The 190,177-nt window shown below is 40.2% G+C and carries 155 protein-coding genes, 1 tRNA gene, 2 pseudogenes and 1 CRISPR repeat array (1 of these 159 only partly in view); of the genes and pseudogenes, 85 read left to right on the top strand and 73 right to left on the bottom strand.

What is annotated here, in order from left to right:
* The 7 genes from ACWIWK_RS07370 to cas2 form a co-directional block, all read left to right on the top strand.
* Positions 1 to 7,955, top strand: the 3' portion of a protein-coding gene (locus tag ACWIWK_RS07370) for a DNA-directed RNA polymerase subunit beta/beta' (protein WP_454152152.1). 727 nt of this gene lie to the left of the window's left edge; 7,955 of the gene's 8,682 nt are visible here — the last part of the coding sequence; its start codon lies beyond the left edge, outside the window; its stop codon occupies positions 7,953 to 7,955.
* A gap of 85 nt (positions 7,956 to 8,040) precedes the next feature.
* A complete protein-coding gene (rpsL, locus tag ACWIWK_RS07375) occupies positions 8,041 to 8,430 on the top strand; it encodes a 30S ribosomal protein S12 (RefSeq protein ID WP_454152153.1) in 390 nt (129 codons plus the stop codon).
* Between the two features lie 19 nt (positions 8,431 to 8,449).
* The gene (rpsG, locus tag ACWIWK_RS07380; RefSeq protein ID WP_454152154.1) at positions 8,450 to 8,917 is read left to right on the top strand and encodes a 30S ribosomal protein S7; all 468 of its coding nucleotides are present in this window, start codon (positions 8,450 to 8,452) and stop codon (positions 8,915 to 8,917) included.
* 26 nt (positions 8,918 to 8,943) lie between these two features.
* Entirely contained in the window at positions 8,944 to 11,022 is a 2,079-nt protein-coding gene (fusA, locus tag ACWIWK_RS07385; protein ID WP_454152155.1) for an elongation factor G, read from the top strand.
* A 145-nt stretch (positions 11,023 to 11,167) separates the two neighbouring features.
* Positions 11,168 to 14,848: a type II CRISPR RNA-guided endonuclease Cas9 gene (gene cas9, locus ACWIWK_RS07390; protein ID WP_454152156.1), complete on the top strand. Its 3,681-nt coding sequence runs from the start codon at positions 11,168 to 11,170 to the stop codon at positions 14,846 to 14,848.
* Positions 14,845 to 15,732, top strand: coding sequence for a type II CRISPR-associated endonuclease Cas1 (gene cas1, locus ACWIWK_RS07395; RefSeq protein WP_454152157.1), 888 nt, complete (start codon positions 14,845 to 14,847; stop codon positions 15,730 to 15,732). Before cas9 ends, cas1 begins: the two co-directional genes overlap by 4 nt.
* The gene (gene cas2 / locus ACWIWK_RS07400; protein WP_454152158.1) at positions 15,716 to 16,228 is read left to right on the top strand and encodes a CRISPR-associated endonuclease Cas2; all 513 of its coding nucleotides are present in this window, start codon (positions 15,716 to 15,718) and stop codon (positions 16,226 to 16,228) included. Before cas1 ends, cas2 begins: the two co-directional genes overlap by 17 nt.
* A 252-nt stretch (positions 16,229 to 16,480) precedes the next feature.
* Positions 16,481 to 16,979: a CRISPR direct-repeat array (repeat unit 36 nt; unit sequence ATTATAGCACAAAAGGATTTAACAAGTGGCTAAAAC).
* A 111-nt stretch (positions 16,980 to 17,090) separates the two neighbouring features.
* Here cas2 and ACWIWK_RS07405 read toward each other — a convergent pair.
* The gene (locus ACWIWK_RS07405; RefSeq protein WP_454152159.1) at positions 17,091 to 18,056 is read right to left on the bottom strand and encodes a hypothetical protein; all 966 of its coding nucleotides are present in this window, start codon (positions 18,054 to 18,056) and stop codon (positions 17,091 to 17,093) included.
* 391 nt (positions 18,057 to 18,447) lie between these two features.
* Between ACWIWK_RS07405 and metK the strand changes: the two genes are divergently transcribed.
* On the top strand, positions 18,448 to 19,611 hold the full coding sequence (gene metK, locus ACWIWK_RS07410; protein WP_454152160.1) for a methionine adenosyltransferase: 1,164 nt from the start codon (positions 18,448 to 18,450) through the stop codon (positions 19,609 to 19,611).
* A 55-nt stretch (positions 19,612 to 19,666) separates the two neighbouring features.
* On the opposite strand, the gene ACWIWK_RS07415 is transcribed toward metK, so the two are convergent.
* From ACWIWK_RS07415 to hemW, 6 genes are all read right to left on the bottom strand, one after another.
* Positions 19,667 to 19,963 carry a DUF3240 family protein gene (locus tag ACWIWK_RS07415; protein ID WP_454152161.1) on the bottom strand — a complete coding sequence of 99 codons (297 nt, stop codon included), beginning with the start codon at positions 19,961 to 19,963 and terminating at the stop codon, positions 19,667 to 19,669.
* A gap of 8 nt (positions 19,964 to 19,971) precedes the next feature.
* The gene (locus tag ACWIWK_RS07420; RefSeq protein ID WP_454152162.1) at positions 19,972 to 23,028 is read right to left on the bottom strand and encodes an efflux RND transporter permease subunit; all 3,057 of its coding nucleotides are present in this window, start codon (positions 23,026 to 23,028) and stop codon (positions 19,972 to 19,974) included.
* 3 nt (positions 23,029 to 23,031) lie between these two features.
* Positions 23,032 to 24,108: an efflux RND transporter periplasmic adaptor subunit gene (locus ACWIWK_RS07425; RefSeq protein ID WP_454152163.1), complete on the bottom strand. Its 1,077-nt coding sequence runs from the start codon at positions 24,106 to 24,108 to the stop codon at positions 23,032 to 23,034.
* Positions 24,109 to 24,110: 2 nt separating this feature from the next.
* Positions 24,111 to 25,394: a TolC family protein gene (locus tag ACWIWK_RS07430; RefSeq protein WP_454152164.1), complete on the bottom strand. Its 1,284-nt coding sequence runs from the start codon at positions 25,392 to 25,394 to the stop codon at positions 24,111 to 24,113.
* Between the two features lie 104 nt (positions 25,395 to 25,498).
* The gene (locus ACWIWK_RS07435) at positions 25,499 to 25,975 is read right to left on the bottom strand and encodes an RNA pyrophosphohydrolase (RefSeq protein ID WP_454152165.1); all 477 of its coding nucleotides are present in this window, start codon (positions 25,973 to 25,975) and stop codon (positions 25,499 to 25,501) included.
* Positions 25,976 to 26,031: 56 nt separating this feature from the next.
* The gene (gene hemW / locus ACWIWK_RS07440; RefSeq protein WP_454152166.1) at positions 26,032 to 27,120 is read right to left on the bottom strand and encodes a radical SAM family heme chaperone HemW; all 1,089 of its coding nucleotides are present in this window, start codon (positions 27,118 to 27,120) and stop codon (positions 26,032 to 26,034) included.
* Between the two features lie 106 nt (positions 27,121 to 27,226).
* Between hemW and ACWIWK_RS07445 the strand changes: the two genes are divergently transcribed.
* Genes ACWIWK_RS07445 through rsfS form a run of 3 tightly spaced genes read left to right on the top strand, consistent with a single transcriptional unit; the run spans position 27,227 to position 30,148 of the window.
* Entirely contained in the window at positions 27,227 to 29,071 is a 1,845-nt protein-coding gene (locus ACWIWK_RS07445; protein WP_454152167.1) for an extracellular solute-binding protein, read from the top strand.
* A complete protein-coding gene (gene nadD / locus ACWIWK_RS07450; RefSeq protein ID WP_454152168.1) occupies positions 29,068 to 29,793 on the top strand; it encodes a nicotinate (nicotinamide) nucleotide adenylyltransferase in 726 nt (241 codons plus the stop codon). The genes ACWIWK_RS07445 and nadD overlap by 4 nt, the downstream gene beginning before the upstream one ends.
* A 22-nt stretch (positions 29,794 to 29,815) precedes the next feature.
* Positions 29,816 to 30,148 carry a ribosome silencing factor gene (rsfS, locus tag ACWIWK_RS07455; protein ID WP_454152169.1) on the top strand — a complete coding sequence of 111 codons (333 nt, stop codon included), beginning with the start codon at positions 29,816 to 29,818 and terminating at the stop codon, positions 30,146 to 30,148.
* Positions 30,149 to 30,156: 8 nt separating this feature from the next.
* On the opposite strand, the gene ACWIWK_RS07460 is transcribed toward rsfS, so the two are convergent.
* The 5 genes from ACWIWK_RS07460 to ACWIWK_RS07480 all read right to left on the bottom strand — a co-directional run bounded on the left by ACWIWK_RS07460 (position 30,157) and on the right by ACWIWK_RS07480 (position 35,171).
* Complete coding sequence (locus ACWIWK_RS07460) at positions 30,157 to 32,985, bottom strand: hypothetical protein (RefSeq protein WP_454152170.1); 2,829 nt, start codon at positions 32,983 to 32,985, stop codon at positions 30,157 to 30,159.
* 77 nt (positions 32,986 to 33,062) lie between these two features.
* Positions 33,063 to 33,443 carry a type II toxin-antitoxin system death-on-curing family toxin gene (locus ACWIWK_RS07465; protein ID WP_454152171.1) on the bottom strand — a complete coding sequence of 127 codons (381 nt, stop codon included), beginning with the start codon at positions 33,441 to 33,443 and terminating at the stop codon, positions 33,063 to 33,065.
* On the bottom strand, positions 33,440 to 33,649 hold the full coding sequence (locus ACWIWK_RS07470) for a hypothetical protein (protein WP_454152172.1): 210 nt from the start codon (positions 33,647 to 33,649) through the stop codon (positions 33,440 to 33,442). The genes ACWIWK_RS07465 and ACWIWK_RS07470 overlap by 4 nt, the downstream gene beginning before the upstream one ends.
* A 75-nt stretch (positions 33,650 to 33,724) precedes the next feature.
* Positions 33,725 to 34,987, bottom strand: coding sequence for an HD domain-containing protein (locus ACWIWK_RS07475; protein WP_454152173.1), 1,263 nt, complete (start codon positions 34,985 to 34,987; stop codon positions 33,725 to 33,727).
* Positions 34,988 to 34,997: 10 nt separating this feature from the next.
* Complete coding sequence (locus ACWIWK_RS07480) at positions 34,998 to 35,171, bottom strand: hypothetical protein (protein WP_454152174.1); 174 nt, start codon at positions 35,169 to 35,171, stop codon at positions 34,998 to 35,000.
* A 170-nt stretch (positions 35,172 to 35,341) separates the two neighbouring features.
* Here ACWIWK_RS07480 and ACWIWK_RS07485 point away from each other — a divergent pair, with 170 nt between their 5' ends.
* A complete protein-coding gene (locus tag ACWIWK_RS07485) occupies positions 35,342 to 35,782 on the top strand; it encodes a copper resistance protein CopD (protein ID WP_454152175.1) in 441 nt (146 codons plus the stop codon).
* 73 nt (positions 35,783 to 35,855) lie between these two features.
* On the opposite strand, the gene ACWIWK_RS07490 is transcribed toward ACWIWK_RS07485, so the two are convergent.
* The 5 genes from ACWIWK_RS07490 to ACWIWK_RS07510 form a co-directional block, all read right to left on the bottom strand.
* The gene (locus tag ACWIWK_RS07490) at positions 35,856 to 36,065 is read right to left on the bottom strand and encodes a TOBE domain-containing protein (RefSeq protein ID WP_454152176.1); all 210 of its coding nucleotides are present in this window, start codon (positions 36,063 to 36,065) and stop codon (positions 35,856 to 35,858) included.
* 221 nt (positions 36,066 to 36,286) lie between these two features.
* The gene (locus ACWIWK_RS07495; protein WP_454152177.1) at positions 36,287 to 36,838 is read right to left on the bottom strand and encodes a 2-oxoacid:acceptor oxidoreductase family protein; all 552 of its coding nucleotides are present in this window, start codon (positions 36,836 to 36,838) and stop codon (positions 36,287 to 36,289) included.
* A gap of 1 nt (position 36,839) precedes the next feature.
* Entirely contained in the window at positions 36,840 to 37,667 is an 828-nt protein-coding gene (locus ACWIWK_RS07500; protein WP_454152178.1) for a 2-oxoglutarate ferredoxin oxidoreductase subunit beta, read from the bottom strand.
* Between the two features lies 1 nt (position 37,668).
* Complete coding sequence (locus tag ACWIWK_RS07505) at positions 37,669 to 38,793, bottom strand: 2-oxoglutarate synthase subunit alpha (RefSeq protein WP_454152179.1); 1,125 nt, start codon at positions 38,791 to 38,793, stop codon at positions 37,669 to 37,671.
* A gap of 15 nt (positions 38,794 to 38,808) precedes the next feature.
* The gene (locus ACWIWK_RS07510; protein WP_454152180.1) at positions 38,809 to 39,123 is read right to left on the bottom strand and encodes a 4Fe-4S binding protein; all 315 of its coding nucleotides are present in this window, start codon (positions 39,121 to 39,123) and stop codon (positions 38,809 to 38,811) included.
* A gap of 242 nt (positions 39,124 to 39,365) precedes the next feature.
* Here ACWIWK_RS07510 and ilvC point away from each other — a divergent pair, with 242 nt between their 5' ends.
* Positions 39,366 to 40,412, top strand: a complete 1,047-nt coding sequence (ilvC, locus tag ACWIWK_RS07515) for a ketol-acid reductoisomerase (RefSeq protein WP_454152181.1) — start codon at positions 39,366 to 39,368, stop codon at positions 40,410 to 40,412.
* 97 nt (positions 40,413 to 40,509) lie between these two features.
* Here the strand turns inward: ilvC and ACWIWK_RS07520 are convergent, their stop codons facing one another.
* The 4 genes from ACWIWK_RS07520 to ACWIWK_RS07535 all read right to left on the bottom strand — a co-directional run bounded on the left by ACWIWK_RS07520 (position 40,510) and on the right by ACWIWK_RS07535 (position 44,015).
* The gene (locus ACWIWK_RS07520; protein ID WP_454152182.1) at positions 40,510 to 41,031 is read right to left on the bottom strand and encodes a molybdate ABC transporter permease subunit; all 522 of its coding nucleotides are present in this window, start codon (positions 41,029 to 41,031) and stop codon (positions 40,510 to 40,512) included.
* Between the two features lie 124 nt (positions 41,032 to 41,155).
* Positions 41,156 to 41,758, bottom strand: a complete 603-nt coding sequence (gene modA, locus ACWIWK_RS07525) for a molybdate ABC transporter substrate-binding protein (protein ID WP_454152183.1) — start codon at positions 41,756 to 41,758, stop codon at positions 41,156 to 41,158.
* A 277-nt stretch (positions 41,759 to 42,035) separates the two neighbouring features.
* Positions 42,036 to 43,187 (bottom strand): 1-deoxy-D-xylulose-5-phosphate reductoisomerase, encoded by a 1,152-nt coding sequence (dxr, locus tag ACWIWK_RS07530; RefSeq protein WP_454152184.1) that lies wholly within the window; start codon positions 43,185 to 43,187, stop codon positions 42,036 to 42,038.
* 21 nt (positions 43,188 to 43,208) lie between these two features.
* A complete protein-coding gene (locus tag ACWIWK_RS07535) occupies positions 43,209 to 44,015 on the bottom strand; it encodes a phosphatidate cytidylyltransferase (protein ID WP_454152185.1) in 807 nt (268 codons plus the stop codon).
* A 156-nt stretch (positions 44,016 to 44,171) separates the two neighbouring features.
* Between ACWIWK_RS07535 and ACWIWK_RS07540 the strand changes: the two genes are divergently transcribed.
* From ACWIWK_RS07540 to ACWIWK_RS07565, 6 genes are all read left to right on the top strand, one after another.
* Positions 44,172 to 45,506, top strand: a complete 1,335-nt coding sequence (locus ACWIWK_RS07540) for a S41 family peptidase (protein ID WP_454152186.1) — start codon at positions 44,172 to 44,174, stop codon at positions 45,504 to 45,506.
* A gap of 23 nt (positions 45,507 to 45,529) precedes the next feature.
* The gene (purC, locus tag ACWIWK_RS07545) at positions 45,530 to 46,237 is read left to right on the top strand and encodes a phosphoribosylaminoimidazolesuccinocarboxamide synthase (protein WP_454152187.1); all 708 of its coding nucleotides are present in this window, start codon (positions 45,530 to 45,532) and stop codon (positions 46,235 to 46,237) included.
* Between the two features lie 8 nt (positions 46,238 to 46,245).
* On the top strand, positions 46,246 to 46,497 hold the full coding sequence (gene purS / locus ACWIWK_RS07550) for a phosphoribosylformylglycinamidine synthase subunit PurS (RefSeq protein ID WP_454152188.1): 252 nt from the start codon (positions 46,246 to 46,248) through the stop codon (positions 46,495 to 46,497).
* An 82-nt stretch (positions 46,498 to 46,579) separates the two neighbouring features.
* Positions 46,580 to 47,260 (top strand): phosphoribosylformylglycinamidine synthase subunit PurQ, encoded by a 681-nt coding sequence (gene purQ, locus ACWIWK_RS07555; RefSeq protein WP_454152189.1) that lies wholly within the window; start codon positions 46,580 to 46,582, stop codon positions 47,258 to 47,260.
* A 21-nt stretch (positions 47,261 to 47,281) separates the two neighbouring features.
* On the top strand, positions 47,282 to 48,412 hold the full coding sequence (locus ACWIWK_RS07560; protein ID WP_454152190.1) for an SH3 domain-containing protein: 1,131 nt from the start codon (positions 47,282 to 47,284) through the stop codon (positions 48,410 to 48,412).
* Entirely contained in the window at positions 48,396 to 49,133 is a 738-nt protein-coding gene (locus ACWIWK_RS07565; RefSeq protein ID WP_454152191.1) for a 1-acylglycerol-3-phosphate O-acyltransferase, read from the top strand. The genes ACWIWK_RS07560 and ACWIWK_RS07565 overlap by 17 nt, the downstream gene beginning before the upstream one ends.
* Here ACWIWK_RS07565 and ACWIWK_RS07570 read toward each other — a convergent pair.
* The 6 genes from ACWIWK_RS07570 to ACWIWK_RS07595 form a co-directional block, all read right to left on the bottom strand.
* Positions 49,105 to 49,929: a metal ABC transporter permease gene (locus tag ACWIWK_RS07570; RefSeq protein WP_454152192.1), complete on the bottom strand. Its 825-nt coding sequence runs from the start codon at positions 49,927 to 49,929 to the stop codon at positions 49,105 to 49,107. The two genes, ACWIWK_RS07565 and ACWIWK_RS07570, sit on opposite strands and share 29 nt — an antisense overlap.
* Positions 49,922 to 50,500, bottom strand: coding sequence for a metal ABC transporter ATP-binding protein (locus ACWIWK_RS07575; RefSeq protein ID WP_454152193.1), 579 nt, complete (start codon positions 50,498 to 50,500; stop codon positions 49,922 to 49,924). Before ACWIWK_RS07575 ends, ACWIWK_RS07570 begins: the two co-directional genes overlap by 8 nt.
* Positions 50,394 to 50,663, bottom strand: coding sequence for a hypothetical protein (locus ACWIWK_RS07580; RefSeq protein ID WP_454152194.1), 270 nt, complete (start codon positions 50,661 to 50,663; stop codon positions 50,394 to 50,396). The genes ACWIWK_RS07575 and ACWIWK_RS07580 overlap by 107 nt, the downstream gene beginning before the upstream one ends.
* A gap of 63 nt (positions 50,664 to 50,726) precedes the next feature.
* The gene (locus tag ACWIWK_RS07585; RefSeq protein WP_454152195.1) at positions 50,727 to 52,280 is read right to left on the bottom strand and encodes a nickel/cobalt transporter; all 1,554 of its coding nucleotides are present in this window, start codon (positions 52,278 to 52,280) and stop codon (positions 50,727 to 50,729) included.
* A 21-nt stretch (positions 52,281 to 52,301) separates the two neighbouring features.
* The gene (locus ACWIWK_RS07590; RefSeq protein WP_454152196.1) at positions 52,302 to 53,276 is read right to left on the bottom strand and encodes a metal ABC transporter solute-binding protein, Zn/Mn family; all 975 of its coding nucleotides are present in this window, start codon (positions 53,274 to 53,276) and stop codon (positions 52,302 to 52,304) included.
* Between the two features lie 45 nt (positions 53,277 to 53,321).
* Positions 53,322 to 55,088, bottom strand: a complete 1,767-nt coding sequence (locus ACWIWK_RS07595) for a hypothetical protein (RefSeq protein WP_454152197.1) — start codon at positions 55,086 to 55,088, stop codon at positions 53,322 to 53,324.
* A gap of 378 nt (positions 55,089 to 55,466) precedes the next feature.
* On the opposite strand from ACWIWK_RS07595, the pseudogene ACWIWK_RS07600 reads away from it, so the two are divergent.
* The 5 genes and pseudogenes from ACWIWK_RS07600 to ACWIWK_RS07620 all read left to right on the top strand — a co-directional run.
* A pseudogene (locus ACWIWK_RS07600) lies at positions 55,467 to 56,100 on the top strand (DNA-methyltransferase); the annotation flags it as partial.
* A gap of 80 nt (positions 56,101 to 56,180) precedes the next feature.
* Positions 56,181 to 56,492, top strand: a complete 312-nt coding sequence (locus ACWIWK_RS07605) for a DNA adenine methylase (RefSeq protein ID WP_454152198.1) — start codon at positions 56,181 to 56,183, stop codon at positions 56,490 to 56,492.
* Positions 56,432 to 56,890 carry a DNA adenine methylase gene (locus ACWIWK_RS07610; RefSeq protein ID WP_454152199.1) on the top strand — a complete coding sequence of 153 codons (459 nt, stop codon included), beginning with the start codon at positions 56,432 to 56,434 and terminating at the stop codon, positions 56,888 to 56,890. Before ACWIWK_RS07605 ends, ACWIWK_RS07610 begins: the two co-directional genes overlap by 61 nt.
* Entirely contained in the window at positions 56,887 to 58,563 is a 1,677-nt protein-coding gene (locus ACWIWK_RS07615; protein ID WP_454152200.1) for an AlwI family type II restriction endonuclease, read from the top strand. The genes ACWIWK_RS07610 and ACWIWK_RS07615 overlap by 4 nt, the downstream gene beginning before the upstream one ends.
* Before the next feature lie 159 nt (positions 58,564 to 58,722).
* The gene (locus ACWIWK_RS07620; RefSeq protein WP_454152201.1) at positions 58,723 to 59,073 is read left to right on the top strand and encodes a Fur family transcriptional regulator; all 351 of its coding nucleotides are present in this window, start codon (positions 58,723 to 58,725) and stop codon (positions 59,071 to 59,073) included.
* 56 nt (positions 59,074 to 59,129) lie between these two features.
* Here the strand turns inward: ACWIWK_RS07620 and ACWIWK_RS07625 are convergent, their stop codons facing one another.
* The 3 genes from ACWIWK_RS07625 to ACWIWK_RS07635 all read right to left on the bottom strand — a co-directional run bounded on the left by ACWIWK_RS07625 (position 59,130) and on the right by ACWIWK_RS07635 (position 60,562).
* Entirely contained in the window at positions 59,130 to 59,504 is a 375-nt protein-coding gene (locus ACWIWK_RS07625; protein ID WP_454152202.1) for a hypothetical protein, read from the bottom strand.
* A gap of 31 nt (positions 59,505 to 59,535) precedes the next feature.
* Complete coding sequence (locus ACWIWK_RS07630; RefSeq protein ID WP_454152203.1) at positions 59,536 to 60,279, bottom strand: AAA family ATPase; 744 nt, start codon at positions 60,277 to 60,279, stop codon at positions 59,536 to 59,538.
* A gap of 198 nt (positions 60,280 to 60,477) precedes the next feature.
* Positions 60,478 to 60,562 (bottom strand) — tRNA-Leu (locus ACWIWK_RS07635).
* A gap of 151 nt (positions 60,563 to 60,713) precedes the next feature.
* Here ACWIWK_RS07635 and pgsA point away from each other — a divergent pair.
* The 3 genes from pgsA (at position 60,714) to ACWIWK_RS07650 (ending at position 62,907) form a co-directional block, all read left to right on the top strand.
* On the top strand, positions 60,714 to 61,259 hold the full coding sequence (gene pgsA / locus ACWIWK_RS07640) for a CDP-diacylglycerol--glycerol-3-phosphate 3-phosphatidyltransferase (protein WP_454152204.1): 546 nt from the start codon (positions 60,714 to 60,716) through the stop codon (positions 61,257 to 61,259).
* A gap of 1 nt (position 61,260) precedes the next feature.
* A complete protein-coding gene (gene rseP / locus ACWIWK_RS07645) occupies positions 61,261 to 62,349 on the top strand; it encodes an RIP metalloprotease RseP (RefSeq protein WP_454152205.1) in 1,089 nt (362 codons plus the stop codon).
* A gap of 69 nt (positions 62,350 to 62,418) precedes the next feature.
* Positions 62,419 to 62,907, top strand: coding sequence for an acyl-CoA thioesterase (locus tag ACWIWK_RS07650; RefSeq protein WP_454152206.1), 489 nt, complete (start codon positions 62,419 to 62,421; stop codon positions 62,905 to 62,907).
* Position 62,908: 1 nt separating this feature from the next.
* On the opposite strand, the gene mfd is transcribed toward ACWIWK_RS07650, so the two are convergent.
* The 11 genes from mfd to ACWIWK_RS07705 form a co-directional block, all read right to left on the bottom strand.
* Positions 62,909 to 66,079, bottom strand: coding sequence for a transcription-repair coupling factor (mfd, locus tag ACWIWK_RS07655; protein ID WP_454152207.1), 3,171 nt, complete (start codon positions 66,077 to 66,079; stop codon positions 62,909 to 62,911).
* Between the two features lie 3 nt (positions 66,080 to 66,082).
* Positions 66,083 to 66,493: a bactofilin family protein gene (locus ACWIWK_RS07660; protein ID WP_454152208.1), complete on the bottom strand. Its 411-nt coding sequence runs from the start codon at positions 66,491 to 66,493 to the stop codon at positions 66,083 to 66,085.
* Positions 66,385 to 67,338, bottom strand: a complete 954-nt coding sequence (locus tag ACWIWK_RS07665) for a M23 family metallopeptidase (RefSeq protein WP_454152209.1) — start codon at positions 67,336 to 67,338, stop codon at positions 66,385 to 66,387. Before ACWIWK_RS07665 ends, ACWIWK_RS07660 begins: the two co-directional genes overlap by 109 nt.
* Before the next feature lie 21 nt (positions 67,339 to 67,359).
* Positions 67,360 to 68,289, bottom strand: coding sequence for a M23 family metallopeptidase (locus ACWIWK_RS07670; RefSeq protein ID WP_454152210.1), 930 nt, complete (start codon positions 68,287 to 68,289; stop codon positions 67,360 to 67,362).
* 25 nt (positions 68,290 to 68,314) lie between these two features.
* A complete protein-coding gene (locus ACWIWK_RS07675; RefSeq protein WP_454152211.1) occupies positions 68,315 to 69,733 on the bottom strand; it encodes a bifunctional folylpolyglutamate synthase/dihydrofolate synthase in 1,419 nt (472 codons plus the stop codon).
* Between the two features lie 3 nt (positions 69,734 to 69,736).
* Positions 69,737 to 71,065 carry a hypothetical protein gene (locus ACWIWK_RS07680; protein ID WP_454152212.1) on the bottom strand — a complete coding sequence of 443 codons (1,329 nt, stop codon included), beginning with the start codon at positions 71,063 to 71,065 and terminating at the stop codon, positions 69,737 to 69,739.
* A complete protein-coding gene (gene lptE, locus ACWIWK_RS07685) occupies positions 71,062 to 71,646 on the bottom strand; it encodes an LPS assembly lipoprotein LptE (protein ID WP_454152213.1) in 585 nt (194 codons plus the stop codon). The genes ACWIWK_RS07680 and lptE overlap by 4 nt, the downstream gene beginning before the upstream one ends.
* A gap of 28 nt (positions 71,647 to 71,674) precedes the next feature.
* Entirely contained in the window at positions 71,675 to 74,494 is a 2,820-nt protein-coding gene (locus ACWIWK_RS07690) for a leucine--tRNA ligase (protein WP_454152214.1), read from the bottom strand.
* Positions 74,495 to 74,636: 142 nt separating this feature from the next.
* Positions 74,637 to 80,099 (bottom strand): alpha-2-macroglobulin family protein, encoded by a 5,463-nt coding sequence (locus ACWIWK_RS07695; protein ID WP_454152215.1) that lies wholly within the window; start codon positions 80,097 to 80,099, stop codon positions 74,637 to 74,639.
* An 80-nt stretch (positions 80,100 to 80,179) separates the two neighbouring features.
* A complete protein-coding gene (locus ACWIWK_RS07700; protein WP_454152216.1) occupies positions 80,180 to 80,929 on the bottom strand; it encodes a hypothetical protein in 750 nt (249 codons plus the stop codon).
* 103 nt (positions 80,930 to 81,032) lie between these two features.
* Positions 81,033 to 84,272: a YhdP family protein gene (locus ACWIWK_RS07705; RefSeq protein WP_454152217.1), complete on the bottom strand. Its 3,240-nt coding sequence runs from the start codon at positions 84,270 to 84,272 to the stop codon at positions 81,033 to 81,035.
* Between ACWIWK_RS07705 and mltG the strand changes: the two genes are divergently transcribed.
* Complete coding sequence (mltG, locus tag ACWIWK_RS07710) at positions 84,250 to 85,257, top strand: endolytic transglycosylase MltG (RefSeq protein ID WP_454152218.1); 1,008 nt, start codon at positions 84,250 to 84,252, stop codon at positions 85,255 to 85,257. The genes ACWIWK_RS07705 and mltG overlap by 23 nt on opposite strands.
* A gap of 28 nt (positions 85,258 to 85,285) precedes the next feature.
* Here mltG and ligA read toward each other — a convergent pair whose 3' ends face one another.
* Positions 85,286 to 87,244, bottom strand: coding sequence for an NAD-dependent DNA ligase LigA (ligA, locus tag ACWIWK_RS07715; RefSeq protein WP_454152219.1), 1,959 nt, complete (start codon positions 87,242 to 87,244; stop codon positions 85,286 to 85,288).
* A gap of 128 nt (positions 87,245 to 87,372) precedes the next feature.
* On the opposite strand from ligA, the gene ACWIWK_RS07720 reads away from it, so the two are divergent.
* The 4 genes from ACWIWK_RS07720 to ppa all read left to right on the top strand — a co-directional run bounded on the left by ACWIWK_RS07720 (position 87,373) and on the right by ppa (position 91,307).
* Entirely contained in the window at positions 87,373 to 88,323 is a 951-nt protein-coding gene (locus ACWIWK_RS07720) for a chemotaxis protein CheW (RefSeq protein ID WP_454152220.1), read from the top strand.
* 46 nt (positions 88,324 to 88,369) lie between these two features.
* The gene (aspS, locus tag ACWIWK_RS07725) at positions 88,370 to 90,124 is read left to right on the top strand and encodes an aspartate--tRNA ligase (protein ID WP_454152221.1); all 1,755 of its coding nucleotides are present in this window, start codon (positions 88,370 to 88,372) and stop codon (positions 90,122 to 90,124) included.
* Between the two features lie 63 nt (positions 90,125 to 90,187).
* Positions 90,188 to 90,775, top strand: coding sequence for an adenylate kinase (locus ACWIWK_RS07730; RefSeq protein WP_454152222.1), 588 nt, complete (start codon positions 90,188 to 90,190; stop codon positions 90,773 to 90,775).
* A 13-nt stretch (positions 90,776 to 90,788) separates the two neighbouring features.
* Positions 90,789 to 91,307, top strand: coding sequence for an inorganic diphosphatase (gene ppa / locus ACWIWK_RS07735; protein ID WP_454152223.1), 519 nt, complete (start codon positions 90,789 to 90,791; stop codon positions 91,305 to 91,307).
* A 35-nt stretch (positions 91,308 to 91,342) separates the two neighbouring features.
* On the opposite strand, the gene ACWIWK_RS07740 is transcribed toward ppa, so the two are convergent.
* Entirely contained in the window at positions 91,343 to 93,418 is a 2,076-nt protein-coding gene (locus tag ACWIWK_RS07740) for a polyribonucleotide nucleotidyltransferase (protein WP_454152224.1), read from the bottom strand.
* Positions 93,419 to 94,102 carry a phosphoribosyltransferase gene (locus tag ACWIWK_RS07745; RefSeq protein WP_454152225.1) on the bottom strand — a complete coding sequence of 228 codons (684 nt, stop codon included), beginning with the start codon at positions 94,100 to 94,102 and terminating at the stop codon, positions 93,419 to 93,421. It lies immediately after the preceding gene.
* Positions 94,103 to 94,521: 419 nt separating this feature from the next.
* Between ACWIWK_RS07745 and ACWIWK_RS07750 the strand changes: the two genes are divergently transcribed.
* Genes ACWIWK_RS07750 through ACWIWK_RS07760 form a run of 3 tightly spaced genes read left to right on the top strand, consistent with a single transcriptional unit; the run spans position 94,522 to position 95,502 of the window.
* On the top strand, positions 94,522 to 94,818 hold the full coding sequence (locus ACWIWK_RS07750) for a hypothetical protein (RefSeq protein ID WP_454152226.1): 297 nt from the start codon (positions 94,522 to 94,524) through the stop codon (positions 94,816 to 94,818).
* On the top strand, positions 94,815 to 95,267 hold the full coding sequence (locus ACWIWK_RS07755; RefSeq protein ID WP_454152227.1) for a nucleotidyl transferase AbiEii/AbiGii toxin family protein: 453 nt from the start codon (positions 94,815 to 94,817) through the stop codon (positions 95,265 to 95,267). Before ACWIWK_RS07750 ends, ACWIWK_RS07755 begins: the two co-directional genes overlap by 4 nt.
* 34 nt (positions 95,268 to 95,301) lie before the next feature.
* Positions 95,302 to 95,502, top strand: a complete 201-nt coding sequence (locus ACWIWK_RS07760) for a hypothetical protein (protein ID WP_454152228.1) — start codon at positions 95,302 to 95,304, stop codon at positions 95,500 to 95,502.
* A 45-nt stretch (positions 95,503 to 95,547) separates the two neighbouring features.
* Here ACWIWK_RS07760 and ACWIWK_RS07765 read toward each other — a convergent pair whose 3' ends face one another.
* From ACWIWK_RS07765 to purD, 3 genes are read right to left on the bottom strand one after another with little or no spacing between them, the layout of a single operon-like run.
* Positions 95,548 to 97,749, bottom strand: coding sequence for an LPS-assembly protein LptD (locus ACWIWK_RS07765; RefSeq protein WP_454152229.1), 2,202 nt, complete (start codon positions 97,747 to 97,749; stop codon positions 95,548 to 95,550).
* 5 nt (positions 97,750 to 97,754) lie between these two features.
* Positions 97,755 to 98,219, bottom strand: coding sequence for an RDD family protein (locus tag ACWIWK_RS07770; RefSeq protein WP_454152230.1), 465 nt, complete (start codon positions 98,217 to 98,219; stop codon positions 97,755 to 97,757).
* Positions 98,220 to 98,235: 16 nt separating this feature from the next.
* Positions 98,236 to 99,597 carry a phosphoribosylamine--glycine ligase gene (gene purD / locus ACWIWK_RS07775; protein ID WP_454152231.1) on the bottom strand — a complete coding sequence of 454 codons (1,362 nt, stop codon included), beginning with the start codon at positions 99,595 to 99,597 and terminating at the stop codon, positions 98,236 to 98,238.
* A gap of 466 nt (positions 99,598 to 100,063) precedes the next feature.
* On the opposite strand from purD, the gene ACWIWK_RS07780 reads away from it, so the two are divergent.
* On the top strand, positions 100,064 to 100,849 hold the full coding sequence (locus tag ACWIWK_RS07780; protein ID WP_454152232.1) for an outer membrane beta-barrel protein: 786 nt from the start codon (positions 100,064 to 100,066) through the stop codon (positions 100,847 to 100,849).
* A 55-nt stretch (positions 100,850 to 100,904) separates the two neighbouring features.
* On the opposite strand, the gene ACWIWK_RS07785 is transcribed toward ACWIWK_RS07780, so the two are convergent.
* Positions 100,905 to 101,132 (bottom strand): FeoA family protein, encoded by a 228-nt coding sequence (locus ACWIWK_RS07785; protein WP_454152233.1) that lies wholly within the window; start codon positions 101,130 to 101,132, stop codon positions 100,905 to 100,907.
* Positions 101,133 to 101,278: 146 nt separating this feature from the next.
* On the opposite strand from ACWIWK_RS07785, the gene hisD reads away from it, so the two are divergent.
* From hisD to gyrA, 8 genes are all read left to right on the top strand, one after another.
* Entirely contained in the window at positions 101,279 to 102,616 is a 1,338-nt protein-coding gene (gene hisD / locus ACWIWK_RS07790; RefSeq protein WP_454152234.1) for a histidinol dehydrogenase, read from the top strand.
* Positions 102,616 to 102,894: a DUF2018 family protein gene (locus tag ACWIWK_RS07795; RefSeq protein WP_454152235.1), complete on the top strand. Its 279-nt coding sequence runs from the start codon at positions 102,616 to 102,618 to the stop codon at positions 102,892 to 102,894. The genes hisD and ACWIWK_RS07795 overlap by 1 nt, the downstream gene beginning before the upstream one ends.
* 20 nt (positions 102,895 to 102,914) lie before the next feature.
* On the top strand, positions 102,915 to 103,337 hold the full coding sequence (locus ACWIWK_RS07800; RefSeq protein ID WP_454152236.1) for a hypothetical protein: 423 nt from the start codon (positions 102,915 to 102,917) through the stop codon (positions 103,335 to 103,337).
* Positions 103,338 to 103,348: 11 nt separating this feature from the next.
* Positions 103,349 to 104,302, top strand: a complete 954-nt coding sequence (locus ACWIWK_RS07805; protein ID WP_454152237.1) for a polyprenyl synthetase family protein — start codon at positions 103,349 to 103,351, stop codon at positions 104,300 to 104,302.
* A gap of 1 nt (position 104,303) precedes the next feature.
* On the top strand, positions 104,304 to 105,785 hold the full coding sequence (gene hemA / locus ACWIWK_RS07810) for a glutamyl-tRNA reductase (protein ID WP_454152238.1): 1,482 nt from the start codon (positions 104,304 to 104,306) through the stop codon (positions 105,783 to 105,785).
* Positions 105,786 to 105,794: 9 nt separating this feature from the next.
* A complete protein-coding gene (locus ACWIWK_RS07815; protein WP_454152239.1) occupies positions 105,795 to 107,570 on the top strand; it encodes a proline--tRNA ligase in 1,776 nt (591 codons plus the stop codon).
* A complete protein-coding gene (gene hemC, locus ACWIWK_RS07820; protein ID WP_454152240.1) occupies positions 107,567 to 108,532 on the top strand; it encodes a hydroxymethylbilane synthase in 966 nt (321 codons plus the stop codon). The genes ACWIWK_RS07815 and hemC overlap by 4 nt, the downstream gene beginning before the upstream one ends.
* Positions 108,533 to 108,609: 77 nt before the next feature.
* Complete coding sequence (gyrA, locus tag ACWIWK_RS07825; protein ID WP_454152241.1) at positions 108,610 to 111,090, top strand: DNA gyrase subunit A; 2,481 nt, start codon at positions 108,610 to 108,612, stop codon at positions 111,088 to 111,090.
* Between the two features lie 52 nt (positions 111,091 to 111,142).
* On the opposite strand, the gene hypF is transcribed toward gyrA, so the two are convergent.
* A complete protein-coding gene (gene hypF / locus ACWIWK_RS07830; protein ID WP_454152242.1) occupies positions 111,143 to 113,539 on the bottom strand; it encodes a carbamoyltransferase HypF in 2,397 nt (798 codons plus the stop codon).
* Positions 113,540 to 113,728: 189 nt separating this feature from the next.
* On the opposite strand from hypF, the gene ACWIWK_RS07835 reads away from it, so the two are divergent.
* Together ACWIWK_RS07835 and ACWIWK_RS07840 are read left to right on the top strand one after the other, a co-directional pair.
* On the top strand, positions 113,729 to 114,853 hold the full coding sequence (locus tag ACWIWK_RS07835; protein WP_454152243.1) for an acyl-CoA dehydrogenase family protein: 1,125 nt from the start codon (positions 113,729 to 113,731) through the stop codon (positions 114,851 to 114,853).
* A gap of 21 nt (positions 114,854 to 114,874) precedes the next feature.
* Positions 114,875 to 115,765: a phosphate/phosphite/phosphonate ABC transporter substrate-binding protein gene (locus tag ACWIWK_RS07840; protein ID WP_454152244.1), complete on the top strand. Its 891-nt coding sequence runs from the start codon at positions 114,875 to 114,877 to the stop codon at positions 115,763 to 115,765.
* Between the two features lie 98 nt (positions 115,766 to 115,863).
* Here the strand turns inward: ACWIWK_RS07840 and ACWIWK_RS07845 are convergent, their stop codons facing one another.
* From ACWIWK_RS07845 to ACWIWK_RS07855, 3 genes are all read right to left on the bottom strand, one after another.
* Positions 115,864 to 116,250, bottom strand: a complete 387-nt coding sequence (locus tag ACWIWK_RS07845; RefSeq protein ID WP_454152245.1) for a group III truncated hemoglobin — start codon at positions 116,248 to 116,250, stop codon at positions 115,864 to 115,866.
* A 322-nt stretch (positions 116,251 to 116,572) separates the two neighbouring features.
* Positions 116,573 to 117,550, bottom strand: coding sequence for a UDP-3-O-(3-hydroxymyristoyl)glucosamine N-acyltransferase (gene lpxD / locus ACWIWK_RS07850; protein WP_454152246.1), 978 nt, complete (start codon positions 117,548 to 117,550; stop codon positions 116,573 to 116,575).
* Positions 117,551 to 117,612: 62 nt separating this feature from the next.
* Positions 117,613 to 119,556, bottom strand: a complete 1,944-nt coding sequence (locus tag ACWIWK_RS07855; RefSeq protein WP_454152247.1) for an ArnT family glycosyltransferase — start codon at positions 119,554 to 119,556, stop codon at positions 117,613 to 117,615.
* A 180-nt stretch (positions 119,557 to 119,736) separates the two neighbouring features.
* Between ACWIWK_RS07855 and ACWIWK_RS07860 the strand changes: the two genes are divergently transcribed.
* From ACWIWK_RS07860 to ACWIWK_RS07880, 5 genes are all read left to right on the top strand, one after another.
* Positions 119,737 to 120,828, top strand: coding sequence for an Mrp/NBP35 family ATP-binding protein (locus ACWIWK_RS07860; protein ID WP_454152248.1), 1,092 nt, complete (start codon positions 119,737 to 119,739; stop codon positions 120,826 to 120,828).
* Positions 120,829 to 121,000: 172 nt separating this feature from the next.
* Positions 121,001 to 121,927 carry a magnesium/cobalt transporter CorA gene (gene corA, locus ACWIWK_RS07865; protein ID WP_454152304.1) on the top strand — a complete coding sequence of 309 codons (927 nt, stop codon included), beginning with the start codon at positions 121,001 to 121,003 and terminating at the stop codon, positions 121,925 to 121,927.
* A 38-nt stretch (positions 121,928 to 121,965) separates the two neighbouring features.
* Complete coding sequence (locus tag ACWIWK_RS07870; protein ID WP_454152305.1) at positions 121,966 to 122,646, top strand: TerC family protein; 681 nt, start codon at positions 121,966 to 121,968, stop codon at positions 122,644 to 122,646.
* A 277-nt stretch (positions 122,647 to 122,923) separates the two neighbouring features.
* A complete protein-coding gene (locus tag ACWIWK_RS07875) occupies positions 122,924 to 123,748 on the top strand; it encodes an outer membrane beta-barrel protein (RefSeq protein WP_454152249.1) in 825 nt (274 codons plus the stop codon).
* A gap of 122 nt (positions 123,749 to 123,870) precedes the next feature.
* A complete protein-coding gene (locus ACWIWK_RS07880) occupies positions 123,871 to 124,272 on the top strand; it encodes a DoxX family protein (protein WP_454152250.1) in 402 nt (133 codons plus the stop codon).
* A gap of 66 nt (positions 124,273 to 124,338) precedes the next feature.
* On the opposite strand, the gene ACWIWK_RS07885 is transcribed toward ACWIWK_RS07880, so the two are convergent.
* From ACWIWK_RS07885 to ACWIWK_RS07895, 3 genes are read right to left on the bottom strand one after another with little or no spacing between them, the layout of a single operon-like run.
* Positions 124,339 to 125,079, bottom strand: a complete 741-nt coding sequence (locus ACWIWK_RS07885) for a fumarate reductase iron-sulfur subunit (RefSeq protein WP_454152251.1) — start codon at positions 125,077 to 125,079, stop codon at positions 124,339 to 124,341.
* Positions 125,079 to 127,061 (bottom strand): fumarate reductase flavoprotein subunit, encoded by a 1,983-nt coding sequence (locus tag ACWIWK_RS07890; RefSeq protein WP_454152252.1) that lies wholly within the window; start codon positions 127,059 to 127,061, stop codon positions 125,079 to 125,081. Before ACWIWK_RS07890 ends, ACWIWK_RS07885 begins: the two co-directional genes overlap by 1 nt.
* A 10-nt stretch (positions 127,062 to 127,071) precedes the next feature.
* Positions 127,072 to 127,833, bottom strand: coding sequence for a fumarate reductase cytochrome b subunit (locus tag ACWIWK_RS07895; RefSeq protein ID WP_454152253.1), 762 nt, complete (start codon positions 127,831 to 127,833; stop codon positions 127,072 to 127,074).
* A 215-nt stretch (positions 127,834 to 128,048) separates the two neighbouring features.
* Between ACWIWK_RS07895 and ACWIWK_RS07900 the strand changes: the two genes are divergently transcribed.
* The 6 genes from ACWIWK_RS07900 to pyrF all read left to right on the top strand — a co-directional run bounded on the left by ACWIWK_RS07900 (position 128,049) and on the right by pyrF (position 134,137).
* Positions 128,049 to 128,900 carry a mechanosensitive ion channel family protein gene (locus ACWIWK_RS07900; protein ID WP_454152254.1) on the top strand — a complete coding sequence of 284 codons (852 nt, stop codon included), beginning with the start codon at positions 128,049 to 128,051 and terminating at the stop codon, positions 128,898 to 128,900.
* Between the two features lie 23 nt (positions 128,901 to 128,923).
* A complete protein-coding gene (gene mqnF, locus ACWIWK_RS07905) occupies positions 128,924 to 130,186 on the top strand; it encodes an aminofutalosine deaminase family hydrolase (RefSeq protein WP_454152255.1) in 1,263 nt (420 codons plus the stop codon).
* Complete coding sequence (locus ACWIWK_RS07910) at positions 130,187 to 131,113, top strand: radical SAM/SPASM domain-containing protein (protein ID WP_454152256.1); 927 nt, start codon at positions 130,187 to 130,189, stop codon at positions 131,111 to 131,113.
* A 105-nt stretch (positions 131,114 to 131,218) separates the two neighbouring features.
* Positions 131,219 to 132,358 carry an outer membrane family protein gene (locus tag ACWIWK_RS07915; protein ID WP_454152257.1) on the top strand — a complete coding sequence of 380 codons (1,140 nt, stop codon included), beginning with the start codon at positions 131,219 to 131,221 and terminating at the stop codon, positions 132,356 to 132,358.
* Positions 132,359 to 132,367: 9 nt separating this feature from the next.
* Positions 132,368 to 133,441 (top strand): AI-2E family transporter, encoded by a 1,074-nt coding sequence (locus ACWIWK_RS07920; RefSeq protein WP_454152258.1) that lies wholly within the window; start codon positions 132,368 to 132,370, stop codon positions 133,439 to 133,441.
* A gap of 6 nt (positions 133,442 to 133,447) precedes the next feature.
* The gene (gene pyrF / locus ACWIWK_RS07925; RefSeq protein ID WP_454152259.1) at positions 133,448 to 134,137 is read left to right on the top strand and encodes an orotidine-5'-phosphate decarboxylase; all 690 of its coding nucleotides are present in this window, start codon (positions 133,448 to 133,450) and stop codon (positions 134,135 to 134,137) included.
* Here pyrF and ccsA read toward each other — a convergent pair.
* From ccsA to hemH, 3 genes are read right to left on the bottom strand one after another with little or no spacing between them, the layout of a single operon-like run.
* Entirely contained in the window at positions 134,134 to 137,115 is a 2,982-nt protein-coding gene (gene ccsA / locus ACWIWK_RS07930) for a cytochrome c biogenesis protein CcsA (protein ID WP_454152260.1), read from the bottom strand. The genes pyrF and ccsA overlap by 4 nt on opposite strands.
* Before the next feature lie 9 nt (positions 137,116 to 137,124).
* Entirely contained in the window at positions 137,125 to 137,733 is a 609-nt protein-coding gene (locus tag ACWIWK_RS07935) for a SoxW family protein (protein ID WP_454152261.1), read from the bottom strand.
* Positions 137,734 to 137,751: 18 nt separating this feature from the next.
* Positions 137,752 to 138,693: a ferrochelatase gene (hemH, locus tag ACWIWK_RS07940; RefSeq protein WP_454152262.1), complete on the bottom strand. Its 942-nt coding sequence runs from the start codon at positions 138,691 to 138,693 to the stop codon at positions 137,752 to 137,754.
* Between the two features lie 124 nt (positions 138,694 to 138,817).
* Here hemH and ACWIWK_RS07945 point away from each other — a divergent pair, with 124 nt between their 5' ends.
* Both ACWIWK_RS07945 and ACWIWK_RS07950 read left to right on the top strand, forming a co-directional pair.
* Positions 138,818 to 139,255, top strand: a complete 438-nt coding sequence (locus tag ACWIWK_RS07945) for a hypothetical protein (RefSeq protein WP_454152263.1) — start codon at positions 138,818 to 138,820, stop codon at positions 139,253 to 139,255.
* Between the two features lie 4 nt (positions 139,256 to 139,259).
* Complete coding sequence (locus ACWIWK_RS07950; protein WP_454152264.1) at positions 139,260 to 139,943, top strand: 16S rRNA (uracil(1498)-N(3))-methyltransferase; 684 nt, start codon at positions 139,260 to 139,262, stop codon at positions 139,941 to 139,943.
* Positions 139,944 to 140,495: 552 nt separating this feature from the next.
* On the opposite strand, the gene ACWIWK_RS07955 is transcribed toward ACWIWK_RS07950, so the two are convergent.
* The 5 genes and pseudogenes from ACWIWK_RS07955 to ACWIWK_RS07975 all read right to left on the bottom strand — a co-directional run bounded on the left by ACWIWK_RS07955 (position 140,496) and on the right by ACWIWK_RS07975 (position 145,507).
* The gene (locus ACWIWK_RS07955; protein WP_454152265.1) at positions 140,496 to 140,753 is read right to left on the bottom strand and encodes a type II toxin-antitoxin system RelE family toxin; all 258 of its coding nucleotides are present in this window, start codon (positions 140,751 to 140,753) and stop codon (positions 140,496 to 140,498) included.
* Positions 140,750 to 140,965 (bottom strand): DUF6290 family protein, encoded by a 216-nt coding sequence (locus tag ACWIWK_RS07960; protein WP_454152266.1) that lies wholly within the window; start codon positions 140,963 to 140,965, stop codon positions 140,750 to 140,752. Before ACWIWK_RS07960 ends, ACWIWK_RS07955 begins: the two co-directional genes overlap by 4 nt.
* A 54-nt stretch (positions 140,966 to 141,019) precedes the next feature.
* The gene (locus ACWIWK_RS07965; RefSeq protein WP_454152306.1) at positions 141,020 to 141,553 is read right to left on the bottom strand and encodes a TaqI-like C-terminal specificity domain-containing protein; all 534 of its coding nucleotides are present in this window, start codon (positions 141,551 to 141,553) and stop codon (positions 141,020 to 141,022) included.
* Positions 141,554 to 141,904: 351 nt separating this feature from the next.
* A pseudogene (locus ACWIWK_RS07970) lies at positions 141,905 to 145,246 on the bottom strand (type IIG restriction enzyme/methyltransferase); the annotation flags it as partial.
* A 12-nt stretch (positions 145,247 to 145,258) separates the two neighbouring features.
* A complete protein-coding gene (locus ACWIWK_RS07975) occupies positions 145,259 to 145,507 on the bottom strand; it encodes a hypothetical protein (protein ID WP_454152267.1) in 249 nt (82 codons plus the stop codon).
* Positions 145,508 to 145,679: 172 nt separating this feature from the next.
* Here ACWIWK_RS07975 and ACWIWK_RS07980 point away from each other — a divergent pair, with 172 nt between their 5' ends.
* Entirely contained in the window at positions 145,680 to 145,868 is a 189-nt protein-coding gene (locus ACWIWK_RS07980) for a hypothetical protein (RefSeq protein WP_454152268.1), read from the top strand.
* A 109-nt stretch (positions 145,869 to 145,977) separates the two neighbouring features.
* On the opposite strand, the gene purL is transcribed toward ACWIWK_RS07980, so the two are convergent.
* Positions 145,978 to 148,212, bottom strand: a complete 2,235-nt coding sequence (gene purL, locus ACWIWK_RS07985; RefSeq protein WP_454152269.1) for a phosphoribosylformylglycinamidine synthase subunit PurL — start codon at positions 148,210 to 148,212, stop codon at positions 145,978 to 145,980.
* 165 nt (positions 148,213 to 148,377) lie between these two features.
* Between purL and ACWIWK_RS07990 the strand changes: the two genes are divergently transcribed.
* The 14 genes from ACWIWK_RS07990 to lpoB all read left to right on the top strand — a co-directional run bounded on the left by ACWIWK_RS07990 (position 148,378) and on the right by lpoB (position 162,816).
* Positions 148,378 to 148,752 carry a hypothetical protein gene (locus ACWIWK_RS07990; protein WP_454152270.1) on the top strand — a complete coding sequence of 125 codons (375 nt, stop codon included), beginning with the start codon at positions 148,378 to 148,380 and terminating at the stop codon, positions 148,750 to 148,752.
* A 13-nt stretch (positions 148,753 to 148,765) separates the two neighbouring features.
* On the top strand, positions 148,766 to 149,539 hold the full coding sequence (locus ACWIWK_RS07995) for a hypothetical protein (protein WP_454152271.1): 774 nt from the start codon (positions 148,766 to 148,768) through the stop codon (positions 149,537 to 149,539).
* A gap of 84 nt (positions 149,540 to 149,623) precedes the next feature.
* A complete protein-coding gene (locus tag ACWIWK_RS08000) occupies positions 149,624 to 149,938 on the top strand; it encodes a hypothetical protein (RefSeq protein ID WP_454152272.1) in 315 nt (104 codons plus the stop codon).
* A 252-nt stretch (positions 149,939 to 150,190) separates the two neighbouring features.
* Positions 150,191 to 150,517, top strand: a complete 327-nt coding sequence (locus ACWIWK_RS08005) for a hypothetical protein (RefSeq protein ID WP_454152273.1) — start codon at positions 150,191 to 150,193, stop codon at positions 150,515 to 150,517.
* Positions 150,518 to 150,526: 9 nt separating this feature from the next.
* Positions 150,527 to 151,045: a hypothetical protein gene (locus ACWIWK_RS08010; RefSeq protein WP_454152274.1), complete on the top strand. Its 519-nt coding sequence runs from the start codon at positions 150,527 to 150,529 to the stop codon at positions 151,043 to 151,045.
* A 15-nt stretch (positions 151,046 to 151,060) separates the two neighbouring features.
* Positions 151,061 to 153,244: a heavy metal translocating P-type ATPase gene (locus tag ACWIWK_RS08015; RefSeq protein ID WP_454152275.1), complete on the top strand. Its 2,184-nt coding sequence runs from the start codon at positions 151,061 to 151,063 to the stop codon at positions 153,242 to 153,244.
* Between the two features lie 118 nt (positions 153,245 to 153,362).
* Positions 153,363 to 153,821: a hypothetical protein gene (locus ACWIWK_RS08020; RefSeq protein WP_454152276.1), complete on the top strand. Its 459-nt coding sequence runs from the start codon at positions 153,363 to 153,365 to the stop codon at positions 153,819 to 153,821.
* A gap of 58 nt (positions 153,822 to 153,879) precedes the next feature.
* Positions 153,880 to 154,569 (top strand): M15 family metallopeptidase, encoded by a 690-nt coding sequence (locus tag ACWIWK_RS08025; protein WP_454152277.1) that lies wholly within the window; start codon positions 153,880 to 153,882, stop codon positions 154,567 to 154,569.
* 684 nt (positions 154,570 to 155,253) lie between these two features.
* The gene (locus ACWIWK_RS08030) at positions 155,254 to 156,912 is read left to right on the top strand and encodes a BspA family leucine-rich repeat surface protein (protein ID WP_454152278.1); all 1,659 of its coding nucleotides are present in this window, start codon (positions 155,254 to 155,256) and stop codon (positions 156,910 to 156,912) included.
* Between the two features lie 62 nt (positions 156,913 to 156,974).
* The gene (locus ACWIWK_RS08035) at positions 156,975 to 158,915 is read left to right on the top strand and encodes a BspA family leucine-rich repeat surface protein (protein WP_454152279.1); all 1,941 of its coding nucleotides are present in this window, start codon (positions 156,975 to 156,977) and stop codon (positions 158,913 to 158,915) included.
* An 84-nt stretch (positions 158,916 to 158,999) separates the two neighbouring features.
* Positions 159,000 to 160,883: a BspA family leucine-rich repeat surface protein gene (locus ACWIWK_RS08040; protein ID WP_454152280.1), complete on the top strand. Its 1,884-nt coding sequence runs from the start codon at positions 159,000 to 159,002 to the stop codon at positions 160,881 to 160,883.
* Positions 160,884 to 160,904: 21 nt separating this feature from the next.
* On the top strand, positions 160,905 to 161,066 hold the full coding sequence (locus tag ACWIWK_RS08045) for a hypothetical protein (protein ID WP_454152281.1): 162 nt from the start codon (positions 160,905 to 160,907) through the stop codon (positions 161,064 to 161,066).
* A complete protein-coding gene (locus tag ACWIWK_RS08050) occupies positions 161,053 to 161,457 on the top strand; it encodes a hypothetical protein (protein ID WP_454152282.1) in 405 nt (134 codons plus the stop codon). Before ACWIWK_RS08045 ends, ACWIWK_RS08050 begins: the two co-directional genes overlap by 14 nt.
* 51 nt (positions 161,458 to 161,508) lie before the next feature.
* On the top strand, positions 161,509 to 162,816 hold the full coding sequence (gene lpoB, locus ACWIWK_RS08055) for a penicillin-binding protein activator LpoB (RefSeq protein WP_454152283.1): 1,308 nt from the start codon (positions 161,509 to 161,511) through the stop codon (positions 162,814 to 162,816).
* Positions 162,817 to 162,935: 119 nt separating this feature from the next.
* Here lpoB and ACWIWK_RS08060 read toward each other — a convergent pair whose 3' ends face one another.
* From ACWIWK_RS08060 to hisC, 8 genes are all read right to left on the bottom strand, one after another.
* Entirely contained in the window at positions 162,936 to 163,265 is a 330-nt protein-coding gene (locus tag ACWIWK_RS08060; RefSeq protein WP_454152284.1) for an HIT domain-containing protein, read from the bottom strand.
* Between the two features lie 63 nt (positions 163,266 to 163,328).
* Positions 163,329 to 163,865, bottom strand: coding sequence for a molybdopterin adenylyltransferase (mog, locus tag ACWIWK_RS08065; RefSeq protein WP_454152285.1), 537 nt, complete (start codon positions 163,863 to 163,865; stop codon positions 163,329 to 163,331).
* A 122-nt stretch (positions 163,866 to 163,987) separates the two neighbouring features.
* On the bottom strand, positions 163,988 to 164,425 hold the full coding sequence (locus tag ACWIWK_RS08070) for a pseudoazurin (protein ID WP_454152286.1): 438 nt from the start codon (positions 164,423 to 164,425) through the stop codon (positions 163,988 to 163,990).
* Between the two features lie 189 nt (positions 164,426 to 164,614).
* Positions 164,615 to 166,561, bottom strand: coding sequence for a 1-deoxy-D-xylulose-5-phosphate synthase (dxs, locus tag ACWIWK_RS08075; RefSeq protein WP_454152287.1), 1,947 nt, complete (start codon positions 166,559 to 166,561; stop codon positions 164,615 to 164,617).
* Between the two features lie 2 nt (positions 166,562 to 166,563).
* On the bottom strand, positions 166,564 to 167,361 hold the full coding sequence (gene fliH / locus ACWIWK_RS08080) for a flagellar assembly protein FliH (protein ID WP_454152288.1): 798 nt from the start codon (positions 167,359 to 167,361) through the stop codon (positions 166,564 to 166,566).
* Entirely contained in the window at positions 167,354 to 168,385 is a 1,032-nt protein-coding gene (gene fliG, locus ACWIWK_RS08085; RefSeq protein ID WP_454152289.1) for a flagellar motor switch protein FliG, read from the bottom strand. The genes fliH and fliG overlap by 8 nt, the downstream gene beginning before the upstream one ends.
* Before the next feature lie 19 nt (positions 168,386 to 168,404).
* The gene (fliF, locus tag ACWIWK_RS08090; RefSeq protein WP_454152290.1) at positions 168,405 to 170,114 is read right to left on the bottom strand and encodes a flagellar basal-body MS-ring/collar protein FliF; all 1,710 of its coding nucleotides are present in this window, start codon (positions 170,112 to 170,114) and stop codon (positions 168,405 to 168,407) included.
* A gap of 52 nt (positions 170,115 to 170,166) precedes the next feature.
* Entirely contained in the window at positions 170,167 to 171,267 is a 1,101-nt protein-coding gene (gene hisC, locus ACWIWK_RS08095) for a histidinol-phosphate transaminase (protein WP_454152291.1), read from the bottom strand.
* Positions 171,268 to 171,392: 125 nt separating this feature from the next.
* On the opposite strand from hisC, the gene ACWIWK_RS08100 reads away from it, so the two are divergent.
* The 5 genes from ACWIWK_RS08100 to ACWIWK_RS08120 all read left to right on the top strand — a co-directional run bounded on the left by ACWIWK_RS08100 (position 171,393) and on the right by ACWIWK_RS08120 (position 181,867).
* Positions 171,393 to 172,865, top strand: a complete 1,473-nt coding sequence (locus tag ACWIWK_RS08100; protein ID WP_454152292.1) for a phosphomannomutase/phosphoglucomutase — start codon at positions 171,393 to 171,395, stop codon at positions 172,863 to 172,865.
* A 26-nt stretch (positions 172,866 to 172,891) separates the two neighbouring features.
* The gene (gene pyrC, locus ACWIWK_RS08105) at positions 172,892 to 174,010 is read left to right on the top strand and encodes a dihydroorotase (RefSeq protein WP_454152293.1); all 1,119 of its coding nucleotides are present in this window, start codon (positions 172,892 to 172,894) and stop codon (positions 174,008 to 174,010) included.
* Complete coding sequence (gene waaA / locus ACWIWK_RS08110) at positions 174,011 to 175,297, top strand: lipid IV(A) 3-deoxy-D-manno-octulosonic acid transferase (RefSeq protein ID WP_454152294.1); 1,287 nt, start codon at positions 174,011 to 174,013, stop codon at positions 175,295 to 175,297.
* A gap of 19 nt (positions 175,298 to 175,316) precedes the next feature.
* Positions 175,317 to 180,647, top strand: coding sequence for a S6 family peptidase (locus tag ACWIWK_RS08115; RefSeq protein ID WP_454152295.1), 5,331 nt, complete (start codon positions 175,317 to 175,319; stop codon positions 180,645 to 180,647).
* A gap of 122 nt (positions 180,648 to 180,769) precedes the next feature.
* Complete coding sequence (locus ACWIWK_RS08120) at positions 180,770 to 181,867, top strand: NAD(P)-dependent alcohol dehydrogenase (RefSeq protein WP_454152296.1); 1,098 nt, start codon at positions 180,770 to 180,772, stop codon at positions 181,865 to 181,867.
* 357 nt (positions 181,868 to 182,224) lie between these two features.
* Here the strand turns inward: ACWIWK_RS08120 and ACWIWK_RS08125 are convergent, their stop codons facing one another.
* The gene (locus tag ACWIWK_RS08125) at positions 182,225 to 182,563 is read right to left on the bottom strand and encodes a hypothetical protein (protein WP_454152297.1); all 339 of its coding nucleotides are present in this window, start codon (positions 182,561 to 182,563) and stop codon (positions 182,225 to 182,227) included.
* A 228-nt stretch (positions 182,564 to 182,791) separates the two neighbouring features.
* On the opposite strand from ACWIWK_RS08125, the gene ACWIWK_RS08130 reads away from it, so the two are divergent.
* From ACWIWK_RS08130 to ACWIWK_RS08155, 6 genes are all read left to right on the top strand, one after another.
* Positions 182,792 to 182,959, top strand: a complete 168-nt coding sequence (locus ACWIWK_RS08130) for a hypothetical protein (RefSeq protein WP_454152298.1) — start codon at positions 182,792 to 182,794, stop codon at positions 182,957 to 182,959.
* Positions 182,960 to 183,017: 58 nt separating this feature from the next.
* Positions 183,018 to 185,222, top strand: coding sequence for a DNA methyltransferase (locus ACWIWK_RS08135; RefSeq protein WP_454152299.1), 2,205 nt, complete (start codon positions 183,018 to 183,020; stop codon positions 185,220 to 185,222).
* Positions 185,215 to 187,800, top strand: a complete 2,586-nt coding sequence (locus ACWIWK_RS08140; protein ID WP_454152300.1) for a DEAD/DEAH box helicase family protein — start codon at positions 185,215 to 185,217, stop codon at positions 187,798 to 187,800. Before ACWIWK_RS08135 ends, ACWIWK_RS08140 begins: the two co-directional genes overlap by 8 nt.
* A gap of 318 nt (positions 187,801 to 188,118) precedes the next feature.
* On the top strand, positions 188,119 to 188,502 hold the full coding sequence (locus tag ACWIWK_RS08145; protein ID WP_454152301.1) for a hypothetical protein: 384 nt from the start codon (positions 188,119 to 188,121) through the stop codon (positions 188,500 to 188,502).
* Positions 188,503 to 188,513: 11 nt separating this feature from the next.
* A complete protein-coding gene (locus ACWIWK_RS08150) occupies positions 188,514 to 189,278 on the top strand; it encodes an SIMPL domain-containing protein (RefSeq protein ID WP_454152302.1) in 765 nt (254 codons plus the stop codon).
* A 19-nt stretch (positions 189,279 to 189,297) separates the two neighbouring features.
* Complete coding sequence (locus ACWIWK_RS08155; protein WP_454152303.1) at positions 189,298 to 190,101, top strand: HesA/MoeB/ThiF family protein; 804 nt, start codon at positions 189,298 to 189,300, stop codon at positions 190,099 to 190,101.
* Positions 190,102 to 190,177 lie beyond the last annotated feature (76 nt).

The following is a 190,177-nucleotide window of genomic DNA, read 5'->3' on the forward strand; positions in this document are numbered from 1 at the left end:
GTAAATATCTCATTCCTTTTAGTGTCGATAATATCGGTGCGCGTGCGGAATTTGACATCAAAGATTCTAAGGGTAATTTGATTTTAGCTTCGGGTAAAAGAATTGGTAGCAGAAAACTCAAAGAACTCAAAGAAATCGAAAGCGAAATCGGCTGGATAGAGTATCCTACCGAAAAACTTACCAATAAGTATCTGTGCGAACCTATAAATGACAAAAAAGGCGAGGTGCTTTTTGATACGCTTACTCAGCTTGATGAGGGTAAACTTGAGAAATTAAGCGAGCTAGGTATCAAAGAATTTTATGTCGCTAATGATACAGCTAAGGGATTGGATAATTCTCTTATCAATTCGTTTTTGGCTGATTCAGAGGCTTTGCGACTTTTAAAACAAAGTGAAAAAATTGAAGATGAAAATGAGCTTTCTGCTATTAGAATCTACAAGGTAATGCGTCCGGGCGAGCCTGTAACAAAAGAGGTGGCAAAGTCATTTGTCGGGCAGTTATTCTTCGACCCAGAGCGATATGATTTGACTCGTGTGGGGCGAATGAAAATGAACCATAAACTTGGGTTAAATGTCCCAGATTATGTGACCGTGCTTACTCATAATGACATTATCGCAACGATAAAATATCTAATGAGTGTGCGTAATGGCGAGGGACACATTGATGATAGAGACCATTTGGGTAATCGTAGAATCCGCTCTATCGGTGAGCTTTTAGCAAACGAATTGCATTTAGGTTTGGTTAAAATGCAAAAAGCAATCCGTGATAAACTAAGCTCTCTTAATGGTTCGTATGAGAATCTAATGCCACACGATTTAATCAACTCTAAAATGATTACTTCGACTATTATGGAGTTTTTCACAGGCGGGCAACTTTCTCAGTTTATGGACCAAACAAATCCGCTTAGCGAAATCACGCACAAACGCCGTCTATCAGCACTTGGCGAGGGAGGCTTGGTAAAAGAGCGCGTAGGATTTGAAGCGCGCGATGTGCATCCTACGCATTATGGCAGAATCTGCCCTATCGAAACCCCTGAAGGACAAAATATCGGGCTTATCAATACCCTTTCGACTTTCACACGCGTGAATGATTTAGGATTCGTAGAAGCAGCGTATAAAAAAGTAAAAGATGGCAGGGTGAGCAATGAGATTGTTTATCTCACTGCCGCACAAGAGGAGGGTATCATTATTGCCCCCGCCTCGACAAAGGTAGATAGCAAGGGAAATATATTAGAAGATTTGATTGAAGTAAGAAAAGATGGTGAAATTATTTTGGCAGAAAAGTCCAAAGTGGAATTTATCGATTTAAGCTCGCGTATGCTTGTGGGTGTGGCAGCTTCGCTTATTCCATTTTTAGAGCACGATGATGCGAACCGCGCACTGATGGGTTCAAATATGCAACGCCAAGCTGTCCCATTGCTAAAGCCTGATGCACCAATCGTTGGCACAGGGATTGAGAAGGTTATCGCGCGTGATGCGTGGGAAGCTATCAAGGCAAAACGCGGAGGCGTAGTGGAGAAAGTAGATTCTAAGAGTATTTATATTTTAGGTGAAGATGAGAACAATGTCGCGTATATCGACCACTACTCACTTTGTAAAAATCTGCGAACCAACCAAAATACGGCGTTTTATCAAAAACCTATTGTCAAAAAGGGTGATGTTATAGAATCTGGGCAAGTTATCGCTGATGGTCCTAGTATGGATAATGGCGAATTGGCGTTGGGTAAAAATATCCGCGTAGCGTTTATGCCTTGGAATGGATATAATTTTGAGGACGCTATTGTCGTAAGTGAGCGGTTGATTAAAGAAGATGCCTTTACTTCGGTGCATATTTATGAAAAAGAAATTGATGCTAGAGAGCTAAAACACGGCACAGAGGAAATTACCTCAGATATACCGGGTGTGAAAGAAAGTGAAGTCGCTCACCTTGATGAGAGTGGGATTGTCCGCATTGGAACTTATGTCAGTGGCGGTATGATTCTTGTGGGTAAGGTCTCTCCAAAAGGCGAGGTTAAGCCAACACCAGAGGAACGATTGCTTCGCGCGATTTTTGGCGAAAAGGCTGGGCATGTGGTCAATAAATCGCTTTATTGTCCGCCGTCTTTGGAGGGTATCGTTGTTGATGTGAAAATATTCACAAAGAAAGGCTACGAAAAGGATTTGCGCGCTATTAGTGCATTTGAGCAGGAAAAGTCCGCCCTTGATATTGAACACCACGACCGCCTTACAATGCTTAACCAAGAGGAAATGATTAGAATCTCGCGACTTCTTTCTAAAGAAAAACTTGCTAGCAATGCAGTCATAGGCACTAAGACCTACAAAAAAGGGACAATGGTGCCAGAGAGTGAAATCATAAATATCAATCGTTTTGCGCTTACCACGCTTATAAAAAGCTATCCAAAAGCAATGCAGACACAATATGAGCAAATCAAAGACAATTTCTTAAAGCAGAAAAAATCTTTAGGAGAAGAGCACGAGGAAAAGATTTCTGTGTTAGAAAAAGATGATATTTTGCCAAGTGGCGTGGTTAAGTTAGTAAAAATTTATATCGCCACAAAACGCAAACTTAAAGTGGGCGATAAAATGGCTGGACGACACGGAAATAAAGGTATAGTTTCAAATATTGTGCCACTTGTGGATATGCCTTATACTAAAGATGGTGAACCTATTGACATTATCTTAAATCCGCTTGGTGTGCCAAGTCGTATGAATATCGGGCAGATTTTGGAAGTGCATTTGGGACTTGTGGGGCGCAATTTGGGCTTGCAAATTGAGAATCTCCTCACTTCTCAAAGCAAGACTTGGGTAAAAGACTTGCGTGCAAAAATGCTCGAAATTTCTACACTTATAAATAGCGATAATCCAGCAATTACAGAGTTTATAAAGAATTTAAGCGATGAAGAGCTTGTAGGATATGCTAGAGATTGGAGCAGTGGGATAAAGTTTGCTATCCCTGTGTTTGAGGGTATCGAGCAGGAAAGGTTTAATAAACTTTTTGAACTAGCCAAAATTGATATGGACGGCAAGACTGAACTTTATGACGGCAAGACTGGTGAAAAAATGCTTGAGCGTGTAAATGTGGGCTATATGTATATGTTAAAGCTCCACCACTTGGTCGATGAGAAAGTTCACGCACGAAGCACAGGACCTTACAGCCTTGTAACGCAACAACCTGTTGGTGGTAAGGCACTCTTTGGTGGGCAAAGGTTTGGAGAAATGGAAGTGTGGGCGTTGGAGGCGTATGGTGCAGCACATACGCTAAAAGAAATGCTCACTATCAAATCTGATGATACTGAAGGGCGTAGAGAAGCATATAAGGCAATCACAAGAGGCGAGCTTGTGGGAGAATCTAAGATTCCAGAAACTTTTTATGTTCTTACAAAAGAATTACAATCTCTTGTGCTTGATGTCAAGGTATATAGCAATGAGCTTGATGAAAACGGCGCACCACAGCAATTAGAGATTAAAGAAGATAATCGTCCAAAAGATTTTAATGCCTTTCAGCTCGTGCTAGCAAGCCCAGAAGATGTGCGTTCTTGGAGTAGGGGAGAAGTTAAAAAGCCAGAAACAATCAATTATCGCACACTCAAGCCAGAACGCGATGGATTGTTTTGTGCAAAAATATTTGGACCTGTGCGTAATTATGAGTGCCTTTGTGGAAAATACAAAAAAATGCGTTACAAAGGACAAATTTGTGAGAAATGTGGTGTGGAAGTAACAGAAGCAAAAGTGCGCCGTTATCGAATGGGGCATATCGAGTTGGTTGCACCTGTGGCGCATATTTGGTATGTAAGCTCACTGCCTAGCCGTATCGGCACGCTTTTGGGTGTGAAAATGAAAGATTTAGAGCGCGTGTTGTATTATGAGGCTTATATTGTTAAAGAACCCGGTGAGGCGAGCTATGATAATGAGGGCACAAAACCAATTTTAAAGTATGATGTGCTTAATGAGGAGCAATTCCAAAACATTAACCAACGATTTGCCGATAAGGGTTTTGTCGCACAAATGGGTGGTGAAGCCGTGCGAGATTTGCTAGAGCAACTTGATTTAGTGGAGTTGTTGCAAAAATTGCGCGAGGAAGCCAAATCTACCAATTCAGAAGCAAAGAAAAAGACCATAGTGAAGCGTTTGAAAGTGGTTGAAAACTTTATCAATTCTGGCAGACGCCCAGAATGGATGATTTTGACCGTGCTTCCTGTGTTGCCACCAGATTTGCGCCCATTGGTTGCGCTAGATGGTGGGAAGTTTGCAGTAAGTGATGTCAATGACCTTTATCGCCGTGTGATTAACCGCAATCAGCGATTAAAGCGTCTCATTGAGCTTGATTCCCCAGAGATTATTATTCGCAACGAAAAGCGAATGCTCCAAGAAGCCGTTGATGCGCTTTTTGATAATGGACGCAATGCCAATGCTGTAAAGGGCGCAAACAAACGCCCACTCAAATCCCTAAGCGAAATTATCAAAGGGAAACAAGGGCGATTCCGTCAGAATCTACTCGGTAAGCGCGTGGATTTTAGCGGACGAAGTGTGATTGTCGTGGGACCAAATTTGCGAATGGACCAATGTGGATTGCCTAAAAATATGGCATTAGAGCTTTTTAAACCACATTTATTTGCTAAACTTGAGGAAAAGGGCTATGCAACTAATCTCAAGCAGGCCACAAAAATGATAGCGCAAAAAAATAATGAGGTTTGGGAATGTTTGCAAGAAATTGTGGAGGATTATCCTGTGTTGCTTAACCGCGCACCGACACTGCATAAGCAATCAATCCAAGCGTTCCACCCAACGCTTATCAATGGCAAGGCGATTCAGCTTCACCCATTAGTGTGCTCTGCATTTAACGCTGACTTTGATGGCGACCAAATGGCTGTGCATATCCCACTTAGCCAAGAGGCGATTGCTGAGTGCAAAGTGCTAATGCTAAGCTCAATGAATATCTTGCTCCCAGCAAGCGGTAAGGCTGTGGCTGTGCCTAGCCAAGATATGGTGCTAGGACTTTATTATCTTTCATTGGAGAAAAAAGGCGCAAGAGGCGAGCACAAACTTTTTGGCAATGTTGAAGAAGTGATGATTGCCATTGATATGTTTGAGCTTGATATTAACGCAAAAATTCGCACACTAAAAGAGCGTAGAATTATCGAAACTACTGCTGGTAGAATGATTATTAGCTCAATATTGCCAGACTTTGTGCCACTGAATCTATGGAATAAGATTCTTAAGAAAAAAGATATTGGTGTGTTGATTGATTATGTGTATAAACACGGCGGATTAGAGGTTACAGCGACATTCTTAGATGATTTGAAGAATCTAGGCTTTAGATATGCCACGAAGGCTGGCATTTCTATTTCTGCGGCGGATATTATTATCCCAAGCGATAAGGAATCTAAGATACTCAAAGCCAAAAAAGAAGCCAAACAAGTGCAGTCTGACTTTGACCAAGGCTTGCTCGCAGCCCAAGAGCGATATAATAAAAGTATTGATATTTGGACGGAGACAAGCGAGGCAATGGGTAAAGAGATGATGAAAATTATCCAAGCTGACAAAGATGGGTTTAACTCCATTTATATGATGGCAGATTCTGGAGCGCGTGGTAATGCTGCGCAGATTCGCCAACTTTCTGCAATGCGTGGTCTTATGACAAAGGCAGATGGCACGATTATTGAGACACCTATTACTTCAAACTTTAAAGAAGGTTTAAATGTGTTGGAGTATTTTAACTCTACGCACGGAGCAAGAAAGGGTCTCACTGATACCGCGTTAAAGACTGCTAATGCTGGATATTTGACGCGTAAGCTCATTGATGTGAGTCAAAATGTCAAAGTAACGATTGAGGATTGTGGCACGCACGAGGGTGTAGAGATTTCAGACATTACGGTAGGGAATGAACTTATAGAATCACTCAAAGAGCGCGTGCAAGGTAGAGTGCTCGCGCGGGATATAATTGACCCAATTACCAATGAGATTCTCTTTAGTGAGGGTGCGCTTATTGATGAGGATATGGCTACGCGCATTGAGGAGGCTGGCGTTACAAGAGTAACCATTCGCACCCCTGTAACTTGTAAGGCGCAAAAAGGCGTATGCTCTAAATGCTATGGATTAAATCTTGGAGAATCTAAAATGGCAAATCCCGGCGATGCAGTGGGTGTGTTGGCAGCGCAATCTATCGGTGAGCCCGGCACTCAGCTTACATTGAGGACTTTCCACATTGGTGGGACAGCGAGCAGGGATACAGAGGAGCGACAAATCGAAGTAAGCAAGGAGGGCTTTATCCGTTATTACAACATTAAGACTTTCAAAAACAAAGAAGGCAAGAATGTCGTAGCAAATAGACGCAATGCCGCTATATTGCTCGTAGAGCCAAAGATAAAAGCTCCATTTGATGGCGTGGTGCATATCGAAAATGTCCACGATGAAGTTGTAATTAGCATTGTGGGTGAAAAGAAAAAAGTGCATTATAACTTACGCAAAGATGACATTGCTAAGAAAAATGAGCTAGCAGGGGTAACGGGCAAGGTTGATGGCAAGTTACTTGTCCCTCACGAGAGTGGATATAAAGTGGCTGCTGGTGGCAGTGTGGTCGATGTGATTAAAGATAATTGGAATGTCCCACACAGAATCCCTTATGGAAGTGAGTTAAAAGTCGCTGATAATGACCCGATTGCAAGCACTATCGAGGCAAAGGAAAAGGGCGTAGTGAAATTTTACTTGCTTAATGCTGATACACTAGAGCGCATACATAATGTCAAAAAGGGAATGGTGGTCGATGAAAAGGGAATGTTTGCTGTGATTGCCGATGAGAACGATAGAGAAGCTACAAGGCACTATATTGCGCGCAATTCAAAGATTCTCGTTGATGACAATACAAAGGTAGATTCTAAGACATTGCTTTGTGAGCCTGCATCAAATGAAAAAGTCATCATCGCTGAGTGGGACCCATACAATATTCCGCTTATTGCTGAAGTAGCTGGAAAGGTTGAATATAGAGATATTATTTCAGGGCTTACTGTCAGTGAGCAAGAAGATGAGAACACAGGCTCAAAAAGCCTCGTAGTAAGCGAGTATATCCCCGCACATTTAAAGCCATCAATCGTGGTAATTGAGAAAAATGGTAAAGAGCATATCTATCCATTAGAATCTAAGACTACGATTACGGTGGCTGATGAAGCACAAGTGAGCGTGGCAGAGATTTTAGCAAAAACGCCTAAGGCACTTGCAAAATCAAAGGATATTACAGGTGGTCTGCCTCGCGTTTCAGAGCTTTTTGAAGCGAGACAACCAAAGGTCTCTGCAGTCCTCTCTGAGATTGATGGCTTTGTGAGTTTTGGCAAAGCGGTTCGCGCTAAGGAGAGAATCATCATAACCGCCGAAGATGGTAGAGTAGCGGAATATCTTATTGATAAAAATAAGAAGATTTTGGTGCATACAGGTGAGTTTGTCCACGCGGGTGAGGCTATTACCGATGGCATTACTTCAAGCCACGACATTTTACGCATCGCAGGCGAGAAAGAGTTGCATAAATACATTATTAGCGAAGTGCAGCAAGTCTATCGCAGACAAGGTGTGAATATCGCTGATAAACATATTGAAATTATCGTTTCACAAATGCTAAGACAAGTCAAAGTGATTGATAGTGGCGATACGAAGTTTATCGAGGGTGATTTAGTGAGTAAGCGACACTTTAAAGAGGAAAATGAGAGAATCTTAAAGCTCGGTGGCGAGCCAGCTATCGCTGAGCCTGTGTTGCTCGGTATCACTAGAGCGGCTATTGGAAGTGATTCTGTGATTTCAGCAGCATCGTTCCAAGAAACCACAAAGGTTCTTACAGAAGCAAGTATCGCAGCAAAAACCGATGTGCTTGATGATTTGAAAGAAAATGTCGTGCTAGGGCGAATGATACCTGTGGGCACAGGAATGTATCGAAACAAAAAGTTTCGTTACTCTAAGCAAGAGGAGTAGAATCTATGAGTGGATTCTATAAAATTTAAGAATAAACAAGTGAAAATAAGCTATAATACGCGTTTCACTAAAAGAAAGGAGCAAAATGCCAACCATTAACCAACTTATTAGGAAAGAACGAAAAAAAGTCATCAAAAAGACTAAATCACCTGCATTGGTGAATTGCCCTCAAAGGCGCGGTGTTTGCACGCGTGTTTATACTACCACGCCTAAAAAGCCAAACTCTGCGTTAAGAAAAGTGGCAAAGGTAAAGCTGACTTCAAAATTTGAAGTCATCAGCTATATCCCCGGTGAGGGACATAATCTCCAAGAGCACTCTATCGTGCTTGTGCGCGGCGGTAGGGTGAAAGATTTGCCCGGTGTGAAGTATCACATTATTCGTGGTGCGCTTGATACAGCTGGTGTGGCTAAGCGGACCGTTTCGCGCTCAAAATATGGCGCGAAAAAGGCAAAAGCTGGTGGCGAGCAAAAGTAAATATAAATAAGGAGTGTAAATGAGAAGACGAAGAGCCCCCGTTAGAGAGATTTTAGGCGACCCAATCTACAACAACAAGGTTGTAACCAAGTTTATCAACAAAATGATGTATGAAGGCAAAAAAAGTGTGAGTGAAAAAATCATTTACGCAGCGTTTTCAAAGATTGAAGAAAAAAGTGGCGAAAAGGGCATAGAGGTGTTTGAAAAAGCATTAGAAAAAGTCAAACCCCTTGTAGAGGTGCGCTCTAGGCGTGTGGGTGGTGCGACTTACCAAGTGCCCGTAGAAGTGCGTCCTGCGCGTCAGCAATCACTCTCTATCCGTTGGATTCTTGAGGCTACACGCAAGCGTAATGAGCGCACAATGGTGGAGCGATTAGCAAACGAGCTTATGGACGCTGTGAGTGATAAGGGCGCGGCGTTTAAGAAAAAAGAAGATGTGCATAAAATGGCGGAAGCAAACAAAGCGTTTGCGCATTATCGCTGGTAAGTGTAAGAAAATGTAAGGACAATAAAATGGCGAGAAAAACCCCACTTAATAGAATTAGAAATATCGGTATTGCAGCACATATTGATGCTGGTAAGACAACTACGAGCGAGAGAATCTTGTTTTACACAGGTGTAAGCCACAAAATCGGCGAGGTGCACGATGGTGCTGCGACAATGGACTGGATGGAGCAAGAAAAAGAACGCGGGATTACGATTACTTCTGCGGCGACTACTTGCTTTTGGAAAGATTACCAAATCAATCTTATTGATACTCCGGGACACGTGGATTTTACTATTGAGGTAGAGCGTTCAATGCGTGTGCTTGATGGTGCGATAGCGGTGTTTTGCTCGGTGGGTGGTGTGCAACCTCAAAGCGAAACCGTGTGGCGACAGGCAAACAAATATGGCGTGCCACGAATGGTTTTTGTCAATAAAATGGATAGGACAGGTGCGAATTTTTATAGTGTAGAATCTCAAATCAAAGAGCGACTAAAGGCAAATCCTGTGCCTATCAATATCCCAATCGGTGCAGAGGAAAATTTTAAAGGCGTTGTGGATTTAATCGCTATGAAAGCAATCGTGTGGAATGATGAGTCAATGGGTGCGAAATATGACATTGAGGAGATTCCCGCTGATTTACAGGATAAAGCAAAAGAGTATAGGGAAAAACTTTTAGAATCTGTGGCTGAACAAGATGAAACACTAATGGAAAAATATCTTGGTGGCGAGGAATTGAGCCTTGAGGAGATTAAAAAGGGCATAAAGATTGGTTGCCACAATATGAGTCTTATCCCAATGCTTTGTGGCTCGAGCTTTAAAAATAAGGGCGTGCAAACCTTGCTTGATGCGGTGGTGGATTATCTCCCTGCGCCCACTGAAGTCGCTGAGATTAAGGGTATCACGCCAAAAGATGAAAAGGAAATCAGCGTAGAATCTAGCGATAATGGCGCATTTGCTGGACTTGCGTTTAAGATTATGACTGACCCATTTGTAGGACAGCTCACTTTCGTGCGTGCCTATCGTGGAATGCTAGAATCTGGAAGCTATGTGCTCAACTCCACTAAAGGCAAAAAGGAGCGCGTAGGGCGATTGCTAAAAATGCACTCAAATAAACGCGAGGATATTAAGGAAATTTATGCGGGTGAAATTTGTGCGTTTGTGGGATTAAAGGAAACGCTCACAGGCGATACACTCTGTGATGAAAAAGCCCCTGTAATCTTAGAGCGAATGGAGTTCCCAGAGCCTGTGATTCACATTGCGGTGGAGCCAAAGACTAAAGCCGACCAAGAAAAGATGTCTATTGCGCTTGGTAAGCTCGCTGAGGAAGACCCGAGCTTCCGCGTGAGCACGCAAGAGGAGACAGGGCAGACACTCATCGGCGGTATGGGCGAGCTTCACTTAGAAATTATTGTGGATAGATTGAAGCGAGAGTTTAAAGTCGAAGCAGAAGTCGGACAGCCACAAGTGGCATTTAGAGAGACCATTAGAAGTGCGGTAGAGCAGGAATGCAAATATGCCAAGCAGTCAGGTGGGCGCGGGCAGTATGGGCATGTCTTTATCAAGCTCGAGCCAAAGGAAGCGGGCAGTGGCTATGAATTTGTGAATAACATTAGCGGTGGTGTGATACCCAAAGAATATATCCCAGCGGTAGATAAAGGGATACAAGAAGCGATGCAAAATGGCGTGCTAGCTGGGTATCCTGTCGTGGATTTTAAAGTAACGCTTTATGATGGGAGCTACCACGATGTGGATTCTAGTGAAATGGCGTTTAAAATTGCGGGCTCAATGGCGTTTAAAGACGGTTGTCGCAAGGCAAATGCTGTGCTTCTCGAGCCGATGATGAAAGTCGAAGTCGAGGTGCCAGAGGAGTATATGGGCGATGTGATTGGCGATTTAAATCGCAGGCGCGGGCAAATCAACTCAATGGACGATAGAATGGGCTTAAAGATTGTCAATGCCTTTGTGCCATTAGCAGAGATGTTTGGCTACTCTACGGATTTGCGCTCGGCTACACAGGGGCGTGGGACTTATACTATGGAGTTTGACCATTACGGCGAAGTGCCAAGCAATATCGCCAAAGAAATTATGGAAAAACGCAATGGGTAGAATCATTTAGATTCTAACCCCACTTATTTCACACAAACTTCTTATCTTTATTAAAACTTCAAAAGCTAGAGTGCGCTCAGGTTATCACTATAAATACACACAAAGTGCTATAATGTCATAATCTACATTCCAAAAGGAGTTGGTAATGACAAAACAAGAATCAAATAATTTAAAAGTGCTAGGCTTTGATATAGGCATAGCAAGTATCGGCTGGGCGTTGGTGGAAGATGGTGGCACAAGGGATAGTCGCAAGATTATTGACTGCGGTGTGCGAATCTTTGAATCTGTGGGCGAATCGCACAAAGATAGAGGCGAGAAAAGACGCGCTAGGCGCAATGTCGCTCGGACAAAATCTCGGCTAAATACTATCAAAAGGTATCTTTTTGAGAATTTTGGCAACACGCAAGATTTTAGCGATTTTAATGAATGGCAAAAGGCACTCTTTGCTAAAAAGGAACTACCAAATCCTTATGACTTGCGAATAAAGGCGTTGAGTGAGCAAATAAGCATTGATGAACTCTGCCAAATTATCATTCATATCATCAAACATAGAGCGTATAATGATAGTGGCAAGGAATATGAAGCGGAAAATATCCTAGAAACACAAGATGAAACAATCCAAGAAAATAGTAAAAATGAAAAATCAAACAATAAAGATGAGAAAAAAGATAAAAACGCAGATACAAAAAAGCTAAAATCTGCGATGAAAGAAAACGCAATAAATGCTAAAAATAGCCCAAGCGTTGTTTCATATTTGTATGACAAGCAGTTTGAAAAGGCAATGAAATATGCAGAGCAAAAATACAATGCGCTAAAAGATGAGACAAAGCATTTGATAGAACTCCGTAAAGAACAATGGATAGAAAAAGTCGCACAAAATAGCGTAAAAATGCGAAACAAAGAGCAAGATAAAGTTAAGAAAAATGGTGAAAAAGTCGTTGATAAAAGTGGCAAAGTTAAAACAGAGCCAACTTATTTTAACTCTATCCCTAGAAGTGCGATAAAAGCTGAACTCAAAAAGATTTTAGATACTCAAATTTCAAAATCCAACAACGATTCATTCACCCAAAAGCTAGAAAATCTAAGAATTGTGTTGTTTGCAGAAAATGAAAATGGACTTGGATTTTTGCAAAATCGTCCGCTAAAAAGCTCACAAAATTTGCTTGGCAAATGTAGTATTGATGAGCGAGAGTGTCGGGCAAGTGCTTTTGCTCCTAGCGTGATAGAATTTAACCTGCTTTCAAAGTTAGCAAATCTTTTGACTTATCTTAATGGGCAATATAAAGAGCTAGATTTTGACTATGCAAAGACAAGTGAGAGTGCGATACAAGCATTGCAAGAAAAACAAAAGCTAAATTTTAGCGATATTAGAAGTTGCATTTACCTAAAAAATGAGCAAAATCTCGCACAAGATTACACGATTAACTTGCTAGGATTTAACAAAAAAGAGAAAAAAGCTGACAAAGCACAACCCACAAAGAAAGCCAAAGGTAGCAATAAAATCAACACACAAGAGAAAAACACGATTTTTTATAATCCTAGCAAAAAGCTAGCCCTGCTTGAAATGACTTTTGGCAAAGAAATGCTTTGGAAAAATCAATGCGAGATTGACACACTAGCTGGAATCTTATCGGTAAATAAACGCAAAAAGGACATTTTAAAAGAGTTGGATAAATGTAGCGATATTGATGAGGATTTAAAACAAAAGGCGTTAGATTCGCTTGGAGCTGGGTTTAGCGGGACAAGTGCGTATTGTCTCAATGTCATTTGGGAGTGCTTGGAAAATATGCGTTTAGGAATGAGCGAGTATGAGGCTACGCAGATTTATAAAGCAAATCTTAGTTTGGATAAAGAGTATCAAAAATATATGGAGCAATTTAGTAAATCTACCAAACTCCCCGCCTTTGATGAGACACCAAATGCAAGTTTGAATCGAATCTGTGCTCAAATGCGCCAAATAGCAAATGCCATTTTTGCAAAATATGGCGAGGTGGCAAAGATTCGCATAGAGTTATTGCGCGAAGTGGGGCAGAGTGAGAAGCAAAAGGCTGAAATGATAAAAAATCAAAGAGAAAATGAGAAATTTAATGAAACTGCAAAAAAAATCTGCGAGGAAATCGGGCTAAAAATAAATGGGGATAATATCACAAAAGTCAAACTATGGATTTTGCAAAATGAATATGACATTTATCCAAGCATTCAAAAAGGCTCACAAGATAAATTTAACGCCAAAGAATTTTACGCTGACTACAAAGATAAACCCTCCATTGATGTCTATGATTTTAAGAAAATCACTTTGCAAGATTTGCGCGATGAAAATGCCCTGCAAATCGACCACATTATCCCAAAAAGCAAAGTCCTTGTTGATGAATTTAGCAATAAAGTCTTAACTTTCACAGGCAACAATGCTACCAAAAGTTCGCGCACACCTTATCAGTGGTTTGGCGATGATAAGGCAAAATGGGAAGATTTTAAAACACGCATAGAATCCACACAATTATCAAAAAAGGCAAAATCAAATCTACTCAAACAAGAAATAGATGATGTGAAACCAAGTAGGTGGCTAAGTGATACAAAAACGGCGACCACTTACATTAGAAATTATTTAGAAAAATATGTGAAATTTGCGGATATTCCTAATGATTTGCAAGATAGCGAGGAGAGAGAATCAAAGCAGATTCGGCGAATCGAAGTGGTAAATGGTAGGCTTACTTCTATGCTTAGGCATTATTGGGGTATTGGCAAAAAGGATAGGGGCAATCACTTACACCACGCACAAGATGCGGTGGCAATCGCTTTTTGTAGCAGTGGGATAATCCAAAACTTTGCGAAGTTTTTGCAAATAGAGGAGGATAGATTCAAAAAGAAACTAAGTAGCGAGGAGATAAATGAAATCATCAAGCAAAATGCAAAAGGACGGTGGGTATTTAAGCGTCCTTTTAGTGGCTTTGCCACTGATTTGGCTAAACGAATCTATGGCGATGAAAATAGTGAGGGAATCTTTGTAACTTTTGATAAAAAACATAGGACAAAGGGGAAGTTGCATAATGACAATCCATTAAAAATCAAAGATAACCTTAACAAAGGCGATAAAGAGGAATTAGCCAAACGACTTGCAAACGCACAAAGCGAATTTTTATCGCGCGTAGAGAGAGAAAAAGAAAATCTAGGGCGAATGCTAAGTGGCGAGGAATATGGCAAAATTAAAAGCAAGATAGAGCACCCCATAATAGAGCAATTTTATAGCGAAGTCAAAGAGCGACAAATCAAAAATAATGTGTGGATAGAAATCAAAGGGCATATTTATGAGATTGAGGGAATGACAAGAATTGATATATTTTATCTTAACGATAGATATTACGCTGTGCCTGTGTTTATCACGGATAAAGAGCTATCTCACATTGCAAAGCCTGATAATTGTCAATTAGATGATAAAGACTTTTTGTTTTCGCTTCATATTGGCGATTTGATAGAGTTTGAGTATAGCGATGGGATTAAAAGATATGGGTATTATAGAGGATTTAAGCAAAGTGGCGATGTAACGATTTATCATCATAGCGGATATTTGACACCAAAAGAAAAAGAGGAAAATTTTTGGAATGATGAGCAGGTGAGCAAAGATAAGAAAACAGACGAAAAAGTAATAAAAAAGTTATTCCCGCAAAAAATCTTAAAAATTCATTTATTTAAGTCCATAAAACTCTGCCATATCAATGCGTTAGGCGATAGAAATACACTAAAAGCACTAGACATAAATAAAGGCGATAGGGTGCGAGGCAAAGCCCCATTAAGCAAGACAATGGGCGCAAGAAAGGCTAATAAATGAGCTTTGATGAAGCATTTAAAAGCGTGATTATCGCAAATGACGCAAAGTTACATTTAAAGCAAAATCATTTGCATATCACCCAAAGCGACAATGAGGCGAATCTCTATCTAAAAGATTTAGCTTTCATAATCCTTGAATCTCCACAAATCACGCTTACTTCGGCACTTTTAAGCGCGATAGCAGATTCTAAAATCGTGCTTTTGTCTTGTGATAAATCGCACTTGCCAAATGGTATTTTTATGCCCTTTCTCGCGCATTTCCAAGCCTCCCAAATCGCAAAAGAGCAAATCGCGGTAAAAGAGCAGACAAAGGCGATTTTGTGGCAAAAGATTATCCAAAACAAAATCCGCAATCAAGCCTTTGTCCTATCGCATACAGGACATAAAAAGGTAAGCGATGAGTTGCTAGATATGGCAAAGCAAGTGCGCCTAAATGATAGCGCATTTGCAGAATCTCGCGCCGCTGCGCTGTATTTTAAGACACTTTTTGGCATTGATTTTAGTCGTAATGATTTGTGCTTCACAAATTCCGCGCTGAATTACGGCTATGCGATTGTCCGCGCAGCAATCGTCCGTGCAGTTTGCATAAGCGGACTTCTCTCGTGGTTTGGGATAAGACACGCAAACGCATTCAATCAATTCAACCTCTGCGATGACATTATCGAGCCATTTCGCGCATTTGTGGATATGAGAGTGCTATCGCTAAAAAGTGATAGTGAGTTTTTAGGCAAGGCACATAAACACGCGCTCATTGAGAATCTCCAAAGCGAAGTGCAACTCAGTGGTAAAAAAATGCCTCTCATTCGGGCGATAAATCACTTTGTGCAGAGCTTTAGAAACGCGCTCTTAGAAGGTGGGGAGCTCGCAAATGTTAGCTTTGCGTGATGATAAGTTTATGCGCGTGTTGCTAATGTTTGACATTCCCACAAAGAGCAAAAAAGAGCAGAAATACGCCACAAGATTCCGCAATGAGCTGATAAAACAGGGCTTTTTTATGATGCAATTTAGTGTGTATATGCGAATCTGTAAAGGCATAAGTGCAGCAAAAAGCGCGGTGGAGCGGGTGCGTGGGATACTGCCACCGCTTGGCAATGTCCGCACGCTCATCATCACCGAAAAGCAGTTTGATAATATGCAGATTTTGCTTGGTTCTGCGGGGTTTAATGAGCGCGTGAATGATGATAAAAATCTCGTGCTGTTTGCCTTTGATGAGAAAATAGGGGATTATCGGTATGGGAGTGAAGATTCAAAAGATTTGGCTAAATCTATGGGTGAATCGTGTGAATCTAATGCTGAATCTAGTGCGGATTCAAAGTGCAAATCTAACGCAAATAATAAAAAGCATAAAAAGCCCGTAGAGCAGAGTTTGTTTGAGTTTTGACATAAATGTCTTGCGTAGATTCGTAGATAATGCGTGATTTGTGCGGATTTTAAAGTGTGGTAGAATGCGGGTGGGCGAATGGGATTGACTAGCCCAACGCCCGACTCGCGCTGTGCTTAACCCTGCGGGACGCCCACTTCCCTTATTTTAGCCACTTGTTAAACCCTTATCCTACTAAACTTCTTGTTTTAGGATATTTCACCCTTTGTCAAGTCCTTTTAATCTCTTATTTGTGCTATTTTAACGAAGTCTATTATAGCACAAAAGGATTTAACAAGTGGCTAAAACAAAAATGAACGAGCAAAACGCACACATTGTATTATAGCACAAAAGGATTTAACAAGTGGCTAAAACCTCTACGCAATACGGTTCCTTTAGCGGAGGATTATAGCACAAAAGGATTTAACAAGTGGCTAAAACGCACACTATTATAATAAGTTTTCCATTGTTATTATAGCACAAAAGGATTTAACAAGTGGCTAAAACAATACCTTTTAGCGTGTTTTGTCTATACGAAATTATAGCACAAAAGGATTTAACAAGTGGCTAAAACCGATATCAACTTTGTTGAGAATTTATTTTCATTATAGCACAAAAGGATTTAACAAGTGGCTAAAACACTTCCTAGTGCAATCTCTTTAGGTGGTGAATTATAGCACAAAAGGATTTAACAAGTGGCTAAAACAAACATACGGGAATCACAAAGCGAGTTTTTATTATAGCACAAAAGGATTTAACAAGTGGCTAAAACCCTCTTGCAAATTAAGTGGATTGTGTATGGGGGAGAATGGCGCACACAATGAAATTTTTAATTTCATTGTGTGCGCCTAAAATTTTGCATTTCAAGCAGGAAGTATCTAGCCTACTTTTTCACAGGGATAGGCACGATTTCTGGATATTTTTTATCCCAATTAAAGCTAAAAGTGAATTTGGCAGTCTTATTGACAAGATTCTTTTTAAAAGCCTCGCTAATCTCTACGACATTAGCGTGTATTTCTATATCGTTGTAATGCTCTTGGACGAATTGCTTGAATTCAGGGTATTTGACAATTTCAACAGGGCGATATGCACTTTCGCAATTTTCATCATCAGTCTTTCTTAGTTTGTATTTTATGGTATCAACGACCCCGCCATCAATTTTAATCTCGCTCGCATCAGATTCACTTGTAAATATAGAGAGAGAATACCAAGCAGATTTGTCCGCTGGAGACTTACATTTATATTTCATAGGAGTTTCGATACCTGTTGTGAGGACTTCAAAGTCTTGTTTCGCAGGCTTGCCCTTAAAAAACTTCTTGTAATATGTCTTTGTTATCGTTGGATACTCTATCAACGAAGTTCTTTTGACTTCATTGTATTCTTCAAATATATTATCAACGAAAATAATAGCATAGGGCACAATCTTATCATCTGGTATCTCGTTATATCGAAGAAGTTTCAAAATCTCCATATATTTCGCCTTAAGCCCTCTAAAGCTATTGAGCTTTCGCTTTTCAGCATACACACCCTCAACTTTATCCATATATGGCTGTATATCTTTATCAGCTACATCGTGGAACTTAAAAGAGAATCTATACCAGCACGCCGAGTTTCCCAACTCATCTTCATTCAAAAGTCCTGTAAGCACTTTCACACCCGGGTCGAGAGCTATCGTTTCTTTTCCTTTGTATTCTTTATCGGCGATAGCATTGATATGTGAATACTCCTTATCCACCTGCATACGAGAAGCGATATAGTTCTCTATGAGTTTCACATTCACACATTGCTTCACATCAGCCCCTAATACTGCGCCTAAGGCACACAGCACACCAAACACAAGTTTTTTCATTGTTACTCCTTTTTATAAAATAAAATGTCTTACCACATCGGCGAGTATGTAAAAATTTTAAGATTCTCTTAAACTTAAACACTTTTACGCCAAGTAACGGGCAAACAAAAAACAATTTTTATTCCATAAAAATTTTACTTAATCTAATTTTTTTAGAATCAGGGCAATGATTTTTTCACTTTTATATATATTTTGAGATTTTTTGAGGTGTTTTTGCTAGGATAGGTGTGAGCAAATGTATCGCCTAGTTACGAAGAATCTTTGCAAAAAATCTAAAACACAATACATATTTAGATTTTTTTGTTATTATGTGCTTGCAAAAAATCTAAAACACAATATGAGTTTGGCGATTTTTACATATTTCATAAGCAATTCTTAAAGGAGAATCCAAATGGCGACAAAATCTTTTCTTTTCACAAGCGAGTCCGTAACAGAGGGGCACCCAGACAAAATGGCTGACCAAATCAGCGATGCGGTGCTAGACTACATAATAGCACGGGATAAAAAGGCGCGTGTGGCGTGCGAAACGCTGCTTAGCAATGGCTTTTGCGTGATTGCAGGTGAGCTAAAGACGAGCATTTACGCACCTATGCAAGACATCGCACGCGAGGTGGTGCAAGACATCGGCTACACAGACGCGCTATATGGCTTTGACTACAAGTCCTGTGCGGTGCTAAATGGCATAGGCGAGCAAAGCCCTGATATAAATCAAGGCGTGGATAGGGAAGATGGCGAAATCGGTGCTGGCGACCAAGGGCTTATGTTTGGCTATGCGTGTAGGGAGACGCCCAGCCTTATGCCACTGCCTATTTGGCTCTCACACCGCTTGACAGAGGGTTTGGCAGCAAAGCGCAAGGACGGCACTCTGCCGTTCTTGCGCCCTGATGGCAAATCCCAAGTAACCGTGCGCTATGAAAATGGCGTCCCAAAGGCTATCGATACGATTGTCATCTCCACGCAACATAGCCCAGAGACACAGCAAAGCCACCTAAAAGACGCCGTGATAGAGGAAATCGTCCAAAAAGTCCTGCCACGCGAATATCTAAGCGATAATATCCGCTACTTTGTCAATCCCACAGGCAAATTTGTCATCGGCGGACCGCAAGGCGATGCGGGGCTTACAGGGCGAAAAATCATCGTAGATACTTATGGCGGGAGCTGTCCGCACGGAGGCGGTGCATTTAGCGGTAAAGACCCTAGCAAAGTCGATAGAAGCGCAGCGTATGCGGCGCGCTATGTGGCAAAAAATCTCGTAGCAAGTGGCGTGTGCGATAAAGCAGTGGTGCAACTCGCTTATGCTATCGGCGTGGTAGAGCCTGTATCGATTTTGGTAGATACGCAAGGCACGGGCAAGGTGGAAGATTCTGTGCTGACTGAATGCGTGAAAAATACCTTTCGCCTCACACCAAAAGGAATCATAGAATCGCTTGACTTGCTCCGCCCAATCTATCGCAAAACCGCGGCGTATGGACACTTTGGACGCGAACTAAGCGAATTTAGCTGGGAAAAAACGGATAAAATCGAAGCGATAAGGGATTTTTGTAAGATTAAATAGCGCACTAGGGTAGGGCACAAGCCCTACAAAAATAATGATAAAACTTGTGTTGGGCTTAAGAATCTAAGTTATAAATTTCTAAGTGGCTTTTAAAGATTCTCATATCATTTGTCCCAAAGGCTTGCAATAGTTTGTTTGCAAGGAATTTCGCTCTGTCTTCGTAGAGATAAATTTTAAACACACCATATTCTTGCCTGCCACTGACTTGTTCTTGTGGGCTTTGGAGCATTAGTGTAGAGGCGTATTTAGAGGCTTGATGATAGTAGAAGTCATCAAAGCCGTCTTCTAGTAGCATATCCACGATAGAATCTTTTAAATTATCCTTAAAGTAAATTTCTAACATAATTTCCATATCTCACCTCACACGCCAAATTTTTTCACAAAGAATCGGAAAAGCGGAGGCAACATCACTAATGTCAAAAATGATGAGGTAACCAATCCACCTAAAACCACAATCGCTAGTGGCTTTTGCACCTCACTTCCCACACCGCTTGAGAGGAGCATTGGCACAAGTCCAAGCCCAGCAATGCACGCCGTCATAAGCACAGGACGCAATCGCCTCTTTGCTCCAATCACCACAGCTTCATCTACGCTTAACCCTTGCTTGAGTAATTGTAAGAAATATCCCACCATTACCACGCCATTAAGCACGGCGATTCCAAATAGGGCGATAAATCCTACGCTTGCTGGCACAGAAATATATTCCCCTGAAACAAAGAGTGCCACAAGCCCACCTGTAACGGCAAATGGAATATTAAGCAAGATAAGCAATGCCAACGGAATGGACTTAAAAGTGAAAAAGAGGATAAAGAAAATTGCTAAAATGCTCAATGGAATAACGGTTGAGAGACGCTTTGAGGCGCGTTGTTGATTCTCAAATTGCCCGCCATATACGATTGAGTAGCCATCTTGGAGTTGGACTTGCTCGGCAATTTTTTGCTGTGCCTCTTGCACGAATCCACCTAAGTCCCTATCACGCACATTTGAGCGCACGACATTATACCTTTGTGCCCCCTCTCGCTGTATCTGCACTGGACCATCGATTTCTTCAATCTCTGCAATCGAGCTAATTGGGGTTGGTGAGCCGTTAATAGAGCTCATTTCAAGGCTTTTTAACCGCGTAACATCAGTGGCAAGCTCTCTGTCTTGTCTAATGATAACGGGGATTCTCGCGTTGCCTTGTGGGATATACTCTACCATTACGCCCTCTAGTGCGCTTCTCATAAATTTTGCAAATTCATCGCTAGTAATCCCCATATTTGCCATAATAGCGTTATAAGGCGTGATATGGAGGTAATTTATGCCTTGATTGAAAGTTGTAAAAGTTTCTTCTGAGCCATCGATATTTTTAAGTATGTCTAGAATCTGCGCACTTAGTCTATTGAGCTCATCTATCTCATATCCAAAGATTTTAATCGCCAAATCCCCACGCACACCTGTGAGCATTTCAGAGATTCTCATATCGATAGGTTGCATAATCGCTAAATTCATACCCTTAATATCATCAAGCACTTCACGGATTTTATCGATATTTTCTTCCATATTTTTTGATTCCCATTCATCTTGGGGTTTAAAAGATATGAACGCATCGCTTTGATTTGGTCCCGCTGGGTCTAGCCCCACTTCATCTGCGCCAATCCTTGTAACCACACTCTTAATATCAGGCACACGCGAGAGGAGCTCTCTTTGTAGGATTAACATTAGCTTTTTGTTTTCTTCTAATGAGATAGATGGTGGTCCTTCGACATTGATGACTATATCGCCCTCATTTAGTGTAGGCATAAACGCACTCCCTATGAATGGGAATAAACTAAGACTAAGGAACAAAAATGCGATTGCGCTAAAAAATACGGTTTTAAAGCGAGTAAGCGAAAAATGCAAAATGGGGTCATACATTCTATGGAGGAATTGTGTGAGTTTGGTTTCTTTATGTTCGCTTACCTTTAGCACAAACGAGCTAATCACAGGGATAACCGTCATTGAGAGGATTAGACTTCCTAGCAGGGCAAAAACTATCGTTTGTGCTAGTGGGATAAAAAATTTCCCCTCCAAGCCCTCAAGTGTGAGAAGCGGGGTAAAAAATATGATAATGATTAAAATACCACTAAACACAGAGACAGAAATTTCACTACAAGAGCGATAAATAGTGTGGAGTTTGGGTGAATTTTTACTTAAGCTTAGTCGCTCAAAGGCATTTTCTACCACCACCACAGCGGAATCCACCAAGATTCCAATAGCAATGGCAAGCCCTCCTAGGCTCATAAGGTTTGCCGAGATTCCATACTCTTTCATCAGCACAAATGCCACAGAGATACTCAAAGGTAAGATGACACTCACAGCCACCGCTGCACGCACATCGCCGAGGAATAAAAATAGCGTAACGATAATAAGCACAATAGCTTCAGCCAAAACTTTTACGACATTATTTACCGCTTTTTGTGTAAGCTCCGAGCGGTCATAGAATATGCGTAGCTCCACACCCTCTGGTAAATTTGGCTTTAAGGCTTCCATTTTTATTTTAATCTCATCAATCGCATCGCGCGCATTCGCACCTTTAAGCGAGAGCACAAGTCCCTGTGTGGTCTCGCCTACACCATCAATGACTACGAGCCCAAGTCGCGTAAGTGAAGATTCTATAACGCGACAAAAATTTCCAATTTTCACAAAGCCATATTTAGTAACAATGGGGATTTCTCGGATTTGTTCCACACTCAGTGAGGCAGTTTGGATTTTTACTAAAAATGTCTGTCCATCTCTATCCACGCGTCCCGCGCCCTCATTTTTGAGGTTGGCACTTAGAGCGTCTTCGAGATTAGAAATACTCAAACCAAATCGAGCCATATCATCAAAGTCTGGCACTACGGCAATCGCACGCGCATATCCACCAAGCCTATTGACATCAGCCACGCCCTTTGTGTTACGCAACATAGGGCGAATGGTGAAATCTAGGAGCTGTCGCTTCTCTATCTCGCTAATATCCCCCTCAATAGTAAACATAAACATATCGCTTAATGGCGTTACGATAGGGGCAAGCCCGCCACTTACTTCTTTTGGTAAATCAGCCATTGCCATTGTGAGCTTTTCATTTACCATATTACGCGCGAGGTAAATATCCGTCCCGTCATTAAAATCAATGGTAATATCCGCTATGCCGTATTTAGAGAGTGAGCGCAGGTTTTTTTGATTAGGTAATCCAAGTAGCTCTAATTCTAATGGGCGCACTACGCGGTTTTCCACCTCTTCTGGTGCCATACCGGGTGCTTTTAAGATGATTTTTACTTGTGTGGAGGAAATATCTGGGAACGCATCAATAGGAATGGTTACAAAGCTATATGAGCCAAAAAAAAGCAGTGCCAACGCACAAATGACGACCATTAGTCGCTGGCGCAATGAAAATTCTAATATTTTGGTAAGCATTGGTTAATCCGCGCTTCCAAGTCCGCTCATAATGCCTTGCAGGACAATGATTGAGCCTGTGGCAACTTGCGTGTTATTTTTTATCGCTCCCTTAGGGACTACAAAGGCACTATCGTGCTCTTCTTGGATTTTGATTTTTGTAGGTTGGAATCCATTTTTTGTCCTCACAAAGGTAACAAAATCATTCCCCACTTTAATCACCGCAGATGATGGGACAAGTATCGTGCCTTTAGGAAGCGCGCCATCAATATAGACATTTATCATTTCCCCCACTTTGAAATCTTTTGCAGTGATTTTAGCGGTGGCTAAAATAGTGTTGGTATTTTTATCAATTACCACAGACATAGATTCAATATGTCCTATTTTTCGTCCCTTGCTATCAAAGAGATTGTCGCCCTTTGCCACGGTTTGAGCGAGGTGAGCTGGTATGCGAATGCGCCCTAAAAGTGTGCTTTGCTCTAGTGAAATTCTCACATAGGGCGTAAAGGCATTGATTTTTTGCCCGCTTTGATAAGGAGCGACAGAGAGCACACCACTTGCCTTTGCCACGATTGGGAATCCATACTCGCCCTGCTTGCCAGATTTCATAAAAGATTCACTCACGCCTAATAAATCAAGTTTAGCAAAAGTTTCGTTGTATTTGAGTTGGAGTTCGTTCATTGTGAGGTAGCTTAGTTGATATTCGCGCTTAGAAATAACCCCACTTTTATACAGCATTTTGTCTTTTTGTTCGTTTTCTTGGGCGATTTTTAACCTCTCTCGTGTGTTGGTAAAGTCAAAAAATAGCGTGCTTAACTCATTTGAGCTAATATCACAAATCAAATCCCCCTTATTTACACGCTCCCCTTCGCGTTTATACACATTTACCACCACGGTTTCAAAGCTCGAACTCTGTGCGACAGAGGTCTTATCATCAAAATCAATAAGTGCGTTAAATGGAATCCCCTTATCTCCGTGCTCTCTATCTGTGAGCGTGATGAGTGATATGCCATTTGTTTTCATCGCTGATTCACTCATAACTACTTCATCATATCCCCACAAAGACACGACAAGCGCACACACAAAAACAATCTTTTTCATTTTTACTCCTTTGGCGTAAGGTTATATAGCGGTAGATTAAGCACTTGGGCTAACGATTCTTCAAGCATTGCCAAAGTGTTAATATACTCTTTTTTCATTTCGATAGTATAAATCATAGAATCCAAATGGTTGTTTCTAATGGTTAAATATTCAAATACGCTTGTTTTCCCAGCTTCATAGCCAATTTTGTTGATTTGAGAGAGTTCGCGTTTGTTATCTTCATCATTTTTTGCCAGCGTTATAGCCTTGCGTTTGGAATCTAACTGCTCAAGGTAAGAATATGCAGTGTTTTGCAATGTATTTTCTAAGATTTCGCGCTCACGCATTGAGCCACTTTGTAACGCAAGATACATTGATTTTTGATTACCATATCTAGTGGTAAGTGGGATAGGGATTTTTACTTTTACGCCTATGCCATTATTTGATTCCCCAACGATTGTCCCCACGCCTACTTCGATAGCATCTAGCCTTGAGCGCGAAGCTGCTTTTGCCATATTTTCAAAATCCTTAATATCAAGTGTTACTATATCCATATACAGAGAGTTTTGTATGCTGGATTCTATGTTTAAACTTGTGGAATCTAAATAATCAAAATTTAGCCCACTCACTTCAATATCCTCAACCTCACGGCTTAGTCCAAGTGCTACTCTAAGTGAGTTAAGCGAGTTTAAAACAAGTCTTTTGCTATTTTCAAACATTACTTGCACGCCTAGATAATCGCTCCTAAAAAATAGGTATTGCGATTTTGAGATTCTCCCTGCGTCATAGCGCACCTTAGCTATATCAAGTTGCTCTTTTGCATTATTTAACCTATTTTTATAGACATCAAACTGCTCTTTTTGTGCGAGGTATTCTAAATACATACGCTTAAGCCCGATAATAGTGAGTATTTTAGAGAGTTCATAACTTTTGCTTTGACGCTCATAGCGAGTTTTATACATTTGCCTTAAAATACTTGAGACCCAAGGAAGTCGCGGAGCAATCATCACATATATTTCGCTTTCTTGTTCTTTGCCACCAGCTGGAGATTTTGTTTGTTGTGAAGTGAAGTCAAGGTATGGTGAGTTCCACGACCTAGCGAACTTCCCCTCATATATGAGACTTTGTTTTTGTGCTTGGGATTTGGCAAGGATAGTGGAGTTGTGTTCGGCGGCTTGTATAAAGTCCTCAATGCTTAGTGTAACTCTATTTTTCTGCTCTTGTTTTTCTGCACTTAGCACTAAGGTTTGGCTTGCTAACACGATACACCAAAATACACCCCAAAGACATTTGCCTATCGATCCCACTCTCACCTCCGTTGATTTATAAAGATTTTCTAAAATCCCTAAAAATTTGCATTCCCTAAGAATCCTAGCATTTTATGAGCCAAAAAAGGTAAATGCAAACACACCTAAATAAATCCCTCGCTTCTAAAATAAGATAAAACTTCCTTATACACGCCTTTTTTGAAGTGTGTAATATAGGCAAAAAGTTCTTTGTATGAGACGAATTTGTATTCATTAAATTCTGGTTCTTGTGTTTGGAGATTGATTTTTGCTCCACTTTGTAAGCATACAAGGAAGTATTTTTGAATCTGTCCATCGTAAGGATACATTTTTTTGCTAATGCTTTCAGGGAAATCGTATTTCACCCAATCGTTGTGCTGGGCTAGGATTTTTACTTCATCTGTGCCAATTTCTTCTTTTAGCTCTCGTAATAATGCTTGTTCGGGTGTTTCTCCCTCATCAATTCCACCTTGTGGGAACTGCCACGCACCTTTTAAATCACTTCTATGGGCGATGAAAAATTCGCACTCACTTGGATATTTTGGCGAGAGAATGACTGCAGCGACATTTGGACGATATTTTTTTTCTTTGTTTTCTTGCATTGTTCCCCCTTGTTTTTTAAGATATTATAATGTATTTTTATTTACAATTTGTTATTTTAACGCTTCTCGCTAAGCCATAGTGTAATTTCATCAGCAAGGAGGAAATCTCTGGCTACCGCCATATTTTTTATCCCATTTTTTTGTATATATATTTGATTAGATTCTACGAGGATTTGGAGATTTTGTGGATTGAGCATTTGGCAATCCACTCCCACCTCACAACGCAATCCAAGCATAATTTCTTCAAAGTCTAAATCCTGTTTGCTTAAAATTTCTTTTTCCCTAAAATGTGGATTGTTGATATATTCTTGGAGTGTGGTATTTGCTTTGTAACGCACATTTTCAATCCTCCCAACCGCTCCACACCCACAGCCTACATACTCTTTGCCCTGCCAATAAGCAAGATTGTGCTTGCAGGTGTAGCCATCTTTTGCGTAGTTTGAGACTTCATATTGTCTAAACCCTTGCGTAAAAAATCGCTCTTTGAGTATTTGTGCTTGAGTTACGCAATCTTGGCTAAGATTCTCTTTTGGTGGTGATTTAAGCGCAAATCGCGAGCCCTCATCAATGCTTAGGCAATATGCTGAAATATGCGTTAATGGGAGTTTTGCGAGATTATCACATTCGCTTTGTATGAGTGCTTCATCATCAAGTGGTGTGCCAAAGATAATATCGCAATTTATGTTTTTAAACCCGCTTTTTTGCGCATTTTCAAATGCTTGAAAAATATCTTTAATGCAATGTTCGCGCTCTAAAAATGCAAGTTTTTTTGCATTGAAACTTTGCACACCTATGCTTAAGCGATTTGCTCCCATTGCGATTAAATCCTCACACCAAGAACGCGTGATGAGATTGACATTCCCCTCTATGCTAATCTCGCATTGCGAATCTAAAAAATCCTTAAAGCAGGCAAAAACCTTTTGATAAAATGTGGAATCTAGCACATTTGGCGTGCCTCCACCGATAAAGACACTTTGAAGTGTTGTATTTGGCTCGCGCTCTTTAAGTGTATTGAGTGAGGCTGTGATGTCTTTGCAAAGCGCATTTATATAAGGCGTGTAAGATTCTTGTTTGCTGACAAAAGAATTAAACGCGCAGTAGCCACATTTAGAGTTACAAAATGGAATGTGAATGTAGAGTTGCAAGTTTCCCCTTTTTTGCTAAAATTTTGCTAATGAAATGTTGCGTAAGTTTTGCAAATCATCACAAAAAGTGTAGCATTTTAGAATCTATGAAGCATAAAGTAAGCCGATGAAAAAAATCTTTTGTTTTGTTGCGTGTGTGATTTCTTATACGGTTGGTGTAGATTCTACGCACGCTATCGCGCTTTTTGGCACGCCAAAATATCCAAAAAACTTCACCCATTTTGAATACGCTAATCCTAATGCAAAACAAGGTGGCACTTTGCGAAGTCATCAAGTGGGGAGTTTTAACTCGCTTAATCCATTTGTGCAAAAGGGCAACGCAGAGGGCAATATTTTAGCCTTAGTGTATGATACACTTGGCGTGGGAAGCCTTGATGAGGCGGCTACGGAGTATGGATTGATTGCAAAGGAGTTTATTATAGATTCTAAGGGATTTTACTTAGAATGCCATTTGAATGAAAACGCACGCTTTAGCGATGGTGTGAAAATAACCGCCCAAGATGTGAAATTTAGCTTTGAGACATTAACAACGCTTGGTAAAATCGAATATCAGCGGTATTACGCAGATGTAGAGCGCGTGGAGATTCTCTCTACTTTTAAAGTGCGCTTTTATTTTAAAAACAACCAAAACTCCGAATTGCCCCTTATTTTAGCGCAACTTCCTATTTTGCCAAAGCATATTTTTATGCAGGGAGAGAAAAATACTTTTGGGGAAAATCCCTTGCAAAATCCTGTGGGAAGTGGAGCATACAGCGTGGAATCTTATGATGTAGGGCGCAAAATTGTTTTTAAAAAAAATCCACATTATTGGGCGAAAAATCACCCTGCACGAAAGGGATTTTTTAACTTTGAAAACATTATAATCGAGTATTACAAAGAGCCCGTAATCGCGCAACAAGCGTTTATAGCTGGAGAGTATGATTGGCGTGTGGAGAGTAGCGCGAAAGTGTGGGCGAAAGATTATCAAAGCAACAAAGAGAATCTCCTCTCAAAAATAGTCATTCCAAACAAACTTCCAAGCACATTTCAAGGATTTTTCTTTAACACCAAAAATGAATTTTTTGCCAATCCCCTCGTGCGTGAGGCGATTTTTTATGCGTTTGACTTTGAGTGGAGTAATGTCAATTTGTTTTTTAATCAATATGAACGCACAATTAACATTTTTGATAATTCGCGTTTTGCTTCTAGTGGGATTCCTAAGGGATTAGAGCGACATATTTTAAGTCAATTAAAACTCAACGATATGCGCATTTTAGGACAGCATTTTATTGTCCCGCGCACGGATTTTGCCCTGCCTGCAAATATACAATCTGGCTGGATAAATTGGCTTGGGGTAAAGCATTTGGATAATGCAAAGGTTATGGGGCAAGACAAAAGAGAGAATCTTAAATACGCAAGCACACTTTTAGCCAAAGCTGGATTTAGATTCCAAAATGGCTACCTTGTGGATTCTCAAGGCAAGCGGTTGGCGTTTGAGATTCTTATCAATTATGACGGGTTTGAGCGTATTTGTCTGCCATTTATGAAAAATCTCCAAAAACTTGGCATTGAAGTCAAACTTACCAAAGTCGATGATACGCAATACACTAATCGCTTGCGAAATTTTGAATATGATATGGTGGTTGAGCTTGTGGGGCAGAGCTTAAATCCGGGCAACGAGCAGAGGTTTTATTGGGGGAGTGAAGCAGCGCGAAATGCTGGAGGGCGAAACTACGCGCGCATTGAGGATAGCAATGTCGATAGACTTATCGAGGGACTTATCAACGCAAAGAGCGAAGAAGAGAAAATAGCTTATGGCAGGGCGTTAGATAGAATCTTGTTATGGGGATTTTACACGATTCCGCATTTTCACGCTAAGGGCTATCGCGTGGCGTATTGGAATGACAAAATCGCTATGCCAGCAATCGCACCAATATACGGATTTGACCCATATTTATGGTGGGCGAAATGAATACAAACGCTCATAAAAACAAAAAAAATATCAATACAAACAATACAAAAGCCCCACAAATAGCAATTTTTGGCGGGAGCTTTGACCCATTTCATAATGGGCATTTAGCGATAGTTGAGCAGTTTTTAGGACATTTTTGTGTCCAACATCTTTTTTTGCTTCCCACATTTTGCTCGCCTTTTAAGAATCAAAGTGCATTGAGCCCACAAGTGCGATTAGCGATGTGTGAGCGCATAGCCACGCACATTAACGCGCAAAACAACACACAGATTCTCAAAGTATGTGATTTTGAAATCACACAAAACAGGGTAACTTATAGCATTGAGAGTGTGAGGTTTCTCTCTCAAACGCAAGGCGCACAAAAGCTATATTTTTTGCTCGGGTTTGATAGCTTTGTCTCTTTGGGGCAGTGGAGGGAGATTGATGAGCTTGCTAGGCGCGTAGAATTTGTGGTATTTGGCAGAGATGGTGCGAGTGAAGCGGACTTTACGCACGCTTTAGAGGAACTTTGTGTGCGATTAGATTCTCCAAATCCACAAAGCACGCAACCAAGCCCAAAGCATTCAAAGACTTTGCGCGCGCATTTTTTGCCTCTAAGCCACCATATCGCCTCCTCATCACTTAGGGAGGATTTGGCGCGATTTGGAGTGGAGCGCATTATGGGGCAAATTCCGCCACCACTGCATAGCTTACTACGAGAATCTGCTATAATAGCACGATAATTTGATTACACAAGGATAAAAATTGGAAGTAAAAGATAAAGTGCAAGATATTATCACGCTCTTAGAGGAGAAAAAGGGCGAGGACATTTATGTCGGGGATATGCGCGAGAGGGAATACTTAGTAGAGTTTGTCATCATCGTTACGGCTATGGCTGGCAAGCATTCCTATGCGTTGCTTGATTATCTTAAAAGTGAGCTAAAGGAGAGGGGTGTGGTGTTTTACGCCACTGATGAGGAGAGTGAGGATTGGCTTATCGCGGATTTGGGCGATGTAATGGTGCATATCTTTACACATAATCACCGCGCGAAGTTTAATTTAGAGGAATTTTTATCAACTTTACCAAAGCGCGTGTAATGTAACTGCTACTCCATCAAAAACTCGTATTCATAGATTTTTGGTTCGATTTTTTGGGCGAGGTTTGCAAGGGCTACATTTAGGCTAGACATAAGCGCGTTAAAATGCTCATCTTTGCTTGTGGCGTTTAGCTTGCCTTTTTTGTTTTTGCCATTTTCGCCCTCTTTTTCGCTTATTTTGCGTCCTTTGAAAAACTCTTTTATATCATAGAGGCTTGCATTTGGATTGTAAGGTGCGTAGGGGTTTGCTAGGCTTTGTGGAGATTTTTTATCACTTGCAGTTGCGTGATAATATCTCCAAATCTCTCGCCCTGCGTTAAATACAGCTTGCGCTTCCTTGCTAAAATTTAGGGGCTTTTGTGGGATAAAATCTTGTGTAGATTCTAACTCAAATAATGTGTTATTGCGTGAATATACTTCTTTGTCATTGCGAGCGGATTTGTCAAAATCCGCGTGGCAATCTATGTTTTTGTCATATTGAGGTTTCGCAGAAACCGAAATATCTCTATTGTCATTTTGAGCGTAGCGAAAAATCCCTTTATTGTCCTTTGAGATACTTCGGACTTCGCCCTCAGTATGACAAGAAGTAGTGTTATTATGCGTAGCATTAGCGCATTTGCCATTGATAAAATCGTGTAAAAAATGCGAAGTAAAGCTAGATTTTGCATTGACTTCTTTTTCGCTAAATGGGATAAAGTGGTTTATAAATCCGCTATTGTTGCCATACTGGGCTTGCGAAGCAAGCGAAGTATCTCTATTGTTTTTGTTTTGAGATATTTCGCTTCGCTCAATATGACAAGAAATGCGATTTTGTCCGTGAAAGAGTGTGAAAGCAAGGCAATCATTGTGAAATTCTGTGTCCTGTTGCCATTTTTTATTAGGGTGCAAAAATTGGTCTCTGTCATTTATCCACGAGGCTTTTATCGCTTGACGCACGGCGAAATATACGCAACCAACAGTAAAATTTTTCGCGCTCATAACCCAAAAATTAAAATGCTCAATTCCTTTTTTCTGCGAAATATACATTTGGTTGTTGTGCTGAAAATCTGGTGATGGATTACATAAATATCCTAAAAATTTATCTTTATTAGATTCCGCGCTTTTATTGTCAAATTGTTTTATCCATTTATTGATACTTTCCTTTGGATTTGCTTGCAATTTCTTTTTGCCTATTTTTTTATTGCTTTCATTAAAAATATCCACTCTTATTTTTCCGATTTCTTTTTTATCGCCTAGATTCCACACCAAAAAGCCGATAGGGAATTGCCCTTTGACATTATCAAAAGTATTGGCAGGACAAATAAAGCCTTTTAAAAATTTTGCTTGAAAGGTGTCTCTAAATTTTATAAAATTTGATGAATTGACATATTTTAGGGTAGCAAAACTTCCCAAAATGCAGTTTGGAATCTCTTTATAAATTCGCATAAAAAATTGCGCGAAAAGCTCATTATTTGCCTTGCCTAGCTCATCTTTATATCGCTCGCAAATCATATTGTCTCGCGCAACTTTTGCTTTATTTTTTCCCGTTCCTGCGGGAGTTTTGCCCGAAGTTGCCTCCGCATACGGCGGATTGATAAAAATCACTAGCTTTTGTGGCGTATTTTTGATGATATGTTGCAGGGATTTTGGGAGTTTGGATTCTGCGATGATTTTGCCATTTTTATCCACCGTGTCAAACAACTCATCATTTAAAAAATCAAAAGCAAAAATATGTTCCTCGCAAAGATTTGCGCCATTTTGGATTCTCTCTTTCATTATGTCTATGTCGGCTTTATCTAGCGTGCTGGCGTAAATTTTGTATTTATCACTTAGATTTGCAAGCAGATTGCCTGTCCCTGCGGCACAATCCCAAATATAATACTCCTCCTGCCAATCCTCCCCTAAGGCTAACGCTAGATAATCTTGTGCTTTTTGCACCCATATTTGTGGCGTGAAAAATGCTCCCTTGCGCTCGCGTATGTCTTGAGGCACGAGCAAATCACGCCGCTTAATGATATAATCCCAAAACTCCTCTTTAGGCGGTCGCTCATAGATATTCCAAAACTTGCTATGCGCTTTTTGAGAATCTTTGAAAAATACCTCGCTAATATTTAGCCTGCCACTCTTTAGCTTCTCTAAGGCGATACGATAATGGTCTTTATCAAGCAAGATTCTAAGATTTTCATAGATGGCTTTGGTGGTATTATCATAGCTTAGCAAATCAGCGAGATAAAAATCGCTATCCAAAATCTCTGGCTTCTCCGCCTCCCAATCAATGCTAATGCTAGGTTTTACGCACGCTAGCCATTTGGTATAAATAGCGATAAAGTTGTTTTTGGTTATGGGGATTTTGGAGAGATTTTTGTTGCTTAGCGTGAAATTAGTAGCGATGAAATTTTCTAGCTCTGCCCTGTCTTGCCCAAAATCAAAAATAAGGCTTTTTGATTCTAGTAGGCTTTTGATTTTGGCGTGGAGTTGCTTAAATTCTTTGGTGGTGTAATCGCTTGGAGCTACATTCCAATTAAAATCATTTTGGCTAAAAATGCTCATTATTTCGTGGTATTGGATAAAGGCGATTTTCTCACAATCAAACGCGCCTAAAAGTGCGGGAGGTAGCATATCCTCATATAAATCTGCTTTGCCGATAGTCAAAATCAGCTGGACAAATGAGGTGTAAATATCGCTTTTGCCCTTTTTTGCTTCTGCCCAGAGAAAATGCAAAGATTCTGTGTCGTATCGGTAGCTTATGCAAAAATCGATTTTGCCAAAAGGCTCGTAATCAAATGGTGCAAAAAACTCCTTTGCTACGCGTGCTTTGAGTGCCTCTTCGCTAATATCAAGTGGGAAATATGTTTGCATTTGCTAGCCTTTACATTTAAAATCTTGTCATTATAACGAAATTTTTAGCCTAGATTTGTCCTGCTAAATCGTGGCATTCATAGTCCCAAAAGTTTTGCCAAAAAGTCGCGTAAGGCTTCTTTGCTCATTTCATCGCTTGCGACATTTACTACGACATCTTCTAGCTTGGCGTAAAAATCGCTTGGTAGATTTTGCGGTGCATTTAGCTTGATAAATGCTTTTGCTAGGTAAATCGCGCTTCGTTTATTGCCGTCTAAAAATGGGTGGAATTTCACACAGCAAAAGATTAAATGAGTGAGTTTATCTAAGAAGCTAGGGTAGAAATCATCATTTTGTATATGCTCTAGCGCGGATTCTAAATAGCTTACGCGTGATTTGTCAAAGCCCTTTAGCCCGCCCATTGTATCCATAATATCATCGTGCAAAGCGATAACATCATCAAGTGAGAGGTATTTCATTTATCTTTTAGCCTCTCAAATACCGCGTAATTTTGAGGCTTTTTTAAATCCTCTAGCATTTCTTTTTGCAATGCTTTAAAATCAAAGCTTTCCTTTTTATCGATTGTGTTGCCCTCTTTTTGTGTGATTGTGGCATTTGCAGTTTTTGCCATTTTGACAAAATCTGGCAAAAATTCTTCTTTGACATTTTCTATAACTAAAGTCATTTGACACTCCTTTAAATTTTAAAATCTTAGCATTATAGCCAAATCTTTAGCCAACCTGCTTTTTAGCGCACTTTCCTACTCAAAATCCCTAAATACCGCGCCTATGTCAAGTCCGTTTATCACTTCGCTCCCGCGTTTTTCTAAGATACCTTGCGCACCTTCGATTAAATCCCTGCTAGAAATCCCGTGCGTGATAGAAATCTTTGCCTCCAAATACGCGCTCAAATGGTCGCACGCTTTTAAAAATTCCCCGCAAATTGGCTCGTATTCATCAGCGTTAAATCGCGAAAAAAGCTCCTCGCTCGATTTTGCATAATGCGCAAAGCACTCGATTTTATAGCGATTGGCAAATTCATTTTGCGTGAAATACACAATATCATCTTTGATATTTTCTGGCACTTTTGAGAGGATTTTCTCCTCCACTGCTTCAGCTTCGATTTGCTTTATATACTCATCTAGTCCTAGCACATTGTGCTTTATGGGCGAGATTATGTCGCGGGTTAGCACTTCTGGCAAATCGTGGAAAAGCCCGCAAAGAAAGTGATTTATCCGCATCGCTTTGCACGCGCCTAAATCTAGGCTTAGCAAATACGCACTTAGCGCGACTACGAGCGTGTGTCCTAGCACGGAGGTTTCGGGGATTCTAGGGGTTTGACTCCATCGCTTTTGGAAGCGCAACTGCCCTAGCATAGTGATGAGTTCGCGCACATCTTCATAGAGCGCGATTTGCTGCATTCCCGCTAGGTGATAATGCCCCTCGACTTGCTTGTCGATGATTTTTTTGATATTTTGCACATCATACATTTTGGTGTTAAAGTGATAAATAATGTCAAATTCCCATTTTGACGCGTAATAATGCGCCGCTTGCAAAATCTCACTCTCCAAAGATTTGCCACGACTAATGTGCGCGCTGTGCTGGCTAACAACTTCGCTTGAAATATGCTCGCTAGAAGTGAGATACTCGCCCATATTGTCAAAAAAATTATATGCTCCCAAATCAGATTCTAGATTTGCCAAAGTAAATTTCACTAGCTCTTTGTTGTGCCGAGTGATGAGCTTATGAAACACAGGGGGTTTAATGTCAGTCAAAATCACGCGCTCAAAAAACTCATAGCAAAACTGCAAAATAAGCCGCTCCCAATCGATTGTGGCATTATGGAAATGCTCCTCATAGCGCGCGAGTAAGTAGGCAATCACCATTTTGTGTGCTTGCTTGTCTAGCTCGACAAACTCCACAGGGCAGGCTTGGTCATTCCACCGCCGAATCGATGCGGCGGTAAAGATTTTGCGCAAGAGGGAGGTTTTAAGACGCGGGGATTTTAGGGATTTGGTATTCATTTGCGGGTTTTTATTTTTTATAGTAGTTGCCCTCAATCCCTACGCAAGTTTGCTTACACTCGCCCTTTGTGCATTGAGTTTCACATTGCGCAGCTTGATATGAGCCTATGGGCTTTTTCTTCGCACACGCACTAAGGGAAATCCCCAACGCCACGACACCAAATAAAATCATTGCTTTTTTCATTTTGCACTCCTTAAAAGGTAATTTACCTTAAGATTCTAGCAAATTTTATTCTTACTTTGTAGAATCTGTGTTTCAGCATACCATAAAATCCATTCTAAAAGTAGTATCGTTTATCGTTTGCTTAGATATATATGATTTAATAGAGTAAATTTACACAATAAGGAGTTTGTATGGAAGTGATATATCCCTATCTTGTGATTGTGCATTTGTGTTGCGCTATCATTTTCGTAGGATTTTTATTTACTGATGTGGTCATTTTAGGATATGTGTTTAAGCGATTAGACGAGCAAAAGGCACGCGAGGTAAAAAGTCTTTTAGGAAGCATTGAGACAAAGATAATGCCACCTTGCTTGCTTTTGCTTATTTTAAGTGGTGGGGCTATGCTCTCTAGCTATATTGGCGGGGATAAGGGATATTTTGAAAGTCCATTCCAAACATTGCTTATTATAAAGGCAATTTTTGCGTTGAGTATTTTTGGCTTAGCGGCATTTTCGCTTTCAATGTATTATATCTTTAAGCGTCCAAATCCACTTGGCAAATATACACACCCCATTGTTTTTGGCATTGCTGTAATTGTCGTGTTGTTGGCGAAATTTATGTTTATAGTGTGAGTGAAGTTTAATTAAAAAATGTTAAGTAAGAGTGGAAGTTATTAGGCGCGTTTTACGCACTTAAGGGATTTGGCTACTTTGTGCCCACCATTACCGAAGTTGCTTTGATGATTGCATAGGCTTCTTTGCCCACACTTAAGCCCAACTCGCTAATAGATTCTAGTGAAACGGTCGCACTAATAGTGTTGCCATCACCAATGTCGATTTTCACAATGGCATTTACTGAACCCTTTTGAATGTCTGTGATTTTGCCTTTAATTTGATTTCTTGCGCTGATATTCATTGCAATCTCCTTTTATGTTAAATTTGTTGCTTTTTGTGGGGCAACTTGGAGATTGTAAATTAAGAAAGTTAAATATATCAAAAAACATAAATTGATTTTGCTTGGTTTTTGATGCAGTGTAGGAATCTCGCATTGCGATGATTTCTGCACGATAGATTTTTGCGGTTTGGAGATTCTCTTAAATTATGTATAATTTAAGAGAATCTGTATTGTATTTTTGCTTATCCAAGTGCTTTGAGTGCGTATTTCTCACCTAGCTCATACGCCTTTTTATTGACTTCTTGCACTTTAGCGGGGACTTTTTCTAGCATTGTGTGAAATACAAGGTCTCTATCCACGCATTTTGTCATTGTTACGGTGATTGCTAATGCCACGACTGATTGTGTTACGACATTTCCCACTTCTTCTTTAGCAATGCTAATGATTGGAATCTCATAGATTCTATATTTTTTCTTATCCTCATCACTTGGATGCACGAGATTAGATTCTACCACGATGATTCCGCCTTCTTTGACACCACTTTTAAACTGCTCGTAGCTCACTTGTGCGGTTGAGAGCATAAAGTCAATTTCACCCTCATCGGCATAAGGATATAAAATCTCATCGCCATCAAGTAAAATATCCACCTTAGTAGGACCACCACGCACTTGAGAAGTATAAGTAGAAGCCTTCACGCCAAAGCCTTTATCTTTAATCTTTGCCTCCGCGAGAATCTCCCCCGCAAGTAGCACACCTTGACCGCCCACACCTGTAAAACGAAGTTGATGTTCCATTTTAATGTCCTCCTTGAGCTTGCGCTTTTTTAATGACTTCATCATAAGCCTTGCAGTATTCCATTTTTCCTGTTTCGTGCTTTAACACACCTGTTGGAAATTTGTCTATTTTTTCCTCATCGCTAAGCGTGTCGTATTTATTTTTAGGGACAATGCGAGATTCTATCCACTCAAGCATTTTGGTTGCATCGCCCATTTTGTTTTTACGCCCAAGATTGATGTGGCAGTTACTATGCACTTCAAAGAAGCTAAAGCCCTCGTGTGCGAAGCCCTCAACAAAAAGTTTCTCTAACTTTTTAGGCGTTAAAATGCTCTCTCTCCCTACAAAAGTCGCACCAGCAGACATCGCAAGCTCGCAAGGATTAAACGAATTGTCAATGTTACCGTATTGCGCTGTAACCGTCCAAAAGCCTTTTGGCGTAGTTGGCGAGGTTTGTGAGTTTGTGAGCCCATAGATAAAGTTGTTAATCAACACGAGGTTAATGTCAATATTGCGCCTGCACGCGTGAATGGTGTGATTCCCACCAATCGCCATAGAATCGCCATCACCAGAGATGACAATGACCTTTTTATCAGGGTTTGCAAGTTTAATCCCCGTAGCATACGCTAGTGTCCTGCCGTGTGTAGTATGCACGGTGTTACAATTCACATAAGATGAGAATCTCCCGCTACAACCAATTCCACTGACGATACACACATCGTCCATTTTCCACCCAAGTGAATCAATCGCCCTAATCACAGACTTTAGCACTACTCCATCTCCACAGCCCCAGCACCATAGTGTGGGCATTTTGTCCATTCGTAAGTATTCTTCGTAATTAAATGCCATTTTACAACTCCTGTATTTTTTTGATGATTTCGCTAGGAGATATGCTCCTGCCGTTTGCTTTGCCTAAAAAGGCTACTTTGCGACATAAAATGCGCTCAATTTCTTCGAGGTATTGTCCTTTGTTTAACTCGACTACGAGGATTTTTTGCACTTTTTTACCTAGAGATTCTAGCTGTTTGCGTGGGCTAGGCCAAATTGTGATAGGGCGGAACATTCCCACTTTTTTGCCCTCTTTGCGAAGTTTGTTAATTGCTTCACGCACAGATAATGACACTGAGCCATACGCAATAATCGCTATTTCAGCGTCATTGAGTTCATATTCCTCGCATTCTACGATGTCATCGACATTGTTTTGAATCTTGCTAAAAAGTCTATCGATGAGGTTTTGTGAGAGTTTTTCATCTTCTGTTGGGAATCCTGTTGGTCCGTGATGAAGCCCCGTAATGTGGTAGCGATACCCCTTAAAGAACGGATTAAGCACCGCAGGCTTGCCATCTTGCACTCCATAAGGTTTGTAGTCTTTAGGGTCGCCCTTGAATTGCTCTCTATTGACGACTATCTTTTTAACCTCTTCTAAATCAGGGATAAATGCCTTTCCGTGCATATGCCCGATAGTCTCATCAAGGAGCAAAAACACAGGCGTCATATATTTTTCTGCAAGGTTAAACGCCCGCACGGTTTGTGTATAAGCCTCGCTTAGATTCCCAACGGCAATGGCAATGGAGCAAAAATCTCCGTGGCTTGGAGCTTTTGCTTGATTTATATCACCTTGTGAAACGCGTGTAGGCAATCCTGTGGATGGACCACCGCGCATCACATCAACCACTACTAATGGAATCTCAGCCATAAAGCCATAGCCAATTTGCTCGGCTTTAAGTGAAATGCCCGGACCAGAAGTCGCTGTCATCGCCTTTTTACCACTCATCGCTGCTCCCAAAGCTACGGAAATACCAGCGATTTCATCTTCCATTTGGATAAACTTGCCTCCCCTTTTTGGTAAAAGCACACTCATTTCGTGTGCAATCTCTGATGAGGGCGTGATTGGATAGCCCCCAAAAAAACTACAACCCACATCTATTGCAGCTGTTGCTGCTAATTCATTTCCGCCTGTAATGACCTCTCGCATTCTTTCTCCTTACCTTTAATCTACAAGCATAAACTTGTTGTCTTTTACGCGTTGAGCGCGTTCCTTAGCTTCTGCGCTTGGTTTAGCGAATTTAAACTCACCTTTAGCCGCCACAAAAATTGCAAAATCAGGGCAATGCAACTCACATTCATAGCACCCGATACAACTCTCAGGGTGCGCTACCGTGATGATTTTACCTAAAATTCGCTCATCATCTTTACGCATTCCTAGCACACCACTTGGACACAAAGATACGCATATATCGCACGCCTTGCACCTTGTCTCATCTACCCAAACCGGAGTATTTTCCGGAGCTTGTTTTACACCCATTTTTTATCCTTTCCTTCTAAATGTATTTAACAATGTTTATATATTATTGTATTTTCTTAAAATATAGGTTATTTTTACAAAAAAAGCTAAAAAGTTAAAAAAATAGTTACATTGTGTGTCATTTTTACGAGAGAAATTCGGCGATTTTAGAGAATCTTTGCTATTTTTACACAATCTTAAACAAAATTGCCCTATAATCCAAAATCTGTTTTTAAAATTTAAACTTAAAAAAGGAGATTGCAATGAGTTCTCAATCAAAATCAAACGCATTAAAGGTGTATTACGACAAGGATTGCGATTTAGCCCTTATCCAAAAGAAAAAAGTCGCAATCATCGGCTTTGGCTCGCAAGGACACGCCCACGCGGAAAATCTGCGCGATAGCGGCGTAGAGGTGATAATCGGGCTGTATAAAGGCGGCAAAAGCTGGGAAAAGGCTAAGGCAAAGGGCTTTACCGTGCTAGAAGTGCCTGAAGCAACCAAAAAAGCGGATATTATAATGATTTTAATCCCTGATGAGTTGCAAGCTGATGTCTTTGCCCGCGACATTGCGCCACATTTAAGCGAGGATAAAATCATCGCTTTTGGGCACGGATTTAACATTCACTTCGGGCAAATCACTGCACCAAAAGGCATAGGAATCATAATGGTAGCTCCAAAAGCTCCCGGACACACGGTGCGAAGCGAATTTGTCGCTGGTGGGGGGATTCCTGATTTAATCGCGGTGGAGCAAGACACCTCAAAAGGCGATGCCAAAGCAATCGCGCTAAGCTATGCGTGCGCTATCGGTGGCGGGCGAAGCGGTATCATCGAGACGACATTCAAAGATGAAACCGAGACAGATTTATTTGGCGAACAAGCTGTGCTATGCGGGGGCGTAACGAGCCTTGTCAAAGCGGGATTTGAGACATTAGTAGAGGCTGGCTACCCTGAAGAAATGGCGTATTTTGAGTGCTTGCACGAGCTAAAACTCATTGTGGATTTAATCTATCAAGGCGGGCTAGCGGATATGCGCTACTCTATCTCAAACACCGCAGAGTATGGCGATATGGTAAGCGGACCACGCGTAATCAACGAGCAATCTAAGCAGGCGATGAAAGAGATTTTGAGCGAAATCCAAAACGGACGCTTTGCTAAAGACTTTATCTTAGAGCGCAAGGCTGGCTATGCGCGAATGAATGCCGAGCGCAAAAACTTGGCAAATCATAGAATCGAGCGTGTGGGTGAAAAACTCCGCGCAATGATGCCTTGGATAGGCAAAGGCAAACTCATCAATAAAGAGAAAAATTAAGAGTTTATTTTGTCTCTTTGGTTTGTCCATAAAAGCAAAGAGACAAAAAGTTTATTTGCTCACTAAAGCGCAAGAGCAATGAAGATTTGGAATCTCTTTATCGTTCTTGTTGCAAATGACGCAAGACAAGAAAAATCCCTAAACACACAATACCTAAAATTATCGCATAAAAGCTTGCTTTGTGATACTCTGCGCCTAGCGTGGCATTATAAATTGCTAGTGAAATAGTCTCACTTCTGCCAATGATATTTTCCCCGATTAGGAGTGTAATCCCCACTTCATCAATCGAGCGGGCAAACCCTAAAAATAATAAACTAATGAGTGTTTTATAAATACAGGGGAGACTTACAAAAATAAAAGTGTAGATTTTGCCTTTGCCAAGTGTGTAGGCAATGCTTTCTAAATCTCTAATCCTACCACCCAGCACAGATTCTATAGGTTTAACAACAAGCGGTAATCCAGCGATAAAACTCGCCAATACTACCGCTTCAAAACTAAAAAGTAAGTCTAAAAAGCCAAATATGCCATTTTGTCCAAGCAATAAAAGCAAAAAAATATCCAATCGCAATAGGAGGAAACACCAAAGGTAAGGTAACCACAATATCCACAACGCTAACAATTACACCTTTTGTGCGACTTAAAATAACCCAAGCCCCACCCCAAAGACAAGATAAAGTAGCACACAAATCGCGCCAACTTTGAGACTCAACCAAAATGGCGCATAATCAATGCTCTCCAAAAGATTATAATCCATATTTTGCAAAAATTGCTTTTGCTTCTTCGTTTGTGCTTACAAACTCAATAAATGCGCCAAGCTCCTTATTTTTGGATTTTTGCAAAGTCGCAATGCTAATGTTGATAGGCGAATAGAGACTAGAATCTATCTCAATCATTGTGTCTAGCTTGTCTTTAGAAGCTAGATAATCACTGATGTTAATAAAGCCCACTTCCACGCTTCCATCGATAAGATATGTGCTTACTTGTGGCACGGTAGCAAGAAATAAAAGCTTAGATTCCAATTTCTCATAAAGTTTTGCATTTTGGAGAAACTCCACTGCGACAATGCCATAAATCGCCTTTTTGGCATCAGGCAGAGCGATTTGCTTAAATTTGCTCAAATCCTCTAGCTTTTTTAATCTAGCCTTTTTGCTCCCTACCAGCACAAGTTTGCCATTGCCTATGGGTATTGGTGTATTGACTTTAAGTTTAGAATGCTCAATAAACCGCCCATCACCCAAAATCGCACCAATTTTGCCACTTTGCTTTGCTTGCTCGATAACTTGCTGTAAGTTGCCATAAGTGTGCAAAACTTTTTTGCCACTTTTAGCTTCATAGAGATTTGCCACTTCTTCTAGTGACTTTTATATCCAGCACCTGCAGCGATAAGCACCTCTGCTTGTGTAACACTAAATCCCAATAAAAACGCTAAAATTACCTTGAATTTCATCTCCACTCCTTGAATTATATTAAATCTCATATTTTATATCCAAAAAAAAATACTATCACATTTACAACTTTGGCTAAAATTTGTAGCTTATCTCCATACAAAACTGCCTGCTAAGTTCATAAATAGGCACATTTAAAATATCGTAATTTATAAATCGTGGCATCTTTAGTAAAAATTTAAATGAGTTTTTGTGTGTATTGCCTCACTTCGTTATCGACATAAGCTATATCTTCATAACTCATAAGCCCCAATGAGCTTACATTGCTAAATTTTTGTAACGCAGATTCTATTATTTTGACAATGTTGCCAAAAGTGATTTTTTCTTGTAAGAACGCATTAACAGCGATTTCATTGCTTGCATTGAGCACTATGCCTAGCTTTGGTGAGCTTAATAACTCATCTTTTAATCTCCATAGTGGATAACGCGCTGTGTCAATCCCTCTAAGCGCAATGTTGCAAAACTTCGTCATATCAAATGGTGCGATAAGCCCAAGATTGCGTGCTTTGGTAGAATCTAGCGCATACGCAATGGGGAGTTTCATATCAGCCACGCTTAAATGCGCGCTAAGAGAGCCATCAATAAACTCAACCAATGCGTGGATAAGTGAGCTTTGTTCAATGTAGGCGTCAATTTCTCGCACACCAAAAAGCCAAAATGTTTCAAGCACTTCAAAAAGTTTGTTTGCCATTGTCGCACTATCAATAGTTATCTTTTGCCCCATTTTCCAATTTGGGTGCTTGAGTGCAGATTGCAGGCTTGCATTTGGAAGTTCCATAAGAGGCATATCGCGCAATGCACCGCCACTTGCTGTGATAATAAGTCGTTTAAGTGTTTGAGAATCTTTATCGCGCAATAAGTAGCTAAGCCCAAAATGCTCGCTATCAATGGGCGTAATAGTATAACCACCAAAAAGCCAGCCCCCACTCACTAGACTTTCTTTATTGGCGAGGGCAAGTTTTTTGCCACATTGCTTTGTTTTAAGGCTTGGGGCTAGCCCAGCAAATCCCACAATGGCGTTTAGCACAAGGTTTGATTGGCTTGATTCTATCATTTCTATAATGCCACTTGTCCCATAAAAAACCTCAATATTATGTTGTTTTATAAGGGCTGTATTAAGTTTGTCCCTATCTTTGGAATCTGCTATACAGATTTTTTGTGGTGTGTATTCTTTGATTTGGGTGTTTAGTAGTGCGATATTACGCCCAGCACTTAGAGATTCTATCTTTATGTCAAAGGATTTTGCCACACTAAGCGCATTCACCCCAATAGAACCTGTGCTACCAAGAATGATAAGGCTTTGTGTAGTGTTGTTGGTTGTTGGCGTCATAGTATTAAGAGAATCTGTGCTCTATACTTCAAATAATGAGAGTAAAAAAAGCATCGTAATACCGCCAAACAGCACAGCATCAAGTCTATCAAGCACACCGCCGTGTCCGGGGAATATATTACCACTATCTTTCATCTCTGCTTCCCGCTTCAAATAACTCTCAAATAAATCACCAAACACACTGCTAATAGCGATAAGAAACGCATATAGCACAGAGAGGAAAAAATGTGGCGTGAATCCTATGAGTAAAAAACTCCCAATAATTCCGCCTGTAAAAATACCAACGACTACGCCCTCAATGGTTTTTTTAGGAGAGGTTGGACAAAATGGCGTCTTACCAAACGCCTTGCCCCCAAAATACGCCGCACTATCTGTGCAAGCTACAATGACAATGAGGGAAACAAGACCAAGCCTATCGTGCTGTGCATAAAGTGCTAAAAGTGCCAAAAATGGGAGTGTAGGGTAAATAAAAGGGCAAAAAACTTTTGGTGTAATGCTTTTGGTATAAGCAAGGTAACTCGCATAAATCATTAGCACAATAAGTGCTGGGTAAAATACACCACTTATATTATCACTTTGTTCAATGTAAAGATACGCTCCAATCCAAATCGCCACGCTAGCAAGGTAAAAATGCAACGCAGATTCTACTTTATATAAGCGAAGTGCCTCATAAATAGATACGACAAAAAGCACACCCAAAGTAAGCCAAACAATAAAAATGCTATTTATGGTAAAAATTATCACCAAAGCAAGAATCAAAATGCCAGCCGTAAGCACGCGAGTCTTGTGTTCGGGACTAAATAAAGTGTTAAGAAAGTTTTTTAGCATATTTTTCCTTATAGGCAAAACTACATTTATGTGAGTTATGTGGCGTTAATACCTCGTTGGATTATAGCAAAAAATTTTATGTTTGTAAAAAAGTAAGAAAATTTTGCTAGAATAAGGGATTTTTTAAAAAATACTTCAAATTTAAAGAGGTTGCAAATGGTAGAGAATAAGAAACCTATATCGTTTATGCTGATGTTAGGGTTGTTGCTTTGGGCGGTTTTTGGTTTAGGTGTAGGATTTGGTGCTACAAATAAGGAGCAAAATCGTCTTGATGCGTATAAAAAATTACGCAAGGTCATTAGTGAAATTGAAGATGAATATGTCGATGAAATGCGCATTGATGAAATCGTGGATAAAGCGATTGTAGGGTTATTAAAGAATCTTGATGCACATTCAAGTTTTCTTAACAAAAAGCAATTTGATGATTTAAAAACCCAAACAGATGGTGAGTTTGGCGGACTTGGAATCACACTTGGTATGAAAGATGGTGCGCTTACTATCATTGCTCCTATTGACAATACTCCAGCGTATAAAGCGGGGCTAAAAAGCGGAGATGTGATTTTAAAGATAAATGAAGAAAGCACTCTTGATATGACTATCGATGAGGCGGTGGCTCTAATGCGAGGCAAACCGCGAACAAAGATTGAGCTTACCATCGTGCGTAATGGAGAGAACAAACCACTTGTTTATAGCATTGTCCGCGATATTATCCGCGTAGATTCTGTAAAGGTTAAAAAAATACAAGGCACAAAATATGCCTATGTGCGTGTAAATTCGTTTGATAGAAATGTAACGATGAATGTGCGCAACGGGCTTAAAATGCTGGGTAAAGTTGATGGGATTGTGCTTGATTTACGCTCAAATCCCGGAGGGTTACTCAACCAAGCAGTAGATTTATCAAGGCTTTTTATCAAAAGCGGAGTGATTGTCTCTCAAAAAGGGCGTAAAAAAAGTGAAAATGTTGAGTTTAAAGCAAGCGGGAGTGCATTGTATGCTGATGTACCACTTGTTGTGCTTATCAACGGAGGAAGTGCGAGCGCAAGTGAGATTGTCGCTGGAGCGTTGCAAGACCATAAAAGAGCTCTTTTAGTCGGCGAGCAGAGCTTTGGTAAAGGAAGCGTGCAGGCTGTGAAGCAAATTGACGCAGGGGAGGCTATTAAACTTACTATTGCAAAGTATTATCTTCCAAGCGGGCGCACGATACAGGCGACAGGATTAGAACCTGATGTGGTCGTTTATCCGGGTAGTGTGCCAGAGAATGAAAACAACTTCTCTCTTAAAGAAGCAGACTTAAAGCGACATTTAAAGGGTGAATTAGAAAAAATCAAAGACGAAAAGCAAAATGCCAAAACAACAAACACAGAATCCAAAAATACCCAAGATTCAAAAGAAATAAGCAACAAAGATGTAACCCAAGAAGACATTTATAAAGACATTCAGTTAAAAACAGGTATTGATATGCTTCGTGCGTGGGCGGTGCTTAAAAAATAACAAGCAAAATGTAAGGAGTAGAGATGAATAAACAACAAATGCTGTATGAAGGAAAAGGGAAAAAGCTTTTTGCTACGGATAATCCAAATGAAGTCATCACGGAGTTTAAAGATGATTTAACTGCGTATAACGCACAAAAAAAGGGGAGTGAGAAAGGTAAGGGCGCACTAAATTGTAAAATCAGCACGGCACTTTTTGAACTTTTAGAATCTAAGGGGATTCCCACACATTTTATTAAAATGATTGATGAGAGCAATATGTTATGCAAAAAGGCGCGGATTATCCCTATCGAAGTGGTTGTGCGCAATGTCGCAGCTGGTTCATTATCTAAGCGTTTGGGGATTTTAGAGGGGGAGTGTTTGCCATTTGCGCTTGTGGAGTTTTTTTACAAAGATGATGCGCTTGGCGACCCACTTATCAATGATGAACATTGCAAACTTCTTAATATCAGCACAAGAGAGGAAAATGAATTTTTGCGAGAACAAGCACGCAAGATAAATGAGATTCTCAAAGATTTTTTTATCGCCAAAGATTTGCGCCTCATTGATTTTAAGCTTGAATTTGGTAGAGATAGTAGCGGAAATATTTTGCTTTGCGATGAGATAAGCCCTGATAATTGTCGATTTTGGGATAGGCAAAGCAACCAAAAACTTGATAAAGATAGATTCCGTGAGGGCATTGGAGAAGTCAAAGTCGCGTATGAGGAAGTTTTACGCCGTATTTTACGCTAGGGGAGAATATGCGTATAAAAGCTATTGTAACATTAAAAAGTGGTGTGTTAGACCCGCAGGCTAAGGCAATTTATCACGCGTTGCACGCACAGGGATTTGAAAGTGTGGAGGGTGTGAAACTCGCACGACAAATCACCCTTACTTTAAAAACCAACGATAAAACCCAAGCATTAAGCGAAGCAAAGCAAATGTGTGAGAGTTTGCTTGCAAATATGGTGATTGAAGAATATTGCGTGCAAGAATGCGATTCACAAGAATAGAACTCATAAAATACAATTTGGAGAATGAGCGATGAAAATGTATGCGGAGAGCAAAAAGAACAACACACATAAGGCATTATAAATGAGTGTGGTAATCTTGCAATTCCCCGGCACAAACTGCGAACAAGATGTCGCCTACGCGTATAAAAGCCTCAAAGAAAATGTAAAAATCATTTGGCATAAATGCGAGAATCTCCCAGATGAGACCACACTTGTAGTTGTTCCCGGTGGTTTTAGCTATGGAGATTATTTGCGTAGTGGCGCGATAGCACGATTTAGTCCTATAATGCGTGCGGTGGAGCGATTTGCTAAAGAAGGTGGTTATGTGCTTGGCATTTGTAATGGCTTTCAGATTCTCTGTGAAGCTGGGTTGTTGCCCGGTGCATTGAAACGCAACGAAAATTTACATTTTATCCATCAATGGCAAGATTTGCGTGTATGTGCTAATGACAATGCGTTTTTGTGTGATTACACGCTAGATAGCGTTATTTCGCTACCTATCGCCCACGCCGATGGCTCATATTATATTGATGAGGTGAGCGCACAGGCATTAGAGCAAAACAATCAAATTTTATTGCGCTACCAAAGCAATATAAATGGCTCTATTGGCTGCATCGCTGGAGTGTGCAATGAGAGCAAAAATGTCTTTGGGCTGATGCCTCACCCTGAGCGTGCGATAGAATCTGTGCTCGGCGGAGTAGATGGTTTAGCGATGTTAAAGGCATTGTGTGAAAATGCCAATACACTTCATCACATAGGCTAGAATCTAAAAGGGAGAATGCAAATGAGAGAGCAGTTTTTAAGGATTATGTGTTTTGTGCTACTTGTTTGTGGAGTGGCATTGAGTCAAGAAGACGAAGAGAATGAAGTATATGAGCGTCCAAAAATCGTGTATGTGAATGTGGTTTCTGCTCCACAAGAAGACGAAGAGTTTTATGTCGGGCAGGAAGTGCGGGTTACTTATGAGATTTCACTCCTTGCAGGAGCGAAGCTTAGAAGTGCGAAATTTAGTAGTGCATATAGCGGAAAGTTAGAGCTTAGAAATAAGCCAAATTGGGAAAATCTAGGCAACAATACTTTAAGCGCGACTTATGTTTTTAAGATTCTTTCGCGCAATGCTAGTATCCCAGCAATGCTTGTAAATGCCATTAGTGCTGATGAAAGCTATGAGGAGAGTGTGAGTGCAAATCAAATACAAATTAAAACTACTGACTTACGCTCAAACGCGAGATACACGGGCGTGCTTGGGAGTGATTTCAAAGTCTTATGGCATAAAGAAAAGGCAAGCACAAATGAAAATATTGTCATTTTTGAGTTTGAGGTCAAAAGCCCCAATGCAGAAGATTTGTATTTTAAAAATATTAAGAATCAAGGCTTTGATGAGCTAAATACTATTGATGGCGTAGCTCGCGGGATTTATTATGTGTTGTTACCAAAGGAGCAAAGCGAGCTTAACTTTGAATACTTTAACCTTAATACTGCGCGATTTGAGGCGGTGAGATTCCCTATCAATGCTACTGATGAAATAGTAACAACCCAAAGCGAACTCGCCCCAAAGATTGGCTCAGTATTTTTTAAGCGCATAGCACTTGGTTTAATGGCAGCGTTATTTATAGGGCTTTATTTTTGGCGTAATTATAAAGTTTTTGTGTTTCTTGGGGCGATTTTTATCGGTATGATAATTTATGATGTCGTGCTTAATAGCGATTTTGGCACGGTGGAATCAGGGGCACAACTAAGCATTGTGCCAATGAAAAACTCCACTATTATAAGAGTTATAGAATCTTCCACTCCAGCACAGATATTAGGAGAGAGGGCAGCAGTGATTGATGGAGAAAGTGTGATGTTTTATAAAGTGCTTATCGATGATGAGCAAGTAGGTTGGGTGCGGGGTGAGTATGTCATCAAAAAATAACGACTTATCATTGCTTCAAAAAATATGGGCAACGATTAAAGGGATTTTTGCCACATTGATTATTTTAGGATATTTGCCATTTATTATCGTGCAAATTTACTTTTTGCGACACAAAGACAATGGTAAAAAAGCGCGTTTAAAATGTTGGGTATTTTTCACTCTAAATGGTTTTAAGGTTGAGCGGGTAGGGGAGTTTGATGAGAGTGCGCAACTCATTATGCTTAATCACCAAAGCGTGGGGGATATTATATTTTTAGAGAGTTCTCACCCTAAAAATATTTGTTGGATAGCAAAGAAACAGCTTGGTGAAGTTCCATTTTATGGTTATGCGCTTACGCTCCCTGAAATGATTTTAATAGATAGACAGGATAAAAGTGGCACATTGCATTTGCTCAAAGAAGTAAAGAGTCGTTTAGCACAGGGGCGACCTATTGTCATTTTCCCTGAGGGCACGCGTGGTAGAGGAAATGAAAAACTCCTACCATTTAAGCAGGGTGCGAAAATTATCGCGCAAAAATTCAAGCTAAAGATTCAGCCAATTTTACTCATTAACTCACGCAAAATGTATGATACCTCGCCTGTGCGCTCTTTGAGTGATACTGCTCGTATCGTTATGCTTGATGCTTTTATGCCTGATTTTACTGATGAGAAATGGTATGAGAATCTTGAAAAACTAATGAATGAGGAATATGCTAAACACTACGCACAAATGAACCCATAATATTTAAACCCACAAGCACAAAGCTAGCGCACGCTACGAGGATAATGCTCGCGCCACTTGAGAGATTAAGCGCGTAAGATAATGCCAAGCCTATCAAACAAAATCCCGCGCTTAAAATGCACGAGAGAAGCATTATCCCGCCCAAAGTCCGCGCAAATCGCTCCGCGATAAAGCAGGGAATCCCAAGCAATGCAAGCACCAAAATAAGCCCCACCACGCGCATAGCCACCACCACGCAAAGCGCGATAGCACACACCAAGACTAAATGCAAAATCTCCGTTTTTATGCCCTTTAGCCCTGCAAACTCGCTATCAAAGCTCATCGATTCAAACTGCCGATAAAACGCGATAGCAATGCCAACAAACAGCACATCACACACGCCCATAATCGCCAAATCTTCCCCACTAATCGCCAAAATATTGCCAAATAAATAGCTCATCAAATCCCCGCCAAAATCGCTACTCTTATCCACCAAAATAATCCCAAACGCCATACCAAACGCCCAAATCACGGCGATTACATTATCGCTTCTATGCGGATAGGCTTTGCTAAGATATGCCACGATAATGGCTAAAAATAGCGCGAACATCGCCGTGCTAGCAAACATAGCAACGCCACTAAGCCCTAGATAAAATCCAAGTCCGATTCCCCCAAAAGCCCCGTGCGTAATGCCTCCCGCTAGTGAAAAGAGCCGATTTATCATCACTAGAGAGCCGATAATCCCACACGCCACACTTACCAAAAACGCGCCAAAAATGGCATTTTGCATAAAGTTAAAAGAGAGAATTTCAAACATTTGCGCCCTTTAGATTTTGCGCCTTTTGCACGCGTTGCAATGCACTTTTATGCGTGCGGATAGGATTTTGATTTTGTTGCACCTTTTGCGGATTTTGTCGCCACTCTAGCGTGCGATTAAGCGTTGCGACTTTGTTTGCGTATTTACTTGCCAAATCCACATCGTGGCTAATGAGTAAAATCCCCACACCGCGTTTATGCAAAGAATCTAAAAGTGAAAAAATCGCCTCCGCGCTTTGCTTATCCACACTCGCACTTGGCTCATCTAAGATTAGTAGTTTGCACTCCCCCACCAAAGCCCGCGCGATAAAGACTCTTTGCCGTTGCCCCCCGCTTAAATCATTGAGATTTCTATCCCAAAGATTTGCGATTCCCACAAGCGAGAGAGCATTTCGTGCTTTGTCTTTGTCGCGTTTGGGTGTAAAGCCAAAGGTTCTGCTTCCCACAAGCCCCATAGTAATGCAATCAATGGCGCGAATCGCAAAGTTTGGATTTGCCTGCGTGATTTGTGGGACATAGCCCATTTGCGTAGTTTTGACATAGCGCGTTATGTGTGGATTTTGCGGGTGCAAAATACCTAAGATTAGCCTTATTAGCGTGGATTTCCCCCCCGCCATTTGCCCCTGTAATCGCCAAAAAATCGCCACTAAAAAAGCGCAAGTTGATATGTTCTAGCACGGGCGGTTGATTCGCACTATACGCAAAGTCCAAATTTTCTATCCTAAAAAGCTCCATAACATTACCTCAAAAATTGCGAAATCTCATACCCAAAATCCACGCCATTTTAAAATTTAAATTTTAAAACACGCCAGATTTTGCGTTTGCAAACATAAAAATCCCCACACAAAGCATTCCACAAAGCGCGAAGTATTCTAACGCACGAGAGATTTTTTCACTTTTCGCACTTAACCGCACCTTATGCGCAAAAATCGCAGATACAAACACCACCGAGCTCATTCCAATCGCAATGCAAAGCGCACTTAAAAACGCGCTAAAAAAGCTCACTTCAAAGCATAGCAAAAGCACAACAATCATACTCGGGCAAGGCACGATTCCCGCTGCGATTATAATGCCCCATTTGGCAAAATCAATCTCAATGTTTGAACATATAGATTGCATAGCATTCAGCGCGTTTGCAAGCGTAGAATGCGAATGTGTCGCATTGTTCTTATGAAGCGCGTTTGAGTTAAGCGCGTGATTTTGGCAGGACGCACACCCGCAAGTATGCGCGTGTTTGCCACGCATTTTTCGCACGAGTAAAATTAACGCCACCGCGATGATTATCGCGCTTGAAATCTGCGTGATAATCGCATTTGCCTCATTTGCGAGGCTTTGCACCACGATTTTTAAGACAAAAAGCCCAAGCCCCACAAGCACAAACGCGCTTACAATATGCACGATTCCTACGCGCAGGGCAAACCCAAACGCCTTTGCATAAGAGCCTTTGTGCGCTAAAAAATACGAGCTAGTCAGCAACTTTGCGTGTCCGGGCGCAACGGCGTGCAAAATGCCATAAAGCAAACTTAACGCCATTAAGCCCAAAATCCCAAATACGCTTTTTTCGCCCGCGTTTTCGCCAACAATGTGGGATTTTATGGTGGAGAGCATTTTGGCATTGAGCGCAACTATGCCCTGCCATAAAGCACTTAAAAACGCCTTGCTAGAATCTTTTATGTTTTGCAGACTAGAATGTGGGGGGAGATTTTGCATAGTTTCAGAATTTAAATCGCTAGATTTTGCTTTTTGAAAATCCTCTAAATCCTCGCTTAAATCCTCATTCAAATCGCTCGCATTTTTTGCCTCAAAAATGATAAGGTTTGCATTTGCATTGCCCACCAAAATCCGCTCCCCTAGCGCAATGTCGCGTGGCAAAAATTGAAACGCAAAAAAATCCCCCTCATCTTGGACTTGCACGGCAAGTCGCTTAGATATGTCAAAATCAGAATTTAAAACGACTTCATAGCGATAGATAAGCCTCTCATCGCGCATAAAGATTTCATTATGTTGCACGCGAAATTTGACACGCTCTAGATTCTCATTGTTTGGATTTTCTCGCAGGATTTGGGTTAGGTTATTTTTTGGCAGGGCATAGCTTGTAAGCGCGTTTTTTATGGCGTTTAGCTCGCTTTTTTCAAGCACATTATTTGCGTTTGCATCATAAGTATGCAGTAGCGTTTGGGTAAATTCGCGCTCAAATTCCCATTCAAGCGCGATAGAGCTTTGCGCGTTATGCTTGCTAATATTAAGCACGGTTACAAGCACATTTGGGATATAGGCTTGGCACAGCGCACAGGCATAGATTTGCGCTATGCTAAGCGCGACAAAAAGGCAAAATCCAAACAAAACTCGCATTTGCTAGCCTTACTCTACGCCTTATTCTTGCTCTGCGATTTTTTGCGCGATTTTTTGCGCTATGTGGAGCATTTGCTTGTCCCACTCATCGCTTAGATGATTGATTTGTGCGACATTTGCGTCTAACTCTTTGGCAAGAGTTTTAGCGGATTTTTGGGCAAATCCAGCCTGCACAAAAATCGTGCGGATTTGCTCTTTTTTAGCTAGATGTATTAGGGCTTGTAAATCCCTTGCCTTAGGTTCTTTGCCGAGAATCTCCACAGGGATTTGAGTGAGATTATACCGCAAAGCAAAGTAGCTTAGGCTTGGGTGATAGATGATAAATTTTTTGTGCTTACTTTGGGAGAGGATTTGTGTGATTTGGGTGTGTAAGCTATCTAATTCTTTTTCAAAATCCGCGAGATTTTGCGCGTAAAACTTCGCATTTTGCGGGTAGAGCTTGCATAAAGTTTTGGCGATATTTTGGGCGATTGTTTTTACCAAAATCGGGTCAAGCCAAATATGCGGGTCTTTGCGTGAATGTGCGTGCAAATCGTGCGAATGCGTATTAGATTTGTGCGCGTGAGAATCCCCGTGTGAATGCGCGTGCGCTTTGTCGCTAGATTTGTGCGAATCGTGATTATGCTCGTGCGTATCGCTCATCTTTGCTATGTCCTCGCTTATATCCACGATTTTTATGTCCTTAAATTTTTGTGCCAAAATCGCTTCGATTTCTAGCCCGATAGTGAAATACACCGCGCTTTTTTGCAGGTTTGCCACCACGCTAGGCTTAAAATCTAGCGTGTGTTCATCGCTATTTGGCGGGATTATGAGGTTTATATCCACGCTATTTTTAGCGATTTTTTGCACAAAATAGCCCACAGGCGCGATACTCACCGAGATTATGGGCTTTTGTGCGTTGAAGTCTTTTGCGCTTGCTACATTGAAGCACAATGCTAGCGTGCAAAACGCCACTATGCCTCCACGCAAGATTTTGCTAAATCTATATTTTTTCATCGTTGTTCCTTATGTTGATTTTGCGTTGAAATTTGCGTTTAAATTTTAAAATCTCCACTGCATATACGCCTTGCCAAAGGAGCGATTGAGCGTATGAGCGACTCCATCGTGCGCGTGTGTATCAAGCATATACACGGCCAGTCCTCCGATTTCAAAGCCGCCAGCGAATTCATATCGCAATCCTAGCGAAAACGCGCTCTGTGTTTTTGCGCTGCTTGTGCTATCTCGCCCCATAATTTCTAAGCCAAATCGCCTTTGTGCGCCAAATCGCGCCCCCACAAAGCCATAGTAAGTGTTTGTATGCGCGTCATAAGCGTTTGTCGTATGGCTACCGCTATGCAATGCACCAGGGCGTATCACGCCAAATCCCTGCCCCTCGTGCGCTTCAAAGCGCGAAGTGGTTTCGATATTTGCCAGCTCAAACACCTTGCTACCAATATGCTGAAATCCTAGCCCAAAGTAGAGCAAATCTTTGTAGAGAAACTCTTGCTCTAAGAGCGCGAAATAAGTATCGCCTCGATTATCCGTATCTAAGTGTCCGTGTCCGTCCTCGTGGTTGTGGTTATGCTCGCCACCTGCTTCGTTATGATTATGCCCTGCGTGGATTCGCGCATAATTTGAATACAAAAACGCCCCGTGTGCGATAGTCTTGCTCCGCCATTTTGTGCCACTTACATTGCCATTAAAATCCCCGCCAAAGCCAATATCTAGCACAAATTTGCTCCCATACACGCTAAAAAAATGCGTCAAATAATACGCATAAGGCTCGATATGAAAGCGCGTATTTTGGCTTAAGGCGAGGGAGAGATTTACCCCGCCAGCGAAAAGATTTTCTTTTGGGTAGAGGTGCTTATAAAAGTCAAAATCCGAGCTAAATTCGCGCGTAATGTCTGCGTGCTCATTTACCCAGATTCCATAGATTTGGGCAGAATGTGGATTTGTGCCTGTGCTAAATGGGAGCGTTACGCGTCCAAACACGCCCTGCAATGAATGCCCCACCCACTCTAATTCTTGCTCAAATCGCCCCGCTAGCACTTCGACACTTGCGCGGTTAAAATCTTTGATATAGCCCAAATACGCGTTGTTTGCGACAAAATTTGAATTGATATAAGTGTAGGCGTTTGCCCTGTCGCTATAAAAAGGCGAATACGCCACCGCACCCACGCCCACTTGCAAGCCACTTAATCCGTTATGCGCGTTTGCAAAGGGGGTTGCGCGAAGCAAAAGGCGTGAGTAAAGCATCGCGTAGTTGTCTTTGTTTGCGTTGTCGCTTTTGCTCGCAAGGGCAGAGGATTTGCCAAAGATTCCCACTTTTGCGCTTAGACTAGCAAAATCGCTTTGCTTTGAATGCTCGTGCTCGTGGAGTTCGTAAGTATGCAAATAATCGCGCTTGGTGGCGTGGGAATCCCCGTGATTTGCTTGCGTGGCGTGCGAATTTGTGTGGGGATTATGCGCGTGCGAATGGCTAGAATCTGCATTAAAATCGTGGGAGTGAGAATGTCCATTTTGTAAGTTATGCGCGTGCGAATGCTCGTGTGAGTCGCTGTGAGAATGCGCTTTGTGTTGATTATCGCGGATTTCGTCTGTGTTTTGTGCGCTGCTTTGCGTGGTTGGCGTATGTTGATTTTGCGCTGTTTTGTTTGCATTGTCTGCATACAGGGCATTTGCGCTAGTGAGAAACGCACAAAGACAAAGTGCCTTTAGCGTTAGATTTTGTGTGCGTTGCATTTGGCTTTGTGATATGGTGTGTGTTTGCAAGTCATTAAATGGTGTATCATTACGCGTCTTTGTTTGTAGTTTGAAATCCTGCATTGTAAGTCCTTTTTCACCTTTTTGGTGGTTTTTTAAAATTTAAACGGCGGATTATAACACTTTTTTGCTTAAATGCAACTTAGTTGCTTTATAAAAATAAAGTTGCTTAAGAATTAACAAAAAATCAAACCAAAAGTGATAAATGATAGGTAAAAATAGGTTAAGATGTGCGATTAGAAGTTGGCACATACATACAAGCCAAAATCCACATAGCACTTAAGGCAATAAATGACAACGCAATTAGCACACTCTTTTTCTCATTCGCACACGCCTAGTGAATGTGCTAATTCTGCCATTTTTGATAGCGCGTTGCTAAGCGCATTGCAAGCCCAAAATCTATATTTTGCAAATTGTGATTATAAAGAATTAGTGGAGTTTATGAAGCGCGAAAAAATCGAGGTGGATTGTATTTTAACCGACCCGCCGTATAATATTTCGCGCAAAAATAACTTCACCACGATGGGCAGAGCGGGGATAGATTTTGGCAAATGGGATTATGGGTTTAATCAAAGCGAATGGATAAAGGAATGTGTGCCGTTGCTAAGAAATGGCGGAAGCATAATCATCTTTAATGATTGGAAAAATCTCACCTGCATTGTGGAAGCGTTAGAATCAAGCGGTTGCGTAGTCAAAGATTTACTCCGTTGGGAAAAATCAAACCCTATGCCTAGAAATGTCAATGCAAGGTATGTGGTGGATTTTGAATGCGCGATTTGGGCTGTGAAAGGTAAAAAGCGTTGGGTGTTTAATAAACCAAAAGATACGCCCTATCTTAAAGGCGCGTTTAAAGCTCCCATAATCACGGGGGGGGGGAAATAAACGCCTACACCCCACGCAAAAATCCCTAAAAGTTTTTGAGGAAATCCTCTCAATCCACACAAACCAAAATCAACTCGTTTTTGACCCATTTAGTGGCTCTGCCACGACTGCAATCGCGTGTTTGAATGCAAATCGCGCATTTATCGGCTGCGAGATTGATAAAGACTACTACACAAAGGCGCAAAATCGCATTTGCAATGCTTTGCAAAACATTGAAAAACAATGCAAGAAAAAACTTCACTCAAAATGCAATGACGAAACAAAGGGTGGGCAATGATACTCTCACCCTTAAATTATGTAGGCAACAAAGCGAGAATCTTAAAATCGCTACTGCCACTTTTTCCGCAACAAATCACAAACTTTGTAGATGTATTTTGTGGCAGCGGGATTGTCGGGCTAAATGCAAAATCTAAAAATTTGATTCTAAACGACAAAGAAACGCGCATTATCGACTTACTTCGCTATTTTCAGCGCAACTCACTAGAATCGATTTTGTGCGTTTTAACGCAAAGGGCGATTACAATGTGCCTGTGGGGAAAAGCGATTTTTCAGCATTTCAGCAAAATAAATGCGAGGCTTTTATAAACGCATTGCAAAATCCACATATTACGCTATTAAACTTAGATTTTAGAGATAGTGCGTTGTATCAAAATGGTGAGTTTTTGGATAATTTTTTTTATTTCGACCCGCCGTATTTAATCACACAAGCCCCGTATAATGCTCTTTGGAGCGAAAATGACGAAAAGGATTTATATGCGATTTTAGATTCTCTAAATTCTCAAAATAAAAAATTCGCGCTCTCAAATGTCCTTGAATCTAATGGCAAACGCAATGGCTTGCTTAAACAATGGAGCGCGAAATACCACATACATTTTATCAAACGCGATTATGCAAACGCAAACTATCATCGCAAAAATCTTGGCAAAAGTATTGAAGTTGTAATCACAAATTATATGTCAAATTACAATGGAGAATCTTTATGAAATATAAAGTATTTTCCTTTAGCACCACGATTAGAAATCCTAAGCGAAATGTGGAGTTTTTGCACGCTTTAAGGCGATTTAATGGTTTTGTATTTGACGCTAAAATCGCCAAACTTTGCTTTGAAGAATTTGTCAAAAACGGAATCTATACGCTAAGTAATATCTCAAATGAAATCAAAGATAAATTAGAAAATGAAATCGAGCTCAATGATTCAGAATTTAAAAAACTTTTGGCGTTAAATCCACATATTGCTACATTAAAAAAAATTGTATTTCGTATAAAGACACATTTGCAAGCCCTTGAATCGCAGGGTTTTATTATGCTTTTGGGTGATAAAAAATGCAAAGCGATAAGTTTGACAAAATTTGCCTTTGATTTGCTTGAGCGAAAATCTAGCCCTACAAATATTTATGCAAAGATTATGATTGGCTGGCATACAAATAATCCCACAAGACCAGAAATAGCGAACAAAGCCCGCCCATTTTTAAATACGATTTTTGTGATTGATAGCTTGAAAAAAGAATGGGGAAAATTAGGCAATGAATCAAAGGGAATCTTAAAACACGAATTTAAAAGCTTTGTGCTTGGAATGAAAGATTGTGATTATGCAAAATGCGTGAGCGAGATTTTGGCATATCGCAAAATCTATGGTTTGGAGGAAAACAAAGAATATATCACGCAATATTTGTTTGAAAAGCAGGGCTTAGAGCGCGTAAGCTATGCTACGCTCAATGACTATGCCGATGAGGTGTTTAGAAAGTTTGAAATGAGCGGATTGCTTATAGCGCGAGGCGTGGCACAGTATATTTATTATGATTTTTCACACTTTGAGGGGGCAAAAATTCAGGCTTTATTGCAAACATATAAGGGTTATGATTGCTTAGATTTTACAAGTGTGCAGGAATATATCGCGTTTTTAGAGAGTGTAAATCTCCCGTGGATTCAAAATGAAGCGGTGCGAAAATCCGTAGTAGCACAAAAGGCAAAAAGCCTTAATGTGAGCGTGAATACAAGCGAATTTGAGAATCTAGACGCGCTTGAATCGCGATTAAATCAAGCATTTTATACAAAATCTTTGCAAAGCAAAATCGAAAAAAGCGAGATTGCAAACTTGCTAAATGAACTGCGGATTTTAGCTAGTGCAAAAGAAAGTCAATCTAATGATTTTAAAAATATCCCTGAATCGTTGCGTTTGGAATATTTACTCGCCCTTATTTTAGGCAAAAAATATGGGCTTAATAATTTGCAATCCAATTTGATTTATAATGAAAATGGTGAGCCACTATCTTACGCACCTGCTGGCAAGGCGGATTTAGTCTATGAAAATTGTAACTTTGAAGCCACAATGATAAAAAATCGCAATCAACAGCTAAATAGCGAAACTACGAGCATAGCACGGCATTTGTATGAATCCCAAAAGCAAAGCAGTGTAGAACAAAGAGCTGTGCTTATCGCGCCATATATCCACTTTGATGTCGCGCTATTTTTTAAATTCTGCGCCAAAGAGTTTGAGAGCAAACTCGCACCCATAACATTAAAGAATTTTATCGAGTTAGTAGAATCTAGCGCGACTTTTGGCGAGTTTAAGCGCAATTTTGATGCGCTGTTTGTAGAGAGACTTTTGCGCGAAAAAACGGATAGTTACATTGATAGCGTGAATGCTAGGGCGTAGATGATTTTTGCGCAAAATTTATGCGAAATTGCACGCTAAAATCGCATAAGCAAAATCCAAATTTGCTATAATGTGCTTAAAAAATGCCAAACGCGTAACGCTTAAAGCGCGAGAAATGCGCGAACGCACAAAACTATAATAAGGCAAAAGAGGCAAAAAATGGATTCTATCTCATTGCTAAAACAAAACCATATCGCTATCACGGATTTGCGATTAGAAATGCTAGAGATTTTGCGTAAATCGGCTAAGCCACTTAGCTTTGATGAGTTTGACTTAGACGCAAATAAAACGACTTTTTATCGCAATATGGAGCTTTTTGAGGAAAGGGGCGTGGTGGTAAAGACCAATTTAGAGCGCAAAAGCTACTACGAGCTAGCGCAAGATGCTAAAGCGCACTTTGTGTGTGATGTCTGCCACAAAATCACGGATTTTGACTTGCCTAAGGGTGCAAAAGCACAAGGCAGGGTAAAATCCGTAGTCGCACACGGAATCTGCAATGAGTGTGAGTAGTTAGATAACTCTCCTGCCTACTCACGCACTTTTATCAAGCAACTTTTGATTTTTGCTTACGCAAGTTTTGGCAATTTTTTAGAGATTTTTACTCCTGATTTCTTTTTATCTTTTTTACCTATTTTGCCAAGTTTTTTCTTATGTTTTTTGATATGGCGTGAGATTGCCTCTTCGATAAAGGCTACTTTGCTCTGCGCCTTTTTGCCTAAGTTTTGGAGCAGTGTATCAAGCTTTTCAATAAGTGCCTTATCAACACTAATAGAAACACCCTGCAATTTAGGCGTAGAAACCCTTTTAACTACAATAGGCTTGCTTCTTGGTGTCCTAGTTGTAGTCTTTTTTGTGTTGCCTGTGCGGTTGCTCGCTTTAGAAACAATGCTTTTAGCTTTTTTGCTCCCCTCAATTTTTTCGATTTTGCTGATTTTGTCCATTCTGTTCTCCTTTTGTTTAGATTGGGCTAGTCTATTTGCCCTTTTTACTTGTCTTCTTTTCTTTGCTAGAAATTGGTAGCTCAGCGACTTTGGCAAATTCTGCAAAGAATTTTTCAAATTCATCGCGAGCTTTTGTGTCGTTAAACTCGCTAATTCCTAACCCCTCGCTTACCGCGCGTTTATACGCAATGCGCTCTTTTAGCACATTTTCAAGTAAGTAGAAGTCGTCCTTTACGCCTATTTCCTTGCAAATTTCTTCTATGTTTTTTCGATATTGTTCTAATTCTTTGCCTAAAAATACATTTGTGCTGATTTTATTCATTAAAATTGCCGTTTTGACATCTTCATTCACATCTTTAATTTCCGTGAGAGTGGCAAGCATCGAAGCAAGCACATCGGAGTCAAAAAGTGATGGCGTGGTTGGCAAAACAATAGAATCTGCATAAAGCATTGCTTTGCGTGATTCTTGGCTGTCAATCCCGCCCGTATCAATGATAATGAACTCATAGAGTTTAAGAAATTGCTTGAGTGATTCTGTGATATTGCCCGTGCGATTGGATAATGTAAAGTGTTTAAGGTTTCTTTGCGCGCTCGCTTCATTTTCTCGGACATTGGTGAAGCTTTCGATGCTCTTTTGTGGGTCAGTATCCATTACCAAAACTTTATCGGAAAATTCTAGGAGTTTTACGGCTAGATTTATTGAGACGGTGCTTTTGCCAGAGCCACCTTTTTGATTTGCTATGGTGATGATATTTGCGTGTTTTTCTTTGCCCATTTACGCCTCCTAACCTTGATTTCATAATACTAGCAACCACAAATCAAGTATATGTCCCAAAGTGTAGTATATTTAACCTTAAAATACAACTTAAAAATATACGATTAAGGTAATATGGTAACAAAAGGTAACAAAGGCAAATTATTGTGAGGATTAAGTATTGAGGATTTTTGTATTGCTTGAATGTATTAAAATCAATGGTGCGGAAGAGAGGACTTGAACCTCCACACCTTGCGGCGCCAGATCCTAAGTCTGGTGCGTCTGCCAATTCCGCCACTTCCGCATTTAAAATAATAAAGTGGCAATTATACAATGATTTTTTAGATTTTTGCAAGATTCTTTAATTTTTTATGGTGTATTTGGGCTACAATCCCCCAAGCATTTGGGTAAAATGTCGATTTATGAAGTAGATTCCATATTGTTAAAGGATTTTTTTGCGCCACATTCCTAATATTTTAAGTATCTCTCGCATATTTTTAAGTTTTATGCTCCTTTTTGTCGTGCTTCATCACACACTTATTTTCCCAGAGTATGTAGATTTTTCGTGGGTGAATTACTTTGCCTGTCTTATTTTTTGTATTGCAAGTCTTACAGATTTTTTTGATGGATATATTGCGCGTGAATATCGTGTGAAATCCCTTTTTGGCGAGGTTTTTGACCCATTGGCAGATAAAATGCTTATTTTGTCTGGGTTTATCGCGCTTTTGGTGTTGGGGCGCGCGTCAGAGTGGGCGGTATTTTTGATTTTAAGCAGGGAATTTTTTATCACGGGATTGCGTGTGGTAGCTGCTGGGAGTGGGAAAAGTGTTGCTGCTTCTAGCATTGGCAAATACAAAACGGGCGCACAAATCGCTGCCATTGCTTTTTTGCTTGCAGATTTTTTCCCCGGTGGTGAAGTGTTATTGTGGATTGCGACATTTTTAACTTTGTATTCCGGGCTTACCTACACACTCGCATACTACAAGAGTCTAAAGGGCTAAAATGGGACTTTTAAGTGCATTTGCTATCCTTTGTTTTTTAATATTTTTCCACGAGCTTGGACATTTTATCGTTGCTCGAGCGTGTGGGGTAAAGGTAGAAGCCTTTAGTATTGGCTTTTGGAAAGAAATTATTGCTTTTGAATTTAGAGGCACGCGCTATAAATTCTGCATTATCCCGCTTGGTGGCTATGTAAAAATGAAAGGAGAAAATGCTGCAAGAACAGGCGAATATGAGCAATCTAGCGGGACCACGCAACGCACGGAAGAGAATCTCGATTCTGATAGCTTTGTGGCAAAGTCGCCTACACAAAAAATCGCTATTTTGCTCGGTGGTGTTGGATTTAATTTTTTGCTTGGATTTTTGTTGTATGTGGTGGTTTGTGCGGTTGGATTTAATGCTCTTTCTCCTGTGGTTGGTGAGGTAGTAGATTCTATGCCTGCAAAAGAAGTGGGATTACAAAAAGGTGATAGAATCTTAAGCATCAATGGAGAAAGTATTCGTTCTTTTGAGGAGATTGGAGAGATTTTATCTCACACCAATGGCGAAATCTCTCTTGTTTTAGAGCGAGATTCTGTAATTTTGCAAAAAACGCTTGTGCCTAGCATTTCATCAGCAAAAAATATATTTGGCGAGGATATTAGGCGTGCTTTTATTGGTATTCGTGCAAGTGGAGAGGTGCAAACGCTTAGATTTGAGGGTTTTGAGATTCTAAGCAAGGCATTTGATAGGACACTTTTTGCCACGCAAATTATCTTTCAAAGCATACAAAAACTCATCACAGGCGTGATTTCACACGACCAAATAAGCAGTGTGATTGGTATTACCGATGGACTTTCAAAAGCGAGTGAGAGTGGCATAGTCTTGCTTTTGAGTTTCAGCGCACTTATTTCGATAAATTTAGCAATCCTCAATCTTTTGCCTATTCCTCCGCTTGATGGTGGTGGGATAGTTTTTACTCTTTATGAGGCGATTTTCAAATCTCCCCCGCCAGAAAAAGCGATGTTTTTAATTAGTGCGCTTGGCATTAGTGTGCTTATATGTGTGATGTTACTTGGTGTGTATAATGATATAAATCGCTTAATTGGATAAAGAAATTTTTACTTTTATTAACTTTATCAAGGGCATAATTATAACAATCTTACAAAAAAGGGGAATCGTATGGAAGATATTTTTGATACGCGCTCACTCACAATGAGCGTTTTGGCAAGTCCTAGTATGGCGAATTTTAGTGGTGTTGTTCACGGCGGTGAGCTTATGAAGCTATTAGACCAAGTGGCGTATGCGTGCGCTACACGATATTGTGGGCACGGAGTGGTAACGATGAGTGTGGATAACCTCGTTTTTAAGCACCCCATTCCCATTGGTTCGCTTATTATTTTTTTGGCAAGTGTGAATTATGTGGGGAGCACGAGTTGTGAAGTTGGGATTAAAGTCATTAGCGAGGATATTAAAAACCACTTTGTAACGCATTGCAACACTTGCTATTTCACAATGGTGGCGATTGACACAAAGACAGGGGAGAAAAAGAAAATCCCACCATTTGAGCCAAAGACACCAGAGGAAATCAAGCGTTATGAAGGGGCATTATCGCGCAAAAAAGCTCGCGCACAAAATGTGAAAAACTTCCAAACAATTAAAAATTCTTAGTTTAATTGTTTGCGTGCGATGGAGATGGTGCGGTTTTTCGCAAATATTCCATAATACTTCCTAGCACATCATCAAAATCTTTGCTGGGAGACTTTATGGAAGTCTTTTCCCCACTCTCTTGCGTAAATGTAATATTTTCGCCAAAACTCATAATTTGCTTTAAACGCAACTTATTGCCAAGTATGCGTATTTTGATAAGCTCCAAAAAGTTCAAACTCATAGAATCTAGCTTGCCAAAGCGATTTTCTATTTCTCCTTCAATCTCATAGACTTCGTTTAATTCCTTGCATAGGCTTAATCTACGATACAACTCAAGGCGCAATTTATCACTATTGACAAGTTCTGGAGAAATGTATGCGCTGATGTTAAGTTTTAAATCAACTTGTTGGGTATTCTCAATGCCCCTGCCGCTAAGATAATTGATACAATCCTCAAGCATTGAGAGATAAAGCGTGTAGCCAATTTTTTTAATATGTCCGCTTTGTGCCTCACCGAGCAGATTCCCACCACCGCGAATCTCCAAATCGTGGTAAGCGAGATTCTCCCCACTTCCTAGATAGGAGTTTTTCTCACACGCACTTAATCGCTCCTTTGCTTCTTTGGTAAGTGTATTAAAATCTTCAACCAATAAGTAGCAAAAGCCCTCTTTATCGCCTCTACCAACTCTCCCGCGTAATTGATGTAAGTCCGCGATTCCAAAAGTATTGGCATTTTGTATAATGATAGTATTAGCGTTTGGTAAGTGTAAGCCAGATTCTACAATGCTCGTGCAAAGGAGCACATCAATCGCACCTTTAGCAAACTCCATCATTGTATCCTCGCTTTGCACGGAATCAATCTGTGAATGCAAGATGGCAATTTTGCATTGTGGGAGAATCTGCGCAATCTCAGCTTTTTTACGCTCAATACTTGCGATATTGTTATGGATATAAAATACTTGCCCACCACGGCGCATTTCACGCATTATCACTTCACGCACAAGGTTGTGATTAAAGGCTTTAAGAAATGTCCGCACGCCCTTTCGCTCCAGCGGAGGTGTGCGAAGTGCGCTAAAGCCTTTGAGTGAAGAGAGTGCCATATTTAGCGTGCGTGGGATTGGTGTGGCACTCATTGTGAGGATATGCACATTGTGAGCAAGCGATTTAATTTTTTCTTTTTGCTTTACGCCAAATTTATGCTCTTCATCAATTACCACTAAACCAAGATTAGCAAACTCTACGCCCAAAAGTGCGTGTGTGCCAATGAGTATGTCAATCTCGCCTTGTTTGAGCGCATTAGCAGTTTTTGCCTTTTGCGTTGCACTTTGGAATCTATCAAGCCGTGCAACACTAATGGGTTTTCCATTTGCCTTTAGCACTTGAGAAAATCGCTTCGCAAGTGAGTGAAAATGCTGCTCGCATAAAAGGGTAGTGGGCGCAAGAAAGGCGCATTGATAGCCAGAGAGCACCAGCACACATATTGCGTTCATCGCTACTTCTGTTTTGCCAAATCCCACATCACCACTCAAAAGCCTATCCATTACGCGTCCAGATTCCAAATCATCTAAAATCTCTTTGATACTGCGCTCTTGGTCATCAGTGAGTGTAAAGGGACATTGTGCCTGAAACTGCATAAACGCCTTAGAATCTCTGCTTATCTTAATGCCTTGCAAAAGGGCTCTTTGAGCGGCAAGTTTAATGATACCATCAGCAATTTCTAAAAGTTTTTTACGCACGCTTTCTTTGAGCTTGGCAAAACTCCCCTTTCCAAGTTTATCAAGTATAGGGATAGTGCTAGAATCTGCCACATAACGAGAAATGAGGCTAAGTTTATCCACAGGCAATAAGAGTTTATCCTCCCCAGCATACGCAATTTCAATAAAATCACTGACCACGCCAAGCACACTCACACTTTTGAGCCCTAAAAATATTCCAATGCCATAATCATTATGCACGACAAATTCACCTTGTGTGAGCTCATTTAGTTGGATTTTTGGACGCGTTTTTGGTCGTTTGGGTGCATTTTTGGGATTAAATGAAATGATAAGTTCATCATTGCTTCGCACATTGATACAATACGGCGCAATGATAGCGCGCAAGTGTTTGGCAGATATTTTTGTATCACTTATAATTGGATTTGTGTAGAGCGTTTGAGAATCTGTGTCCTTATCACTTTGGTTAAAGTCAAATCCATAGGACTTTAGCAATGCGTGATTTGGCGCGATGAGTGTGATAACCTTGTCTTTGTGTAGGGCTAATAGTGAGTGTAACATTTTAGGATTAAAGTCAATTTCTTGGACTTTGTCATTTGGCAAGCATTCATCAAGCACAATGAAGTCCTTTTCGCTGGTTAAGTGCGCGTTTGATTCTAAACTTGTGATTTCTTGGAGTTCTTTTAGTCCCGCTTGACTAATAAATGCACAAAAAGATTTGCTTAAGTGCGCACCATTATCGCCTAGATTCCATAAATCATTGGCATTTTGTGAATCTGCTTTGTCATTTGTTTGTGTGTATTCTTGCTTGAAAAATGCTGGTGGGATTTGCAAGTTTTGGAGTTCTTGTTTATCGCTTAGTTGCGTAGCACAATCAAAAACACGAATGCTCTCAACTTCATCACCAAAGAAACAGATTCTATATGGCTTATCATTAGAGGGTAAAAATATGTCTATAATCTCGCCACGCACACTCATTTCGCCTTGCATTTCTACGACTTCTACATTCTCATACCCAAAGCCCAAAAGTTTTTGTGTAAGCTCATTTGGTGAGATACAATGAGATTTATCTACACAAAAACCCTCTAAAAGCTCTGGCTTTGGCAAAGGGTAGGCGATGCTAGAAATTGGCGCGCACAGAACCTTAGGATTGCTAAAGGCGTAAAATTCGCGCAAGGTTTGCAAAAGTGTGAGTAAATCCTCTCGCCACGCACGCAAATCCTCACCATAATGTGCCCGCATTTCAGGGAGTAAAAATGGCTTTAGTGGAGAGAGCTTTGATGATTTGGAATCTTGTGTGTTTGAGCTGTGCGTAAGCTGTGGGAAGTCATCAAACAGCGCGAAAACCTCAAAAGCTCCTCTCGCCTCTTCAAAATCCCTAAGGGCTAGGATAAAGCCCTTAGCTAAATCGTGCGGGGCGCACTTTTTACCAAAACCACTAATACCCTTAGCTAAAAGTGAATATAAATTAGCCTGTATCAAGCGTTAAATTTTTGTGGATTTTTTATCAAATGCTGGGATTTTGGGTTCTTTAATCTTAGATTCCCCAATGAATACACCTTTGCGCTCAATGGTAATCTCGTTTGCCGTGATAATACCCTCGATACGCCCTTGCGCCTTTAACTCAAGTAAATTTACAACGCAGTTTCCAAGAAATTTGCCAGCCACAAGTAGCGCATCAGCAGTTATTTCACCTTTAATTACCCCGCTTTTGCCTATCATTACGGTATTTTTGGAGTTGATATTACCCTCAAACTCGCCATCAATGTGTAGCCTGCAATCAGTGTTTATATCGCCCTTAATCCTTGTGCCTTGCGCAATGATAGTGGCTCCTCCGTTGTTGTTTCCGCTTCCTGTTCCATTAGACTGTTTATCGTCATTAGCAAAGATTGCCATTGTATGCTCCTTTCTTTTTCAAAGATTGATGAGAAGTTTCTCATATTCCAGTTAATGAAGTGCCTTGGATTTAGCACATTGCCTAAAAACCTAATCTCATAATGTAAATGAGGACCCGTGCTTATACCACTACTTCCAGAATACGCAATTACTTGCCCCTTTTTGACAAAGCTACCGCGTGAAACGACAACTTTCTCCAAATGGGCATAGTAAGTGCGGAATCCAAAAGAGTGGTCAAGCTTCACCAAAATGCCATAACCTCCATAGGTCATCTCGGCAGATTCCACCACACCATCAGCCGTAGCATACACAGGTGTGCCTTTATCTGCAGCAAAATCAATGCCCGTATGGAGGTGTTGGGTAAAAAATACAGGATGTCTTCTATATCCATAATCTGCTGAAATAATTTTATAATTTGTGATGGGATAGCCATTTGGGATAAATTTCATTACAAAGGCTTTTTGCGCACCCGTATATGAAGCAATATCCACACGAGAAGTGAGGCTATCTGTATTTTTTTTGCTATCTACGCCAATCGTGCCCTCAAGGTCGCCTAGCTTTTTATCCAAAAGAGAGATTTCATCAACTTGTTCTTGAAGTTGAGCGTTGAGCTCTGCATTTTGACTTTGCATATCTTCGTATTGCGTGAGAATCGTCTCGTTGAGTGTAGAGATATTTTCAATTTCTTGTTTAAAAATTTGAATTGATGTTATAGAAAAAATAATAAGCACTAAGATAAGAATAAGCGCATATAAGGCTAACTGACGAAAAATGGCGTGAATATTTACATAGCGCGTGCCATTTTGGTCAGTTATCATCAATATAAGTCGTTTATTGTTTTTCATCTCTTGCCTAATCATTTTTACCTATGGGGTATTGTCTATTTTATCTGCACTTGCGTAAGATTGGAGTTGAGCAAGGTCATCTAACGCCCAAATAAGAGAATTCCAATTTACGGGGTCTTTATTGGTAAATAAATCATTAAACTCCTGCTTATTCCACATCGCATAATCAAGCGTGCGCAATGGAGAATCTAAAAACTTCAACTCATATAAAAGCTCCGCTTTTTTACTGCTCCCAGAATCTCCGCTATATCCTAGCAGTTGTCCTTTTGAGACAAATTCACCATTTTTTACTTCGATTTTATCTAATCTTGCATAAGTAGAAGTGAAACCAAATGGGTGGATAATTTTGACATACACTCCGTAATGTCCGCCTCTTTGTGTGCTCGTGCTATCTATGATTCCATTTGCTGTAGCATACACAGGCGTGCCTTTAGCGATTTGGTAATAAATTGCTTCTGGCTTGCTTGGGGTTTTTGTGCCTTTAGAATCTTGACTTGTTTTTTGACTTGGAAACTCATAGTTTTGGATAGGATTCCCACTTGGGACGATTTTTAGCACGGTTTGCTTTTGAATGTCATTTAAGTCATTGATACTAAACTGCATATTTTGCTCATCAAGCGCAACTTTGTCTTTGTTAATGTTGATGATATGCTCAAGTTTGTGTATTTCGCTATTTGCCTTAGCAAGTTCGCTTGATTTGTATTCAATATCGCGCTCTAAGTTGCTGTTTTTTTCATATATTTCTTGGAATCTATCCCTTGCGTCATTTTTCTTTGCCACAAGTTCATCAAGCTGCTCTGTCAAAATATGCAACGCCACCAAATACAAAGCTAGGAGCCCTAATATACCTGCTAACACATACAATCCAAAGCTTTTAATAGCATTATGCACGCTAAATTGTCTTGAGCCATTATCATCAATGATAGAAATCATCAACTTGTCGTTTTCCACTTGCCACTCCTTTAGTTTTTCTTTTCTACCCACTTTTTGTCAAAAACTCAGCCACCACGCTAAAAGAGCCAAAGACTACATAATTGTTGTCTTTGTGTAATTTAGCTGGAGTGAAATCGCTGTATTTTAACCCAAGATTATGCAATATTTCTTCCAACTCCGCTTTTTTTATTATGCGGTCATTTTTTACCTTAAGGATTAAAACCTCGCTAACAACGGGTTTTAAAATACTTAAGATTGCCGATATAGCCTTATCAAAGTAAGCATTATACACTAATATAATATTTTTTTTACCAAATTTTTGCACTATTGTGTGTTTTAATACTTTTGCGCACTCTACATTATGCCCCACATCAAGTAAAATATTTGGTGCGAGAATCTCGCATCTACCGCGTAAATCAAGTGTTTTTAGCGTTGTGAAATCAAAGCGCAGATTCCAAAACAATAGCGCAAAAATTGCACAAAAAAGATTTTCTTGCAAAAATTGCGGGTAGGTATTTTTTGCGATATATTGAGCAAAATCACGCCAAAATATTGAATCTAAGGGTTGCATATTTTCACAATGAAAGGTTTTGGAGAATTTTTGCGCGTATTGGTTGAATTTTTGCGCATTAGAATTATTGGATTGGTCGCTTATGATGATTTTATGGAGGTTTGGGATTGTGAAGAGATGAGCATCTTTTTCTTGTGCGATTTGTTTTGCGATTTTTTTGCATTGCGTGAATCTTTGCGGAGCAAGAAGCACATTTTTCCCCATTGCTCGAAGTTTGCTCCCAGCGATAGAGGCAATATCACTCCCTAAAAATTCCTCGTGGTCTAGGCCAATAGGCGTAAAAATGCTTAAATCCGCGTTTAACACGCTCGTGCTATCAAACTCCCCGCCAAGCCCCGCCTCACAGACAAAAAAATCACAATCCTTTGCCAAATACAACGCCAAAAAAGTCGCGTATTCAAAGTAGCTTGATTCTCGCACAATAGGGAATCTTTGCAACCATAAATGCGCGTTTTCTAGCTCGCTATGAGTGGCGATTCTATGTTGATTAGAATCTTGCGTGCGACAATCTGTAATTTTTGCCTTCGCGCTAGATTTTGAGCCATAATCCACGCAATCCACGCAATCCACGCAATCCACTAAATCCGCGCAAGATTGCATATTTGCCATATAAAATCGCTCATTAAAATCAAATAAATGTGGCGAGGTAAAATGCAGGACTTTATAGCCATTTTGTGCTAGCCCAAGCGTGATAAATCGCCCCGTGCTACCCTTGCCATTTGTCCCTAAAATGTGGATAATAAAGGGGGAGTTTTGTTTAGATTCCCTGCTTTGCCTGTATAGCTTCTCTAAATGAGGCTCTAAGAGTGTATAGATTCTATGCACTCTTTGCGTGTCAAATGGCGCGTATTCTTTGCCCTTTTGCGCCAAAAAGGTTTTTAAAGATTTCATTATTTATGCTAAAAATCTTACAAGTTCGTCCATTGCGTGAGCGAAGTCTTTTTCCTTGCCAAAGATTCTCCCCTCAAAGTCCATAACTCTGCGCTCCTCATCATACACAAACACTTGGGAGGCAAGCTCTTCTAAAAAGCAATCAAAGCACGATTCCACACGCTTTTTATCGCCGTGTGCGAGGAGATAAAACACACCTTGCTTTGGCTCAAAAATATCTTTTCCCTTACGCACAGAAGTGAGATGACGCATAAAAGTCTGCCTCATCATCATAAAGGCACGAGAGTGCCCCTCGCTACCAAAAGTCTCTAAAATTTCATCATAGTTAAAAATCCTTACCGCACACAAGCGCGCATCTTTTGTCTGTCTAAAGAGCAATTCAGTGTCTTTCCAATGCTGTGTTTTTTTCCATTCTTGTGAGCTTGGAGGCGGTGGTGTGGGTGCAGGGGTTGGCTCTTTTTGCTCGTCTTTTTGCTGGTTTTGAGTTTGTGATTCTTTAGATTCTTGCGCGCTTTGTTTGGCTTTTTCCTCCATTTTTTGTTTTTCTTCTTGTTCCTCTTTTGCCTTTTGTTCTTCAAGTTCTTTTGCTCTTTTGATTTCTTCTTCTTGCTCTATTTGTGCGCGCGTTTTTTTCAGTGCGATTTCATTGCGCCACGATTCACAGAGGTCATAGAGTGCTTGATAAATGTTTTTGTCCTTGCCCTTTTCGCGCACAAGGTTAGTAAATGGATTTTTAGTGTCATTGAGTGTTTGTGTATCGCCCATATTCTTTGCATCAAATATATCAATGATAAATCGCCCCGCAAGTTTTGAATATCCTAAAATTTCTTTGTTTTCTCTACTTTTTTTGAGCGCAATCACAGAATCTATGCGCGAGAGAAATTCTACATCGCTTAGATTCTGTGGGTGGTTTTCCATATCCTTGATAAGGTCTAAAATTTCTTTATCATTAGCGACAAATTCCGAAATAAGTGATTTTGAGATATGTGTGGCGGCATTTTTTAAAATTTCTAAATGCTCGCGCTTTTTGTAAAATTCAATCCAGCGGTTTTGTAGTTCTTTAAGTCCGTCCTTTGAGTTAATAAGTCCAATTTGAAGCAATGGTTCATACTTGCTTTTGGCACTAAAGGAGAATAAGTCTCTAATAATTTTCATAAGCACAATGTTAAGGTTGTTTGAGTAGCTTTTAATGTGGCGTAATTCATCGTTGTATCGTGCCTCTTCAAAGCGAGTAACGGCTTGTGTTATGAGCTCTGAAGTATTTTGGGCGTCTAGATTGCGCTTTTTTGCTTCTAGTAAAGATTCTAAGATGATGTCATCTAATTCTTTCATTTTGTCTCCTCCTTTGTAATTGTTTCTTTTGTTGCTTTGTTTTCATAGATTTCTCTTGCGCCCCCATACGCCATTTGCGAGATAAACTTATCAAGTGCTTGATTAGCGGCATTAGTAATGGCGTTAAACTTCCCTTCTTCGATAATAAGCACAGAAGTTGCATTTGCCGCGTAATCGTAGTATCCTGAATTTGTAGTGCGAAAGGTTTTACCATTTTTATTGACTACATTAAAGTCTAAAACCACATTCACGCGATAAAAGCTAATAAAACCTTTATCATCATAAGATATTGGGTAGCTTTCTGCCGAGACTACGCGCACATCAATAATGCTACTCGCATTTTGTTTAGAAGTAAGCGCATTGTGAAATCGTGTCAAAATCGCTAAATGTATGGAATCTTTCACACCAACGCTTGCTTCTGGCATTTTTGGGTCCATTGTAATCTCGACATACACACCACTTTCAAAAATTTTATTGGCATATCCGCTTACAGGTGCATACCCACACCCGACACATAAGCCACAAATTACAACCCAAAGCCCACAATGCCAAAAGTTTATGATGTTATAGATTCTATACAATTACTTGCTCCATAAATCGCCCAAATCTCTAGGGTTTCAATACAAAATTGACTAATTTTTTTGGCACAACAATTTGCTTTATAATTTCGCCATTAAGCCATTTTGCAACACTTTGTTTTGCAAGGGTTAAAAGCTCATCTTCCCCAATATCGCTAGGCACTTCGATTTCGGCGCGTTTTTTGCCATTTATAGTGATTGCAAGAGTGATTTGACTCACTTCTAATGCCGTTTTGTCAATGGCAATGGGTGCGAAATTTTTGCGATTAAATAGCTCCTCGCTAAGCTCCCACGCGATATGCGGGATAATTGGCTCTAAAATATTAAGCAAAATAAAATACCCTTCTGTCCAAATATCTCGCCAAATATCGCTATTTTGCGCATTTTGCTCGCTTTGCGTGTTTTTGCTCGTTTTGTTTGTATCGCTAGATTGCGCGTTAGATTCTGCCACACTTAGCGCGTTTAGTGCCTCCATACACGCCGCAATCACCGTGTTAAACGCATAGCCATTTGCGCGCTTTTCAAAGAGCGCATTGCTTTTTTGCAATGCTTCATAGACTTTTTTGCGTGCGTTTTTTTGCGCTTCATTGAGCGCGGGGGCATCAATTTTTGGCAATGCGTTGCATTTTTTTGCATATTTTGCCCTCTCATAAAGCCTACGGATAAAGCGATATGAGCCCTCCACTGCGCTATCATTCCACTCTAGCTCTCGCACAGGTGGTGCGGCAAATAGCACAAAGAGCCTCGCAGAATCCGCGCCATATTTTTGTATAAGCGCGTTTGGATCGACTACATTGCCTTTAGATTTACTCATTTTTGCGCCATCTTTTAGCACCATACCTTGCGTGAGTAAGTTTGCAAATGGTTCATCAATCTCCACATAGCCCAAATCACGCAACACTTTGGTGAAAAATCGCGCATACAGCAAGTGCAAAATCGCGTGCTCAATCCCACCGATATACTCATCAATATTTAGCCAATAGCGCAAAGAATCGCTATCAAACGCAGCTTTTTCCCACAGCTCACGCGGCGTGGTGTAGCGCAAAAAATACCAGCTAGATTCTACAAAAGTATCCATTGTATCGCTCTCTCGCAACGCCTTTGCACCGCATTTGGGGCAGGTGCAATGCTTCCATAAATCGTGCTTATCAAGCGGATTCCCCTCGCCATCTATGAGAATATCATCGGGCAGGGTTATGGGGAGATTTTCTAATCTCTCAGGCACGATTCCACATTGTTCGCAATGCACCATAGGGATAGGCGCACCCCAATACCGCTGACGCGACACGCCCCAATCGCGCAATTTGTAGTTCGTTACGCCTTTGCCTAGATTTTTGGATTCAAAATGCTTTATGATTTTGGCGCGTGCTTCCTCGCTACTAAGCCCGCTAAACTCGCCAGAATCTAGCAAAATCCCGTCATTTACAAAGGCTTGTGCGAGGTTTTCATTATCGTCTTGCTCGTTGGATTCCCCCTCCCTCAATGAATTTTTGGCGGAGTGGGTTAGGTGGTGGGTAGAATCCGCGACTTCCTCACTCAAATCTGCTTTAAATTCTGAATCTTCCTTAGATTTTACTACGCGCTTTATTGATAAGCCGTATTTTAACGCAAACTCAAAATCCCTCTCATCGTGCGCAGGCACAGCCATTACCGCACCACTTCCATATTCGATTAGCACATAGTTTGCTACCCATAGTGGCAGTTTTTGCCCTGTGAGCGGGTGGAGTAGCTCTAATCCCAAATCAAAGCCCATTTTTTCTGCTACCGCCCTGTCGCGCTCGCTTGTATTTTGCATAGCCTTTATCGCGCTTGCCACGCTAGAATCTAGCAAGCCTAGCTCTAAGACGCGCTTGACTATGGCGTGCTCGGGAGCTAGCGCGCAATATGTTACGCCATAAATGGTATCAGGGCGCGTGGTAAAGACGCTAATTGTAGAATCTAGAGCGTTTGATTGCGTTTTCTTCTCACCTTGCGGGAGGGGATTAAGGGGAGGGGTTTTAGATTTTGCATCCACCTCCAAACCCTCTTTGCAGGGGAGGGGGCTTTTTTGCGAGGGCAAACCCAATTTCTCACAAGACTTAGAATCTAGACTAAAGCTAAACTCTAGCCCGCGAGATTTGCCTATCCAATTTCGTTGCATTGTGATGACTTGATTTGCCCAATGCCCCTCTAAGCCATCTAAATCGCGCAACAATTCCTCCGCATACGCAGTGATTTTCATATAGTATTGACTCATTTCTTTTTGCACCACAGGGGTATCGCACCGCCAGCATTTACCATCAATGACTTGCTCATTTGCAAGCACGGTTTTATCATTAGGACACCAATTCAAAAACGCCTCTTTGCGATAGATAAGCCCTTTTTCCCACATTTGGATAAAAAATTCCTGCTCAAAGCGCGTATAAATAGCATCACTCGTGGCAAACTCGCGTTGCCGTGAAAAGCTAAGCCCCAAAGATTCTAGCTCGGCTCTCATCGTATCGATGTTTTCATAAGTCCAAATTTTAGGGTGGATTTTGTGCTTTATGGCGGCGTTTTCAGCAGGCATACCAAAGCTATCCCAGCCCATAGGGTGTAGCACATTGTAGCCCATTTTGCGATAATGGCGAGCCAGAGCGTCCCCTATGCAGTAGTTTCGCACATGCCCCATATGGATTCTCCCGCTTGGGTAGGGGAGCATTGAGAGGATATATTTTTTGGGTAGAGTGAAATCAACTTTAGATTGCGCGTTATTAGCGTTTGTGCTAGATTGCGTGTGGATTGGCTCAAAGCAGGCGTTTGCTTGCCAAAACTCCTGCCATTTTTTTTCGATTTCTCGCACAAGTGCTATTTCGTAGGTTTTTACATCCATTTACACTCCTTAAAATCCTTTTGTTATATGATTTTACGAATCTAAACTTAAAGTAATTGCGGATTTAGGTGGAGATTGAGTTCGCCATAATGGTGCAACTACCAAAGTTGAATTTTTGCGCCATTATAGCCAAAGTAGTCTTTTATTTTGCTAAAACTTTTACTTTCTCACTTTTAGTTATCGCTTTATACGAGTTGTCATACATTGCTTCAGCATAGGCTGGTGGGAGTGTGTATTCACCCGGTGTTACGGTGTTAATCTTTACAAAGGCTTGCTGGAGCGCATTTGAATAACTCATATCAAAAAACCACATTACTCTATCATCGCGTATATCGGTGTATGTGATAGCTTTAGCGTTTGATTGTTGGATAAATTCTGGCAAGTTTTCCGCGTTGTTTAGGCGGAGATTCTCAATCTCCCAACCACTTGGCAACGCTTGAGTGAGAGCGATATTGCGCATATTGATATTTTTGTTATCAGCTACTACATTGAGCCTAATCCAAAAACTTTGCGCACTTTTTAGATTTTTTACATTCACTTCATTGCCATTTTCATCAAAAAATGCCCGTTCAATGCGGATTTTCTTAGCCATTGGCTTTAGGGAGTCTCCCATTGGGATACCCTCCCACGAGAAATTTGCATAGGCTTGAGATTTAGATTCTATAATGGCTTTGCCAAAGTCTAGCGGGATTTGCGCGCTATCATTACTTAGTTTTATATCGCTATTTGCGCCATTTGCGCTTACTTTTGCTTGTATTGTGCCATTTATATCCCCATTTTGTGTGTTTATAAGGCTTAGCAATCCATATCCTGTGCTTTGGGTTGAGAGCCAATCATTTGATTCTAACGCACGCAAGACATTATTAAACAATGCTTCATTGACTGCGCCATAAATGATTTGATGACTTTGTAAAATCATTGCTTCATCGCGGAGTTTTGAACCATAACTATATTCGTAGAAATTTTTTGTGCTATCAGGCACGATACTTATGTCTTTTACAATTTTTTTTGCCTGCTCTTCAAAGCCAGCGAGTTTATATGCTGCACCTAAAAGCCATTTATCAACGACATTTAAGCCTTTTAGTCCATTTTCATATAGTGCATTCATCACAGGGATTTCAGGCTCTTTAGCTAGGGCGAGCAAGAAAAGTGAATACGCTTTAGATTGGCTTGTGCTACGCACGAAGTTGCGCTCATAAGCCACCCACCCTCGCAAGATAGAATCTGGCACATAATATCCCAAGTCTTTAGCAAGGATTAAAAAATGCCCAGCATAGTGTGTGCCCCACTCATCAGCTTTGCTCTCTCCTTGCCAATATGCAAATCCACCGCTTGGCGTTACAAATCCACCTATGCGCGAGATTCCAGCGTTAATATTCTCGATAATGCGCTTTTTATCAATGCCCTTAAAAGTGCTTAATTTGTCTAAATAAAGTTGAGGCATTACGCTTGAAGTGGTCTGCTCAATGCAACCATAAGGATATTGCATAAGCCATTTTACGCGGTGGTTGATGTTTAGTATAGGATTTGGTGAGAGTGTGATAAAGCCCTTATTACTTCCTTTGATGAAGTCTTGTGGCGCGTTAATTTCAAGTTTTTTGCCCGCTTGCAAGACATAATTTGTGGAAGTATTGACATAAGGATTTATGGGTTTTATATCAATCTCTACGGAATCTTTAAAGCTCGCTCCATCGCCACTTAGGCTTAGTAAAATATTCTCTATGCCCACCTCGTTTTCTACCTTGCCCTCAAAGATGATATTTTGTGGTTGTTTATTTTTGAATTTCACGCTTTGGCTGTTTGTTTTAAATTTGATAATGCCATTTTGCGAGGCGACATTGACTTTTACATTTTTTACAGAATCTGTGGTAGGAAAAAGCTCAATAGGCAAACTAAATGTATCTCCAACCTTAAGCGTGCGCGGGATTGTTGGCATCATTACCACAGGCGCGCTTACCTTGATGTTTTTCTCTGCCTTGCCATAGCGAGAGTTATTCGCCCCAGCGACCATTACACGCACGCTTCCTAGATAGCTTGGCATTTTAAATTTCAGTGTAGCGTTACCATTTTCATCAGTTTTTACAGGGGCGTTATACAGCACCACAGGCTTAAACCTCTGTGCTTGCTCATTATTTTTTTGTTTTCCCTCAAATTCCTCATCGCCACCAACTTTTAGCACCTTATGCACCTTGCCAAATGTTTTGCCAATAATTAAATCATAAGTATCAAACATTTTTAGCCCAAAGGCAATTTTGGAGTAGAAATATTTGTGTGGGTTTGGACTTTGAAAATCACTCAAATCAAGCAATCCCTCATCTACAATAGCAATAGTGTAAGTTGAGGGAATGTTTTCTTTGGTGGAGAGTTTGACTTCAAATTCAGTGTTTGGTAAGATAGAATCTGGTGCGCTAATTTCATAATTTAGCTTTGATTGCGTTTCTACCATTAGCGGCACTATACCATAAAGTCGCATTGAGCGGTCGATTTGAGTTTGTGTGTTATAATTTTGCAAAAATGCCACACTCACATACGCATTTGGTGTCATATTGCTAGAGATTGGGATAGAGAGTTCTGTTTTACTAGCATTTGTATTCACCCAATAGCGAGACAACACTTTATTTTCTTTGCTAATAAGCACTAACGCCCTGCCATTTGTCGTGCTCTCAAAGCTCACTTTTGCACTCTCGCCCACTTGGTATTTTTCTTTGTCGGTTTTGATTTTTAGTGCGGTGATTTTTTGCGCATCAAGCGCATCACCAAAGCCACCTGCATAGAGTGAAACTCCCGCTTTTGCGTCATTTTCTTCATCGCTAAATTCAATGTAGATTTGTCCATTTTGTTTAGCGATATACTCAAACATAACAGGGACATTTTTTGTCTTTATGCTCCCTTGCGCGAGAATCTTTGTGTTGCTATCAGTTTTAATGGAGCGCAAAAATTCACTTTGGCTATCATAATCCCACCACCACGAGTATTGATTAGCATACACGGTGTAGTGAATGTTTCTATTGGCTAGAAGTTTTTTATCATCGCTACTGCGCACTATTACAGGGATTTGGATTTTTTCATCAATCGCTATGGATTGGCTTTGTGGGGGTTTCACACCGACAAAGCTCTTATAAAGCTCAACATCAATATTTTTGCGGCGCACGGCAAATCGCCCATTGTTTTCGATGATTTTTGCTGTAAGGGCAATGTTAAGATTCCCATTGATTTTTTCAATATTTTCTAAAGGGATTTCTGTGCTTTCTTTGCCTTTTTCATCGAGCTTACCCTCGCCATATAGGTTATTATAGTAGCGTAATGACCCCGGTGTAGAGAATACAAAATCCTTGTAAGCCTTACTTTTAAACTCTTTAGAACTAAAAACCGCGTAATACTCAGAATCTAACCCACTTGCTGGTGCGCCAAAGAGATAGGCAGCTTCTATATCAAGATCAAGGCCAGATTGGGTATTATCGCTTAAATCAATGCTATCAGGTGCATTGATAAGCACTTTTATGCGGTTTGGCACGACAGCTTCGATGCTTAATTGCTTTTTAAACACAGAATCTCCCACTTTAATAGTGGCTTCCCAAACTCCCGTATCGGCGTTTTTTGGAGTTTTTATCTCATAGTGATAAAATCCATCACTCGCACTTGTTAAAACCACTTTGTCTAAAAATGTCTTGCCTCGCGGAGTTTTAAGTGATAAAAACACAGGGTGCGCAGAATCTAGCACTTTATCATCATTGCGTGCGATGACATCAAGGAATATACTATCTCCCGGTCGATACACGCCTCTATCAGTATAAATATACGCTCGAATCCCACCAATGCTTGTCGTGCCATCTATGTCAAAGCCCTCTGTGCTTACAAGCGTAGAGTTTGGCTTGAGGATTGCCGTGTCATTGCCTCTTTGTGCGATGAAATAAAGGAGTTTTGATTCATCAATGTTATCAAAAATTGCTTCGCCATTGCTATTTGTCGTGCGTTTTTGTAGGGTTTGGTTTTTCTTATCTATCGCACTAATTGGGACTCCAGCAAGCGGAGTGCTTCTTGTAATATCAAGTGCTGTAAGGGTGAATTTCCGCTCGCTTTGGTGTGCCATAAGTGCGATGTTAGAAAAGACTAAATGCTTGGAGATTTTTGCATAATTTCTAAAGAAATTGCTTACGCGCCAATCGCTCATATCCTCAAAAGTATAATCAATGCTGTCTTTATCAAATTGTAATTCCACGATAAAAATCCCGCTTAAATCCCCAATAGAGCTTAAATCTATCTCATTTTGCACCCATACATTTTGCTCATTTATCACGCTAAACTCTTTTTCTAAGATAGTATCCCCGATTTTATCGAGGTTTAGTCCATAATTGCATCGCTCATAATATTCGTCATATTCCTCATCGTATTCTCGCTCGCAACGATTTACTTTGGCGTTGTTGTTGGAGGCATTTCCTATGAGATTCTCCTCAGAGAAAAATTGCGTAAGGTTGTTTGCATATATTTTGCTAAGTATGAGTTTGACTTTTTTGACATTGCGCGTTTTAAAGGCAATTCGTTTTTGCGCGGAGCTTGGGAGAAATACCCCAGATTGCGAAAACATAATGCCCGGTGGCAATTCCTTAAAAAGCACTTCGGTGGTGAGGCTTTCCTCTGTTTTTATGCCATTTATCGAGCTTAGCCCACTTTGGATATTGATGATATATGGCGTGGCGAAGTTAAAATCCCCGCTTAAAATAATGCTGTTGCCTACTTGAGAGGCGTTAAATTTGAACTTTCTTAGCGTTTGAGAATCTTTTGGGGTAATGGTGATAAAGCTATTAAGGTTTGGCACTTTGGCAAGCTCTTGAGAAAAATCAAGTGTAATGGTTTTTTCCTCCTCATTGGCGCGAGCGTCTATGAGGGCTAGGGTTGAATTTTTTAATAGCACGATAGGGTGGGTTTGTGTATCTTTACCGCCGAGCTTTTGAGAATCTATGATAAGATTAAGCGTGAGGTCTTTCTCTGCAGAGGCGATAAGTGTGTTAGATTCTATACTATATGCGCGTGGAGCTATGCGTGCGACATTGATAGGAAGCGTATCACCATCTTGATTTTGCAGTGTTATCGCGCTCGTTGTCCTTTGTAAATTTATATCTTGGGAGAGTTCTAAAGTCGCGTGTAGAGTATTTTTTACGCCATCGCTAGCGAGTTGCAAACCACTTAAATACACTTGTGTGGGCAGTGTTTTGAATTTCATTGTTACATTTTTGACACTCGATTCTTTTTCATACCACTTTGCAATGGCAGCGAAATCTACCTCGATTTTGTAGCTTGTATTTGGCTCTAGCAGGTCATCTGGGATAATTTGAAAGGTGGTGTTGTTAAGAAAGCGATACCTTGCTTTTTGTTTTTCTCCGTTGATGCTGATTGCTTCAGCTCTATCGCGCAATGCACCAGAATCAAAAAGCCAATGTGTTTTATCATCTTTGAAAAATGGCTCTTTTAGCTCAATCTCTAGCTTGCTATCAGTAGAAAGTTCGCCCTCGCTCATTCGCAAGACGCCACTATCACCACAACCTGTAAAAAGACATAAAGCAAAAACAGCTAAACCCAATAAAAGTTTATGTAATACAATTTTCATAGTATCCCCTCCCCCCATAAACGAAACCTTACAGCAACGCCAAATCTCATTTATGGAGTTTGATTAAAATTTAACAATGTTTAGTTTTGAAGTTTTTCACGCACTTTAACTTCGTTTATATTATACACACCTAACACGATTAACACATTATACGCAATAACACATATACCCATTACAAGTAGCAAGATTCCAAGCATTGCAAGACTTGCTATTCGTCCCAGCGCATATTCCTCAATGTAGTTTGCCAATTCTGATAATCTTGCATCATTACTATAATATTGTTGGATAAAGTCTAAGACAAGATACCCAAACACAATGCTAAGAAGCACTATCCCAACAACAGAGATAAGATAAATTTTATAAGCGGTGATGAAGTGCTTAAGCCCTGTAATATTGCTCATTTCATACGAAACTTTATAAGTCAAAAATACTTGAATTGCCATAGCACCAAGCGATACAACAATCATAAAAACACCTAAAGAAAGCCAAGGAAACCCCTCAATAGTGCTCTGCAATGTATTAGAAGCAATAGCCTCTTCAAAAGTTATATAGAGCCACAAAGCCACAGCCACAAAAATCACATAAAATGCTACAATCGCCACAATACTAAGTATGTAGTATTTAAAGCTCGGCGAATTAGCCACTTTACTAAAGCAATACAGCCCATAACACCCTACAATCCACGCTCCTATTAAGAGGAGATTCCCAACAATTTCTAAAACAGGTATCAAGCCAATAAGATAACAACCAATGTAAGCAAAGGTTGCCCACAGCATTATATCTTTAGCGCGTTTTAGCTCTGTATTTGCATTGATATGTATCGTCTCCATAAGTCTCTCCTAAGGGTTTAAAATATAAAGGTTTGGAATACTACCATAAAAACATAGGTTTTTCATACAATCGTTGTTGTTCTTGCATTGTTGTTCTTGGGTTTCATTCTCCAAATCCCTTAAAAATATTCAACATTCTATCAAGCATATCAATAGGCGCAGTGAGAAAATCTTCTGCAAGTGTGGTTTCCACTTTTGGCTTATCAAGTGCTCCCTTGATAGAAATATTTGTAGAAATCTTGCCATCACCCAAAATAATGTATCCCAAAACAGGAGTTTGATTTACTATTTTGCTTAATGTTTTGAGTGTGCTTGCTTGCAAGCGCAAATCGATAGTTTTTTTCTTTAAATCAATAACGCCCTTGCCCTCAATGTCAATCGTGCTCCCAATAAGGTCGATTTTTTCAAAGCCAAGATTATCTTGACTAAGGGAAAATTCTATTTTGCCGTGTTTGATTTCATACCCATCTTTACTAAACCCGGGTTTTTTAAACGAAGCAAGATTGGGAAGTATGTCGAGAGTTGCAAAAAAGTTTTGCAAAAAAGCATATTCCATAAATGTGGCTTGTTGTATATCAATGTTTCCTTTGAATACTCTATTGTGTATGCGTCCATTAAGGTTAAATAAACTCCTTTCATTAAGCAGTTTTTTGCCCATTACCACATTGATAAACTGTGAGCTAAAATTATCTAATCTAATATTTGCCCAGCCGTGCAAAATTTCTGCTTCTAAAAATCCATTGCCATATTTGCCATTCGCGTCTATGCGCCCATTTCGCAGTGTGAGAGTGATTTCATCAGTGGGGATTACATAATCATATATAATGTTGCTGCGCGTTGCTTCAAGCTGGACGATGCTTGGGGGTATGCCATTTCTTCTTTCATATCGCTCTTTTTCTAAAGTAAATTGCCTTTCTTGTAAAAGTTTTTCTTCGCTTATTATTTTACTTTCATTGTTTTCTAGATTCTCACGCAGGACAGGTATATTTGAGTGAAACATTTCCTCGACATTGAGGTCATAATCTTTTATTTTAAATTGTAATAATCCTTTGTTTTTTATTATTTCTATCCCTGTAAGAGCGTTAAGAGGTGTGTTGGTTTTGTGGTTTTTTTGGTTAGCTACACTCCAATTTGGTGTGGCGAGCGTTAGCTTGTCGTTGTATATATTGCCACTTACCGAGAGAGAATCTACCCGCTTGCCATTTTTTGTGTAGATTGGGTATTCCAAGTTGGTGAGATTTACATTCATTCCAAAGATATTTTTATCAATCTCTGCGAGTTCTATACTTCCTGCCTTAAAGCCATAATACTGCAAGGCAGGAGAGTATGGATAGAGTGTGGCAAGGCTTGTAATGGCAATGGTGCTAAGAGAATCTTTGCTATTTTCTTTTGGTTTTTTATGTATGGTGAGCGCAAGTTTAGGGATACTGAGCTCAAAGCCTCCATTTGTCATCGTGCCATCAAGTGTGATTTCATCAAGTGGTGGGAAGTCGCTAAGATTGAGCGGTTGGATTTGTGGGCGTGGATTTGGATTCCCTGTGGTTTGTTTATCTTTGTTTTGGAGTTTGGAGAATTTTTCATCGGTTGCTTTTACTACATCGCTAGATGTTTTTTGCAGTAGGCTTGGCAAGTCTGGTTGTTGCTCCTTTATAATGGCGCGGATAATCCTCTTTGTAAATTCGTCTTTACCAGCGATTTGGAGGGCTTTTGGCAAAGGTTTTTGCGCGATTTTATTTATATCTATGTCAATTTTCTCTGGCTTGAGTGTGCCTTCAATCTTGCTTTGCAACGGATAAATATTAAGCAACAAGCTCGTGGATACAATATCATTATAGTTGAGATGAGAGCTTACCACAGCGACATTTTGCTCATCTGGTGTGATAGAGATTTTTACCCCCAAATCTTTGGCGAAAATCCCCTCGCCCAAAAAAAGCAACTTCACATCGCTTCCGCTAATAGTTCCTTTGACAAGTTGAGGTTGCACGATGTGATTTACCACGCGCAAATGCAAGTCAATCCCTGCACTTAGTGTGCTTTTATCTGTTTGGAGTGGAATATCAATGCCATAAAATTTGAGCAAATCCACAAGTGGTTGCTCTACACCAATTTTTGTCGAGCGAATTTTGACAAAGACTTCCACAGGATTATGAAAGGGTAACTTGATTCCCACATCAGAATCTTTAATGGAGTATGTGTTGAAAGTCGGCTCATCAAGGGTAATATTAAGGTATCCATCTTCGAGGGCTAAATGCGCGTTATCTGCCTTTATGGGCTCGACTTTTGGTGCGACTGCGACTTTGACATTTTTAATGGTGGCTTTGGCGCGCATTTGCTTGCTTAGATTATCTAAAAACTTATCATTAAGTTTGCCATTTAGTGTGAATGTATCAATTTGCACGCTCTCAAAAGTAATGCGATTAAAGAGCCATTCCTCAAGCGCATTATTTTTGAGAGGTTTGAGATATTGCTGTAAAAAGCGAATGGAATCAATCTTTGAGCTTTTGACTTCCACATCGATTTTTTTAAAGTTTGTGTTGCCAATGATTGAAAAAGTGGGTTTTGTAGCGTTGTGTATATCTTGGTATTGGCTTCGTTGCACTTGAGCGTGTGGCGGTGGCGGAGCAAGCAAATGTGGCGGTGGCGCAAATACCATATTTGAATCTTCTTGTTGGTTTGGTTGTGTATTTTCTTGCTGTGGTGCGGATTGTTGTGCGTTTGGTTGTGGTTTTAGGACACGCAGAGATTGCAAATCTTTTTCATAAGTGGCTAATATGTCAAAAAAGAAAGTTTTTTTCGCATATTCTAAGTTCCCATCAAGCTGAATGTTTAAGGGATAAATATTGAGCGTTTCAATCTCTAGTTTGATTTTTCCATTGTCATTTGTGGTGTTTAAAATCGCCTCAAAATCGGGGTCATAGATTTGATATAAATGCCCGTCATAGAGAATCTTTCGCGCTTGTTTATCAGGCAGGATAATGTTATGGACATTAAGCGTTTGAAAATATGAAAGCACCAAAAGCCCGTCTTTAATGTATCCTACAATGGAATCTACCGAAACAGGCTCATTAGATTCTAAGGTTTGTTGAGATTGTGCGTCTTCTTGTGTGGGCGATTCTTCATCGCTGGATTCTTGAGAGGATTGGTGTGTGCTTTCTTGTGAATCTTCAAAAGCGTGAGAGAGGTCGAGTTTTTGAATGTCTAAAACAAGCTTATTTTCTAATTTAAGATACAATCCATCTACATTTATCCCAGCGATAGAGAAATGTTGTGCGTAGATTCCATCGCGCAAGATTCTATATCCTACATAGGAGAGCGTGCTTATGATAGCGACAAAAGTAAGCAAACTAATTAAAGTCTTTGGCTTGATTTTTGGCTTAAGTTTTGTGATGTGCTTTAGTCTTGCTTTGTATTTTTCCACGCCAATTCAACTCCCTAAAATCCTTGAAGTGCCTCAAGGTTCAATAAAGGGGATTATAGCACATTTAAACCAAATCACACCCAAGCAATTTAGTAGAATTGATGAGTTTTTTTTGCGTGCATTTGGGAATCCTCAAAGTGGATTTATCGAATTGCAATGCAGTGATTCTAGTGGATTTTTTGATGTTTCGTTTGGCTGTGATGCGCAATCACAAGAGGAGTTTATCACGCTCAATCGGCTTGATTTTTTGTTAAAACTCAGTAGCGCAAAGGCTGCTCAAAGACAAATTACCCTTATCCCCGGCGAGACCTTATATTTTTTTATTCAAAATGCAAGCCAAAAGTTCAACTTTGATTCTACAAAGCTCCAAAGCGCGTATAACAAATATTTTCATCTCCCTGATGGAATCATCGTCCCAGAGACTTATAGCCTACCCTTGCTTCAAAGTGAAGATGAATTTATGCAGTTGCTCTCAGAGATTTCATACAAATGGCACAAAGCGCGTGCAATAGAGCTTTTAGGCGAATATGATGAGGATAAATGGTTTTATTTTGTTTCAATGGCAGCAATCGTGCAAAAAGAAGCAGCAAACATTGATGAAATGCCAATCGTTGCTGGCGTGGTGCATAATCGCCTAAATAAAGATATGCCATTACAAATGGACGGCGCGCTTAATTATGGGGAGTTTTCACACACCAAAATCACACCAAAGCGCATTAAAGAGGATACAAACCCGTGTAACACTTACAAACATAAGGGAATCCCGCCTTATCCTTGCGCGAGTGCGAGCTTAGATTCCATTAAGGCGAGTATCAACCCAGCAAATGTGGAGTATCTCTATTTCGTGCGCAACAAAAACGGCACGCACACTTTTAGCAAAACTTATGAGGAACATAGAAGCAATTTTTAGCATATTGGTGGCGTGTTTTTAATGCACTTTAGGAGCGAAGAAGGGAATCTAACTCCTCTTCGCTTATGATTTTAACCCCTAATTGGCGTGCTTTTTCTTCTTTGCTTCCAGCGTTTTCCCCGCATAGCACAAAATCTGTTTTTTTGCTTACACTTGCACTCACGCGTGCGCCATAGGATTCTAATTCTTGTTTTACTTCATCTCTACTGCGTTTTAGTGTGCCTGTGATGACAAAGGTTTTGCCACTAATGGTAGATTCTTGAATGGCTAAAACTTGCACGCTTGGTTGAATGATTTGGCAAATTTGTGCGATAAGTGTCGCATTGGTAGCGTTAAACTCGCAAATTGAGCGTGCCATTTCCTCGCCAAAGCCATCAATATCTAAAATTTCTTCAAATGTCGCACTAAAGGCATTAAGTCCAAATTTTTGCGCGAGTTTTTTGCTCGCACCCTCGCCAATATGCTCAATCCCCAAAGCGTTAATAAGTCGCCACAATTCCACGCCTTTTGTCGATTGGATAGAATCGAGCAGGTTTTGTGCGCGCTTTTGCTTCCAGCCATCAAGTGCCAAAAGAGAATCTTTACGCAAGGAATACAAGTCCAAAATGCCTTTAATAAGGTTGTTTTCAAAAAGTTCATACACGATTTTTTCGCCCAAACCATCGATATTGAGAGCTTTTTTGCTTGCAAAATGCACGATAGATTCTTTTATGCGGGCATTGCAACTTAGATTTTGACATTTAATGAGAATCTCCTCAACCAAAAGCTCTCCTCCGCATTCTGGGCATACTTTTGGGCGTTGTATGATACGCTCATCTCCCTTGCGTGCGTTATGTAGGGATTTTATGATTTTTGGTATCACATCACCACTGCGAATAATGACTACTTTATCCCCGATTCTTATGTCTTTTTTGGCGATTTCGCTGAAGTTATGCAAGCTCGCGCGTGTGATAGTCGCCCCCTCAATCTCTATCGCTTCAAGCTCGGCTACGGGAGTGATTACACCACTTCTACCCACTTGAAAGGTTACGCTTTTAAGGATTGAAGTTTTTTCAATCGCGGGGAATTTAAACGCACACGCAAAGCGTGGGGATTTAATCGTCCAGCCGAGTGCTTCTTGGCTTGCAATCTCATCGAGCATTACCACCATTCCATCAAGCATTATGGGATACGATTCTCTCGCGTGCAAAATTTCATTATAAATGGCAAGAATTTCTTCGTAGCTTCTCGCGTGCGTGAGGAATGGAATCTTTGCGAACTTAAACTCCTCAATTTTGCCTAGCATTGCATAAAAACTTGTCGCATTAAGCGGATTTTCTCCAACTCCCCACGGCATAAAACGCAAAGGTCTTTTTGCCGTAATTGCAGAATCAAGTTGGCGTAAAGAGCCAGCTGCTGCATTTCTGGGGTTAGCAAAAAGGGGGAGATTTTCTTGTGTGCGTGATTGGTTGAGCGCGGTGAAGTCATCTTTAGTGATGATGACTTCACCGCGAATTTCTATCGTTTCTAAAAGTGGAATGTGTAAGGGAATGGAAAAAATAGTTTTTGCGTTTTGCGTTACAAGCTCGCCTGTGATACCATCGCCTCGTGTAGTCGCGCTGATAAGATTCCCATTTTGGTACAAAAGATTAAGTGAGAGACCATCAAATTTTGGCGAGCAAGTGAAGGTTGCGTTTGGATAGGATTTATAAATGCGCTCAAGCCATTCTTTAAGCTCATTTGCACTAAAGACATCATCTAAGCTCCACATTCGCTTCAAATGTGAGTGTTTCTCAAACTCTTGGAGTGGCGTATCGCCCACGCGTTGCGTTGGGGAATGCGGCAATATATCCTTAGGATTTGCCTCTTCGTAGTTTTTCACCTGATGATAGAGTGTGTCATATTCCTCATCGCTAGCGATAGGATTGTCTAGGACATAGTAGTGATATGCCATTTTGTTGAGCGTGTTGATAGCGTTTTTATAACTCGTGGAATCTAAAATATTCAAAATCTCTCCTTTTTAGTAATTTTTTGCTAAGAAGTTTGCTAGAATTATAACTTTAATTTTGCTCTAAACTTTAATCATTTGATAAGACTTATATAGAGATTTTGGATTCTTTTCTTTGGAGGGATACATTGGTAGAAAATGTTGATAAAATGACCACCCTACACCTTAAGAATGAAGCGCAGTTTTTGTGTTTCACATTAGAGACTGAGGTGGAGGGCACGACACAACTTTATGCTATGAATGTCTTTAAAATCCGTGAGATTATTTATTATAGCGATGAGCTAACTGAGACAGAGGGCGAAAACAGTGGCATAATGTTAGGATATTTGACCGTGCGCGAGGAGACAATCCCGCTGATAGATATGCGCAGGTGGTTATATTATAGCCAAGATGACCCTTATAGGGATTTGCGCCCATACTCTATCGAGGGAGAAAAGAATCTTGTGGTGATTTGTAGCTTTTCAAACTGCGTAGTTGGGCTAAAGATTCAGAGTGTGAAGCGCATTATCCAAAAAAGTTGGAACGAAATTGAGGCGGGAGGTGAGTTTGGCATTGATGGAAACTCAAAGGTTACCGCTACAATGAAGTATGATGATGGGAGTGTGGTGCAGATTCTCGATGTGGAGAAAATGGTGGCTGATACACTCCCCAATGGAAGCGCAGATGATGAGTTAGAGCTAGAAAATTTAAGCGCAATCCATAGCAATCGTATCGTGCTTTTGGCTGAAGATTCTAAAACAGCAGCGAAGTCATTGCAACACATCATTGAAAGGCTTGAGTTGAACTATTTTACCTTTCCAAATGGCAAGGCATTGCTTGATTACTTGCATAATGCAGGAGTGAGCAAAATGGTTGGTGCAGTTATCACAGACCTTGAAATGCCTCTAGTATCTGGCTTTGAGGTGTTAAAGCGAGTAAAAGAGGAGCAAAGCACGGCACATATCCCTGTGATTATCAACTCTTCAATGGATTCAGAATCTAATAGGCAAATGGCAGAAACGCTCAAAGCCGATGCGTTTGTAACAAAAGGGAATCCAACGCAAATAGAGCAGGCGTTGCGCCGATTACTTAAGTCATAAACACAAATAATTACAAACGCACTTTAGCGTATTTTTAAGGATACAAATGCTTAGAACACATTTATGCACAGAAGTTTCAAAAGATTTGATAGGCTCTGAAGTCGCCGTATGTGGCTGGTGTAATTCTTACCGCGACCACGGAGGTGTGGTGTTTATTGACTTGCGTGATAAAAGCGGAATCTTACAGCTTGTATGCGATTCTCATTCTACGCCTAAGGCTTATGAGATAGCACAAAGTGTGCGTGATGAGTTTGTGCTTATCGCTAAGGGAAAGGTGCGCGCAAGAGGTGAGGGTTTAGAGAATCCAAAGCTAAAGACAGGTGCGATTGAAGTGATTTTAAGCGAGCTTATAATAGAGAACAAATCACTTACTCCACCCATTACTATCGGTGATGAAAACACAAACGAAGAGTTGCGGTTAAAGTATCGTTATTTGGATTTGCGTGCGCCAAAGGCATATCAAATATTCAAAATGCGCTCTGATGTGGCTATAAGTGCGCGTAATGCGTTACAAAAAATGGGATTTTTAGAAGTTGAGACACCGATTTTAACCGCTTCTACACCAGAGGGCGCACGGGACTACCTCCTCCCAAGTAGAATCCACGATGGGCAATTTTTCGCCCTGCCACAAAGCCCACAGCTTTTTAAACAGATTCTTATGATAAGTGGCTTTGAGCGGTATTTCCAAATTGCTAAGTGTTTTAGAGATGAGGATTTGCGCTCGGATAGACAGCCAGAATTTACCCAAATTGATGTGGAAATGAGCTTTTGTAATCAAAATGATGTAATGGAAGTAGCTGAGAAATTGCTCTTTGAGATTTTTGCCACAGCAGGCAAACCTATAAGCACGCCGTTTAAAAGAATGCCATATTGCGAGGCAATGGAATCCTATGGCAGTGATAAACCAGATTTGCGCTTTGAAATGCCACTTGTAGAGGTGGGTGATTTGTTTGTCGATTCTAGTAATGAGATTTTTGCTTCAATCGCTCAAGAGAGCGCAAAAAATCGCTTTAAGGCGTTGTGTGTAAAAGGTGGTGATTTACGCTATTCGCGTAAAAGTTTGGGTGAGTTAGAAGAGTTTGTGCGAAAATTTGGCGCGCAAGGCCTTGCGTATATCCAGCTTAAAGAGGGAGAAATCAAAGGTCCTTTGGTAAAATTTATCACCCAAGAGAAGCTAGACGCACTGATAAAGCGTGTGGGTGCACAAATGGGGGATATTATCTTTTTTGGTGCAGGGGCTAAAAAGGTCGTGTGGGATTATATGGGGCGATTGCGTTGTAAGGTAGCGCAGGATTTAGGACTTATAGATTCTCAAAAGTTAGAATTTTTGTGGGTTGTGGATTTCCCAATGTTTGAGAAAAATGATGATGGCTCTATTTCGGCGTTACATCACCCATTTACAATGCCAAAAGATATTGACAAAAGCGATATTGAATCAATAGAATCTATAGCGTATGATGTAGTGTTAAATGGCGTGGAGCTTGGTGGTGGAAGCATTAGAATCCATAAAGATTCTATCCAAAATAAAGTGTTTGAAATTTTAGGTATTAGTAAGCAAGAGGCAAAGGAGCGATTTGGATTCTTGCTTGAAGCACTTAGCTTTGGTGCGCCACCACACGGCGGATTTGCCATTGGTTTTGATAGACTTATTATGTTGCTTAGTAATTCGCATTCATTGCGCGATGTGATTGCATTCCCTAAAACTCAAAAAGCAACCTGTTTGCTTGCAAACGCGCCAAGTGAAGTGAGCGAGGAGCAACTAAGAGAGTTACACATTCGCTTGAGAAATCCCAAAAATTAACGCATTTACGCGAATTTGTGATAGAATGTGAGAATCTACATAAGCTAAATCTAAGGAGAAAAAATGAAAAAGCTGTTTTTAATCATTGGAGCACCGGGCAGTGGTAAGACGACTGATGCGCAAATTATCGCAAAGAATAATGCTGATAGCATTGTGCATTATTCCACAGGCGAACTATTGCGTGCAGAAGTGGCGAGTGGGAGCGAGCAGGGCAAACTTATCGATAGTTTTGTAAGCAAGGGAAATTTAGTGCCTCTTAGCATTGTGGTTGGCACGATTATTGAGGCACTTAAAAATGCCCCAAAAGATATTATTTTGATTGACGGGTATCCGCGTAGCGTGGAGCAAATGCACGCTTTGCAAGATGAGCTAGAGAGGCAAAATGATGTAGTTTTAGAGGCTGTCATCGAGGTGGAAGTGAGCGAGGAAGTCGCTAGGGAGAGAGTGTTAGGCAGGGCAAGAGGCGCAGATGATAATATCGAAGTATTTAATAACCGAATGGAAGTCTATCGCAAGCCACTTAAGGAGATTAGGACATTTTATGATGAAAAAAATGGATTACTCTACACAGTCAATGGCGAGCGAACTATCGAGGAAATCGTGGCAGATATGGAAGAATTTATCAAAAATCCACGAGCAAAATTATCTTAAAAAAGGAGTAAAAATGGACATTACAAAACTTGTCGCAGGTGAGAATCCAAACAAAATCAACGCAATTATTGAAATCCCTTATGGCTCAAATATCAAATACGAAGTGGATAAAGAAAGTGGTGTGGTAATGGTAGATAGGGTGCTTTATGGGGCGATGTTTTATCCAGCTAATTATGGCTTTGTGCCAAATACTTTGGCAGATGATGGCGACCCTGCGGACATTCTCGTGCTTAATGAATATCCACTACAAGCGGGTAGTGCGATAAAATGTCGTCTTATCGGTATGCTAGTGATGGAAGATGAAAGCGGAATGGACGAGAAACTCCTAGCCGTGCCAATTAGCAAAATCGACCCTAGATATGACAATATCAAAAGTCTGCAAGATTTGCCACAAATCACCCTTGATAGAATCAAAAACTTTTTTGAAACTTATAAAACATTAGAGCCAAATAAGTGGGTAAAGGTCAAAGATTACAAAGGTGTAGCGCAGGCGCAAGAGATTTTGCAAAAGGCGATAGAAAATTATAAGTAGTAAGGAGATTTAGCGGGGCTTAAAAAGAGTAAAATTTATGCTAAGCCAAGCCCCACTTTTTGCCCATTGATTTCTATTATCACGCATTCAATCTCTTTAGTGTCGCCTAAAATATCGCTTGGCTTTTTTCCTTTTTCATCGGTGAGTTTGCTAATGTGTAACAACCCATCGCCACCATTTGGGAGCTCGACAAACACACCAAAATCACAAATTTTTTTAACCACACCCTTAAATTTTAAGCCAACCTCATAACTCTCAAATCCTTTCACTAATCCCAAAATATAATCTTTCGCATCTTTTAGATTCTTTGCATTTTGCGCACTTATGGTTACTGCGCCATTTTCTCTGTCTAAATCAATGCTTACTTCAAATTTTTCAATAATCCCTTTTATAGTCTTGCCACCTTGCCCGATAATATCCACCATTTTATTACTTGGCACACAAAAGTTCTCAGTCTTTGGCAAAATATCATAATTGATTGTAAGGTTGCTTAATGATTGCTTCATAATGCCTAAAATATGCACTCTTGCAGCTTTTGCCTGCATAAGTGCAGCATTTAGAATCTCGCTTGAAATCCCACCAAGTTTTATATCCATTTGTAACGCGCTAATGCCATTTTCATCACCCGCAACCTTAAAATCCATATCGCCATCGTGGTCTTCTAAGCCTGTAATATCACTCAAAATAGCATATTTCTCTCCCTCGCTTACAAGCCCCATTGCCACGCCAGCGATGAGTGAGTGCATTGCCACATTGCTTGCTTGTAGTGCTAAACTTCCACCGCACACGCTTGCCATTGAGCTTGAGCCATTGGATTCTAAAATTTCTGAAACAATGCGAATGACGGCATTGTTTTGCACAATGCTTGATTTGAGGGCTTTTTTTGCAAGATTGCCGTGTCCTAGTTCTCTACGCCCCACAGAGCCTATCATATCCGTTTCACCAACGCTAAAACTTGGAAAGTTGTAATGAAATAAAAACTTATCTTTCGCGCCCACACTTCCTAAAGGCTCTATGCCTTGCGCATCAGATTCTGTGCCTAAGGTGCAAGCGACCAATGCCTGTGTTTGCCCGCGTGTAAAAAGCGCGCTCCCGTGTGCGTGTGGCAAAATATTTGTCTCAATGCTAATTTTACGCACTTCATCTAATGCCCTACCATCAGCACGCACGCTATCTTGCAAAATCATCTCGCGCACTAAGGATTTTTTGAATATGCCTAAGCAATGCTTGACATCTTCTTCTTCAAATCCTTGAGCGATTACTTCTTTAATGATTTCATCAAATGCCCCCGCTCTTTCGCTTTTTGAGGCTTGTTGTATGGCAAGTTTTATAGAATCTACACAATGTTGTCGCAAAAACTCCAAAGAATGGGTTTGTTTAATTTTTAGGGAAAATGGTATGGTGGGTTGTTTTTGGTGGGATTTTAGGAATTTTTCATATTCTTTGCAATCATTTGCTATATGTTTTTTTGCGAGCTCAAGTGCTTCTATGGTGAGATTCTCGCTTAAGAGATTTGGCTTATCATTTTGTTGTTGTGTGTTCATTTCTATCATTAGGAGTTCATCGCCTTTACCACTCACAAACAAATCCAATTCACTCTCTTTAAGTGTGTGAGAATCTGGGTTGATGATAAACTTGCCATTTATGCGTCCGATTCTCAGTGCGCTTAATGGCGATTTTTCTTGCCCTTCAATGATGATGTTTGAAGTATATAGGGCGATGCTCGCTGCTTTTAGCGCGCATAGGGCTAAGTCATTTAGTCCATCATAGCTTACGACCATTGCTACAATGTGTGTTGGATATGCAAAACCTTTGGGAAAAAGTGGGCGCAAAGTCCTATCTATAAGCCTTGAAGTGAGAATCTCAAATTCACTTGGCTTGCCCTCACGCTTGATAAAGCCCGCTGGAAACTTTCCAACGGCATAGGTTTTTTGAATGTATTGCACGCTTAGTGGCACGAAATCTGCCTCTATTGGTGTATTTCCCACGCACACAGTGGCGATAATGCTTGTCCCACCACATTCATAAAGCACCGCACCATTTGCTTGATTAGCAATATCAAAGCGACAAGATTCTATTCTCTCCCCAAGTGTAATATTCACCTTACTCATTTATGCTTCCTCCTTAGTCTTTTTGTGTAAATGTGTATTTAAAATCGCCTCAATAGTCTTTGGCTCAATGGGTTCAAAGTTTTTGTAATAATGTCCAATGCTTACGAAATTATCCAATGCTTGCACGCACAGCACTTCATCGCAAATTTCACTCAAAGCATTTTTGACTACTAATGGCAAAATAGGCGTGGCAATTTTAATACTTTTGGCGTGCCTGCTTATACAGGTTTTTATCGCGCACATTGCTGTAAGCCCTGTATCAATGCCTTGATCTACGATAAGCACATCGCGCCCATTAAGTGAGGAGAGTAACTCGCCCTTGCGAAACTTATAACGCATAGGGATAATGCTGTCTTCATATTGTCGCTTTGATTCACCATAGACATAATCAAGGCTTATATCAAACGCATTGATAAGATTCTCATTCATCACAATATCAAGTTCCTCACTTACAATAGCGATTTTACATTCATTATTAAGAGGCGCGGTAATAACTTCAGCAAAGAGATAATCAAGGGGGACTTTTAGCTTGCTCGCTAAGACATCTGCGAAAAACACTCCCTCAAAGCTCGTAGCCAAAATCACGGTTTGTGAGACATCGAGATTTTTGAGCGCGAAAACTCCTAGTAGCTGCTCTAATGCGTGTGCTCTATCGGTGAATATATAAGATTGTTTTGTCTGCATTCCTTTTATTCCTCACAAAGAGTAGATTGTAGCAAAAGGAGAGTATTTTACTTCCCCCGAAACCTTAAGAGAACAGGGGAAAACCAAACTAAGGACACACTAAAAAGACATAGTCGCAACAAGCGTCCATTGAGAGCATTATATCTTAAATTTTGACATTTTCGTGCTTAAATGTGAGATTTTGCTTAAATGGTAATGCTTTAAAAATATCATAATCAAAAAAATATCGGGCGATAGACAGCGATGTAAAAAGGGTTTTGGAAAAATATTAAAAAAGAGTAAAAGCGACTTAGCAGTAAGTATAAACTGCGTAGTGGATGGAAAAATAACAACAACAAGGGTTGCGAATTTAAGAGAGATTAAAATAAAAAATATATTGTGTTATAATTTCATATTCTATGACTTAAAGGAAATTTCCAATGACTTCAAAAGATAAAAAACTTTTAGCCCATTTTGTCCATTATGTTTGGTGGGAGAAAAAAGATGAAATTATTGCTAATAATCCTTTGCGAGTTATAGCTAGTGCAATGAAAGACGCCAACAATATCAGTAGCTTTAAGAAAGTGTGCGAATTTAGCGATAAGATTCTAAAAGAAACACTTAAAAATGCTCAAGCAGGTTGGTTTGATAAAAAGTCTTGGCATTTTTGGCATATTCGATTGTATGGGATAAACTGCAAGATTCCGCCATTACCAAAACGAGGATATTTGCGATGAAACTGCACTTTGAAATATTGCCAAAAGAGCAAAAAGAAATTTATCCATATCTTAAAGTGCTAAAAGATATGGATTTTACGCTTTTTGGCGGGACAGCATTAGCCTTGCAATTAGGGCATAGGGAATCGGTAGATTTTGATTTTTTTACGCATAAAGATATATCAAAACTTCAATCCATTCTTTTAAGTCTAAATGGCATTAAAGTAGGCGAAATAATGCTACAAATAGATAATACGCTATCTTTTATGACTACAAATAATGTCAAAATCTCTTTCTTTGGCAATATAGAATTTGTCAAATTTGTAGATACGATTCAAAGTGATGATGGCATTTTGCAACTTGCAAGTTTAAAATCTTTACTCATCACAAAACTAAAAGTTACTTGTGATAGAGCAGAATATAAAGACTACAAAGACAAATCAAGTATCTCTAGAGCAAGGATTAAGTGAGTTTGGGCGATATTTTGGTAATGATTTTCCTATTATGCAAGTTGTAAAGGGATTAGCTTATTTTGAAGATGGAGATTTATATAGATTAAGCAAAGATGACAAAAATATCTTACTCAATGCGGTAAAAAATATAGATATAGCACAAATAGAAAATACAATACAAAGCAATATCAAACCAACCAAAACTCCCACTATTACCAAAAAACCCAAACCAAAGACGCTCTCTACAAGGTAGAGAGAGACAATTTCCTTTTTTATACAAATACCAACAAAAAAGTCCTTAATTTTGCAATTTTTGTGTGAATCCAATTGGTGTAAGTGGAGAAAATCGAAATTCGATTTTGATGTATTGGTTGCTTAGCGTATCAATACCGCTATTGGTAAATATAGGACGCACATCAGTGGCGAACTTCAACCCAATGCCAAAACACGCAATATCGCGTGAAAATACTATCGACCAATCTTTTAGTCTCGCATTTGCTTCATCATAGCCTATATTTGCATCTAGCGTGAAGTAACCAAAGTCATAGCGCATATTCGCGCGTAAAAATGCCGAGCTATAAATGTTGTTATACGCACTACTTTTTAGCATAGTGTCTTCATCGAGTTTGAAAAAGTAATTTGCATTCGCCCTTAAACCAAATTTATTAAAATTCAATGTCAATGAGGCTTCATTAAAGTGATTTGTCCTATGCGAGAAAAAAAGATTGCTTGTAAGAGTAAGCCCACTAAAAATATTTATCCCGACTTCTTGGCGCAGTGGTTGATTTGCATTGAGTGTAGAGTCGTTAGTAAAAATTCGCTGATAGATTCTATAAAAGCCAATTTCCTTGCCACTTGTGCTATAAAAGTAATTTGAGAGTTTTATATCCACTTTTGGTTTGTTTGCGCCAATGTCTATAATGTCGTTTGGATTCCAATATTGTGCGAGATTTTCTGCATTGAGAGTTTTTGCTAGCTCACTATATGCTTCATAACGCGTAGAATCTAATCCATATTGGGCATAATAATACAGCGGTGCGCTAAATTGAGAATCAAAATGCGCAGTGTGAAAGAAATTTTTATAAGGTTTGGCTATATCGCTATTAAAGGCTATTTGATAGTTTGCGTAAGTGTAGTTCATTGAGGGTTGCACGGCTTGTTTGGTAAATGGGTCGTTGATGTTTTGTGCGTTGCCAAGACTCACATTGCTTGCAAACCCATCAATCCTCCCGCTTAAGTTAGCGAAGTTTTTAAACACCGACACACTTACTCCAAGTGGTAGAGAAAGGGAATTTTGCGTGTAAGTATAACCGCTTTGGCGCGTGATATTTTTACTCTCTATATTAAGCGAATAAAAGAGATTATTCAATAATATCGGGCTAATGTAGTGGTGGTATTGCACGCTTGGTAAGACTTGGGGTGTATTTGTGTTGCTAGGATTTGATAAGTCTAAAAAGTATTTTCCATAAATGCCAATATAGTGGTTGGAGATTTGTCCAAAATAATTGAGTCTAGAAGTGCTTAGGCGTGTATTGAAGCGACCATTTACACTTTGAAGTCGCTTATAATCCAAATCATTCATATAATGCAAGTCAGCAAAGAGATTGTCGTTGTAGTTGCTAAAGAGTGCCCCAAAGATTCCCTCCCTTTTGTATATAAAGTCAAATCCATAAATCTCCTTATTTTTTAAGTCATAAGTTTGCATATAATTTTCATATTGCTTGAAATACCCGACATTGAGCGTGGCTACACTATTTTTATTATCAGCGATTCTTAGCTCATAATGTAGCCCATTACCTCGTTGTGTGCGGAATTGCGGAGTGAGCGTCATATCCCACGAGTTAAAGGGTGCGATGTAAAAGGGCGTTAAAAAGACATATCCCTCACGGCTTGTCGAGCCAAACTCTAGTGGCATAAACCCACTCTTTCGTGTAGTGCCTGTGGAAAAGGTAAAATACGGCACATAAAGCAACGGCAATGAACCAAGATAAAGTCTTGTATTCCACGCGCTTACATACTGCTTTTGTGTGTTATAAGAGCCAGAAGTCGCATCAATATGCCATATAGGAAACTGCACATCGCACGAGCTTATAATAGCCTTTTTAAAGCTATAAGTGTTTTCATTGCTTGATAATTGTGCGCTTGCGACCCACAATCCACCCTCTCCAAGTAAAAATGCTGGGTTAATAGAGGCTTGTTTGGTTTGCAAGTTTATATTCACATTTCCTGCATCGATAAAAAGTGTATCGCCATAATACACGCGCACATTTCCACGCAAAGCTATATCTTTGCTCTCTCTATCATAAGTAATCATATCAGCATACATATAAATGTCTTCACTTAGTAAAAACGCATTTTCTTGTGCTGTGATGACATTACCTTGCGAGGTTACACTATTAGCTGAGAGTTCAAAAAGTTGTGCTTTCGTATCTTTTGGCTCATCTGCGATTGCTATGCTTGCTAATAGCATAAGACATAACGCCACCACCCGCATTTGCATTTTACCTAAACCACTAAAGTTTTTGACACTTTATCGTGCAATGCGCGGTTAAACTGCCCATCAAAAGCCATTATGAAGCCCACATATAAAAATATCGCCCCTAAGCATTTACAAAATGCCCTTACAACAGCTCTTGCAATGCTTGGTTTATCCACAAACTCTACACTCACAATGCGAATTTTAAGAATCATTTTGCCTAAAGTCGCTCCATACAGGCTTACTAAAAGCACTTCATAGCAAAAAAATGCAAGCGTATAAAGCAATGCAATACGCCACAAGGCAGTTTTTAAAAGGGCAATGGCATTTTGCAAATCTTCTTCGTTAAAAACTGCGCTAAAACTACTCCACAAAGCAATCACACACACAAATAGCACCAAAAAACAATCAAACAAATACGCCAAAAATCGCACATTTAATGGTGCAAGCTCGAGATTCTCGCGTTCTAAAAGTTTTTGTATTTTTTCATTCATTGCGTGTTTGTGTGCCTTAGTTTTTGGATTGTAAGAATGCAATGCCTCGATGGGCGATGTCTTTTCGGTATTGCATTCCGCTAAAATTCACATTTTGTAAAATCGCATACGCATTGCGTTGCGCTTCTTGCAAGGATTTGCCAAGCCCTATGCTTAAAAGCACGCGCCCACCGCTTGCAAGCAAGTGAGAATCACTGCCTTGTGGTGGCAAATGAGAATCTTTGCTACAAGAGCGCGTAAAATCTCGTGGCAAACTGCTAGGATTCTCTCCTGCGCTCACTCCCGCAAAGACTAAATGCCCCAAATTGCTATCAAATGGGCGTATATGGATATTTTGTGGGATTGAGCTTTTATAAGGATACTCTTTGCTAGCCACGACCACACCACAGCTATAAATATCCTTAAACTCTACTTCAAACGCACTAAAGTCCTCACAAAGCAAAATATCAAGCAATGGCGTTTTGAGCGTGGGTAAAAGCACTTCGCATTCTGGGTCGCCAAAACGCACATTAAATTCTAGTAAATATGGTTGTAGCTCGCCTTTTTGCTCCACTACCATAATACCGCCAAAAAGCACACCACAAAACTCCATATTATCATCTCTCGCGCCTTTAATCGCTGGGAGCATAATTTTCTCCTTAATGCGCTTAAAGAGATTTTCATCACACATTGGTGTGGGCGTGTATGCGCCCATTCCACCTGTATTCACTCCCTCATCATTGTCTAAAAGTCGCTTGTGGTCTTGGGCTGGAGGGAGGATAATGCAATCCTTGCCATTGCTAAGCGCAAAGACAGAGAGCTCAAATCCTTGCAAAAATTCTTCGATTACGACTTTTTTGCCCGCTTCCCCAAACGATTCTCCGCTTAGCATTTTTTGCGCTTCTTGCAGGGCAGTTGTGGAATCTGGCGCGATTATCACGCCTTTGCCCGCGCACAATCCATCGGCTTTGACTACGATTGGTGGGTTAAGCGTGGCGATAAATGCGCGGATTTGCTCGATGTCATCGCTTTGTAAATATCTTGCTGTGGGTATTTTGTGCCTTGTGGCGAAGTCTTTCATAAAGGCTTTTGAGCCCTCTAATCGCGCCGCTTTAGCACTTGGGCCAAACACTTTAATATTGTGTGATGACAAAAAATCGCTTACGCCTTTAGTAAGTGGCTCTTCAGGTCCAACTACCACGAGATTGATAGCGAGATTCTCACAATGGGCTAAAAGTTCTTCGTTATTTGTATAAGTGATATTGTTGCCAAGCAGGGCAGTGCCAGCGTTACCCGGTGCGAAATATAAGCCACTCACACGAGAATCTTGCCATAAAGATAATCCAATAGCGTATTCTCTCCCGCCACTACCGATAATAAGGATATTATAAGTTTGCATTTTATGCCTTTGTTTGTGAAGTTAAACCCCAGATAACCGTTACTCTACATTTGAGGCAAAGCCTAAAAAAGTAAAAAACAGGGTTTAAGGCACTCATTAGGGGGCAGATTCTCACCTTTTAGAGCTCCAAACGAAAATACCCGCACACCGAGCGCACCACGCAACCCAAAGACTTCTTAAGCTAACAGACTTGCGCATTTTATAAAGAAAGGCGTGTTATCTAGGAAGTGGAATTATACCCTACATTTTTGGCGAAATGTGTAATGTGCCACATTTGTAATGTAAGAAATTTTCCTAAATTTTAAATCTTTTTCCTTGAAAAACTTTAAGAATTTTTGTATTATGTCGATTTAGAATAAAGCGTTTTTTTTTTTTTTGTATCGTTGGGAGTTGATTTCTAAAGATTCTTTTAGGGTTACAAAGGTGGAGATTCGCTTTATTATCACTTTATTTTGGAGGTATTACTATGAGTAATAGAGCATTGAGGGGGGGGGTCTTTTATACACTCCTTGTAGCGGTGGCGATGTCAGTTGCACTTTTTAGCACACAGGCAAAAGCAGAGGAAAGTGGCGTGTTTGTCGGTGGACAGATTATGTATGGGGATTTGCGGTATAGCGAGAATTTCACGGAATCTGTAACAGGTGGTAATGCGGTTATGGGGTATTATAGCTCTAATAACACCGCTCCGGGCTATGGTGTATTGGCTGGGTATAAGCATTTCTTTAATCCATTTTTTGGATTTAGAGCGTATGGAAACTTTTATTACAACACCTTTAGCTTTCAAGGTCGCTCCGCAAACTATGGGGCACAAGGGAATCTAGAGGGTGGGAAAGAATCGCTCTACCAATTCAACCTTACAGCAAACGCAGACGCGCTCTTTAATGTCATCGCAGGAGAGAATTTTAATTTGGGTGTATTTGGTGGGGTTGGCATAGGATTCCAATATTGGAAAAGCAACAGATTGGATAAAGTCTATCAACTTCATAATACTTTTATCAAACAAAACCAACCCTTTGAGCGACAAGAAGATAGACGCTTTGGTGTGGCACTAAATTGGAATGCAGGCGTGCGAATGAACTTCTTAAAGGTTAATTCTTTAGAAATTGGTGCTGTGATTCCTATGTTTGAGACTACGATTATGGATTATAAGGGGTATTGGTATGGAACTGCTGTGGTGCCACAAGGTATCGAACATAAGGTTGGTGCGCGTCAAAGCTATAATGCTTATGTGCGCTATACATTTGGATTTTAATCCACTAAGAGTAAAGGACTTGATGTAAGGACTTTAGAGGATTAAAATAAGGGGCTTAAAGCCCCTCAACTTCAATATCTCTCGCTTCATTCTCACGCAACGCGATATGCACGCCATTAGCAAGCACACAAAGACTAGATTTGCTTAAGGTATGGTTGCATAGGCTCATTTCTACACCATTGTAGATTCCCATTGAGAGGAGTCGCTCTTTTAGGGCGTTATCACAAGTTTTAAGCCCCACTACTTTACATTTAGAGTCTTTTTTGCATTCATAGAGATTCATAGTATATCCTTTAGCTAAAGTAAAAATTACACGCATTATAGTGTAATAAATATAAGAAAACCTAAAAATATAAGAAATTTTCTTAATTTTGTTATAATGCGGGGTAAAATGAAAATACAATTTGAAATGTTATGGAGAATTATGCAATGACAAAGGCACTAAGCGGGCTTTCACAGAGAATCTTAGACACGCGCCAAAGCGACTTTAGAGTGAAGTTTGATGAAATTTTGGCACGCGGAAATATGGATTTAGACAACGCTACGACTATCGTGCAAGGAATCCTAAAAGAGATTAAACAAGATGGAAGCTCCGCGCTCTTGCGCCACATTAAGCAATTTGATAATTGGAATCCAAAGGATTTTAGCGACATTATGATTTCAAAAGTGCAGTGCGAGCGTGCGTATAATGCGCTAGATTCCCAAACTAAGCAATCTTTGCATATCGCGTATGAGCGTATTTTCGCCTTTCATAGTAAGCAAAAGGAAAAAACTTGGCTTGATATGGAATCAAATGGCAATATTTTGGGACAAAAAGTAACACCACTTGCACGCGCAGGACTCTACATACCCGGTGGCAAGGCAGCCTATCCCAGCTCACTCCTAATGAATGCGATTCCAGCGATTGTCGCGGGTGTGAAAGAAATCATCGTCTGCACGCCCACTCCGCACAATGAACCAAATGAACTTTTGCTTGCAAGCCTGCATTTGTGTGGAATCACACAGGCATATAAAGTCGGCGGTGCGAGTGCCATTGGACTTATGGCATTTGGGTGTGAGGAGTGTAAAAAAGTCGATGTCATCACAGGACCGGGCAATATCTTTGTCGCAACGGCAAAAAAGCTCGTCTTTGGCGATGTGCAAATCGATATGATAGCTGGACCTAGTGAGATTGGCATTATCGCAAGCAGTGGGGCAAATGCGGAATATATCGCGTGGGATTTACTCTCACAAGCCGAGCACGATGAGCTTGCGAGCGCGATTTTAATAAGTGATGATAGGGCATTGATTGAATCTGTGATTACCCATATACAAGATATTCTCCCCACACTTAAGCGCGCACAAATCACGCAAAAAAGTATCCAAAATCGCTCTGTATTTATCCATACGCAAAATTTAGAACAAAGCGTGGAGTTAATGAATGAAGTCGCCCCCGAGCATTTAGAAGTGCTTGTAAGTGAGCCTTTTTCGCTACTACCACATATTAGTAATGCTGGAGCAATCTTTTTGGGACAATATGCGAGCGAGCCTATCGGGGATTATCTCGCTGGACCTAACCATACTTTGCCAACGGGAGGAAGCGCGAGATTCTTTTCTCCGCTTGGCGTAGAGCATTTTATGAAAAAAAGTTCAGTTATTTACTTTAGCAAAGAGGCGATGAGAGAGCTTGGCGAGCCCTGCGCTAATTTAGCCGATATTGAGGGATTAGAAGCACATAAAAATGCGGTTTTAAGCCGTGTGAGAGACTTAAAACATAAGGGAGAGTAATGCAACTTGATGATTTAGAACTTTTTGGCAAACCGCCATTAGAGAAGTGGAAAGAAATTATGCAAAATGCTTCGCCAACACTTGTAGGCTTGGAGTTAGAGCGATTGCTAGAGGAAGTGGCAATTTTGGAGCTTTTTATAGAATCTAAGGGGTTAGATTCTAATGAAGTGGGGCTTTTTTCTCGTGGATTTGATGAGGAGCAAAAGGAGAATTTGCGAGCTATGAAAGACTCCCTTGCCATTGAATCTATGGGCAATATTTTAGGAAACCACGAGTAGTGAGGAGTAAGGATAGGGCGATGAGGCAAAAAATGCGGTATTTAGTCTTTTTAGTGTGTGTCGTTAGCGTGAGTGTTATGCTTGGCGCGACACCGCAGTGGAGCTGGCAAAGGGAGCTAGAACTTCAAAAAGAGCAAAATTATCGCGCAAGTTTTTTGCTCGATTCTGTTGAGAAGCCATTTGTTATGCGTTGGACGCTGTATAAAAATTATGGGTTGTTGCTTCACATTCGTTATGATAGCTTTAATCATCAAGTTATTTTGTATAAGGACTATCAACGCAGTGATTTCACTCTCCCATTAGGGGAGAATCCAAAGCGACCGCCAATGCTTCATATTTTTTTTAAAGACTTTGCTGATAAAAAAGCCCATCTCAAACTCTACATTGAGGGTGTGGGAGCAAGTTTGGGAAGTGAAGAGCTCGGGCAAGAAGAAACATTATAAGGAAAGAGATAATGCAAACAAGTGTGATACAAAGTGATTTTGCCATAAGCAGACAAAAAATCGCTACGCTTATGCAAGAATTTATAAAAGATTCCCACAATGCAATTTTGCTCGCTCAGTTTGATAAACTAAGCACGGGCAAAATGTTGCGCTCTAAACTTTTGCTTACTATTAGTGGGGAGAGTGATGAGGCATTGAAACTTTGTGCGATTATTGAGCTTATCCAAAGTGCGAGTTTATTGCACGATGATGTCATCGATAATGCCAAAGTTAGGCGTGCTAAGCCCTCTATAAACGCACTTTTTGGGAATAAAAATGCCATAATGCTAGGCGATGCGCTTTATTCTAAGGCTTTTTTTGAGCTCGCTAGCTTTGGACCAAAAATCGCACAAAGCATTGCAGATTCTGTGTTTCGCCTCTCTATTGGTGAGATTGAAGATGTGGCGATGAGTGAGTGCTTCAATGACAATAAGGAGCGATACATTCAAATGTGTGCGGACAAAACGGCGAGTTTGATTGCTTCAAGTGCCGAATGTGGCGCGATTTTATGCGGATTAGATAGTCAAAAGTATAGAATCTATGGGCTTAATCTTGGCATTGCCTTTCAAATTGTTGATGATATTTTGGATATTACCCAAAGCGCAGAGGTGCTAGGCAAGCCTGCGATGAGTGATTTTAGCGAGGGGAAAGCGACTTTGCCTTATATTTTGTTTTCACAAAGAGCCGATAAAAAAGAATTTGACACACTTCTAAGCCTTTATAGGCGTGAATTAAACACGAAAGAGCAACAATGGATACGAGATGCTTTTTTACGCTATAATTGTGTGAATGATTGCATTGCTTTGGCAAAAGAGTATGCTAACAAAGCCATAGCGTGTATCCAATCCGTGCAAGACCCCCGAGCAAAGGAAGTGAATGTGAGGTTAGAGGGCATTGTAACAAATATGATACAAAGAGAGTTTTAAGATGATACAGCACGCACAACAGACAAATGCACAATATATGGTGGTGAGCTTTTCACACAAAAATGTGGATTTAGCATTGCGCGAGAAACTTGCATTTAACGATGAGGAGCGATATAGATTCTTAGAGAATCTTTGCGCAAATGATATGATTAAAGAAGTCGTGCTCCTCTCAACTTGCAATCGTGTGGAAATTTATAGCAGTGTGGTTGATATAAAACTTGCGCGAGAGTTTATTTTTACCGCATTAGAGCAATGCAAAAATATCTCCGCTCAAGAACTCAAGCAATGTGCTGACATACGCTACAATCAATACGCGGTGTATCATATTTTTAGCGTGGCTTCAAGTCTTGATTCTCTAGTGGTGGGCGAGACACAAATCGCAGGACAACTTAAAGATGCGTATCGATTCTCTTATGAGAATCTCTTTTGCGCTAAGGATATGACGCGTCTTATCCACCACGCGTTTAAATGTGCTGCAAGTGTGCGTAATGCCACAGATATTTCAAGTAGTCATACTTCTGTGGCTGGCGCAGCAGTGGATATGATAGAATCTATTCTCACGCAAAAAGGACAGAATTTAGATTCCAAAAAAGTAGCGATTTTAGGCACGGGAGAAATGGGTATTTTAGCCCTTAAACATTTACTTAAGCATAATGTCTTTATCACCCTCCTTAATCGCAATATGCAAAATGCAAGAAAGACGCTCGATGAGCTAAAAGAGCAACTAAGTGCAGAGCCAAATATTATTATCACACCTTTTAGCGAGCTAAAAGAAGTTTTAGCAAGTGCAGATATTTTCATCTCTGCCACAGGTGCGCCTCATACGGTGGTTACCAAAGATATGATTACTGATGCCACACATTATAGAATCTGGTTTGATTTAGCCGTGCCGCGCGATATTGAGGATATTACGATTCCCAATTTGGATATATATTGTGTCGATGACTTGCAAGAAATTGTCAATGCAAATCTCACCAAGCGTGAAAAAAGTGCCAAGCAAGCCTACAATATCATCGAGCAATACACACAAGACTTTTTTAAGTGGTTGCAAAGTTTAGGCGCAGACCCAATCATCAAGCATATCCGTGATTTGGCACGACAAGCAAGCCAAAAAGAACTCACACGCGCAATTAAAAAAGGCTACATACCAAAAGAGTATGAAAAAAATGTAGAGAAAATCTTGCACGGCGCGTTTAATACATTCCTACACGCTCCCACTATGCGTATCAAACAAGCAGGAGAGAGCATTAACGCAGACCCTATTATCGAGGCTTTGAAAGTAACTTTTGATATAAATGATGAAATTGTGCTTTTAAACAAATACAAATGTGAGGAGTTTATCCAAAAGGCAAATGCGATGAGCGGAGGACTATCTCAAGTGGCAAATGCAAAGCAATGCCCGCTCACTTGGACAAAAAATAACGCCAAAGATTCCCAAAAAGCCAATATTTCTCAACAACCACATAAAGACAAAACACTCTAAGGCTGGGCAATGAAATTCTCACAACTTTTTATTCCCACTTTAAAGGAATCTCCAAAAGATGCTGTGCTAAAATCTCATCAATACCTTGTGCGTGCGGGCTATATCCAGCAAGTGGGGGCAGGGATTTATAATTTTTTGCCATTAGGCAAAAAAATGCTTGATACAATCCGCACTATCATCAAAGAAGAAATGGATAACGCGGGCGCACAAGAATTGCTCTTTGGCTTTGTAACGCCTGCGGAAATGTGGGAGGAGAGCGGGCGATTTGGCAAGTATGGCAAGGAATTGCTCCGCTTTAGCGATAGGAAAGAAAATGCTTTTGTGCTTGGACCTACTTATGAGGAAGTAGCCACGCATATTGCACGAAGTTTTGTTAAAAGCTATAAACAACTTCCGCTTAATATCTATCAGATTCACACCAAATTCCGCGATGAAGCGCGTCCGAGATTTGGGCTTATGCGTGCGAGGGAATTTGTAATGAAAGATGCTTACAGCTTCCACAGCACAAAAGAGGATTTAGATAGAGAGTTTGACACTATGGAGCGCGCATATAGGAGAATCCTTGATAGGCTAGGGCTGGAATATAAAGTCGTAGAAGCTGATAGTGGCGTGATTGGCGGAAGTGGAAGCAAGGAATTTATGGTGCTCGCTCCTTGTGGCGAGGATACATTGGCGATTTGTAAGAGTTGTGGCTATGCGGCAAATCTCGAGGCAGCAAAAAGGGCATTGCGAACAAGTATAGATTCTACTCAAAGTCAATCTTCCTATCCCATAGAGCCACCAAAGGCGGATTTTTCAAAGTTTCTCACTCCAAGCACCACAACTATACAATCATTATGCGAGTTTTTTAAAGTTAATCCATTCTACACGATAAAAGCAGTGGCAAAAAAGGCTATATACGAGGAGATAAAGTCAAATAAAGAATCAAGCGCGCAAAAAAGTGAGTGGGTAGTCTTTTTCACGCGTGGCGATGATGAATGTGAGGAGACAAAAGCACTTAACGCGCTTAATACAATGCAAGATTGTAAAAATTATCTTTTCTTTGAAGAATGTGAGATTGATGAGAAAAGTGGCATTGTAGCGGGCTTTATCGGTGGGATTGGCTTGCAATGCCCGCATATTTTTGATATAAGTCTCAAAGGTGCGAGCAATCTTATAATGGGCGCAAACGAGCGAGACTATCACTTCGTGGGCGTGGATATGAATAGTGCGGAGCTAGCGCATAAGCATTACGCAGATATTACTAAAGTTCGCGAGGGTGATTTATGTGAGTGTTGTGGCAAGCCATTAAGCCATACTAAAGGCATTGAGATTGGACATATATTTAAACTTGGAGATACATACTCTAAATCTATGAATGCTACATTTTTGGATTCTAATGGTAAGGCACAACACTTCATTATGGGTTGTTATGGGATTGGTGTTACGCGATTATTGCCTGCGATTTTAGAGCAAAAAGCTGATGAGTTTGGCTGTGTGTGGGGTAGTGGAGCGAAAATCTTTGATGTGGTGATTATTGTGTCAAATACCAAAGATTGCGTGCAAATGGACTACGCACTTCAACTTTATGAGAATCTCCGCACTAAAAATGTCGATGTCGTGCTTGATGATAGAGATGAGCGGTTTGGTTTTAAAATGAGTGATTTTGAGCTTATTGGTTTTGATAGGGCTATTGTGGTCGGCAAACTTTTAAGCGACAATAAAGTGGAGATTATCACGCGCGAGGGCAGAATCAAACGCGAGATTGATAAAGATTTAGTTTTGGCGGAGTTTAGCGCGCAATGAAACCAATTATCATCGGCACACGCGGGAGTTTGCTTGCACTTTGGCAAGCCAAACACATTCAATCTCGGCTAAAAAATGAACTCAATAGAGATTCTACACTAGAGATTATTAAGACAAAGGGTGATAAAATCCTTGATACGCCGTTATCAAAAATCGGTGGCAAGGGACTTTTTACCAAAGAATTAGAGGAAGCCTTGCTTGAGAATCGCATTGATATTGCCGTGCATAGTCTTAAAGATGTCCCTGTGAATCTCCCAAATGGACTTATGCTGTGTGCGATTACCAAAAGAGCGCAATGGCAAGATTGCCTTTTAAGTGTGAAATATGAGAATCTACAATCTCTGCCATTTAATGCTAAGGTTGGCACGACTTCTTTGCGCCGTTCTTTGCAGTTAAAAATATTGCGAAGTGATTTGGATACACTCTCTTTGCGTGGCAATGTGCAGACACGATTACAAAAGCTAAAAAATGGTGAGTTTGATGCCATTGTGCTTGCAAAGGCTGCGCTTGATAGATTAGAGATTGATTTGCACGCAGGGGGGTTGAAAGTTGAGGTGTTAGATTCTCTTATTCCTGCTATGGGGCAGGGTGCTTTAGGGATTGAATGTGCGGAGAATTGCGCATTGTTAGAATCACTCCAAAAGCTAGAAGATTCCCAAACAAGTATTTGTTGCTTAGCTGAGAGAGAGTTTATTACTTTGCTTGATGGCGGTTGTCAAGTGCCTATCGGTGTTTTTGCCAACATTGATGGCGATTCGCTTCGCCTTCGTGCGATTGTGGGGTTACCTGATGGGAGTGCAAGTATGCGTGATGAGGAGCAATGCACGCTAGAATCTAGTGCAAGTGTGGCAGAGCAAAAATTACACGCACAAGAGCTCGCAAGAATTGTAGCTCAAAGAATGATTGCAAATGGTGCAAAGGAGCTTTTAGCAAAGGCGTATGATATGGCGCAAAACTCTTAAGCCATTTTTTAAGTCTTTTTTACTATAATTGCACGATATATTGTGTTAGATTCTAATCCTAAACAACGGAGAGACAAATGGAAAACCTGCTAGAGAATGGAAATATCGCAGATATTCAAATTGATGATAGCATTAAAGAGAGTTACTTAGATTACTCGATGAGTGTGATTGTAGGGCGTGCGCTCCCTGATGCAAAAGATGGGCTAAAGCCCGTGCATCGTAGGATTCTCTATGCTATGCACGAGCTTGGCGTAACTTCGCGTAAGCCTTATAAAAAAAGCGCGAGAATTGTGGGCGATGTGATTGGTAAGTATCACCCACACGGCGATATAGCCGTGTATGATGCACTCGTGCGAATGGCGCAAGATTTCTCAATGCGCTTGGAGCTTGTCGATGGGCAGGGGAACTTTGGCTCAATCGATGGCGATGGTGCGGCAGCTATGCGTTATACAGAAGCGAGAATGACGCAAGCAAGCGAGGAAATGCTCCGCGACATTGAAAAAGAAACTGTGGAGTTTGTAAGCAACTATGATGATACGCTCACCGAGCCAGCAGTGCTTCCTACACGCTTGCCAAATTTGCTTTTAAATGGTTCAAGCGGTATTGCCGTTGGTATGGCGACTTCAATCCCACCACATAGATTAGATGAAATCATTGATGCGTTGATTTATTTGCTTAATACTCCTAATGCGGAAGTTGATGAGATTCTCAACATTGTGCAGGGACCAGATTTCCCAACAGGCGGGATAATCTATGGCAAGCAAGGAATCACAGAAGCCTACCGCACAGGGCGTGGGCGTGTGAAAGTGCGCGCGAAAACACATATTGAGCATACCAAGACTAAAGAAGTTATTGTCATTGATGAAGTCCCCTACCAAGTCAATAAAGCAAAGCTAGTTGAACAAATTAGCGAGCTTGCCAAAGAGAAAATTATCGAGGGCATTAGTGAAGTGCGCGATGAATCTGATAGAGAGGGAATCCGCGTGGTAATTGAGCTTAAAAGAGAGGCGATGAGCGAAATTGTGCTTAATCATTTGTTTAAATCAACCACAATGGAGAGCACTTTTGGCATTATTTTGCTAGCAATTAACAACAAAGAGCCTAAAATTTTCACACTTTTAGAGTTGTTACATATTTTTATAACCCACCGCAAAAGCGTGATAATCCGCCGAAGTATCTTTGAATTAGAGAAGGCAAAAGCTAGAGCACACATTTTAGAGGGCTTAAAAATCGCGCTTGATAATATCGATGAAATTATCGCGCTTATCCGTGCAAGTGCCGATGGCGAGGAAGCAAAAAATGCTCTTGTGAAAAAGTTTAAACTCACAGAGCTCCAAGCTAAAGCAATCCTTGAAATGCGCCTCCAACGCCTTACAGGCTTAGAGCGCGATAAAATTGAGAAAGAATATGCCGAGCTTCTTGCTGAAATCGCGCGTTTAGAATCTATCCTTAGAAGTGAGGAAAAGCTCAAAGAAATCATCAAACAAGAACTTTTAGAGATTAAAGAGAAGTTTAGCTCTCCGCGTAAAACCCAAATTGAAGATGACTATGATGCTATCGATATAGAGGATTTAATCCCTAATGAAAAAGTGGTCGTTACGATGAGTCATAGAGGCTATGTCAAGCGTGTCCCGCTAAAAACTTATGAAAAGCAAAATCGTGGCGGTAAAGGCAAGATTAGTGGTAACACCCACGATGATGACTTTATCGAATCGTTTTTTATCGCTAACGCACACGACACCATACTTTTTGTAACCAATCGCGGGCAACTTTATTGGTTGAAAGTTTATAAGATTCCCGAAGCGGGCAGGACAGCCATTGGTAAGGCGGTGGTAAATCTCATCAATCTCCAAGCAAATGAAAAAATTATGGCGACAATCACTACAAGTGATTTTAACACCGATAAATCGCTTGTCTTTTTCACCAAAAATGGACTTGTCAAGCGCACAAATTTAAGCGAATATGGCAATGTGCGAAGTGTGGGAATCCGTGCTATAAACTTAGATGAGGACGATGAGCTCGTAACCGCACATATCATTAACGCCAATGTTAAACAACTCTTTATCGCTACTTATCAAGGAATGTGTATCCGCTTCAGCGTTGATGATGTGCGTGAGATTGGGCGCGTGGCGCGTGGCGTAACGGGCTTAAAGTTTAAAGTTAATAAAGATTTTGTTGTGGGTGCGACCACCATTGATAACGACACAGATAAACTCCTAACCGTGAGTGAGCGTGGCATTGGCAAGCAAACTACGGCTGGCGAATATCGCTTGCAATCGCGTGCGGGCAAGGGTGTAATCGTAATGAAGCTCACACCAAAAACAGGAAATCTCGTAAGCGTGATAAGTCTCAATGATGAGGATATGGACTTAATGGTGCTCACAAGCTCGGGCAAAATGATACGCGTAGATACTGAAGCTATACGCGAAGCGGGACGCAACACAAGCGGGGTGAAAATCGTAAATGTCGGCAATGATAAAGTCGCCTATGCCAACAAATGCCCTAAAGAAAAGCAAGATGATGAGGAATATGACGAGGAGGGAGATGGGTTAGTGTAGCCCAAACCCGCTTATTTCTCCTAAGCCTTAAAAACTTGGCAATGAAGTTTTTTTAAATCTGCCTTATTTTTGTGCGTTGCTGTATTCGTGCGATTATCGCGAGTGCCTGCCCTAAGCTAATGCACTCATCGCCACTTGGATATTTTGTAGCAAATATTGCCCTAAAGCCATTTTGTTTGTAAATCTTAGCGATTCGCTCGCACAAGACTTTATTGGCAAACACCCCACCGCTAAAGAATACTTCATTTGTATCTGTGTGAGATTTGTGTTTTTGTGCGATGAGTAGGGCAATTTGCGCGAGTGAGTTAAAAAATTTGCTTACAATGTTTGTAGTTTTGAGATGAGATTTTTTGTCCGCACAGATTCCGCTTATGAGTGGTGCTAAATCAATGCGCAAATCATCTACAAAGCGTGGCGGATAGAATCGCACTTCATTTTTGTCATAAAAAGATTCTAACATTGCTCCGCATTGTCCCTCGTAACTCTCACTCTCCGCAATGCCAAGAATGTGTGCTACCGCACTAAAAAGCCTGCCAACCGAGCTTGTGGCAATGGAGTTTAAGTTTTTCTCATACATTTGCTCTAAGAGCGTGAGTTCTTGTGTGTTAAAATGCGGGATAATTATGTCTCTATGCGTTGGGGCGAATGCTAAAATGAGTGCTAGGCTTAAACGGCGAATATCTTTAATCGCGCTCTCCCCACCCAGCAATCTAAATTCTTGCAAGCTCGCTACACGCCTTGCGCTGTGGAGATTACCCACAAAGGCTTCGCCACCCCAAATATGAGAATCTACCCCAAATCCCGTCCCGTCCCAAACAATGCCTAAATATTGTTTTTTGTCATATTTGTCATTCTCTCCCAAAATAGCGCAAAAATGCGCGTAATGGTGTTGGATTGCAAAGTGATTGTCCTGCTTTTTGACAAATTCACATTGTGTGATTTGGAGGTTGTGTGAGTTTGTGGCGATTGTAGAATCTAGTGTGTTTTTTGCCTTACTTGCAAACTCTTTAACCAACGCGTTTGTCGCATATTGTGGATGCATATCGCACACAAAGATTCGTGGGGTAAAGCGATAGAGCGCAAGGATATTGGCAAGTGTGTCTTGGTAGCGAGCAAGTGTATTAAGATTGTTTAAATCCCCGATATAAGGCGAAGTGAGTGTATGCGTGCCATCACTAAGAGAAAAACTCGCTTTTTGATTCGCTCCTAGCGCGAGAATCTGTGCCTGAGGTGCTTTGGGCTTACATACGCTCTTTAGTGTGAGTGGCGCATAACCACGAGCAGAGCGCAAGATTCTCACATTTCTATCAATCAAGCGCACCACAGAATCATCAATACCATTAACAATGGCACGATTGTAAGTAAGCACACAATCAAACACACTGCAAAACTGCTGGAGTTCTTGTGTGTTTGTAGCGATTGGCGAGCCATTGGCGTTAGCACTTGTGAAAATAAGCGGACTATCAAGGAAACCAAAAAGCAAGTGTAAAATGCCACTAAATGGAAGGAGGATTCCTATGGTGTCGATATTTGGCGCGATTAAATCTAAGCATTCTTGGCTTAGAGGAGCGTGAGAATCTAATCGTTTCTTTTTAGTTAAAAGCACGATAGGAGATTGTTTGCTTTGCAGGATTTGCTCCTCTTTTTTGGTACATTTGGCGATTTGGCGCACTTGGGTTAAGTCTTTGCACACAATGGCAAATGGCTTGTGTGGGCGATTTTTTCTCGCTCGTAATTGCGCTATATTTTGCGTGTTGTTTGCTTTGGTAACGAGTGCAAAGCCACCAATGCCTTTGATTGCTACAATTTTGTTGTTTGTAAGTGCGTTTATACACGCTTGCATTGCATTTGTCTTTACTCCATTAAAGGAAAATTCTATGGCGCAATGGTTGCACGAGATTGGTTGAGCGTGAAAGCGTCTGCTAGTAGGATTTTCATAATCTTTTTGACATTTCTCACACATCATAAAGTCGCGCATAGTGGTGTTTATCCGCTCATAAGGCAAGGAGTAGAGCATACTATATCGTGCTCCACACTGCGTGCAAGCGGTGAAAGCATACGAGTGAAATCGTGTGGGATTATAGAAGTCTTCTAAGCATTCTTGGCATATTGCATAATCTTTTGGGATTTGCAATGAAAGATTTTGTGTGTGCGTGTTTGTGTTATTTGTGTGAATAATGCGAAAGTCCTTTGCCAAGTGAGAATCTACAAAACTTTTATAAGTGATTGTAGTGATTTTGGCATTTTTGGGTGCGTTACTTTTTAAAAGTGCTATAAAGTGCTTTAGCGTGCTTAAAGAGAGATGGTAAAGCGTGATTATTACGCAATGGGCGTGGTTTTGGATTGTGCCTTTGAGTTTTAAGCGCGTGGCGAGATTATACACAAATGGACGAAACCCAACGCCTTGCACAACTCCACTCACAATAAGATGATAATTTTGCGCTTTCATTGCACAATTATAATCCTTATAAAAAGATTTTTGCATAAAAAATGTAAAAATTTGATATACTTACGGAAGTCAGGCTCTAGGATAGGGCGCAGACAAGTATTCTTAAGACTTCAAATATTTTTTAGCTTTTGTTATGTCTGTTGAGCAATCCGTGTGATTGAATTACAAAATTATATTTAAGGAACAACAATGCTAGAATTATCAAATGTGCAATCAAAGGCACAACAAATCGCACAAGAAGTGGTCGCGCCAATTACACAAAGCGTGGATAAAGAGGGGAGATTCCCAAAAGAGGCGTATAATACGCTTAAAAAAGAGGGCTTTATGGGGCTTTTAGTGCCTAAAGAGTTTGGTGGTGTGGGCGGAAGTATCATAGAGCACACACAAGTGTGCTATGAGCTCGCACAAAAAGACGCCACCACAGGGCTATGCTATATGATGCACAATACTGCTAGTGCGTGTTTAGTGGGATTTGCAAATGATAGTATGAAAAAGGAATTTTTGCCAAAAATCGCAAAAGGCGAAATTGCTCTCGCTTTGGCATATAGTGAAAGTGGTTCGGGCACGCATTTTAATGCGCCAGATATTACAGAAAAAATCGATGGCAACAATAGAATCCTCACAGGGCGAAAGAGTTTCGTTACTTCGGCTTTGAATGCGGATTATTATCTCACTAACACAAATTCGTGCAAAGTGCAAGGTGCGCAAAATAATTGGCTCGTGGATAGGACACTGCCAAATATCATACACGAAGAATCTGCGTGGGACGGCTTAGGAATGCGTGGAAACTCATCAATGCCTGTGAAATATAATGGCGTGCAAGTAAATGAGAGTTTTCTCATTGGGGAGGAAGGGAAGTTTGAGGAACAAGCTCCATTGGAGCTTGCGTATTTTGTAAGTGGGCTTGCGGCAGTTTATACAGGGCTAGCAAGTGCGGCATATCAATGTGTGCTTGATTATACAAAAAGTCGCAAATACACGAGCGGACAAGCATTATCAGACATTGAAATGGTTAAGGTGCATTTAGCTGAAATTTATACTAAGGTGCAAAGTTCTCTCGCGCTTGTGTATGAAGCGGCTAGAAGCTTTAAGGCAGGGGAGGCTGATTGTGCGGCTAAAATCTTTGCAAGTAGGATTAACGCAACTAATAATGTTATGGAGGTTTGCTCTCTTGCAATGAGATTAGGCGGTGGAAATGCGTATGCCAAACGACTGCCATTAGAGCGATATATGCGTGATTGTCTCGCTTCGCAAGTAATGGCACCAAGCCTTGATGTGCTTAAAATTTGGCTAGGCGATGCGTTGGTGAAATGATTGTATTTTAAAGGAGAATGAATGAAAACGATTTTATTAGGGGCGGTCGCTTATGACCCAAAGGTTGTGCCTATTTGGGATATTATCCGTGATTATGCTAATGCTAGGGATTTTGGATTCCGCTTGGATTATGTGCTTTTTAGTAATTATGAAAGACAGGTAGATTCTCTCCTTAAGGGACATATCGATATAGCGTGGAATACTAATGTCGCGTGGATACGCACACTGCACGCCACACAAGATAAAGCAAAAGCTCTTATTATGCGTGATACAGATATTGGTTTTACTACGAAGTTTGTAGCACGCAAAGATAGCGGGATAAAGTCTTTAGAGGACTTAAGGGGCAAAAGATTTGGCTTAGGCAGTAGAGATAGCGCGCAGGCTGCAATTATGGCGTTATATTATCTGCAAAAGGCAAGGACTGCTCCACAAATTACAGAGTTTAACTCTCCTGATGAGTGTGGGCGAGGAAAGAGCGATGAAATAAAAGCCACAGGATTAGGCATAGTGCGCCATAATAGTGATATGGGTAAGCACGGCGATACGGGGAGAAGTGAGTTTGATGTATTAGAGTCAATCAAAAATGGCTCACTAGATGCAGGGAGCATTGGTTCGAGCACTTGGGTGAGAATCCTCCAAGAGGGCACATACCCAGAGATTGAGAGCTTTTGGAGCTCGCCGGGGTATTGTCATTGTAATTTTAGCGTGTTGCCAAAATATGATAGCGCACTTGGCGAGGCATTTTCACAAATGCTCCTAAGTCAAAATGCACGCAAAAGCGACCCTGTAATCGCTAAAATGATGGCAATGGAGGGCTTGAATGAATGGCGCAGAGTGGATAAAGAGGCGTTGAGCGGATATGATGAGATTTATACCGCAATGAAAGAGCAAAATTTACTTGAGAATAAATAGGCTCTCATAGGTAGTTGATAAATCGTTATAGAATCGAGATTCTATAACGAGAGTTTTTGTGGGTTCTATATAATATAATGCTTGTTTCTTAAAATGCTTTAGTGGTGAGGCACTTCATAGAGCATTTGTTGAAATTTTTGTGCGATAGCGCGGGCTTTAAAGAGAATCTCTTGGGCTACTTCTTTGGTATGCACTTTATTTAGAGAGGTTTCAAAAAGACTAAGCCAATCGCCAAATCTCTCGCGTGGGAAAGGTGGCAATTCCAAGTGCTTTTTCATTGGCTGTCCTTCAAAGCCCATTTCTCCTAAGAGCATTTGTTTCCAAAATTTTCCAATATGCTCTTTATGTGTCTCCCAACGAGAATCTTCATTGCCAAGCTGTGCTTTAAAAATTGGTCCTAGATTCTCATCGTTGCGCACTTTATCATAAAAAATATCCATAAGCTCTTTTATGCTTTGATGCGTGATAGTATCGTGTTTGTTCATTATGTCTCCTTTATTTAAAATACAGAACTCTATTATATATATTTAAATAAATATTAAAACCTTAAAGAAATTTTGTGATTTACTTTTTGTTTAGGTTTGTTTTTTACAATTTCAACCAAAGCTTACCAATAGCGAGTAGATAGGCTTTGAATACAACTTACTTTAGCGTTTCTCGCAGGGTCCCCTCCAACTCCAACCTAGAAAAAACGCTATCGCAACTTTTTATTTAAGTAGCCTAGTAAGCAATCCTCCTTAAAGAAAGACTAGGCTACCTCTCTATCTTACCTCCTTTTAAATTCTTTAAATATCATAAACAGGATTTTTAAGAATCTTTGACTATTTTACGCAATTTGACATAAAACTTCATCCACGCATCGAGTTCCATTAGCGGGTGTCCGCCCCATTTGGTGTTTGGCGGGAGATTTTTGCCAACTGCGCCTCTCCCTGCGATTTGGACAAAATCGCCGATATGGATATGCCCTCCTGTGCCAGCTTGCCCACCCATTACGACATTGCGTCCTGTGGTGGTGCTCCCTGCCAAGCCCACTTGTGAGACCAGCAGGCTATGCTCGCCGATTACGCAGTTATGCCCGATTTGCACGAGGTTATCGATTTTTGCGCCTTGTTTGATAAGCGTTTTACCAAACACTGCTCTATCAATAGTGTTGTTCGCGCCAATTTCGACATTATCTTGTATTTCTACACACCCGTTGTGCTCGATTTTGATATGCTCGCCAAGATTTGTATGTGCATAGCCAAAGCCATCACTTCCAATGACGCTCCCCGCGTGTAAAATGACATTGTTACCAATAATACTATCGCGGTAAATTACCACATTGGGATATATAATGCAGTTTTCACCAATTTTGACATTATCGCTAATTGCGACATTTGGCATAATCACACTTCCTTTTCCAATGCTTACATCTTTTCCAATGAATGCGTTTGGAGCAATTTGAGCGTTTGTGTGCTCTATTGCGTAGTTGGTGTTTGGGTCGCTAAATTCTGGTTTTTTAAACAAATGTGAGAGGTAGGCAAAAGCTAAATGTGGATTTGCAACTTCAAGCACTTGGATATTTTGTGGCACTTGATTTGTGAGATTCTCACGCACGAGCACAGCACCAGCTTTGGAGTCTTGCAAGTCTTTAGCATATTTATCTTGGTCGATATAGCTAAGTTGCGATGGTGTCGCTTCATCAAGTGGAGCGATTGCGCTAAGCTCAAAGTCCTGCGCTGTTTGCAAATGTTTAATTTGTATATTTTTTGATTGTAAAAATGCTATTGCTTCACTTAGGCGCATAGTGTCTCCTTAGGAATGGTTTGTAGTTTGCATTGTAGCATATTATTTTTATATGAAGTTTTTTAATCTGTGGGGAAATTCTGCAAAAGGGTTATGCCTTTAGATTCTACGATTGGGCTAAATGCGAGAGCATAAAGCGCGAAAAACTCGCCAAAGGTAGCAAAATCACTCGTTTTTATGGCGATACTTACGCGCTCATTTGTGCCCAAAATCTCGCGTAAAGCACAACCCTTAAGCCCTTGATTGTGGGTTGTTTCGCTATTGAATGCCACGCATTCTTGCAACTCTTTGCGCGTGTAGATTTCCTCTCGCAATGGCGTTATGGAGGGATTTTTAGCCCTAAGCGCGTCATTTTTAGCGTGGGTATAAAACTCCGCAGAATAAGACGGAGCAAACCCGATAAAAGCAAGGCGAGAGTCCCCGCTAAAGCGCGTAAAAATATCTTTGTGATGATAGGGAGAGAGCAGGTTTTGTGCGCTTTGCGTAGGCACAAAGCCACCAAAGCTACCCACAAGCACCAAAGGCAAAATCCAAATGTATGTCGCAAACGCCTTTGTGTGCGTAGAGAAAATCCACTGCGCGAGCAATATGCTAAATGGGATTACGCAGGGCAGGACATAAGTCCAAAGCACATTGCGCGAGAGGGTGAAAAAGGCAAGTGGGGTGAGAATCCAAAGTGTGAGGTAGAGAGTTTTTGCATTATGCGTGAGGAGATTTTGCGCGATTTGCCCCGCCAAATCCCGTGTGGCATTGAAAAAAGAGGCTTTCATAAAAGGGATTTTTGCGGAGATTGTAAAATGCGCAAAGAGCGTGGCGATGTGGCGGGCGAAAAATCCTACAAAAATAATGCTCCAGGGCAAAAACGCCACGAGGAAAAATATCCAAATGCTCCCAAGCGTGCGTGAATGCGCACTCCCATACAAATCCCCCTCCCAGCCACTTTCTAAAAATCGCTTAAAATGTTCGCCGATGATAAAATACTCCAAAAATCCCTCGCTACGCAATTCGCACAAAATATACCACGGAAGCGCGATAAGCAGGGCGAGGAGAGTCCCGCTCACAAGGGGCAAATTGCTGTAACGCAGTGTGAGATTTTGGCTTGCGTTTGTGGTGGTTTGTGCGGGTGTGTTTTGTGGATTTTGGGTGAGATTTTGGGTTATTTGGCGAGATTGACAAATGCGATGAAAAAGCCACATAAGCACGGCAAATCCCACAATCGGCACGAGTGAAAGCACAAAAATAAGCGGTCCTTTTGCAAGCAATCCTAGCCCAATCCCCACAAAAAACACATATCCCCAAAATCGTGCTTTTTGCGTGCTTTGGCTCGCGCTTTTGCTTGCTTTATCGCCCGTATTTGTGTCATTTTTGGCTTTAAATTCTGAATCTTGTATGTGTAAATTCGGGCTTGCCACGCAATTCCAAAACCCCACCATACACAGCCCCACGCAGAAGAGCAAAAACTCATCAGTCATCACAGCCCCACACGCGACAAGCCCAAGAGCCGTGCTAAGCATAATAATACTACTCGCTAAAGCAAGCGTGTATCGGGAGCGTGTGAGATTTTGCAGTTGCCATTTTTTGTGAGATTGCAAAAGATTTTGCGTTTCTTTAGGGCTTTGTAAGGGGGCAAAATCGCGCATATCATAACGCCACGCAAAAAACAGCGCACATACGAGCAATCCCGCGACAAAAGGCGCGATTCTCGCACCAAATTCATTGACTCCAAACAGGCTCATTCCTAGCGCACTCCCCCAAAAGCTAAGCGGAGGCTTGCCCCAAAAGGGCGACTCATAAGTGTAGTGTAGCACCACAAAATCGCTCAACTCAAGCATTTTGCGAGCCATTTCGGCATATCGCGCCTCTGTGGGGTCCATAAGCGGATATAGCGCGAGGCTAACAAGACGAATAAGCACAATAAAGACAAACAACGCCAAAAGCGCGTAAAATAGCAAATTTGTGGTTTTTGCGTTCGATGTTGGCATAGTGGGCTTTATTGTATTTGGCATTTTAATTCCTTATTTGGCATTTTAATTCCTTGCAAAATTTATACAATTTTATACGAAGTTTTATAACTAGAGGATTTTTGACAAAATAAACGCATAAAAATTGCCCCTAAAAAGAATCTTATTTACTTTTCTTTATTAAAACACTTTACACAACAACTTCATACACAATAAGGATTGATTATGCAGACAAAAGAACAAATACTTAAAGCATTAAGTGGTGTTATTTACCCAAATTTCCAAAAAGACATTGTGAGTTTTGGCTTTGTCAAAGAGATAAATGATGGAGCAAATCCACCAGAGATTCACTTAAGCATTCCCTCAAGTTCTAATGAAATTGTGGCAAAGGTCGGTGGCGATGTGCAAATGGCATTAAAAAAAATTGGCATACAAAACCCGCGCATAAACATTTCTACCCCAGAGATTCCCAAACAAGAAAAACCAACTCCCAAAACGAAGAATCTCGCACCGCATATTAAGCATTTTGTGATGATTAGCTCAGGTAAAGGCGGTGTGGGGAAATCTACCACAAGTGTGAATCTTGCCATAGCACTCGCTCAAGCGGGAAAAAAGGTGGGATTGCTTGATGCGGACATTTATGGTCCAAATATCCCGCGAATGCTCGGTCTTAACGCCAATAAGGCAATGGTAAATGATGAACTCAAAAAGCTCATTCCGCTTAAAGCGTATGGAATCGAGATGATGAGTATCGGTGTGCTTTATGAGGAGGGGCAGAGTCTTATTTGGCGTGGTCCTATGGTGATGAGGGCGATTGAGCAAATGCTTACTGATGTGCTGTGGAGTGAGTTAGATATATTAGTCATTGATATGCCACCGGGCACAGGCGATGCGCAACTCACGCTCGCTCAAAGTGTGCCTGTGAGTGCGGGAGTAGTCGTAAGCACACCACAAAAAGTAAGCCTTGATGATAGTGCGCGAAGTTTAAATATGTTTGAATCTCTGCATATCCCAATCGCTGGAATCATCGAAAATATGAGTGGATTTATTTGTCCAAATTGTGGGGAAGAGTATGATATTTTTGGCAAAGGTGGCACGCAAGAGCTCGCGAGCAAGTATAATACGCACACCATAGCGCAGATTCCATTAGAACCAAAGGTGCGTGAAGGTGGCGATAGTGGCAAACCCATCGTGTTTTTTGAGCCTACAAGCAAAAGTGCGCAAAGCTATATGAAAGCTAGCGAGTTTGTTATCACATTTTTACAAAATGTGGCAGATAATAACCTAGCTGATAACAAACAAATACAACCTGTATGAGAATCTCAAAGCAATAAATGTGAAAAAAATAATTTTTGTCGTGGAATTTTACTCAAATAAGGCGCGTTTGGCTTATTTAGATTCTATAATTGCATTGAAGTTAATGCAGTAAGTGGAGATTGTTGCGAAGTGGAGGTGTGAAGTGAATGTATTTTTTAAAAAAGATGGGTTTGTGAGCAAGGAGAATGTTGAGGTTACGCCAGATTTGCGCTTAAGCAAGCAGATATTATGGATTGACTTATTAAAGCCCACAAGTGCGGAGATAAACTACATCGCCAATGCGTATAACCTCGATATTCCTACTAAAGAAGAGCGAGAGGAAATCGAGGAATCTGCGCGTTATTGGGAAGATAGCCGAAGTATCGTGTCTAACACTTACTTTTTAGTGCGTGATAATGAAGGAGGGCTAGTCAATGAGACGGTTACCTTTATTTTACATAAACAAACACTTTTTACCATTCGCTATAATGAATTTCGTGTGTTTGATGAGTTACAGCAAGTGGTGCTTGCAAGCCCTAAAATTTTTGAAGATGGTTTTGATTTGCTGGCTAAAATGTTTGAAGCGCGAGTGGAGAAAGACGCCGACTTGCTAGAATCTGCAGCGAAAGATACGCGCGTGTTGCGTAAAAGTGTGCTTAGCAGTGAGGAAGTTACAGATTATAATGGCACGCTTGGTGGGATTTCAAATCTTCAAGAGCTTAATATGAGTGTGCGGGATTCTTTGTTTGATAAACGGCGCGCTATTACAGCGATTTTAAAAAGCAATAAGCCAGACCCTGATGTCAAAAAAACGCTCTCTATTGTGCTAAAAGACTTAAATTCGCTGGTGGATTTTACTACGGCAAATATGAACGCGCTTGATAATATTCAAACTATTCTTACAAACCAAATCAACATCGAGCAAAATAAGACTATTAAGCTATTTACGGTAGTAACGGTGGCGATGATGCCTCCTACACTTATCGGCACGATTTATGGTATGAATTTTACAAATATGCCAGAATTAGAGTGGGAATATGCCTATCCTGTGGTGCTTATTATTATGGTGCTTTCTACCATTTTCCCAATCGTGTATTTTAAGAAAAAGGGTTGGTTATAGCAGATTTATTTGTATGGATTTTTGACCCAAGCGCGTGGATGGCATTAGCGACCTTAAGCATTATGGAAATTGTGCTGGGGATTGATAATATCATTTTTTTAGCCATTTTGGTGTCGCGTTTGCCCGCACATTTACACCAAAGAGCGAGAATCTTGGGGCTTAGCTTGGCGTGCATTACGCGCATTGCATTGCTTTGCTTTGTCTTTGTTCTCGCACATTTAAGCAAGCCTTTTATCACTATTGGTGATTTTGCGCTTAGCGGGAGAGATTTGGTGCTTTTTTTTGGTGGGGTGTTTTTGATTTATAAAGCCACGAGTGAAATACACCAAATGGTGCAGGGCGAGGAAGATAAAAAGCCCACAAAAGTAAGCGCGGTATTTGGTTTAGTTTTAGTGCAAATCGCGCTTTTAGACATTGTATTTTCGCTAGATTCTGTGATTACGGCGGTTGGTATGGCGGAAAATCTCGTTGTGATGATATTAGCCATAGTCATCGCCATTGCTGTGATGATGTTTGCTTCTAAGGGTATTAGTGAGTTTATCGAGGCAAATCCCTCTATTAAGATTCTCGCCCTTAGCTTTCTTATTTTAATTGGTGTGGCGTTAGTGGCTGATGGGGCGCATTTCCATATCCCAAAGGGATATTTATATTTTGCCATTGCATTTTCTTTAGGCGTGGAAATGCTTAATATTTGGCTAAGAAAAAGACCAAATGCTTAAAATTTCTTTAAATTCTAGTAAAAATGCAAGAAAAACTTTCATTTTGGAATTATTTTTGTTTTTATTGCACTTCAATCACTTAGTGCGAAAATTTATTAAAATCTAACTTTTTTCCTTGAAAAAGATTAAAAATTTTTGTATTATGTCGATTTAGCTTAAAGCGTTTTTTTTTTTTTTTTTTTGTATCATTTGGCTTCAAGTTTGCTTAAGGTTTAAGATTCAAAAGACAGTGGTGCTTGAATAGCAAACGCTTAATTTCATTTTTCGGAGGTATTGTATGGTTAAGGCATTTGATAACGCAATGTTATCTAAGATTAGGGGGGGGGGTCTTTATTATAGGCTTCTTCTAGGATTTGTGTGTGCGATTGTGCTTGCTAGCACACAGGTTAAGGCAGAAGAGAGCGGTGTGTTTGTCGGTGCACAGCTTATGTATGGGGATTTGGTGTATCACGAGAATGTTACTGATGCTGTTCCAGGCGCAGCGATGTATCAAGCTGATTTCACTTCGACTAACACAGGTCCGGGCTATGGTGTGGTAGGTGGATATAAGCATTTCTTTACTCCATTTTTTGGATTTAGAGCGTATGGGAGCTTTTATTACAACCAATTTACCTTTCAAGGCAAGAGAACAAGTTTTGGAGTACCCTCTACACAAATGCCACAAGCACCATTTGTGCTTCAAGGTGGCACGACAGCTGTGTATCAATTCAACCTTACAGCCAATGCTGAAGCACTCTTTAATGTTATCGCGGGAGAGAACTTTAACCTTGGTGTATTTGGTGGGCTTGGCATAGGATTCCAATATTGGAAAAGTGATAGGATTGATTCAATGTATCAATTCCACGAAATTCTTAAAACCAATAGTAATGTGCCTCAACAAAAAGCAGAGGATAGACGCTTTGGTCTCGCGCTAAATTGGAATGTAGGGGTGAGGACAAATATCTTAAAATATCATAGTATTGAGGTTGGTGCGATGATACCTATGTTTAATACGACAATATTTGATTATCAATCACCTTATCAGAATGCAGCGCAAATTATCCATAAAGTCGATACTCGCCAAAGCTATAATGCCTTTGTGCGCTATACTTTTGGATTCTAGTATTCTTAGATTCTGTATTTGCTTATTAAGGAGTGAATGCAGAATCTCCTCTTTTTCTTCCGTCATATATTATTAAATTTTTTATACAATATTTCGCTAAAAATCATTATTAAGGAGTTTGTATGTTGTTTTATGCAAATAGTGGCGATGTAGGCAGGCTTATATTGCGTTTGAGTGTGGGAGGGTTGATGTTCTTACACGGGATAAATAAGATTGAAAATGGCATAGGTGGCATAGAGGGAGCGATGCAAGGCATAGGACTTCCTAGCTTTATAGCGTATGGCGTGTATGTAGGAGAGGTGCTTGCGCCGATTTTGCTTATACTTGGTGTGTGTGTGCGATTGAACGCACTAATGATAATTGGGACGATGATAGTCGCCGCGCTCGTGGTAACGGGTGGGGAGATTTTCGCGCTTAATCAGCACGGCGGGTGGATTGTCGAATTGCAGGGATTGTATTTGTTTGGTGCGCTTGCTATCGTATTTTTAGGAAGTGGCAAATTTGGGTTATATAAGAGATTTTAGAATCTATTGGGAGAATAGAAAAAGAATCTAGCGACAACTGCGCTAGATTCTCATTTGGTTAAAGATTTAGTCTTTTTTGCCAACTGCTACCATTTTGCGACGCAAGTAGGCGATTTTGCTTTGCAATGGAAGCTCTTTAGGGCAGACATCGTGGCAAGCGATAAGGCTCATACAGCCAAACACACCATCGTCATTCCCAACGAGTTCGTAATAATCCTCATCAGTGCGCTCATCGTGTGGGTCAATCATAAAACGAGCCACGCGATTCATACCAGCTGCGCCTAAAAAGTCATCTCTCATTACCTTTGTGGCACAGCTTGCGATACAGCACCCGCACTCGATACATCTATCAAGCTCAAAGACTTCATCAGCGACTTGTGGCTCGATAGGAGCTTCGAGTTTAGAAATATCAGGTGTATGCTGTGTGTGAATCCAGCTCTCCACGCGCTTTGTCATACCTGCAAACCAATCACCTGTATTGACACTCAAGTCTTTAATGAGTTTAAACGCAGGCAATGGCATAAGTGTAATCACGCTTGGCAAATCTTTTGTCAGTGTGCGACAAGCCAGACGCGGACGCCCGTTAATCATCATCGAGCAACTCCCACAGATTCCAGCACGACACACAAAGTCAAAGCTCAAATCTGGGTCTTGATTCTCGCGTATCATATTTAGCACGATAAAAATCGTCATAGAATCTGTTTCCTCTATCTTGTATTCCCTAAAATGTGGCTTAGAAACCGCGCTTTGAGGGTCAAACTTTAACGCTCTTATGGTAAGTGTTCTTCCTTTTTGTTGTGTGCTCATTACTTATCTCCTAATCGTTGATTTCTACCTTTGAATTTCTCTTGGAGTTCAAAGGGCATTAGGGCTTGTTGAAGCTCATATCTATCGCCACCTCTAGCTTGCACTTCGGCAGTGATTTTCTCTATCTCGCTTTGTCGAATCGCACTTTTTGGATTCTCAATAATCATTCCCTTAGCACCATATCCACGGAATCCCGGAGCTATTTCCATTTTAGAAATATCAAGGTCTTCATAAGTTACGGTTGGCATTGTTTGATTTGGGTCTTCCCAGCTTGTGAGTGTGCGCTTAAGCCAATTTAAGTCATCACGCTTTGGATAATCCTCTCGTGTATGTGCGCCACGAGATTCTGTCCTATCAAGCGCGCCTTTTGCTACGCAAAGTGCGAGTTTTAGCATTTTTGGCACGCGATAGGCATCTTCTAGCTCTGGATTATCGTGGAGTTTTTTGTTTTTGACTTGGATATTTTTACTTCGTTTATAGAGCTCTTCTAATCGCTTCACAGCGTCTTCTAACCCCTTGCCATCACGGAAGATTCCCACATCTTCTTCCATAACTTCTTTCATCGCATTTTTAATCACATAGACATCTTCGTTGCCCGCGTTATTAAGTAGGCTTGAGAGATAGTTATGTTGGTCATTTACAAACTTTTCTGCAAGGTTTGTAGGAATGTCAATTTGTGCTTTTTCGCAATATTGCGCGAAGTAATCACCAATAATCATACCAGAGACCACTGCTTCGCTCACAGAGTTTCCGCCAAGTCGGTTAAACCCGTGCATATCCCAGCACGCTGCCTCACCAGCGGCAAAAAGTCCTTTTAAGTAGCTTTGTCCCTGATAGTTGGTGCGGATACCACCCATTGAGTAGTGTTGCATTGGTTTTACAGGAGCCCAGCCTTTTTTACCCTCATCAGCTGGGTCAATTCCTGCAAATATCTTACAAATATCTTGCACATCACGCAAGTTTCGCTCGATATGCTCTCTCCCCAAAATAGAAATATCAAGCCACAAATGCTCTCCGTAAGGAGATTTCACGCCTTTGCCCTCGCGGATTCGCTGAATCATTCTGCGCGAGACCACATCTCGGCTTGCAAGTTCCTTTTTTTCTGGCTCGTAATCTGGCATAAAGCGATAGCCATCAACATCACGCAAAATCCCACCATCACCGCGACAACCTTCTGTCAATAAGATTCCGCTTGGGAAAAGTGGAGTTGGGTGGAACTGCACTGCTTCCATATTGCTAAGTTTTGCTACACCTGTTTCCATTGCTATCGCTAGTCCTATACCCTCACAAATCACAGCATTTGTAGTGTTTTTATACAATCTACCATAACCACCTGTGGCGATAAGTGTGCCTTTGGCTACATACGCGCTTAATTCGCCCGTTACCAAATCACGCACAACCGCACCATAACATTGTCCGTCTTTATGGATTAGCGCGATAGCCTCTTTTCTATCTTGAATATCCACGCCGTGCTTGTATGCCTCATTTGCCACAGCATAAAGCATTGTGTGTCCTGTCGCATCAGCTGTATAGCAAGTGCGCCATTTCTTTGTCCCACCAAAGTCGCGCGAATGGATATAGCCGTGCCTAAAGTCCTCTTCGGTGATAGTTGTTTTTTGCGCATTGATAACCGCTGTCCTATCGCCCTTTTGGATTCTCGTCCAAGGCACACCCCAAGCAGCAAGCTCTCTAATCGCTTTTGGTGCGGTTGTTACGAACATTCTCGCCACATTTTGGTCGCACCCCCAATCACTTCCTTTCACGGTATCAGCGAAGTGCAAATCTTCATTATCGCCATCACTCATCTTTGAATTGCCTAGACTTGCTTGCATTCCACCCTGTGCTGCAGCTGAGTGGCTTCGCTTCACAGGCACTAAAGAGAGCACGGTCGTGCTTAAGCCCTTTTGCTGTGTCGCAATAGAAGCCCTAAGACCAGCCAATCCTCCACCGATGACTAACGCATCACAATATGTAATTTTCATTTATCCCTCCTTATTTACCAAACTCTTTGTGGTCTAGTTCTTTGTAGTATTCTATGCCTTTGTCTTTGTCTTGCTCTAGTCCAATATTCATATATGCCACAAAGGTGCAAATACCAAGTGTCAAAAAGAATATTGTCATTGCAAGTTTGATTTTTCTTAAAGCTTGAATACCGAGATTCTCAAACCAACCCCATTTAATGCAAAGTCTGTATAAGCCTATCGAGCCGTGAAGCTCCACTGCAATAAGCAAGAATAAATACAAAATCCAAAAGTTTTCTTGCACGAAGCGATATGAAGAAGCATTTGGTCCAATGGTTTCTGGTTTTGTAAGCATTACGAAAAGATGCACACTTCCTAAGAAAAATAATGCAAATCCTGTCAATGCTTGAATAAACCAATATGAAGTATCTCCGTGCTTCATTAAATCCTTATGGACCTTGAGAGCAAGAAATTGTTTGTAGCTGATGGGGAACTTTCGTAATGCTAAAAATGCGTGTGTAACAAACACGATGATTACGACTGCCACAATAGCAGATACAATGAGTGGCTCGCCTTTACGAATAATGAAGCTTGCCTCAAAAAACTTTGTGATAGCATACATCACATCTTTGCCTAGCAAAATACTTGAGACAAAAAACATATGTCCTATCATAAATAAACCTAAGAACAAACCGCTAGCACTTTGCACAAAGTCAAGCCGTGCTGGCATTTTGCTCTTTTTCCTCTCTGGGGTTACACCTGTGTAACTCTCAATAACCTTTTCCTCTTGCATATTTCCTCCTGTTGTGGAATTTGTTGCCTTTTAGTGTCCCAAAGACACAGAGATTTTAAGAAAAATACCCTTAAAAACAACTTAAAATTTAATTTGGAAAATGTATTTGCCTAAAAATGATACGAAAAATACCCCTGCGATAAAACTCAAGCGTAAAATCACGCTAAATTACGCTATGATTTTAATCATAAACTTATGCAATTAAGGATTATGTAATGGAAAAGTTTTTGAGCGACATTTTGCCGAGTAATATAGAGGGAATCTTAGAAGACATCACACTCATTTCACTCAAACTCATTGCTTTAATGATACTTGGGTATTATCTCTCACGCTTTTTTGCCAAAAAGATTAAAAAAGGATTGCAAGAGCGCGACATTGTGTTGGCGAATTTTCTCTCCCAAGTGGTGTTTATTGGGATAAATATAGTAGTCATCATCGCCGCACTTGGCACGATAGGCGTGCAGATAAATTCCATAATCGCAGTGCTTGGCACAGCTGGCGTGGCTATCGCGCTTGGTTTAAAAGATTCTCTCTCATCGGTGGCGAGCGGGATTATCCTCATTATTTTGCGACCATTTAGTCCGGGAGATACCATTGAGTTAGGCTCACTCACAGGCAAAGTAGAGGCAATCAATCTCTTTAATACAACTTTGCGATTGCCCGATGGTAAGCTCGCCATTATCCCTAATAGCAATATTGCAAGCGCGAATGTTATCAACTCCACAGATATAACGCAAAGACGACTTGATATTGTCTTTGGTGTGGGATATGATAGCGATATAGAAAAGGTCAAATCAATCGCTGTAAGTGTGCTAGAATCTGTGCCCTGCGTAGATAGCAAAAAGGGTTATTTTGTAGGACTTAGCGATATGGCTTCTAGCTCGCTTAATTTTATTATCCGCTTTTGGATTGGCATTGAGCACGGCACGGTGCAATCAAAAGCACAAGTCCTAGAAGCCCTCAAAGAGAGCTTGGATAAAAATGGCATTGAGATTCCATTTGACAAACTTGATGTAACGCTTTATGAATCCACGCCATCTTCGCACAAAAGCACAAAGTTGCAATAATTCCACACATTAAAAGGCAAGCGATGCAAGAGCGCGTGATTGTAGGCGGGAGTTTAGTGTTTATTTGCGATACACAATGTAGTGTGCAACGCGATTATGCTGTGCTTATTGAAAATGATAGAATCTTAGAGGTTGCACCTTTTGCACAGCTTCAAAGCACATTTTCAAATGTGAGTGCGCATTTTCACAAAGATTGTGTGCTTTTGCCAGCACTGATTAACGCACACATTCATTTTGAATTTAGCAACAATGTCGCAAGTTTTGTGTATGGGGATTTTGGTCGGTGGCTAGATTCTGTGATTGCCAAGAGAGATGATGTTTTAGGCGATAGCACACAATCTATCCACCAAGCTATTACCCAACAATTAAAAAGTGGTGTGGGAAGCGTAGGCGCGATTAGTAGCTATGGATACGATTTAGAGCCATTAGCGCATTCGCCCTTGCGCGTGGTGTATTTTAACGAAGCAATGGGAAGCAATCCAAGTGCGCTAGATTCTCTTTTTGCTCATTTGAAAGCACGGGTGGAGGATTGCAAGGCGTATCAATCCCGCACCTTTACGCCAGCTATTGCCTTGCATTCGCCGTATTCACTACACAATATTTATGCCAAACACGCATTGGAACTAGCAAAGCAATTAAAAGCTCCTGTAAGCGCACATTTTTTAGAATCTCCACACGAAAGAGAATGGCTTGATTGCAAAAGTGGATATTTTTATGATTTTTTTGCTAGGACTTTTGGTGTGAGTAATCCTACCCCGTTTTTTAGCGCACAGAGCTTCTTAGCACAATTTAACGAGATAAGCGCGCTTTTTACACATTGTCTTTTTGCTTCACACGATGAACTTAGCCAAATGGCAAAAAATAAGCATAGCGTAGTCCTGTGCCCGCGCTCAAATCGTTTATTGTGTAATACATATTTTGCGTTACACAATGCTCCAAAGTCCCTTAATATCGCCATTGGGACTGATGGCAAAAGCTCAAATAATAGCGTTGATATGCTTGAGGAGTTAAAAAGCGCGCTCTTTGGCTATGAGGGTGCGGATATACAATGGCTCGCACAAAAATTGCTCCTTAGCGCGACTATTGGCGGAGGCAAGGCATTAGGCATAGAATCTGGAGAGTTAAAAAAAGGCAAAAATGCAGATATTGCTATTTTTGCAATGCCACAAGTAGCACAGATTGATGATGTGTCTCAAGCTGTCTTGCATTTTATCCTCCAAGCAAGAGAGGCAAAAAGTTTATATATCGCTGGGCGTGAAGTCTTGCACGATATGCAACCAAAATAAATGTTAGATAAAGTATATATTGAGTTAAGCGATATTTGTGGGCTTAAATGTAGTTTTTGTCCGCAAAGTCAAAGGGCAGATTCTCGTGGAGTAATGAGTGTGGCGGATTTTAAGCGCATTTGTGAATCTTTAAGCACGCCGAAGCGACTTACAAAACTCGTATGTTTGCATATTTTAGGCGACCCGCTGGCTGTGAAAAATTTAGATGAATATCTTAAAATTTTGGATAAGTTTGATTTGCGCGTGGATTTAGTGAGCAATGCGAAATTTTTAAACACAAAACATTTCGCGCTTCTTTCGCAAAAGCCCATTCATCAAGTTGCCTTTTCGCTCAGTGCATTTGTGGATTCTAAAACAAGTTTTCACAAAAATTATTTCGCGTGCATTTTGGCATTTTGTGAATTTTGCAGGGAGCACAAAAGCGAGATTTTTATCCAACTGCGTTTGCACCAAAAGCATTTGCAAGGACATCTGCTACAATCAAAGGAGAAAAATCCCACTACACAAGAGATTTTAGAGCAACTTTCAATTACTTTTAACAAAGATATAAACAATATATTACATTTGGTGGAATCTAAAGAGAGTAGGGCAAGGCTTGCGTATAAAATCTTTCTTGTGAAAACGCGCGATTTTGAATGGGGTGGGCAAGATTCCCTTATTGAAAGTGCGCAAGATACAAAGACAACGAATTTGTATTGTTATGGCGTGCATAAGCAATTAGGGATTTTAAGCAATGGCGTGGTTGTGCCTTGTTGTATCGATGCTTTGGGGGAGATTGCGCTTGGTAACATCAAACAAGATGCGCTTAGTGATATTTTACAGCGTCCATTGGCAAAAGAGATTGCGCAAAATTTTAAAATTGGCAAAGCAATAATGCCAAAGTGTCAAAGTTGTGATTATGCGCGAGGATTGCAAATAAACGCATAAGGAATTACTTTTGCTTTTTGATATTAAAGTAAGCGCAATGAGCTGGTGATTCTATCATTATACAAAGGCTTATTTAAGGGCATTAAAAGGATTTAAAGGACTTATTTGAGCAAAAAAATTTTTATTATTTTCTTTTGTGTGTGCCAGATTTTACTTGCTGATGAGGTGGGTGATTTCCTCGCTAATGGCAGAATCTATGGGCATATTGGTGGATATTATCAATATATGAGTGGTGGTAGGGCGAACTTTGCCGATGTGAACACCTCAATAGGGTATCGCTCGCCTATAAGCCCTAATCGATGGAGTTTTGGTGGTTCATTTTGGTTAGCTGGACGCTTGTATGAATATACGCGAGGTGATTTTAAAACAAGCAAGCGAACGGCTATTTTAACGGAATTGTATGTGCGATATGGTAATGAAAGCACACCTGTAAGAACGGAATTTGGCAGATTCAAAATGGATGCCGAATGGATAAAGCACTATAATCAAGGCATTCACGCAGAGCTTAATGTAACTCCGTATGTAACGGCTGATATTGCGTGGGTCAATGCCAATGCGTATGTAACAAATTATCGTATGTCAGATTATCGCAATCCTTATGGTGCTACGGGTGCTTTTTATGGAGTAATGCACCTTAACCTTCCTCAATCCATTCTTAAACTTCACCCATATTTTTATTACGCACCGGGCAGGTTTGTGAGTTTTGGTGTTCAGGGGCTTATCAACAAGCCTTTGGTAGGCGAGTCATCGTTTTTTGGTAAAGTGCATTTGCTTTCATATATTGGCAATAGCAACCAAGAGGTCGAGCGTCTGCCAACTGATGGTGATAGTGCCTTTATTTGGCTTGAGGGTGGATTACAATTAGTGGGTATGAAGGCTGGTGGAGGGTTTATTAGTGTATCAAAGAGGGGCATAGCGGGGATTGATTCGTTTGGGCAGAGCACTTACTTTGAGCGTAGAGAGGGGTTATTTTATGCCAATGCACTTACTTTGTATGCCTTTGTTGAATACACTTTCCAAAATCAAATCACTTTAGAATCTGCGATACGCACGACAACGGCTAGCGGTAGGCAAGTGTTTAATTGGGAAGCAAACGCAAAATTTATGCTTGATGATAATTTGCAAGTTGGTGGTGGATTGATAGGAATGCTTAATCAAACAGGAATAACACTTGATGATAATGTTTTTGCGAGCGATGGCAAAAGCTATTTGCTTGGACGCGTTTTTATCCAATATAATTTTTAAGGTTGCGGTGTGAAGGGGATTTATTTTTTTTGGGCGGTATTTTTTTGTAGTTTGTATTTGATTTATTGTTTATATCAGTCTTTTTTGATGAATTTATTGGTCGCTCTTTTGCTTTGTGTAGCGACATTTGAATTGATGAATTTTCTCCTTAAGGTGGTAAAGTTTAGAATCTTAGCCTGTCTTTTGAGTGTGTTTGTATTGGTGTTATTGCTTATTGTGCCCGTGGTGTTTGTTATAGATTCTCTTATTGATTTTATTAAAAGCGCAAATTTAGAAGAGTTTAATAATATTTTAAACACGCTCAAAAATCATATTTTAGAGTGGCTAAGCGTTATCCCAGAGGCAGAATCTCGAGCTAAAGTGTTGCTTGATAAGATTTCTGGAGCCGAGATTTTTTCATATATTTTTAACGCCGCTTCTAGTGCTGGGAAGCGCAGTTTAGAATTTATCATTGATACGGGCTTTATCGTGGTATTTTTATTTTTCTTTTATTATTATGGTTCGCGTTTGTATGAGTATATTGTAAGTCTTATACCATTTGATAGGGTGCAAGTTCAGGCAGTTTTTGATGAAGTTATAAGCGTGTTAAAGGTTGTTTCTTATACTTCAGTGATTAACATTGTCTTACAAGGTCTTAGCTTTGGTGTGGCGATTGCATTTTTGGGTTATGATGGGATATTTTTTGGAATCTTGTATGGATTTTGCTCGCTTATTCCAGCTATTGGTGGGTTGCTTGTGTGGGTCCCACTTAGTGCGTATGAAATCTATCTTGGCAATTATTCTACCGCACTTTTTATTGCATTGTATAGTTTGATTTTTATCGCAGTGGTTATTGATAGTGTGATTAAGCCAATTCTCATTGGAATAATGAGTAAGAGGATTTTGAAGACTTCTGTGCAAATAAATGAGCTGCTTATTTTCTTTGCGATTTTGGCAGGATTGAGTGCATTTGGATTTTGGGGCATTATACTTGGTCCTATCATTACTGCACTTTTTATCGCACTTTTGCGTGTGTATCAAAAGATTGTATTATCCAAACCGCCAAAACCATTAGTTAAAAAACCATTAGCAAAGAAAAAGTGAAGCAATATGAAACTTTGCATTGCCCTTGATTTACCAAGCAAGCAAGAGAATCTTGCGCTTATAAAGTCTTTAGCTCATTTAGATTCTACGCTATGGCTTAAAGTTGGCTTGCGAAGTTTTTTGCGTGATGGCAGGGAGTTTCTTTTAGATATTAAGGAAATTGGGGATTTTAAGCTTTTTTTAGACTTAAAACTCTATGATATTCCAAACACGATGTGTGATGCCTTTAGTGAAATCGCCTCTCTTGGGGTAAATATGCTGACAATCCACGCTAGTAGCGGACTTGAGGCAATGCAAGCACTTGCCAAACAAAAAAGCAAGGATAAAAATTCCCCGCTTATCCTTGCTGTTAGCGCACTTACAAGTTTTGATGATAAGGGATTTATGAGTGTGTATAATGCAAAGGTAGATTCTCACGCACTTCACCTTGCTAGACTTGCTTATAAGGGGGGAGTTGATGGCGTGGTGTGTTCGTGCTTTGAAGTGGAAAATATCAAAGCACATACGCATAAAAACTTCATCACTCTCACGCCCGCAATCCGACCATTTGGCGAGAGTAGTGGCGACCAAAAGCGCGTAGCAGACATCGCAATGGCAAAGAGGGTGGGGAGTGATTTTATCGTTATAGGTCGCCCAATCTATCAATCAAGCGACCCAAAAGCTGTGGTGGAGCGTATTTTAGAATCGATGAATTAGAGTTTTTTCTCCAATGCACCATTTCTTGTAGCAAGAAATATAAGGGCAAGAATCACCCCTATCATTATGTAAATGTAATATGGGATTCCCTCTGCTTCGCCTTGTGCGTAGCTGTGCATTCCTGTGAGGAAGTAATTCACCCCAAAATAAGTCATAAGCAAACTAAAAAACCCAAGCACAGAAGCACTTGCAAAAATAATAGGCATATTTTTAAAGCCTAAAAATCGTATATGTAAAATGATGGCATACACGCCAATGCTAATAAGAGACCAAGTCTCTTTAGAATCCCAGCCCCAATATCGCCCCCAACTTTCATTTGCCCAAATACCGCCAAGAAAATTCCCAATAGTAAGCAAGAAAAGCCCTAAAATCATACTCATTTCATTGATTGCGCCAAGCGAGAGGATTGAGCTATCGATGTGGGCGCGTTTGCTTGAGCGCATAATAAACAATACAAGCGTAATAATGCCTAAAATAAAGCACAATCCAAAGAATCCATAGCTTGCCGTAATCACGCTTACGTGGATATTAAGCCAATAGGATTTGAGCACGGGCACAAGATTACCAATTTGTGGATTCATATCGCCCATAAATGCGACTAAAAGCGTAATGCCAGACATAAAACTTGCCGCTGATAGTGCGAGTGGCATTCTTGCAAAGATTGCTACTCCAGAGAGAGCGCAAGCCCAAGCAATATAAAGCATTGATTCATAAGCATTACTCCACGGAGCGTGTCCGCTGACATACCAACGCAACGCTAAACCCGCACTATGACATAAAAATGCACCAGCGATGAGAATCCAAGCGACCATATACACTTTGGGATTTAGAGACTTAGCACGCAAAATGCTTGCTATCACAAAGCCAAAAAACACAAGCCCCAGTGTAATATATACAAATGTAAGGTAGTAAAATACTTTAGAGTGGTTTAAAAACACTTCAGCAGCGATTTTAGAATCACTTAATATAAGCTCGCTACCGTGTTGTTTTTGATAGGCTTTTAGCATTTGTAATCCATTAAAGGCAAGATTCCAATCATTTTCCTCCACGCCTTTTACAAAACCTTGAAAAATACTTGCGACAATACCAAAAATAATTTGCCTACTTGATTCATCTTGGAGAGATTCTAAGGCGTCTTCAAAATCATACCATTCATTTGATTGCGCTCTATCATCAGGGACAACGCGCAAGATTTTTGCCGAATACATCAACCCAAACATATAGAGTTTTTCATTAAAATCAATAACATCTTTATCAAAAGTGTCTTGGTCTTTTAGTGGCTTAATGTTGGCGATATTTACATAATTGTGCAAAATATAAGTGCCATCTTTTGCGTAAGCATCAATGGCTGCCACTCGGTTTTGTTTAGGGTCATTGCCTAGTAATGTTCTTAGTTTTGGGCTTTTGGTTTGAAACATTTTGATTTGTCTAAAGTATTGTGGATATACCATCGCACCTAAAAAAATCTGCACATTATTTAGTCCTAAAAACCCATCTTTGTTTGTAACTTTATGCACATATTCTCCAGCAATGGTATCAAGTGGCTTAATACGCCCGCCGAAGTCTTGCAGGAGCACCTTGCCAAATTCATTGCTAAATTCAAGTGAATTGTCTTTGATTTTTTTTAGGAGTTCTTCGGTTTGTTTTTGTGTTGGCTCTTGGACAAAGGCAAGGGAATTTTGCATATTGATAGGCACTTCTTGTGTTTGTGGGATTTGTGGTGATTCATTAGATTCTTGCGTTTGTTCTACTTTTTGTGTATTTTGGATTTCTTGGAGTTGATTAGATTTTGCGCCATCTTCGTGAAGTTCATCAACAAAAGGCATACTATACGCGGTTTGTGGCAAAGAAATAAGTGTAGCTACGCCCACAATAAGCGCGAGTGATTGAGATTTGACAAATCGCGCCAAAGTGCGGAATCGAGAGTTTTTATCCACGAGCAACCAAATCATAGAAATGATTAAAAGCGTGTATCCAATGTATGTCGGCACTTTGCCGGGGTCATTATTCACAGAAAGGATTGTCCCGCTCTCATCGGGGAAATATGAACTTTGAAAGAAGCGATACCCTCCATAATCCAGCACATTATTCATAAAAATCCGCTCTTTTTTAAAGTAGTTGTTTTGCTCATCTTGCACTTCGACAAAGGATTCATACGAGCTTGGCATATTTGAGCCAGCATATCGCTCCAACACAAAAGAATCTAAGTGAATGTAAAATGGCAAAGCAATACTTTTGCTTCCCCAAGAGACAAAAAACACATAATCTTGCATATCAATGCGCGTATTTTGCGCGACACTTCCTAATGGGGATTGCATAATTTCAGCCGTGATTACACTTTCTTTAAGGTTTTCCCAATCAATGTCTCCAAATAGAGTGCTTTTTTGTGTCAAATCAGTGTCAAAGAATAATGCCAAATCAAGGCTTGTATAAGAGTTTTTAAATTCATCGACCTTTGCTCCCACATTTGAGACATTCACATAGAGTTTTTTATCAAAAAAATCAACCTCATATTGCTTGCGCGCATTGATATTAAAGGGAATCTCCACGCCCTCAATCTTTCGCGTAGCTTTATTAAATCCTTGAATGACAAGGTAGGGCTCAGCAGAATAGATAATGTTTGCGCTTGTGTTTTGCTCTATTGGCATTTGTCCCTCGAAGCCAAAAAAGCGTGTGATTCCAGCACCAAAGATAATCACAACAAATGAAAAGTGCAATAAAAGCGAGGCGTATTTTTTGCGTTGCCACGCTTTGGCAGTGATAAAAGAGCCAAGTAAAGACAGAGCAAGCCACAAATGCAAGACATCAAACCACCACGCATCATAGACAATGGCTCTAGCGGTAAGTGTGCCTAAATCACGCTCGATAAAAGTCGCTATCCCGCACGCAATGGCGTATATTGCCATTAGCGCGATAGTAATTTTCATATTAGCAAACAAGAGTTTGAGGCTTGCGTTTGGGTTGTTCAATATTTGCATTGTTGCTCCTTATTGTGCTACGCTAGATTCTAGGGATTGCATTATTTGCTTTGATAGCACATTGGTGGAATCTGCTTGCACGATTATATGTTCTTTAGCGAGTTCAAGGAGCAGGCTAAATTGCTTTGGTTGTAAATATCCCGGATAGGTAAAAAATGGTATCCCTTGAGAATCCAAAAATATAAGTGTAGGTGTTGGGCGGATTTGATACGCTTGGGCGAGTTCTAAAGTCGTCATTTCATAGGACGCAATCTTGCCAAAAAATTGCGCCAAATGGTGAAGTTTGGAGTAATCGATGTTAATATAATACGCGCTAAAGTTTTTAGCAAGAATCTCTTGCATAGAAGCATTTGCCTTAATATCATCTTTAAGTTTGTCGCAATATGGGCAGTTATTTTTGCCAAAGATTAAAAGTGTTGGCTTGCCATTGGAATCGATAGTTTTAGAATCTAAAAAGACATTTTCTAATCCAGCATAGCTTGCTTTATCCATTGATTCTATATCGCGCAAAGTTTTTTCATCAATGTCATTCCCACTAGAAAGCACAAGTGAATCTTCGCACGCATTAAACAACACCCCCACACCAAAAACCAAAACAAATACCACATATTTTTTCATCTCTTTCCTTTGTATGTATTAAGATTGCACCATTTCGATGATAAACCTTGCGAAGTCTAACTCTGCATTAAAGCATTTTGCCACAATATAATCACTAAGCCCGCTTTGCTTGGCGAGATTTGCGTAATCAATGCTAAGCTCATAATCCGTTTCAGAATTATCAATCGTAAATGAAAGGGGAAACACCACTACATTGCGTCCCTTCAGTGTCTTTATCGTGTCTTTTGTCGTGGGGGTAGTCCATTTCACAGGACCAAGTTTTGATTGGAATCCAAGCAAAATCTCATCAAACTCCACCCCTTTTTGTTTGGCGACTTGCGTGAAAGTATCGACATTTTGCGTGCATTCACAAGGATAATTATCGCCTTTTTTCACGGTGGCTTGAGGGATAGCGTGTGTAGAAAAAAGCAATGTATAATCGCGTGGATTTTTCTCCCCGAGTGCTTGTAAAATGCGCTTGAGAATGAGCTCGTTATATCCTAAGTGTGAAAAATACCGCTCAACTACACGGATTTTGGGCGCGAATTTTAGCTCCTTTAATGCAGCGTGAATGTCGAGTAAAGAAGACTTTGTCGTGGTAAAAGAGTATTGCGGATACATTGAAAAGAGGACAATAGAATCTACACCTTTTTGTTGCAAATCTGCAAAGACATCTTTAGCAAATGGCGGACTATAACGCATACAATAAGTGTAAAAATGTTCATTGTCTAAGGAGTTTAAACGCTCTGTGAGCGCAAAAGTATGCGAGATGATAGGCGAAGCACCACCGATTGTTTGATACATTTTTTTTGATTCTTCAAGGCGTTTGTTAGTGATGAAGCTCGCCAAAGTGGAGCGCAAAAAAGAACTTTTAATATCAAGGATATTGGGGTCATTAAAGAGATTTTTTAAAAATCCCTCGACTTCAAAGAGTGAGGTCGGTCCTCCCATATTAAATAGCACGACAGCGGGCTTTGACATTTTTGTTCCTTAATTTGTTAAAAAAGTTTCGTAATAATAAAATTTTAAAGTTAATCTTTGGTTGTTGGATTTTTAAGAATTCTTAGAATTTCGATAAAAATAGCAAAGAGTTTAGGGGGAAACAATGATTGAAAATGTGTCAGATTCTGCGATGATTTTAGAATCTTTAAACCAACTGAGGTTTTATCACGCAGTTTTTTCGCTTTGTCTTGTAATGCCAATTTTACTCAATCTTTGGACTTTGTTTTTTTATAAGAATCTCGTGGCAATGAATAAAAAGATATGGTTTGTAATGCCACTTGTGTTTTTTCTTTTGAGTGTGGCATTTTTAAGCGGGCTTAATTTGGTGTTTTTTAACTTTAGTGGCGTGAGTTTTAGCTTTGTGCTAATGTGTGTGTTTTGGTTGCTTATGCTTATTGGCGAGATTAAGCGCATTAAGATTCTTAAAGTCGCTAAGCGCACGAGCCTAGAGGCAATGCAAGATTACATTAAGTTTGCGAAATATTTGTATGGTGCTGAACTTGGACTTTTTATCATAGTCGCTTGTGCGTGTTATTTGTAGGGTTATGCGTTTTTTATATCATTCTAACGCAGGGCATAAACAGCTCATCATAGACGGAGAGCAATACGCACATATTTATAAATCACGCCGTGCAGGCAAAAATGCAATTCTTAATCTTTGTAATTTGCGAGATAGGCGCATTTATGCGTATAGAAATATCCACATTGATAGGCATAAAGCCACTTTAGAACTTGTAGATTCTAAAGATTACGCCTGCATAGCGCGCAAACCAGCTCATATCATTTGGGCGATAATTGAGCCCAAAATCATCGAAAAAACCCTGCCTACGCTTAATGAACTCGGCATAAGTAAGATAAGCTTTTTTTACGCAGATTTTAGTCAAAAAAACTTTACGCTTAATATGGAGCGAATGCAAAAAATCCTTATCCAATCTTGCGAGCAGTGCGGGAGAAACGAGCTTGTAGAAATGGAAATTTTGAGGGATTTAAATGACGCGCTTATGCGCTATCCAAATGCGCTCGCCTTTGATGTGGCTGGCGATGAGGTGAGTGAAGGCGTGATGGCAGAGAAACTAAGGGAGGTTAGAAGTGTGATTATCGGCGCGGAGGGAGGATTTAGCCCAAGTGAGCGAGCGATGCTAAAAACTTCTATAAGATTACAATCAGATATTATTTTACGCTCACAGAGTGCCACGCTCTTTGCCGCTAGCGTGCTTAATCTACTTTAAGGCAAAATATAATTATTAAGATTCTATGATTTCAATTTCTTGCGAATCTAAATCGTAGAGTTTATAAACCAAATCATCGATTTGGGATTTTAGCGTGGCTATTTCTTTGTCATATTGAGCGTTTAGCGAAATATCTCGTTTGGGCTTAGTTTGCGATTGAAATACTTCGCTTGCACAATGTCATTGTTTCAAACGCTACAAATTGAGAAATCAAAAAATCATTCTTGTCAAAATAACGCCTATTTTTCTTAAAATCTTTTAAGCAGTATGACAAAATCATTGTTTCGAGCCTTTTTTATTTTGGGCGATACACAAAGTTTATCAAACTGCACCATTAAAGCGACAAAATGGAAGTGTTTTTAGATGATATGATAAATGCTTTTGATAGCGAGTTAAAGGGATATTTTGGCTGAAGTTTGCGTGATTTGTAGCGTAAAATAAGGTGGAGGTAAAGCCCCACCTTTAATGTGTTTAATGCGCGGGAATTATAGCAATTTTTGGGAATGGACTCAAGGGTGGCTTTTGGGGTTTAAATTTTAAAATGCAGTTAGTTTATTTATACACCTTATCTCTTTTATCGATTTTGAGGCATAAAATCAGCATTGTATCATCAAAAATCTCGCATACAAGGCGATAATCCCCCACACGATACCGCCAATACTCGCTTAGCTCGCCTTTTAATGCCTTACCTTTAATGCGCGGATTTTCTAAAGATTCTAACTCTTGGGTAAAATCCATAATGCGCTTTTGTGTGATTTTGTCAAGTTTGGAGAGGGACTTTAGGGACTGCTTGGTGTAGGCAAATTTCATTTTAAGCCTAGCTCTTTGTAGGCTTCATCTGCCAAAATCACTTCGGGGCTTTGCATAAATTCCTTGCGTGCGTTATCTGCCTCTCTTGCGTCCTCAAAGTCTTGTATCCACTCCATAATGGCTTCTTTTGCTAGCAACTCTTGCGTGATGTTTTTTTGCTCTGCTATGGCGGCAAATGTGTTTTGCACCTCTTTTGGCAAATCTATTATCATTTGATTTCCTTTTGTGTTTGGTTTGCTATAAGTTTTTGCATTGTAGCATAATTATTAAGATTCTATGATTTCAATCTCTTGGGAATCTAAATCGTAGAGTTGATAAACTAGCGAATCGATTTTGGATTCTAAATCTTTGATTTTCTTGTCATATTGAGGCTTTGAAAAAGCCGAAATATCTCTATTGTCAATTTTTTGAGATACTTCGCTACGCTCAGTATGACAAGGATTTTTAATCGTCAAAATCGTATCCACACAAGCGATTATTTTATCCGCCAAAGGTTTGTTTTTCGCCGTTATTTTTGGGATTGGCAACTGCTTCAAATATGGAATATCATATCGTATATATCCACTACCCAAATGTGTCGCACCAAAATAATATTTATACCAAAAATCTGCAAGTTTTGAATTTAAGATTCCTAAAATGTAATATGGATTTTCTTTGCAATCCACAATTAAGGTCGCCTTACCCATATAAAATCCGCTATCATCAAAACTCGCTTGAATATGTTTCGTCATTCTTGCAATAACGATTTTAGGTTTTTTAAAATCCTCTTGTATGCTTTGCGAATAAATTTCGCTTGGGATATATTCCTCTTACCAAAGAATCGCATATCTTTTTATATCTGCCGTTTGTATGATTGGCTTATATTTGTCTTGGTTTGATTGTTTTAATCTTTTGAAGTTTTTTAAGTGGATTTTCTTTTTTCCATATCCACTTTGCGAAGTCCCCCATTTTAGAGTGCTTAATTCACCTAACGAATTACAATTAACCCTTTGAAAATTGATATTATATTGCGATAAATTTATTGAAAATCGCTTATTATTTGCATAGGATTGTATATTGTGGCTATATTTAAAGCTATCATCTTGCCACAAAATTACTCTTATTGAATCTTGTTTTTTATTTTTTGAAAATAACCATAATGACGCATAAGTAGAAGCACTATCAAATGCTTTGATATAAGAACAATCAGCAATATAATCAATGCAACCTTTTTCTAATAACAACTTTCTTGTCCCATAAGCAAAATCAGCTTGCAACATTGCGATGGGATTTACAAAACTTAAAAAGCCGTTGTTAGTTATTATATCAATGCCCCTTTCTGCAAAATAACAATACATATTTGGGCGATTAGAATCTTGATTTATGGCATAATGCTTCGTTTTTTCAATGGTTTGAGCATTTATCTCTCTATAATCAATATACGGCGGATTGCCGATAATCAAATCAAAGCCCATAAAATCCCCGTTACTATCCAAAACTTCGGGGAACTCAAATCGCCATTCAAATGCGTGTTTATACTCCGCGCCACTTAGCACAGAATCTAGCCTATGACGCAATAGCTTGATATTTGCATAGCTTTGTGCGGCTTTTGCCTGCTCCTCTTCGCTTAGGCTTGTCTCTGCAAAGAGATTGCCCATTCTGCCATTTAGCCCATCTAGCAAACTCTCATCATCAAGCAAAAAATTCCCAAAATCACGGATATGATTTTGTATCGCTTTTTCTAGCTCTTTTTTGGTTTTGGGGTCTTTTAGCGTGAGGCGAAATGTCGCTTTTAGATTTTGGATTTTAGATTCTATGTCTTTTTTCTGTGGCTTTAGCTCGCTTTTATCGGAGTTTTTATACTCAAAGACGAGATTTTGATATTCGCATATTTTTTGGGCGATATTTGGGATATGTCGTAGGCTATCTTGCAGAGCGAAGCGACTTATGAGTGAGTTGCCACATTTGATATTTATATCGATATTTGGGAGGGTTTGGAGTTCGCGCGTGGCGAGATTTTCATAGTAGCTGTATTTTAGTAATTCTATCCATAATCGCAGTTTGCAGATTTCCACAGAGCTAGGATTTATATCCACGCCAAAGAGACAATTTTCGATTAGCTCTTTTTTGGTGTGAAATAGGGCTTTTTGGATTATGTGGGATTCGATATGTTCGTGGGCGGGAATCGTGTAGTCGATGATTTTGCCATCAAAATCTTTGATGATGAGTTCGTCATTTTCTAAGCTCAAATCAATATCGCGCAATCGCTTGCCCTGCGTGTCTAGCAACAATCCTAACTCGTGCTTTATAGCGATAAGCTCATTTAGCGCGGAGACGAGGAAGTGTCCGCTCCCCACCGCAGGGTCGCAAATGTGAATGTTAAGAAAAGTGCGGTTATGCTTGGCTAGGATTGCGCTTGTGGTGTTTTTGTCATTTTGAGCGGAGCGAAAAATCTCTTTATTATCCTTTGAGATACTTCGGGCTTCACCCTCAGTATGACAATTTGTGGCATCATTGTGAGAATCTCCCCACGCCAAAGCCCCCTCCGCCACAATTTCATTTGGTGAGGGGGAATCTATATCTTTGTCATATTGAGGTTTCGCAGAAACCGAAATATCTCTATTTTGTGCTTTTGATTGAGATACTTCGCTATGCTCAGTATGACAAAGAGTGGTATTTCTAGCAGTGCGGATTTCGCGGTGGATTTCGTATTCTATGTCGGCTATGGTTTCGCATTGCCATTTTGGATTTGCCTCGTTAAATTTTTGCACCACGATTTTACGGATACTTTGCGCGCACATATAGCTTGTGATAAAGCTAGGCGTGAAAAAGCTCCCCTCTTTGTAGCCGTTGAGTTTTTCAAAGACTAATCCCAAAACGGCGGAGTTTATCAGCTTATCGTGGTTAGTTTTAGTAAAATCTACAATGTCTTTTGGCGTGGTGGTGAAATTATACGCGTGAAGAAATGCAAAGAGATATTCTAAAAATGGCAGTGAATCGTGGGTTTTGTAAATCGCATTTTGCGCGCTATCACGGCGCAGGATTGAATCAGGCGCGATTTTTAGGGGCTTTGATTCTAGCAGTGCGATTTCAAAGCCTTGCGATTCTAACGCGCTCTTTTCAAACAGGCTAGAATTGAGATAGGGGATATTTGAGAGATTTTGCGGGATAGATTCACGCTCGCGCACGGCTAGGACTTTGAAAAATAGCGTGGATAGCGCGCTAAAATCGCTCAAAACTTCAATGTGTAAAAAGGGCTTTTCGATATGCTTGAAATTTAATAGCATTGATTCTAGCAGTCGCAAAAATAAAATGCGGTTATTCCACAGCATTAGCAGCGGGAAAATGTGGGAGTCAAAGGCTTCATCTAAGTCGCTTGGGAGCTTGTCTGCAAATGTGGTTTTGACTAAATCTAATAGCGCGTTTGGCGTAGAATCGGGTTTGATTAGCACCTTGTTATTTGTCTCAATTTGCTGTAAGCCCAAAATGTAAAGCAACTCTTTGTAAAACTTCTCATTTAGCGTGTTTGCGTCAATGTAGCGGGGGATTGCTAAAAGTGAGTTTGGCGATAAAAGCGCGTAAAATAGGGCTAGATTTTGTTTGGATTTGTGAGAATCTTGCTTGGATTTGGGATTAGAGTTGTGAGAATCTGCTGAATTTGTTTTGGATTTGTGCGAGTGTGCTAAATCTAGGCTAGATTGGTGGCTAGATTTGCTTTTAGATTCGCGCAAATCTAGTGAATCTAAAAGCGATTTTATATTTATGTAGGTAAATTCTAGCGTGTCGCTCATATCACGCACGATAGATTCAATCTCGGTGTAAAATTTGCGCGTGCTTGTGTCATTGCCTTGCTTAAAATCGCAGTTGTTATACGCGGTGTCTATGCGCTTTTGGATTGCTTTGTTAGGATTTGTGATAAAAAGCGCGTGATAATCCTTTGCTTTTATCACATAAAATTCGTGTGCCGTGCATAAAATAATGTGCTTTATGTTGTTGTTTTTCTTTTGGTGAAATTCGCGCAAGTAGTATAAAATAGATTCGTAGAATGCTTTAGATTCAAGACTCCACGCGTCATTACTAGATTTAACCCACCCCCTAGCCCCCTCCGCAAGGGAGGGGGAATTTTGGGAATCGCCACGCACAAATGAGGGGAAAGATTCGGCGTTTTTAAATCCCTCCCCTTGCGGGAGGGATTTAGGGTGGGGTATTTGTAGCGTTTTCACAAATTCAGCTTTATTTTGGGTAGATTTTACCTCAAAGAGCACCTTTGCAATGCCCTCATCATAAATGGCTAAATCCGCCTTGCCAAGTGTATTGCATTCATAGTCAAAATGTTTATGCAAAAAATTAGCGATTAAGTTTTTTTGAAACTCCTCACTAGAATCGCTTTGCACACTTGCTTTTGTGGCAGATTCTATCATAGAGCGCAAAGAATCCTCAAACCCCTCCAAACTCATCTCACTGCTTACATCAACCCCCACAAACTCACTTACACTTTTATACACAAAATCCATATTTTTCCTTTGTTACAAATCTTTCGTAACGATTTTTGCAAAGCTCTCAAAATAGAGTTTTTTGGCGTGGTTAGATTCTATATTGATAGAATCTATTTGGATTTTTTCGCCCTGTGGAGTGATAATGCCAATATCACACGCACTTAATCCAAGTTTTTGTGCGCTTTGTGCGAGTGTGGCAAATTCATCTTCTTGGATTTGGTTTTTGAAATAAAGTGGGTTGAAAAATTCTTTTGGTGTAAGTATTTGGAGTGTGAGCATTTGGATTCCTTGATGTCATAGATTCTTAAAAAATTACTTAAGGTTGCATTATAGCGCAACTTTGTTTCTATGTTTTTAATGATTCTAATTTTTAGACAATGTCGTGTGGCAATTTTGTGTTATAATCTACATTATGAGTAAAAAAGACAAGATAAAAGAAAAGATTGTATCTTTGAGGTTTTGGCTTGGAATCGTGGTAGCCACATTTTTAGCTATCATTGGTTGGTGTATCACAAACTATACAACAATCGAATTTTGGCTACTATCCTTGGGGTTTATGGCGGTTATCTTTTTAGGAATCTTAGCATTACTACTCTCTAAAAAAATAGAAAGCAAAATCGAGGAATTGGAGGATTTATAATGCTTACAAATGTTATGGTAATATGTATGGCTTTAGCTGTGTTTCTTATCCCTGCGATGGCGTTAAAGGCTCTCTTGGATAGCGATAAAGATTAGAGTGTGCCCCTACTTTACAAATCTTTCGTAACGATTTTTGCAAAGCTCTCAAAATAGAGTTTTTTGGCGTGGTTAGATTCTATATTGATAGAATCTATTTGGATTTTTTCGCCCTGTGGAGCGATAATGCCAATATCACACGCACTTAATCCAAGTTTTTGTGCGCTTTGTGCGAATGTGGCTATGTCATTTGGAGCTACCTCTGCAAGCACACAGCTCGGCGACTGCGCGAAAAGGTGTAGTGGATTATCAAAGCCACTTTGCACACATACTCCTTTATCGCCTAATAGTGCCATTTTTGCCAACGCGATTGCTAATCCTCCCTCGCCCACACTTTTAGCACTCTTAATGATTCTGTGCGAAATGCCAATGTGTAAAAGCTCCCAAAGCGCAAGTTCTTTTTGCAAGTCGATGCGTGGAATCTCCCCATAAATTTTCCCCTCAATGAGCTTTTGCGCGAGCGAGCCTGCGAAGTTTGGCGTAAGCTCGCCAAGTAGTATAATGTGATTTCCACTTGTTTGCAATGCGCTTGCAATCGTGTTGTTGCAATCGCTAATCACGCCCACGCTCACAATGCTAGGCGTGGGATAAATATCCACGCCATCGCTTTGGTTATGCAAGCTCACATTACCACTTACCACAGGTGTGTTAAGTGCTTCACAAGCAGATTTTATCCCCTCGCAAACTTGCGCGAACTCCCACATTACTTGAGGATTATTGGGCGAACCAAAGTTTAGGCAATCACTAATCGCCTTTGGCACTGCTCCGCGTGTGGCGCATTTACGCCCAGCACTTGCTACGCTTAGTCGTGCTCCCTCGTATGGATTAAGGTAGCAGTAGCGCATATTGCATTGCACGCTCATTGCAAGCGCGAGATTTGTCCCTTTAATGCGTATCACACTTCCATCGCCTTGCCCACAAGAGACTATGGTATTTGTCTGCACGGTGCTGTCGTATTGACTATATACCCATTTTTTATCACTCACTTCCACGCTACTTAAGAGGAGTTCAAAGATTTTTTGCGCTCTTAGTGAGGTTTGCAAGTCTTTTGCTTTGCCATTTTCGCGGGTTGTAGCTTGCAGTGGTCTATCAAGCATTGGTGCATTTTCACTTAGCGGTGTGATAGGGATTTGCGCACATTGCTCGCCAAACCAATAGAGTTCCATCTGCCCGCTATTAGTTACTTCGCCGATGATTGCCACATCGACTTCCCACTTTTGAAAAATCTCTAACACTTTGTCCTCGCAACCCTTTTTAGCGCATATTAGCATTCGCTCTTGGCTTTCGCTAAGCATTAGCTCGTAGGGATTCATTTGTGATTCTCGCATTGGGACTTTATCAAGCTCTAATCGCATACCAGAGCCACTTTTACCTGCCATTTCAAAGCTAGAGCTCGTAAGCCCAGCCGCACCCATATCCTGAATCCCCACAATATAGTCGTGTTTAAAAAGCTCCAAGCACGCTTCTAGTAAGTTTTTCTCGGCAAATGGGTCGCCCACTTGCACGGTGGGACGCAAATGTTTAGAATCTTCGCTAAAGCTATCAGAGCTCATCACCGCTCCACCCAAGCCATCACGCCCCGTTTTTGAGCCTACATAAATCACAGGATTCCCAACGCCCTCCGCTTTGGCATAAAAGATTTCCTCTTTTTTTGCCAATCCTAAACAAAAGGCATTGACTAAAATGTTGCCATTATAGCAGGGCTCAAAGCTCATCTCTCCGCCAATGGTAGGCACTCCCATACAATTCCCATAGCCACCGATTCCCTCGACTACACCGCGCAATAAATAACGATGCTTTTTACCAAGTGAATCTAACGCATTAATATCTCCAAATCGTATGGAATCTAGGCTTGCCACAGGGCGTGCGCCCATTGTAAAAATATCGCGCATAATGCCCCCCACTCCCGTAGCCGCACCAGCATTTGGCTCTATGAAGCTCGGGTGGTTGTGTGATTCTATTTTAAACACGGCGGCATAGCCCTCGCCAATGTCAATCACGCCAGCATTCTCGCCCGGACCTTGAATCACCCAATCCGCACTTGTAGGGAATCCACGCAAATATTTTTTACTTGATTTATAACTGCAATGTTCGCTCCACATCGCGCTAAAAATGCCTAATTCAATGGCATTTGGCGTGCGTCCTAAAATTTTTAGAATCTGCTCGTATTCATATTCGCTTAGTTTCGCTTGAGTAAGTGCGTTTTTAATGTCATTTATCGGGGCTGTGAGATGAGAAATGTCGTGCATAAAATTCCTTAGAGCTAAATTACGCCAAAATTGTAACACAACTTATGCTACAATCACGCCAAAATTTACGGGCTTTGTAAGAGAAAAATTTGAGAAAAGATTTTGCATAAAATCAGGCAAAATCTTAATAAAATCCATAAAAATCTACAAATAAAAGGAGGGCAAATGCAAATCCCAATGAGTGATATAGCCCAAGTGGCGGAGTTTTTTAGCATTATTCATCATATCCCCGGGCGCATTCGTATCCGTGTGAATGTAACCAAAATCCCAGCGATACAAAAATGGGCGAGCGAGACAAGTTTGCGTGAGATTTTACCTCAAAGCAGCGCGGGGGAGGGGAGTGAGAGCTTTATCATCACACTTTTGCAAAGTCTGCCTGCTGTGAAAAATATCAAAGTCAATGCCATTGTGGGAAGTGCGACAATCGAGTATGATAAAGCCATTTTTGAGCCTAGCTTGTGGGAAGATTGGGTAAAAAAGGAGAATCTAGAGGCAATTTGTGCGAAGCTAAATGAAATGGCAAAAAGTTTAGATTCATAAGTGAGCGTGGCAAATGAGCGAGATTTTAGCGACACAACAAAGCAAAAAGAGAATCTTATTTTTAGCAATAAATGAGAGAGAGAAATCGCTCAAATTTTATGAAAAAGCGTTAGATTCAAATGATATGTTAGATGAGAATTTGCGTGAGATATTTCGCCAAATCGCACAAAAAGAGCGCGAGATTTTAGCAAATGCAAAAGTGATTTTAGACGCGCTAGATTTGGGGGAATCTAGCGATTGTAATGCGAGTGATTTGACGGATAAAAAAGATGAGATTTTACTGCCAAGCGCGTTGCCAGATGATATTTTGGGCGAGTTGCAAAGCGAAATGGGCGTGGTGGATGCTAAATCGCTCAATATTTTAGCAATGGGCGTTGAATCCCACCATTTACAAACTTGCGATTTTTTAATCAAGCAGGCGCAAAATTTATGCCAAAATCCCAAAGTGCTAGACACACTCTACCAGCTCCAAGCATTAAGCTACAATCATCACATTGCGCTACTGCAAGGCGAGTCGCCCAAAGAAAATGTAAATCCACATCTTACAAATCCAAGTCTTGCAGATTCTGCAAAATCTGCAAATCCCGCGCTCCCAAATGACACAAATCTCCCTCAAATGGCGTTGCAAGATTTGCTACGCCAAAATCCGCTATTTAGCCAAATACAAACTTCTATCAACCAAATTCAGCATTTTTATGCCGAGACAAAGGGCATTGTTACGAAGCTAGAAAAAGGAGAATTGCAAAAAGACGAGCTGGTGGCGTTTTTACAACGATTGCCTTTTTGATATGAAAAAATTTTCCTAAAAAGACTTGCATTTTGAGAAAATTATATTATAATACGCACGAAATTTATCAAAAAGGAGTCAAAAATGGCACTACCATTTATAGCAGGACTAATCATCGGCGGCGGCGCAGTATATGCGTATAATAATAGAGATGAGCTAAAAAAGCAAGTCAAAGCAAAAAGCAAAGACTTAAAAGCAGGGCTTAAAAAAGGCGAGGAGGCATTTGGCAAGGTTTCTACTTCTATCAAAACAGGGGCAAAAAACCTCACTAATAGCTTAAAAAGCGCGGTCTCTACCACGCAAAGCACCAAAAGTGCAAAGCAAAAAGCATCAAGCAATGCAAAAGCCCAAAAAAGCACAGAATCAAAAACAGCGACTTTATCGTTAGATTCTAAATAAGGATTTTGCACGCAAAGTGATACAAACTACAATCTATGGCGCAAAATTGTAGATTTTAGTTGTAAATCTTACTTTATAAAAGTAGAATTGCAAACTAGACATTGCAAAGAGTTTTTTTTGGCAAAGAGATTTTTTTGGCAAAGCAAAATTTCGCAAAGTTTTAGAGTTGGCAAAAGTCGCAAAGTTTCAAAATGGCAAGTTTTGGTGGCATAGGCTACCATCACACAATCTTTAAATTTTAAAGGAGAACAAATGTTACTCAACACAGGAGCGCAACGGTCAATCACAGGACACGCAGTAAGTGGCGGAGTAGCGGGAATCTTACTCGCTTCATATATGAATTACAAAGACTACAAAGAGGGCAAAATCTCACAAGAAAAAGCACTCAAAAACACGCTAACAGCAGGCGTGCAAGGCGCGGTGATTACCGCGTGTGCGATAGGCGTGGCAAACGCAGTAGGGAGCAACAAAGGTGCATTTCAAGCCCTGCTAGAATCTAGCGCGTATCTGTGCGCGGGCGTGGCGGGCGTGTATGTCATCGATAGTATCGCAAATGATAAAAAATTACTCAAAAAATAGGGGGGAAAAATGGCAACAAATCAAAATACCAATAACGCAAATACCGCAAACAACTTGGATACTTTGCAAAGCAATCCTTACATAAACAATACCTCAAACAATGCAGGGCAGGGCTTTGCAAATAACCAAAACAATAATGCGCAAAATGCTCAAGGACTTAACAACGCGCAAAATAGCAATGCGCAAGGCTTTGGCAATCAAAGCGCAAATAACGCAGGCTTTAATAGCACAAACAACGCGCAAAATTCTCAAGGTTTTAGCAATCAAGGCTTTAATAACGCCCAAAATCAAAACGCCCAAAATTCCGCTACAAGCGCACTTAGCTCGTTTTTTAATTCGGGCAATTCACAGCAAGATTTCTTAAAAGGCGCGTTTATCGGGGCAGTGGCGACTTTTATTTTGACAAACAAAGACGCACAAAGCGCGATTTTTAAAGGGTTTGCCAAAATCTCAAATCTTTTTGAAATGGGATTAGAGGAGCTAAAAGAGCGATACGAGGACGCGAAAGCAGAAGTGGATTCTCAATAAAGAGGCGCGGTTAAAATGGCTTCAAAAGTTTCACAAAACGCCTTAGAGTCTTCAAGCACAAAAACAGCGAAAAAAATCCCACCCGTGCGTTTAAAACTCATTCACAGCACGGCAAATCGTGCGAGATTTTCGTATGCGCTGCATAAAGGCGGGGCGATTCAAGCTGTGCCACTGCGACTATCTGTGGAGGCGATAGATGGCGTGAAAGGCGTGCGTGTCAATGATATTTTGCATAATATTATCATTAGCTATGAGGGAGGGCAGGGCGAGCTAGCGCGATTAGAAAAAGAGATTTTTCACACACTTACAAATCTGCTCACCACTTCAAAGCGCAAGATTTCAGAATCTAGCATTTTTGCTTTGCGTGATGAGATTCCAAGCTCTGCTGAAGTGGTGCGTTCGGCAACCGCGCTTATTAGCGAGCCTTTTATCGTGCCACAAGTGCCAAAAGCCGCATTTAGCGCAATCGCAGCATTTCCATTGCTAAAAAGTGGCGTAAAAGAGGCATTAAGCGAGGGCGTTACTTCGCGCGTTTTGGAGGCTATGGCGGTGGCGATTTCGCTCTATCGCTCCGATTTTCGCACGGCAAATTCTACGAATTTTATGCTGACTTTGGGCGAATATATCGAAGAAATGACAATGTATAAAAGCGATGATTTGCTCCAAGAGCTTAGCAAGCCTCAAGGTGGCGAAGCGTGGGTAGAGAAGCACATAAATGGCAAAAGCGATTTGGTGCTAACCAAAAGCGAGGATTTGCAAATCGGCGATATTGTCGTGGTGGGCGCGGGCGATAGTATCTTAATCGATGGGCATATCATCTCTGGCGAAGCAATGGTAAATCAAATCTCAATGACAGGCGAAGCCACGCCTGTGAAAAGAGCGCGGGGCGATAGGGTGCTATCTGGCACGATTGTCCAAGAGGGCAAAATCAAAATCTGGGCAGAGAGCGTGGGTAGCCAAACCGCCACCGCGAGAATCAAAAACTATATCCAAGAGACACTTACCCAAAAATCTAGTATTCAGCTCTCCGCCTCTAAAATGGCTGATAGCCTCGTGCCAATTACTTTGGGGCTTGCCATTCTCTCGTATGTGTTTAACCGCGATTTGACACGCGTGGCAAGCGTGCTTCAAGCGGATTATTCCTGCGCTTTGAAGCTTGCCACCCCTGTGGCGTTTAAATCCGCAATCTCTAGTGCGGGAAAAAATGGTATCATCATCAAAGGTGCAAAAAGTTTAGAATCACTCAATGAAGCCGAAATCTTTGTCTTTGATAAAACAGGCACGCTTACCAAAGGCGAACTTGAAGTCGTGCAAGTGCATAGTTTCTCGCCACAATGGGATAAAGAGCAGATTTTAAATCTTTCAGCGAGCATTGAGGAGCATTATTTCCACCCTGTGGCTGAAGCGGTGGTAAAGGCAGCGAGGGAGCGCAAGTTTAACCATATCCACCACGATGAAGTTACATTCATAGTCGCGCACGGGGTCAAAAGCCAAATCAATGGCAAAGAAGTGCTTATTGGCAATCGGCATTTTTTAGAGGACGATGAGGGCGTGGATATGCGTGCGCACGAAACCAAAATCAAATCACTTCTAGATTCTGGACATACGCCGTTATTTATCGGCTATGACGGGGAATTGCTAGGACTTATCTTGCTTAAAGATACGGTGCGACACAACGCCAAAGAAGCATTAGCGCGCTTGCGCAAAAGTGGCGTGAAACAAATCGTAATGCTAACGGGCGATGAGGAAAACAAAGCGCGTGAAATCGCAAATGAACTAGGAATCGATAGATTTTACGCCAAACTTTTGCCAACCCAAAAAGCAGAGATTTTAGAATCCATAATGAATGAGGGGCATAAAGTCGCCTTTGTAGGGGACGGAATCAATGACGCCCCCGCGCTTATCAAAGCACACAGCGGAATCGGAATGTGCAAAGGTGCTGACATCGCCAAAGCAAGCGCGGACATTGTGCTTTTGAAAGACGACATTGAATCTGTGGCGGACGCCAAAGAATACGCATTATCGTGCCTAAACAAAGTCAATAAAAACTTCAAAATCACCGTGGTGGTGAATAGCGCGATTTTAGCCCTAGCGACATTTGGGAAACTCTCGCCCATACAAACGGCGTTTTTGCATAATGGCACGACAATCGGGCTATTGCTAAACGCGCTTCGTGGCATACACTTAAGGAAAAAATAATGCCTCTAATGCCCTTAGCGTTGATTGGTTGCGTGGTGCTATTTTATAAAGTGGCAAAGGGGAGTGTCAAAAAGATGAAATTAGGAAAAACAAAAAAATCACAACATAAGGAGCAATAATGAATACAACAAATAAAGCAAGCATTTCACGCCCTGCAAAATCTCGCGTAAAGAGCGAAACAAAGGGCATATCAAGCACAAAATCTAGCGCGAAAAAACCGCGCACATTGCAAGCAAAAAATACCACAAATACCGCAAGTAAGTCTAGCGTGCTAAAATCTAGCCTAAAGCCTAGTGTAAGCAATGGCACAAAGAGTGGCACGACACACTTAAATGGGGCAAAATCAAACGATTCTAAAACCTCAAGCCTAAGCCTAAAAACCCTGCAAGTCGCAGAGCTACTCACTTCGGTAGAATCTAAAAGGGAATTTGCAAAGCTAGGAATGAGTGCTTCACTGCTTGTATGCGTGGGGAGCGCGTTTTTTAAAGGTAACTTCGCACGAAATCTACATATCGCCTCTGGCGTGGCGTTGGTTGGGTTTAGCATTTGGCATCATAGCTTGTATGAGAAAAAATAATCTACACTTAGCAAGGATTGGCTTTAAAGAGCGTTGTGAAATACTGCAAAGAGTGTGAGTGAGCGAAAGCACCAAAAAAACAAAAGCCCAATCTAAAAGGCAAAAAATGAAGCGAATCGTAGTGATTTGTTGTGCGTTTGCGTGTGCGATATGTGCTAATCCTATGCACCCAAATCTATTTGAAGCGCAATCGAGTAATTTTATCCACGATTTGCGCTATGGCACGATAGATAATTTTATGGGTGTGAATCTTTACAAACATTTTGGATTAGATAAATGCTTTTTGCATAATGATTTGGGCGAGCGCGTAAAAAGGCTTAGCGAGATTGCAAGCAAAGAGCGCGTAAAAATTGTGTTTTTTGACTGCTTCCGTCCGCAGAGTGCGCAAATAAAAGCGTGGGAAAAGATGAGCGATGAGCGATTCGTGGCAAATCCATATAAAAATGGCTCAAATCATTCGCGAGCAATCGCGCTTGATGTGGGATTAGCAGATGAAAATGGCGAGATTTTAGCGATGCCTAGCGAGTTTGATGAGTTTAGTCAAAAGGCGTTTAGCGATTATAAATGCACCAAAGCAGAGGCGCAAAAATGCGCCAATAGAGAGAAGCTAAAAGCGATAATGAAAGAGGCTGGATTTAGGGGGATTAAAAGCGAGTGGTGGCATTATGAAGCGGACTTTACGCGAGATTCTCTCCCGCTTGATACATCTCAAATCCGCGAAACATATCCATTGCTTGATTTACCTTAAATGTGAGATTTGGAAATCATCTTATATCAAATTTGGCTACGATATGTAAAACCTTAAGAAGTTTTTAATTTGATTTAAGTTAAAATTCGCAAATTGTTAAAAACTTCAAAAAAGGCAAAAATTTATGCAAAATCTTATAAATCAATCCGTTAGATTCAAGAGATTTGATATGCTAGATTCTCGCATTCTACACGCTTATCGGGGGGGGGCCATACCCTTTATTTAACTGATTTTTTACACCACTTATTCCAAACTCGCGCATTAAATTTTAAAAAGCCACTTTATTATTTCCCCCACCATTGCGGATGGGGATTAAGGGGACTGGTAAAATCCCGTCATTGCGAGGCGCGTGAGCGTAGCGAACGCAACGAAGCAATCCACAAAACTTCACACCACACCAAAGGAATCCAAATGATTACTTAAGTTTATATTTTCGCGCTTGTTAGATTCGCACACCAAAAATGGCAAAGCAATCTTTTGGATTTTAAGTCGGCGGTTAAGACAGATTCGCCCCAAAAGGCGAATAAAATTTCAAAATATAGAAAGGACAAAAAATGGCAAAATCAAAAAGTTCAGCAAGAGGACCGATAAGAGGTGATAATAGGACTAGGCGAGGATTATCTAGGACGACAGCACAAAGAAAAGGCGATAGAAAAAGACGCAAAAAATAAATGGAGGTGCAAAATGGCAAAATATAGTCCAAAAACAAAACTCAAATTAAAAGAGTTGGTAGATGATTTGAGCATACATTTAGGCGACATTGATACGAGTGCGATTGCTGATATGTCATATCTTTTTAATGATAGCGAACGCACGGATTTTAGCGGGATTGAGAAATGGGACACTTCAAATGTCGTAAGTATGGAGGGTATGTTTTATGATTCATATTTCAATCACAACATAAATGATTGGAATGTTTCTTGTGTAAGCAATATGTATTGTATGTTTAGCAATACTCCATTTAATCAACCATTGGATAAATGGAATACTTCAAGCGTTTGCACTATGGCAAATATGTTTGAAAATTCACCTTTTAATCAACCGATAGGTAATTGGAATGTTTGTGAGGTAGATAATATGTGCAGAATGTTTAGTAGCACACCATTTAATCAACCGCTAAATGATTGGGATACTTCAATGGTTGCTAGTATGGAGTATATGTTTTACAGGACACCTTTTAACCAACCATTGGATAAATGGAATACTTCTAATGTCGAAGATATGTCAAATATGTTTTGCAATACGCCTTTCAATCAACCGATAAATAATTGGAATGTCTCAAATGTATCAAATATGAGCGGTATGTTTGAATATTCGGCTTTTAATCAATCATTGGATAAATGGAATGTTTCAAGTGTGAAATATATGTCAAATATGTTTGCGCATTCTGCCTTTAATCAGCCATTAGACAAATGGAAAACTTCAAAAGTGGTAGAGATTAAAAATATGTTTGATAATGCAAAGTTTTTTATGCAAAATATTGATTCGTGGGATATTTCAAAGGTTTCTAACGATGATATAAAAAAGGTGTTTAAAAATCTAACACAATCACAGCGCAAAACGCTAAAATTGCCAAATTGGTGGCTTAAAAACTTTGATGACTCAAAAAATTTGATTGATTTGAATGTCTTTGACGCTTTGGTGATTGGCGAACAGCGCAAAGAAGCATATATGGTTGAATTGCATTATGATAGGATAATGGAGATTCACAAAAAATACCCCGACAAACTTACAGCAATGGCTGATTTGGCAAAATCTGATAATTGGAATTATAAAGCTGTGATAGGATATAGCCCAAATGCGATTAGTGCTAGTGATTTGAAATTTTTTATCGGTATGGATAAAGAGCAATGCGAATCTATATGCAAAAATTCGTTTTTAGCGATAGTAGCAACGCTCAATGACGACAAAATAAATGAAATTTTGGGCGTATTTGACACCAAAATAGACGCTCTGGAATCTATCCCATATAAAGATGAAAATTGCTATTTGGGCTATCAACCCACTAGCACAAATGACATTTTAGGCAAATCGTTTAGTGCTACGCAAAAAGCATTTGAAAATATATGTATTGGCGTTTATGGGCAGTATTGGTGGGTAGAAGTCGATAGCAAGGACATTATCACTAAAATCATCAAAGTAATTGATCTTGAAAAATCAAAAAGCAAATATGAAGAGTCGGGCTGTGGGAATCTCATCAAAGAAGCCAAACAATACAAAGATGATTTGCCAAAGGCAAGTGATAATTGTCGCTTTGAATTGATTGAAGCAGTGGAAAAAGACGATGAGGACGAGGATGAATGCTATGACGATGAGGATTGGGACGATGATGATGACAAGTAAAACTTTTTGGCGAATCTTTGATGAGATTCGCCATATTTTAATTTCAACACAAAGGATAAACAATGACAAATGAAAATGTAGAAAATGTAGAGAATCGTGGTGATTTGAGTGTAGATTCAACCAAATCTACTCCAAAAACTTTACTTTTAAGCGAATTTATGCGCGAAAGCGGATTAAAACCAGATGAAAAAAGCGGTAAATTTATCCCAAAGAGTAGGCACATCAAAGATTTGGTGAATTGCACAGATGATTGCTTGGAGAAGACAGACAAACTTATTAGCTTAAAGCGAATCGACACGAGAGACATTACGAGTATGAATCGGTTATTTGAAAATAGCACAAGGACAAAAGAGGAATTTGACGGGATTGAGGATTGGAATACTTCAAATGTAACTTCATTTGCTTATGCGTTTAGTCGTGCGGAATATTTTAATAGCGACATTAGCGGTTGGGATGTCAGCAAAGGAAAAGGGTTTTATTATATGTTTTTTCACGCGCACAATTTCAATCAACCCATCGGCGAAAAGTGGCACACAAAAAGTGCTAAAAATATGAGAGCGATGTTTTGCTTTGCGACAAAATTCAACAATGGCGGAAAAGATTTTGGCAAAAATTGGGTGATGGACAATGTCGATTTAAGCGCGGAAATGTTTTACAATACGGATAATTTCAACGCAGGCGGACTAAATGAGTGGAATATGACAAATATCAAAAAATGCTGGTCTATGTTTAGAAATGCAAAGGCGTTTAATCAGCCACTTGATAAATGGGATATGCCAAATTGCGATTCTTTTTACTCAATGTTTTATGGTGCGGAATCTTTCAATCAAAATTTAAGCGCGTGGGGGACAAGGCTAGGTAAAGTAAAAGGTATGGAATATATGTTTGCCAATACGAAGTCGCTAAATCAAACTTTTGATTGGCAAATATTAGCGGATTGCTATACTGATAATATTATCAAAGGCAGTCCATTACAGCTTAAATTAACTAAAATCAGCGATGGCAAAGAACAACAAAAAGAAATTTTGCAAGATTCAAGCCAAAATGCGATAGATTCAGTCAAACAAGCCTATCAACTTGCCTCCGACATAAAAGAATTTAGAATCTATCAAATTGTCAAAAATGATAAAAATCTCATTGACAAAGATTACAAAAACGCGCTAGATTCGTTTGTAAATCCGCAAGAGTGGCAAAAATGCGATAGAAAAGAGCTTTATAGTTGGCTACCAAAAAATATTCGACAATCTTTTGAAATCTATCTATCTAAAAAGCAAGGCGATAAATCTTGCAAGGCAGATGAGAGCAAATGGGATTTTATCTGCTATAAAGTTTTTGATTATATCTTTATGATAGAAGTGGGCGATAAGGAAAATATCCTTAATATCTCGCAAAACGCACTAAAAAAGCACGATAAACGAACGCTGATAATAAAACAAGAACCTTTTGATGATGACGATGAAGATTATGATTTTGGGGAGCGCAAGATTCATTACCAAAGCAATTCTTTGCATATTAGTTTGGAGGATAGCAATGAAATGTATATCTACAATGGCAACACAAACAAAGATACGCAAAATAGCAATCGAATCCTAAATATCATCGGTGCTTTGATACTTGCAAAGGCGTATGAAAGCAAAATGTATGATTTTAACAAAATGGCACGAAGCACAAAAGGCGCGAATCTAATGCAATGTCATAAAGAGATTTGTGCTTTTGATTTGAAATATTACCAAGATACGCCTGTGCTGGTTTATAATTCTGCTTTGGTGGAATTTTGGGAGGAACTCTCAAAGCGATATAAGATAAATGATAAGCATAAGGAATTGCAAGAGACGATTACGCGAATCGCACAGCTTGTGAGTGATGAGATAAGGGAGAGGGAGAATGAATCTAGAAATAGTTTGAATACTAAAATAGCTATTGCAACGGTTATAATTGGGTTTTTATCTTTGCTTGGTGCAATTTTGGCTGCAATTCCTGTGATACAAAATCTGCTAAAATAAAGGGCATAAAATGGGACTTTTTGATAAAATTTTTGGTGTAAATAAAGATTCGCCATATTTTAATTTCAACACAAAGGATAAACAATGACAAATGAAAATGTAGAAAATGTAGAGATTCGCGGTGATTCAAGCGCAGATTTGCCTGAATCTACTCCAAAATTATCTTTAAGTGAATTTTTAGCGCGTGAATCTATCCCGCAAAATGACAAAGGGCAGTTTATGCCCGATAAAAAACAGCTTAAAATGCTAGTAAATTGCGTTGATGATGATACGGGCAAACTCATTAGCTTAAGGCGAATCGACACGAGCAGAGTTACAAATATGAAAGCGTTGTTTTATAAAAGTGCGCGGAGCGATTTTGATGGCATTGAGGATTGGAATGTCAGCGGTGTCGTGGGCTTTGAGCTGTGTTTTGCGCAGTGCAAGACATTCAATGCCAAAATCGAACAATGGGGCGATAAGATAGCAAATGTGCGGACTTTTGAGGCGATGTTTTGGGGTGCGGAGAGTTTCGATAGACCCATTGGGGCGCATTGGGATACGAGCAGTGCGACAAATATGATAAGAATGTTTTCTCAAGCAAAGAGTTTCAACAACGGCGGAGAGCCCTTTGGCGAGAAATGGAAAATGGATAAAGTCGGTTGGACTTGGGAGATGTTTTGGAATGCGGAGCGATTCAATCAGCCCATAAATCATTGGATTATGTCTAGCGTAACGAAGTGTTTTACAATGTTTATGGGCGCAAAGGCGTTTAATCAGCCTTTGGATAAATGGGATTTGTCAAATGCTGTGAATTTAGGAAGTATGTTTAATAAGGCAGAGAGTTTCAATCAAGATTTAAGTGCGTGGGGCGACAAGCTAGGCAAAGCGCAAAATATGAGAAGAATGTTTGCCGATACGAAGTCGCTAGATATAAACTTTTTGCAAGATTGGCAAATACCAGCGGATTGCAATACTGATAATATTATCAAAGGTAGCAAATTAGAGCAAATCTTAAAAACAGCAAAAACTCAAAGTATTGATGAGAAAAAACAAGAAACCAAACGCAAATTGAAACATATTGCTAAATTTACAATTAGTCAAGTCAAAGATAGTGATTTAATTCAAAAAATTTGCGAAAATTTAAGCGAAAATAAGGGGTTTGTAGTTAATAAAAGCAGCTGGATACCGCGCAACATTTTAAACAACTATAAAGTTTATTTAGGAAAAGACAACGAGAGTAAAAACGGCAAGGATAAAATCATAAAAGCAGATATTGATGATTTTGAATATGCGTTTTGCAGGGTATTTGATGATATAGATTTCGTTATAACAATAGATGATACTAGTCCGCTTGATAAGGTTGAAAATATCAATAAATTTGAAATTTATCAATCTAGTAACATTAAAGACTTTAATGAAATTAACGGGGACGATGAGACGAGCGAGTATGACAAACCTTACACGATAAGCAAGGATAATAATTTGGAATTTTATCTTGCTGATGCGAGTATGCTTATTATCAATAAATCGCAAAATGAAAACATTGGCGATAATAGCAATACAATTTCAGACATTATAAACGCTTATATTTTAGCCAAAGCCTATAAAGCCAAAATGCAACAACTAAACACTTTGGCAAGTGAATATAAAGAAAAAAATTTTTGGGGCAAAACGCTTGATTTTCTTTGTTTTTGGAGAAATGATACACTACATAAAGTCCATAAAGACATTTGCGCTTTTGATTTAAAATACTATCAAAAAGACCCTGTGGATAAAAATAAGGTAGTCCTTGATATATGGCGTGAAATGTCAAAGTCGTATCTTGTGGCACAAACACACGATGAGCTAAAAGAAACGATAAAACAAGTCGCTGAACTTGTAAGTGATGAAAATCAAAAGAGATTTAACTATCTTATGTTTGCCGTTGCTATATTTACTGCATTTGGCGTGGCACTTGACATATATCGTTTTTGTAAAGGCAATTAAATTTTTAAAAGAGGATTCAAAATGGGGCTTTTTGATAAAATTTTTGGTGCAAGTAAAGATTTAGCACAGGATTCAAAGCAAAATTTGGCAAAAGATTCGCCAAAAGATTCAGCACACGATTCGCGTAAAGATTCGTTATTGCGAGGTTGGTTTATGATAAGGAGAAAAAATGATACAGCTTAAATCAATAGTTAGAATAGGGGTGGTTAGCGGGACAGCTTTGCTGATAAGTATCGCGTTTAGTGGATTTAGCGGTGCGCCACAATGTGATGATAAAGAAGCTATGAATCAAATGGCAGATGACTTCACCACAAAACTAGCAGATGAATATAGAGGAAAATATCCTAAATTATCTTATAAAGAAAATTTGGATTTGGCAGCCCAAATAGATAAAAGAATTGAAAATATTGCTACTAAATCCATAGATACAAAACAAAGACAAACATCGTGCAAAGCGACAGTGTGGATTATGGAAGTGCCTTATCGCAAGCGTGATATTGAATACAATGTGCGATATGACGATGATGGTAAAGTCGAACTTGAAATTACAAACTATGATGAAATGTTTTACTAATCTATGCGAATTCTTTATATAAATCACAATAGATTCACAAAAGGGGGCACAATGAAGCGGACTTTGCGATTTTGTGTGATATTTTTGGCACTTTTCTTTATCGCGTGTGGCACAAATCAACCACAATATGTGGATTCACGCGATTTTGTTAGCTTTGGGTTGGACAATCACGACATTGGCGATATGCTACAAAAGCAAGTGGATTCACTACTAAATCACCCAACTATAAAAAAGCAAAATAAGCCAAAAGTCTTAACAATCGGCGCGATAGAAAACAAAACCAATGACAACATTGACATTGAAATCATTGCAAACGAGCTGACAAGGCATTTAAGCAACAGCGGGAAATTTGTCATCGTAAATGCGGGGAGAGATAAAAAAATCGAGCAAATCATTAAAGATTCGCGCAAACTGCGCCAAAATGCCGAGTATAATCAATACACCACAATCGAGGAGGGCAACTTATCCGCACCTGAATACGCAATTACAGGCAAAATCACACAACGCACCAAAGCAATAGGCGATGATGAAATCAACGAATATGTGTTTTCATTCACGCTCACAGACTTGCAATTAGGTGCGGTGCGGTGGGCGGATACTAAGCAAATCTCTAAAAAACTCCCCAAAAAAGAAGTGGCAAATTTTAACGCGAATCTCAATATATCAAAACCCACAGATTCACAAGAATCTACCGCAAATAGCGCAATAGATGAATTAGTGAAATATGAGACGAATCGCAAAAATTACCTTATTTTTGGTTTTGATATAGGGTTGTTTAATAAGGGGTTGTTGGATATAGGGACATTTTATACAGATGCTGGTAGAAACCATCCTATCGGGAATGGCGATGAAAGCAATCTAAATACATTCCCACTAAATATTAGAATGGGATATTTGCGCAATATGGATAACTCTAGCATTGCGATAAATGCGCTATATAATTCTACTATTGACATAGCAAATGAAAGTGAATTTAATTTGGATGGCTATTATATGCGCACTTTGGATATAAGAAGTGTGGTTTGGGTGCAAAAAGTAGGTGGAGAAATAGTAAAATATTGGCGTTTCTCTTCAAATAAAAACAAAGAATCTCATTTTTATTTGGGTGTTGCCGTAAATAAAAGTTTTGATTCAAAGATAAATATAAAAATCAACGCAACTAGCGGTAATAAAATGGAAAAGGTAAATGTAGAGCGCAAATTAGATGCGTTTGATGCGACTTTGAAACTTGGTTGGATATGGTATATCAACAAAAATATGGGATTTACATACGAACTTAATTACAACTTCCCTTTTGGTGGTTATAGTTTGACATCTGGCTTTGGGTGGCTAGTGCTTGGATTGCAATGGAGATTATAAAGTGGATTGGGTGAATTTAGGTGGCATTCGCCACATATTGTTATTTGAGGAGCATTTAGGAATTGGGGAAATGTAATCAAAGGTGAGGGGATTTTGAGATTAAAGGCACTTAGATTCTATTAAAATCCAAGTGCTTTAAGGTTTTCTCCGCCGAGTATGTGAAAATGCAAGTATGGCACTTCTTGGTTGGCGTCTTCGCCGATGTTGGTTAGGACTCTATATCCTGTCTTATCAAGCCCCACAGTTTGTGCCACTTCTTTTGTAAATTCACACAAACCCTTTAAGACATCTGGGCTAGCACTTTGCAAATCTTTCACACACACTTTAGGGATTGCGAGTATATGCACTCTCGCCTTAGGCGCAATGTCATAGAACGCCAAATAGTCATCATTTTCTAAAACTTTGTTGCATTGGACTTTTCCAGCTACGATTTTTTCAAATATATTCATACGCAATCCTTTGTTATTTTATAGAGAATCTAAAAGCAATAATCGCACCATAAGCAAATTATTTTAGGATTTTGGGCGAAAAGCTTTGATAACTTCCTCATTTGCTACAATGTAGCCACCACCGATTAAATCCACACAATATGGAATCGCGGGAAACACAGCCTCCAAGCATTCCCTGATACTTTTTGGTTTGCCGGGTAGGTTGAGGATTAGGCTTTTGCCGCAGATTCCAGCACTTTGCCTTGATAAAATCGCCGTTGGGACATATTTGAGGCTTACTTGGCGCATTAGCTCGCCAAATCCGGGTAGCATTTTTTCACACACACTTTGGGTTACTTCTGGGATTATATCGCGTGGAGCTGGACCTGTGCCCCCTGTGGTAACGACTAAATCACAATGAGATTCGCACATTTGACGCATTGCTTCTTGCAATGGTGCAAAATCATCACTTATGATTCTATAATCAAACTCACACGGATTTTTGATAAACTCACTTAGCACTTCTTTAATCGCTATGCCAGAAATATCCTCGTATTCGCCTTTAAATGCTCTATCCGAAGAGACTAAAATGCCGATTTTTATAGGTTGTGGGGTATCCATTACTTCTCCTTAATGCCAAGCTGTTCTATTGTATTGTAGAGAGTAATTTTTAATGTGAGGTATATAAGAGCGAGTTTATACAAGCAAGCTAGAGAATCTAACTTGCTTGCTGAGTTTTAAGGTTATTTTTTGATTTCTTTAGCGTATAAAGAAAGTCTTTCTTGGGCTTTCTTTTGCTTAAATACACTCTCATTAACCTTGTCTGCATTTGTGGCTTTGCCAACTTGAATGATTCCAACCATACCCATCGCTGTGTGAGGAGTGCATTCATACACATACACGCCCTCTTTGCTTAGGACAACGCTAAACTTCTCGCCTTTTTTCATTGTCGCACCGGGAGATTTAAAATCTTGTGCTCCAGCAGGGATAACCACACTTTTTACATTATGTGTCGGGTCAGTAGCTACAAAAGTGATTGTATCACCGGGTTGTGCATACACAAAGCCCGGCTCAAATACTTGTGCCCCATCTTTGCCTTTGTTAAGCAACTCTACTGTGTGTTCCGCACTAAAAAGCGAACTAAAACCAATCAAAAGTGTCATCAAAACAGCTTTTTTCATTTTCTGTCCTTTGTAAGTGAAATTCTTGCTACTTTTTATGATAGCAATTACTACAATCTTACAATATTTTTATTAAAAATTCGTATATTTTTGCATAAAAAATTACAAAAAAATCATTTTAGTAATTTTTGCCATTATTTATGTAATTTAAATAAAACACAATATTTCGCATAGTAAGCACTTTAGCGATTATATGGATTGCAAGATTATAGAGAGAAAGTATTCCGTGCTAAGGTTGAGAGATTTTTCTACAAGTTTTGTGTTGCCGTGCGGGACGAATTTATCATCAAGCTCAAAACTTTTAAGTGGTGTTTGTAAATTTGCCTTTGCCATAGATTCTAAAATGGCACTTCCCACACCACCTAAATAATAGCTATCACTAAATACAAAAGCCATCTTGTGTGTGCGTAAGAGATTGTGGAGTAAGTGCTCATCGAGCGGTTTAATAAATCGCAAATCAAGCAAGGTTGGATTATATCCCTTTTGTTTTAATGCCTTATAGGTTTCATTTGCTCTGCCTACACCATTCCCATAGCCTATGAGTAAAATATCCTCACCTTGTGCGAGAATCTCTGCTTTGCCAAGAGTAAATGCACTTGGCGCGTAATCTCCGCTCGATAGCACAAAGCTTCCGCGCGGATAGCGAAATGCACTTGGCGCGTAATCACAAGACACAGCGAACTTCACCGCTTCACGCAAGGTGTCATTATCGCGAGGAGCAAAAAGCACCATATTTGGCACTATACGCAAATATGCAATATCAAGCAGTCCTTGATGAGTTTCGCCATCTTCGCCTACGATTCCCGCTCTGTCAATACAAAAGCGCACAGGCAAGTTCATAATACTTGTATCGTGGATAATTTGGTCAAAAGCGCGTTGGAGAAATGTCGAATAAATCGCCACAAATGGTATAAAGCCTTCTTTTGCCATTGCTGCCATTGAGGTAACGGCGTGTGGTTCAGCAATCGCTACATCCCAAAATCGCGTGCAATCAAACTCAATGAGAGAATCTAGACCCGTTCCGCTTGGCATAGCTGCCGTTACACCCACGATTTTTGGATTTTGCTTTGCCTCTTCTAGCAGAGTTTGAGAGAAAATTTTTGTAGGATTTGGAGTTGTGGTAGTTTGGATAGGCTTACCACTTTGCAAATCAAAGGCACTCACGCCGTGCCATTTTTCAAATTTGCCCTCAGCGATTTCATAGCCCTTGCCTTTTGTGGTTTTGGCTTGGATAATGACAGGATTTTTTAGCTTAGTAGCTTTTTTTAGCGTGGAGATGATAAGTTCGATATTATGCCCATCAATAGGTCCTATATAATCACACCCAAGCTCCTCAAAGAGCAAGCCGGGCGTTATGAGTTTAATTGATTCTTCAAATCGCCGTGCTAGATACGAGGCACTTTGCGGTAGTTTAGAGAGAGCTTGTTTAAACTTTGAGCGCATTTTTTGATAAGGTGAGGAAGCAAGCATTTGTGAGAGGTAGTTGCTTATCGCTCCAATGGGCTTTGAGATACTCATTTCATTATCATTTAAGATAATAATAACGGGATATTTACGCGCGCCAAGTTCATTTAACGCTTCATACACAAGCCCAGCACTCATACTCCCATCGCCAATAAGCACGATTGGAATGCGTTTTTGCTTCCTTAAGTGGAAGCTTTTTGCCACACCAAGCGCAATGGATAGTGAAGTAGAGCTATGACCAGCGATAAAGTAATCAGCATTTGATTCTGTGGGATTGCAAAATCCACTAATACCGCCAAAAGTGCGCAGTGTATGGAAATCTTCCCACCTACCTGTGAGGAGTTTGTGTGCGTAGGCTTGATGAGAGACATCAAAAATAAAGGGGTTTTGCTTGTAATCAAACGCAGTGTGCATTCCTAAAATAAGCTCAACCGCACCAAGTGTAGAGCTTAAATGTCCCCCGTTATGGCTGACCGTTTGTAAAATTTTTGCGCGAATACCTTGCGCAACGGTCTCTAGCTCAGCTATACTCATCGCGCTCAATCGCTTAGAATCAAGCATTTTTTTTGCTTTATTGGATTTGTTTTGGAGTAGGGATTCTGTATTTTGTGATTTTTGTGCTAAACACTCATCTTGTAAAATGTTAGAATCTAGCTGTTTGCTCTTTGTCATCGTTATTCATCACGCATATTTTCAAGCACTGATTGTTTCATATTTTTATAGCGGGTTAAAATATTACCATCAATGTTGCCTTGATTGCTCATTATTACCACACCTCCCATCGCTACTGCGTGGTCAGATATGATATTAACTTTTTGAAGGTCGTTGTCTTGGACTTTTTTAATTTCCTCCTTTAAGTAGAGGTAATCTTGTGGATTTACCTTGATAGTGATATTTGTCGCATCGATAATAGAAGCTAAGAGTTCCTTTGTAAGGGCGAGGGCAACTTTTTGGCTATTATCCTCGATTTCTTTTATCACCACTTCTTTGGCAATATCCACCGCAATCCCGCTAAGTTCTTTTTCTAATTCTTGGATATGGTTTTGGGCGTCTTTTTGTGTATTTTCAAGGGTAATTATCGAATCTATGATGATTTTTTTCTGCGCGTTAATCTCATCTTCTAACTCTTTTTTAATATCTTCTTTTGCTTGTGTGTAGCCGTCTTTGTATCCTTCTTCTTTGGCACTTGTGATGCGCTCCTCACTTTCAGTTTGGAGTTTTTCAAATTGCAACTGCAACTTAGCAAGCGATGAAGAGAGTTCATCGGTTTTTTGCAAAAGCGTGTCGATTAGCTCCTTTTCTAACGCAGCCATTAGCGGTGCTTGAGGGATAGAATCCACAGCTCCTTCGCCATTATCAGATTCCATATTTGCTTCTGTTTTATCGGCAAGCACGACGGTCTTAAACTCATATTTACTCACATCGTGTCTCCTCACGCTTCGTTGATTGATGATATTTTCTTGATTAAACAACCATATCGTCCTGTTCGCCTAGTTGGATTACACCCTGCTCGCTGAGAGTTTGCACCACCTCGACAATTTTTCTTTGTGCATTTTCTACATCACGCACGCGCACTGCACCTAAGAATTGCATTTCCTCGATGAATTGCTCGCTCGCTCTTTGCGACATATTTGCCATAAATTTTTGCTTCAAGCTATCATCGGCACTTTTTAGTGCAAGTGTTAAATCTTTTTTATCCGCAACTTTGAGAATCTCTCTAATCGCATTATTATCAAGTTTATTAACATCTTCAAAGGTAAACATCATCTCTTTAATTTCGGTGGCAAGTTGGGCATCGATTTGCTCGATATGTGCGATAGTCGCTTTTGCCGCTTTTTGTCCGAGTCGGTTGAATATTTCTGCCACCGAGCGAGTTCCACCAACTTCGACTTTGTAAGTAGTAAGAGATTCTAGTTTATTTTCTAGCACAGCTGAAACCCTTTTTACAACATTTGGAGATATATCGCCCAAATTCGCCATTCTAATAGCAACTTCTGCGCGTAAATTGTCATTAAAATATCCAAGTGTTTCAGCTGCGCTACCAGCGTCCATATGAGCTAAGATAAGCGCAATGGTTTGAGGGTGCTCGTTAATAATAAAATCTGCGAGTTGTTGTGGGCGGATTTTTGCAAGATAGGCAAAGTTTTGCGCCGATTGCATTGTTTTTGCAAGTTTGTCTAAAATCGCCTTTGCTGCCTCTGGTCCTAAAGACTTGATAAGCAAGTCGCGTGCGTAATCCATACCACCTGTGTTAATGTATTGGTTGGATTGGAATATAATGTAAAATTCCTCTAAAACAGCTGCACCAATGCTTTTATCCATACTGCCAAGCTGTGCAATTTGCTTAGAAATCTCTGTAATGGAATCTATATCGAGGTGGCGGAAAATTTCACTTGTGATTTCATCGCCAAGCTGAATAAGCAAAATTGCAACTTTTTCACTCATTGAGAGTTCATCATATTGCGCTCTTTGTCTTGGGGTGAGATTTACTGCCATATTTTACCTCTTTTAAGTATTAGCTTACATTGACTTCTAATTCATCTTTAATGAGTGTTTGGAATAATGCCGCGATTTCTTCTGGACGCTCTTGTATTACATTTCTCATTTTTTCCAAAATCACTTCATATTTGACTTCATCTTCATTAAACGAACCTCCGCTAAGCTGGTCTTCTACCCGCTTGCGTAACTCACTAAAGCGATTTAAATCCTCCTCGCCATCATCATCAAGGGCAAGAAGCGATTCAACCTCTTCATCTTCTTCTTCTTGGACTTCAAGCATTCGCTCAGCAAATGGTGCAACAATCTTTTTATAAAAGATAAATAGGACCACAGCAACGATAAGATATTTAATAAGTGGCATAAATGGTGAGAGGTATTTTTCAATCGTATCTGAAAAGCTCTCCCAAGCCTCTTTTGGTTTGTATCCAGCCGTTGAGGCATTAAACTCAAAGTTTGTTACCTTGACAAAGTCATTTCGTGCTTCATTGAAAGAAATTACCGCCTTTACGGTTTCTTCAATTTCTTTTAAATCTTGTTCGGTGCGCGGGATATATTCAAGTTTTTGCACTCCATTTTCATCAACGATTTCGCGGTAACTTCCATCAACCACCACACCAGCACTTACGCGCAAGAGTTTGCCAATAGGGCTTTTTACTTCACTTACCGTCCTATCAACGACATAGTTCTTTTGCTCATCAGTCTTGCTTCTTTCATTGACGATATTGGTATCTTCTAAGCCTTGCACAGGACCAATATTGCTTACTACACCGGGCACGCCACCGATTGGGGCTTCTTTTACACCTTTTTCGTGTTCTTCAATGTTGCGTTCTGCGGCGATAACATTGTTACCAAAAATTTCTTGGGTTTGTTTGACTTGGCTGAAGTCATACTCTAGGCTTACTTGTGCTCTCACGCGACTTTCATCGCCTACAATATCTTTTAGGGCTTCAATAATCTTGCGTTCATACGCTCGCTCTTGATTGATTTGAAATTTTCGTTGTTGCTCAGCGAGTTTCATCATTTCGTGCTGCTCGCTTGCTTCATTGACTTCGCCTAGCAAGTCGCCATCTTGATTGACGATTTTTACGCGTTCTGGAGTTAGGCTCGTTACAGAAGCGGCAACAAGATTTTTAATCCCTAAAACTTGAGATTGTGTCAAATCCATTCCTTGTCGCAAATGGATTTTCACCGAAGCCGTAGGAGGTATGGCTTGCTTGGCGAAGACAGACTTTTCTGCTGGAGCGATAAGCACACTAGCAGATTCTATGGCTGTAATGCTTTCAATGGTTTTTGTGAGCTCACCCTCTACGGCTAGTTGGTATTTTGTTTGCTCTCTAAAATCTGTATCACCAAGATTATTGTTTTCTAAAAAATCATCAAAGCCGATTTTTTTGCCCTGTTTGGGAATCCCTTGTGAAGCAAGGCTTATACGCTGTTCATAAACCTTATCACTTGGCACTAAAATTGTGTTTTCATTCGGAATCTTATAAGGGATTTTATTTTGCTGGAGGTTTTGGATAATTAGTGCGCTATCGCTGGCATCTACGCCATTAAAGAGCACCGAGTAACCCTCGTATTCATTTGTATTTTCCTCAAAACGAAAGACCACAAGAAAAGTCAAAAATAAAATGAGGAAAATAAATGTCGATAAGATGATGATTCGTTGGCGTTTATTAACGCGTCCTAGTAGCTTGGCAATCTGTTCCAAAATTAGCTGAAAATTCAATTCCCACTCCTTTAGTCTTAGAATTTACGCTTTAGAAATAGCATTTATGAAATCAAAGTGTAGCAAAAAAATTAGCAATTTGTAACAAAACTTTATCATTTTGTTCTTTTTTGCCGATAGTTACACGAAAAGCATTTAATCCGTAACTTTCAAGATTCCTTATAATCAACCCACGCTCTAGTAGCCATTGGCATAGCTTATGAGATTGGAAACCCTCGCACATATAGGTAATGAAGTTTGTATAAGATGGGATACACTCGATTCTATGCTCTTTTGCGAAGTTTTCATAGCGAATCATTTCTTTAAAGTTACTCTCTAATGTCATTTGGACAAATTCCTCATCTTGCAACGCACATATCGCTGCCTTTAGGCTTAGTGTGGTAATGTTAAATGGTGGGCGCACTTTATGCAGGGCTTGTATGAGATTGCTTTGCGCGATACCATAGCCTACACGCATTCCACCAAGTCCATACACCTTAGAAAATGTCCCAAGATACACAACATTTGGGAATCTTTGAATAAGTTTGGCGGGATTGAGTGCGCAAGCATTGTCTTTGTAGCTTGCATATTCTTGATATGCGCCATCGAGCACCACAAGGCATTCTTCATCGATTTGAGTGATAAAATCCTCTATTTCTTTGGCGCGCAAACATTCTCCTAGTGGATTGTTTGGCACACAGAGGAAAATGACATTGGGCTTTTTTTGCTTATATATATCCAAAAATTGCTCTAAGTTATGCGCATTATCAGAGGTTTTAAGCACATTGTAGCCAAAAAGTTTGGCATAAATGCTATACATTGCAAAAGTTACGCCCGCTTGGAGAATCTGTGCAGTTTCTCTATGCACAGCGTGCAGGCAAAATTCGATAATCTCATCACTTCCTGAGCCAATGATAAGATTTGTAGAATCCACACCAAATTTTTGTGCTAACGCGTTTTTTAGCTCGTAATATGAATCATCGGGATACAGACTCATATTGCCGACATATTGTTGAATAGTTTGGATAACTTTTGGTGAAGTGCCGTATGGATTTTCGTTGCTGGCAAGTTTGATAATATCCTCGCGCGCTATGCCATATTCGCGCACTACAAGTTCAATGGGCTTGCCAGCTTCATAAGGCGCGATAGAATCTAAAAGTGGGTTAAAACGCATTGTAATCCTTTATTGTTCTAAAATTTTCAAAGGCTTTAGTGTGAAAAATGCTTGATTGTATCTAATTTCTGCTAAAGTTTTTGTAAAATTTTACACTTATAGATTAACTTTCATAGGGAGCGTAAATGCTAGAAACACAAAATAGCGATATTATGAAGATTTTTAGGGAATATGATATTCGTGGTATTTTTGAAAAGGACTTAAATCAAGTGGTTGTGTTTAATGTTGGGCGCATACTTGGATTAGAATTAAAGGCGCGTGGTGAGGAGTGCATAAGCATTGGCTACGATGCTCGCACGCATTCACCAATTTTATTGTCTTGGCTTAAAAGTGGCTTTGAGAGCGAGGGGATTGAGGTGTATGAATTAGGATTGATTCCCACGCCTGTAGCATATTTTGCAACATTTAATACAATAGATAATGTTACTTGCAAAAATTCCGTAATGATTACAGGTAGCCACAATCCACCACAATACAATGGCTTTAAAATCACCTTGCAAAATGCACCATTTTATGGAGAGCAGATTAGAAATCTTGGCATAAAACTTGTAAGCGAATTGCAAAACCACCCATTTAGGGAATCTAAAAGCCCCAAGATTCACAAAATTGGTGCGTTGCAAGCGTATATTGATTTTTTAACCACACAATTTGAATCGTTGCGTAATTTTCCTTATAAAATCGCCGTTGATTGTGGCAATGGAGTGGCTGGTGTGGCAATCAAAGATATTTTAGATTCTCTCCATATTTCTTATACACCATTATTTTTTGAGCCAGATGGCACATTCCCTAATCATCACCCAGACCCAAGTGAAGAAGAGAATCTGCACGATATAAAGCGCACAATGAAAGACGCACAAATCCCTATTGGTATAGCCTTTGATGGTGATGCGGATAGATTAGCGTTGTTGAGCGAAAATTATAGCTACAAGGGCGATGAGCTAGCGATTTTATTTGCAAGGGAAATGGCTTCACGCGGGATTAAACCCATTGTCGTTGGCGAAGTGAAATGCTCGAGTGTAATGTATGATGAAATTGGCAAGATTGGCAAGGCGGTGATGTATAAGACAGGACATTCAAATTTAAAAGTCAAGCTAAAAGAGTTAAACGCCCATTTGGCTGCTGAAATGAGTGGGCATATTTTCTTTAAAGAGCGATATTTTGGCTATGATGATGCTATTTATTCGGCTTTTAGGGCGTTAGAACTCTTTTTGCACCATAGCCCTAAAGAGATAGAAACTCAAATAAAATCCCTCCCAGCAATGTTTTCTACCCCAGAAGAAAAGATACAAAGCACAGAGGAGCAAAAATTTATCCTTATTGAGAATCTAAAGGCAATGTTGTGTGCGATTCAAAGTGTGCAGCAATCAAACAATCCCTCTATGCCAAAGGAGCTTACAAATATTGATATAAGTAATTTTCCGCTAATTAGAGAGATTATTGATATTGATGGATTGCGTGTTGTTTTCCCTAATGGCTGGGGATTACTGCGTGCGAGCAACACCACACCTGTGCTTGTGAGCAGATTTGAAGCAGACACTAAGGAGATGGCATTGACATACAAGCAAGCAATGCTTACCCTTTTGCGGGCTTGTGAGTAAGACTTTATTAAACTTAAGGAGTGATTTTGACCGTATATGAGCAGTTTTTAGGGAGTTTTGCAAGGGATTTTTTGCGCTCTAGAGAGTTTGGCGACATCACACTTTGCAATCCGCTTGATATGCACTTACACCTGCGCGAGGGACAAATGCTGGAGAGCGTTTTGCCATTTAGTGCGCGCGCTTTTGTGTCCTGCCTCGCAATGCCAAATCTAAAAACACCACTTACAAATACTTCCGTAGCACTAGATTACCAAGATACAATTCTCAACCTTGCAAATCAAAATGGGATTAAAGATTTTTTCCCCATTGTAAGTCTCTACCTCACAGAAACTCTTAGTAAAGATGAGCTTAAAAAGGCTAAGGAAAGTGGATTAAAGATTCTTAAACTTTATCCAAAAGGTGCGACTACGGGTAGCGAAAGTGGTATAAAAGAAGTGCTTGGCGAGAATCTCCTTGAAATTTTAGCTTACGCGCAAGATTTGGGCTTTATACTTTGCATTCACGGGGAGAGCGCAGGATATTGTTTAGATAGAGAGTTTGAGTTTTTGCCTGTGTTTGCCTTTTTGGCAAAAACCTTCCCAAAGCTAAAAATCATCATCGAGCATATTAGTGATTCTCGCTCACTTACGCTACTAGAGGAGTTTGAGAATCTTTATGGCACACTGAGCTTGCACCACATTTTATTAAGCCTTGATGATGTTATGGGTGGGTTAATGCGCCCTGATTTATTTTGTAAGCCAATGTTAAAAAGCCCAAGAGATAGGGACGCGCTTTTGCAAATCGCATTAAGTGGCAATCCAAAAATTGCGTTTGGTTCAGATTCCGCGCCACATTTATCCTCACAAAAATATTCATCTCACGCACCGGGCGGTATTTTTTCTGCGCCCATACTTTTGAGCGTCCTTGCAAGTGCGTTTGCATATTTTGATAAACTTTCTAATCTCCAAGCCTTTGTGAGTGATAACGCTATGAGTAACTATCAACTCCAAAACTTTATAGATTCGCATTTGCAGGCAAATGGGGTGGGAGCGAAAGTCATCACGCTAAAAAACGAAATATGGGAGATTCCAAAGTCTGTGCCCTGTGGTAGTGATAACATTTCTGTGCTTTTTGGTGGATTAGAGTGTGGGTTTAAGGAGAGCTAAATGAGCCCAAAAGATTTTGCTTCCATACAATCTTCGCACCCTAAGGTAAAAAAAAGCAACGCACTCAGAGCCAAAAGGAGAAAAAAACTTCGCTTTCCACTTGTGTATTTTTTGCTTTGTGCGATTTTATATGTGTTTTGCATTCCTATATTTTTAGCTTCAAGTTTGCGCTCCAAGCATAAAGATTCTATCCCGCAGCGATTTTTTGCTTCGCATTTAAGCCTTTTGGTTGAGCCACATTTTTGGTTTCACGCGTGTTCGTTTGGCGAAGTGCGCTCACTAGAGCCTATTATCAATGCACTTTTAACGCAACAAAGCGATTGTGTTATTTTGATTACTACCATTACACACACAGGGAATGCAGAAGCAAGGCGACTTTTTAGCGATAAATATCCAACACGCGTATTTGTGAAGTATTTGCCTTTTGAGATTTTTCTCCCGCTGTGGCAAGGCAAACTTGATAAACTTAAAAGCCTCGTGGTTATGGAGGCAGAGTTGTGGAAAATGCTCTTTTTTGTGGCAAAAAAATCAGGGGCAAAGACTTTTTTGCTTAATGCGCGAATCTCAGATAGAAGCTATAAAAGTTATCAGCGGTTGCGAGAGTTTTATGCGGGGATTTTCAAATATATCGATGTGGTGCTTGCTCAAAGTCAAAAGGACAAAAAGCGTTTGCAATCGTTTAAATCACGCAATGTAAGTGTATTTGGGAATCTTAAAATGCTCAATCCTCCAAAACCAACAAAAAATTATGATAAACCAAACAAACTTGTCGTGCTTGGGGCAAGCACACATAAAGGCGAAGAGGAATGTATCTTGCGTGCATTTTCGCAACTTCAAAAAAAAGAGCCTTTTTCATTACTTATTCTTGCACCGCGCCACCCAGAGCGATTTATCGAGGTGTGTAAAATGCTACAATCTCGTAATGTAGCATTTGCGCGCTTTAGTCAAATTGATGGACTTGATTCAAAAAATGCGAGTGTGATTGTGCTAGATACGCTTGGTGAGCTTATCAATATGTATGCTATTAGCGATGTGGTTGTGCTTGGTGGCTCATTTGTGCCAAAGGTCGGTGGACATAATCCACTTGAGCCTGCGTTTTTTGGCAATAGGCTTATTAGCGGGAAATATATTTTTAACCAACAAGCACTTTTTGCTTGCGTTTCTGGAGCGCAACTCATAGATTTAAATGCGCTTAGCAATGCTTTGCTTCATTATAAATCCTTGCCACAATCAAGCGTGCATTTTAGAGAAAATGGGTTAGAAGAGATTCTTATGTTGATTGGATAATTTAATGATTTGGAGAATAGTGCGTTTAAAAATAATGTTTTTTATGGATAATATCTCTAAAGTATTTCTTTTTTTACTCCTTTGTGCAAGCCTTAATGCCCAAAGCATAAATATCAGCAATTTTTACTACCGAGATTTTTTGGATTTTGGGCAAAATAAGGGGCTTTTCAAAGATAGCGAGCAAAATCCAAATGGAGTGCAAATCACGGGCAAAGATGGCACGACACTTACGATTCCACAAGCCCCAAATTTTTCTGCTTCGAGCAATAATGGCAATCTCACAGCAATAGGGCGCGGATTTGTCGTAACGGCAAATCATGTGAGTAGCCCAGAAAATCCAAATAGCAGTGATAATTTTCGTAAATGGGGGCTTAGCACATATACCCTAGCCAAGCAAGACGCGGGTGAATATACCATACTTAGCGTTTCAAAGCCCTATGGGCGTGATGAAAAATTCCTGCGCTTTGATAAATACATTATCGAGGGGCAAGCAAGTATGCTAGACATCACAAATAGCACCAACACAAGCAATCCTACAAGCACAGCCCAAGAGAGCCAAAACTTAGAAAATTTTAAAAACGCCATTAAGGGATTGGCAGATTCTAATGGCAATGTGTATGTGTATCAAGCAGGTTCAGGCGTCATCACTTTGCGAGGTGGCACTAGCGTGGATATTAGCAGATTAGATAATGGCGAGACAAAGGGCGGTGGCTTTGGGATTTTAAATGTGGATTCTAGCGCGTATTTGGACTTAGTCAAAGGCTATGCAAGCGGAGATTCTCGAGGGATTACCTTTACTTATAGTCCAAGTGGGGATTTCAATAACCGCATAACTTCAGGGGATAGCGGGAGTGGAATCTACGCCTTTGATAAAGCGAATAATAAATGGATTTTGCTAGGCGTAACTTCCCAATCCACCACGACAAATACTGCCTACATAGCCGCCGTGTCAAACAAAGAATTGCTTGATTTTCAAAAAAATTTCGAGCAAAAAATACCCCTAAGCGGTGGCACGCAAAATATTAACGCTCTCAATTTACAACAAAACAAAGACATTATTTTTAGCGGTGGTGGGGCTATACAAGTCGCAAACAATATCAATCGCAATATAAGTGGCTATGCGGGGGGATTTGTGTTTGAGGCTTCAAATGGCGCGAGTAGCACAAATCCTACCAAATACACTTTTAGCAATACAAATGGCACAAATTATTATTTCAAAGGTTCAGGGCTTGATATAGGGCAAAATGTCGAAGTGGAGTGGAATCTGCGAAATGACAAAAATGACGCGCTCCACAAAATCGGGCAAGGCACGCTCATCATCAAAACAACTTACACGCCTGATACAAGTAAGGGCGAAAATCTAGGCTACCTCAAAATCGGCGAGGGCAAAGTCATCTTTGACACGGATAAAAAGGCTTATGATGGCGTGTATATCACAAGCGGGCGAGGCGCGTTAGAATTAAAAAATGGCAAGGCAGAAGCAATCGGTGCGAGCAAAGATTCTAGCGTGGCAGGCACGGCAAGCGGTGCAAATTCCTACACATTATCGCAAAACAAATCTAGCGAAATGGGAATCTACTTTGGCAGTGGCGGAGGGGTGCTTGATTTGGGTGGCAATAGCTTAAAACTCAACACCATTGCAGCAAATGATAGTGGCGCGATTATCACAAATTCTACCACGAGCACAAAATCCACGCTTGAAATTGAGGGCTTTGGCTATGATTCAAATGGCACAAAACAAAGCACAAAAGCCGATACGATTATCCACGCAAGCATTGGGGAATCTAGCGCAAATCAAGTCGCAAATATTGATATTATCCACAAAGGCGATAAAAACACGCAAAATACCCACCCACAAACCCCTTCCGCAGTGGAGGGGGCTTTTCTAATTTTTGATGGGCATATCAATTCAAGTGGCACATTAAGCGCGGAAAACGCAAATATCGCACTGCAAGGGCACGCCACCACGCACGCGACAATAAGCGATGCAAAAATCCGCGAGCAAATCAAAAACGCCGAAGCAGGCACGCATAAGGCAATGCCTGAGTATATGGATTTAAGCAAGCCCTCCACGGTTAGCCAGCCTGATTGGGACGATAGATTTTTTAAATTCGCGCAGGGCATTACGCTTATAAACACAAATCTCACACTTGGGCGCAATGCGAGTTTGCAAAGCAATATTAGCGCGGATTCTACCTCTAGCATTACTTTTGGCGGTGGCGTGAAGCATTTTATCGACAACAAAGACGGCGCAAATATCAATGGCGGTGGCTTTGGGTATTATCAAAAAGTGGAGGGCGGGAATTTAAATTTAGAACAAGAAAAAATCGCAAATCAAACCATACATTACAAAGGCAAAATCACCGCAAATGGCGGGAACATTCAATCAAACATTTGGGATTTTAACGCAAGTTTGGATTTGAAAAATAATGCAAAGTTAGAAGCGGAATATTTGACTTTGAAAAGCAGTGATTCTGTGAGATTGCAAAGCGGAGCGAGCGCAATCGTGCAAAATCTAAAACTACAAAATCTAAATGAAAATGATTTAAACAAGATTTTTGATAACAATGTAACAAACAATACAAAACTAAAAGTAGCCCAAAAGTTTATCTTTGATAGCGTGGGGAGTTTGGATTTAGCCACGCTAGATTCTAGCCATATTGACATAGCGCAATATTATGACATTGAAGCGACAAAATCTAGCATCACAGGCACAAATAAAAATCTAATTGCAAATATTTCGTTATTTGATAGCGCGACTTTGAGTGCGCAAAATCTCACGCTAAAAGACACAAACGCCAATGTGATAAATCCTAGCACAAATCCAAACGCGATAAAAAATCTTGTATATTTGGATTCTAGTCAAAATAATGCCTCACAAAGTCCTACAAAACTCACATTAAGCGAGAATCTAAAAGCACAAGATTTGCAAAAAGCTAGCGTGATTTTGTGGGGCAAAAGTGAGATTAGCACGCCAAAAATCGAGTTTAGCAACATAAAAGAGGGCATTTTATTGCTTGATAGCGAGGCAAAACTCACCAATGCAAATAATCAAAATACAAATACCGAAATAAAAAGCAATGATTCTGTGCTAAATATTTTTCTAAGCGGGGATAAAAACTTTGACTTAAATGCAAGCGGTGCAAACTCTCAAATCACGCTAAATACGATTCCTAGCGATTTTACCCCCGCACCTAGTAATAAACCTAGCGAAAATATGCCAAGTGTGAATTTTAGTGGCAAAATCAGCGCGAGTGATTTTAGCGTGGTTGATACCACCGCGCTAGAATCTATCACCACAACCGTGGAGCTAAGCGGGAGCGCAAATCTCACAGCGCGAAATATCACGCTCGATTCTACGCATAACGCTATCAACTTGCAAGGCAATTCTATGCTCACTGCTATAAGCATTCACGCAAAGAATCTCACACAGCTAAACCTAAATGTCGCTCAAAATGCGACAGCAAATGTGGATAAGTTTATTTTTGAAAAGAGTAATATCACTAACCTAAACCAAGTAAGTCTCATTAGCCAAAATATTTCACTTCAATCAAGTAGTATTAGCGCAAATAATCTTGCGTTTAATTCTCTTAAAAATGTAAACCTCACACTTGATGCAACTTCTATGCTTAATATTGATAACTTAGATGTAAATAACACAACTCTCACACTGCACCTTGCAGATTCTCAAGCAAATGCGCGAGGTTTAGGCAAAATCAATTTGACTCATAGTAACATTTTTATCAATTCTTGGGATTTGGCAAATGCGACAAAGTTTATAAGCGATAGTAATTCGAGCATAAATTTTACCAATCTAAGTTATGCCCAAAATAACACACCAAAAAATATAGAATCGAGTGCCACTATAAGTGGGACTTTTTCGTTGCATAATGTCGGGCAAATGACTCAAAACGCCAATCGTTTTGAAATGCTAAATTTTAACAAAAATCTTACTTTTGATGCGCAAAGTAACATTGTCATTGCTCTAGATTCTAGTGTAAGCAAGATAGATACAACGCTTACTCTTGGGAAGTATTACACCATCTTAAGTGCGCAAGAAATAAAAGACAATCGCATTGATAAGCGCGTAGAATTTAGTTTCGCTCCCTCTGTGGGTGATGATAATAAACTTTTTGTGGTAAGTAAGTTTGAGAATAACGCTCTTTTGGTAAAGTTTTTAGAATCTAATCCGCGCAGTTTTAGCGAGCTAAATAAGCATATTTCTAGCAAGTATAGCGAGATTTTAAAGGTGCTAATAGAGCACAATCCCAATGATATTGCCATTGATACGGCTGCTAAAACTGATGATTACGCGCCTTTGCAATCTCGCTTAGAGCAAATAGATTCTACAATGCACGATTTGGCGAATAGCGCATCTTTAGGCGAGCAGATTCTCTTTAGTAATAATTTTGTCATAAACACACGCATAGCTCAAGTGCGACTCACGCAAGCAGATAAAATACACAATCTTCGTTTTGCAAACAATGATGAAGATGTGTTGTATAAGCAAATTTCAAGGAGTGTGGCAAGTGATATAAGCTATGATTTCTCACAAGATGATGATTTGCATAATAATGTATGGCTTAATGTTGGCGGTGGATACTTTAGCGGTGGAGATTCAAACTCTGTGTTTGCTAGCACAAATGTGGGGTATGATAGATTGAGTAAGTTTGGTTCTACTGATATGCTCTTTGGCGTTATGGCTGGATTTGGGAGCAATCAATCAAAATTCCAATCATTTCATAATAACGCGAGATTCTATAATGTGGGATTGTATGCGCACGGCATATTTGGGAGCAATGAAGTGCAAAGCAATCTTAATGTAAATATATTGCAAAACAATAAAGCAATCCAATCAAGCGCACAGCAAGGCGATAATCTTTCGTTTAATGGCTTACTTAGCGTGTATTATAAGCGCGTTTTTGCGCTTGCTCCATTAGGAGAGTTTAAGCAAAATATAAAGCCTGTGGCACTTCTAGGCGTGGGAGTAAATAATATAGGCAATCACATTATGACTACCTATAAGCAAGAGAGCTATAATAATATAAGTGCGGAAATCGGTGCGGGCGTGCAATACACACTGCGCAAAGATACAAACTTTTATAGCGTGGAGATTCTTATGCGCCACAATGTATATCATTCAAACGATAGGGTATTTGTGAGTTTAGCAAACGCACAAAGTTTCATTGGATACACTTTGGAGCATCGCAAAAGTTCGCTTGAATTTAACTTTATAGGCTCGCACGCTCTCACACAATCCCTTTATATACAATACGGCGTGCTTGGGCTTGTGGATATGGGACTTGGCTATGGGATTAAAGGCGATATGAAAATAGGATATAGATTCTAATTTTTGCAAAAATTTCACAAAATCCCTTGACTTAGAGTTGCTATCAGGTTTTATAATTGCGTTTTTAGATTTCTACACAACTTAAAATCTAAAAATACATTTTAAATTTTAAAGGAGCAACAATGTTATTAGAATCTAATCTCACCGAAGCAAAAGAAGGCAAGCGCATAAGCGCAAAAGGTTTCGCCGTAGCGCATAAAAGCGATAGTTTCAAGCCCTTTGATTTTTCGCGCCACGCGCTAGGGCAGGGCGATATTTTGATAGAGATACTCTATGCGGGAATCTGCCACAGCGACATTCACTCCGCACGAAGCGAGTGGCGAGAGGGGATTTATCCAATGGTGCCCGGGCACGAAATCGCAGGGCGCGTAGTGGCTGTGGGGAGCGGGGTGCAAAAATTCAAAGTCGGCGATTACGCAGGGGTAGGCTGTATGGTAAATGCGTGCGGAGAATGCGAAGCGTGCAGACAATCCCAAGAGCAGTTTTGTATGAGCGGCGCGGTTTTTACTTATGATTGTATCGATAGATTCCACGATAATGCGCCTACTTTTGGCGGATATAGCAATAATATCGTAGTAAGCGAGGATTTTGCCGTTATCGTGCCAAAGGACGCGCCGCTAGATAAAGTCGCGCCATTGCTTTGCGCGGGGATTACGACTTATTCGCCACTGAAATTTAGCAAAGTAAGCAAGGGCAAAAAAGTCGGCGTAGCGGGATTTGGCGGACTTGGCGTAATGGCGTTAAAATACGCGATTGAAATGGGCGCGGAAGTGAGCGTGTTTGCACGAAACAAAAATAAAGAGCAAGACGCGCTAAAAATGGGTGCAAAGGCACTCTACACGACTGACAATCTCGCGCAAGTCAAAGAGCGATTTGATGTCATCATCTCTACGATTCCCACAAAATACGAGCCTATGGAGTATGTGAATCTTTTGGCGTATGGCGGGGAATTTTGCGTGGTGGGGCTACCGCCAAGTGAAGTAATGCCAAACATTAGCCTCTCTTCGCTTGTCTTTGCGGGGCATAAGCGTGTGTATGGCTCGGTAATCGGCGGAATGAAAGAAACGCAAGAAATGCTAGATTTTAGCCTAAAGCACGGCATTTACCCCGAGACTGAAATCATTAACGCGAGTGAAAGCGCAATCGATGAGGCATATCATAAGCTCACCACAGGGAAGGCGAAGTTTAGGTATGTGATTGATATGGGGACATTAAAGTAGCGCATTTGTCTCTTTGACGATTTCGCGGGATTCTTCGCGCTCAAGCACTCAATAGACGCTTTAGTCTTATTTCGTGCTTTCACGCTTAAAAAACCCACGAAAACGAAGTTTCTTTAGTAAATCGCCTAAAGATACTTCCGCGCGGGACGCTTTTTTGTTTTCTTTGTGTGCTTTGCACACTGCAACTACTTCGATTTTGATTTGCGTTGCGAATCAAAAATCAAAATTTTTGTCATTGCAAGGCGAATCGCAGATTCGCCGAAGCAATCCACGCTTTTATTGTCATACTGAGCGAAAAGCCTAGTTTGTAGCGAAGTATCCAAACCACGCGAATCTAAAAGATTTTGTGCGCAATTTTCACTCCAAAAAGTCCTTTAAATTCTCATAATCCTTGCTTTCAAGCACTTTTTTAAATTTGGCAAAGTCTTTTTTGGATTCGTTGTAGATTGCCTTATACACAGGGCTTTTATCATCGACATAGCTTAAAATTTGCAAACCATAAAAATACAAGGCTATACTACTTGTGGGCGTATCATCATCTAGCCACATAGGGAAGCCAAGCTCCCCTAGAACACTTAACGCCTTTTCAAAATACCTATCTTTTAGCTCCCCGCTACTTATCAAAGCAAGGCTAAGATAATCAATCCCATAATATAGCCCCGCTTTTGCTTCATCACTTATGGGCTTTGAATCCAAATCAATGCAATTTGCGGTGATTTGGTGGCTTTTGTGCTAAAAATGTGCGAGATTTTAGGATACTTTGAAAGATTTTTGTGCGATTTTGGCAAACCTAGTAGTGTGCAAAATCACACAAATTACGCTACAATGCTACGAAATTTTGCTTTTTAAAAATTATTGTTTTATAAAACTTGCTAGAATCTGCGACTTTAACGCAAAATCATAAAATCACAAAAAGGAATACCAATGCCACAAAATCCACGAAACCACCGCAGCCACGAGCAAGACAACGCAGGAAGCGCACAAAATCCACAAAGCCACCAAGACAACGAAGCTAGTCAAAACACCACACGAGACACGAAAACGCTAGCCATTCTCAAAGACTCGACACACACACACACACACACACACTAAAAACCAAAATCTAGATTCTGACAATTCCTTACAATCCATAGAGCGCGAATTTGGCTCTTTGCAAGAAGCAAAACTCCGCGCGCTTGATAATGATTCGCAATTACTTACATTTTTGCTTGAAAATCCTACGCTTAAAGCGCGGTTTTTCACGCCCATAAACGAATCGCTTATCTTTGACAAAGAAGCGTTTTTAGATTTTCTCAAACTTCGCATTTTAGATACAAGCTACACAAGATTTGCAAACAAAATCGGGCTTACGATTCACTCTCACACGGGCGCGAAGTTGCTAAAAAGCGATAGCCATATCGTGCTAAATTTCCCCTATAAAGATTGCATTTTAAAAGGCGCGCAAAGCAAAGATGAGGACAAAAGCAACGAAATATTTTTCAATGAGATTTTGGGAAGCGATGAAATTGATTTTTTGCTAAAACCAAAGGCATTGCAAAATTTTGAGCTTATCACTTCGTCATTGCGAGGGAGCGAAGCGACCGAAGCAATCCAAAAAAATAAAATAGATTGCCACGAATCCGCTAACGCGGATTCTCGCAATGACAAAAGCTTAAAATCCATATTGCAAAATAAACCAAATTTTTTGATTAAAGGCAATAACTTACTCGCGCTCCACACGCTAAAACGGCGCAAAGATATTTATGGGCAAGTAAAGCTCATCTATATCGACCCGCCCTATAATACGGGCAATGATAGCTTTAACTACAACGATAGATTTAACCACAGCGCGTGGCTTGTGTTTATGAAAAATCGCCTTGAAATTGCGCGGGAGTTTTTGCGCGAGGATGGCGTGATTTTCATTCAATGCGATGATAATGAACAGGCGTATTTAAAGGTGCTTTGCGATGAGATTTTTGGGAGAGAGAATTTTGTAAATTGCATTGCTTGTCGCTCATCAACTCCGAGTGGATTAAAAACGGCACACAGAGAAAAGACAATCATTAAAACAAAAGATTATATTTTGTTTTATGCAAAAAATGCAAATAATATAACTTTAAAACCACAATATGTCAAAAAAGAAAAATGGGATACTCACTACAATTTTATTTTTGATAAAGACAAAATGACAACTAAAAATTTAGTCGAAGCAATGATTGAAAAAGGACTTTTGCAAAAAGGAAATACAATCAATGATATAAATATAAACAATAAAGAACATAGAAAATTTTATTTAAAATTTGCAGATTGTATTTTTAGAACAGCCCCAGAAATGCCAAAAGAACCGAAAGAATTATCACAAAAAAATCCAAATCAAATTATTTCATACCAAGATTCCGATGGCAATTTGCAATATGCCTTAAATGGTAATAGATTTTCTTTTTTAAAACAAACATTAAAGGAAGTTTTTATCGGTGCTTCTTTGGAAAAAGATATTTCAAATTTACTTTGCGATTTTTGGAGTGATATAGATTTTCAAAACACACAAAATCAAGGTGGCATAAGTTTTACAAATGCCAAAAAGCCCGAACAACTACTTTATAGAATTATAGATATGACAACAAAGCAGGGCGATTTGGTAATGGATTTTTTTGCGGGAAGTGGGACGACTTGCGCAGTGGCGCATAAAATGAAACGGCGATGGGTTGGCATAGAGCAAATGGATTATGTAGAGTCAATCACCAAAGCGCGGTTAATCAAAGTCATAAACGGCGAACAAGGCGGAATCTCAAAAGCTGTGGGTTGGAATCCACAGGGCGAAAAATCGTCATTGCAAGATTCGCGCAACGAATCGTCATTGCGAGGCAGTGTGAGCGAAGCGAACACAACGAAGCAATCCACGAATCTAAAAATGGATTGCCACGAATCCGCTAACGCGGATTCTCGCAATGACAGGGTAGAAAATAACGCGGATTCGCATAATGACAATGTAAAAAATGAATTTATCTACTTTGAGTTAATGCCACTTAATGCGCTGTATAAGCAAAGGATTTTAGATTGCCACGAATCCGCTAACGCGGATTCTCGCAATGACGGAGTGGAAAATAATGCGGATTCTCGCAATGACGAATTAAGTAAAATCTACAAAGAATTGCAAGAAAAGGCATTTGTGGATTATCGCGTGGATAAAACATTGCCAAAAGATAGCGACTTTGAAGCGTTGAATCTCAATGATAAAAAGCGGATTTTATGCGAGATTTTGGACTCAAATATGGATTATGTAGTTTATAGCGATATAGAGGATGCAATCTATGGCGTGGATAGCGAGACGATAGAGCTAAATAGGGCGTTTTATAAAGGTGGCAAAAATGAATAGCCAAAATCTAAGCACCGAGCTACAATCCGCGCTAAAATACGCACAAAATATAGAAATCCCCGCATATATCACGGGCAATCTCTCTAAAACATTGCGACAATATCAAATCCAAGCCTTAAAGCACTATCTCTTGCAAAGGCAAAATCCGCGCACAAATCATTTAATGTTTAATATGGCGACAGGTAGTGGCAAAACGCTCATAATGGCGGCACTAATGCTAGAATGCTACAAGCAAGGCTTTAGAAACTTTGTGTTTTTTGTCAATAGCACGAATATTTTAGAAAAAACAAAGAGCAACTTTTGCGATGAGAGAAGTGAGAAATATCTCTTTGCGCGTGAGATTGTCATAGAAAATCAAAAGGTTGAAATAAATGCGGTTGAGAGTTTGGGCGAATGTAAAGAAAATGCGATAAATGTGTATTTTAACACGATTCAAGGGCTGTATAATCTTTTTACGCAAGAGAGAGAAAACGCGCTAACTCTGCAAGATTTGCGTCATCAAAAAATCGTGCTTTTAGCCGATGAAGCGCACCATCTAAACGCAAACACAAAAAGCGATGAAAATGAGAGAGGCTGGGAAAATATCGTGCAAAAGGCATTTAGCGCAAATGCGGAAAATTTGCTTTTAGAATTTAGCGCGACAATCCCAAAATTTGAATCCGTGCTAGAAAAATATAGCGATAAAATCGTATATGAATACGCTTTAAAACAATTTCATAATGACGGATTTAGCAAGAAAATTTATTTGCTTAAATACAATGGATTAGAGATTAGTGAGCGGTTTTTGGGGAGCGTGATTTTAAATATTTATCGAATGCTTTTAGCAAAACAAAATGGCATTTTTTTAAAGCCTGTGATTTTATATAAAAGCAAGACGATTAACGAATCTTTGGCAAATGAAAAGGCGTTTTTGGAGTTTATCGCCAATCTTGATTCTACGCAAGTGGCGGAATTTATCGAAAATTATGCGAATCTCTCAAAAAATGAAGATGATGAAATCGTGCTTTTTAGGCAAGTAAGAGAGTTTTTTGAAGCGCAAAAAATCACAAGTCAAAATCTTTGCTTTATGATAAAAGAGCTTTTTAGTCCCGCGCACATTATCAACGCAAACAATGACAAAGATATAGAAAATCAGCAAATGTTGCTAAATAGTTTGGAATCAAAAAATAATGAGATTCGCGTAATCTTTGCGGTGGATAAGCTCAATGAGGGCTGGGATGTGCTAAATCTTTTTGACATTGTCCGCCTAAATAAAGGCGCGATAAAAGAGACGACAAAAGAAGCGCAACTAATCGGGCGCGGGGCGCGATACTATCCCTTTGTGTTACAATCGCAAGTAACGCAATCTGGCGCGATTAGTGATTATGAGTTTCGGCGAAAATTTGATAATGAGAGAGTGCCACTTAAAGCATTAGAGATTTTGGCTTACCACGCGGCAAGTGAAAATGAATTTATAAGCCGACTAAATAGCGAACTAGTCAATATGGGACTGCGACAGAGTAAGCAAAAAAATATCGTGCTACGCGTGAAAAAGGACATAATGCAAAGTGAATTTTATAAGCAAGCGTATTTTGCTACTAATTCGCGCTATAAAGTTTCAAGTAAAAATAGCCTTTTTAGTGGTGAAATCGTGCGTAAAATCGTGGCTAAAAGCGACTTTTTAGAAGTGCCATTATGTAACGCAAAAGGCGTTCAAGAGGAAAATCTAATGAAAGAGAATCTAACGGGCGAAAATATAAGCAACGATGATTTTAGCCTAGATTTTGGAGAGGCATATAAAGAGATACAATTTAGCGATTTATCGCAACGCGTGATATTAAAGGCTATGAATATATTGGATTATAATTTTGCCTTTTTGGCGCGAAACTTTGAGATAGAATCTAAACGCGAATTTATCGCTAAATATCTTAATCTCACGCTCAAACTTCACCCGCGACAAATTTTGGATAATCCGCGCACAGAGCTACAAATCGCGCTTTTTGTGTTGGAAAAATTTGGCGAGGGTGTGAATAAATATTTGGATTCGTATCGTGTGGGGGAATGGAGTGTAAAACCGCTAAAAATCATCGGCGATAAAGAAATAACGCGCTCTTTGGACGCGGAAGTGGAAAATTTTAGCAAATATGAGTGGTTTTACTTTGATAAATTTAGCGGGACTTCATTAGAGAGAGCATTTTTGGACTTTATCGAATCTAAAAAAGAGCTAATAAATGCACATTTTAAAGAATGGCTAATCGTGCGAAATGAGCGATTTAGCGAACTTGCAATTTATGATGATAGAGAATTGCTAGAAAATGGGGAGGAAAATGCAAATTATGCGGAGAGATTTGAGCCAGATTTTTACTTTTTAGGCAAAAGGGCGGGGGATAATCGTGTGATAATGCAATGTATCATCGAGCCAAAAGGCGAGCATTTAGTATTAAATGATAAATGGAAAGAGGAATTTTTGGCAACGCTGATTGATAAAAAGCCCATTGATTATAAGGATATTAGCGTGAAAATGCACGGAATGCCGTTTTTTGTAGCTAAAAATGCGGAATTTAGAGAAAAATTTGAGGTGTTTATACACAATACATAAGCGCGGGACAACACAAAAAAATGTCGCAAATGCTAGTCAAAATCTCATTTTGCTAAAACCTTGCGATACAAAAAAACACTAGACAAGAAAAGCTAGATAAAAAAACACTAGATGAAAAATGCTAGGCGTGAAAATCTACGCACAAAAAAGCCAATGCAAGCAAAAAGCCAATGCGTAAAATAACCAATGCAAGCAAAAAGGCTAAAATCTTATGGCGATATGTGCGTGAGCGATTTAACGCGTTTGTGAGATTTTACAAGGCTACTTCATAAACATATAGTATAATAGCGACTTTTTAATTTTCATAAGGAGAATCTCTTGTTAGGATTTATGAGTTTTGACTTTGAATGCGAGGTGTGTAAAAAGTTGGTTAATAAAACACCCTATAAACTCTCAATGTCGCAACATATCACTAATGGTGGAATCATAGAATGTAAAGAATGCAAAGCGCGCTATAAATCAAAATTTCGCACTTCGTTTTTATACGACACGATTGGGCTTGGTAGCGTATTTGTAGTCGCATTGTGTATTTTGTGGATTATTTATATGATGAATTATAGTAAAAATGTCGATTCTATAATATTGCCTGCGGTGCTTGGCATTGTCGGGTGTATGGTGATACAAGTGATTTTTGGCGCACTTATGAGCTTTTTTACCCCTGTGCGAAAGATTGGAGCAGGCGATAAAATTGATATTAAATAAAAGGATTGAAAATGTCGTTTCTTAAAACTTGTGCTTCTGTGATTTTTGGATTGGTGTTGTTTGCGTGTGGAATGCTGTTTTATGTATTTGTGCTGGATAATAAGTATTTTGGTAATCCACCGTTGCAAATAAATTATACAATCTCGGTAAATGACTCTAAGACACCGACACATTATTCTGCTAATCCCGTATTTTCAAGTGCTTCGCTTCTAAAAATGCCAATGCTAACTCTCCAAGATAAGACTATTATCGCCTCTGGTTTTAAAATTATTTCACAGCGATTTGAGCAAAGCAAACTTTGCAAGGGTGGGAGCTACTCAATAACACCGCTCACCAAATACGACCAAGAGAGTCAATCAAACCAAGTGTATGGGCAAAATTTTCACGCTGAGTTTTCTTGCGAGTTTGATAAAGCACAATTTGAAGAGTATGAGAAACTTTTAAACGAAGCAGGCGCACTAGCAAATGAAATGGGATACTTTACTTTGCAAATCCCCAAAGTGCGCCCAATAGTCAAAAACGAACAGCAAAACGAGATAGATTCCGAGCTTAAAGGCGCGTTGATTGAGCAAGCGAAGCAAAGTGCGGAAGTATATCAAAAAAGCCTTAGTAAAATATGTAAGATTGAGCGTATTGATATAAATGACTCGCACGCATATCCTAAGGTCGCGCTAATGCGAAGTGTAGAGACACAAAGCATAGATTCAAGCGCATTACCCATAGAATCTAGCGAGGAATTTAGCCTTAGCGCGCAAGTCTCGTTGCGTTGCAAATAATTACAAGCGGTAGTAGCGTATGTTGGCGTTTAATGATGAGGAGCTTAAGCGATATTCGCGTCATTTGGTGCTACAAAATGTCGGCATAGAGGGTCAAAAAAAGATTTCACAAGCAAAGGTTTTGGTTGTTGGTGCGGGTGGGCTTGGCTCACCTGTATCGCTCTATCTCACTGCCGCTGGGGTAGGGGAGATTGGAATCATTGATGATGATAGCATTGATTTAAGCAACTTGCAACGCCAAATTATCCACACTACTGCCGAAGTGGGCACACCAAAGGTCCAAAGTGCACTAAAAAAGCTCAATGCGCTCAATCCTCATACCAAAATCACTCCCTATCATTGCCGATTAGACGCGAGTAATGCCTTAGAGATTGTGGAGCATTATGATGTGGTTGTCGATGGGACGGATAATTTTGGGACAAAGTTCCTTGTCAATGATGCGTGTGTGCTCGCGCAAAAGCCACTTTGCTACGGGGGAATCTTACGCTTTAGCGGACAAGTGATGAGTATAAAGCCTAAGGAAAGCGCCTGTTATGCGTGCGTGTTTGACTCTCCACCACCTCCAGATTCCGTGCCGAGTTGCTCTTCTGCTGGTGTGCTTGGTGCGATAGCTGGCACGATAGGGAGCATTCAAGCCTTAGAAGTGCTAAAAATCATCATTGGCGTGGGCGAGCCACTCTTTGATAGAATCTTAAGCATTGACGCGCTTAGTATGGAGTTTCGCAAGGTAAAAATAAGCAAAAATCCTCAATGTCGCGTGTGTGGAACAAATGGAATCACAGAGCTAAAAGATTACGAGCAGGCTTCGTGCTGGGAATTGTAGTCCTTAGTCGTTTCATTGTCCTTTAAAATTTTTTACATAATCTTGCGTGTTATGAGGGCTTGTAAAGTTTTTTATA

The sequence above is a fragment of the Helicobacter sp. 23-1048 genome, from assembly GCF_053654545.1.

Coding starts and splice junctions, on each gene's coding strand:
- rpsL (WP_454152153.1), top strand. CDS start 8,041: ATGCCAACCATTAACCAACTTATTAGGAAAGAACGAAAAAAAGTCATC.
- rpsG (WP_454152154.1), top strand. CDS start 8,450: ATGAGAAGACGAAGAGCCCCCGTTAGAGAGATTTTAGGCGACCCAATC.
- fusA (WP_454152155.1), top strand. CDS start 8,944: ATGGCGAGAAAAACCCCACTTAATAGAATTAGAAATATCGGTATTGCA.
- cas9 (WP_454152156.1), top strand. CDS start 11,168: ATGACAAAACAAGAATCAAATAATTTAAAAGTGCTAGGCTTTGATATA.
- cas1 (WP_454152157.1), top strand. CDS start 14,845: ATGAGCTTTGATGAAGCATTTAAAAGCGTGATTATCGCAAATGACGCA.
- cas2 (WP_454152158.1), top strand. CDS start 15,716: ATGTTAGCTTTGCGTGATGATAAGTTTATGCGCGTGTTGCTAATGTTT.
- ACWIWK_RS07405 (WP_454152159.1), bottom strand. CDS start 18,056: ATGAAAAAACTTGTGTTTGGTGTGCTGTGTGCCTTAGGCGCAGTATTA.
- metK (WP_454152160.1), top strand. CDS start 18,448: ATGGCGACAAAATCTTTTCTTTTCACAAGCGAGTCCGTAACAGAGGGG.
- ACWIWK_RS07415 (WP_454152161.1), bottom strand. CDS start 19,963: ATGGAAATTATGTTAGAAATTTACTTTAAGGATAATTTAAAAGATTCT.
- ACWIWK_RS07420 (WP_454152162.1), bottom strand. CDS start 23,028: ATGCTTACCAAAATATTAGAATTTTCATTGCGCCAGCGACTAATGGTC.
- ACWIWK_RS07425 (WP_454152163.1), bottom strand. CDS start 24,108: ATGAAAAAGATTGTTTTTGTGTGTGCGCTTGTCGTGTCTTTGTGGGGA.
- ACWIWK_RS07435 (WP_454152165.1), bottom strand. CDS start 25,975: ATGCAAGAAAACAAAGAAAAAAAATATCGTCCAAATGTCGCTGCAGTC.
- ACWIWK_RS07445 (WP_454152167.1), top strand. CDS start 27,227: ATGAAAAAAATCTTTTGTTTTGTTGCGTGTGTGATTTCTTATACGGTT.
- nadD (WP_454152168.1), top strand. CDS start 29,068: ATGAATACAAACGCTCATAAAAACAAAAAAAATATCAATACAAACAAT.
- ACWIWK_RS07460 (WP_454152170.1), bottom strand. CDS start 32,985: ATGCAAACATATTTCCCACTTGATATTAGCGAAGAGGCACTCAAAGCA.
- ACWIWK_RS07465 (WP_454152171.1), bottom strand. CDS start 33,443: ATGAAATACCTCTCACTTGATGATGTTATCGCTTTGCACGATGATATT.
- ACWIWK_RS07470 (WP_454152172.1), bottom strand. CDS start 33,649: ATGACTTTAGTTATAGAAAATGTCAAAGAAGAATTTTTGCCAGATTTT.
- ACWIWK_RS07475 (WP_454152173.1), bottom strand. CDS start 34,987: ATGAATACCAAATCCCTAAAATCCCCGCGTCTTAAAACCTCCCTCTTG.
- ACWIWK_RS07480 (WP_454152174.1), bottom strand. CDS start 35,171: ATGAAAAAAGCAATGATTTTATTTGGTGTCGTGGCGTTGGGGATTTCC.
- ACWIWK_RS07485 (WP_454152175.1), top strand. CDS start 35,342: ATGGAAGTGATATATCCCTATCTTGTGATTGTGCATTTGTGTTGCGCT.
- ACWIWK_RS07490 (WP_454152176.1), bottom strand. CDS start 36,065: ATGAATATCAGCGCAAGAAATCAAATTAAAGGCAAAATCACAGACATT.
- ACWIWK_RS07495 (WP_454152177.1), bottom strand. CDS start 36,838: ATGGAACATCAACTTCGTTTTACAGGTGTGGGCGGTCAAGGTGTGCTA.
- ACWIWK_RS07500 (WP_454152178.1), bottom strand. CDS start 37,667: ATGGCATTTAATTACGAAGAATACTTACGAATGGACAAAATGCCCACA.
- ACWIWK_RS07505 (WP_454152179.1), bottom strand. CDS start 38,793: ATGCGAGAGGTCATTACAGGCGGAAATGAATTAGCAGCAACAGCTGCA.
- ACWIWK_RS07510 (WP_454152180.1), bottom strand. CDS start 39,123: ATGGGTGTAAAACAAGCTCCGGAAAATACTCCGGTTTGGGTAGATGAG.
- ilvC (WP_454152181.1), top strand. CDS start 39,366: ATGAGTTCTCAATCAAAATCAAACGCATTAAAGGTGTATTACGACAAG.
- dxr (WP_454152184.1), bottom strand. CDS start 43,187: ATGACGCCAACAACCAACAACACTACACAAAGCCTTATCATTCTTGGT.
- ACWIWK_RS07535 (WP_454152185.1), bottom strand. CDS start 44,015: ATGCTAAAAAACTTTCTTAACACTTTATTTAGTCCCGAACACAAGACT.
- ACWIWK_RS07540 (WP_454152186.1), top strand. CDS start 44,172: ATGGTAGAGAATAAGAAACCTATATCGTTTATGCTGATGTTAGGGTTG.
- purC (WP_454152187.1), top strand. CDS start 45,530: ATGAATAAACAACAAATGCTGTATGAAGGAAAAGGGAAAAAGCTTTTT.
- purS (WP_454152188.1), top strand. CDS start 46,246: ATGCGTATAAAAGCTATTGTAACATTAAAAAGTGGTGTGTTAGACCCG.
- purQ (WP_454152189.1), top strand. CDS start 46,580: ATGAGTGTGGTAATCTTGCAATTCCCCGGCACAAACTGCGAACAAGAT.
- ACWIWK_RS07560 (WP_454152190.1), top strand. CDS start 47,282: ATGAGAGAGCAGTTTTTAAGGATTATGTGTTTTGTGCTACTTGTTTGT.
- ACWIWK_RS07565 (WP_454152191.1), top strand. CDS start 48,396: ATGTCATCAAAAAATAACGACTTATCATTGCTTCAAAAAATATGGGCA.
- ACWIWK_RS07570 (WP_454152192.1), bottom strand. CDS start 49,929: ATGTTTGAAATTCTCTCTTTTAACTTTATGCAAAATGCCATTTTTGGC.
- ACWIWK_RS07580 (WP_454152194.1), bottom strand. CDS start 50,663: ATGGAGCTTTTTAGGATAGAAAATTTGGACTTTGCGTATAGTGCGAAT.
- ACWIWK_RS07585 (WP_454152195.1), bottom strand. CDS start 52,280: ATGCGAGTTTTGTTTGGATTTTGCCTTTTTGTCGCGCTTAGCATAGCG.
- ACWIWK_RS07590 (WP_454152196.1), bottom strand. CDS start 53,276: ATGAAAAAATATAGATTTAGCAAAATCTTGCGTGGAGGCATAGTGGCG.
- ACWIWK_RS07595 (WP_454152197.1), bottom strand. CDS start 55,088: ATGCAGGATTTCAAACTACAAACAAAGACGCGTAATGATACACCATTT.
- ACWIWK_RS07605 (WP_454152198.1), top strand. CDS start 56,181: ATGATACTCTCACCCTTAAATTATGTAGGCAACAAAGCGAGAATCTTA.
- ACWIWK_RS07615 (WP_454152200.1), top strand. CDS start 56,887: ATGAAATATAAAGTATTTTCCTTTAGCACCACGATTAGAAATCCTAAG.
- ACWIWK_RS07620 (WP_454152201.1), top strand. CDS start 58,723: ATGGATTCTATCTCATTGCTAAAACAAAACCATATCGCTATCACGGAT.
- ACWIWK_RS07625 (WP_454152202.1), bottom strand. CDS start 59,504: ATGGACAAAATCAGCAAAATCGAAAAAATTGAGGGGAGCAAAAAAGCT.
- ACWIWK_RS07630 (WP_454152203.1), bottom strand. CDS start 60,279: ATGGGCAAAGAAAAACACGCAAATATCATCACCATAGCAAATCAAAAA.
- rseP (WP_454152205.1), top strand. CDS start 61,261: ATGGGACTTTTAAGTGCATTTGCTATCCTTTGTTTTTTAATATTTTTC.
- ACWIWK_RS07650 (WP_454152206.1), top strand. CDS start 62,419: ATGGAAGATATTTTTGATACGCGCTCACTCACAATGAGCGTTTTGGCA.
- ACWIWK_RS07660 (WP_454152208.1), bottom strand. CDS start 66,493: ATGGCAATCTTTGCTAATGACGATAAACAGTCTAATGGAACAGGAAGC.
- ACWIWK_RS07665 (WP_454152209.1), bottom strand. CDS start 67,338: ATGAAAAACAATAAACGACTTATATTGATGATAACTGACCAAAATGGC.
- ACWIWK_RS07675 (WP_454152211.1), bottom strand. CDS start 69,733: ATGAAATCTTTAAAAACCTTTTTGGCGCAAAAGGGCAAAGAATACGCG.
- ACWIWK_RS07680 (WP_454152212.1), bottom strand. CDS start 71,065: ATGAAAGAATTAGATGACATCATCTTAGAATCTTTACTAGAAGCAAAA.
- ACWIWK_RS07690 (WP_454152214.1), bottom strand. CDS start 74,494: ATGGATGTAAAAACCTACGAAATAGCACTTGTGCGAGAAATCGAAAAA.
- ACWIWK_RS07695 (WP_454152215.1), bottom strand. CDS start 80,099: ATGAAAATTGTATTACATAAACTTTTATTGGGTTTAGCTGTTTTTGCT.
- ACWIWK_RS07700 (WP_454152216.1), bottom strand. CDS start 80,929: ATGGAGACGATACATATCAATGCAAATACAGAGCTAAAACGCGCTAAA.
- mltG (WP_454152218.1), top strand. CDS start 84,250: ATGATAGCGACAAAAGTAAGCAAACTAATTAAAGTCTTTGGCTTGATT.
- aspS (WP_454152221.1), top strand. CDS start 88,370: ATGCTTAGAACACATTTATGCACAGAAGTTTCAAAAGATTTGATAGGC.
- ACWIWK_RS07730 (WP_454152222.1), top strand. CDS start 90,188: ATGAAAAAGCTGTTTTTAATCATTGGAGCACCGGGCAGTGGTAAGACG.
- ppa (WP_454152223.1), top strand. CDS start 90,789: ATGGACATTACAAAACTTGTCGCAGGTGAGAATCCAAACAAAATCAAC.
- ACWIWK_RS07740 (WP_454152224.1), bottom strand. CDS start 93,418: ATGAGTAAGGTGAATATTACACTTGGGGAGAGAATAGAATCTTGTCGC.
- ACWIWK_RS07745 (WP_454152225.1), bottom strand. CDS start 94,102: ATGCAGACAAAACAATCTTATATATTCACCGATAGAGCACACGCATTA.
- ACWIWK_RS07750 (WP_454152226.1), top strand. CDS start 94,522: ATGACTTCAAAAGATAAAAAACTTTTAGCCCATTTTGTCCATTATGTT.
- ACWIWK_RS07755 (WP_454152227.1), top strand. CDS start 94,815: ATGAAACTGCACTTTGAAATATTGCCAAAAGAGCAAAAAGAAATTTAT.
- ACWIWK_RS07760 (WP_454152228.1), top strand. CDS start 95,302: ATGCAAGTTGTAAAGGGATTAGCTTATTTTGAAGATGGAGATTTATAT.
- ACWIWK_RS07765 (WP_454152229.1), bottom strand. CDS start 97,749: ATGCAAATGCGGGTGGTGGCGTTATGTCTTATGCTATTAGCAAGCATA.
- ACWIWK_RS07770 (WP_454152230.1), bottom strand. CDS start 98,219: ATGAATGAAAAAATACAAAAACTTTTAGAACGCGAGAATCTCGAGCTT.
- purD (WP_454152231.1), bottom strand. CDS start 99,597: ATGCAAACTTATAATATCCTTATTATCGGTAGTGGCGGGAGAGAATAC.
- ACWIWK_RS07780 (WP_454152232.1), top strand. CDS start 100,064: ATGAGTAATAGAGCATTGAGGGGGGGGGTCTTTTATACACTCCTTGTA.
- ACWIWK_RS07785 (WP_454152233.1), bottom strand. CDS start 101,132: ATGAATCTCTATGAATGCAAAAAAGACTCTAAATGTAAAGTAGTGGGG.
- hisD (WP_454152234.1), top strand. CDS start 101,279: ATGACAAAGGCACTAAGCGGGCTTTCACAGAGAATCTTAGACACGCGC.
- ACWIWK_RS07795 (WP_454152235.1), top strand. CDS start 102,616: ATGCAACTTGATGATTTAGAACTTTTTGGCAAACCGCCATTAGAGAAG.
- ACWIWK_RS07800 (WP_454152236.1), top strand. CDS start 102,915: ATGAGGCAAAAAATGCGGTATTTAGTCTTTTTAGTGTGTGTCGTTAGC.
- ACWIWK_RS07805 (WP_454152237.1), top strand. CDS start 103,349: ATGCAAACAAGTGTGATACAAAGTGATTTTGCCATAAGCAGACAAAAA.
- hemA (WP_454152238.1), top strand. CDS start 104,304: ATGATACAGCACGCACAACAGACAAATGCACAATATATGGTGGTGAGC.
- ACWIWK_RS07815 (WP_454152239.1), top strand. CDS start 105,795: ATGAAATTCTCACAACTTTTTATTCCCACTTTAAAGGAATCTCCAAAA.
- hemC (WP_454152240.1), top strand. CDS start 107,567: ATGAAACCAATTATCATCGGCACACGCGGGAGTTTGCTTGCACTTTGG.
- gyrA (WP_454152241.1), top strand. CDS start 108,610: ATGGAAAACCTGCTAGAGAATGGAAATATCGCAGATATTCAAATTGAT.
- hypF (WP_454152242.1), bottom strand. CDS start 113,539: ATGAAAGCGCAAAATTATCATCTTATTGTGAGTGGAGTTGTGCAAGGC.
- ACWIWK_RS07835 (WP_454152243.1), top strand. CDS start 113,729: ATGCTAGAATTATCAAATGTGCAATCAAAGGCACAACAAATCGCACAA.
- ACWIWK_RS07840 (WP_454152244.1), top strand. CDS start 114,875: ATGAAAACGATTTTATTAGGGGCGGTCGCTTATGACCCAAAGGTTGTG.
- ACWIWK_RS07845 (WP_454152245.1), bottom strand. CDS start 116,250: ATGAACAAACACGATACTATCACGCATCAAAGCATAAAAGAGCTTATG.
- lpxD (WP_454152246.1), bottom strand. CDS start 117,550: ATGCGCCTAAGTGAAGCAATAGCATTTTTACAATCAAAAAATATACAA.
- ACWIWK_RS07855 (WP_454152247.1), bottom strand. CDS start 119,556: ATGCCAAATACAATAAAGCCCACTATGCCAACATCGAACGCAAAAACC.
- ACWIWK_RS07860 (WP_454152248.1), top strand. CDS start 119,737: ATGCAGACAAAAGAACAAATACTTAAAGCATTAAGTGGTGTTATTTAC.
- ACWIWK_RS07870 (WP_454152305.1), top strand. CDS start 121,966: ATGGCATTAGCGACCTTAAGCATTATGGAAATTGTGCTGGGGATTGAT.
- ACWIWK_RS07875 (WP_454152249.1), top strand. CDS start 122,924: ATGGTTAAGGCATTTGATAACGCAATGTTATCTAAGATTAGGGGGGGG.
- ACWIWK_RS07880 (WP_454152250.1), top strand. CDS start 123,871: ATGTTGTTTTATGCAAATAGTGGCGATGTAGGCAGGCTTATATTGCGT.
- ACWIWK_RS07885 (WP_454152251.1), bottom strand. CDS start 125,079: ATGAGCACACAACAAAAAGGAAGAACACTTACCATAAGAGCGTTAAAG.
- ACWIWK_RS07890 (WP_454152252.1), bottom strand. CDS start 127,061: ATGAAAATTACATATTGTGATGCGTTAGTCATCGGTGGAGGATTGGCT.
- ACWIWK_RS07895 (WP_454152253.1), bottom strand. CDS start 127,833: ATGCAAGAGGAAAAGGTTATTGAGAGTTACACAGGTGTAACCCCAGAG.
- ACWIWK_RS07900 (WP_454152254.1), top strand. CDS start 128,049: ATGGAAAAGTTTTTGAGCGACATTTTGCCGAGTAATATAGAGGGAATC.
- mqnF (WP_454152255.1), top strand. CDS start 128,924: ATGCAAGAGCGCGTGATTGTAGGCGGGAGTTTAGTGTTTATTTGCGAT.
- ACWIWK_RS07910 (WP_454152256.1), top strand. CDS start 130,187: ATGTTAGATAAAGTATATATTGAGTTAAGCGATATTTGTGGGCTTAAA.
- pyrF (WP_454152259.1), top strand. CDS start 133,448: ATGAAACTTTGCATTGCCCTTGATTTACCAAGCAAGCAAGAGAATCTT.
- ccsA (WP_454152260.1), bottom strand. CDS start 137,115: ATGCAAATATTGAACAACCCAAACGCAAGCCTCAAACTCTTGTTTGCT.
- ACWIWK_RS07935 (WP_454152261.1), bottom strand. CDS start 137,733: ATGAAAAAATATGTGGTATTTGTTTTGGTTTTTGGTGTGGGGGTGTTG.
- hemH (WP_454152262.1), bottom strand. CDS start 138,693: ATGTCAAAGCCCGCTGTCGTGCTATTTAATATGGGAGGACCGACCTCA.
- ACWIWK_RS07945 (WP_454152263.1), top strand. CDS start 138,818: ATGATTGAAAATGTGTCAGATTCTGCGATGATTTTAGAATCTTTAAAC.
- ACWIWK_RS07950 (WP_454152264.1), top strand. CDS start 139,260: ATGCGTTTTTTATATCATTCTAACGCAGGGCATAAACAGCTCATCATA.
- ACWIWK_RS07955 (WP_454152265.1), bottom strand. CDS start 140,753: ATGAAATTTGCCTACACCAAGCAGTCCCTAAAGTCCCTCTCCAAACTT.
- ACWIWK_RS07960 (WP_454152266.1), bottom strand. CDS start 140,965: ATGATAATAGATTTGCCAAAAGAGGTGCAAAACACATTTGCCGCCATA.
- ACWIWK_RS07975 (WP_454152267.1), bottom strand. CDS start 145,507: ATGCTCACACTCCAAATACTTACACCAAAAGAATTTTTCAACCCACTT.
- purL (WP_454152269.1), bottom strand. CDS start 148,212: ATGCACGACATTTCTCATCTCACAGCCCCGATAAATGACATTAAAAAC.
- ACWIWK_RS07990 (WP_454152270.1), top strand. CDS start 148,378: ATGCAAATCCCAATGAGTGATATAGCCCAAGTGGCGGAGTTTTTTAGC.
- ACWIWK_RS07995 (WP_454152271.1), top strand. CDS start 148,766: ATGAGCGAGATTTTAGCGACACAACAAAGCAAAAAGAGAATCTTATTT.
- ACWIWK_RS08000 (WP_454152272.1), top strand. CDS start 149,624: ATGGCACTACCATTTATAGCAGGACTAATCATCGGCGGCGGCGCAGTA.
- ACWIWK_RS08005 (WP_454152273.1), top strand. CDS start 150,191: ATGTTACTCAACACAGGAGCGCAACGGTCAATCACAGGACACGCAGTA.
- ACWIWK_RS08010 (WP_454152274.1), top strand. CDS start 150,527: ATGGCAACAAATCAAAATACCAATAACGCAAATACCGCAAACAACTTG.
- ACWIWK_RS08015 (WP_454152275.1), top strand. CDS start 151,061: ATGGCTTCAAAAGTTTCACAAAACGCCTTAGAGTCTTCAAGCACAAAA.
- ACWIWK_RS08020 (WP_454152276.1), top strand. CDS start 153,363: ATGAATACAACAAATAAAGCAAGCATTTCACGCCCTGCAAAATCTCGC.
- ACWIWK_RS08030 (WP_454152278.1), top strand. CDS start 155,254: ATGGCAAAATATAGTCCAAAAACAAAACTCAAATTAAAAGAGTTGGTA.
- ACWIWK_RS08035 (WP_454152279.1), top strand. CDS start 156,975: ATGACAAATGAAAATGTAGAAAATGTAGAGAATCGTGGTGATTTGAGT.
- ACWIWK_RS08040 (WP_454152280.1), top strand. CDS start 159,000: ATGACAAATGAAAATGTAGAAAATGTAGAGATTCGCGGTGATTCAAGC.
- ACWIWK_RS08045 (WP_454152281.1), top strand. CDS start 160,905: ATGGGGCTTTTTGATAAAATTTTTGGTGCAAGTAAAGATTTAGCACAG.
- ACWIWK_RS08050 (WP_454152282.1), top strand. CDS start 161,053: ATGATACAGCTTAAATCAATAGTTAGAATAGGGGTGGTTAGCGGGACA.
- lpoB (WP_454152283.1), top strand. CDS start 161,509: ATGAAGCGGACTTTGCGATTTTGTGTGATATTTTTGGCACTTTTCTTT.
- ACWIWK_RS08060 (WP_454152284.1), bottom strand. CDS start 163,265: ATGAATATATTTGAAAAAATCGTAGCTGGAAAAGTCCAATGCAACAAA.
- mog (WP_454152285.1), bottom strand. CDS start 163,865: ATGGATACCCCACAACCTATAAAAATCGGCATTTTAGTCTCTTCGGAT.
- ACWIWK_RS08070 (WP_454152286.1), bottom strand. CDS start 164,425: ATGAAAAAAGCTGTTTTGATGACACTTTTGATTGGTTTTAGTTCGCTT.
- dxs (WP_454152287.1), bottom strand. CDS start 166,561: ATGACAAAGAGCAAACAGCTAGATTCTAACATTTTACAAGATGAGTGT.
- fliG (WP_454152289.1), bottom strand. CDS start 168,385: ATGGCAGTAAATCTCACCCCAAGACAAAGAGCGCAATATGATGAACTC.
- hisC (WP_454152291.1), bottom strand. CDS start 171,267: ATGCGTTTTAACCCACTTTTAGATTCTATCGCGCCTTATGAAGCTGGC.
- ACWIWK_RS08100 (WP_454152292.1), top strand. CDS start 171,393: ATGCTAGAAACACAAAATAGCGATATTATGAAGATTTTTAGGGAATAT.
- waaA (WP_454152294.1), top strand. CDS start 174,011: ATGAGCCCAAAAGATTTTGCTTCCATACAATCTTCGCACCCTAAGGTA.
- ACWIWK_RS08120 (WP_454152296.1), top strand. CDS start 180,770: ATGTTATTAGAATCTAATCTCACCGAAGCAAAAGAAGGCAAGCGCATA.
- ACWIWK_RS08130 (WP_454152298.1), top strand. CDS start 182,792: ATGCCACAAAATCCACGAAACCACCGCAGCCACGAGCAAGACAACGCA.
- ACWIWK_RS08140 (WP_454152300.1), top strand. CDS start 185,215: ATGAATAGCCAAAATCTAAGCACCGAGCTACAATCCGCGCTAAAATAC.
- ACWIWK_RS08150 (WP_454152302.1), top strand. CDS start 188,514: ATGTCGTTTCTTAAAACTTGTGCTTCTGTGATTTTTGGATTGGTGTTG.
- ACWIWK_RS08155 (WP_454152303.1), top strand. CDS start 189,298: ATGTTGGCGTTTAATGATGAGGAGCTTAAGCGATATTCGCGTCATTTG.